Source organism: Plantibacter sp. VKM Ac-2885, from assembly GCF_015351205.1.
In the GTDB taxonomy this organism is placed as follows: Bacteria; Actinomycetota; Actinomycetes; order Actinomycetales; family Microbacteriaceae; genus Plantibacter; species Plantibacter auratus.
On sequence record NZ_JADKSK010000002.1, the window covers coordinates 55274 to 279532 of the forward strand.

The 224259-nt window shown below is 70.0% G+C and carries 206 protein-coding genes, 3 tRNA genes and 1 pseudogene (1 of these 210 running past the window's edge); 106 read left to right on the plus strand and 104 right to left on the minus strand.

Annotation, left to right across the window (positions count from 1 at the left end; all coding sequences use genetic code 11):
- Positions 1-75: 75 nt before the first annotated feature.
- Entirely contained in the window at positions 76-1536 is a 1461-nt protein-coding gene (locus tag ITJ66_RS12825; protein WP_194644876.1) for a glutamyl-tRNA reductase, read from the minus strand.
- Between the two features lie 154 nt (positions 1537-1690).
- Between ITJ66_RS12825 and ITJ66_RS12830 the strand changes: the two genes are divergently transcribed.
- The 6 genes from ITJ66_RS12830 to ITJ66_RS12855 all read left to right on the plus strand — a co-directional run bounded on the left by ITJ66_RS12830 (position 1691) and on the right by ITJ66_RS12855 (position 6145).
- Positions 1691-2164 (plus strand): hypothetical protein, encoded by a 474-nt coding sequence (locus tag ITJ66_RS12830; protein ID WP_137244244.1) that lies wholly within the window; start codon positions 1691-1693, stop codon positions 2162-2164.
- Between the two features lie 76 nt (positions 2165-2240).
- On the plus strand, positions 2241-3368 hold the full coding sequence (gene hemE / locus ITJ66_RS12835) for a uroporphyrinogen decarboxylase (RefSeq protein WP_194644877.1): 1128 nt from the start codon (positions 2241-2243) through the stop codon (positions 3366-3368).
- Complete coding sequence (locus ITJ66_RS12840) at positions 3365-4909, plus strand: NAD(P)/FAD-dependent oxidoreductase (RefSeq protein WP_191942046.1); 1545 nt, start codon at positions 3365-3367, stop codon at positions 4907-4909. Before hemE ends, ITJ66_RS12840 begins: the two co-directional genes overlap by 4 nt.
- Positions 4910-5002: 93 nt before the next feature.
- On the plus strand, positions 5003-5464 hold the full coding sequence (locus tag ITJ66_RS12845; protein WP_228501918.1) for a hypothetical protein: 462 nt from the start codon (positions 5003-5005) through the stop codon (positions 5462-5464).
- Positions 5465-5481: 17 nt separating this feature from the next.
- Positions 5482-5904 carry a phage holin family protein gene (locus ITJ66_RS12850; RefSeq protein WP_064294953.1) on the plus strand — a complete coding sequence of 141 codons (423 nt, stop codon included), beginning with the start codon at positions 5482-5484 and terminating at the stop codon, positions 5902-5904.
- Positions 5894-6145 (plus strand): DUF3618 domain-containing protein, encoded by a 252-nt coding sequence (locus ITJ66_RS12855; protein ID WP_079003603.1) that lies wholly within the window; start codon positions 5894-5896, stop codon positions 6143-6145. Before ITJ66_RS12850 ends, ITJ66_RS12855 begins: the two co-directional genes overlap by 11 nt.
- Positions 6146-6161: 16 nt before the next feature.
- Here ITJ66_RS12855 and ITJ66_RS12860 read toward each other — a convergent pair whose 3' ends face one another.
- Positions 6162-6623 carry a GNAT family N-acetyltransferase gene (locus tag ITJ66_RS12860; protein WP_071260458.1) on the minus strand — a complete coding sequence of 154 codons (462 nt, stop codon included), beginning with the start codon at positions 6621-6623 and terminating at the stop codon, positions 6162-6164.
- 91 nt (positions 6624-6714) lie between these two features.
- Between ITJ66_RS12860 and hemQ the strand changes: the two genes are divergently transcribed.
- The 9 genes from hemQ (at position 6715) to ITJ66_RS12905 (ending at position 14394) form a co-directional block, all read left to right on the plus strand.
- On the plus strand, positions 6715-7437 hold the full coding sequence (hemQ, locus tag ITJ66_RS12865; RefSeq protein WP_064294913.1) for a hydrogen peroxide-dependent heme synthase: 723 nt from the start codon (positions 6715-6717) through the stop codon (positions 7435-7437).
- Positions 7437-8687: a ferrochelatase gene (locus tag ITJ66_RS12870; RefSeq protein WP_228501919.1), complete on the plus strand. Its 1251-nt coding sequence runs from the start codon at positions 7437-7439 to the stop codon at positions 8685-8687. The genes hemQ and ITJ66_RS12870 overlap by 1 nt, the downstream gene beginning before the upstream one ends.
- Entirely contained in the window at positions 8684-9631 is a 948-nt protein-coding gene (hemC, locus tag ITJ66_RS12875; RefSeq protein ID WP_064294911.1) for a hydroxymethylbilane synthase, read from the plus strand. Before ITJ66_RS12870 ends, hemC begins: the two co-directional genes overlap by 4 nt.
- Positions 9628-10452: a uroporphyrinogen-III synthase gene (locus ITJ66_RS12880; RefSeq protein ID WP_194644878.1), complete on the plus strand. Its 825-nt coding sequence runs from the start codon at positions 9628-9630 to the stop codon at positions 10450-10452. The genes hemC and ITJ66_RS12880 overlap by 4 nt, the downstream gene beginning before the upstream one ends.
- 61 nt (positions 10453-10513) lie before the next feature.
- The gene (gene hemB / locus ITJ66_RS12885; RefSeq protein ID WP_194644879.1) at positions 10514-11521 is read left to right on the plus strand and encodes a porphobilinogen synthase; all 1008 of its coding nucleotides are present in this window, start codon (positions 10514-10516) and stop codon (positions 11519-11521) included.
- On the plus strand, positions 11518-12933 hold the full coding sequence (locus ITJ66_RS12890) for a glutamate-1-semialdehyde 2,1-aminomutase (protein ID WP_137244239.1): 1416 nt from the start codon (positions 11518-11520) through the stop codon (positions 12931-12933). Before hemB ends, ITJ66_RS12890 begins: the two co-directional genes overlap by 4 nt.
- 108 nt (positions 12934-13041) lie before the next feature.
- Positions 13042-13389 (plus strand): hypothetical protein, encoded by a 348-nt coding sequence (locus ITJ66_RS12895; RefSeq protein WP_137244238.1) that lies wholly within the window; start codon positions 13042-13044, stop codon positions 13387-13389.
- 192 nt (positions 13390-13581) lie between these two features.
- Positions 13582-13992 carry a DUF4190 domain-containing protein gene (locus tag ITJ66_RS12900; RefSeq protein ID WP_194602680.1) on the plus strand — a complete coding sequence of 137 codons (411 nt, stop codon included), beginning with the start codon at positions 13582-13584 and terminating at the stop codon, positions 13990-13992.
- 111 nt (positions 13993-14103) lie between these two features.
- Positions 14104-14394 carry a hypothetical protein gene (locus tag ITJ66_RS12905; protein WP_064294905.1) on the plus strand — a complete coding sequence of 97 codons (291 nt, stop codon included), beginning with the start codon at positions 14104-14106 and terminating at the stop codon, positions 14392-14394.
- Between the two features lie 360 nt (positions 14395-14754).
- On the opposite strand, the gene ITJ66_RS12910 is transcribed toward ITJ66_RS12905, so the two are convergent.
- The 6 genes from ITJ66_RS12910 to ITJ66_RS12935 all read right to left on the minus strand — a co-directional run bounded on the left by ITJ66_RS12910 (position 14755) and on the right by ITJ66_RS12935 (position 20421).
- Positions 14755-15771 carry an MDR family oxidoreductase gene (locus ITJ66_RS12910; RefSeq protein ID WP_192019938.1) on the minus strand — a complete coding sequence of 339 codons (1017 nt, stop codon included), beginning with the start codon at positions 15769-15771 and terminating at the stop codon, positions 14755-14757.
- Positions 15772-15873: 102 nt separating this feature from the next.
- Positions 15874-16698: an ABC transporter permease subunit gene (locus ITJ66_RS12915; RefSeq protein WP_079706366.1), complete on the minus strand. Its 825-nt coding sequence runs from the start codon at positions 16696-16698 to the stop codon at positions 15874-15876.
- The gene (locus ITJ66_RS12920; protein ID WP_137244235.1) at positions 16695-17600 is read right to left on the minus strand and encodes an ATP-binding cassette domain-containing protein; all 906 of its coding nucleotides are present in this window, start codon (positions 17598-17600) and stop codon (positions 16695-16697) included. Before ITJ66_RS12920 ends, ITJ66_RS12915 begins: the two co-directional genes overlap by 4 nt.
- Before the next feature lie 215 nt (positions 17601-17815).
- Positions 17816-18769, minus strand: coding sequence for an L-lactate dehydrogenase (locus ITJ66_RS12925; RefSeq protein ID WP_085514293.1), 954 nt, complete (start codon positions 18767-18769; stop codon positions 17816-17818).
- Positions 18770-18951: 182 nt separating this feature from the next.
- Positions 18952-19425: an SRPBCC family protein gene (locus ITJ66_RS12930; protein ID WP_194644880.1), complete on the minus strand. Its 474-nt coding sequence runs from the start codon at positions 19423-19425 to the stop codon at positions 18952-18954.
- 12 nt (positions 19426-19437) lie between these two features.
- The gene (locus tag ITJ66_RS12935) at positions 19438-20421 is read right to left on the minus strand and encodes a rhodanese-related sulfurtransferase (protein ID WP_191942041.1); all 984 of its coding nucleotides are present in this window, start codon (positions 20419-20421) and stop codon (positions 19438-19440) included.
- Positions 20422-20571: 150 nt separating this feature from the next.
- Between ITJ66_RS12935 and ITJ66_RS12940 the strand changes: the two genes are divergently transcribed.
- The 5 genes from ITJ66_RS12940 to ITJ66_RS12960 all read left to right on the plus strand — a co-directional run bounded on the left by ITJ66_RS12940 (position 20572) and on the right by ITJ66_RS12960 (position 24721).
- Positions 20572-21753: a thiolase family protein gene (locus ITJ66_RS12940; RefSeq protein ID WP_194644881.1), complete on the plus strand. Its 1182-nt coding sequence runs from the start codon at positions 20572-20574 to the stop codon at positions 21751-21753.
- Positions 21754-21786: 33 nt separating this feature from the next.
- Complete coding sequence (locus tag ITJ66_RS12945; RefSeq protein ID WP_071260445.1) at positions 21787-22566, plus strand: 3-hydroxyacyl-CoA dehydrogenase; 780 nt, start codon at positions 21787-21789, stop codon at positions 22564-22566.
- Between the two features lie 49 nt (positions 22567-22615).
- The gene (locus ITJ66_RS12950) at positions 22616-23449 is read left to right on the plus strand and encodes an enoyl-CoA hydratase/isomerase family protein (RefSeq protein WP_194644882.1); all 834 of its coding nucleotides are present in this window, start codon (positions 22616-22618) and stop codon (positions 23447-23449) included.
- Positions 23446-24270, plus strand: a complete 825-nt coding sequence (locus ITJ66_RS12955) for an NAD(P)-dependent oxidoreductase (RefSeq protein ID WP_064294896.1) — start codon at positions 23446-23448, stop codon at positions 24268-24270. Before ITJ66_RS12950 ends, ITJ66_RS12955 begins: the two co-directional genes overlap by 4 nt.
- 118 nt (positions 24271-24388) lie before the next feature.
- Positions 24389-24721, plus strand: coding sequence for a helix-turn-helix domain-containing protein (locus tag ITJ66_RS12960; protein ID WP_137244229.1), 333 nt, complete (start codon positions 24389-24391; stop codon positions 24719-24721).
- Between the two features lie 85 nt (positions 24722-24806).
- On the opposite strand, the gene ITJ66_RS12965 is transcribed toward ITJ66_RS12960, so the two are convergent.
- Complete coding sequence (locus ITJ66_RS12965) at positions 24807-25268, minus strand: hypothetical protein (protein ID WP_194644883.1); 462 nt, start codon at positions 25266-25268, stop codon at positions 24807-24809.
- A gap of 219 nt (positions 25269-25487) precedes the next feature.
- Here ITJ66_RS12965 and ITJ66_RS12970 point away from each other — a divergent pair, with 219 nt between their 5' ends.
- The 8 genes from ITJ66_RS12970 to ITJ66_RS13005 all read left to right on the plus strand — a co-directional run bounded on the left by ITJ66_RS12970 (position 25488) and on the right by ITJ66_RS13005 (position 35505).
- Complete coding sequence (locus ITJ66_RS12970) at positions 25488-27062, plus strand: MmgE/PrpD family protein (protein WP_194644884.1); 1575 nt, start codon at positions 25488-25490, stop codon at positions 27060-27062.
- A 31-nt stretch (positions 27063-27093) separates the two neighbouring features.
- Positions 27094-27993 (plus strand): methylisocitrate lyase, encoded by a 900-nt coding sequence (gene prpB / locus ITJ66_RS12975; protein ID WP_079706378.1) that lies wholly within the window; start codon positions 27094-27096, stop codon positions 27991-27993.
- 124 nt (positions 27994-28117) lie between these two features.
- Positions 28118-29242 carry a bifunctional 2-methylcitrate synthase/citrate synthase gene (locus ITJ66_RS12980; protein WP_159876201.1) on the plus strand — a complete coding sequence of 375 codons (1125 nt, stop codon included), beginning with the start codon at positions 28118-28120 and terminating at the stop codon, positions 29240-29242.
- Between the two features lie 69 nt (positions 29243-29311).
- Positions 29312-31138, plus strand: a complete 1827-nt coding sequence (locus ITJ66_RS12985; RefSeq protein ID WP_194644885.1) for a hypothetical protein — start codon at positions 29312-29314, stop codon at positions 31136-31138.
- An 84-nt stretch (positions 31139-31222) separates the two neighbouring features.
- Positions 31223-31657 carry a hypothetical protein gene (locus tag ITJ66_RS12990; RefSeq protein ID WP_194644886.1) on the plus strand — a complete coding sequence of 145 codons (435 nt, stop codon included), beginning with the start codon at positions 31223-31225 and terminating at the stop codon, positions 31655-31657.
- 124 nt (positions 31658-31781) lie between these two features.
- The gene (locus ITJ66_RS12995; RefSeq protein WP_370582651.1) at positions 31782-32333 is read left to right on the plus strand and encodes an acyl-CoA thioesterase; all 552 of its coding nucleotides are present in this window, start codon (positions 31782-31784) and stop codon (positions 32331-32333) included.
- A 138-nt stretch (positions 32334-32471) separates the two neighbouring features.
- Entirely contained in the window at positions 32472-34421 is a 1950-nt protein-coding gene (locus ITJ66_RS13000) for a hypothetical protein (protein ID WP_194644888.1), read from the plus strand.
- A gap of 88 nt (positions 34422-34509) precedes the next feature.
- Positions 34510-35505, plus strand: coding sequence for a DNA-3-methyladenine glycosylase (locus ITJ66_RS13005; protein ID WP_228501920.1), 996 nt, complete (start codon positions 34510-34512; stop codon positions 35503-35505).
- Positions 35506-35534: 29 nt separating this feature from the next.
- Here the strand turns inward: ITJ66_RS13005 and ITJ66_RS13010 are convergent, their stop codons facing one another.
- Positions 35535-37322 carry an NAD(P)/FAD-dependent oxidoreductase gene (locus ITJ66_RS13010; RefSeq protein WP_194644889.1) on the minus strand — a complete coding sequence of 596 codons (1788 nt, stop codon included), beginning with the start codon at positions 37320-37322 and terminating at the stop codon, positions 35535-35537.
- Between the two features lie 240 nt (positions 37323-37562).
- Between ITJ66_RS13010 and ITJ66_RS13015 the strand changes: the two genes are divergently transcribed.
- Positions 37563-41324, plus strand: a complete 3762-nt coding sequence (locus ITJ66_RS13015; protein ID WP_194644890.1) for a bifunctional proline dehydrogenase/L-glutamate gamma-semialdehyde dehydrogenase — start codon at positions 37563-37565, stop codon at positions 41322-41324.
- A 60-nt stretch (positions 41325-41384) separates the two neighbouring features.
- Here the strand turns inward: ITJ66_RS13015 and ITJ66_RS13020 are convergent, their stop codons facing one another.
- Entirely contained in the window at positions 41385-41735 is a 351-nt protein-coding gene (locus ITJ66_RS13020; protein WP_194644891.1) for a GntR family transcriptional regulator, read from the minus strand.
- An 88-nt stretch (positions 41736-41823) separates the two neighbouring features.
- Positions 41824-42261, minus strand: a complete 438-nt coding sequence (locus ITJ66_RS13025) for an Lrp/AsnC family transcriptional regulator (protein WP_079706386.1) — start codon at positions 42259-42261, stop codon at positions 41824-41826.
- A gap of 162 nt (positions 42262-42423) precedes the next feature.
- Here ITJ66_RS13025 and ddaH point away from each other — a divergent pair, with 162 nt between their 5' ends.
- The 3 genes from ddaH (at position 42424) to ITJ66_RS13040 (ending at position 44562) form a co-directional block, all read left to right on the plus strand.
- Positions 42424-43305 carry a dimethylargininase gene (ddaH, locus tag ITJ66_RS13030; RefSeq protein WP_370582652.1) on the plus strand — a complete coding sequence of 294 codons (882 nt, stop codon included), beginning with the start codon at positions 42424-42426 and terminating at the stop codon, positions 43303-43305.
- A 150-nt stretch (positions 43306-43455) separates the two neighbouring features.
- Positions 43456-43689 carry a hypothetical protein gene (locus ITJ66_RS13035; RefSeq protein ID WP_064294883.1) on the plus strand — a complete coding sequence of 78 codons (234 nt, stop codon included), beginning with the start codon at positions 43456-43458 and terminating at the stop codon, positions 43687-43689.
- A gap of 114 nt (positions 43690-43803) precedes the next feature.
- Positions 43804-44562 carry a polyprenol monophosphomannose synthase gene (locus ITJ66_RS13040; RefSeq protein WP_194644893.1) on the plus strand — a complete coding sequence of 253 codons (759 nt, stop codon included), beginning with the start codon at positions 43804-43806 and terminating at the stop codon, positions 44560-44562.
- A gap of 31 nt (positions 44563-44593) precedes the next feature.
- Here the strand turns inward: ITJ66_RS13040 and ITJ66_RS13045 are convergent, their stop codons facing one another.
- The 7 genes from ITJ66_RS13045 to ITJ66_RS13075 form a co-directional block, all read right to left on the minus strand.
- Positions 44594-45262: an NAD(P)-binding oxidoreductase gene (locus ITJ66_RS13045; RefSeq protein WP_192019097.1), complete on the minus strand. Its 669-nt coding sequence runs from the start codon at positions 45260-45262 to the stop codon at positions 44594-44596.
- Positions 45263-45403: 141 nt separating this feature from the next.
- Positions 45404-46744: an alpha-hydroxy acid oxidase gene (locus tag ITJ66_RS13050; RefSeq protein ID WP_192019098.1), complete on the minus strand. Its 1341-nt coding sequence runs from the start codon at positions 46742-46744 to the stop codon at positions 45404-45406.
- Positions 46737-47573, minus strand: coding sequence for a FadR/GntR family transcriptional regulator (locus ITJ66_RS13055; protein ID WP_137244198.1), 837 nt, complete (start codon positions 47571-47573; stop codon positions 46737-46739). Before ITJ66_RS13055 ends, ITJ66_RS13050 begins: the two co-directional genes overlap by 8 nt.
- 121 nt (positions 47574-47694) lie before the next feature.
- Positions 47695-48627 carry a 2-hydroxyacid dehydrogenase gene (locus ITJ66_RS13060; protein WP_194644895.1) on the minus strand — a complete coding sequence of 311 codons (933 nt, stop codon included), beginning with the start codon at positions 48625-48627 and terminating at the stop codon, positions 47695-47697.
- A 9-nt stretch (positions 48628-48636) separates the two neighbouring features.
- Positions 48637-50100: a rhamnulokinase family protein gene (locus ITJ66_RS13065; RefSeq protein WP_194644896.1), complete on the minus strand. Its 1464-nt coding sequence runs from the start codon at positions 50098-50100 to the stop codon at positions 48637-48639.
- Positions 50097-52136, minus strand: a complete 2040-nt coding sequence (locus ITJ66_RS13070; RefSeq protein ID WP_194644897.1) for a bifunctional aldolase/short-chain dehydrogenase — start codon at positions 52134-52136, stop codon at positions 50097-50099. The genes ITJ66_RS13065 and ITJ66_RS13070 overlap by 4 nt, the downstream gene beginning before the upstream one ends.
- A gap of 178 nt (positions 52137-52314) precedes the next feature.
- On the minus strand, positions 52315-53073 hold the full coding sequence (locus ITJ66_RS13075; protein ID WP_191942017.1) for a DeoR/GlpR family DNA-binding transcription regulator: 759 nt from the start codon (positions 53071-53073) through the stop codon (positions 52315-52317).
- Between the two features lie 208 nt (positions 53074-53281).
- On the opposite strand from ITJ66_RS13075, the gene ITJ66_RS13080 reads away from it, so the two are divergent.
- A complete protein-coding gene (locus ITJ66_RS13080; RefSeq protein ID WP_194644898.1) occupies positions 53282-54073 on the plus strand; it encodes an SDR family NAD(P)-dependent oxidoreductase in 792 nt (263 codons plus the stop codon).
- 52 nt (positions 54074-54125) lie between these two features.
- Here ITJ66_RS13080 and ITJ66_RS13085 read toward each other — a convergent pair whose 3' ends face one another.
- From ITJ66_RS13085 to ITJ66_RS13095, 3 genes are all read right to left on the minus strand, one after another.
- Positions 54126-57329 (minus strand): DEAD/DEAH box helicase, encoded by a 3204-nt coding sequence (locus ITJ66_RS13085; RefSeq protein ID WP_194644899.1) that lies wholly within the window; start codon positions 57327-57329, stop codon positions 54126-54128.
- A gap of 110 nt (positions 57330-57439) precedes the next feature.
- The gene (locus ITJ66_RS13090; RefSeq protein ID WP_194644900.1) at positions 57440-58825 is read right to left on the minus strand and encodes an MFS transporter; all 1386 of its coding nucleotides are present in this window, start codon (positions 58823-58825) and stop codon (positions 57440-57442) included.
- Positions 58826-58978: 153 nt separating this feature from the next.
- Positions 58979-59569 (minus strand): TetR/AcrR family transcriptional regulator, encoded by a 591-nt coding sequence (locus ITJ66_RS13095; protein ID WP_194645683.1) that lies wholly within the window; start codon positions 59567-59569, stop codon positions 58979-58981.
- 148 nt (positions 59570-59717) lie between these two features.
- Here ITJ66_RS13095 and ITJ66_RS13100 point away from each other — a divergent pair, with 148 nt between their 5' ends.
- Positions 59718-60551 (plus strand): alpha/beta fold hydrolase, encoded by an 834-nt coding sequence (locus ITJ66_RS13100; protein WP_194644901.1) that lies wholly within the window; start codon positions 59718-59720, stop codon positions 60549-60551.
- A 155-nt stretch (positions 60552-60706) separates the two neighbouring features.
- Here the strand turns inward: ITJ66_RS13100 and rhaI are convergent, their stop codons facing one another.
- Both rhaI and ITJ66_RS13110 read right to left on the minus strand, forming a co-directional pair.
- Positions 60707-61873: an L-rhamnose isomerase gene (gene rhaI, locus ITJ66_RS13105; RefSeq protein ID WP_194644902.1), complete on the minus strand. Its 1167-nt coding sequence runs from the start codon at positions 61871-61873 to the stop codon at positions 60707-60709.
- Positions 61874-61955: 82 nt separating this feature from the next.
- Entirely contained in the window at positions 61956-62315 is a 360-nt protein-coding gene (locus ITJ66_RS13110) for an L-rhamnose mutarotase (protein ID WP_194644903.1), read from the minus strand.
- Positions 62316-62532: 217 nt separating this feature from the next.
- On the opposite strand from ITJ66_RS13110, the gene ITJ66_RS13115 reads away from it, so the two are divergent.
- Positions 62533-63825 carry an MFS transporter gene (locus ITJ66_RS13115; RefSeq protein WP_194644904.1) on the plus strand — a complete coding sequence of 431 codons (1293 nt, stop codon included), beginning with the start codon at positions 62533-62535 and terminating at the stop codon, positions 63823-63825.
- Between the two features lie 18 nt (positions 63826-63843).
- Here ITJ66_RS13115 and ITJ66_RS13120 read toward each other — a convergent pair whose 3' ends face one another.
- Complete coding sequence (locus ITJ66_RS13120) at positions 63844-64713, minus strand: NAD-dependent epimerase/dehydratase family protein (RefSeq protein ID WP_194644905.1); 870 nt, start codon at positions 64711-64713, stop codon at positions 63844-63846.
- A 39-nt stretch (positions 64714-64752) separates the two neighbouring features.
- Here ITJ66_RS13120 and ITJ66_RS13125 point away from each other — a divergent pair, with 39 nt between their 5' ends.
- Positions 64753-65361, plus strand: coding sequence for a DNA alkylation repair protein (locus ITJ66_RS13125; RefSeq protein ID WP_194644906.1), 609 nt, complete (start codon positions 64753-64755; stop codon positions 65359-65361).
- Between the two features lie 47 nt (positions 65362-65408).
- Here the strand turns inward: ITJ66_RS13125 and ITJ66_RS13130 are convergent, their stop codons facing one another.
- The 3 genes from ITJ66_RS13130 to ITJ66_RS13140 all read right to left on the minus strand — a co-directional run bounded on the left by ITJ66_RS13130 (position 65409) and on the right by ITJ66_RS13140 (position 69046).
- Positions 65409-66851, minus strand: coding sequence for an L-fucose/L-arabinose isomerase family protein (locus ITJ66_RS13130; RefSeq protein WP_194644907.1), 1443 nt, complete (start codon positions 66849-66851; stop codon positions 65409-65411).
- A 101-nt stretch (positions 66852-66952) separates the two neighbouring features.
- Complete coding sequence (locus tag ITJ66_RS13135) at positions 66953-67987, minus strand: LacI family DNA-binding transcriptional regulator (RefSeq protein WP_192006331.1); 1035 nt, start codon at positions 67985-67987, stop codon at positions 66953-66955.
- Between the two features lie 129 nt (positions 67988-68116).
- Entirely contained in the window at positions 68117-69046 is a 930-nt protein-coding gene (locus tag ITJ66_RS13140) for an aldo/keto reductase family oxidoreductase (RefSeq protein WP_079706405.1), read from the minus strand.
- Positions 69047-69094: 48 nt separating this feature from the next.
- On the opposite strand from ITJ66_RS13140, the gene ITJ66_RS13145 reads away from it, so the two are divergent.
- Positions 69095-69523: a PLD nuclease N-terminal domain-containing protein gene (locus ITJ66_RS13145; protein ID WP_194602781.1), complete on the plus strand. Its 429-nt coding sequence runs from the start codon at positions 69095-69097 to the stop codon at positions 69521-69523.
- A gap of 90 nt (positions 69524-69613) precedes the next feature.
- Here ITJ66_RS13145 and rhaS read toward each other — a convergent pair whose 3' ends face one another.
- The 4 genes from rhaS to ITJ66_RS13165 all read right to left on the minus strand — a co-directional run bounded on the left by rhaS (position 69614) and on the right by ITJ66_RS13165 (position 74441).
- The gene (rhaS, locus tag ITJ66_RS13150; protein WP_085514253.1) at positions 69614-70675 is read right to left on the minus strand and encodes a rhamnose ABC transporter substrate-binding protein; all 1062 of its coding nucleotides are present in this window, start codon (positions 70673-70675) and stop codon (positions 69614-69616) included.
- 70 nt (positions 70676-70745) lie between these two features.
- On the minus strand, positions 70746-71846 hold the full coding sequence (locus tag ITJ66_RS13155; RefSeq protein ID WP_079706408.1) for an ABC transporter permease: 1101 nt from the start codon (positions 71844-71846) through the stop codon (positions 70746-70748).
- Complete coding sequence (locus ITJ66_RS13160) at positions 71839-72891, minus strand: ABC transporter permease (protein WP_079706409.1); 1053 nt, start codon at positions 72889-72891, stop codon at positions 71839-71841. The genes ITJ66_RS13155 and ITJ66_RS13160 overlap by 8 nt, the downstream gene beginning before the upstream one ends.
- Positions 72888-74441 (minus strand): sugar ABC transporter ATP-binding protein, encoded by a 1554-nt coding sequence (locus ITJ66_RS13165; protein ID WP_194644908.1) that lies wholly within the window; start codon positions 74439-74441, stop codon positions 72888-72890. The genes ITJ66_RS13160 and ITJ66_RS13165 overlap by 4 nt, the downstream gene beginning before the upstream one ends.
- Before the next feature lie 197 nt (positions 74442-74638).
- Here ITJ66_RS13165 and ITJ66_RS20195 point away from each other — a divergent pair, with 197 nt between their 5' ends.
- From ITJ66_RS20195 to ITJ66_RS13180, 3 genes are all read left to right on the plus strand, one after another.
- A complete protein-coding gene (locus tag ITJ66_RS20195) occupies positions 74639-75343 on the plus strand; it encodes a response regulator transcription factor (protein WP_194644909.1) in 705 nt (234 codons plus the stop codon).
- A 4-nt stretch (positions 75344-75347) separates the two neighbouring features.
- Positions 75348-76781, plus strand: coding sequence for a HAMP domain-containing sensor histidine kinase (locus ITJ66_RS13175; protein ID WP_194644910.1), 1434 nt, complete (start codon positions 75348-75350; stop codon positions 76779-76781).
- A 188-nt stretch (positions 76782-76969) separates the two neighbouring features.
- Positions 76970-78001, plus strand: coding sequence for a LacI family DNA-binding transcriptional regulator (locus ITJ66_RS13180; protein WP_194644911.1), 1032 nt, complete (start codon positions 76970-76972; stop codon positions 77999-78001).
- 18 nt (positions 78002-78019) lie between these two features.
- Here the strand turns inward: ITJ66_RS13180 and ITJ66_RS13185 are convergent, their stop codons facing one another.
- Positions 78020-78451, minus strand: a complete 432-nt coding sequence (locus ITJ66_RS13185) for a type II toxin-antitoxin system VapC family toxin (protein ID WP_194644912.1) — start codon at positions 78449-78451, stop codon at positions 78020-78022.
- Positions 78448-78774 (minus strand): plasmid stabilization protein, encoded by a 327-nt coding sequence (locus tag ITJ66_RS13190; RefSeq protein WP_191942003.1) that lies wholly within the window; start codon positions 78772-78774, stop codon positions 78448-78450. Before ITJ66_RS13190 ends, ITJ66_RS13185 begins: the two co-directional genes overlap by 4 nt.
- Before the next feature lie 262 nt (positions 78775-79036).
- On the opposite strand from ITJ66_RS13190, the gene ITJ66_RS13195 reads away from it, so the two are divergent.
- Both ITJ66_RS13195 and ITJ66_RS13200 read left to right on the plus strand, forming a co-directional pair.
- Complete coding sequence (locus ITJ66_RS13195; protein WP_137244178.1) at positions 79037-79957, plus strand: C40 family peptidase; 921 nt, start codon at positions 79037-79039, stop codon at positions 79955-79957.
- Positions 79958-80050: 93 nt separating this feature from the next.
- Complete coding sequence (locus ITJ66_RS13200; RefSeq protein WP_194644913.1) at positions 80051-81397, plus strand: carboxylesterase family protein; 1347 nt, start codon at positions 80051-80053, stop codon at positions 81395-81397.
- Positions 81398-81417: 20 nt separating this feature from the next.
- On the opposite strand, the gene ITJ66_RS13205 is transcribed toward ITJ66_RS13200, so the two are convergent.
- Entirely contained in the window at positions 81418-81978 is a 561-nt protein-coding gene (locus ITJ66_RS13205; RefSeq protein WP_194644914.1) for a TetR/AcrR family transcriptional regulator C-terminal domain-containing protein, read from the minus strand.
- 44 nt (positions 81979-82022) lie between these two features.
- On the opposite strand from ITJ66_RS13205, the gene ITJ66_RS13210 reads away from it, so the two are divergent.
- Complete coding sequence (locus ITJ66_RS13210; RefSeq protein ID WP_124767605.1) at positions 82023-82388, plus strand: DUF952 domain-containing protein; 366 nt, start codon at positions 82023-82025, stop codon at positions 82386-82388.
- Between the two features lie 110 nt (positions 82389-82498).
- Here ITJ66_RS13210 and ITJ66_RS13215 read toward each other — a convergent pair whose 3' ends face one another.
- Together ITJ66_RS13215 and ITJ66_RS13220 are read right to left on the minus strand one after the other, a co-directional pair.
- The gene (locus ITJ66_RS13215; protein WP_137244175.1) at positions 82499-83512 is read right to left on the minus strand and encodes an LLM class flavin-dependent oxidoreductase; all 1014 of its coding nucleotides are present in this window, start codon (positions 83510-83512) and stop codon (positions 82499-82501) included.
- Positions 83513-83569: 57 nt separating this feature from the next.
- The gene (locus tag ITJ66_RS13220; RefSeq protein ID WP_194644915.1) at positions 83570-86224 is read right to left on the minus strand and encodes a glycoside hydrolase family 78 protein; all 2655 of its coding nucleotides are present in this window, start codon (positions 86222-86224) and stop codon (positions 83570-83572) included.
- A gap of 247 nt (positions 86225-86471) precedes the next feature.
- Between ITJ66_RS13220 and ITJ66_RS13225 the strand changes: the two genes are divergently transcribed.
- Genes ITJ66_RS13225 through ITJ66_RS13245 form a run of 5 tightly spaced genes read left to right on the plus strand, consistent with a single transcriptional unit; the run spans position 86472 to position 90358 of the window.
- Positions 86472-87767, plus strand: coding sequence for a Tm-1-like ATP-binding domain-containing protein (locus tag ITJ66_RS13225; protein ID WP_194644916.1), 1296 nt, complete (start codon positions 86472-86474; stop codon positions 87765-87767).
- Positions 87768-87769: 2 nt separating this feature from the next.
- A complete protein-coding gene (locus ITJ66_RS13230; RefSeq protein ID WP_194644917.1) occupies positions 87770-88594 on the plus strand; it encodes a phosphoenolpyruvate hydrolase family protein in 825 nt (274 codons plus the stop codon).
- Positions 88595-88648: 54 nt separating this feature from the next.
- The gene (locus tag ITJ66_RS13235) at positions 88649-89089 is read left to right on the plus strand and encodes a cupin domain-containing protein (protein ID WP_194644918.1); all 441 of its coding nucleotides are present in this window, start codon (positions 88649-88651) and stop codon (positions 89087-89089) included.
- Positions 89089-89484 (plus strand): AraC family ligand binding domain-containing protein, encoded by a 396-nt coding sequence (locus ITJ66_RS13240; protein WP_138945500.1) that lies wholly within the window; start codon positions 89089-89091, stop codon positions 89482-89484. Before ITJ66_RS13235 ends, ITJ66_RS13240 begins: the two co-directional genes overlap by 1 nt.
- Positions 89485-89494: 10 nt before the next feature.
- On the plus strand, positions 89495-90358 hold the full coding sequence (locus ITJ66_RS13245; RefSeq protein ID WP_194644919.1) for an NAD(P)-dependent oxidoreductase: 864 nt from the start codon (positions 89495-89497) through the stop codon (positions 90356-90358).
- 9 nt (positions 90359-90367) lie between these two features.
- On the opposite strand, the gene ITJ66_RS13250 is transcribed toward ITJ66_RS13245, so the two are convergent.
- The gene (locus ITJ66_RS13250) at positions 90368-91072 is read right to left on the minus strand and encodes a YafY family protein (RefSeq protein ID WP_194644920.1); all 705 of its coding nucleotides are present in this window, start codon (positions 91070-91072) and stop codon (positions 90368-90370) included.
- 73 nt (positions 91073-91145) lie between these two features.
- Between ITJ66_RS13250 and ITJ66_RS13255 the strand changes: the two genes are divergently transcribed.
- Positions 91146-91901 (plus strand): alpha/beta fold hydrolase, encoded by a 756-nt coding sequence (locus tag ITJ66_RS13255; RefSeq protein ID WP_194644921.1) that lies wholly within the window; start codon positions 91146-91148, stop codon positions 91899-91901.
- A 26-nt stretch (positions 91902-91927) separates the two neighbouring features.
- On the opposite strand, the gene ITJ66_RS13260 is transcribed toward ITJ66_RS13255, so the two are convergent.
- Positions 91928-92644 (minus strand): NADPH-dependent F420 reductase, encoded by a 717-nt coding sequence (locus tag ITJ66_RS13260; protein ID WP_194644922.1) that lies wholly within the window; start codon positions 92642-92644, stop codon positions 91928-91930.
- A 136-nt stretch (positions 92645-92780) separates the two neighbouring features.
- Between ITJ66_RS13260 and ITJ66_RS13265 the strand changes: the two genes are divergently transcribed.
- Both ITJ66_RS13265 and ITJ66_RS13270 read left to right on the plus strand, forming a co-directional pair.
- Entirely contained in the window at positions 92781-93086 is a 306-nt protein-coding gene (locus ITJ66_RS13265; protein ID WP_079706423.1) for a DUF3072 domain-containing protein, read from the plus strand.
- Positions 93087-93100: 14 nt separating this feature from the next.
- Positions 93101-94357 carry an NAD(P)/FAD-dependent oxidoreductase gene (locus ITJ66_RS13270; RefSeq protein ID WP_194644923.1) on the plus strand — a complete coding sequence of 419 codons (1257 nt, stop codon included), beginning with the start codon at positions 93101-93103 and terminating at the stop codon, positions 94355-94357.
- Here ITJ66_RS13270 and ITJ66_RS13275 read toward each other — a convergent pair.
- The 5 genes from ITJ66_RS13275 to ITJ66_RS13295 all read right to left on the minus strand — a co-directional run bounded on the left by ITJ66_RS13275 (position 94335) and on the right by ITJ66_RS13295 (position 101889).
- The gene (locus ITJ66_RS13275; protein ID WP_194644924.1) at positions 94335-97394 is read right to left on the minus strand and encodes a glycoside hydrolase family 2 TIM barrel-domain containing protein; all 3060 of its coding nucleotides are present in this window, start codon (positions 97392-97394) and stop codon (positions 94335-94337) included. The genes ITJ66_RS13270 and ITJ66_RS13275 overlap by 23 nt on opposite strands.
- Before the next feature lie 181 nt (positions 97395-97575).
- Positions 97576-98580, minus strand: a complete 1005-nt coding sequence (locus ITJ66_RS13280) for an aldo/keto reductase (RefSeq protein ID WP_194644925.1) — start codon at positions 98578-98580, stop codon at positions 97576-97578.
- Positions 98581-98614: 34 nt separating this feature from the next.
- Positions 98615-99559 (minus strand): carbohydrate ABC transporter permease, encoded by a 945-nt coding sequence (locus tag ITJ66_RS13285; RefSeq protein WP_228498477.1) that lies wholly within the window; start codon positions 99557-99559, stop codon positions 98615-98617.
- 4 nt (positions 99560-99563) lie between these two features.
- Positions 99564-100445 (minus strand): carbohydrate ABC transporter permease, encoded by an 882-nt coding sequence (locus ITJ66_RS13290; protein WP_064295739.1) that lies wholly within the window; start codon positions 100443-100445, stop codon positions 99564-99566.
- Positions 100446-100572: 127 nt separating this feature from the next.
- A complete protein-coding gene (locus tag ITJ66_RS13295) occupies positions 100573-101889 on the minus strand; it encodes an ABC transporter substrate-binding protein (RefSeq protein WP_079003547.1) in 1317 nt (438 codons plus the stop codon).
- Between the two features lie 301 nt (positions 101890-102190).
- Here ITJ66_RS13295 and ITJ66_RS13300 point away from each other — a divergent pair, with 301 nt between their 5' ends.
- The 3 genes from ITJ66_RS13300 (at position 102191) to ITJ66_RS13310 (ending at position 104508) form a co-directional block, all read left to right on the plus strand.
- Positions 102191-102940, plus strand: a complete 750-nt coding sequence (locus ITJ66_RS13300) for an SDR family NAD(P)-dependent oxidoreductase (protein ID WP_064295740.1) — start codon at positions 102191-102193, stop codon at positions 102938-102940.
- 11 nt (positions 102941-102951) lie between these two features.
- Positions 102952-103392, plus strand: coding sequence for a carboxymuconolactone decarboxylase family protein (locus ITJ66_RS13305; RefSeq protein ID WP_228501922.1), 441 nt, complete (start codon positions 102952-102954; stop codon positions 103390-103392).
- Positions 103393-103470: 78 nt separating this feature from the next.
- Entirely contained in the window at positions 103471-104508 is a 1038-nt protein-coding gene (locus ITJ66_RS13310; protein WP_194644926.1) for a LacI family DNA-binding transcriptional regulator, read from the plus strand.
- A gap of 12 nt (positions 104509-104520) precedes the next feature.
- On the opposite strand, the gene ITJ66_RS13315 is transcribed toward ITJ66_RS13310, so the two are convergent.
- The 3 genes from ITJ66_RS13315 to ITJ66_RS13325 all read right to left on the minus strand — a co-directional run bounded on the left by ITJ66_RS13315 (position 104521) and on the right by ITJ66_RS13325 (position 106440).
- Positions 104521-105447 (minus strand): SMP-30/gluconolactonase/LRE family protein, encoded by a 927-nt coding sequence (locus ITJ66_RS13315; protein ID WP_228501923.1) that lies wholly within the window; start codon positions 105445-105447, stop codon positions 104521-104523.
- A gap of 29 nt (positions 105448-105476) precedes the next feature.
- Positions 105477-105908 carry a hypothetical protein gene (locus ITJ66_RS13320; protein WP_137244155.1) on the minus strand — a complete coding sequence of 144 codons (432 nt, stop codon included), beginning with the start codon at positions 105906-105908 and terminating at the stop codon, positions 105477-105479.
- Positions 105909-105999: 91 nt separating this feature from the next.
- On the minus strand, positions 106000-106440 hold the full coding sequence (locus ITJ66_RS13325) for a GNAT family N-acetyltransferase (protein WP_194644927.1): 441 nt from the start codon (positions 106438-106440) through the stop codon (positions 106000-106002).
- Positions 106441-106597: 157 nt separating this feature from the next.
- On the opposite strand from ITJ66_RS13325, the gene ITJ66_RS13330 reads away from it, so the two are divergent.
- The 5 genes from ITJ66_RS13330 to ITJ66_RS13350 all read left to right on the plus strand — a co-directional run bounded on the left by ITJ66_RS13330 (position 106598) and on the right by ITJ66_RS13350 (position 112117).
- A complete protein-coding gene (locus ITJ66_RS13330) occupies positions 106598-107539 on the plus strand; it encodes an aldo/keto reductase (protein ID WP_194644928.1) in 942 nt (313 codons plus the stop codon).
- A gap of 73 nt (positions 107540-107612) precedes the next feature.
- Complete coding sequence (locus tag ITJ66_RS13335; protein ID WP_191941978.1) at positions 107613-109316, plus strand: circularly permuted type 2 ATP-grasp protein; 1704 nt, start codon at positions 107613-107615, stop codon at positions 109314-109316.
- Positions 109310-110239 carry an alpha-E domain-containing protein gene (locus tag ITJ66_RS13340; protein WP_064295753.1) on the plus strand — a complete coding sequence of 310 codons (930 nt, stop codon included), beginning with the start codon at positions 109310-109312 and terminating at the stop codon, positions 110237-110239. The genes ITJ66_RS13335 and ITJ66_RS13340 overlap by 7 nt, the downstream gene beginning before the upstream one ends.
- A complete protein-coding gene (locus ITJ66_RS13345) occupies positions 110236-111081 on the plus strand; it encodes a transglutaminase family protein (protein ID WP_191941977.1) in 846 nt (281 codons plus the stop codon). The genes ITJ66_RS13340 and ITJ66_RS13345 overlap by 4 nt, the downstream gene beginning before the upstream one ends.
- A gap of 223 nt (positions 111082-111304) precedes the next feature.
- Positions 111305-112117 carry a CPBP family intramembrane glutamic endopeptidase gene (locus tag ITJ66_RS13350; RefSeq protein WP_079706990.1) on the plus strand — a complete coding sequence of 271 codons (813 nt, stop codon included), beginning with the start codon at positions 111305-111307 and terminating at the stop codon, positions 112115-112117.
- Positions 112118-112316: 199 nt separating this feature from the next.
- Here ITJ66_RS13350 and ITJ66_RS13355 read toward each other — a convergent pair whose 3' ends face one another.
- Positions 112317-112610, minus strand: a complete 294-nt coding sequence (locus tag ITJ66_RS13355; protein WP_194644929.1) for a DUF4287 domain-containing protein — start codon at positions 112608-112610, stop codon at positions 112317-112319.
- A 127-nt stretch (positions 112611-112737) separates the two neighbouring features.
- On the opposite strand from ITJ66_RS13355, the gene ITJ66_RS13360 reads away from it, so the two are divergent.
- A complete protein-coding gene (locus tag ITJ66_RS13360) occupies positions 112738-113118 on the plus strand; it encodes a DUF3054 domain-containing protein (protein WP_064295756.1) in 381 nt (126 codons plus the stop codon).
- 34 nt (positions 113119-113152) lie between these two features.
- Positions 113153-114082: an isoprenylcysteine carboxylmethyltransferase family protein gene (locus tag ITJ66_RS13365; RefSeq protein WP_194644930.1), complete on the plus strand. Its 930-nt coding sequence runs from the start codon at positions 113153-113155 to the stop codon at positions 114080-114082.
- 115 nt (positions 114083-114197) lie between these two features.
- On the opposite strand, the gene ITJ66_RS13370 is transcribed toward ITJ66_RS13365, so the two are convergent.
- The 3 genes from ITJ66_RS13370 to ITJ66_RS13380 form a co-directional block, all read right to left on the minus strand.
- Positions 114198-115613, minus strand: coding sequence for an MFS transporter (locus tag ITJ66_RS13370; RefSeq protein WP_194644931.1), 1416 nt, complete (start codon positions 115611-115613; stop codon positions 114198-114200).
- Between the two features lie 5 nt (positions 115614-115618).
- The gene (locus ITJ66_RS13375; protein WP_229939713.1) at positions 115619-116071 is read right to left on the minus strand and encodes a MarR family winged helix-turn-helix transcriptional regulator; all 453 of its coding nucleotides are present in this window, start codon (positions 116069-116071) and stop codon (positions 115619-115621) included.
- 110 nt (positions 116072-116181) lie between these two features.
- Positions 116182-117240, minus strand: coding sequence for a magnesium and cobalt transport protein CorA (locus tag ITJ66_RS13380; protein WP_064295772.1), 1059 nt, complete (start codon positions 117238-117240; stop codon positions 116182-116184).
- A gap of 309 nt (positions 117241-117549) precedes the next feature.
- Here ITJ66_RS13380 and ITJ66_RS13385 point away from each other — a divergent pair, with 309 nt between their 5' ends.
- The 4 genes from ITJ66_RS13385 (at position 117550) to ITJ66_RS13400 (ending at position 121748) form a co-directional block, all read left to right on the plus strand.
- On the plus strand, positions 117550-118434 hold the full coding sequence (locus tag ITJ66_RS13385) for an alpha/beta hydrolase (RefSeq protein ID WP_161578678.1): 885 nt from the start codon (positions 117550-117552) through the stop codon (positions 118432-118434).
- Positions 118435-118585: 151 nt separating this feature from the next.
- Positions 118586-120004: an NAD(P)/FAD-dependent oxidoreductase gene (locus tag ITJ66_RS13390; protein WP_370582653.1), complete on the plus strand. Its 1419-nt coding sequence runs from the start codon at positions 118586-118588 to the stop codon at positions 120002-120004.
- Between the two features lie 57 nt (positions 120005-120061).
- Positions 120062-121111, plus strand: a complete 1050-nt coding sequence (locus ITJ66_RS13395) for a biotin/lipoate A/B protein ligase family protein (protein ID WP_137244147.1) — start codon at positions 120062-120064, stop codon at positions 121109-121111.
- Between the two features lie 91 nt (positions 121112-121202).
- A complete protein-coding gene (locus ITJ66_RS13400) occupies positions 121203-121748 on the plus strand; it encodes a HEAT repeat domain-containing protein (RefSeq protein ID WP_137244146.1) in 546 nt (181 codons plus the stop codon).
- A 71-nt stretch (positions 121749-121819) separates the two neighbouring features.
- Here ITJ66_RS13400 and ITJ66_RS13405 read toward each other — a convergent pair whose 3' ends face one another.
- From ITJ66_RS13405 to ITJ66_RS13415, 3 genes are read right to left on the minus strand one after another with little or no spacing between them, the layout of a single operon-like run.
- Positions 121820-122320 (minus strand): hypothetical protein, encoded by a 501-nt coding sequence (locus ITJ66_RS13405; RefSeq protein ID WP_079706439.1) that lies wholly within the window; start codon positions 122318-122320, stop codon positions 121820-121822.
- Between the two features lie 39 nt (positions 122321-122359).
- Positions 122360-123289: a polyphosphate kinase 2 gene (gene ppk2, locus ITJ66_RS13410; RefSeq protein WP_194644932.1), complete on the minus strand. Its 930-nt coding sequence runs from the start codon at positions 123287-123289 to the stop codon at positions 122360-122362.
- A 60-nt stretch (positions 123290-123349) separates the two neighbouring features.
- A complete protein-coding gene (locus ITJ66_RS13415; RefSeq protein WP_071260637.1) occupies positions 123350-123643 on the minus strand; it encodes a GNAT family N-acetyltransferase in 294 nt (97 codons plus the stop codon).
- Between the two features lie 70 nt (positions 123644-123713).
- On the opposite strand from ITJ66_RS13415, the gene ITJ66_RS13420 reads away from it, so the two are divergent.
- Positions 123714-124580, plus strand: a complete 867-nt coding sequence (locus ITJ66_RS13420; RefSeq protein ID WP_194644933.1) for a site-specific DNA-methyltransferase — start codon at positions 123714-123716, stop codon at positions 124578-124580.
- 78 nt (positions 124581-124658) lie between these two features.
- On the opposite strand, the gene ITJ66_RS13425 is transcribed toward ITJ66_RS13420, so the two are convergent.
- From ITJ66_RS13425 to ITJ66_RS13440, 4 genes are all read right to left on the minus strand, one after another.
- Positions 124659-125672 (minus strand): LacI family DNA-binding transcriptional regulator, encoded by a 1014-nt coding sequence (locus ITJ66_RS13425; RefSeq protein WP_194644934.1) that lies wholly within the window; start codon positions 125670-125672, stop codon positions 124659-124661.
- A 137-nt stretch (positions 125673-125809) separates the two neighbouring features.
- Positions 125810-127258: a GH1 family beta-glucosidase gene (locus tag ITJ66_RS13430; RefSeq protein WP_194644935.1), complete on the minus strand. Its 1449-nt coding sequence runs from the start codon at positions 127256-127258 to the stop codon at positions 125810-125812.
- Between the two features lie 304 nt (positions 127259-127562).
- Complete coding sequence (locus ITJ66_RS13435) at positions 127563-129356, minus strand: MDR family MFS transporter (RefSeq protein ID WP_137244142.1); 1794 nt, start codon at positions 129354-129356, stop codon at positions 127563-127565.
- A 109-nt stretch (positions 129357-129465) separates the two neighbouring features.
- Complete coding sequence (locus ITJ66_RS13440) at positions 129466-130560, minus strand: alpha/beta hydrolase (RefSeq protein ID WP_194644936.1); 1095 nt, start codon at positions 130558-130560, stop codon at positions 129466-129468.
- Between the two features lie 81 nt (positions 130561-130641).
- On the opposite strand from ITJ66_RS13440, the gene ITJ66_RS13445 reads away from it, so the two are divergent.
- Complete coding sequence (locus ITJ66_RS13445; protein WP_071260628.1) at positions 130642-131493, plus strand: M15 family metallopeptidase; 852 nt, start codon at positions 130642-130644, stop codon at positions 131491-131493.
- A gap of 78 nt (positions 131494-131571) precedes the next feature.
- Here ITJ66_RS13445 and pgm read toward each other — a convergent pair whose 3' ends face one another.
- From pgm to ITJ66_RS13465, 4 genes are all read right to left on the minus strand, one after another.
- Entirely contained in the window at positions 131572-133191 is a 1620-nt protein-coding gene (pgm, locus tag ITJ66_RS13450) for a phosphoglucomutase (alpha-D-glucose-1,6-bisphosphate-dependent) (protein ID WP_194644937.1), read from the minus strand.
- Positions 133192-133219: 28 nt separating this feature from the next.
- Positions 133220-133660 carry a TA system VapC family ribonuclease toxin gene (locus ITJ66_RS13455; RefSeq protein WP_229939705.1) on the minus strand — a complete coding sequence of 147 codons (441 nt, stop codon included), beginning with the start codon at positions 133658-133660 and terminating at the stop codon, positions 133220-133222.
- Positions 133661-133662: 2 nt separating this feature from the next.
- A complete protein-coding gene (locus tag ITJ66_RS13460; protein WP_124767583.1) occupies positions 133663-133905 on the minus strand; it encodes a ribbon-helix-helix protein, CopG family in 243 nt (80 codons plus the stop codon).
- Between the two features lie 125 nt (positions 133906-134030).
- A complete protein-coding gene (locus ITJ66_RS13465; RefSeq protein WP_194644938.1) occupies positions 134031-135599 on the minus strand; it encodes an alpha/beta hydrolase in 1569 nt (522 codons plus the stop codon).
- 289 nt (positions 135600-135888) lie between these two features.
- On the opposite strand from ITJ66_RS13465, the gene pheA reads away from it, so the two are divergent.
- Positions 135889-136851, plus strand: a complete 963-nt coding sequence (gene pheA, locus ITJ66_RS13470) for a prephenate dehydratase (RefSeq protein WP_194644939.1) — start codon at positions 135889-135891, stop codon at positions 136849-136851.
- 119 nt (positions 136852-136970) lie between these two features.
- On the opposite strand, the gene ITJ66_RS13475 is transcribed toward pheA, so the two are convergent.
- Complete coding sequence (locus tag ITJ66_RS13475; RefSeq protein ID WP_137244136.1) at positions 136971-137639, minus strand: GntR family transcriptional regulator; 669 nt, start codon at positions 137637-137639, stop codon at positions 136971-136973.
- A gap of 93 nt (positions 137640-137732) precedes the next feature.
- Between ITJ66_RS13475 and ITJ66_RS13480 the strand changes: the two genes are divergently transcribed.
- The 5 genes from ITJ66_RS13480 to ITJ66_RS13500 all read left to right on the plus strand — a co-directional run bounded on the left by ITJ66_RS13480 (position 137733) and on the right by ITJ66_RS13500 (position 144825).
- The gene (locus ITJ66_RS13480; RefSeq protein WP_370582655.1) at positions 137733-139022 is read left to right on the plus strand and encodes an MFS transporter; all 1290 of its coding nucleotides are present in this window, start codon (positions 137733-137735) and stop codon (positions 139020-139022) included.
- Positions 139023-139210: 188 nt separating this feature from the next.
- A complete protein-coding gene (gene gdhA / locus ITJ66_RS13485; protein ID WP_064296885.1) occupies positions 139211-140566 on the plus strand; it encodes an NADP-specific glutamate dehydrogenase in 1356 nt (451 codons plus the stop codon).
- A gap of 172 nt (positions 140567-140738) precedes the next feature.
- Positions 140739-142031, plus strand: coding sequence for an FAD-binding oxidoreductase (locus tag ITJ66_RS13490; protein WP_194644940.1), 1293 nt, complete (start codon positions 140739-140741; stop codon positions 142029-142031).
- Positions 142028-143254, plus strand: a complete 1227-nt coding sequence (locus ITJ66_RS13495; RefSeq protein ID WP_194644941.1) for an FAD-dependent oxidoreductase — start codon at positions 142028-142030, stop codon at positions 143252-143254. The genes ITJ66_RS13490 and ITJ66_RS13495 overlap by 4 nt, the downstream gene beginning before the upstream one ends.
- Positions 143251-144825 (plus strand): ABC transporter substrate-binding protein, encoded by a 1575-nt coding sequence (locus ITJ66_RS13500; protein ID WP_194644942.1) that lies wholly within the window; start codon positions 143251-143253, stop codon positions 144823-144825. The genes ITJ66_RS13495 and ITJ66_RS13500 overlap by 4 nt, the downstream gene beginning before the upstream one ends.
- 282 nt (positions 144826-145107) lie before the next feature.
- Here the strand turns inward: ITJ66_RS13500 and ITJ66_RS13505 are convergent, their stop codons facing one another.
- From ITJ66_RS13505 to ITJ66_RS13550, 10 genes are all read right to left on the minus strand, one after another.
- Positions 145108-145734 (minus strand): HutD family protein, encoded by a 627-nt coding sequence (locus ITJ66_RS13505; protein ID WP_194644943.1) that lies wholly within the window; start codon positions 145732-145734, stop codon positions 145108-145110.
- Positions 145731-146927 (minus strand): imidazolonepropionase, encoded by a 1197-nt coding sequence (hutI, locus tag ITJ66_RS13510; RefSeq protein ID WP_194644944.1) that lies wholly within the window; start codon positions 146925-146927, stop codon positions 145731-145733. The genes ITJ66_RS13505 and hutI overlap by 4 nt, the downstream gene beginning before the upstream one ends.
- On the minus strand, positions 146924-148393 hold the full coding sequence (locus ITJ66_RS13515) for a formimidoylglutamate deiminase (RefSeq protein WP_370582656.1): 1470 nt from the start codon (positions 148391-148393) through the stop codon (positions 146924-146926). The genes hutI and ITJ66_RS13515 overlap by 4 nt, the downstream gene beginning before the upstream one ends.
- Positions 148390-149607 (minus strand): allantoate amidohydrolase, encoded by a 1218-nt coding sequence (locus ITJ66_RS13520; RefSeq protein ID WP_194644945.1) that lies wholly within the window; start codon positions 149605-149607, stop codon positions 148390-148392. Before ITJ66_RS13520 ends, ITJ66_RS13515 begins: the two co-directional genes overlap by 4 nt.
- On the minus strand, positions 149604-151265 hold the full coding sequence (hutU, locus tag ITJ66_RS13525; protein WP_159876082.1) for a urocanate hydratase: 1662 nt from the start codon (positions 151263-151265) through the stop codon (positions 149604-149606). The genes ITJ66_RS13520 and hutU overlap by 4 nt, the downstream gene beginning before the upstream one ends.
- Positions 151266-151397: 132 nt before the next feature.
- The gene (locus ITJ66_RS13530) at positions 151398-152324 is read right to left on the minus strand and encodes an ABC transporter substrate-binding protein (RefSeq protein WP_159876080.1); all 927 of its coding nucleotides are present in this window, start codon (positions 152322-152324) and stop codon (positions 151398-151400) included.
- 75 nt (positions 152325-152399) lie between these two features.
- A complete protein-coding gene (locus ITJ66_RS13535; RefSeq protein WP_194644946.1) occupies positions 152400-153134 on the minus strand; it encodes an ABC transporter permease in 735 nt (244 codons plus the stop codon).
- The gene (locus ITJ66_RS13540; protein WP_162852302.1) at positions 153131-153781 is read right to left on the minus strand and encodes an ABC transporter permease; all 651 of its coding nucleotides are present in this window, start codon (positions 153779-153781) and stop codon (positions 153131-153133) included. Before ITJ66_RS13540 ends, ITJ66_RS13535 begins: the two co-directional genes overlap by 4 nt.
- Complete coding sequence (locus ITJ66_RS13545; RefSeq protein WP_137244126.1) at positions 153778-154869, minus strand: ABC transporter ATP-binding protein; 1092 nt, start codon at positions 154867-154869, stop codon at positions 153778-153780. The genes ITJ66_RS13540 and ITJ66_RS13545 overlap by 4 nt, the downstream gene beginning before the upstream one ends.
- The gene (locus ITJ66_RS13550) at positions 154866-155561 is read right to left on the minus strand and encodes an IclR family transcriptional regulator (RefSeq protein ID WP_236555278.1); all 696 of its coding nucleotides are present in this window, start codon (positions 155559-155561) and stop codon (positions 154866-154868) included. Before ITJ66_RS13550 ends, ITJ66_RS13545 begins: the two co-directional genes overlap by 4 nt.
- A gap of 184 nt (positions 155562-155745) precedes the next feature.
- Here ITJ66_RS13550 and ITJ66_RS13555 point away from each other — a divergent pair, with 184 nt between their 5' ends.
- Positions 155746-157194, plus strand: coding sequence for an aromatic amino acid lyase (locus ITJ66_RS13555; RefSeq protein ID WP_194644947.1), 1449 nt, complete (start codon positions 155746-155748; stop codon positions 157192-157194).
- 22 nt (positions 157195-157216) lie between these two features.
- Here the strand turns inward: ITJ66_RS13555 and ITJ66_RS13560 are convergent, their stop codons facing one another.
- Positions 157217-158185: a diacylglycerol kinase family protein gene (locus tag ITJ66_RS13560; protein WP_137244124.1), complete on the minus strand. Its 969-nt coding sequence runs from the start codon at positions 158183-158185 to the stop codon at positions 157217-157219.
- A 57-nt stretch (positions 158186-158242) separates the two neighbouring features.
- Between ITJ66_RS13560 and serS the strand changes: the two genes are divergently transcribed.
- The 6 genes from serS to ITJ66_RS13590 all read left to right on the plus strand — a co-directional run bounded on the left by serS (position 158243) and on the right by ITJ66_RS13590 (position 163627).
- The gene (serS, locus tag ITJ66_RS13565; RefSeq protein WP_137244123.1) at positions 158243-159508 is read left to right on the plus strand and encodes a serine--tRNA ligase; all 1266 of its coding nucleotides are present in this window, start codon (positions 158243-158245) and stop codon (positions 159506-159508) included.
- Complete coding sequence (locus ITJ66_RS13570; protein WP_086475291.1) at positions 159505-160329, plus strand: HAD family hydrolase; 825 nt, start codon at positions 159505-159507, stop codon at positions 160327-160329. The genes serS and ITJ66_RS13570 overlap by 4 nt, the downstream gene beginning before the upstream one ends.
- Positions 160330-160475: 146 nt before the next feature.
- Complete coding sequence (locus ITJ66_RS13575) at positions 160476-161723, plus strand: LCP family protein (protein WP_079706469.1); 1248 nt, start codon at positions 160476-160478, stop codon at positions 161721-161723.
- Positions 161724-161819: 96 nt separating this feature from the next.
- Positions 161820-161904: transfer RNA gene (locus ITJ66_RS13580), tRNA-Ser, on the plus strand.
- A gap of 91 nt (positions 161905-161995) precedes the next feature.
- The gene (locus ITJ66_RS13585; RefSeq protein ID WP_194644948.1) at positions 161996-163336 is read left to right on the plus strand and encodes an LCP family protein; all 1341 of its coding nucleotides are present in this window, start codon (positions 161996-161998) and stop codon (positions 163334-163336) included.
- A gap of 202 nt (positions 163337-163538) precedes the next feature.
- Positions 163539-163627: transfer RNA gene (locus ITJ66_RS13590), tRNA-Ser, on the plus strand.
- Between the two features lie 199 nt (positions 163628-163826).
- On the opposite strand, the gene ITJ66_RS13595 is transcribed toward ITJ66_RS13590, so the two are convergent.
- On the minus strand, positions 163827-164510 hold the full coding sequence (locus ITJ66_RS13595; RefSeq protein ID WP_194644949.1) for a hypothetical protein: 684 nt from the start codon (positions 164508-164510) through the stop codon (positions 163827-163829).
- 210 nt (positions 164511-164720) lie between these two features.
- The gene (locus ITJ66_RS13600; RefSeq protein WP_194644950.1) at positions 164721-164969 is read right to left on the minus strand and encodes a DUF2795 domain-containing protein; all 249 of its coding nucleotides are present in this window, start codon (positions 164967-164969) and stop codon (positions 164721-164723) included.
- Between the two features lie 102 nt (positions 164970-165071).
- On the opposite strand from ITJ66_RS13600, the gene ITJ66_RS13605 reads away from it, so the two are divergent.
- From ITJ66_RS13605 to ITJ66_RS13615, 3 genes are all read left to right on the plus strand, one after another.
- The gene (locus tag ITJ66_RS13605) at positions 165072-165974 is read left to right on the plus strand and encodes a hypothetical protein (RefSeq protein WP_194644951.1); all 903 of its coding nucleotides are present in this window, start codon (positions 165072-165074) and stop codon (positions 165972-165974) included.
- Between the two features lie 181 nt (positions 165975-166155).
- A complete protein-coding gene (locus tag ITJ66_RS13610) occupies positions 166156-167049 on the plus strand; it encodes a putative RNA methyltransferase (RefSeq protein ID WP_194644952.1) in 894 nt (297 codons plus the stop codon).
- 93 nt (positions 167050-167142) lie between these two features.
- Positions 167143-167886: an RNase H family protein gene (locus tag ITJ66_RS13615; RefSeq protein ID WP_194644953.1), complete on the plus strand. Its 744-nt coding sequence runs from the start codon at positions 167143-167145 to the stop codon at positions 167884-167886.
- Between the two features lie 132 nt (positions 167887-168018).
- On the opposite strand, the gene ITJ66_RS13620 is transcribed toward ITJ66_RS13615, so the two are convergent.
- Positions 168019-168729 carry an endonuclease/exonuclease/phosphatase family protein gene (locus ITJ66_RS13620; RefSeq protein ID WP_079706474.1) on the minus strand — a complete coding sequence of 237 codons (711 nt, stop codon included), beginning with the start codon at positions 168727-168729 and terminating at the stop codon, positions 168019-168021.
- Between the two features lie 102 nt (positions 168730-168831).
- The gene (locus ITJ66_RS13625) at positions 168832-171069 is read right to left on the minus strand and encodes a UvrD-helicase domain-containing protein (protein WP_194644954.1); all 2238 of its coding nucleotides are present in this window, start codon (positions 171067-171069) and stop codon (positions 168832-168834) included.
- 180 nt (positions 171070-171249) lie between these two features.
- Between ITJ66_RS13625 and ITJ66_RS13630 the strand changes: the two genes are divergently transcribed.
- Positions 171250-171762 (plus strand): DUF4190 domain-containing protein, encoded by a 513-nt coding sequence (locus ITJ66_RS13630; RefSeq protein WP_194644955.1) that lies wholly within the window; start codon positions 171250-171252, stop codon positions 171760-171762.
- Between the two features lie 7 nt (positions 171763-171769).
- Here the strand turns inward: ITJ66_RS13630 and ITJ66_RS13635 are convergent, their stop codons facing one another.
- The gene (locus ITJ66_RS13635; protein WP_194644956.1) at positions 171770-172660 is read right to left on the minus strand and encodes a metal-dependent hydrolase; all 891 of its coding nucleotides are present in this window, start codon (positions 172658-172660) and stop codon (positions 171770-171772) included.
- Between the two features lie 126 nt (positions 172661-172786).
- Between ITJ66_RS13635 and ITJ66_RS13640 the strand changes: the two genes are divergently transcribed.
- On the plus strand, positions 172787-173161 hold the full coding sequence (locus ITJ66_RS13640; protein ID WP_194644957.1) for a hypothetical protein: 375 nt from the start codon (positions 172787-172789) through the stop codon (positions 173159-173161).
- Between the two features lie 94 nt (positions 173162-173255).
- Here the strand turns inward: ITJ66_RS13640 and ITJ66_RS13645 are convergent, their stop codons facing one another.
- From ITJ66_RS13645 to ITJ66_RS13675, 7 genes are all read right to left on the minus strand, one after another.
- Positions 173256-174284, minus strand: coding sequence for a YdcF family protein (locus ITJ66_RS13645; protein ID WP_194644958.1), 1029 nt, complete (start codon positions 174282-174284; stop codon positions 173256-173258).
- Between the two features lie 72 nt (positions 174285-174356).
- Positions 174357-175937 (minus strand): sodium:proton antiporter, encoded by a 1581-nt coding sequence (locus ITJ66_RS13650; protein WP_194644959.1) that lies wholly within the window; start codon positions 175935-175937, stop codon positions 174357-174359.
- 145 nt (positions 175938-176082) lie between these two features.
- Positions 176083-176253 (minus strand): hypothetical protein, encoded by a 171-nt coding sequence (locus ITJ66_RS13655; protein ID WP_153303529.1) that lies wholly within the window; start codon positions 176251-176253, stop codon positions 176083-176085.
- Between the two features lie 571 nt (positions 176254-176824).
- Positions 176825-177664 (minus strand): class II fructose-bisphosphate aldolase, encoded by an 840-nt coding sequence (locus ITJ66_RS13660; protein ID WP_194644960.1) that lies wholly within the window; start codon positions 177662-177664, stop codon positions 176825-176827.
- Complete coding sequence (locus ITJ66_RS13665; RefSeq protein WP_194644961.1) at positions 177661-178611, minus strand: 1-phosphofructokinase family hexose kinase; 951 nt, start codon at positions 178609-178611, stop codon at positions 177661-177663. The genes ITJ66_RS13660 and ITJ66_RS13665 overlap by 4 nt, the downstream gene beginning before the upstream one ends.
- Entirely contained in the window at positions 178608-179486 is an 879-nt protein-coding gene (locus ITJ66_RS13670) for an ROK family protein (protein ID WP_194644962.1), read from the minus strand. Before ITJ66_RS13670 ends, ITJ66_RS13665 begins: the two co-directional genes overlap by 4 nt.
- The gene (locus ITJ66_RS13675; RefSeq protein WP_194644963.1) at positions 179483-180367 is read right to left on the minus strand and encodes an SIS domain-containing protein; all 885 of its coding nucleotides are present in this window, start codon (positions 180365-180367) and stop codon (positions 179483-179485) included. Before ITJ66_RS13675 ends, ITJ66_RS13670 begins: the two co-directional genes overlap by 4 nt.
- Before the next feature lie 175 nt (positions 180368-180542).
- Between ITJ66_RS13675 and ITJ66_RS13680 the strand changes: the two genes are divergently transcribed.
- The 5 genes from ITJ66_RS13680 to ITJ66_RS13700 all read left to right on the plus strand — a co-directional run bounded on the left by ITJ66_RS13680 (position 180543) and on the right by ITJ66_RS13700 (position 186059).
- Positions 180543-181331, plus strand: a complete 789-nt coding sequence (locus tag ITJ66_RS13680; RefSeq protein ID WP_079706484.1) for a DeoR/GlpR family DNA-binding transcription regulator — start codon at positions 180543-180545, stop codon at positions 181329-181331.
- A gap of 274 nt (positions 181332-181605) precedes the next feature.
- On the plus strand, positions 181606-182838 hold the full coding sequence (locus ITJ66_RS13685; RefSeq protein WP_194644964.1) for a Gfo/Idh/MocA family protein: 1233 nt from the start codon (positions 181606-181608) through the stop codon (positions 182836-182838).
- 23 nt (positions 182839-182861) lie between these two features.
- Positions 182862-184196 carry a sugar ABC transporter substrate-binding protein gene (locus ITJ66_RS13690; protein ID WP_228501925.1) on the plus strand — a complete coding sequence of 445 codons (1335 nt, stop codon included), beginning with the start codon at positions 182862-182864 and terminating at the stop codon, positions 184194-184196.
- Positions 184193-185137, plus strand: coding sequence for a carbohydrate ABC transporter permease (locus ITJ66_RS13695; RefSeq protein WP_370582658.1), 945 nt, complete (start codon positions 184193-184195; stop codon positions 185135-185137). The genes ITJ66_RS13690 and ITJ66_RS13695 overlap by 4 nt, the downstream gene beginning before the upstream one ends.
- Positions 185130-186059: a carbohydrate ABC transporter permease gene (locus tag ITJ66_RS13700; RefSeq protein ID WP_194644965.1), complete on the plus strand. Its 930-nt coding sequence runs from the start codon at positions 185130-185132 to the stop codon at positions 186057-186059. The genes ITJ66_RS13695 and ITJ66_RS13700 overlap by 8 nt, the downstream gene beginning before the upstream one ends.
- A gap of 108 nt (positions 186060-186167) precedes the next feature.
- Here ITJ66_RS13700 and ITJ66_RS13705 read toward each other — a convergent pair whose 3' ends face one another.
- From ITJ66_RS13705 to ITJ66_RS13735, 7 genes are all read right to left on the minus strand, one after another.
- Complete coding sequence (locus ITJ66_RS13705; RefSeq protein ID WP_194644966.1) at positions 186168-187367, minus strand: acyl-CoA dehydrogenase family protein; 1200 nt, start codon at positions 187365-187367, stop codon at positions 186168-186170.
- On the minus strand, positions 187364-188545 hold the full coding sequence (locus ITJ66_RS13710; RefSeq protein ID WP_194644967.1) for an acyl-CoA dehydrogenase family protein: 1182 nt from the start codon (positions 188543-188545) through the stop codon (positions 187364-187366). The genes ITJ66_RS13705 and ITJ66_RS13710 overlap by 4 nt, the downstream gene beginning before the upstream one ends.
- Positions 188542-189207, minus strand: coding sequence for a methionine ABC transporter permease (locus ITJ66_RS13715; RefSeq protein WP_071260563.1), 666 nt, complete (start codon positions 189205-189207; stop codon positions 188542-188544). Before ITJ66_RS13715 ends, ITJ66_RS13710 begins: the two co-directional genes overlap by 4 nt.
- The gene (locus ITJ66_RS13720; protein WP_194644968.1) at positions 189200-190339 is read right to left on the minus strand and encodes a methionine ABC transporter ATP-binding protein; all 1140 of its coding nucleotides are present in this window, start codon (positions 190337-190339) and stop codon (positions 189200-189202) included. Before ITJ66_RS13720 ends, ITJ66_RS13715 begins: the two co-directional genes overlap by 8 nt.
- Positions 190340-190439: 100 nt before the next feature.
- Positions 190440-191420: a MetQ/NlpA family ABC transporter substrate-binding protein gene (locus ITJ66_RS13725; RefSeq protein ID WP_194644969.1), complete on the minus strand. Its 981-nt coding sequence runs from the start codon at positions 191418-191420 to the stop codon at positions 190440-190442.
- Between the two features lie 415 nt (positions 191421-191835).
- Positions 191836-192063, minus strand: coding sequence for a hypothetical protein (locus tag ITJ66_RS13730; RefSeq protein WP_194644970.1), 228 nt, complete (start codon positions 192061-192063; stop codon positions 191836-191838).
- Between the two features lie 122 nt (positions 192064-192185).
- The gene (locus ITJ66_RS13735; RefSeq protein ID WP_194644971.1) at positions 192186-193457 is read right to left on the minus strand and encodes a hypothetical protein; all 1272 of its coding nucleotides are present in this window, start codon (positions 193455-193457) and stop codon (positions 192186-192188) included.
- 142 nt (positions 193458-193599) lie between these two features.
- On the opposite strand from ITJ66_RS13735, the gene ITJ66_RS13740 reads away from it, so the two are divergent.
- The gene (locus ITJ66_RS13740) at positions 193600-194982 is read left to right on the plus strand and encodes an MFS transporter (RefSeq protein ID WP_194644972.1); all 1383 of its coding nucleotides are present in this window, start codon (positions 193600-193602) and stop codon (positions 194980-194982) included.
- A gap of 27 nt (positions 194983-195009) precedes the next feature.
- On the opposite strand, the gene ITJ66_RS13745 is transcribed toward ITJ66_RS13740, so the two are convergent.
- Positions 195010-195501 carry a MarR family winged helix-turn-helix transcriptional regulator gene (locus ITJ66_RS13745; RefSeq protein ID WP_194644973.1) on the minus strand — a complete coding sequence of 164 codons (492 nt, stop codon included), beginning with the start codon at positions 195499-195501 and terminating at the stop codon, positions 195010-195012.
- A gap of 38 nt (positions 195502-195539) precedes the next feature.
- Here ITJ66_RS13745 and ITJ66_RS13750 point away from each other — a divergent pair, with 38 nt between their 5' ends.
- Positions 195540-195782 (plus strand): hypothetical protein, encoded by a 243-nt coding sequence (locus tag ITJ66_RS13750; protein ID WP_056011014.1) that lies wholly within the window; start codon positions 195540-195542, stop codon positions 195780-195782.
- 79 nt (positions 195783-195861) lie between these two features.
- Positions 195862-196899, plus strand: coding sequence for a DUF418 domain-containing protein (locus ITJ66_RS13755; RefSeq protein WP_194644974.1), 1038 nt, complete (start codon positions 195862-195864; stop codon positions 196897-196899).
- Positions 196900-196957: 58 nt separating this feature from the next.
- On the opposite strand, the gene ITJ66_RS13760 is transcribed toward ITJ66_RS13755, so the two are convergent.
- Positions 196958-197755 (minus strand): NAD(P)H-binding protein, encoded by a 798-nt coding sequence (locus ITJ66_RS13760; RefSeq protein ID WP_194644975.1) that lies wholly within the window; start codon positions 197753-197755, stop codon positions 196958-196960.
- Between the two features lie 79 nt (positions 197756-197834).
- On the opposite strand from ITJ66_RS13760, the gene ITJ66_RS13765 reads away from it, so the two are divergent.
- The 4 genes from ITJ66_RS13765 (at position 197835) to ITJ66_RS13780 (ending at position 201697) form a co-directional block, all read left to right on the plus strand.
- Positions 197835-198248, plus strand: a complete 414-nt coding sequence (locus tag ITJ66_RS13765) for a helix-turn-helix domain-containing protein (protein WP_194644976.1) — start codon at positions 197835-197837, stop codon at positions 198246-198248.
- A gap of 39 nt (positions 198249-198287) precedes the next feature.
- On the plus strand, positions 198288-198689 hold the full coding sequence (locus ITJ66_RS13770; protein ID WP_194644977.1) for an MmcQ/YjbR family DNA-binding protein: 402 nt from the start codon (positions 198288-198290) through the stop codon (positions 198687-198689).
- Between the two features lie 87 nt (positions 198690-198776).
- Positions 198777-200291 carry a hypothetical protein gene (locus tag ITJ66_RS13775; protein WP_194644978.1) on the plus strand — a complete coding sequence of 505 codons (1515 nt, stop codon included), beginning with the start codon at positions 198777-198779 and terminating at the stop codon, positions 200289-200291.
- A 23-nt stretch (positions 200292-200314) separates the two neighbouring features.
- Complete coding sequence (locus ITJ66_RS13780) at positions 200315-201697, plus strand: LLM class flavin-dependent oxidoreductase (protein ID WP_194644979.1); 1383 nt, start codon at positions 200315-200317, stop codon at positions 201695-201697.
- 100 nt (positions 201698-201797) lie between these two features.
- Here the strand turns inward: ITJ66_RS13780 and ITJ66_RS13785 are convergent, their stop codons facing one another.
- The 3 genes from ITJ66_RS13785 to ITJ66_RS13795 all read right to left on the minus strand — a co-directional run bounded on the left by ITJ66_RS13785 (position 201798) and on the right by ITJ66_RS13795 (position 205880).
- Entirely contained in the window at positions 201798-203036 is a 1239-nt protein-coding gene (locus ITJ66_RS13785; protein WP_194644980.1) for an acyl-CoA dehydrogenase family protein, read from the minus strand.
- A gap of 166 nt (positions 203037-203202) precedes the next feature.
- Positions 203203-204429, minus strand: a complete 1227-nt coding sequence (locus ITJ66_RS13790; protein WP_194644981.1) for an acyl-CoA dehydrogenase family protein — start codon at positions 204427-204429, stop codon at positions 203203-203205.
- Entirely contained in the window at positions 204426-205880 is a 1455-nt protein-coding gene (locus ITJ66_RS13795; RefSeq protein WP_194644982.1) for an LLM class flavin-dependent oxidoreductase, read from the minus strand. The genes ITJ66_RS13790 and ITJ66_RS13795 overlap by 4 nt, the downstream gene beginning before the upstream one ends.
- 191 nt (positions 205881-206071) lie before the next feature.
- Here ITJ66_RS13795 and ITJ66_RS13800 point away from each other — a divergent pair, with 191 nt between their 5' ends.
- The 5 genes from ITJ66_RS13800 to ITJ66_RS13820 all read left to right on the plus strand — a co-directional run bounded on the left by ITJ66_RS13800 (position 206072) and on the right by ITJ66_RS13820 (position 208565).
- Complete coding sequence (locus ITJ66_RS13800; RefSeq protein WP_194644983.1) at positions 206072-206608, plus strand: TetR/AcrR family transcriptional regulator; 537 nt, start codon at positions 206072-206074, stop codon at positions 206606-206608.
- A complete protein-coding gene (locus ITJ66_RS13805) occupies positions 206605-206967 on the plus strand; it encodes a multidrug efflux SMR transporter (RefSeq protein ID WP_194644984.1) in 363 nt (120 codons plus the stop codon). The genes ITJ66_RS13800 and ITJ66_RS13805 overlap by 4 nt, the downstream gene beginning before the upstream one ends.
- The gene (locus tag ITJ66_RS13810; RefSeq protein WP_071260538.1) at positions 206964-207290 is read left to right on the plus strand and encodes a multidrug efflux SMR transporter; all 327 of its coding nucleotides are present in this window, start codon (positions 206964-206966) and stop codon (positions 207288-207290) included. The genes ITJ66_RS13805 and ITJ66_RS13810 overlap by 4 nt, the downstream gene beginning before the upstream one ends.
- Positions 207291-207410: 120 nt before the next feature.
- Positions 207411-207929 (plus strand): hypothetical protein, encoded by a 519-nt coding sequence (locus ITJ66_RS13815; protein WP_194644985.1) that lies wholly within the window; start codon positions 207411-207413, stop codon positions 207927-207929.
- Between the two features lie 96 nt (positions 207930-208025).
- Positions 208026-208565, plus strand: a complete 540-nt coding sequence (locus ITJ66_RS13820) for an AAA family ATPase (protein ID WP_192019191.1) — start codon at positions 208026-208028, stop codon at positions 208563-208565.
- A 90-nt stretch (positions 208566-208655) separates the two neighbouring features.
- Here ITJ66_RS13820 and ITJ66_RS13825 read toward each other — a convergent pair whose 3' ends face one another.
- Positions 208656-210356, minus strand: coding sequence for a hypothetical protein (locus ITJ66_RS13825; RefSeq protein WP_194644986.1), 1701 nt, complete (start codon positions 210354-210356; stop codon positions 208656-208658).
- Between the two features lie 322 nt (positions 210357-210678).
- Here ITJ66_RS13825 and ITJ66_RS13830 point away from each other — a divergent pair.
- Together ITJ66_RS13830 and ITJ66_RS13835 are read left to right on the plus strand one after the other, a co-directional pair.
- Positions 210679-210751 (plus strand) — tRNA-Arg (locus tag ITJ66_RS13830).
- 333 nt (positions 210752-211084) lie between these two features.
- The gene (locus ITJ66_RS13835) at positions 211085-212488 is read left to right on the plus strand and encodes a hypothetical protein (protein ID WP_192019193.1); all 1404 of its coding nucleotides are present in this window, start codon (positions 211085-211087) and stop codon (positions 212486-212488) included.
- A 6-nt stretch (positions 212489-212494) separates the two neighbouring features.
- Here the strand turns inward: ITJ66_RS13835 and ITJ66_RS13840 are convergent, their stop codons facing one another.
- Positions 212495-212989, minus strand: a complete 495-nt coding sequence (locus ITJ66_RS13840; RefSeq protein ID WP_228501926.1) for a hypothetical protein — start codon at positions 212987-212989, stop codon at positions 212495-212497.
- Positions 212990-213043: 54 nt separating this feature from the next.
- Positions 213044-213127, minus strand: a pseudogene (locus ITJ66_RS20200) (DUF2510 domain-containing protein); the annotation flags it as partial.
- Positions 213128-213432: 305 nt separating this feature from the next.
- Between ITJ66_RS20200 and ITJ66_RS13845 the strand changes: the two are divergent.
- Positions 213433-214626, plus strand: coding sequence for a hypothetical protein (locus ITJ66_RS13845; protein ID WP_194644987.1), 1194 nt, complete (start codon positions 213433-213435; stop codon positions 214624-214626).
- Between the two features lie 133 nt (positions 214627-214759).
- On the opposite strand, the gene ITJ66_RS13850 is transcribed toward ITJ66_RS13845, so the two are convergent.
- The 3 genes from ITJ66_RS13850 to ITJ66_RS13860 all read right to left on the minus strand — a co-directional run bounded on the left by ITJ66_RS13850 (position 214760) and on the right by ITJ66_RS13860 (position 223153).
- On the minus strand, positions 214760-215536 hold the full coding sequence (locus ITJ66_RS13850) for an HNH endonuclease family protein (RefSeq protein WP_194644988.1): 777 nt from the start codon (positions 215534-215536) through the stop codon (positions 214760-214762).
- Positions 215537-215624: 88 nt separating this feature from the next.
- The gene (locus ITJ66_RS13855; protein WP_194644989.1) at positions 215625-217226 is read right to left on the minus strand and encodes a LuxR C-terminal-related transcriptional regulator; all 1602 of its coding nucleotides are present in this window, start codon (positions 217224-217226) and stop codon (positions 215625-215627) included.
- A gap of 197 nt (positions 217227-217423) precedes the next feature.
- Positions 217424-223153: a DUF11 domain-containing protein gene (locus tag ITJ66_RS13860; RefSeq protein ID WP_194644990.1), complete on the minus strand. Its 5730-nt coding sequence runs from the start codon at positions 223151-223153 to the stop codon at positions 217424-217426.
- A 460-nt stretch (positions 223154-223613) separates the two neighbouring features.
- On the opposite strand from ITJ66_RS13860, the gene fdhA reads away from it, so the two are divergent.
- On the plus strand, positions 223614-224259 hold the 5' portion of the coding sequence (fdhA, locus tag ITJ66_RS13865) for a formaldehyde dehydrogenase, glutathione-independent (protein ID WP_079706515.1). 575 nt of this gene lie beyond the right edge of the window; the window shows 646 of its 1221 coding nt (coding positions 1-646); its start codon is at positions 223614-223616; the stop codon falls past the right edge of the window.

Sequence of the window (224259 nt, forward strand, 5' to 3'; positions counted from 1 at the left end):
GACAGGCTCGGTGACCGGGGTTCGGCTCGGTGACCGGAGTTGCCCGACGCGAGAGCCCCGGTACCGCCAGGAAGCCTAGGAGGCGGAAGCGGCCGAGTCGGCGTCGGCGAGCGGCGCGACGACCGCCGGTGTCTGCGGGACGTCGATGCCGAAGAGCGTCTGCAGCGCAGTCGTGTACGCGGCCTGCTCGCCGTTGCGGGCGAGGTTCCGTGCGCGCACCGTCGGTTCGTGCAGCAGCACTCCGGCGAGGTGACGCAGTGCACGGGCGGTCGAACCATCGTCGTCGCCGCGAGCGGTCGCGCGGGCGACCTCGGCCTCGACGAGTGCGTGCACGTGGCTGCGGAGTGCGACGACGGCGGGCTCGAGGCTGCGCTCCTCGCCGACCGCGGCGAACTTCTGTGCGGCGCGGCTGACGATGGAGCGCGCGACCTCGGTGGCCTGCAGCTCCTCGAGCGGCGCGTGGATGCGGATGGTCTCGAGGTCGAGCAGCACCACACCGGCGACGGTGGAGACGTCGGGGTCGACGTTGCGCGGCAGGCCGAGGTCGATGACGAGCTGGGCCGAGGCGTGCGGCACCGGGCACTCGGCGGCGGCTTCGGTGATGACGTCGTGGGCGAGTGCGGAGACCCCGGTGGGTTCGGGTGCGGCCGGTGCGGCGGCCGCGGTGACCAGCGAGAGCGTCGGTGCGTCCGTGGCAGCCGCGGCTCGCGCACGGTGGTCGGCGGCGACGGCCGTGCGACCCGCGCGGAGCAGTTCGGCGTCGACCACGTGGCCCTCGGCGGTGGTGCAGGTCACGATGATGTCGACCTCGCCGGTGGTGCGGGCGAGGTCGTCGTGTCCGATCCAGCCGATCTCGTGCGAGCGCGCGAACTTCTCGGCGCGGCCGGAGGGCGAGTACACGAGGACGTCGGTGACGCCGCGGTCGCGGAGGGCGGCGAGGCTCGCGCCGGCGTACGCACCGGTGCCGACGAGCAACACGCGTTGCGTGGCCCAGTCGTCGATACGGCTCTCCGCGAGGTCGAGGGCGAGACGCACGATGGAGCGACCGGCGCGCCCGAGCGGCGTGCGGTTCTTGATGCCGCGGGAGGTCTGGGACGCGCGCTGGAACAGGCGCTCGAGCTCGGAGCTGGTGGTGCCACCGGCGCGAGCGGCCTCGAGGGAGCGCCGCACCTGGCCGGCGATCTCGCCCTCACCGACGACGACGGACTCGAGTCCGGCCGACACGGCGAAGAGGTGCTCGGCTGCCGCGGTGCCGACGCTGAGGTCGAACACCTCCCGCAGCTGCTCGGCGGGGATGCCGGTGGTCTCGCTGACGGCCTCCGCAGCGGCCTCGAAGGCGACGGATGCGGCGGCGGTGACGGGCTCGTCGAGGTCGATGTACGCCTCGAACCGGTTGCAGGTGGCCACGACGACGGCACCCGAGACGCACTCGTGGTGCTCGACCAGGCGCGCGGCAACGCCCTCGGCACCGACTGAGAGTCGTTCGAGGAGGTCGAAGGTGGCGTTCTTATGGCTCGCCGTCACACACATGAGCACCCGATGAGTCTACCCGAGCGGCGCTGTCGGGCTCCCGGGATGTCGCTCAGGGCACCCTCACCACCAGTCGGGTACTGACATATGAAATGTCAGATGCAATACTACGGATCAAGCCGTTCGACCGAACGGAACACAACGATCGAAGGAGAACGTTATGCAGCACTTCAGGAGAGTCGTCACGCTCGCCGCCGCGGCAGCGATGGTCACGCCCGGGCTCATGGGTGCGGCCCCAGCCCCGGCCTCGTACCCACGGGGAGGCGATGTCGTGGTCACCTGCACGTACACGGGTGGTCTGTTCCATGCGACCGGCGAGGTCCACCTGGTCTGGAACGGGAGCGACGCCTCGGGCAAGACGACCGTCTCGCTGGAGGAGTACCGGATCACCGCCGGCGGTGCGCCCTTTGGCGATAAGGCGAACATCGACCTCGGCCTGTCGCAGAACGGCGGGGCGACGCGGTGGATCCACTCGCCCGACTCGATGAAGCAGGACGGCCAGTGGCACTCGCTCGGGATCTGGCAGGACCTCTCCGCGTCGCCGTCCATCGACGATCTCGTGGCGACGGTGGAGTTCACCTTCGACGAGTCGGTCGGCTACGACCACTCGTGCAGCGTGTCGCACCGGCTCTGAACCACGGTCGGACTCCGGTGCGGGCCGTCGCCGGACGGTCCGCACCGGCAGGGCCGCGCATCGCGGGGCTTCGCCCATGCCGCGCTCAGCGCGGGAATGGGAGGATGGAGGGGTGAGTCTCCCACCCGAACACCCCCTCGTCACCGGCGTGACCCAGTCGTCGCCGCTCATCACCGCGTACCGCGGCACCCGCCCCGAGCGGACGCCCGTCTGGTTCATGCGTCAGGCCGGCCGGTCGCTGCCCGAGTATCGCGAGTTGCGGATCGGGACGGCCATGCTCGACGCCTGCCTCGACCCGGCGATGGCGAGCGAGATCACCCTCCAGCCCATCCGACGGCACGGGACGGACGCGGCCATCTTCTTCAGCGACATCGTGGTGCCGCTCAAGCAGGCCGGGGTCGCGGTCGAGATCGTGCCGGGCCGTGGTCCCGTCATGGGTTCCGCCGTTCGGACGGCCGCCGAGGTCGACGCGCTCGTCGCGCTCGACCCGGCCGTCCTCGACGACACGCTTGCGCCGATCCGCGAGGGCGTCGCGCTCACCGTCGCCGGGCTCGCGGGGATCGGCGACGGCCGCACGCCGCTCATCGGCTTCGCGGGTGCGCCGTTCACACTCGCCGCCTACCTCGTCGAGGGCGGACCATCGAAGGACCACCTCGCCGCCCGCACCCTCATGCACGCCGACCCGGCGTCGTGGGCGAAGCTCATGGCCTGGTGCGCGGACGTCACCGGTCGCTTCCTCCGCGCCCAGGTGCTCGCCGGCGCGTCGGCCGCGCAGCTCTTCGACTCGTGGGCGGGGGCACTCTCCCTCGAGGACTACGAGCGTCACGTCGCCCCGGCCTCCCGGGCCGCGCTCGCGCACGTCGCCGACCTCCCCGTCCCGAAGGTGCACTTCGGCGTCGGGACCGGTGAACTGCTCGGTGCGATGCACCGGGTCGGCGCCGACGTGGTCGGGATCGACTACCGGCTGGCGCTCGACGAGGGCATCCGACGTCTCGGTGGCGGCGTCCCCGTGCAGGGCAACATCGACCCGGCACTGCTCGCCGCCCCATGGCCGGTCCTCGAGGCGCACGTCCTCGACATCCTCCAGCGCGGGACGGCGGCGCCGTCGCACGTCCTCAACCTCGGCCACGGGGTCCCGCCCGAGACCGACCCGGACGTCCTGACTCGCATCGTCGCCCTCGCCCACGATTGGCAGCCCGCATGAGTCTCGAGCCGAAGCGTCTCGTCGTCATCGGCGGTGGTGTGGCCGGACTCGTCGGCGCGGTCGACTGCGCCAAGGTCGGCATCTCGGTGACGGTCGTCGACGCGCAGGAGTCGTTCGGTGGCGCGCTCGCGGCCGCCGAGGTCGCAGGTCTCCGCGTCGACGTCGGTGCCGAGAGCTTCGCGACGCGCGGTGGCTCGGTCGCCGAGCTCATCGAGCAGCTGGGGCTGACCGACCGCGTCGTGCGTCCCAACCGGGCCGGGGCCTGGTTGCACGTCGCCAAGCCCGGACAGCCGCAGCGGAGTGTCCCGCTCCCCAAGGCGGGGCTGCTGGGCATCCCGACGAACCCCCTCGCCGACGACGTCCGTCGGGTCATCGGTTGGAAGGGTGCCCTGCGCGCCTATCTCGACCGCATCCGCCCGCCGCTCACGATCGGCACCGAGCACAACCTCGGTGCGCTCGTCCGGAAGCGCATGGGCGCGGCCGTCCACGACCTCCTCGTCGCACCGGTCACCTCGGGCGTCTACTCGGCCGCTCCGGACGACCTCGACGTCGACCGCGCGGCTCCCGGGCTGAACGCCGCGTTGACCCGCACCGGGGCGCTGTCCCTCGCCGTCGCGGCCCTCCGGGAGAACGCGCCCGCCGGTGCCGCGGTCGGTGGCCTCGACGGTGGCATGACCGTCCTCGTCGACGGCTTGACCGCGGAGCTCGAGCGGTGGGGGTCGACGCTCATCACCGGCGTCGCCGTCACGGCGATCTCCCGGAACCCGTTCGACATCGACGTGGACGGACCGGGTGTCGGCCTCGGCGACGCCGGCCTCCCGCGGATGAGCGAGCGTCCCGCGGCTGCAGGTGCGTCGAAAGCCCCCTGGTACGTCGCCCTGACCGACGGCCGGGTGCTCGAGGCCGATCTGGTCCTCATCGCGACGCCCGAGCAGCCGGCCCGCAACCTGCTGGCCGACGTCGGGCCGGCGCTCCGCGACCTCCCCGCCGCCGGCGACGACGCGGGCGACCCGGTCCTGCCCGCGCCCATCGAGCTCGTGACGATCGTGCTCGACGAACCGGCCCTCGACGCCGCACCGCGTGGCTCCGGGCTGCTCGTCGCACCCGGCTCGACGCTCCACGCCAAGGCGCTCACCCACGCGACGGCGAAGTGGGCCTGGCTCGCCGACCGCGCGAAGGAGCATGGCGAGCACCGCCACGTCGTCCGCCTGTCCTTCGGCCGTCAGGGCGAGGCCGACGCGACGAGCGCGTTGACCGACGAGGAGCTGCTCTCGACGGCGTTGCACGATGCGTCGGTGATGCTCGGCGTCCAGCTCGACCCGGGCAGCGTCCGCGGCTTCCACCGCATCTCCTGGACGGGGACGCAGCCGACCGCCGCGCGCGGCCAGCGTGAACGCTCGACGGCCATCCGGGAAGCGGTGGCCGAGGTGCCCGACCTCGCGGTCACGGGTGCCTGGTTGTCGGGCACGGGGCTCGCCTCGGTGGTCCCCGACGCCCACGAGGCGGCGGCACGACTCCGCCATCAGGCGCTGCAGCGGTAGACGCGCCCATATGCCCGACCCGGCATCTTTTCCTGTCAACCCCCGACCGGATGGTGGCGTCGGAGTGACACCCGACTACGCTGGTCCCGTTGGATGCAGCATCACAGCACCACTCGAACAGACGGAGGCGCCATGAAGGGCAAGGTCATGTTCGTCGTCGGTGGGCTCACGGGCTACGTGCTCGGTACCCGCGCCGGACGCGAACGCTACGAGCAGATCAAGACGCAGTGGGTCAAGCTGTGGAACGCGAAGCCGGTGCGCGCGCAGCGCGGCAAGGTCGAGGACTTCGCCAAGGCACGCATCAGCGAGGTCCCCGCGGCTCTGTGGAGCGGCGTCAGCGCCGTCGCGAAGGTCGTCAGCCAGCAGGGTTCGACGCCCGGCCAGAAGCTCGATAAGGCCATCTCCAAGACCGAGGACACCGTCCAGGACGTGTCCGAGACGGTCAAGGACGCCCGCACGGCCTCCGGCACCTCGACGTCGTCGGCCTCGAAGCCCGCAGTGCGCAAGCCTGCCGCGCCCAAGACGACGGCTCCGAAGCCCAAGAGCGGCGAGTAGCACCGACGATGCCGTTCATGAGTGACCGCAACCGGTCGGAGCCGCGTTACGACAAGCGCGACGAGTCCCTCCTGACCCTCGTCGGCCAGCTGCCGGGGGTCGTCTCGAACCTGGTCAAGGCCGAGATCGCCAACCTCAAGACGCAGCTCGCCCACAAGGGCAAGTACGCGGGTATCGGCGCGGCCTTCGTCGCCGGTGCCGCGGTGTTCCTCTTCTTCGCGGTCGGCGTGCTCGTCGCCGTGCTGATCCTCGCGCTCGCGCTCGTCATGCCCTCGTGGCTGGCAGCGCTCTGCGTCTTCGTGCTCTTCGTCCTCGTCGCTGCGGTCCTCGTGCTGATCGCGCTGCGGTACTTCAAGAAGATCAACGAGGACCCGAGCCCGATGGACAACGTGAAGGAAGACATCAAGGCAGTGAAGGGACTCGGCGAGTATGACCGTTGACCAGTTCCCGGGGGCGACGCCCTCGCCCGAGCAGGCTCGTGCCGAGCTCGTCGCCACGCTGAACGCGATCGAGGACAAGCTCAACGTCCCGAAGCAGGTGCACCGCGCCAAGCGTCGTGCCATCGTGCAGATCGCGACCGTCAAGGTCGAACGCCCGGCGGTCTTCTACGCCGGTGTCGCGGGCCTCGCCGGTGCGGCCGGGCTGGCAGTGTGGGGCATCGTCCGCGCCATCGCGCGCTGACGCGTCCCGCCGCCGGTCAGTCGCTCGGCGTGGCGACGCGCGTCATCGGGACGTGCACGATGTCGTCCTCCACGTAGTCGGGGCCGCTGATCTCGAACCCGAACCGGCCGTACCAGTCGGCGAGGCGTTTCTGGGCGCCCATGCGGAGTTCCCGATGCCCGTGGTCGGCGACGGCGCGGCGGATCAGTTCCGCGGCGAGACCCCGCCCGCGGGCGGTGAACGCGGTGGCCACCCGTCCGATCTCCGAGTGCTCGGCCTCGGTCAGGATCCGGATCGTCGCGAGCACCTCGTCGCCCTCCTGCGCCCAGGCGATGAGCGTCCCGTCCTCGATGTCGCGACCGTCGAGATCGGCGAAGAGCGCCGTCTGCTCGACGACGAAGACGTCGACGCGGATCTTCAGCACGCGGTAGAGCGTCACCGGATCCATCTCGGCCGCTCTGGCGACGTGGTACTCGACGGGAGGTTGCTCGCTGGTCATCACCCGACTGTATCGGCGGTGAGGCTGGGCTCGGTGTCAATCGTGACCTGCCCCTTTTGCCCAATCGACCGAACTGGGTGAGGATAGGACTATGACTCACCCGGCCTCTGCCGAGGCATCGCACCACCCGACCGACTCAGCCACCCCGACTGGCCCCTCAGGATTCACCCTCTGGGCTGTCCTGCGCCGCGAGCCGGCGAGTGCGCTGCCGCTCGGCGAAGAGCATGTCTCCGAACTCGAAGCATCCATCGCGCTCGTCGAAGCCCAGGGCGTGACCCTGCGCGGCATCTACGACGTCTCCGGCCTCCGCGCCGACGCCGACCTCATGCTGTGGCTCCACGGCGACACCGCCGAGGGCCTGCAGGCCGGCCTCCGCGAGCTGCGCCGCACCGCCATCCTCGGTTCGCTGGCACCCACCTGGAACGCCATGGGCGTCCACCGCGACGCCGAGTTCAACCGGCAGCACGTCCCCGGGTTCCTCCGCGGCATCGAGCCGAAGGGCTGGCTCTGCCTGTACCCCTTCGTGCGCAGCTACGAGTGGTACCTCCTGCCGGAGGAGGAGCGTCGCAAGATGCTCGCCGAGCACGGCCGTCAGGGTGCGGCGTTCACGGGTGTGCTCGCCAACACCGTCGCCTCCTTCGCCCTCGGCGACTACGAGTGGCTCCTGCCGCTCGAGGCCGACGACGTCGTCGAACTCGTCGACCTCATGCGCGACCTGCGCAACACCGAAGCGCGCCGCCACGTGCGCGAAGAGGTGCCGTTCTTCACGGGCCGCCGTATCACGCCCGCCGAGGCATTGGAGGTGGTGCGCTGATGGCAGCCATGAACCTGGGGAGCACCGGAGCAGAGTCCCCCGAGCGCATCGTCCGCGGCGCGACCGACGCCGCAGCGGCCGGTCCTGAGCACGTCTCCGAGCCGACGGACTACGACGCCATCCTCCTCGCCGGCTTCGGCGGGCCTGAGGGCCAGGACGACGTCATCCCGTTCCTCCGCAACGTCACGCGCGGTCGCGGCATCCCCGAGGAGCGTCTCGAAGAGGTCGCCCACCACTACCGTCACTTCGGCGGCGTCAGCCCGATCAACGACCAGAACCGTGCGCTCAAGGCGGCCCTGGAGCTCGAACTCGCCTCCCGCGGCATCGACCTCCCGGTCCTCTGGGGCAACCGCAACTGGGACCCGTACCTGCGCGACGCGCTGACCGAGGCGCACGAGCGCGGCTTCACGAAGCTCATCGCGATCGCCACGAGCGCCTACTCCTCGTACTCGAGCTGTCGGCAGTACCGCGAGGACTTCGCGATCGCCGTCGACGAGACGAACCTCCAGGGCGAGATCCAGATCGACAAGGTGCGTCAGTTCTTCGACCACCCCGGCTTCGTGACCCCGTTCATCGACGGTGTCCGTGAGGCGATCGCCGAGTACCTGCGCGAGCAGCCCGATCTCTCCGCCGAGACGGAGATCGAGGTGCTCTTCGCGACGCACTCGATCCCCACCGGCGACGCCGCGCGCTCCGGCCCCGATTTCCGCGGCTTCGGCGACCACGGCGCGTACGAGGCCCAGCACCTCGCGGTGGCCGAGGTCGTCATGGCGAACGCCATCGACCAGCTCCGTGAGGCCGGTGTCCTCGGCGGCGCGGTCGGCAGCGGTGTCTCGGTGCCGTGGCAGCTCGTCTACCAGTCCCGGTCGGGCCCGCCCAGCATGCCGTGGCTCGAGCCCGACATCAACGATGCGATCGCAGAGCTGCCCGCCGCCGGCCGCAAGGCGATCGTCATCGTGCCGCTCGGCTTCGTGAGCGACCACATGGAGGTCATGTGGGACCTCGACAACGAGGCCATCGAGACGGCCGGCGAGCACGGCCTGGCCGCCGTCCGCGTCCCGACGCCGGGCACTGCCGCCGCCTACGTCAAGGGACTCGTCGACCTCGTCCTCGAGCGCCGCGACGGCACGCCCGTCGAGGACCGACCGCACATGACCGACCTCGGGCCCTGGTACGACGTCTGCCGCCCCGGGTGCTGCGAGAACGCCCGGCTGGGCTTCAAACCGGCGTTCTCGGGGATCGCCCCATGACCCTTCGCATCGGAACCCGCGGCAGCGCCCTGGCGCTGGCGCAGACCGGTCATGTGGCCGACGCCCTCACGGCGGCCACCGGTGAGGACGTCGAGATCGTCACCGTCACGACGCAGGGCGACACGAGTCGCGAGTCGCTCTCGACCATCGGCGGGACGGGTGTGTTCGTCAACGCGCTCCGCGACGCCCTGCTCGACGGCGCGTGCGATCTCGTCGTGCACTCCTTGAAGGACCTGCCGACGGCTCCGGCCGAGGGCTTCACGATCGCCGCCATGCCGATGCGCGAGGATCCGCGCGACGCCCTGTGCGCCTCCGACGACCGCTCACTCGACGACCTGCCGCAGGGTGCCAGGATCGGCACCGGTTCACCGCGTCGGATCGCCCAACTGAAGCGCATCCGGCCCGACCTCGAGGTCGTCGACATCCGCGGCAACATCGACACCCGCCTGCGCCGGATCGACGACGACCTCGACGCCGTCGTCCTCGCGGCCGCCGGTCTCACCCGCCTCGGACGCCTCGACGCCGTCACCGGGCTCTTCGACCTCGACACCTGGCCGACCGCGCCGGGGCAGGGGGCGCTCGCGATCGAGTGCCTCGACGACGACGAATCGTCCATCGCCGGTTCCATCGCGTTGCTCGACCACGCGCCGAGCCGCTGGCAGGCGACGGCGGAGCGGGCCGTGCTCCGTCGACTCGAGGCCGGTTGCTCGGCCCCCGTCGGTGCCGCAGCCTGGCTCGACGACGAGGACCTCGTGCTGCAGGCCGCCGTCTACTCGCTCGACGGCACCGAGATGATCCACCGGGAGAGCCGCGCGGAGGGGTTCTCCGGCGACGGACACGGACGGGAGCTGCTGCAAGCGGCCGACGCGCTCGGTGTCTCGCTCGCGGACGAGCTCATCGAGGCCGGCGCAGCCGACCTCGCCCCGCTGGGAGGCGCTGCGTGAAGGACTGGACGAAGTCGAACACCGTTCCCACCGCCACCAAGCCGCTCGGCGGGTGGCGCGTCCTCGTGCCGCGCGGCGGTCCGTGGGGCGACTCGGTCGCCGGGACGGTCCGTGGCAAGGGCGGGTCGCCTGTCGTCGCCCCGATGATCAACTTCGCCAGCACCGACGACCCGGAGACCCTCGGGGCCGCGCTCGCGGCGCTCGAGGCTGGCGAGTTCGACTGGCTGACCGTGACGAGCGCGACCACGGTCGACGTGCTGTCCTCGCAGCGGATCCGGATCCCCGAGACGACGAGGGTCGCCGCCGTCGGCGAGACGACCGCTGCCGCGCTCACCGCCGTCGGCTACAGCGTCGACCTCGTGCCGGCGAAGGACAACTCCGCCAAGGGCATGGTGCAGGAGCTCACGGCGCTCGAACCGCACCCGAAGCGCATCCTCACGCTCCGCTCGGCCATCGCCAAGCCGCTCCTCACGGAGGGCCTGATCGCCGCCGGACACGACGTCCAGTCCGTCGTGGCCTACCGCACGGTCGGTGTCCCGGTGGCAGAGAAGATCGTCGCCGACGTCGCCAGCGGCCGGGTGCGTGCCATCCTCGTCACCTCGGGCAGCGTGGCGGAGCAGGTCCGTTCGCAATTCCCCGAGATCCCCGAGAGCACCGTCATCGCCGCGATCGGACCCCGCACGGCTCGTGACGCCCGAGGCTACGGGCTCCGGGTCGACGTCGTGGCGGAGCAGCAGACGGTCGACTCGCTGATCGAGGCGATCGTGTCCGTGGCGCTCAGCCAGAACCGCGACGAGGACGCCGGCCACGGGATCCGCTGACCGGCTTCACGCCCTGCGCGAACCGGGAGGGCGCGTCGGCAGCGGCGCGTAGGCTGGACGGGTGAGCATTCCCGAGACCCGTCCCCGTCGTCTCCGGCAGCAGCCGGCCATCCGTCGCCTCGTCAGCGAGACGAGACTCGACCCGGCGGAGCTGGTGCTCCCCATGTTCGTGCGGGAGGGCGTCGCCGAGCCGGTCGAGATCTCCTCGATGCCGGGTGTCCGGCAGCACACCGTCGACAGCGCCAAGCGGGCCGCGGCTGAGGCGGCAGCGGCCGGCATCGGTGGGGTCATGCTCTTCGGCGTCCCGGCCGAGCGCGACGCCGTGGGTTCCGGCGCGACCGACCCCGACGGCATCCTCAACGTCGCGACCCGCGCGCTCGTCGCCGAGGTGGGCGACGCCCTGGTCGTGCAGACCGACCTCTGCCTCGACGAGTTCACCGACCACGGACACTGCGGCGTCCTCGACGACCGCGGGCGCGTCGACAACGACCGCACGCTCGACCGCTACCGCGACATGGCGCTGGCCCAGGCCGAGTCCGGCTCGGCCCTCCTCGGCCTCTCGGGCATGATGGACGGCCAGGTCGCCGCCGTCCGCGAGACGCTCGACGCCGCCGGGTTCGACGACACGATCATCCTCGCCTACTCGGCGAAGTTCGCGTCCGCGCTCTACGGCCCCTTCCGCGAGGCCGTCGACTCGCAGCTGCAGGGCGACCGCCGCACCTACCAGCTCGACCCCGCCAACCGTCGTGAGGGTCTGCGCGAGGCGCTCATCGACGAGGCCGAGGGCGCCGACATCGTCATGGTGAAGCCCGCAGGGAGCTTCCTCGACGTCCTGGCCGACGTGGCGGACACGGTGTCGATCCCGGTCTGGGCGTACCAGGTGTCCGGCGAGTACGCGATGATCGAGGCCGCCGCCCGGCAGGGCTGGATCGACCGCCGACGCGCGATCGAGGAGTCGGTGCTCTCCATCAAGCGCGCCGGAGCCGAGGCCGTCCTGAGCTACTGGGCCGTCGAACTCGCCGGTTGGTTGGATGAGGCGCGCGGTCTGCGTGCAGGAGGAACCCGATGAACGACGCAGCATTCGCCAGAGCCCAGCGGTCGATCCCCGGTGGGGTGAACTCGCCCGTCCGTGCCTTCCGCTCCGTCGGCGGCACGCCGCGGTTCATGGTGTCCGCGACCGGACCCTACATCACCGACTCCGAGGGCGTGCAGTACGTCGACCTCGTGAGCGCGTGGGGCCCCGCGCTCCTCGGACACGCGCACCCGCAGGTCGTCGAGGCCGTGCAGGCCGCTGCGGCGCGCGGCCTCTCCTTCGGCGCGTCCACCCCGGCCGAGACCGAGCTCGCGGAGCTCGTCAAGGAGCGCGTCCAGGCGTCCGGCGTCGCGCCGATCGAGAAGCTGCGCATGGTATCCACCGGCACCGAGGCGACCATGACGGCGATCCGCCTCGCGCGCGGTGCCACCGGTCGCAGCCTCATCGTGAAGTTCGCCGGGCACTACCACGGCCACTCCGACGGCCTGCTCGCCGAAGCGGGGTCGGGCGTCGCGACCCTCGCCCTGCCTGGGTCCGCCGGGGTCACCGCCGAGACGGCAGCCCAGACGATCGTCGTCCCCTACAACGACCGGGCGGCACTCCGCGAGGTCTTCGCCGAGCGCGGCCAGGACATCGCCGCGATCATCATGGAGGCGGCCTCCGCCAACATGGGCGTCGTCCCGCCGGCTCCCGGGTTCAACGCGAGCGTCGTGAAGCTCGCGCACGAGTACGGCGCGCTGGTCATCATCGACGAGGTGCTCACCGGGTTCCGCGTCTCCTCCGCCGGTTGGTGGGGGCTCGACAACCGCGGACTCGCCGCCGTCGCGCCGGGCACGGAGCCCGTCCCGGGCGCAGAGGCCTGGGAGGCCGGCAACCACGCCGTCGCGAACTCGACCGGCGCCATCAGCATCCCCGTCGGCGTGTACCAGCCCGACCTCTTCACCTTCGGCAAGGTCATCGGCGGTGGCATGCCCCTCGCTGCGCTGGGTGGGCGCGCCGAGCTCATGGACCTGCTCGCACCGACCGGCCCGGTCTACCAGGCCGGCACGCTCTCGGGGAACCCGGTGGCCCTCGCCGCCGGCATCGAGACGCTGCGCCTGGCCGACCAGGACGTCTACCGTCGGGTCGACGCGGCGGCCGCGATCGTGTCCGAGGCGACCTCGAACGCGCTCACGGAGGCCGGGGTCGCGCACACCGTGCAGCGCGCCGGGAACCTGTTCTCCTTCGCCTTCAGCGAGACGGCACCGACCGATTACGCCGCGGTCCTGCGGCAGGACGCCTTCCGCTACCCGGCGTTCTTCCACCGCATGCTCGACGCTGGGGTGTCGCTCCCGCCGAGCGTGTACGAGGCCTGGTTCGTCTCCGCGGCGCACGATGACGAGGCGATCGGGCGCATCGTCGACGCCCTGCCCGCGGCGGCCCGAGCGGCTGCGGCGGCCATCCGCTGAGTCGGACGGTCGCCCCGCCGCCGACGTCGGACGCTGCACAGGGCATGCGTTACCGCTTTGTGAACTTCCGGCAACGCGAACGTCGGTGGGGGTTGGCAGACTAGAGGCATGGCCTCCTTGCGTCTGCACCCCGACCGACTGGAGATCGAGCTGTCCGCGTACGACAAAGCGCTCTCGCTGCGTCGGAGCAACGTCGTCGTGCCACGGTCGAGCATCCGTTCCGCCACCATCACCGACGACCCGTGGATCTGGGTCCGGGGCATCCGTGCGCCGGGCACCGCGATCCCGTTGACGCTCGCCATCGGCCAGTGGAAGTTCCACGGTGGCATGGACTTCCTGGTCATCAAGGGCACCAAACCGTCGGTCGTCATCGACCTCGAAGACGCGGAGTACTCGCGGCTCATCATCACGACCCGTCGCAGCGCCGAGCTCATCGCCGCCCTCAATCTGCACTAGGTCGAGCTGCTGAACGCGCGGCGGTCTCGGCTGGATCCGGACCGTCGGCGAGGACGCGGTGTCCGCGCATCCTGGCGCTGATCAGGGCCGTGCGCAATCATTTGCCTCGAACAGGGCACAAAACGACGTCTGACCGGTATTCTGGGCCCGCTCGAACCTCCGCAGATCCGCCTGTTCGAAAGGACCACGCCCATGTCGACTCCTCCTCCCGGTGAATACCCCGGCCAGCCGCCGCAGGCTCCCCAGGCGCCGCAGCCCCCGAAGGATCAGTACGGCTCGGCTCCCGCGTATTCCGGCGGCGCAGCTCCCAGCGGCGACGCGACCGCCGGAAAGACGCTCGGCATCGTCGGCCTGATCCTCGCCTTCCTCGCCCCGCCGATCGGCCTCATCCTCAGCATCGTCGCCCTGGTGCAGTCGAAGAACGCGGGTGTCAAGAACACGCTGGCGAAGGTCGGCCTCATCCTGTCGATCGTCTTCATCGTCATCGCGATCATCGCGACCATCGCGGGTATCGCGATCGGTGCTGCGGCGTTCAACGAGGCGTGCGCCTCCCTCGGGAGCGGTGTCCACACCGACGGCACGACCACCATCACCTGCCCGTAACCCGGTGACATCCGGTCGATTGGGGAGTTGTCCCCATCGCCTGTCGGGTACCTAACCCACTACTGTTGGCTCGCGCCCGTGGCGCATCTACCATCCTCGAGAGGAACCATCATGACCAACGCACCCCAGTACAACGCCCCGCAGCAGCCGGGCGGCGCCCTGCCCGCCGACTACCCGGGCAAGACGCTCGGCCTCGTCGGCCTCATCCTCGCGATCGTCGTGCCGCTCGTCGGCCTGATCATCAGCCTCGTCGCGCAGAAGCAGTCGAAGGACGCCGGCTACCCGAACCAGCTCGCGAAGATCGGTGTCATCATCGGCATCATCCTCGTCGTGCTCGGCATCATCGGCGGCATCTTCTACGCCGTCGCGCTCGGCTCGGTCATGTCGACCGCCGGCTACTGAGTCTCAGCAGTTCCGTCGGCAGCGGCCGGTCGCCTTCGGGCACCGGCCGCTGTCGCGTTCCTGGAGCGCTGGGCGGTGTCCCTGTCTCAGGGCTCGGCCGGTGGGTCGCCCGGGTGGGCGTGCGCCGCGCCGCAACTCTCCTGAGTTAGGGACGGCGGGTCGGGTGATGTCCCTGTCTCAGGAGTCGGCCGGTGTGTCGCCGGGGTGGGCGTGCGCCGCGCCGCAACTCTCCTGAGTTAGGGACGGCGGGTCGGGTGATGTCCCTGTCTCAGGAGTCGGCCGGTGTGTCGCCGGGGTGGGCGTGCGCCGCGCCGTGGTTCTCCTGAGTTGGGGACGGCCGGGCATGTTCCTTGGGCCCGCTCAGGCGCAGACGTCGACGACGATCCGGCCGTGGACCGAGCCTGCGAGGACCCGTTCCGCCGCATCCGTCGCCTCGGCGAGGGAGACCGTCTCGGTCAGCGTGTCGAGGACGTCGAGGTCGAGCGCGGTGGTCACGCGCTCCCAGGCGGCCTGCCGCAGGGGGAGCGGCGCCTCGACGGAGTTCACGCCCGCGAGCGTGACCCCGCGGAGGATGAACGGCATGACCGACGTCGGGAGATCGGACCCGCCGGCGAGACCACAGGCGGCGACCGTCCCGCCGTACTCGACCTGCGACAGGACCGTCGCGAGCGTCTGACCGCCGACGGAGTCGACGGCTCCCGCCCAGCGCTGGCTGCCGAGTGGGCGGCCGGGTTCGGCGAATTCGGCGCGGTCGACGATCGACGCCGCGCCGAGCCGCCGCAGGGCGTCACCCAGCTCGTCGACCCGCCCGGTCGAGGCGGCGACCTCGAAGCCGGCGGCGGCAAGCAGTGCGATCGCGATGCTTCCGACCCCGCCGCCGGCTCCCGTGACGAGCACGGGGAGCCCGCCGACACGGACGGCGCCGGAGGTCGCGCTGCCGTGCTCGAGCGCGAGCACGGCGAGGGCCGCGGTGTACCCGGCGGTGCCGATCGCGGCGGCCTGTGCGCTGGAGACGTGGTCGGGGACGCGGACGAGCGCGTCGGACCGCACCTTCGCGCGCTCGGAGAGCCCGCCGTACCGGGTCTCGCTCAGGCCGTCACCGAACAGGGCCACGCGGTCGCCGGCCGTCCACGCGGGATCACTCGACGCTGCGACGACGCCGACGAGGTCGATGCCCGCGACCATCGGGAACGACCGCACGACGCCCGGCTTCCCCGTGAGGACGAGGGCGTCCTTGTAGTTGATGCTCGAGTACTCGACGTCGACGGTGACGGCGGCGTCGGGCAGCGAAGTGTCGGGGAGGTCGCGGAGATCGACCGTCCGGGTGGGCTTGCCACCCTCGTGCTCGACCTGCTCGACGAGGTATGCGCGGCCCATGGTGCTCCTGTCTCCGGTGCGGTGACCGGTCGGTGGCTGTCCGTCGAGCCTACGCCTCCCCGCCGAGGGGCTGCCTGGCTCGAGCCAGCGCGCGCACCCTGCCTAGGTGACGTCGCGGCGCCAGGTCGTGGCGTAGCCGATGAGCGCGACGACGACCCCGATACCGAGGAGGACGAGTCCGCCCTGCCACCAGGTCAGCGCGTCCTGCTGAGCGGACATCATCGAGTAGAAGCTCGGTCCGACGAGCGCGTCCGTCGCGGCACCCGGCAGGAACCGGCCGATGGACGCGGTGACCTCGGAGAACGAGGAGGCGAGGCGCAGCAGCGGCTCGACGAACTGCGTGAAGGCCAGCACGACGATGATCGCGCCCACCTGGCTCGGCAGCACCGCCCCGAGACCGACGCCGATCGCACCCCACAGGGCCATCGCGAGCACCGCACGACCGATGAGCGCCCAGGTGTCGGGGTCGGTCAGCATCGGATCGATGCCGCTGATGGCCAGGGCGCCGCCGCCGAGACCGACGGACGCGACAAGCGCGATCACGCCGTACAGTGCGCCGACCCCGGTCAGTGCCAGGACCTTGCCGACGAGGACGTGGCCGCGGTTCGGGTTCGCGAGGAACGTCGGCGTCAGGCTCTGATGCCGGAACTCGCCGGTCGTGGCGAGCGCACCGAGCAGGACTGGGAAGACGTACCCGATGCTCGTCGCGAAGCCGTAGATGAGACCGGGTTGGGTGAGCATCTCGCTCGTCGCCTGCGCCCCGGCCCCGCTGGACTCGGCCGCGCCCGGGATGTTGGCGAAGAGGAGCGCCGCCCCGGCCGCGGCGAAACCGACGTACACGAACAGGATGAGGGCGAGTCCCCACCACACGCGGGTGGTGAACACCTTGAGGAACTCGGAGCGGATGGCTGCCAGAAGTGAGGTCATGCGTGGTCCTCCCCACCGCTGACGAGCGCGAGGAACGAATCCTCGAGCCCTGATCGATGCCGCGACAACGCACTGAGCGGAATGCCGGCGGCGAGCGCGACCCGGCCGATGTCGATCGCCTCCACATCGTGCACGACGAGCCCCGAGCGGGCCTGGTCGAAGGTGTACCCCGCGGCGGTCAGCGCCGTGGCGAGCCGCTCGTGCTCCGGGGAGTTCACGACGACGCGGAGGGTGTCGGCGGCGTCGAGGCTCGCGAGCGTGCCCACGTGCGCGAGCCGCCCCTTCGCGATGATCACGACCTCGTCGACGGACTGCTGCACCTCGCTGAGCAGGTGCGAGCTGATGAGGACGGTCCGACCTTCGGCCGCGAGTGCGGTGAGGAAGCCGCGGATCCACTTGATCCCCTCGGGGTCGAGCCCGTTGATCGGTTCGTCGAGGACGAGCACACCGGGGTCGCCGAGGAGCGCGGTCGCGAGGCCGAGCCGTTGTCGCATGCCGAGTGAATATCCGGCGACGCGTCGGTCGGCGACCTCGAGCAGGCCGACCTGCGCGAGCACGACGTCCACCCGGCTCGCCGGCAGACGCGCTGCCGAGGCGTGCACGCGCAGGTGGTTGCGGGCGGTGCGGCCGGGGACGAAGCTCGCCGCCTCGAGAGCCGCTCCGACGGTCGCTGCTGGGACCGGCAGCTTGGCGTAGGGGACACCGCCGAAGGTCGCCCTCCCCGACGTCGGTTGCACGAGGCCGAGCAGCATGCGCAGGGTCGTCGTCTTCCCGGCTCCGTTCGGGCCGAGGAAGCCGGTGACCTTGCCCGGTTCCACGTGGAACGTCAGGTCGTCGACCGCCTGCACCGCCCCGAAGGATTTCGAGAGTCCGTCGAACTCGATCGTCACGCCAGCGGTCATCCGGTGCCTCCCCAGGGGCGCGGCCGGATCCGCGCCTCGTCCTGCAACGCTATCGGGGCCGACACCCATCGCGCATCGGCCGCTCGGGGGAGATCCCGGCGAGGGCGCCGATGGCCCCGTCTCAGGAGATGCCCGGCGTGGCGGGCGCGCCTTGGTGCGACGCGCCGCACCTCTCCTGAGACAGGGACGGTGGAGCCGAGGAGGAGGGTCGGCGGCTACAGCCCGAGCGAGTCGAGCGACGCGCGGACGGCGGCGGCCGAGTCGGCGAACTGCTGTTCCTCGCGCGGCGACATCGCGACCTCGACCACCGAGCGCACGCCCGAGCGGTCGACGATGCTCGGCACCGACAGGGCGACCCCGCTGACGCCGTGGTACCCGTCGAGCACGGTGCTCACCGGCAGGATCGCGTGCTCGTCGCCGAGGATGGCCTCGACGATCCGTGCCCCGGAGAGCCCGATCGCGTAGTTCGTCGCGCCCTTGCCCTCGATGACGCGATAGGCGGCCGTGCGGACGTCGGTCGCGATCTCGTCGAGCTGCTGCTCCGTGAAGCGCGATCCGTCGGGTAGCTCCCAGTCGAGGATCGGGACGGGGCCGATGGTCGCCTGCGACCACAGCGGCAGTTCGCTGTCGCCGTGCTCGCCGACGATGAGTGCGTGCACCGCCGAGGTCGCGACACCCGCACGCTCAGCGAGCAACCAGCGCAGCCGGGAGGTGTCGAGGACGGTGCCGGAGGAGAAGACGCGTTCGCGCGGCAGCCCCGTGATCTGCTGGGCGGCGACGGTGAGGACGTCGCACGGGTTCGTGACGAGCATGTAGACGGCGTCCGGCGCCTGCTCGACGAGTTTCGGGAGCAGCTGTTCGAGGATGCGGATGTTCGTGCCCGCGAGGTCGAGTCGGGTCTGGCCGGGTTCCTGCTTGGCGCCGGCCGTGATCACCACGACGTCCGCGTCGGCGACGACCGAGATGTCGTCACCGCCCGTGATGCTGCTGGAACCGGTGAACTGCGTCCCGTGGGCGAGGTCGAGCACCTCGGCCGAGGCCCGCTTGCCGTCGATGTCGTAGAGCGCCACCCGCCGGGCGCTGCCGCGGATGAGCGAGGCGTAGGCGAGGGACGAACCGACGCTCCCCGCCCCGATGATGGCCAGTTTCGACTTCGTGCGAGCACCCATTGCTCCATCTTGGCAGGGGCTGATGTGCGCGGTCAGGGCGCGGCACGACGGGTGTCGGGTTATCTCGATGTCGAGGTATCCGCCCTTCGACAGGCTCAGGGACCGAATCGTCCCTTCGGCACTTCGACAAGCTCAGTGACCGGACCGCCGCACCCTCCGGTCACTGAGCCGCACCCTATCGGTCACTGAGCCTGTCGAAGTGCCTCAGCCAACCACCGGTTCCGCGACTCGATGAGCCGTCGCAGGTGCCGGGTGAGCGCGACGTGTTCGGCCACGACGCCGAGCGGACCGAACGGCGCCGAGAACGTGACGTCGTCGAGCATGATGGTCCGCGCCGTCCCCATCGGGCGCTCGAGCGGTTCGAAGAGGTGGACGTGGCGGAACGTCCGGAACGGACCGGACACCTGTTCATCGGTGAACCGGTGGGGTTCCTCGAACGCGGTGATCCGACTCGTCATCGTCCACGGCACACCGAAGTGCTTCGCCCGCCAGGTGACGGTCTCACCGAGGCCGATCAGCCCGGAGGTCACGCCGCCGACCGCCCGTTCACCGGTGTCCGCCATCGAGCCGAGGTGGGCGTCGATCGACCGCGAGAGGTCGAAGGCCTGCTGCATCGTCCCGGCGAGCTCGGTACGGAGGCGGAAGTGGGCGGTCATGACGGTGGCGGATCAGGCGGGCTGGCCGGTGCGAGCATCGGTGGAGACGTCGGCCCCGGTGTGCACGGCGCATCGCGGGCCGCCGTCGGGCCCGTCCGCGTGCGCCTCGCACACGACCAACTGCGTCTTGCAGGAGGGGTCCGCGCAGTTCTGCAGGTGCTTGGTCGACGCGTCGCAGACGACACAGTGCCCGATGACGGCCGCGTGATCGCTGAACTCGAGCGAGCCCCGCTTGTCGAACACGTACAGGGATCCCTCCCACAGGCCGTCGTCGCCGAACTGCTCGCCGTACCGGACGATGCCGCCGTCGAGCTGGTACACCTCGCCGAACCCGCGAGAGCGCATGAGTCCCGAGAGCACCTCGCAGCGGATGCCGCCCGTGCAGTAGGTGACGACCGGCTTGTCCTTGAGGTGGTCGTACTTGCCGCTGTCGAGTTCGGCGACGAAGTCCCGGGTGGTCGCGACGTCGGGGACGACCGCGCCGGCGAACCGCCCGATCTCGGCCTCGAACGCGTTCCGGCCGTCGAAGAACACGACGTCGTCGCCGCGCTCCGCGACGAGCTCGTGCAGTTCCGTCGGCTGCAGGTGCACCCCGCCGCCGGAGACGCCGTGCTCGTCCACCACGAGCTCACCGGGGGCGCCGAAGGACACGATCTCCTCGCGCACCTTCACGCTGAGCTTCGGGAAGTCGCTACTCCGACGCCAGGGCGCTGGCCGGTGCCTGGCCGTGCGGACGGGGTCGTCCTCGTCGAAGCCGGAGCCGTCGCTCCACTTCACGTCGAGGTCGCGGAACGCGGGGTGCTCCTTCGTCTTCCGGACGTAGAGCTTGCAGGCGTCGAGCTCGCCGCCGACTGTGCCGTTGATGCCGTCCTTCGAGATGAGGATGCGGCCACGGAGACCGAGCGACTCGCAGAGGTCGCGCTGCCACAGCCGGATCGCCTCCGGGTCCGCCAGGGGAGCGAACGCGTAGTACAGGAGGATCTTCGGGTCGGCCACCGCTCAATCGTACGCGGCGCCGACCGCGGATCGTCGGGCCGGCCCAGCGGACACGGACGTTCCGGTCCCTCGCTTGTCGAAGGGCCACAACCGCCGCCGTCCACGAAGGCGCCAGGCCTAGGGTGGACGCAGACCTCGAAGGAGATGGCTATGCGCACTGCAGTGATCGTCGACGCGATCCGGACGCCGTCCGGCCGGGGCAAACCGGGCGGTGCGCTGAACGCCGTGCACCCGACGGACCTCCTCGCCGGCACGATCCGTGCGCTCGTGGAGCGGACCGGCATCGATCCCGCGGTCGTCGAGGACGTGTACGCCGGCTGCGTCACCCAGTCCGGCGAGCAGGGGCAGAACATCGCGCGGAACGCGGCGCTGGCCGCAGGGCTCCCGCAGGAGACCCCCGGCACCACCATCGACCGGCAGTGCGGCTCCAGCCAGCAGGCCACCACCTTCGCCGCGCAGAGCGTCATGTCGGCGGGTGACGACGTCGTCATCGCCTGCGGTGTCGAGTCGATGAGTCGAGCGCCGATGGGCTCCAACGTGCAGGGGGCAGACCCCTTCGGTTCCGCACTCCGAGCCCGCTTCCCCGAGGGCCTCGTCGGCCAGGGTGTCTCCGCCGAACTCATCGCCGCCCGCTGGAACCTCAGCCGCGACGAACTCGACGCCTTCGCCGCCCGCTCCCATGAGCGCGCCGCCGCGACCTGGGCGTCCGGCGGGTTCGACGGCGAGGTCGTCGCCGTCACCCTCCCCGACGGTTCCGTCGTCACGACCGACGAGACGGTCCGTGCCGGGACGACCCCCGAGGCGCTCGCCGGACTCCCCGCCGTCTTCCGCGACGACCGGCTCGCGGCCCGGTTCCCCGAGATCGCCTGGCGGATCACGCCGGGGAACGCCTCACCACTCACCGACGGCGCCTCCGCCGCGCTCATCATGAGCGAGGTCCGGGCGATCGAGCTGGGGCTCACACCGCGTGCGCGCTTCGTCTCCTTCGCCGCGGTCGGGAGCGACCCGATCGAGATGCTCACCGGCATCCTCCCCGCCACCCGCCGCATCCTGGAGCGCAGCGGGCTCGACATCGACGACATCGACGCGTTCGAGGTCAACGAGGCGTTCGCGTCCGTCCCGCTCGCGTGGCAACGCGAGTTCGGGGTGGACGACGACCGGCTCAACCCGCGTGGCGGGGCGATCGCCCTCGGGCACCCGCTCGGCGCCTCCGGGACGAAGCTCCTCGCCACCCTCCTCGGCCAGCTCGAGGCGACCGGCGGCCGGTACGGTCTGCAGACGATGTGCGAGGGCGGCGGTATGGCCAACGCGACGATCATCGAGCGCCTCTGACGGGCGCGCCCACCACGTGAAGGGAACCACGACATGGATGTGACCGGCAGTTCGGCGATCGTCACCGGCGGCGCCTCGGGACTCGGATTCGCGACCGCGACGCGGCTGGCCGGGGCCGGTGCGCGGGTCGTGCTCGTCGACCTCCCCGGTTCACCCGGGGCGGAGCGGGCCGAGGAGCTCGGCGGGTTCGCGACCTTCGTGCCCGCCGACGTCACCGACGGCGAGCAGGTGCAGGCGGCGGTCGAAGCGGCGGTGTCGCGTGGCCCGCTGCGGGTCGTCGTGAACTGTGCCGGCATCGCGCCACCGGCGAAGGTGCTCGGCCGCGACGGCCCGGCGGACCTCGGGGCCTTCGAACGCGTCCTGCGCGTCAACGTCCTCGGCACCTTCAACGTCATCCGGCTCACCGCCGACGCGATGCAGCACAACGATCCGGACGGTGATCCCGTCGACGGCGCCGGGGACCGCGGCGTCATCATCAACACCGCGTCCGTCGCCGCCTTCGACGGACAGATCGGCCAGCCCGCCTACGCCGCATCCAAGGGCGCGGTGCACTCGATGACGCTGCCGATCGCCCGCGAGCTGGCACGCTTCGGGATCCGGGTCGTGACGATCGCGCCCGGCATCATGGAGACGCCCATGCTCGCCGGCCTGCCCGAGGCGGCGCAGGAGTCGCTCGGGCACCAGGTGCCGTACCCGGCCCGCCTCGGCCGTCCCGACGAGTACGCCGCGCTCGCGCTGCACATCGTCGAGAACGGCTACCTCAACGGTGAGACGATCCGCCTCGACGGCGCGATCCGGATGGCGCCGAAATGACCGGCTCTCCGATGCCGACGAACCCATCCACCGACCAGGGAGCCACTCCGTGACCAGCGACGACACCATCCTCTTCGAGGTGAGCGACGGCCTCGCGCACCTCACGCTCAACCGGCCCGCGAGCCTCAACGCGATCGACGACCGAGCGGCCAGACGGTGGCGCGACCTCGCCCTCGAGATCGCGGAGCGCGACGACGTCCGGGCGGTCCTGTTCGACGCAAACGGACCGGCGTTCTGTGCGGGCGGTGACGTCCTCGCGATGTCGCGGATGGGTGACGGCAGCGCAGGATCGACGGGCGCCTTCGTCACCGAGCTCGCCGACATCATCCACGAGGGCCACCGGACCCTGCAGTCGGTCGTGAAGCCGATCGTCGCCGCCGTCCAGGGGGCTGTCGCGGGCGGCGGACTGGGGTTCATGCTCGTCGCCGACGTGATCATCGCGTCCGACCGGGCGAAGTTCGTCAGCAAGTACGCCGACATCGGCCTCACGCCCGACTGCGGCGTGAGCACCCTGCTGCCCGAGGCGGTCGGCATGCGCCGGGCGCTCGAGCTCACCCTCGGCCCGCGGATGCTGAGCGCCGAGGAGGCACTCGCCTGGGGGCTCGTGACCGAGGTGGTCCCCGCTGAGCAGCTCGACGCCCGTGCCCGCGAGGTGGCCGCGTTCTGGTTGGCCGGAGCCACGACCGCGTTCGGTCAGGCGCGGCGGCTGCTGCGCGAGAGTGTCGGCCGCGGCTACCAGGACGCCCTCGACGACGAAGCCCGCACGATCGGCGCGGCGATCGAGACGCCCGAGTCGGTCGCGCGCGTCGCAGCGTTCGCCGCCGCGTCGGCGAAGCGCGCCGGCGCGTCGACCACCACCACCCCGAAGGAGCCCACCGCATGACCACCCTCGCCGGCAAGACCATCCTCATGTCGGGCGGCAGCCGCGGCATCGGCCTCGCGATCGCCCTGCGTGCGGCCCGCGACGGCGCGAATGTCGCGATCCTCGCCAAGACCGACACCCCCGATCCCCGCCTCGAGGGGACGATCCACACCGCAGCGGACGCGATCCGTGAGGCCGGCGGTCAGGCGCTCCCGATCCTCGGCGACGTCCGGAACGACGACGACATCACGCGGGCCGTGTTCGAGACCGCCGGTGAGTTCGGCGGCATCGACATCGTCGTCAACAACGCGAGCGTCATCAGCCTCGCGCGCACCCTCGACCTCGACGCGAAGCGGTACGACCTCATGCAGGACGTGAACGTGCGTGGCACGTTCATGCTGTCGCGGGCGGCCATCCCCATGCTGAAGGACGCGGAGAACCCGCACATCCTGTCGCTGTCCCCGCCGCTCAACCTCGACCCGAAGTGGCTCGGCGCGCACACCGGCTACACGCTCGCGAAGTACGGGATGTCGATGGTGACGCTCGGTCTCGCGGCCGAGTTCGGGCGCGACGGCATCGCCGCGAACACGCTCTGGCCGAAGACGACGATCAAGACGGCGGCGGTCGGCAACATCCTCGGCGGAGAGGCCCTCCTGGCGAAGAGTCGCACCCCGGAGATCTACGCCGACGCGGCCTACGAGGTCCTGACGGCTTCGGCGCGTGAGCTCACGGGTCGGTCGCTCATCGTGGAGGACGTCCTCGCTGAGGCCGGGGTCACCGACCTCGCGAAGTACTCACCGGGCGTCGACGAATCGGAGCTCTACCCCGACATCTTCCTGTAGCGGCGGGCCCGCTCTGTCCGCTGACGGCAGAACGCGTGCTCCCCGAGCCTGGCCGAGCCGCGCCTACAGTGAGAGCACGCGGTCACGGAGCCCGCGCCCGCAGCCGAAAGGAGTCGCCATGTTGTACCGCGAAGCCCTCGGCGCGGCCCTGCGTACGCGTCGCCTCGAACAGGGGCGCACCCTGCAGGACGTCGCGACCGCCGCAGCCGTCTCGACGCCCTACCTGTCGGAGATCGAACGCGGCCGGAAGGACGCCTCCTCCGAGGTGGTGGTGACCATCGCCGACGCGCTCCGCACCCGCCTCGACGCGCTCATGTTCGACATCGCCGACCGCTTCGAGACCGCGGCGGCTCCGATCGTCGTCGAGTTGCCGCAGGCCGAGGACGCGCTCGCCGACGCGACGATCACCCCGTTGCGCCCCGCGGCCGACCCACAGCTGCTCGCCGCCTGACGCCGACCGTCGGCGATCGTCCGGACACGGTGCTGCGTCCCGTCCGGTGACGGCCAGCCGCTCGCTCGGCCCACCGCTCCCTCCCTCAGCCGCGGGCGAGTGCCTCGAGGGTCTCGTGGAGGAGCGGCTCGGCCGTCTCCCACGTCGTGTCCGCGTCCCAGTCACCGAGGTCGGTGACCTCGGTATGGCGGCCGGCCTGGTGCTTCGGCTCGGGATCGCCCGGGAGCCGCAGCCGCTGGGTGAACCCTCCGGTCGTCCGGTCGAAGTCGAGCACGTGGAAGGCGACGTTCCGGTTCCAGTCCTCGGACGGCCACGAGATGAAGTTCACGCGCACCCGCTCCGCGGACAGCGGCCCCTCGGCGACGTAACTGCCGGGGTGGTCCTCGCCCGGCGACAGGATGCGGTACGCGCCGTTCGAGCAGTACAGCAGCAGGGCCGGCACGAACGGCTTCTCCGCGAACAGTTCGGTGTAGTGGAGCGCCTCGGCTCGGACCACGTCGCCGAACAGGTGGGGGGTCTGTGGTGCCCCAGGGGTGTGCATCGGCACGGTCGTCTCCTTCGGTTCGTCAGGGGTCGGTATGCGTGTCACTCTGGCCGTGGCCGCCGTATGCGCGGTGTACGCGGGCTGGGTGGATGCGGAGAACGAGGCTGGTATTCCACGGCGCCAGGAGATCGGCGCGACAGCAGGACCGTTCCACGCGAAATGTCCTGTTCCCGGGCGGTTCTCCTGCTGCGGCGCGACGGACCCGCGGGCGTAGGCTGGAGGATGCGACGCCCCGCAGCACACTCGGACGGGCCGCACCCGAAAGGAACACCCGTGATCCAGCACCACCTGCGCGTCCACCGCAGCGACGAGAACCTCGCCCGCGAAGGACAGCTCGCCTGGCAGCTCGCCCGCGTCGCGACCGATCCGGTGGAGGTGACGCCCGAGGTCGTCGACATGATCATCAACCGGGTGATCGACAACGCCGCCGTCGCAGCCGCCTCGCTCACGCGCCGGCCCGTCTCCTCGGCTCGCGCCCAGGCGCTCAGTCACCCCGTCAGCACCGGCGGCGACGGTGCCACCGTGTTCGGGCCCGACCTCGCCCGCCGCGTCTCCCCGGAATGGGCGGCCTGGGCCAACGGCGTCGCCGTGCGCGAGCTCGACTTCCACGACACCTTCCTCGCCGCCGAGTACTCGCACCCGGGCGACAACATCCCGCCCATCGTCGCGGTGGCCCAGCACGTCGGCTGCACGGGCGCCGACCTCGTCCGCGGGATCGCGACCGGCTACGAGATCCAGATCGACCTCGCGAAGGCGATCAGCCTGCACCGACACAAGATCGACCACGTCGCACACCTCGGCCCGAGCGCCGCGGCCGGCATCGGCACGATGCTCGGCCTCGACCAGGCCACCATCCACCAGGCGATCGGCCAGGCGCTCCACACCACGACGGCCACCCGCCAGTCGCGCAAGGGCGAGATCTCCACCTGGAAGGCGCACGCTCCCGCGTTCGCCGGCAAGATGGCGGTCGAGGCCGTCGACCGGGCGATGCGCGGCGAGACCAGCCCGTCGCCGATCTACGAGGGCGAGGACGGCGTGGTCGCCTGGCTGCTCGACGGCCCCGACGCCTCCTACGACGTCCCGTTGCCCGGCGCCGGTGAGCCGAAGCTCGCGATCCTCGACTCCTTCACGAAGGAGCACTCGGCGGAGTACCAGGCGCAGGCGTGGATCGACCTCGCCCGCAAGCTGCACCACGAGCACCCGGAAGTCCTCGCCCCCGGAGCCGTGGACCGCATCGTCCTCCACACCTCGCACCACACGCACTACGTCATCGGCTCCGGCGCGAACGACCCGCAGAAGTACGACCCGACGGCGTCGCGCGAGACCCTCGACCACTCCATCCCCTACATCGTCGCGGTGGCGCTGCAGGACGGCGCGTGGCACCACGTCGACTCCTACCGTCCCGAACGCGCCACCCGAGCCGACACCGTCGAGCTGTGGCACCGGATCTCGACGGCGGAGGACGCTGAGTGGACGCGCCGCTACCACTCGCTCGACCCGGCCGAACAGGCGTTCGGCGGGCGCATCGAGATCACGCTCACGGACGGGTCGACCATCGTCGAAGAGATCGCCGTCGCCGATGCCCACCCGCTCGGCGCCCGGCCGTTCGCGCGCGCCGACTACGTCCACAAGTTCCGCACGCTCGCCGCCGACGTCCTCGATGCGGAGGAGATCGAGCGTTTCCTCGCGCTCGCCGAACGCCTCCCGGAGCTCGACGCCGACGAGGTCAAGCAGCTGAGCATCCAGGCCGCCTCCGGGGTCCTCGCCTCGGCACCCCACCCGACCGGCCTGTTCTGATGCCGGCCGACCTCCAGAAGGGACTGTGCTGATGCTGTACAGCGAGACCACGCCGGCGGAGAAGCGCCGGCTGTTCCGCGAGCGACTCGCCACCGGTGAGCTGCTGCGCTTCCCGGGCGCGTTCAACCCGCTCTCGGCGAGGCTCATCGAGCAGAAGGGCTTCGACGGCGTCTACATCTCCGGCGCGGTGCTCTCCGCCGACCTCGGGCTGCCCGACATCGGACTGACGACCCTCACCGAGGTCGCCGGTCGCGCCAAGCAGATCGCCCGGATGACCGAGCTGCCCGCGATCGTCGACGCCGACACCGGCTTCGGGGAGCCGATGAACGTCGCGCGCACCGTCCAGGAGATCGAGGACGCCGGGCTCGCCGGGCTGCACATCGAGGACCAGGTCAACCCGAAGCGCTGCGGCCACCTCGACGGCAAGCAGGTCGTCGACACCTCCACCGCGCTCGGCCGGATCCGTGCCGCCGTCGACGCCCGGCGCGATGCGAACCTGCTCATCATGGCGCGCACCGACATCGCCGCCGTCGACGGTCTCGACGCCGCGATCGACCGGGCCAAGCAGCTCGTCGACGCCGGAGCCGACGCGATCTTCCCCGAGGCGATGCGGTCGCTCGAGGAGTTCGCCGCCGTCCGCGACGCGGTCGACGTGCCGATCCTCGCCAACATGACGGAGTTCGGCAAGAGCGAGCTGTTCACGAGTCAGCAGCTCGCCGATGTGGGCGTGAACATCGTCATCTGGCCGGTGTCGCTCCTCCGCATCGCGATGGGCGCCGCGGGTCGCGCGCTCGACACGCTGAACGACGAGGGCTCGCTCACGAGCAAGCTCGGTGAGATGCAGCACCGTGCCGACCTCTACGAACTGATCGACTACGAGGGCTACAACCGCTTCGACACCTCGGTCTTCAACTTCACCATCGACCGGTAGGCGTCCCCTCGCCGGTGAACACCACCTGGGTCTCCGCTCCCCGAGCTTGTCGAGGGGCCAGCCGGGTGCCAAGCTCGACCGACGCGCGCAGGACGCGCGCAGGCAGTACGCAAAGGAGCAACGCATGACCGAAGCGACCAGCGACATCAAGAAGGGTCTCGCCGGCGTCGTCGTCGACGTGACGAGCGTCTCGAAGGTGAACCCGGAGACGAACTCCCTGCTCTACCGCGGGTATCCGGTCCAGGAGCTCGCCGAGCACTGCAGCTTCGAGCAGGTCGCGTACCTGCTCTGGAACGGTGAACTGCCCACGGACGCCGAACTCGCGGAGTTCACTGCGTTGGAGCGGGGCCAGCGAGCGCTCGACGACAACGTCAAGGCGGCCATCGACCTCCTCCCGACCGAGAGCCACCCGATGGACGCCCTCCGCACGGCCGTCAGCGTGATCGGTGCGAACGACCCGACCGCCGAGACCAACACCCCCGAGGCCAACGCGGTGAAGGCCGCGAGCCTGTACGCGAAGCTGCCGGCGATCGTCGCCTACGACCAGCGCCGCCGCCACGGCCTCGAGCTCGTCCCGCCGCGCGACGACCTCGGCTACAGCGCCAACTTCCTCTTCATGACCTTCGGTGAAGAAGCCGATCCGGTCGTCGTCGAGGCGTTCGACGTCTCGATGATCCTCTACGCGGAGCACTCCTTCAACGCGTCGACGTTCACCGCCCGGGTCATCACCTCGACCCTCAGCGACCTGTACTCGGCGGTCACCGGCGCGATCGGCGCACTCAAGGGCGCCCTGCACGGTGGGGCGAACGAGGCCGTCATGCACGTCTTCGACGAGATCGGGACGGCTGACCAGGCCAGCGCGTGGCTCGACGCGGCGCTCGCCGAGAAGCGCAAGATCATGGGCTTCGGACACCGGGTCTACAAGAACGGCGACTCGCGCGTGCCGACGATGCTCAAGGCGTTGGAGCGGCTCGCCGAGCACTACGGCAAGCCCGAGATCCTCGAGCTGTACACGACGCTCGAAGCGGACATGGTCGCGCGGAAGAACATCAAGCCGAACCTCGACTACCCCTCGGGCCCGGCGTACAACCTGATCGGGTTCGACACGGTCACGTTCACGCCGCTGTTCGTCGCCGCTCGGATCGTCGGGTGGACGGCGCACATCGCCGAGCAGCTCGCGTCGAACGCGCTCATCCGTCCGCTGTCCGAGTACGTCGGGCCCGACGAGCGGCACGTGCCGACCGACTGAGGGACGAGTTCTCCACAGATCCGGCGGCAGCCCCCACGGCGATATTCCAGATGAGTAGCCTCGGTCCTCGTGACTGCTCTGAATCGTGCTCCGCGCTCCCTGCTCCTGCGATCCACGCTCTCGGCCCTGGCCGCTGCGACCATCCTGCTCACCGCGGTGGGAGTCCCGGTCCCGGCGTCCGCCGCTCCGCCCGTCGGGTCCATCGCCGACCCCCAGGAGCACGACGACGGACCCGGTGACGCGTTCGGCATCGGGGATGTCCCCGGTGCGCCGGACGCCGTGGCCCCTTCGGCAGGCACCTCGAGGGTGATCGGCAAGCTCGTCCTGCAGAACCGTTCCAGCGGATCCTCGGCGTACGTCGGGCTCTCCGCGCCGGAGTCGGGTCGGAACGTCCAGCGGCTGTACTCGTCCTCGGTGGGCGGAGCAGCGTCGCTCGCGGGGACGTATTCCCTCCCTGCCGTCGGTGCGGCCGGGCCGATCACCGGCACGGGAACCTCCTCGGCGCTCTGCCTGACGCCCGCGGGCGACGGCTCCCGGGCGCTCGTCGCAGCCCGGACGTGCACCGGTTCCCCGTCGCAGGACTTCGAGTGGCGCTACGTCTCGAACAAGTGGGTCGCCGGCTACGCGCTGTACCCGGTGTCGAGTCCGTACTCCTTGGGCGGGACGGACACCGACACCTTCGTCGAGCTCACGATGGACGCGCTCACCGACGTCGTCGTGGAGTCGCAGCTGGCTCCGATCGAGCCGTTCGAACTGCGGACCCCGGCGATCGGCGCCACGGTGGACACACCGACCCCAACGTTCAGCGGTATCGGCCAGCCCGGATCGTCCGTCTCGATCCGCACCGACGCGCAGGTCCTGCTCGCGAGCACGAGCGTCCCCCTGGACTCGACGTCCTGGTCGGTTCCGTCGATCCGGCTCGAGCCCGGCCGCTACACGGGAACCGCGAGCCAGAGCGGAACCGGGTCGGATGTCCAGGTGCGTTTCGACTTCACGGTCCCGGCGCCGCTCGCGCCCGGCGCCTCGATCCCCACGCCGACGCTCGCCCCCGGTCAGTCCGTGGAGGTGGAGGCGACGTTCAACGCCGATGCCGGTGGTCAGCGCATCGACGTCTACCACCCGGCGAACACGCGGATCACTGCGGTCGACCACCCGGCCTTCACACTCGACGCGTTGGGCATCGGGGGTGTCTTGCCGGTCGGCGCGACCACGCTGAGGTTCACGCTGCGGGCGAACGACGACGCTCCCGTCGGCGAGGCCACGGGCGGCAAGGTCACCTACGGTTCCTCCCGCATCACGATCGCCGACTTCACGGCGAACATCGTCCGTGCGCCGGACGAGCCGATCGCCCCTCTGGTGGTCGAGTCGCCGAGGCGCGGCGAGACGATCACTGAGACGACCCCCGTGTTCAGTGGGACCGGCGAGCCGGGTTCGCGCATCGAGATCCGTGGCGCGTGGGGCGACGTCCTCGGCTCGGTGGAGCGGGTCGACGCGAGCGGTGCGTGGTCGATCACGTGGAACAAGAGCCTCCTCCCGAGCCGGTATGCCGGAGGCACCGTGAAGCAGTTCGTGGACGGGGTACCGACGCACACCTTCGTCTACGACTTCACGATCGTCCAGCCCCGACTCGTCGTTACCTCGCCGAGAGTCGGCGACACCCTCACCGGCACCAGGCCGGTGTTCACCGGTACGGCGAACCCGGGGGCGCGGGTGCGGATCACGGGCGCGTGGGGCACCGACCTCGGCTCCGCGATCGCCGACCCACGGACCGGGGAGTGGACCATCACCTGGCCGCGTGACTATCTCCCGGCGCGGTACTTCGGCGGCACCGTGACCGAGACCGTCGGCGGCCAGGTCATCGCCTCGTCCGGGTACGACTTCACCCTCACCCAGTGAGCTGACCTTGGGGCCGCCGGCCCGGTGTCGCTGCACCGGGCCGGCGGCTCCTGCCTCCCCTACCGAGCCTCCGAAGGAGCACCCATGTCCAAGCAACCCACCCTCCTCGCCGCCGCGGGCCTCGCCGTCATCGCCCTCTCCGGATGCACCGACGCGGGTGCGACGTCGACGACGAGCGCGTCACCGACGGTCGCCGCCGATTCCACCACCGGTTCCGAGTACACGATCCCCGACGTCACGGGTGAGTGCGTCGACGGCACGGCGACCATCGTCGACGACAGCTCGAACGTGACCATCGACGGCGACTGCGAGAACGTCGTCGTGGAGGCCTCCAACAGCATCGTGACCGTGACGGGAGCCGTCGTGAACCTCTCGTTCAACAGCTCCATCACGCTCGTGAACGTCTCGACCGTCGACAACGTCACGTTCGTCGAGGGAGCCAACGGCAACAAGGTCGCGACCTCGTCGGCCCCGGTGGTCACCGACAGCGGGGAGGGCAACACCGTCGGCGCTGACTGACCGTTCGCGATCCGGCCCAGGTGTGTCGGACGCCACACGTCACCAGGCGTCCCAGGACCCGGGTGTTGTCGAGTCGGGACAACCGTGGTGCACGATGCCGCGCCGGCGGGATACGGTCGCATCCGTGCACCTCATCTTCCGCACCATCGCCATGTTCCTGCAGTCTCGCCGTCGAGCCCGTCGCGGCGAGCGCCTCGACACCTGGGACGTCGGTCGGATCCGGCTGCGCGTGCTGCCGACCGATCTCGACGTCCTCGGCCACATGAACAACGGTGTGTACCTCTCGATCTTCGATCTCGGCCGCTTCGACCTCCTGATCCGGAACGGACTCTGGGATCGCTTCAAGCACCTGGGCTGGTACCCGGTGGTGTCGAGTGAGAGCATCACCTTCCGGAAGTCGCTGCAGCCCTGGCAACGCTTCACCGTCGAAACCCGGGTCACGGGCTTTGACGACAAGGGCGTGTTCATCGAACACCGGGTGGTCGTGGGCGGGGAGATCTACACACAAGCCCTCGTGCGAGGTCGGTTCCTCAAGCGCACGGGCGGCGTGGTGGCGCTCTCGGAACTCATCGAGCTCACCGGCCCGGCTCCAACCGACCTGCCTGCGTGGCAGGCGCAGTGGGCGAGGGATGTGGCCCTGCCGCCCACGAAGGCACCGGCTCCCAGCGACTGGTGACTCGCAGTCGGTCGACATACTGGATTAAGCAACTGGAATACTTGTAGGCTGACCGCGTTCGTTCGCGAACGCTCCGCCGGTGCGTCCGGACGTCCCTCCCTCGGGTCGTCTCGGGCGCACCCTTGCGAAAGGTCGCCCATGAAACTCCCCATCCCCATCGCCATCGTCAGTCTGCTCGGCATGACGGTGAGTCTGCTCACCGGTCCGGCCGCCCGGGCCACCGAGCCGGCGCCTGACACGACCCCGGCGGTGTCCTCGGTCGAGGGCAGGTTCGTCGGCCAGGCGTTCCCCTCCGGCTCGGACGCCTTCTTTGCGGTCGGTGGCTCGACGGACGTCCTGAACCCGGCCAGGGTGACGCTGCACGCCACGCTCGACCAGGCGCTCGCCGCATCCGGCCGCTGGACGTTCCCGTCGGTGGACGCGTCCGGTCCGGTCACGACCACGGTCGGAGGCGTCACGAGGTGCCTCCAGCCTGATCCGTCGCAGGCCTACAAGTACGTGTACCCGGCGGTCTGCACCGGCTCGACCGCGCAGCAATGGGGCTGGGAGGTCTTCGCGAACGACCGTGTCAGCGGATACGGCCTCGTCTCGAACGGCGGAGCAGGCGGCTTCCTTCGTCAGTTCGACGGCAGGCTGGCCGTGGGCGGGTTCGGCTCGGTCGTGGACGCCGACCGGGTCACCCCGGAGGGACTCGATCCCGTCCCCGTCGCCATCCCGGTCACCCTCGAAGCGCCGACGCCCGGTTCCGTCGTCCGGGAGCCACGTCCCGTGTTCAGCGGGCGAGGCACGCCCGATGCGGTCGTCGAGGTCCTCGACTCGTCCGGCGGACCACTCGCCACGGCGACCGTCACCGCAGAGGGCACCTGGTCTGCCGTTCCGACCCGCGATCTCGCGCCCGGAGCGCAGTCCGGCACCGTTCGTCAACGCTCTGACGACTCGACCGCGAACTGGTCGCTGACCTACCGCGTCGTCACAGCGGTGACGGTCCGAACGCCCGCACTCGACGCCACGGTGGACGATCCGCGTCCGGTGTTCTCCGGTCTCGGAGAACCGGGCGCGCGGGTGACCGTCCTCGATGACACGACGGGTGTGACACTGGTCGACGTCGAGGTGGACGGAAGCGGCGCCTGGAGTCAGCAGTCACTCCGGACGCTCGAGCCGCGCGCGTACACCGCGACCGCGACGCAGGTCTTCGGGGAACAGCGCACCACGGCACCGCTCCGGTTCACCTATCGGGAGCCCACGCCCGAGCCGGGCCCGGTCGAGGACGTCACCCTGCTTTCGCCCGCCATCGGGGAGACCGTCGAGACCGCAGACCCGGTGTTCAGCGGTCGTGGAGAGCCGGGCGCGACCATCCGGGTGATCGGTGCCTGGGGTACGGAGATCGCTGCAGCCGAGGTCGGAGACGACCATCGCTGGGCGGCGCCGATCAACAAGAGCCTGACCCCCGGTCGGTACAGCGGCGGCTCGGTGCGCCAGGAGATCGACGGGGTGGAGCAGTCTCGCGCGCCGTACGACTTCACCGTGGCCGCCCACGCGGTCGTCGCACCGCTTGTCGTGGAGTCGCCCGCGAGCGGTGGCGTCATCTCCTCGTCGGTGCCCGTGTTCAGCGGCACGGCACAGCCCGGTGCGAGGCTCGAGATCTGGAGCGCCTGGGGCGATCTCGTCGGCACCACCGAGGCCGTCGCTGCGAGTGGACGCTGGACGATCAGCTGGAACAAGTCGCTGCTCCCCGCCCGGTACGCGGGTGGCACCGTCCGACAGATCATCGGCGGCGTCGAGACGCACCGCTCCGTCTACGACTTCACCGTCGCATCCGTCCTCAGGGTGACGTCGCCGAGGATCGGCGACACCCTCACCGGTACGCGGCCCGTGTTCACCGGCACGGCGACACCGCTGGCCGACATCGAGATCATCGGAGCCTGGGGCACCCGACTCGGGACGACGAAGGCCGACTCCTCGGGCTCGTGGACCGTCGAATGGAGTCGGGACTACCTCCCGGGCCGCTACCAGGGCGGACGCGTCGAGCAACGCGTGAACGGAACGTTCATCGATCAGGCCGGGTATGACTTCCGCCTGGTGCGATAGCGGATCGGCGGCGGTCGGGGCGTCCTCGCGATCCTCAGCCGCCGTCGGCGTCGCCGGATGTCGGTGGTCACCACGTAGGGTGACCACCATGTCCGCCACCACATCGTTCGCCGCTCCATCGCTGTCGTCCGTCGAGGCCGCGCTGCAGCCGACCGGACCGGTGTCGCACGCGTCGGATCCGATACGGACGGTGTACCGGCCGAGTGGTCCACTCGACGTCCACAGCACCCTGCGCCTCATCGCCCGGGGAGGCGACGGCCCCTGTTACCGCCGTACGCCTGGCGGGGTCTGGCTGACGGCGCGCACCCCACAGGGCGGCGCGACCCTGTACGTCTCGACGGTCCGCGACGGCGAGGTCGAGGCGACCGCCTGGGGTCCGGGAGCCGAGTGGATGATCGCCGGCGTGCCGGAGCTGCTCGGGCGCGACGACGACTGGGCGGAACTCGACGTGAGCCGGAGCCCGCTGCTCACCGAGGTGTCCCGGCGGAACCCGGGACTGCGGTTGAGCCGCAACCGGCTCGTGTTCGAGATGCTCGTGCCGTCGATCCTCGAGCAGAAGGTGACCGCACTCGAAGCGTGGCGTGCGTGGCGCCTGCTCGTGCGCCGACATGGCGATGTCGCTCCTGGTCCAGCCCCGGAGGGCATGGTCGTCGCGCCGTCCGCCGAGACCTGGCGGATGATCCCGAGCTGGGAGTGGCATACGGCGGGTGTCGGGCCGCAGCGCTCGGAGACGGTCGTGCGGTCGTCGCGACTCGCCTCCGCGATCGAGCGGACGATCGACGAGCACCCCGATGACGCGTCACGGCGCCTCCAGAGTCTGCCGGGCATCGGCGTGTGGACGGCCGCCGAGGTGACGCTCCGAGCGCACGGTGACCCCGACGCCGTGAGTGTCGGTGACTACCACCTCGCGGCCTCGGTGGGGCAGGCGCTCACCGGCTCACCCGTGGACGACGACGGCATGCTCGAACTGCTCGCTCCCTGGGCGGGTCACCGGCAGCGGGTGCTGCGGCTCATCGGTCGGAGCGGCATCCACAAGCCGCGTCGTGGCCCGAAGATCACCATCCAGGACCACCGTCACCACTGAGCGCGTCAGCGCGTTCTCCGGCGTGCGGGTCAGGCGTCCAGGACGGCCATCGCGGCGTTGTGCCCGCCGAGTCCGCTGACCGCGCCACCGCGTCGGGCCCCGGCGCCGCAGAGGAGGACGCGCGGGTGCGCCGTCGCGACGCCCCACCGCTCGGCCGCCGTCGTCCGTGGGGCGTCGTCCTCCAGGAACGGCCACGACAGCGGGCCGTGGAAGATGTTCCCGCCCGGCATCGCCAGGGAGCGCTCGAGGTCGAGCGTCGTCCGCGTCTCGATGCAGGGCCGCCCCTCGGCGTCGAGCAGCAGCAGATCCTCGATGGGCTCCGCGATCACCGAGTCCAACGATCGCAGTACCGCGGCCTGCAGCGCGTCACGGAAGGCGTCGTGGCCGCCGGGGACCGCGTCCGCAGCGACCGCGAGCCGATGCGGCACATGGAGGCCGAACACGGTGAGCGTCTGCGCCCCCGAGGCCTGCAGCTCCGGCGAGAGGATGCTGGGGTCGCTCAGCGTGTGGCAATAGATCTCGCACGGCAGCGGGTCGGGGATCCGGCCGGCTTCCGCCTCGAGGTAGGCGTGCTCCAGCTGCGCCCAGCCCTCGTTGATGTGGAAGGTGCCGCCGAACGCCGCCGCAGGATCGACGGCCGGGTCGAGGAGTTTGGGGAGTCTCCGCAGCAACAGGTTCACCTTCACTTGGGCGCCCTCGGGATGCGGGACACCGTCCTCCGGCGCTGGCGCCGTGCAGAGGATCGCGTCGGCATCACTCCACTGCACCGGCGTCCCCCGCGCTGCCGACCACGCGGCGTACGCGGCCGCGGCCGCCCGTTGCTCCGCCGCCGGGTCGAGCAGGCGCTCCAGCACAGCCGGAGCCGCACCCGACAGGATCCACTCGCCGCGGACGACGACCCCGGGGCGAGGCCGGAACCGGTCCAGCGTCGACATCGGTTCGGTCGCCTCGAGCTCCGCTTCCGCGGCGAGGTCCACGTACGCGACGAGCCCGTGCTCCGGTTGGATGGAGGTCACCTCGGCGAGCGTCCGGATCTCAGCACCGGCCTCCTCGGCCGCGTGTCGCAGCGCGTCCGTGACCGCGCCCATGCCGCCGACCGGGACGTCCCAGTCGCCGGTCCCGCCGCCGATCAGGTGGTAGAGGAAGCAGATGTTCTGCTGCAAGGTCGGGTCGTCGGCGCGGGCGAAGGTGCCGATGAGCGCATCCGTGAAGACGACACCGCGGACGAGGTCGGAACGCGCGGCGTCCTCGATGGCACGGCCGATCGGCTCATCGAACACCGCCGACCAGATCGACGCGACCTCCCCAGCCGGCACCCCGAGGTCCGCGGCGGCGGCGATCGCCGCGTCACGCGCATCGGAACGGCTGCGGAGCGGCTCGAGCACGGTCGGCCAGAGCACCGAGGCCAGGTGACCGATCCGACGGTGCAGTTCTGCGATGCCCGCGGCGTCCTCCGGATGCCCGATGGACGCGAACGACGCAACGGTGGCGTCGTCGTCACGGTTGTCGATCAGGAGACCCGTGCCGGGGTTCGCGGGGTCGGGCGTGTAGGACGAGAAGCGGCGCCGGACGAGCCGGACGTCGAGCCCGAGCTCGTCGATGATCCGCTGGGGCAGCAGGCTGACGAGGTACGAGTACCGGGACAGACGTGCGTCCACGCCGGGGAACGGACGTTCCGAGACGGCTGCTCCACCCGTATGGTCGAGGCGTTCGAGGAGCAGGACGCGCTTGCCCGCGCGTGCGAGGTAGGCGGCGGCGGTGAGGCCGTTGTGCCCGCCGCCGACGATGACGGCGTCGTACTGCTCGACGGATTGCATGACCACACCCTATTCGCAGGCGCACTTCGACAGGCTCAGTGACCGGGGAGGGGTCTCAGCGATGTGGTGCACCGGTCCCTGAGCTTGTCGAAGGGCCGCGGCCGGGGCGGGGTCTCCGCGACATGGCCCACCGGTCCCTGAGCTTGTCGAAGGGCGGCGACCGACCGGGGTGCTCAGCCACCAGGCGTGTACTCGCGAGCCTCAGCGGGGATCGGCGGATCGGAGCATAGGCTGAGCAGCATGGCGAACGTTGCGAACGAGGGTCCCACCGAACCGGTCGGACTCGCGGATCGTGCGATCGCCCTCGCGTCGAAATGGGTCGACGAAGGGGCGGAAGCTCCGACCGATCCCGCCGCCGAGCGGCTCGCCGGCGTGCTGCGCGATCCCAACGGTCTCGAATTCACCGTCGGGTTCGTCGACGGCGTCATGCGCCCGGAGGACCCGCTCGTCGCCGGGAACGCTCTCGCCGCTCTCGCCGGTCGGACGCCGCGGTTCCTGCCCTGGTACGAGCAGGCCGCCGTCCGCACGGGTGGTCTGGTCGGTCCGGTCCTGCCCTGGGTAGTCGTCCCCGCCGCGCGCCGCGTCCTCCGGGGCATGGTCGGCCACCTCATCGTCGACAGCCGTCCTCGTGAGCTCGGCAACGCGATCGCGAAACTGCGCGCCGACGGTTCCCGACTCAACCTGAACCTCCTCGGGGAGGCCGTCCTCGGCGAGGGCGAGGCGGCGAAACGGCTCGCCGGCACCCGCGAGCTCCTGCAGCGCCCCGACGTCGACTACGTGTCCATCAAGGTCTCGTCGATCGCCAGCCAACTCTCCATGTGGTCGTTCGAGCAGGTCGTCGACCGCATCGTCCGGCGCCTCGTGCCGCTCTACGAGGAGGGGCTCGCGACCGGCACCTTCATCAACCTCGACATGGAGGAGTACCGCGACCTCGACCTCACCATCGCGGTCTTCACCCGACTCCTCGACCAGCCGCAGCTGCTGCAGTACCAGGCCGGCATCGTCATCCAGGCCTACCTGCCCGACGCCCTCGAGGCGATGATGCAGCTCACCGCCTGGTCGAAGCAGCGCGTGGCCGCCGGTGGCGCGCCCATCAAGGTGCGGCTCGTGAAGGGCGCGAACCTCGCGATGGAGCGGGTCGACGCGGCGATCCACGGCTGGCCGCTCGCGACGACCGGATCGAAGCGCGAGACCGACACCAACTACAAACGGGTGCTCGACTGGGCGCTCACGCCGGCGCACGCGGACGTCGTGCGGGTCGGGGTCGCCGGGCACAACCTCTTCGACATCGCCTACGCGTGGCTCCTCGCGGGCGACCGCGGTGTGCGTGAGCGGGTGGACTTCGAGATGCTGCTGGGGATGGCGACCGGTCAGGTCGAGGCCATCAAGCGGGACGTCGGGACGGTGCTGCTGTACACGCCTGTCGTGAACCCGAAGGAGTTCGACGTCGCGATCTCCTATCTCGTCCGCCGTCTGGAGGAGAACGCCAGCGAGGAGAACTTCATGTCGGCGGTGTTCGAGCTCGCCGAGAAGCCGACCCTGTTCGCGCGCGAGCGACGTCGGTTCCTCGCGTCGGTCGACGCCCTCGGAGAGACCGCCGGGCAGGTGCCGACCCCCAACCGGACGCAGGACCGCGCCGCGGAGGCCCCGGAGACACCGGTGCCCGACAACGACGGGGACGACCGCTTCCGCGATCCCGCACAGGCGCCCGACGCGGGACTCACGCAGCAGGTCCTCGGGCTGGAACGCGGATCGAGCGGCGGCGAGGACCGCTTCCACGCCGATCCGTCCTCCGCGTACGTCGAGACGGCGGTCTTCTCCCGTTCGGAGCGTGGTGGTGTCGTCGACGGCGCCCCAGGCTTCGAGAACACCGCCGACACCGACCCCTCGCTCGCGGCGAACCGGGCGTGGGGAGCGTCGATCCTGGCGCGCGTCCCGCAGTCGACCCTCGGTGGCTCCGCGGTCGCGGCCGCAGCCATCGACGACCCACGCGTCCTCGAACGCACGATCACGATGGTCCGCGCCGCCGGTGAGCGATGGGGAGCCCGACCCGCTGCCGAACGGGCCGCCGTCCTGCACGCTGCAGCTCGGGTCCTCGCCTCCCGTCGGGCGGACCTCATCGAGGTCATGGCGAGCGAGACCGGCAAGACGATCGCCGAGGCCGATCCCGAGGTGAGTGAGGCGGTCGACTTCGCGCACTACTACGCGGCCAACGCACCCCTGCTCGAGAGCGTGCACGGCGCGAGCTTCGTCCCCTCCGCGCTCACGGTCGTGACGCCGCCCTGGAACTTCCCCGTCGCCATCCCGGCCGGAGGCGTCCTCGCGGCGCTCGCCGCCGGCAGTGGTGTGATCATCAAGCCCGCTCCACAGGCCAAGCGGTGCGCAGCGGTGGTCGTCGAGGCGCTCTGGGACGCCGGGGTGCCGCGCGACCTCCTCGTGCTCGCCGACGTGGCGGAGGGCGACCTCGGTCGTCGGCTCGTCTCCCACCCGGCCGTCGACCGGGTGATCCTGACCGGTTCCTTCGAGACGGCGCAGCTGTTCCGTGGGTGGCGTGCCGACCTGCCGCTGCTGGCGGAGACGAGCGGGAAGAACGCGATCATCGTCACGCCGAGTGCCGACCTCGACCTCGCCGTCGCCGACATCGTGAAGAGCGCCTTCGGGCACGCCGGGCAGAAGTGCTCCGCCGCGTCGCTCGTGATCCTCGTCGGCTCGGTGGCACGATCCGACCGCTTCCTGCGGCAGCTCGAGGACGCCGTCCGCTCGCTCCGGGTCGGCTGGCCGTCCGATGCGCGGACGCAGATGGGGCCGATCGTCGAGCCGGCGGGGGAGAAGCTCCTCGCCGGGTTCACCGAGCTGCGCCTCGGCGAGAAGTGGCTCGTCGAGCCGAAGCTGCTCGACGACTCCTCGGTCAACTTCGGCCAGCCGAGCGAGCGCCTCTGGTCGCCGGGGGTCCGCACCGGTGTCCAGCCGGGCTCGCCCTTCCACGTGACCGAGTACTTCGGGCCGGTCCTCGGTGTCATGCAGGCCGCGAACCTCACCGAGGCGATCGCCCTGCAGAACGCGACCCCCTACGGACTGACCGCGGGCCTGCACACCCTCGACCCGGTCGATCTCGGGGAATGGCTCGACACCGTCGAGGCGGGCAACCTGTACGTCAACCGGGGCATCACCGGTGCGATCGTGCAGCGCCAGCCCTTCGGCGGGTGGAAGCGTTCGTCGGTCGGGACCGGCACGAAGGCCGGTGGCCCCAACTACCTGTTCGGGCTCGGCGAGTGGCGACCGGATCCGGGATCGGCGAGCCGCAGCCTGCACCTCCGCGGGCTCGACACCCGCATCGTGAAGCTCATCGAGGCGGCCCAGCCGTCGCTCACCTACGAAGCCTTCGACGTGCTGCGACGGTCGGCGCTCAGTGACGCGATCGCGTGGGGGAACGAGTTCGGCGAGGTGAAGGACGTCTCGCAGCTCGGCGTGGAACGGAACCTCCTGCGCTACCGGCCGGTTCCGGTCGCGGTGCGGGTCGCATCGGGGGCCGACCTGGGCGATGCGCTGCGGGTGCTCATCGCCGCGGTGCGGTCGCGGTCACGGTTCACCGTCAGTCTCGGCGGGCGGTTGCCGCGCGAGGTCCGCGACTGGCTGTCCGAGCTGAGCATCCCCGTCTCGCTGGAGACCGACGAGCAGTGGCTGACCCGGATGGCGGCCCGCGGGTCGATCGACACGGGCGAGCTGGGCCAGGAGCCGCCGGTCGCGACCCGGGTACGGATCGTCGGTCCGCGTCCCGAGACGGTCGCGGAAGCGGAACCCGGAACGGAGGCCTCCGAGCCTGAGCCGCTCGCGAAGCGACTCGCTGAGGCGCTCGGCGGCGATCCCGAGATCGCGATCTGGGGTGGGCCGGTCACCCAGGCCGGACGGGTGGAGCTGCTGCCGTTCCTCCGCGAACAGGCGATCTCGATCACCGCGCACCGGTTCGGCAACCCCGATCCGTGGTCCCAGAGCGTCATCTGAGTCGGGCCGGTCTCGAAGTTCCTTCCCCGGTCCCTGAGCTTGTCGAAGGGCGAAACGACGTCAGGCGCGGAGCGCGGCCTCCACGAGCGCGACGGCGTCGTCCGGCGAGACGCCGAGGTCCCGGATGCGATCCGCGTACGCCGCCGCTGCCAGCTGCGCCTGCTGGTCGATCGCGTCGCCGTGCGCTGACACGAACGTCCCTGCGCGCCCCCGGGTCTCGATGACCCCGTCGGTCTCGAGCAGCCGGTACGCCTTGGCGACGGTGTTCGGTGCGATCCCCAGCTCGTCGGCCAGCCCGCGCACCGTCGGGAGCTTCGCCCCGGTCGCCAGCCGTCCATCGCGGACGGCCTCGATCACCTGCGTCCGCAATTGCTCGAACACACTGGTCCCCGTCTGAATCGTCCACTCCATCCGCCCATCCTGCCCGCGAACGGTCACGAATGGTGACTTCGGACGAGCCGCACTGTGCTGTGGTGACCGTTCGCGGGCCGGGGAGGGGTCAGTCGATGTGGCGGTGGATGAGGCGGGTGAGGACGATCGCGCTGCGGGTGTGGTCGACGTTGGGGGCGATCCGCACCTTCTCCAGGGCGTCCTCGAGGGCTGGGATGTTCCGGGCCCGCATGTGCACGATGGCGTCGGCGCTCCCGGTGACGGTGCCGGCATCGACGACCTCCGGGACGCCCGACAGGATCCGCAGCAGCTCGTTGGGAGACACGGTGCCGCGGCAGAAGAGTTCGACGTAGGCTTCTGTCTGCATGCCGTCGACCGTGGGGTCGACCTGGATCGTGAACGACTGGATGACCCCGTCGGCGACGAGGCGGTCGACGCGTCGCTTCACCGCTGAGGCCGACAAGCCCACGACCGTGCCGATGTCGCCGTAGCCGGCGCGTGAGTTCTGTCGGAGCAGGTCGATGATGCCGCGGTCGAGGTTGTCCATGAGACCCAGTGTAAGCGCAATCATTGCGCGAAAAGCTGCCACTTCGCAGCATTCCTGCGCCATACTCCGTGAAAACGCTGCGAATCGCATGCAATGATGAACGTGGCGTGCCCCCGGGCCCCTGGACCTCGTCCGCCGACCCTCGCTCGTTTGGAGGCCGACGTGTCATCGACGCTCAACCACCCCACCCCCACCACGCAGGACGCCACGACCGGCACCCGCGTCCCGAACCGCCGCCGGTATCTCATGTGCCGGCCGGACCGCTTCACCGTCAGCTACCGGATCAACCCCTGGATGAACCCGGACGACCCGACCGACACCTCGCTCGCGGTGTCGCAGTGGGAACAGCTGCACCAGGCCTACCTCGATCTCGGCCACCGGATCGACCTCATCGACCCGCTCGACGGCCTGCCGGACATGGTGTTCGCGGCGAACGGGGGCTTCACGCTCGACGGCATCGCCTACGGGGCGAAGTTCACCTACGAGGAGCGCATCCCCGAGGGGCCGGCCTACATGGAGTGGTTCGAGGCGAACGGCTTCCGCGTCGAGCGCCCCGAGTTCGTGAACGAGGGCGAGGGCGACATCATGCTCGTCGGCGACGCCATCCTCGCCGGGACCGGCTTCCGCACCGATCCCCGCAGCCACGACGAGGTGCGGCGCATCTTCGACCGCGAGGTCGTGACCCTCAACCTCGTGAACCCGAGCTTCTACCACCTCGACACCGCGATCGCCGTGCTCGACCCGGTGGCTCCCGCCGACGGCTCGCCCGCGAACATCGCCTACCTGCCGACCGCGTTCGACGAGGCGAGCAACCGCATCCTCGAGCAGCGCTACCCCGATGCGATCCACGTGAGCACCGAGGACGCAGCCGTCCTCGGCCTCAACTCGATCTCGAACGGTCGCGAGGTCGTCATCGCCGCCCGGGCCGTCGGGTTCGAGCGTCAACTGCGCGAGCGCGGCTACACGCCGATCGGCGTCGACCTGTCCGAGCTGCTCCTCGGCGGCGGCGGCGTGAAGTGCTGCACGCTCGAGCTGCGCGGGTAGCCCTTCGACAAGCTCAGGGACCGGGTGTCCGCTCAGGGACCGGACCGGAGCGGTGCGGTCTCAGGGGCCGGGGTCGGTGTCGAGGGGTTGCGGGTGCCGGTGGGGCGGCGTATACCTGCACTGACCGCTTGAACCTGAGGAAGGGCACCCATGGACGCCGGAGAACGACGTGACCACGAACGCGCCGACGCAGGGCGCTCCGGCACCCTGAGCGATGCGACGGGGTTCTGGGTCGTGATCGCCTTCGCCCTGTTCGCCGGCGGCATGTGGGCATTCGGCGAGGCGTTCCGCACGGACGTCCTGCAGGCCGTCTGGTTCATGGGCGGCATCCTCATGATCGCGCTCGCCATCTTCATCCCGGCGCATTTCGCCAGCAACAACTGACCCCCAGCCGGACGTTCGCCGACCGTTTCCTGAGCGTCCGGCCGTCCGGTCGGAGGCCGCCGATACGGTCCTGTTCAGCGCGCTACGCTGGCTGAGCAGACACGAGGACGGCACATGGATTCCACGGTGGTCATCATTCCCACCTACAACGAACGCGAGAACCTGGAAAGGATCGTCGCGCGCGTCCGTGTCGCTGCACCATCCGTCGAGGTGCTCGTGGTCGACGACAACTCACCCGACGGCACCGGAGCGATCGCCGACCGGCTCGCCGCCGAGGACGACGCGGTACACGTGCTGCACCGCGCCGGCAAGGAAGGGCTCGGCGCCGCCTACAAGGCCGGCTTCGCCTGGGCGCTCGGGCGCGGATTCGGCAACGTGGTCGAGATGGACGCCGACGGATCCCATGCCCCCGAGCAGTTGCCGGCGCTCCTCGCGGCCACCGCGGACGCGGACGTCGTCCTCGGGTCACGCTGGGTCCCGGGCGGCACCGTCGTCAACTGGCCCAAGCATCGCGAGGCCATCTCACGGGTCGGCAGTGCCTACGCCCGGTTCGCGCTCCGGCTCCCCGCCCGCGACGTGACCGGCGGCTACCGCGTGTTCAGTGCTGACGCACTGCGTCGGCTGCAGCTCGACGAGGTCCACAGCCACGGCTACGGCTTCCAGGTCGACATGCTCTGGCACGCGAACCGCGCCGGTCTGCGGATCGTCGAGGTGCCGATCACCTTCACCGAGCGGACGCTCGGGGCCTCCAAGATGACGAGCGGCATCGTCGTCGAAGCGATGCTCCGCGTCACCTGGTGGGGCGTCTGCGAACTGACGGACCGCATCATCGGGCGTCGTCCGGCAGCGTCTCGGGCGGCCGCTGGCTCCTGAGTCGCGGTGGCGCCCGTCGGCGGGCGCACCGTCAGCTGCGGCGCGGCCCCGAGGAGATGACCGGGGCCGAGCCGATGAGGTCCTCGTCGTCGACCGCGTCGACGAGGAACGCGGCGACGTCGCAGCGAGGGATCCGGAGCGAGCTCGGCCAGCTTCCCGGCGGTGACGACACGACCGGGCGTCGGGCGTCGCTGGCAGAGAGCACGGTCGGGTGCACGATGGTCCAGTCGAGCTCCGAGCGGCGGAGGAACGCGTCCGCCTGCTCGTGATCGGCGTAGACGGTGCCGAGCCGGAGGAAGTGCGTCGCCCACCGCAGGCCGGCGGGGACGCTCCGGACCGACTCGCCGGCACCGAGCGCGGAGAGGAGGACGATTCGGCGGAGGCCACGCGAGCGCATCGCATCCGTCACGACCCGCACGGCGTTCGAGATGAGGTCGGGAGGGCTGACCTGGCGCGCCCACGGCCAGTCGGACGAGCCGATGTTGCTGAGGGCGATGATCACGGCCTGCGCGCCACGCATGGCGTCCTCGACGTCCTCACTCCGCAGGGGAGACCCCTGGACCACCGTCAGCCGGTCGCCCGGAACGACGGCGGCGGGGTCGCGGACGAGCGCGGTGACCGAGTGGCCACGGCGGAGTGCCTCGCCGATGATGAGCCGCCCGGTGCGGCCGCTCCCACCGATCACGAGGAGCTGTGCCACCGTCGCCTCCAGATCGTCGAACACCGGCCCGACGGCGCAGGTGCTGCGACCGTCGGGACGGTTCCATCGTTCCCGAAGGGGCGACGGAGGACATCGGGGACAACCCGTGGAGTGCGGCGGTGACCGCGTGCGGTCGAGCGGTCAGGCCTTCGCGGCCGACGGCTTCCGGGCCGGAGCCTTCCGCGCGGCCGGTGCCGCGGGCTTCGCGGCTGCCGGCCGGCCGGCGCTCAGCGACGACTGCTCCGGCATCGGCTGCAGCGTCGTGAACCGTGACAGCTGGGTCACGTGGTGCGGCTGCAGCTCCTCGAGCGACGCGACACCCAGGAGCTTCATCGTGCGCACGATCTCGCCCGAGAGGATCTGGATCGCACGGTCGACGCCCTCGCGCCCACCTGCCATGAGTCCGTACAGGTACGCGCGGCCGATGAAGGTGAAGCGCGCACCGAGCGCGACGGACGCAACGATGTCGGCGCCGTTCATGATGCCGGTGTCGAGGTGCACCTCGGCGTCCTTGCCCACCTCGCGCACGACGCTCGGCAGGAGGTGGAACGGGATCGGCGCGCGGTCGAGCTGGCGGCCGCCGTGGTTGGAGAGCTGGACGGCGTCCGCACCGAGGTCGACGGCGAGCTTCGCATCGGCGACCGACTGGACACCCTTGACGATGAGCTTGCCCTTCCACTGCTCGCGGATGTACTTGACCTCGTCCGGACCGACGGTCGGGTCGAACATCGTGTCGATGAGCGCCGCGACGGTTCCCGACCAGCGGTCGAGGCTCGCGAAGGCCAACGGCTCCGTGGTGAGGAAGTTGATCCACCATGCCGGGCGGGGGAGCGCGTCGACGATGGTCTTCGGGGTGAGCGACGGCGGGATCGTCATGCCGTTGCGGACGTCGCGCAGGCGGGCGCCACCGACGGGGGTGTCGACCGTCACGACGAGGGTGTCGTAGCCGGCCGCTGCCGCGCGGTCGACGAGCGCCATCGACCGCTCGCGCTCACTCCACATGTAGAGCTGGAACCAGTTGCGGCCACCGGGTGCCGCCGCCTTGACGTCCTCGATCGAGGTCGTGCCCATGGTCGACAGGGTGAAGGGGATGCCGGCGGCCGCTGCGGCGGAGGCTCCCGCGCGCTCGCCCTCGGTCTGCATCATGCGGGTGAAACCGGTCGGGGCGATGCCGAAGGGGAACGCGACGCGCTCGCCGAGGACGTCCCAGCCGGTGTCGACGTTCGCGACGTTCTTCAGGACGGCCGGGTGGAACTCGATGTCCTGGAACGCCTGGCGTGCCCGGGCCAGCGAGATCTCGCCCTCGGCGGCGCCGTCGGTGTAGTCGAAGGGCGCCGTCGGCGTGACCTTCTTCGCGATCGTGCGCAGGTCGGCGATGGTCGTCGCGGCCGCCAGGCGGCGCTTCCGGGCGTTGAACTCCGGCTTCTTGAACTGCATGAGCGGCAGGAGGTCGTGGGGCTTGGGGATGCGGCGTTCAACCATGGTCTGTCTCTTCTTTCCGCGAACTGTCGCTTGAGGTGGGTGTCGAGGGGTGCGGACTGTCGTCTTCCGACAGTTCGCGAGCCTGGTAGTAGTTGGTGATGTGGGAGCGGACGGACTGGCGGGCCAGCTCGGCGTCGGCGTGGCGGATCGCCTCCACGATGCCCCGGTGCTCGGCGCGCAGGCGGTCGGCGGTGGCTGACCACGACGCCAGTTGTGGGACACCGGCCAGGACGTAGCGTTCGATGGAGTCACGGAGACCCGACATCGTGGCGACGAGGACCTGGTTGCCCTCCGCCTCGGCGAGCGACAGGTGGAACTGCGCGTCGAGGGCGAGGAACTCGGCCTCCGTGAGGGTGGGCTGGTCCATCGCGTCGAGCAGGGACTCGGGGTGCGTGAGATCGGGGACGGCTGCTTCGGCACGCGACGCCAGACTGTGGACGACCGCGGTCTCGATCACGAGCCTGGTGTCGACCACGTCCTGGACGGCGAAGCCCTGCGCGGCGACCTGGAGCCGCATGAGGGTGGCCATGCCACCGGACGGCGTGGCGACGATGATCGCGCCGGCGGTGGGGCCGGATCCCGTGTGGGTCCGGATGAGTCCGAGGACCTCCAAGACGCGGATCGCCTCGCGGACGCTGGACCGGCCGACACCGAGGTCGATCGCGAGCTGACGTTCGCCGGGCAGGCGGTCGCCGGGGGTGAGGACACCGCTGAGGAGGTCCGACTCGATGCGGGCGAGCACGACCTCCCAGGCCCTGGGCTCCGCCGCTGCGGTGGCGGGCCGCGTCGCCGCGGCCGCTGCCGGCGCGGCCGTCGCTGGTGCGTTCATCGATCCTCCTTCGACACTGCGGTGTGGTCAGACCACAAACCCTACCTCTTGAACCGATTCAACGCGAGCCCCCGCCGCAGATTTTTCTGCGAAGGGAAATCGACGGACCTCGACGCCCGTCTCAGGTGCGGAGGACGATGTTCTCCGGCTCCTCGTCGGCCAACAGGTGTTCGATCTGTCGACGCAGGAGACGCGCCATCCGCGGCAGCATGGCGCTCGTCGCGCCCCCGATGTGCGGGGAGACGAGCACGTTCGGCAGGGACCACAGCGGGTGGTCGGCGGGCAGCGGTTCGGGGTCGGTCACGTCGAGCGCGAGTCGGATGCGACCGCTCGTCGCGTGCTCCACCAGGGCGTCGGTGTCGGCGACGGGGCCGCGGGCGACGTTCACGACGAGGGCGTCGTCGGGCAGTGCCGCCAGGAAGTCGTCTCCGATCAAGCCGCGGGTGCCGTCGGTGAGTGGCACGACGACGATGACGATCTCAGCGTGCGGCAGGAGTCCGGGCAGTTCGTCGATGCCGTGGATCGGCCCCCGCTCGTCCTCCCGCGCGCTCGACGCCACCCGGGTGACCTCGACCTCGAACGGGAGCAGCCGCTCCTCGATGGCCGCTCCGACCCCGCCGTACCCGATGAGGAGCACGCGGCGGTCGGCGAGGCTCGGGCGCTGGCTCTGCAGCCACTCGCCCGTCCGCTCGGCGCGCACGAAGTCCGGGATGCCCCGCTGCGAGGCGAGGACGAGGCCGACCGTGAGCTCCGCCGTCGACGCCTCGTGGACGGTCGCCGCGTTGGCGAGCGTGATGCCCGTGGGGAGGAGGTCCGCGAGGCCGTCGTAGCCGATCGACTGTACTTGGACGAGCTTCGGCGTCACCGCGGCGACGTTCGCGAGCGGCTTGTTCGAGCCGAGGTACACGGGCACGACGAGGTCGATGTGCTCGACCGGCGGTTCGGTGCGCAGATCCCATTCGACGAACTCGACGCCCTCGGGGAGGGGGCCCTGCGACAGCACCTCCTCGCGCAGGTCGGCGGGCAGGCTGACGATGAGTGGAGAACCGGTCATGCTGCGACGCTACCGGCTGACGGTCGTGGAGCCGACAGGCTTGCGCGGCTCGTAGCGGGTCGGCTCGAAGGAACGGGCGACGAGGGCGCGCAGGGTCTCGAGGTCGCCGTCGATGATCCCCACCGCCCTGGCCTGGACCAGGACGTTCCCCAGCGCCGTCGCCTCGACCGGGCCGGCGATGACAGGGATCGCCGCGCGGTCGGATGTCAGCTGGCACAGGAGCGTGTTCTGGGATCCGCCGCCGACGACGTGGATCGCGCGCACCTGCACCCCGGACAACTCGGAAGCCGTGTGGACCGCATCCGCGAACGCCTGGGCCAGGCTCTCGATGATGCACCGGACGAACTCGGCACGGGACTGCGGCACCGCACGCCCGTGCTCGACGAGGAACTCGACGATGCGCGCCGGCAGGTCGCCGGGGGCGAGGAACCGGGGGTCGTTCGCATCGAACACCGAGACCGGTGCGTCGACCGCGGCGGCCTGGGCGATGAGCCCGGGCAGGTCGATCGTTTCGCCACCGCGCTCCCAGGTGCGCACCGACTCGCTCAGGAGCCAGAGCCCCATCACGTTGTGCAGGAAGCGGGTGCGTCCGTCGACGCCGCCCTCGTTCGTGAAGTTCGCCGCTCGACTCGCCTCGGTGAGGACAGGTCGTTCGAGCTCGACCCCGACGAGCCCCCAGGTGCCGCACGAGATGTAGGCGGCATCCGGGGTCGTCATCGGGACGGCGACGACCGCTGAGGCCGTGTCGTGTGAGCCGATGGCGGTGACGGGCGTGGACGACGGCAGGCCGACCTCGGCGGCGACAGCTTCGAGGAGCGTCCCGATGCGATCGCCCGGCTGGACGATGGGCGGGAGGACGGCCGCCGGGATGCCGAGTCGGGTGAGCAGCCCGGCGTCCCACCTGGTCGGTTCGCCGGCGCGGACGAGGCCGGTGGTCGACGCGTTGGTGGCCTCGGCGACACGGGCGCCGGTCAGCCAGTGCGCGATGAGGTCGGGCACCAGGAGCGCGGTGTCGGCGACGTCGAGCATGCCGGCGTCGCGCTCGGTCGCGAGCTGGTAGACGGTGTTGAACGGCAGGAACTGCAGGCCGTTCACGCGGTAGAGGTCGGCGAAGGGGACCGTCCCGTGGACCGCCTCGACACCTGCCGCCGTCCGTTCGTCACGGTAGTGGAACGGTGCGCCGAGGAGGCGCCCCTGCCGGAGGAGGCCGTAGTCGACCGCCCACGAGTCGATGCCGATGCTCGCGAGGTGCGGCTCCTGCTTCGCTGCGCCCGACAGCCCCGCGACGATCGAGCGGTACAACTCGAGGATGTTCCAGTGCAGGCCGTCCGGCGTGCGGACGGGCGTGTTCGGGAACCGTGCGACCGGTACGAGGCGCAGCTCGCCGGGGCCGACGTGGCCGAGCATGACCCGCCCGCTCGTGGCCCCGAGGTCGACCGCCGCGACGGTGCCGCTCCGGCCTGCCGCGCTCATCGCAGGAAGGCTGCGGCCACACCCGCGTCGACGGGGATGTGCAGTCCGGTCGTGTGGCTGAAGTCGCTCGTGCAGATCGCGAAGACCGCGTTCGCGACGTTCTCGGGGACGACCTCGCGCTTGAGGATGGTGCGCTGCGCGTAGAACTTGCCGAGGTCCTGCTCGTCGATGCCGTACGTCTTCGCGCGGTTCGCACCCCAGCCCGAGGCGAAGATGCCGGAGCCGCGGACGACGCCGTCGGGGTTGATGCCGTTCACCTTCACACCGTACTCGCCGAGCTCCGCGGCGAGGAGGCGGACCTGGTGGGCCTGGTCGGCCTTCGTCGCAGAGTAGGCGATGTTGTTCGGGCCGGCGAACACGGAGTTCTTCGACGAGATGTAGACGATGTCGCCGCCGAGCTTCTGGTCGATGAGCACGCGTGCGGCGGCCTTCGAGACGAGGAACGAGCCCTTCGCCATGACGTTGTGCTGGAGGTCCCAGTCGGCCTCGGTGGTCTCGAGGAGCGACTTCGACAGCGAGAGGCCCGCGTTGTTGACGACGAGGTCGAGCCCGCCGAAGGCGAGGACCGTCTCGTCGATCGCGGCCTGGACGGCGGCCTCGTTCGAGACGTCGGCGGCGATGCCGATCGCGACGTCCGTGGTGCCGAGCTCGGCTGCTGCGGCCTGCGCCTTCTCCAGCGAGAGGTCGGCGATCGCGACGACCGCGCCCTCCGCGACGAGACGCGTGGCGATGGCCTTGCCGATGCCGGATGCGGCACCGGTGACGAGCGCGACGCGGGTCGCGAGTGGCTTCGGCGCAGGCTGACGCTGCAGCTTCGCCTCCTCGAGTGCCCAGTACTCGATCGCGAACTTCTCAGCCTCGTCGATCGGCGCGTAGGTGGAGAGCCCCTCGGCCCCGCGCATGACGTTGATGGCGTTGACGTAGAACTCGCCGGCGACGCGGGCGGTCTGCTTGTCCTTGCCGAAGCTGAACATGCCGACGCCCGGGACGAGGACGATGAGTGGGTCGGCCCCGCGGATCGCCGGGCTGTCGGCCGTGGCGTGGCGGTCGTAGTAGGCCTGGTAGTCCTCGCGGTAGGCCTCGTGCAGGGTGCCGAGGCGCTCGATGACCTCCTCGACGCTCGCCGTGGCCGGCAGGTCGACCGTGAGCGGCTTCACCTTGGTGCGGAGGAAGTGGTCGGGGCAGCTCGTGCCCAGTGCGGTGAGGCGCGGGTGCTCCGCCGAGGCCAGGAAGTCGAGGACCTCGGGGCTGTCGGTGAAGTGGCCGACGACGGGGCGGTCGGTGGAGGCGAGCCCGCGGATGGTGGGCGCGAGGGCCGCCGCCTTCGCACGACGCTCGGCGTCGGGGAGGGCTGCGTAGCCGTCGAGCGCCGGACCGAAGGGCTCGGGGCGGGAGTTCGCCTCGATGTAGGCGGCCGCGGTGTCGATGATCCTGAGGGAGTTCGCCTCGGCCTCGTCGGAGGTGTCGCCCCAGGCGGTGATGCCGTGCCCACCGAGGATGGTGCCGACGGCCTGCGGGTTGTCGGCCTTGATGGCGGCGATGTCGAGGCCGAGCTGGAAGCCGGGGCGACGCCATGGGACCCACACGACCTTGTCGCCGAAGATCTTCGCGGTGAGTTCGGGGCCGTCGGCGGCGGTCGCGATGGCGATGCCGGAGTCGGGGTGCAGGTGGTCGACGTGGGCCGCGTCGACGAGGCCGTGCATCGCGGTGTCGATCGATGGGGCCGCGCCACCCTTGCCGTGCAGGGTGTAGTCGAAGGCGGCGACCATCTCGTCCTCGCGGTCGAGGCCGGGGTAGACGTCCTGCAGGGCGCGCATGCGGTCGAGGCGGAGGACCGCGAGACCCTCGGGCTTGAGCGTGCCGAGGTCGCCGCCGGAGCCCTTGACCCAGAGGAGCTCGACCGGCTCGCCCGTGACGGGGTCGATCTCGGTGCCCTTGGCCGAGGTGTTGCCGCCGGCGTAGTTGGTGTTCTTCGGGTCGCTCCCGAGGCGGTTGCTGCGGGCGATGAGCTCTGCAGCGGTTGGGTTCACGGACATTCGCACTCCTTCGTCGGGGCACGTCCGTGCCCGGTGTTCAATCGTGTTAAGTATGACAAGAAGTCACAGATGTTGCAATGGCGGATGTCCCGATCTCAGGAGAACCTCGGCGCGTTGCCGTCGGCCCGGAGCGACGCGCGCGGTGACTCCTGAGAACGGGGCGTGCGGGGCCGGGTGCTCAGAGGAGTTCGACGGCGTCGCGGTAGGCGTCGAGCGCGGGGTCGGCGGGGTCGAGTTCCGTGACGAGGAGGTCGACGTCCGCGAGGGCGAAGCCGACCGCCATCGCGCGCTGCCCCAGCTTCGAGGACGCGGCGACGAGGATCGTCTCGTCGGAGGCGCGGGCGAACGCCTGCTTGACCTGCGCTTCTTCGAGGGTGACCTCCGAGCTGCCGACGGTCGGGTCGATGGCGGCGGCCGACAGGAAGAAGCGCCGGTAGAGCACCGATGACGCCGCCTGGCAGGCGATGGGGCCGATGAAGCTGTCGGTGCGCGACTCGGCTTGGCCGCCGACGAGGATCGCGGTGACCTCGCGGTTCGCGCCGGCGAGGAGGAAGTTCGGGTAGGAGTTGGTCGCCACCGTGAGGGTCGACTCGCCGAGCAGTCGACTGATGCCACCGGCCGTGCTGGAGGCGTCGATCGCGATCGCGCCGTCCGTCGGGATGAGCGCCCGGAGCTTCTCGACGATGGCGCCCTTCTCGCGGACGCCCGTCGCAGACCGTTCGGTGAAGGTCCTCGGTCGCAGGGTCGGGATCGCCCCGCCCCGGACGCGCCGCACCAGGCCGAGCTGCTCCAGGTCGGCGAGGTCGCGTCGCACGGTCATCGAGGACACGTCGAGCTCCGCAGCCGCATCGTCGAGGCGGATGCTGCCGTCGCGTTCGAGGATCGCCGTCAGTCGGGTCCGTCGTTCCTCGGCGCCGAGCGTGCCGGTCGTGGCCATGCCGCCCCCTGTCCATCGGTGTCGGACGTGTCCGTTCGTGTCCGTCTCAACAGGATGTCACAGCGAGGGATGCCGAACGGTTCCCAATTCAGGAGCACTCCGGCGCGTCGCCGATATGACGCGGCGTGGCGTGCGCAACGCGCCGCAAGCGTCCTGAGTTACAGACGAGCGAAGATATATGAGCATCTGGAACTTCTAGACTGGCGCCATGGAAACCACACACGAACCAGTCCTCGCCGGTCGCACGGCGATCATCACCGGAGGCGCCCGCGGGCTCGGGCTCGCGATGGCCACGGCACTCGCCGAAGCCGGCGCCCAGGTCGCCCTCCTCGACCGTTTGGAGACGGTGGCCGACGCCGCGTCGGTCCTCGATGCACAGGTCTCGCCCGCGGTGATCGGGCTCCCGGTCGACGTCACCGATGAGGGATCCGTGAACGCCGCGCTCGACCACGTCGCGGATACCCTCGGGACGCCGGACATCCTCGTCAACAGCGCTGGGATGACGCACGGCGCCCGCGCGATCGACACCGAAGTGGCCGCTTGGGACAGACTCTTCCGGGTGAACGTCACCGGGACCTTCCTCGTGTCCCGGCAGTTCGCGCGACGCTTCGTCGCCGACCGTCGCGACGCGGGTCACCTCGCGAGCATCGTGAACGTGTCCTCGATGTCCGCCTTCGCCGTGAACGTGCCGCAGACGCAGGCCGCGTACAACGCCTCGAAGGCCGCCGTCTCCATGCTCACGAGCAGTCTCGCGATCGAGTGGTTGCCGCTGGGGATCCGGGTCAACGCCATCGCACCGGGCTACTTCGCGAGCGACATGACGCGTGACTTCGTCGCCGCCAACCCGGACATGGCCGAGGACTGGGTGTCGCGGATCCCGGCCGGCCGGATGGGTGAGCCGGACGAGCTCGGCGACCTCGTCGTCTACCTCGCCGGAGAGCGCTCCTCCTACGTCGTCGGGCAGAGCTTCCGGATCGACGGCGGGTACACCGTGGTGTGAGCTGACGACGCGGGCCGTTGCCTCGTCAACGCGGCCCGCGTCAGGTTTCCGTTCAGGGAGTCTCCGACCCCGGTGGTTTCGCGACCAGCGTCGTGAGCGTCGCAGTGGGCGGGATCGTCGCCATCAGGTTCGCGAGCTGACCGAAGTACTGGAGTCGCGACCACTCGGTTCTGTCACCGATGACGAACAGCCGCCGTTTCGCGCGACTGACCGCCACGTTGAAGAGGTTGGGTGTCTCGACGGCCCAATTGCGGGACCCAGACGTCCGCCCGCCGAGCACGATGATGACGACTGCGGCTTCCTTCCCCTGGGCCGTGTGTACCGTTCCGGCCTGCGTCCGCCGATCGACGCCGTGACGCCCCGCGACCCGCGCGATGGCAGCCGCAACCGTCCGGAACGGTGAGACGATCAGCAGGTCCGACATCGGCCAGCCGTTCACCCCGAGTGCCTGGAGGAGGCCGTCGAGTCGCTCCACCTCTGCTGGCGAGCAGTTCTCGTCCCAGCGGCTCGTGTGGACGTCCAGCCAAGCCGAGTCCATCACCGACGCACCAGACGGCAGCAGGCAGTCTGCGGACGGATCACCGCCGTGCATCATCAAGCCGCCGTAGACGGCATCGTTGATGACCGAGAACATCGGGTCGTTGCAGCGCCGATGCAGTCGCAGCGGTGATCCGACTGTGACCGGCTCTCCATCCGGAGGCCTGATCGTCGAGACGAACGTGGATGCCCGGTCGGCGAGGACTTGCGCCGGGTTGGACCGAGGCGACCAGGCGTCGCTGCAGGCGGTGAGCTCCCGAAGTCGCTCCTGGACTTCGGGCGGCAGCGTGAGCACTGGTTCGAGTTGCAGCGGATCACCGACCATCAGGCAGCGCCGTACCCGCCAGACGCCGGACAGCGCGTGCTGCGGGGCAGCCTGCCCGGCTTCGTCCACGATCAACCAGCCGAGACGTTCGGAACCGAGCGATGCCATCATGCGCGGAAATGATGCGAACGTGGTCGACATCACGGGGACCACCAGGAACAGCGCTTCCCACGCTGCTCGGATCATGGCGGGCGAAGCCTGCGATGGTGTGCGGTTCTGGAGGACATCGACCGCGGAGTACAGGTTGCTGCGAGTCTGGGAAGGGGTCGCGAACATGAACGCGCGATGCAGTTGAACGGCGCGCAGGAACAGCTCGGATCGGGCGGTGTTGTAGGCCCGATCATTCCACGGGGCCCGTGTCTCTCGGGCCTCGTCGGTGGCTTCGAACCAGTCCTCGGACGGGGCGCCGTCCGCCTGTGCGGCGATCGCTACGCTGTCGGCGGCGATCGTGAGCTCCAGGGTCTGGGCCTCACGCTGATGCGAGGACCGAGCCGCCCGGGTCGTCGCGTTCTCCGTCAGGGATCGTTCGAGCGACTGGGCCTGTCGGTCGGCCTCCTGTGCCAGCGCTTCGCAGCGCTCCGTGAGGCGCAACATGCCGTTCCGCCACGGTGTGGTGGCTCGTCCGAGCGTGCACACTGAGGCGAACCATGACGGCTTCGCCACCGCCAGGGCGGAGAGGGCATCGTGAGCGAGTGTCCGTTCCGCGGCCAGCGCCTCGGCGCTCCCGCGCAGCGCATCGATCTCCCGCTGTTGGGCTTCGTCGAGGAGCATGAGATCGGAAGCGCTGCGGCGCGCGGAGTCGAGCTCGGCGGTGAGCGCCGCCCTCCTCCCGAGTGCCTCGTGCGCCCGCTGCCGGTCTGCTCGGAGTCTGTGAACGTTGCGACGGGCCTCCTGGAACAGCCTCCGCGCCTCGTCCCACGGGAGCACCTCGTCCGGTGGCGACCCGAGCATCGCGATCACCCCTCGAACCTCGGCGGGATGGTCCGGCGACGCGCTGCGTCCGTATGCAAGCTTCTGGGCGAAGCGCGAACGGTTGCGCGAGTTACCGAGCTGGCCGGCGATCGCCGCCCAAGCCGTCGGGCTGGATCCGGGTCGTTCGTCCGAGTGCAACAGAAGAGAACCGATGTCGGCCAGTGGGTCGGGTGCGAATGAGCTGAACGCCGAGTCGAGCCACCTGGCGTCGGGGATCTCCAGACTCACGTTCTCGACGGCACCGTTGTTCGACGAGGCGACGATGATCTCGCGGCCCCGAATCGACTCGTGCAGTCGGTGCACCACGCGGAGCTTCTCGTCCCGGGCTCGCCATGAGAACTTCCCGACGAAGGCGTCTGCGGGGCGAGTGAAGGCGCTCAGGGCGGCCGCGCGATCCGTCACGAGTGCTGCGACCACGTCGCGGAGCAGCGTGGTCTTCCCGGTCCCCGGCGGTCCGTTCACCCCGAAGACCCCATCGTTGGCCGAGAGGTCGCGCAGGCTTTGGTTCACCGCCAGTTGTTGGGACAACGACAGTGCATCGTTGGGTGAACTCGGCCACCGGCCCTCCGGCATGATGCTCGGAGCAACGCCGTCGAACACTGCGCGCAGCTCGGCCCGGACATCGACCTGACGCGACGGCGGTCGTTCCCCGAGATACGAGGACCCGGCGGGATGATCGGCAGTGTCGGCGGCGATCATCCGGAGGTCGGTTGAGAAGAAGCTGTTGAGGTAATCCGTCTCGTCCGCCGGCCCAGGGGAGCCGGGAGCGGTCTGCCGCACTCGGACCTCCCGGCTGAGGATGCGGAGGCCCGGTTCTCCGCCGGCGAGCGTGAGCCTCGAGAGCGTGTGCTCGGGCATCGACTGAAACAGCAGCGCCTTTATTCGGCTCTTGTCGACCGGTTCGGTCTGGCCATCGCCCGCAGGTTCGCCGCCGATCGCCAGCCCTCCGGCGACGATCAGACGCGAGATCGCCGCTTTCCACGTGGCTTCGAAACCGTCGAACCCTGCCCACACATCGGCGATCTGATTCGTCAGGGCATAGCGGCCGGCAGCCCAAGCGCTTTGCGATGGCACCCAGCTGTCGGGCACGATCGAGCCGTCGTCCTGGATCCGCATGGTGAACATCGCGCTCTGGGCAGGTCTTGGGCGCTCTGGACTGCTATCCGGGGGCGGTGAGAGGACGGCCCAAGCCGAGGAGAGATCGAAGGTACCCGCGTACACCCGGTGCTCCCAGGCGAAGTGCTCGCGTGCGGCAGGCCATGACGGGTCGAGCCAGGGAAGTGGGGTGTCGTCGTTCATGTAGTCCGCCACGAACGGGCGGTCATCCCGACTCCGCGACACCGCTGGCATGGCCTGCGGCGTGAACGCCTCGAGGCTTTGCCAGAAATCGAGTGCGCTCGTCCTGGATGATCGGGTGTCCATGTGCAGCACGATACGTGGCGTGATGCGCAGCGCGGTGGAGGCGCCTCGCATCCGCCACCTGTCGTGTTCTCCGCGGAGCTCGCGCGAGCGGCCAGGACTGCCGCCTGAGGTCATTCTGCGGTCGTGTGCTCCACCCCGGGCCGGTCCGTCTCCGTGGTGGCGGTTCGCGTCGTCGTGCCTGAAACCGTCGGGATGCTCCGCGTCGTCTCCGCCTTCGCCAGGGCGTCCTGGTCGACCCGCATCAGGAACGTCACCGCGAACCCGACGAGGTAGGTGCAGGCGAGCGCGATGACGGTCGCCGTGGTGCCGAAGGACGTCCAGAGCAGGGTGACGAGTAGCGACCCGACGAACTGTGACAGTCCGGCCGACAGGTTGAGGAGTGCGACCGCGCCGCCGCGGTGGTTCGGCTCGAGCGCCGGCATGAGCGCCGACAGTGGGACATAGGCCGCGACCGCGAACCCGAACATGACGACGGCGATCCCCGTGAGCCAGGGGTTCGGCCCGACGACGAGCGGGATGAAGTAGAGCAGGAGCGTGGACGCGAACATGCCGAGGCTCCCGAACCAGCGGACGGTGCGGATCCAGCCGATGCGGTCGCCGAGGATGCCCCAGAGGAGGTTCGTGAACACCGTCACGATGTACACGAGCCCCCACAGCTGCAACCAGGTGCCCTGCTCGAAGCCGATGTCGCGGACGAAGACGATCGGCAGCATGACGATGAACCCGTAGAGCGAGATCTGGTTGATGACGCGCTGGAGCATGCCGTAGGCGAGCTGGACGTTCCGGAACGGGAGGGCGATCGTGGTCGCGAGGGTCTCGCCGAGGCCCCGGAGGGTGCGGGGCTCGGAGGTCTCCGGTCCCTTGCCGCGTACGAGGACGCCCGCGAGCACGCCGCCCACGGCGATGAAGGCGATCGCGCCCCACATCGTCTCGACGGCTCCGAACGCCGGGATGGTGAAGCTCGGCAGATACGACCCGAACACGCCGACGCCGACCGAGTACGAGCACCAGAACCAGCCCATCGCGGACGAGAGCTTGTCCTGCGGGGCGGCGTAGGAGATCCACACGACGAACCCGAAGACGAACAGCGGGTAGGCGACGGCGCGGATGGCGTACATCACCATCATCATCGCGAAGTCGTGCTGCATGATGCCGAAGTACACGAAGCCTGCATGGAAGACGATCCACCCCGCGGCGGCGGCGATCATGATGCGCCGCGGTCCGAAGTACTCGGCCAGCACCCCGGAGGCGAACGCGCCGATCGCGACGATCAGGCCGTAGACGGTGAAGAGCGAGCCCACCTGGTCGGTGCTGAAGCCCTCGCTCGTGACGAGGAAGTCCGAGAGGAACGCCTGCTCGAGCCCGTCGCCGGTCATGAAGAAGGCGATCGCGACGTATCCCCAGAGCAGCGGGCCGGACAGGCCGAGGAAGGCCTTCGGTGGTCGGGTGCCGGGGGATCCGATGCTGGGTGCGGGTGTTCCGATTGGTGAGGACATGCTCTCTCTCCATTGAGGTGGGACGCGTCGACGGCGCGTGGAACCCGGGGGAGTTCTGAGCAGAAAATATATCAGAGTGTGGCCTGACCACATCCGTTCGCCCCTTTCCGGGCGAGCGAGGTCCAGTTCGCCCACAGCTGGGCGAACGAATCCCTAGGAGGCGGCGTCGATGAGCGTCTCGGCGGCGCGACGAGCGTGCAGCGCGGCCTCGGGGGAGCCGGTGATGGCGGCGGTCGTCTGGGCGCCCTCGGCGAGGATCGCGAGCTGGGGGGCGAGCGATGCCGGAGCGCCGGCGTCGGCGACGAGGTCGGCGACGTAGTCCTGGAAGGACGCCTTGTGTTCGCGGGTGATGGTGGCGACCGCCGGCGAGACGCCCCCGAGTTCCCCGAAGGCGTTGATGAAGCCGCAGCCGCGGAACGAGTCGTCACTGAACCAGCCGGCCAGGTAGTCGTAGATCGCGAGGAGTCGGTCGCGGGGCGTCTCGGCGTCGTCCACGAGCGCGCTGACGCCGGTGGTCCAGAGCTCGTGTCGACGCTCCATGACCGCGAGGACGATGTCCTCCTTGCTCGGGAACTCCGAGTACAGGCGCTTCAGCGACACGCCGGCCGCCGAGCGCAGTTCGTCCATGCCGACGGACTGGATGCCCTTCGCGTAGTACAGGCGGTCGGCGGAGTCGACGATGATGTCGCGCACGGAGGCCGGTGTCGCGGGTGCGGCCGCCGGGCTCGGCGACGCGATCGTCATCGTCTGTTCGCTGGTCATTCCATCAGTGTACTTGCATTGAGAACGATCGTTCCCTATGCTGATGGACACCGAAGAGAACGATCGTTCTCAATTCGGGGCGTGGAACCGGGCGACGAGTCCGGACGCCGAAGACGAAAGGAATCGAACCATGTCGTTCATCACCGTCGGAACCGAGAACAGCACCTCCGTGGAGCTCTACGTCGAGGATCACGGCAGCGGCCAGCCCGTCGTCCTCATCCACGGCTACCCCCTCGACGGCTCCTCGTGGGAGAAGCAGACCGCGGCGCTCCTCGACGCCGGCTACCGCGTCATCACCTACGACCGCCGTGGTTTCGGCAAGTCCTCCAAGCCCACCGAGGGCTACGACTACGACACCTTCGCCGCCGACCTCAAGGCCGTCGTCGACGGGCTCGACCTCCACGACGCGGTCCTCGTCGGCTTCTCGATGGGCACCGGCGAGGTCGGCCGCTACCTCGGCACCTACGGCTCGGAGCGCGTCGCGAAGGCCGTCTTCCTCGGATCGCTCGAGCCCTACCTGCTGCAGACCGACGACAACCCGACGGGTGTCCCGCAGGACGTGTTCGACGGGCTCCTCGAGGCCGTCACCGACGACCGCTACGCGTTCTTCACGAGCTTCTTCGAGAACTTCTTCAACACGGACGAGAACCTCGGCTCGCGCCTGAGCGAGGAGGCGCTGCGGGCCAACACGCAGCTCGCCTACAACGCGTCGCCGTACGCCTCGGTCGCTGCGCAGCCGACCTGGCTGACCGACTTCCGCGCCGACGTCGCGAAGATCGACGTCCCGTCGCTCATCGTGCACGGCACCGGCGACCGCGTCCTGCCGATCGACTCCAGCGGCCGCGTGTTCGCCAAGGCGCTGCCCTCCGCCGAGTACGTCGAGATCGAGGGCGCGCCGCACGGCATGCTCTGGACCCACTACCGCGAGGTCAACGAGCAGCTGCTCGCCTTCCTCGCGAAGTAGTCGCCATTTCGACGGGCTCAGTGACTGATCTCCGGTCCCTGAGCCTGTCGAAGGGCGGGTTTGCTCGTGTGCACTTCGACAAGCTCAGTGACCGGGGCTGGCTCAGTGGCTGCTACCCCGGTCCCTGAGCCTGTCGAAGGGCTCGGCCTTCCCGCCTACGCGCCCCAGCTCGCCTGGGTCCCGCCGACGCGCTCCACGGCGATCTGCTGCTGGTAGCCCGAAGCCAGGTAGGCGCTGAACGGGTCGGCCGGCAGGCCGCGGCTCTCGCGCCAGGCGGCGAGCGGCCCGCGGACGTCGGTGTAGAACGCGTCCATGAGGATGCCGTTCGCGCCGAGGACGTCACCGGCCTCCTGTGCCGCGGTCAGTGCGTCGCGGTCGACGAGCAGTGCGCGCGCGGTCATCTCCTGCACGTTCAGCACCGAGCGGATCTGCCCGGGGATCTTGTCCTCCACGTTGTGGCACTGGTCGAGCATGAACGCGACCGGCGAGTCATCGTCGAGGCCGCCGCCGCGGACGACCTCGTAGAGGATCCGGAACAGCTGGAACGGGTCGGCTGCACCGACGATGAGGTCGTCGTCGGCGTAGAAGCGCGAGTTGAAGTCGAACGAGCCGAGCTTGCCGAGGCGCAGGAGCTGGGCGACGATGAACTCGATGTTGGTGCCCGGCGCGTGGTGGCCGGTGTCGAGGCAGACGAGGGCCTGGTCGCCGAGCTGGGCCACCTGGGCGTAGGACGTTCCCCAGTCGGGGACGTCGGTGTGATAGAAAGCGGGCTCGAAGAACTTGTACTCGAGCACGAGTCGCTGCTCCTCTCCGAGGCGGGCGTAGATCTGCTGGAGCGAGTCGGCCAAGCGGTCCTGCCGGCCGCGGATGTCCTGCTGGCCCGGGTAGTTACTGCCGTCGGCGAGCCAGATCTTGAGGTCCTGCGAGCCGGTCGCGTGCATGACGTCGATGCAGGCGAAGTGGTGGTCGATCGCCTTCTGACGGATCGCCGGGTTGCTGTGGGTCAGGCTGCCGAACTTGTAGTCCTCATCCTGGAAGGTGTTCGAGTTGATCGTGCCGAGCGCGACGCCGTGGTCCTCGGCGTAGGTGCGGAGGGCGCTGAAGTCGTCCACGAGGTCCCACGGGATGTGGAGTGCGACCTTCGGCGCGAGGGCCGTGAACTCGTGCACCTTGGCGGCGTCGGCGATCTTCTCCTCCGGCGTCCGCGGGGTGCCGGGCGTCGTGAACACCTTGAAGCGGGTGCCGGAGTTGCCGAACGCCCAGGAGGGGAGTTCGATGGCCTGCTTCTCGAGCAGCGGGGTGATGGTGTCGAAACTGGTCATGGTCACTTCTCTGTGCGTGTTCCGGTGGTCTGGGGCGCGCTCACGGCGCTGGTTGCAGCATACGTGAATCGTTTCAACGTCGCTACTCGTGGAGGGCGGCGAGCTGATCTTCGAGGTGGAACACCTCGGCGAGCTGGAGGAAGCCCTGGTCCGGCGGGAGGTCGAGATCGACGAAGAACTCACCCATCTCCGCCTGCCAGCGCGCGTTGACCTCGGTCTCGGCCATGCCGGCCTGGGCCGCCTCGAGCGATTCCGTCTCGAAGTACCCGATGAGGAGGCCGTCGTCGCGGACGAAGAGGGAGTAGTTGTGCCAGCCCGTGTCGGCGAGGGCCTGCAGCATGTCCGGCCAGACGGCGGCATGTCGGTCGCGGTACTCCGCGAGGCGTTCGGGTTTGACCTGGAGCTGGAAGCACACGCGGTGCAGGGGTCGGGCACTCGTCATCGAGGCGTACCTTTCGGTTCGGTTCACGGATACTCTGAATCGATTCAGAGGATCGCAAGCAGCGTATCCGGGCGATCGGCCGCGGGTCAACGGACCGACTGCCCGGATGTCTGAACGTCTGGACAGGGTGCATCGACCGTTCGACGGTCAGGGCGCGCCCGTCGTTCGCGCCGATCACCCCTGGACACCCCGGAGCGAAGTCCCTAGCGTGGATCGCATGGCTGCCGATGACGCGCCAACCGATGCACCCACGATCGACGGTTCCGACGGTTCGGAGGAGACGACCGTCGCCTCGGAGAGCCCGCGCTGGCGTCGCGACGTCGCGGTGTTCCTGTCCGGCCAGACGGTCTCGCTGTTCGGCTCGATGCTCGTGCAGTACGCGATCATGTGGCACCTCACGCTCGAGACGAAGTCCGGTGTCGTGCTCGCGTTCGCAGCCGTCGCGGGGTTCCTGCCGCAGGCGATCGTGTCGATCTTCGGCGGGGTGTGGGCCGACCGCATGAACCGCAAACTGCTCATCATCGCGGCCGACGGCTCGATCGCCATCACGACCCTCGCGCTCGCGATCTTCCTCATCAACGGCGCCGCCGACCTCTGGCTCATCTTCCTCACGCTCGCGATCCGCTCGGTCGGCGCGGGCATCCAGATGCCGGCGGTGTCGGCGCTCATCCCGCAGATCACGCCGACCGACAAGCTCATGCGGGTCAACGGCATCAACGGCTCCATCCAGTCGGCCATGATGCTCGTCGCCCCGGCCGCGGCCGGCGCGCTGTACGCGAGCGCGTCGCTCGTCGCGATCTTCTTCGTCGACGTCGTCACGGCCGCCATCGGGATCGGGCTGCTCCTGCTCGTGCCGGTGCGGACGCTCGTGCGGTCGGGCGAGCGCCCCGGCTACTTCGCCGACCTCACCGAGGGCGTGCGCTACGTCTGGCACCACGGCTTCGTGCGCTGGCTGCTCATCCTCTTCGCGATCGTGTTCCTGCTGGTCGTCGCGCCGTCCTACCTCACGCCGCTCATGATCGCCCGTACCTTCGGCGACGAGGTCTGGATGCTCACCGTGAACGAGCTCGCCTTCAGCGTCGGCATGGTCGGCGGCGGAGCGATCATCGCGATCTGGGGCGGCACCAGGAACCGCGTGCTCCTCATCGTCGGGTCCTCGGTGGTGTTCGGGGCGCTGTCCATCGGGCTCGGACTCTCGACCAACCTCTGGGTCTTCTTCGGCTTCATGTTCCTGCTCGGGATCGCGGTGCCGTTCTTCTCGACGACGTCCATGACCCTCCTGCAGGAGCGCGTCCAACCGGAGCGGCAGGGTCGCGTGTTCGGGTTCGTCGGCATCGTCATGGCGGTGTCGATGCCGCTCGGCATGATCGTGTTCGGGCCGCTCGCCGACGTCGTCTCCGTCGAGCTGCTCCTCGTCGTCGCCGGCGTGCTCACCTTCGTGGTGCTCGCCGTCGCCGTGCTCGTGCCGTCCGGTCGACGGGCGATGGCCGAGGTGACGAAGCAGTCGTGACCCGCTCCGGTCGTCCGATCAGGGGAGCTGCGCCGAGTAGCCCTCGCGGTACGTGGGGTAGCGGTAGGTGAACCCGGTGTCGCGGAGGGCGGCCGCCGTGATGCGCTTGCCGCGGTGCGGTTCTTCCGGGGTGCGACCGGCGTCGTCGAGCGTCGGGGGAGCGACGCCGAGTCGGTCGGCGAGGAAGTCGGCGACCGTCGACAGCAGGACCGGCTCCTCGTCGATGCCCGCCACGACCGGCGGGAGCGATGCCGCCGGCAGGTCGAGCAGGTGCACGATCACGGCAGCGGCGTCGTCACGGTGGATGCGATTGGTCCAGCCGGAGGGCCGGGTGACACGGCCGTCGCGGACCTGGTCGACGAACATCGTGGCCGTCGGACCGTAGAGGCCGCCGAAGCGGATGGCGCTCGCCTCGGGCACCGCGCCGAGGACGGCCTCCTCAGCCGCGAGCAGGGCGCGCGCGGTGCCGGTGGTCGGGACGGCCGGCGTGGTGTCGTCGATCGTCTCCCCGCCGTCCTCGCCCCACACCGCGGTCGACGAGACGAACAGGATGCGGGGTGGGGTGCCGGGGAGTGCGGCTGCGGCAGCGAGGAGGTGCCCGACACCGTCGCGGTAGAGGGCGTCATAGGCTTCGACCGAGCGTGCCCGCGGCGCAAGGGCCACCACGATCGCCGTCGTGTCCGCAGGGAGATCGGGGGCGGAGGTCGTGAGGTCGCGGAGCTGGAGGGTGAAGCGCCCCTCGACCGACTCGGGCGCCGGGTTCGGCTCGGGGGCCGGGTTCGTCTCGGGCGCCGTGCGCTTCACGCCGACGACGTCCTCACCACGGGCCAGGAGCCTCCCGGCGACGTCCGAGCCGAGCTGTCCGAGTCCCACGATCACGACGGTCATCGCTCCACCGTACCCGGCGCCAGGGGTGAGAATGGTGGGATGAGTGCTGCGGGGGAGTTCATCGACGCGGCGCTCCAATACGAGGGCGACGGCTACCGCGCAGCGGACGTCGCCGAGCGGCTCGGCGACGGACTCCGGTCCTACGGCTCCTCGGTCGGTGCCGTGCGCGGCACGGTGCGCGACGCCCTCCGGAAGTTCCGCGGACTCGAGCACGACGAGCTGGCAGCCCTCGCCTCGGAGCTGTGGGCCGTGCCGGTCTTCGAGCGTCGGCTCGCCGCGATCGTCCTCCTGCAGTCGAGCGTCCCGGTGCTCAGGCACACCGATCTGACACGGATCGAGGGCTTCGTCCGCGCCGGTCGGGTGCCCGAGCTCGCCGACCCGCTGGCCACCGACGTCATCGGACCGCTCCTGGAACGCCTCGACGGGACGGCCCGGACCAAGGCCGAGACCGTCCTCGACCGCTGGATGCAGGACGAGCCCTGGTTGCGGCGCGCCGCACTGCTCGCTCCGATCCGCGAACTCGGTGCGGGTGGTGGGGACGTCGATCGCGCCACCCGTCGTCTGGCCGTCGCCCTGGACGGGTTGCAGCGCCCGGCGCCGATCGCCGTCGTCGAGCCCGCGGCGGAGCGTCTTCGCTCCGTGCTTTGATCCGTCCTGTCGCGAGGTCCGGGTTCGACTCAGGGACCGACGGCGCCTCACACCTGGCGGAAGTCGATCCCCAGGAGGCTCGCCGCAGCCCGGTAGTCCGCCGCCCGGTGGCCGAGCGAGAGCGACCAGTGATGCCCGATACCGGTCGCGCTCCACTCGTCCACCCAGACACCCGGGTCACGCCCGAAGTCGACGCGGCTCGTCGTGTTGCCGATCGCGAGCAGCGGGCCGGGGACGACCTCGCCCTCCGACGCGACGAAGGCGAGCGAGCCGTCGCGGTCCTGCCCCAACCCCAGCAGCGTGACCGGCCCGTGCCGCACGTCGAACTCGACGCTCACACCCCAGCCGCGCTTGCCGTGGTAGACCCCGAGGCCGCGCAGCAGCGGGTCGCGAGAGCTGACGGCGAGGTGGGCCGGTCCGTCGTGTCCCATCTCGACGACCTCGTCCTCGAAGTCCAGCGCCTGGATCTCGCAGAACGACCCACCGGCGCCGACGACCTGGGTCGCGAGCTGAGCGACCGTCGTCCGTAGCTCGTACTCGCCGGTCGTGGGGATGCCGCGAGCAGTGAGGAGGGACGCGCCGAGGATCATCCCGGCACCGAGCCGCTCGTGCTGTTCGCCGTCGCGACCGCGGTGGTAGTAGGCGAGGCTGTCGAGCGCGAACTCGTCGACGAGCCGGTCGAGCCCGACCGACACCTTCGCTCCCCACGCGAAGTCGTCCTCGACCACCGTGTCGTCGAGGGTGAAGATCTCCCTGGCTAGGGCCATGCGGTCGGCGACCTCGGCGTCGGTCACCTCGTCGACGAGGACGCGGAGGTCGTCGAACTCCACGACCTCGACGTGTGAACCGAAGGTGGTCGGCAGGAGGGTGAGGTCGGTGGAGACGTCGAGCATGCCGGGGTAGACGTGGCCCATGAGGCCGTGGCGGGCGTGGCGGAGGGCTGCGCGGACGTGCGCCGCCCGGATCCACTGCGAGATGCGGTCCCACGCCGACTCCTGACGCAGCCACCCCGACACCGAGCGGAACGGGATGCCCGCGCGACGGAAGACGTTGCCGACCTCGGGTACCGGGCACTGCCCGCAGTAGGCGAGCCACGCGCCGGTGTCGAAGCTCGCGTGGTCCATCCGCTCGGTGGGCTGCAGGTCGATGACGAGGACCGGGGTGTTCGCGCGCTGGGCGATCGGCAGGACCATCGAGGAGGTGAGGTAGGTGGTGAGGAACAGGACGATGAGGTCGCAGTCGCCCTGTCGGAGTTGTTCCGCCGCGGCGTCGCCCTCCTGCGCGTCCGAGATGAAGCCGACGTCGACGACCTCGGCGTCCATCTGCTGGAAGCGTTCCGAGACGTACCGGGCCGATTCCTGGAGCTGGGGGAGTAGCTCCGGGAACTGCGGCCAGTAGGTGCCGAGGCCGCCGGCGACGAGGCCGATGCGGGGCTTCCGCCGTGCCTTCGGGGTGAGGAGCGGGTGGACGGCTGCTGCGGTGTGGGTCATCGTCGATCCTTGGGTGGGTGCGGGTCCGGGAGTATTTAATCGATTAAATACTGGTGACGACTGTACCCGGGCGTCACCGCCGCGTCCAGCCTCGGCGCTGCTCAGGCAGGCAGGGGAGCGGACTCGCGGACGACGAGATGCGGCTCGAGCGTCCGCGTGACGTGCTCGTGTGCCGCGCGGTCGGCGCCCAGCTCGGCCAGGAGGATCTCGACGGCCACGCGCCCGAGTTCGTCCTTCGGCTGCTCGACCGTGGTGAGCGGCACCCGCCCGTCGGCCGCGAGCGCGAGATCGCCGTAGCCGACCACCGACACCTCGTCGGGCACCGTGAGGCCGCCGTCGTCCAACCCCCTGATGACGCCGAGCGCGAGTTGGTCGTTCGTGCAGAACACGCCGGTCGGACGCGGTGTCGCCGCCGCGATCCGACGACCTGCGATGCGCCCCGCGTCGACGGTCATCTCGTCCACGGTGACCTCGCGGAGGTCGTCGGGGTCGCGACCGGCCGCGATGAACGCGTTCCGGGCACCCTCGCGTCGATCGGCGCACTGCGGGATCGCCAGGTCGCCGTTCACGAGCACGATCGACCTATCGGACGCCGGGTCGGGACTGGCGAGCAGGTGGGCGACCGCCAGCTCCCCGCCGTGCACGTCGTCGATCGCGACGGAGCAGCCGGTGCCCTCGGGGGCGGTGCGGTCCATCAGCACGAGGCGGCTGCCGACCCGTCGCAGCTGGGCCAGTCGGGAGGCGTCGGCCGTCAACGGAGCGACGAGTGCGCCGGCAGCCCGGTGCTCGGCGAGCATCTCGAAGTGCCGGAGTTCGAGGTCCGGGTCGTCGTGGCTCACGCAGAGCGCGACCGTGTAGCCGTGCTCGGCCGCGGCCTCGGTGACCCCGCGGGCGATCGCCGAGTAGAACGGGTTCGCGATGTCGGGGATGACGAGGCCGATGAGCCGGTTCGTGCCCTGTCGCAGGGTGGCGGCGGCACGGTTGGGGACGAAGTCGAGTTCCTCGATCGCGGCGAGCACGCGCTCGCGCGTGGCGGGGGCGACGATCTCGGGGCGGTTGAGCGTGTTGGAGACGGTCGCGTTCGAGACGCCGGCGAGTCTGGCGACGGCGGCGAACCCGATGTCGTGCTTCGCCATGCTGCCCTCCGCTTCCTCTCCGAGCGTACCGGCGCGACCTTCGTCCCGTTCTCAGGACTCCTTCGGTGTGGTGGGGCGATCTCCACCCGACACGCCGCGGAAGTCCTGAGAACGGTCCGGAGGCGACCGCTACGGGAGGGTGTGGCCCGCGGCGGTGAAGAGGCGGTACCACTCCTCGCGTGACAGCGTCACGTCGGAACCTGCGGCCGCTTCCTGGACGCGCGACGGCTTGGTGGTGCCGAGCACGACCTGGATGTTCGCGGGGTGCCGGGTGATCCACGCGGTCGCGATGCCGGACGGCGTCACGCCGTGTGCGGCTGCGAGCTCGTCGAGCACGTCGTTCAGTTCCGCGTAGTGCTCGCGGTCGCCGATGAAGACGCCCGTGAAGAAGCCGGCCTGGAACGGCGACCACGCCTGCAGGGTCATGCCGGTCAGGCGGCTGTAGTCGAGCATCCCGTTGTCGCGGTCGATCGACTGGTCGAGGCCGGCCATGTTCGCGGCGACGCCCGACGCGATGATCGGGGCGTGGGTGATGCTCAGCTGCACCTGGTTGACGATGAGCGGCTGCTCGACGGAGCCCTTCAGCAGCTCGACCTGCGCCGGCGTGTGGTTGGAGACACCGAAGTTCCGGACCTTGCCCGCGGCCTGCAGGGTGTCGAACGCCGACGCGACCTCTTCCGGCTCGACGAGGCTGTCGGGGCGGTGCAGGAGCAGGAGGTCGAGGTAGTCCGTCTTGAGGGCGGCGAGCGACTCGTCGACGGTGCGGAGGATGTGCTCCTCCGAGAAGTCGAAGAAGCCCTTGCGGATGCCGACCTTCGACTGGATGAGCACCTGCTCGCGCTCGGCGGCGGTGAGGGTGACGGCGTCGCCGAAGCGACGCTCGCAGCCGTGACGCTCCGAGCCGTAGATGTCGGCGTGGTCGAACACGGTGACGCCGGCGTCGCGTGCGGTGTGGAACAGGGTGCGGATGGCCTCGTCGTCGAGGGCCTCGATCCGCATGAGGCCGAGGACGATGCTGGACGCGGTCAGGTCGGTCTGGGGCAGGGGGATGGTCTTCATCCGACCATCCTGGCCGAACCCACCGGTGGTCTGCCTAGGATTGACGACATGTTCGTGTTGTCGTTGCTGCTCATCGTCCTCACGATCATCGCGCTCATCGACGTGGTGGGTCAGCCCGAGCCCGTCGTGCGCAACCTGCCCAAGATCGTGTGGGTGCTGCTCATCGTCTTCATCCCGCTCATCGGCGTCGCCCTGTGGTTCCTGCTCGGCAAGGACTGGTCGACGAGCCGGATCAAGCTCCCCGAACGTCGTGGCCGGAAGCAGTCGCGGACGTCCGGCTCGTGGGGCCCGGGTCGCGGTCCCTCGACGACCGCGACGCCCTCGCCGTCGCAGCCCGACCGCGCCGTCAGCAGCACGGAGGAGCAGCTCGCCGCCCTCGAGCGCGAGATCCAGGCCGCCGAGGACGCCGAGCGCATCCGCAAGCTCGAGCTGGAGATGAAGCGCGACGATCCCGACGCCGACGACAAACTGCCCTGACTCAGGAGTCCGTCGGCGCGTCGACCGGGTGTGGTCGCGGCATGCCGAGGAGTTCCTGAGACAGGGCAGTCGGGTGTGACCGGGTGACTCCTAGAAGTCGTACTTGTCGATGTTCGACGCGTCGAAGGTGGTCGGCGGGCCGACGATGACGGTGCCGTCGGCGCCGACCTCGCGCTCACCGAGGTCGCCGGCCTCGAAGGTGTCGCCCTCCTTGCCGGTGATCGTGCCCTCGGCGAGTGCCTTGCCGGCGAACGCTGCGACGTAGCCGAGCTGAGCCGGGTCCCACAGCGCGAACGCGGTGACGGTGCCGTCCTTCACGAACGGACGCATCTCGTTCGGGAGGCCGAGGCCGGTCAGCGCGACCTTGCCCTTGTACTCCGAGGTGGAGAGGTAGCGGGCGGTCGCGGCGATGCCGACCGTCGTGGGCGAGATGATGCCCTTGAGGTTCGGGTGCGCCTGGAGCAGCCCCTGGGCCTCCTGGAACGACTTCGTGTCGTCGTCGTCGCCGTAGACCTTCGCGACGAGCTTGATGTCCTTGTAGTCCGGGTTGGAGGCGAGCTCCTCCTCCATGTACTTGATCCACTCGTTCTGGTTCGTCGCGTTGGCCGTGGCCGAGAGGATCGCGATCTCGCCCGAGCCACCGATCTGCTCCGAGATGAGCTTCGTCTGGATCAGGGCGACGTCCTTGGCGACGACCTGGGAGATGAAGACGTCGCGGCAGTCCTTGCTGGTGTCGGAGTCGAACGCGACGATCTTCGCGCCGCCGTCACGGGCCTCCTTGAGGGCGGGGCAGACGGCGTCGGGGTCGTTCGCCGCGATGACGATGACGTTCGTGCCGGCCTGGGTCTCGGCGTTGATGAACGACACCTGGCTGGACGCGCTCGCCTCGAGCGGGCCGACGACCTCGGTGGCGCTGAAGCCGGCAGCCTTCGCGCCGTCCTTGCCGCCGCCGAGCACGACGTCCGTGTACGGGTTGTTGAGCTGCTTGGGGATGAAGGTGATGCTCTCCGCGGCACCGCCGCCACCACCCGATCCCGCGGAGTCGCCGGTGGCGCACCCCGTCGCGATGAGTGCGAGGGAGGCTGCTGCGGCGATGAGGGCCGCTGCGCGACGGGCCGAACGGCCTGCTGCGCGGTTTCGAATCGACTGCATTGTCTGTTCCTTTCTGGATACGCCTGGTGCTGTGGCGTGGGGTGCCCCGAGGGCTGCGCCGATCGGGAGATCAGTGCTGGGGCAGGCTGCGTCGGATCCGTCGGTGGTGGTTCCACTGTTTGACGGATTCGAAGATACTGGGGCCGACCACCGAGGCGATCAGCAGGGTCCCGGTCACGATGATGAGGACGACGTCGGAGACGCGGCCGAGCCGGAGCGCGTAGTTGATGGTGCCGATGAGCAGCACACCAGCGACGACGCCCGGGATGGACCCCTTGCCGCCGAAGATCGAGACGCCGCCGAGGAGTACGGCCGCGATGACGGCGAGTTCGAGCCCGGAGGCGTTGTCGCTGCGGGCGCTCGAGTAGCGGAGCGTCCAGAACACCCCCGCGAGGGCGGAGACGCCGCCGGTCGCGACGTAGAGCCAGAACTTCGAGCGGGCGACCTTGATGCCGACGAAGCTCGCGGCCTCCGTGCTGTACCCGAGCGCGTAGAGCCCGCGACCGAAGGGGGTCAGGTGCAGGACGACGCCGAAGGCGAGCACGACGACGAGGACCCCGACCATGACCACGGGGATGCCGGTCGAGCCGATCTTCGACGTGAAGAACGCGGTGAGCTCGGGCGGGAAGTTCGCGACCGCGTTGTCGCCGATGACGACGAGCGCGAGGCCGCGGAACAGCGCGAGCGTGCCGATCGTCACCGCGAGCGACGGGAGTCCGACCACCGCGATGAGGAAGCCGTTGAACGCGCCGGCGACGACTCCGACGAGTAGCCCGATGAGGAGGACGACCCCGATGTCCATCCCGCCGCCGGCCCACAGCACGCCGATGACGGCGCTCGTGAGGCCCGCGGTGCTCGCGACGGACAGGTCGATCTCGCCGGTGATGATGACGAGCGTCATCGGCATCGCGATGAGGAGGATCGGGATGACGTCGAGGAGGAGGAAGCCGACCGTGACGGGGGAGGCGAACCGCGGGATGAGCAGACAGGCGCCGATGACGACGACGAGCAGCGCGTAGATCATGATCGCGTCGCGACCGAGGAGGATGCGCGAGGCGCCGGTGCGGCCCTTCGGTTCGGCCACGAGCACGCCGGTGGTGTCGGTGCCGAGCGGGCCGGAGCCCTTGGTGAACGGAGCCTTCGGGGCTGCCGGGGTCTTCAGATCAGACATCGCGTGCCTCGCTCATTCGCAGTTTCTTGGCCGTACGGAGGCTGGCGACGCGGTCGATGATGATCGCGGCCAGGATGAGGATGCCCACGATCGCCTGCTGCCAGAACTTGTCGACGCGCAGGGCGGTGAGGGCGCTCGTGATGGTGGTGAGGAGGATCGCGCCGATCGCGGCACCGGCGACCGAGCCGCTGCCGCCGAAGATCGCGACACCGCCGACCACGGCCGCCGCGACGACGTCGAGCTCCATGCCCGACCCGGTGGTCGCGCCGACCGAGTTGAAGCGCGAGGCGTAGAGCACGCCGGCGAGTCCGGCGAGCAGCCCGTTCGCCAGGAAGGCGAGGAAGACGCGGCGGCCGACCGGGATGCCGAACAGCTTCGCGGCGTCGGGGTCCGACCCGATCGCGTAGAGGTCGCGGCCGGAACGGGCGCCGGCCATGTAGACGGCGACGACGACCACGACGAGGATCGCGATGAGGGTGATGACCGGGAAGCCGAGGACGGTGTCGACGGACAGGTTCCCGAACGCGTCGGGTCGGTCGTCAGCGAAGTACTGCGTGCCACCGGCCCACGCGTTGTTCAGGCCTCGGTAGATGTAGAGCGTGCCCAGGGTGATGACGAGGGCCGGGACCTTCGCGATCGTGACGAGCGCACCGTTGATCGCACCGAGCACCGCACCGAGCAGCATCGCGATGGCGAACACCGCGATGATCGGCAGCTGCGGCATCGTCGCGAACATCGTGCCGGTCGCGAAGGCGACGAGCCCCAGGATCGAGCCGACGGACAGGTCGACGTTGCGGGTGATGATGACGAGCGCCTGACCGACGGCGAGGATGATCATGATCGTCGCGTTGAGGAGGAGGTCCTTCACCCCCTGCGCCGACAGGAACAGCGGGTTCGCGAGGTAGGTCACGAGCACGAGGACGACGAGGGCGACGGTGACCGGGAGCTCCCGGAGTCGCACGATCGATGCGATCGGGTTCGTCGTGCGCTCGGTTGCGACGGTGACGGGGCCGCCGCCTCCCGGCTTGGTGGTGGTGTCGGTCATCGTGCGCCTTCCAGGGAACCGGTGGCCGCGTGCATCACGGTCTCCGGGGTCGCTTCTTCGCGGGTGAGCTCGGCGGTGATCCGGCCCTCGTGCATGACGAGGACGCGGTCGGCCATGCCGAGGACCTCGGGCAGTTCGGAGGAGATCATGAGGATCGCGATGCCGCGGCCGGCGAGCTCGGAGATGAGGCGGTGGACCTCGCTCTTCGTGCCGACGTCGATGCCGCGGGTGGGCTCGTCGACGATGAGGAAGGTCGGCTCGGTGGCGAGCCACTTCGCGAGGACGACCTTCTGCTGGTTGCCGCCGGAGAGGGTGGAGACCGCGTACTCCTGAGAGCCGGTCTTCACCTGGAGGCGGGCCGACCACTCCTCGGCCGCCTCGCGTTCGCGGCGGCCGGAGATGATCCCGAACCGCGCGAGCCGGTGGCGGAGGGTGAGGGTCGCGTTGCGGGCGACAGACAGGTCCATCACGAGACCCTGCTTGCGGCGGTCCTCCGGGACGAAGCCCATGCCGGCGTCGATCGCGGCCTGCGGGTCGCCGGCCTTGACCGGCTTGCCGTCGAGCGTGACGCGTCCGGTGTCGTAGGGGTCGATGCCGAAGACGGCGCGGGCGACCTCGGTGCGCCCGGCGCCGACGAGTCCCGCGAGGGCGACGATCTCACCCGAGCGCACCGTGAACGAGATGTCGGAGAAGACGCCGGCGCGCGACAGCCCGTCGACGGTGAGGACCGCGTCGCCGATCTCCGCGTCCTGCTTGGGGAAGAGGGCGGCGATGTCGCGACCGACCATCTGCCGGACGATCGCGTCGACCGTCGTCTCGCTCGTGGCGTGCGTGGCGATGTAGCGGCCGTCGCGCATGACCGTGATGCGGTCGCACAGCGCGAAGACCTCCTCGAAGCGGTGGGAGATGAACATGATGCCGGCGCCCGCGTCGCGCAGGGAGCGGGCGACCTGGAAGAGGCGGTCGACCTCGACGCCGGAGAGCGCGGCGGTCGGTTCGTCCATGATGAGGACCTTGGCGTCGAGCGAGATGGCCTTCGCGATCTCGATGATCTGCTGGTCGGCGATCGACAGGCCCTCGGCGACGCGGTCGGGGTCGATCTGCACGCCGAGGCGGTCGAACAGGGCGCGGGCGGCCTTCCGCATGGCGCCCGTGCTGATGAGTCCGAGGCTGTTCTTCGGCTGGCGGCCGATGAAGATGTTCTCGGCGACGGTGAGGTCGGGGAACAGGGTCGGCTCCTGGTAGATCACGGAGATGCCTGCGGCCTTGCTGTCGGCGACCCCGCGGAAGGCGACGGGCTTCCCGGCGAGGGTGAAGTCGCCGGCATCGGGGGTGTAGAGCCCGGCGAGGATCTTCACGAGCGTGGACTTCCCGGCGCCGTTCTCACCGACGAGCGCGTGGATCTCGCCGGCCTCGATCTGGATGGTGCCGTCGGCCAGGGCGACGACGGGGCCGAAGGTCTTCGCGGCTCCGATGAGGGAGAGCGCCGGCTGGGCGCTGCGCCCGGCGGGCTCGGTGCGCGTCGGCTGCGCTGGATGGTCGATCGTCATTGAGGGTCCGTTCCTCCACGGTGAGGGGCTCGCTCTCGACAGGATGTGAATCGATTCAGGGTCGGGAGCACCTGCACTGTATGGCCGCCGGATCGCGGGCGGCAAGGCGAAGCGTTCGTTCCTGACAGGACCTTCAGAAACGGCGCCCCGGTCGGCTCGCCTAGGCTGTGGATGCTCGATGGCGAAGGAGGACGACCGTGCGGATCCTCGTCGTCGATGACGAACGCGAGATGGCTGGGCTCCTCTCCCGCGGTCTCGGGTCGGACGGCCACGACGTGACGACCGCGTTCGACGGCCCGACCGCGCTGGACCTCGCGCGGCAGGCGATCGTGCCGGCGTCCGGCGGCGACGCGGGCTTCCAGGTCGCGGTCGTCGACGTCATGCTTCCAGGGCTCTCCGGATTCGCCGTCTGCCGCGAGCTCAAAGGCCTCGACCCGACACTCGCGGTGATCCTGCTCACGGCGCGCGACGCCGTGGACGACCGGGTCCGCGGGCTCGACGCCGGAGCCGACGACTACATGATCAAGCCGTTCGCCTTCGCCGAGCTCGCCGCCCGGATCCGCGCGGTCCGGCGGCGGGACGCGCTCACCGTGCAGCCACGCCTGGACGTCGGTGGGCTGACGCTCGACCTGCACCGGCACCGCGCGCGCGTCGGTGACCACGACGTGCCGCTGAGCGGGACCGAGTTCGACGTCCTCCGGGTGCTCGCGACCGAGCCGGGCGTCGTCGTCTCCCGGGCGGCCATGCTGCGGGAGGTCTGGGAGACCTTCGACAACATCGACCCGAACGTCGTCGACCAGTACATCAGCCGCCTCCGTCGCAAACTCGACCTGGCGGAGGCGGGCGTCCGCATCGTGACGAGCCGCGGCGTGGGCTTCTCGCTCGTCGCCGCAGGGAGCTGAGGGCGTGTCGTCGGACCGTCGCCGGTCGACGCTGCACCACGGCATCCGCACGCGGATCGCCGGCGGCAGTCTGCTCATCGCCGTCGTCGTATCGCTCTTCGCCGGGCTCGCGATCAACGCCCAGCTGGAGCGCATCGTCCGCGACGGCACCGTCCAGGCGCTCCGCAGTGACGGCGCACAATACGTGTTCGCGCTGCAGGCGAGACCCGATGACCCGCTCCAGGGACCCGGCCTCGGCACCCGCATCGCGGTCATCGCCCCCGACGGCTCCATCCCGGTCTTCAGCCTGCCGACGACGCTCGCCGCGCAGCTCCCGGCGCTCGCCGCGACGCGGGAGGTCACCACGGTCGACGCCGGACCCGCCTCCTACATCCTGTTGTCACAGCCCGTGACCGTCGGTGGCGACACCTGGTACGTCATCGCCGGGCGCGACGAGGCCGAGGAGACGACCGTCCTCGTCCAGATGCGGCTCCTCCTCGTCGGGTCCTTCGCGCTCCTCGTCCTCGGTGTGGCGGCCGGCGGATGGATCCTGACGACGGTGTCGCTCCGACCCGTCACCAGGCTCCGGGTGAGTGCGCAGAGCCTCAGCGAACGGTCGACGGACGAGGTGCTGCCGGTCGGCCGTGCGGACGACGAGATCGCGCAGCTCGCGATCACCCTCAACGACCTGATCGAGCGGCTGCGGGCCTCGGCGGACCGCGAACGACAGCTCGTGTCCGACGCGAGTCACGAGCTCCGCACGCCGCTCGCGATCCTCCGCACCCAGCTCGAACTCGCGCGCCTCGAGGACTCGTCGCGCGAGCAGCTGCTCGCCGACATCGAGGGGGCCGAGCGCAGTGCGACGCGGTTGTCGGCGCTCGTCACCTCACTGCTCGAGCTGTCCCGCATCGAGGCGGCGACGCCGGAGGAGCGGACGAGCGCGGCCAGGTTGGAGGCCGACGTGCTCGAGGCGGTCGAGCGCGCGCGGTTCCGGGTCGCCTCGGACGACGCGTTGGCCGGGATCGAGGTCGAGTACGTGAGCGCGATCGCCGAGAGCGGGCCGGGGGACGGCGCGGCGGTGTACGCCGTGCGCGCCGACGATGTCGGTCGGGTCGTCGACAACCTCGCGGGGAACGCGCTGCAGGCGTTCACCGAGCGCGGGGGTGCTCCGCGCCGCGTGTCGGTCATGCTCGACGACGACGGCGGTCAGCTCACGCTGCGAGTGTCGGACAACGCCGGAGGGCTCGACCCGGCCTTCGAACCGCGGGCGCTCGAGCGGTTCAGTCGGTCGGACGCGACGCGGTCCTCCGGGCACGGTTCCGGGCTCGGGCTCGCGATCGTCGCCGCCATCGCGCGCAACGCGGGTGGGGCGATCGTGCTGCACAACCGTCCCGGCCACGGTCTCGAGGTCGTGGTCACCCTGCCCGCCGCTTCGGCCCTGCCGGTCGATCCCGCCTGATCGTCGCGCCGTTCTCAGGAGTCGCCCGGTGTGTCGGGGGCGGGCGGGGGCGCCGCGCCCGGGAACTCCTGAGTTGGGGACGCAGACGACCGGGGCAGCCGACTGCGCGGGCGCGAGGAGGCCCTGCGTGCAACAATGAGCCAGCCCGTCCGGCGTCACCCGGCGGGCCAGACAGGCGAAGGGGAGCCGTGAGCGCGAGCGTGAAGGACGTCGCGGCGAGAGCCGGCGTCTCGGTCGGGACCGTCTCCAACGTGCTGAACCGCCCCGAGAAGGTCTCGCCCGTCACGGTCGACCGCGTTCACGCGGCGATCGACGAGCTCGGCTTCGTGCGGAACGACGCGGCCCGCCAGCTCCGGGCCGGTCGCAGCCGCAGTGTCGGCCTCGTCGTACTCGACGTCGGCAACCCGTTCTTCACCGACGTCGCCCGCGGCGCCGAGGATCGAGCCGATGCGGAGGGGTGGTCGGTCCTGCTCGGCAACAGCGACGAGAGCGTCGACCGCGAGCGCGCCTACCTCGACCTCTTCGAGGAGCAGCGGGTCGCCGGCGTCCTGATCACCCCGCTCGGCGACGATCTCACCCGGCTCAGTCGACTGCGCGACCGCGGGACGCCGACGGTCCTCGTCGACCGGCAGACCGATGACACGAGCTTCTCGTCGGTCGCCGTCGACGACGTCGCGGGCGGGCGACTCGCAGTCGAGCACCTCATCGGACTCGGCCGGCGTCGCATCGCGGTCGTGGGTGGTCCGTCATCGCTCCGGCAGGTCGTCGACCGGGTCGCCGGTGCGCGTCAGGCGGTCGACGCAGCCGCGGCCGGTGGTGCCGACGTCACTCTCGAGGTCGTGGAGACCACCGCGCTGACGGTGCTGCAGGGGCGTTCCGCGGGTGAGGCCATCCGGAACCGTCCTCGTGACGAGTGGCCCGACGGGGTGTTCGCGGCCAACGACCTCCTCGCGATGGGGGTCCTGCAGGCGTTCAGCATGCTCGGTTCGGTGCGCGTGCCGGACGACATCGCGCTGATCGGGTACGACGACATCGACTTCGCGTCGGCGGCCGTCGTCCCGCTGTCGTCGATCCGTCAGCCGAGCGCGCTCATCGGCCACACCGCCGTCGAGCTCCTGCTCCGTGAGGCGGACGCGGGCGATCGACGCGTGCCCGAGCAGATCGTCTTCCAGCCGGAACTCGTCGTCCGGCAGTCGACGGTCGGTGTCGACCCGTCCTGAGGCGGATGTCGCCCTGCGTCATGCCAGGTGGTCGGGGACCCACGGGTCGATGAGGTGGAGGCCGACGCCGGCGAAGTCGCGCGTGTTCCTCGTCGCGAGAGCGGCGTCGGAGGATCTCGCGATGGCCGCGATGATCGCATCCTGAGGTCCGATGGGGTTGCCGGAGCGGCGTCGCGTCGTCATGAGCTCCGCGTAGTCGAGCGCGGCTTCCGCAGAGAAGGGGAGGACGCGTCCTGCGAAGTCGGCGTCGAGCACGGTCGCCACGGCCCCGACGAGCGCCGATCGGCGAGCGCCTGCAGGGAGGCGCAGGGCTCCTTCGAGGAGCTCGGCAGCGGTCATCGCGGTGAGGTGGAGGTCGGCCTCGTCCTGCCGGTCGAGCCACCGGGCAACCGTGGGGTCGGGCCGTGGCTTGAACAGTTCGGAGACGACGTTCGTATCGAGGATGATCACCTCGGGGCCGGGTCGTCCGCGTCGGCGCTCGCGGCATCGTCGAACGGATTCGGTCGGGTGGTCGTGGCGCGGTCGGGCAGTTCGATGACGAGTTCACCGTCGAGGTGGAGGTCGACGAAGCGCTGATGTATACGCTCCGCCAGCCCCGGTCGGTCGCTGTCGGCGGCCGAGGCGGCGCGGAGATCCTCAGCCGTCGTCGTCCTGACGGCCGCGGCGAGGATCGCCCGGATCTCCGCCTCCATCGATCGTCCGTGCAAGGCGCCGAGCTGTTGCAGACCGCGTTTCGTGTCCTCATCGAGATTCCGGACGGTCACCGTGGGCATGTCGTCACCTCTCGTGGGAATGGAGTGCTAGCACGATGTTAGCAAATCGGCGATTCGGGCTTCATCGGTCCTCCACAGGCCGCGCCAAGCGGAGGATCCTCTCAGGGACGTCCACGTAGGGTGGCCGTTTCGCCTCCCTCGGATCGGGCAACCGGTCGACCGCGGTCATCGAGGGGCGGCTCTGCCGAGGCGATGCTGCACCCACCGAGCATGAACCGAGCGCGCCCCCGACGCGACCGAGACCCAGGACGGTACCCCGCACATGACCAGCACCACCCCTGCGCGCGCCCTCGAGCGCCGCGACCCGAACACTCCGGCCGTGACCCCCGCCCGGACCGGCGGCCGCCACGTGGCCCTCAGCCCGCGAGCCGCCCGTCGCGCGGCTCGACTCGAAGACGCCAGCTGGACCGCCTCCGCCGAGGAGGAGCGACGCCACGTCGACCTCGTGCCCACCAAGCGGCCCTCGGCCCCGCGCGCCAAGAGCTCCTTCGCGAAGCGCGCCAAGCCGTTCGCCACGTTCGGCGTGATGACGCTCGCCACCGGGCTCTTCGTATCGGTGTCACTGCCGGCGGCCGCTGCCGGCGTCGACGTCGATGCGGCGACCGGTGGAGCGATCCCGTCTGCGGCGACGATGCAGTCGGTGTCGTACTCCGTGCCGTCGACCGCAGCCGATGTGCCCTTCGTGCGCGACGGCTACGGCGCGACCAGCCAGGAGGAGGTCGACGCCGCCTCGGCCGCCGCTGCAGCTGCCGCAGCCGAGGCGGCCGCGAGTGCATCCGCCGCCTCCTCGTCGTCCGCGTCGGCTTCGGCCGGACGCACGTACGCGGCTCCCGCCGTCGCCCGATCCGGCGAGGCGATCCTCGCCTACGCTGCGCAGTTCGTCGGCGTCGTCCCCTACGGCAACGGCAACGACCCGTCCGACAGCTTCGCCTGCGACGGCTACGTGCAGTACGTCTTCGCGGCGTTCGGTGTGTCCCTGCCTCGCGGCGCCGGTGCGCAGGCAGCGTCGGGCGTGCAGATCTCGGCGTCGGAGGCCGTCGCCGGCGACCTGCTCTACTGGCCGGAAGGTCACATCGCGATCTACGACGGCGCGGGCGGCATGTACGACTCTCCCGACTGGGGACGCTACGTCCAGCACCGGCTGTCGATCTGGGGCGACCCGGTCTACATCCGCATCCCGTAGACGACGGCGCTGAGTTGCCCGGAAGTGTCCGATTTCGCCGTGAAGACGCGCGATTCCGGGCAACTCGGCGACGGTGACGGATAGCGTGGACTGATGAGCGACGCACGCGGCTTCGAGACCTCCCTCGGCACGATCCTGGGTCGGGTCGACGGCGCGGTGGTTCGGGCTCGCGGCATCCCGTACGCCCGCGCGGGGCGCTTCGAGGTGCCGGTGCCGACCGGTCTTCCCGTCGGCGCCGACGGCGATCCGGTGCCGTTCCGGGCCTTCGAACGGGCGCCGGCCTCGCCGCAGCGTTCCTCCCGGGTGCTCGAGGCCGTCCTCGAGGGCGCTGGCGAGGGCATGGTCGACTCCGAGGACTGCCAGGCGCTCTCGATCACGGTCCCTGCCGACCTGCGCCCGGACGAGTCGTTGCCGGTGATGGTGTGGATCCATGGCGGCGCCTACGTCACGGGCGCCGGTGACCTCGATGTCTACGATCCGATCAGCCTGGTCGTCGAGCAGCGGGTCATCGTGGTGTCGGTCACGTACCGGCTCGGGATCCTCGGCTTCCTCGGTGACGGTGAGACGCTGCCGGCGAACCTCGGCCTGCTGGACCTCGTCCTCGCGCTCCGGTGGGTCCACGAGCACATCGTTGCGTTCGGCGGCGACCCGGGGTCGGTCACGCTCTTCGGGCAGTCGGCGGGCGGCGATGCGATCGCGCACCTCATGATCAGCGACGGCACCGCGGGGCTCTTCCAGCGCGCCATCGTCCAGAGCGCGCCGCTCGGCATCAGCAGTGGTCGGGCGAAGATGGCGAGTGCGATGATGCGGGCGGCCGGCAGCCCGACGCGGGACACCCCGGTGGTCGAGTTGCTCGCGCTCGAAGAGCAGGTGGAGCGGGCGGCGCGACGGTTCGGACTGCGTGGTGGCATGGCGTTCGGCACCCAGTACGGTCACGCGCCGCTCCCGGCGGAGGCCGACCGCGACGCCGCCTGGCGTGAGGCCGCCTCGCGCATCGATGTCCTGATCGGCTCGACGACGGAGGAGACCCGGCTGTACGTGCCGCTCATCCCGGCCTTCGCCCGTATGACCTCGATGCCGCTCGTCGGTGACCCCATCCGGCGGGCGCTCGTCGGCGCGACCACGCACGTGACCTACACGCGCGACGCCCGGAAGTTCGTCGAGCGGCATCGGGCGTCGGGCGGTCGGGCCACGCGGTACGAGCTCAGCTGGGCGCCGCCCGGCAGCCCCTACGGGGCGTCGCACGTGACGGACCTGCCCCTGCTCCTCGGCACCGAACGGTCGTGGAGCCGGACGGCGCTCATCGGCTCGGCCACGTGGGCCGAGGTCGACCGTCGTGGCCGCTTCCTGCGGCAGATGTGGGCCGACTTCGCGCGTGACGGGGTCCTGGCCGCCGACGCGACCGCGGGCCTGAGCGACGTGGTCACGCTCGACCGCTGAGCGTGGCGCTGGCCACCTGACTACTCGTCGACGACAAGCGCCAAGCACGCGCGGGCGTGCGCCCGTGCTGCATCCGGCGTCGGCGCAGCGGACAAGCCGAGCAGCCTGCGTCGATGCGGTTCGCCGAGGAGCAGGGTGTAGAGCTGTTCCGCCCGCTCGCCGACGTGGCCGGCGAGGAACGCGATCGAGCGGGCCGGGCCGGCGGCGTAGAAACCGGCGGCGACCTCGGGGAAGCGCGGAGACTCCGCGATCACGAGTCGGTGCAGCGCGATCGAGACGTCCGAGTGCAGTGCGATCACGAGTCGTGTCGCCGCGTCCTCGAGGGGTTCGGCTTCGGAGCCTGGCTCGTCGGCCGCGAGGAGGTACCCGTGCTGCCGTTCGACCGCCGCCGTCAGCATGCCGGCGAGATCGCCGAACCAGGTGTAGATCGTCCGCTTCGTCACGCCCGCGTCGGCGGCGATCGCCTCGATCGTCGTCCCGCCGAACCCGTGCTCGGTGAACCGGCGGATGGCGGCGTCGAGGATCGCGTCGCGCCGACGTTCGCGTTCGGCTGCCGTCGGGCGACCACGTCTCGATTCCATGCTCTAATGATACGGTAACGTCTCATTAAACGGAGAGGGTGGAGATGACGAAGATCCTGCATGTCGCGATCGTCGACGACTGGGAGGCCAGTCGGCCGTTCGGCGAGTACGAGGTGTCGACGAGAGCCGTGCCGTTCGTCGACGCCGGCTTCGTCCACGCGACGACCGCTGACCGGCTGCCCGAGGTGCTCGAGCGCGTGTACGGGTCGCTCCAACTGCCGCTCGTGCTCATCGTGCTCGACGTGGAGGAGCTCCATGCAGCGGGCCTCCAGGTCACCTGGGCTCCGACGCCGCGCGTCATCGCCCCGCTCCCGACCGCCGGCCCGGCGATCACCGCCGAGCTCCCGCTCGAGCGCGATGCGGCCGGCGCGTGGCAGGTGCCCGCGGCGCTCGCCGAGCTGCTGGGCTGAGTCCGGCGACCACAACTCCTGCGGACGGTTCGCCGTCGACCGTGAGGGCAGCGCCTGGTGCGCATGTCAACCTGCAGACGGGCGATCAGCAGGAGTTGTGATCCCCGGGGTTACCCCAGCGCCGGCTTGATGTCCTTGACGATCGACTCCAGGATGCGCGCGTTGAACTCGACGCCGAGCTGGTTCGGGACGGTGACGAGGACGGTGTCGGCGGCCTGCACGGCGGCGTCGGCCGCGAGCTCTGCGGCGATGACGTCGGGCTCGCCGATGAAGCTGCGGCCGAAGCGCGCGAGTCCGCCGTCGAGGTGTCCGACCTGGTCCTTCGAGTCTGCCTGGGCGCGCAGTCCGAAGTAGCGGCGCGTCTCATCATCGATGAGCGGCAGGATGCTGCGGCTCACGGAGACCCGCGGCTGCCACTCGTGACCGGCCTCTGACCAGGCGTCACGGAACATCTGGATCTGCTCCGCCTGCAGTTCGTCGAACGGCACCCCGGTGTCCTCGGTGAGGAGCGTCGACGACATGAGGTTCATGCCCTGCTCCGCAGTCCACACCGCCGTGGACCGCGAGCCGGCGCCCCACCAGATGCGCTCGCCGAGCTCCGGCGACTGCGGCTGGATCGCGAGCAGGCCGTTGGTCCCCGTCATCTGCGGGTTGGCACGCGCCACGCCCGCACCGGCGATGGCCGCGCGGAACACCTCGGTGTGCGAGCGGGCGATGTCCGCATCGGTCTCATCGTCGCCCGGAACGTAACCGAACGACTCCGACCCGCGGAGGGCTGTCTCGGGTGATCCCCGGCTCACGCCGAGCTGCAGTCGGCCGTCGCTGATGAGGTCGGTGGCCGCCGCCTCCTCGGCCATGTAGAGCGGGTTCTCGTACCGCATGTCGATGACACCGGTGCCGAGTTCGATCGTCGAGGTCTTCGCCGCCATCGCCGCCAGGAGCGGGAACGGCGACGCGAGCTGCCGGGCGAAGTGGTGCACGCGCACGTACGCGCCGTCGACGCCGACCTCCTCCGCCGCGACCGCGAGGTCGATGCTCTGCAGCAGTGCGTCACGCCCGGTGCGCACGCTGGAGCCCGGAACGTCTTGCCAGTGTCCGAAGGACAGGAACCCGATCTTCTTCACGGTTGATTCAACCGGCCCCAGTTCCCCCCTATTCCGCCCGCGAACTGTCGCCTGCGGCTAGTGCGAGGCCTGCACACTAGCCGGAAGTGACAGTTCGCGAGCAACGGTGTGGAGGCCGGAGCGGACGGGGAACGGCGGGTGGCCGGGGAGGTCGATCATCGCCGTCGTCCCCGTGGGCACCTCGACCTCGACGTGCAGCGTGCCGTCGACGATCCGCCAGGCGACCGAGGCCCGCCCGTAGGGCGTCAGGTGCACGGCCGAGGCGTGGGTGAGCCCGCCGCCGGGTCGGGGCCGGAACAGGATCGAGCGGTAGCCGGGTGCGGCTGGAGCGATACCGGCGACGACCCGGTGCAGCCAGTCGGCCACCGCTCCGAGCGCGTAGTGGTTGAACGAGGTCATCTGCCCCGGGTTCACGGTCCCGTCGGGCAGCATGCTGTCCCAGCGTTCCCAGATCGTGGTCGCGCCCTGTCCCACCGCGTACAGCCAGGACGGGCACTCGTCCTCGAGCAGCAGGTCGTAGGCGCGGTCGAGATGGCCCGACGTCGTCAGCGCGTCGCTGACGATCGGCGTCCCGACGAAGCCCGTCGCGATGCGATTGCCGGCGGCGGCGACGAGGGCGCTCAACCGCTCGCCGGCGCGGTCGACGGCCGCCGGGTCCGGCAGGAGCTCGAACGCGATCGCGAGCGAGTACGCGGTCTGCGCATCACTCGTCATCAGCCCGTCCTCGCCGACGTACTCCGCGAGGAACGCCCTGCGGGTCGCCTCAGCGAGCTCGGCGTAGTGCTCGGCGTCGTCCACTCGGCCGAGCACGGCGGCGGTCTTCGCGAGGTGCGCCGTGGACCAGGCCGAGTAGGCGGTGGCGACGAGGTGGCGGTCGGTGAGCGACTCCGCCGGGCGATCCGGTGGTGCGGCCGGGTCGAGCCAGTCGCCCAGCTGGAACCCCTCGTTCCACAGGTGGTCAGGGCCGGAGAGCCGGTGGACGAGGTCGACCCACCGCTTCGCGCTGTCGTACTGGGCCGCCAGGACGCCGATGTCGCCGAAGCGCTCGTAGAGCACCCACGGGGTGAGGACGGCGACGTCGCCCCACACGGCGCCGGGTCGGTTCGGCGTCCACTGGCCATCGTCGGGGATGAACGGGACGTACCAGGGCACGGTGCCGTCCTCGTGCTGCTCGACCGCGACGTCGCGCAACCAGGAGCCGAGCATGCCCGACACGTCGTACAGGAACGAGGCGGTGCGTGCGAAGACCTGCAGGTCGCCGGTCCAGCCCACGCGCTCGTCCCGCTGCGGGCAGTCGGTGGGGAGATCGACGAAGTTCCCACGCATGCTCCACAGCACGTTCTCGTGCAGGCGGTCCACCCGCTCGTCGGAGCTCTCGAACCAGCCCGTCCGCTCGAGGTCGGAGTGGTAGACCCGCGCCACGACGTCGCCGTTCGCGACCGCCACGTCGAGATCGCCCGGCCATCCGGTGATCTCCGCGTACCGGAAGCCGTGGATCGTGAACCGCGGCTCCCATTCCTCCGCGGGACCTCCGTCGGCCGGGGCCGGGCGGCCGGCAAGGGTGTAGCTGTCCGTCGCTTTCGCCTCGCGGAGTGGACGGGTGTAGATCTCGCCCTCCTGCATGACCTCCGCGGTCCGGATCACGACCGTCTCGCCCGCCGGACCGGTGACCCGGATCCGCAGTCGACCGACGAGGTTCTGGCCGAGGTCGAGGATGCGCCTGCCGCTCGGGCTCGTGAGGACCGCGATCGGCGCGACCTCCTGCGTCGCGCGCACCGGGGGTCCCTGCGGCGCGACGAAGGTGGCGGGGTCGCGTGTGCCGATCCGTACGCCGGCCCACCCACTGTCGTCGAAGCCGGGCTCCGACCATCCGGGGAGCTCCTCGCGGGCGTCGTAGTGCTCACCGTCGTAGTTGCCGGAGCTGATGATGGGGCCGAACGAGGCGCGCCAGTGCTCGTCGGTCACGATGGTCTCGACGCGACCGTCCTCATAGCGGAGTTCGAGCTGGGCGATGAGCGACAGGTCCGAGCCGAACAGGTTGCGGAAGCCACCGCGCCACCCCAAGCGGCCCCGGTACCAGCCGTCGCCCATCCAGGAGCCGATGGCGTTGTCGCCTGGCTGCAGGAGGTCGGTGACATCGTGCGTCGCCGTGCGCAGCCGGCTCGCGTAGCTGGTCCAGCCCGGCGCGAGCGCCTCGTCCCCGACGCGACGACCGTTGATCTCCGCCTCGTAGACGCCGTGCGCCGTGAGGTACAACCGCGCCGAGACGAGGTCGGCACCGACGGTGAAGTCCCGCCGCAGCAAGGGTGGCCGACGTGTGTCGCTCTCCGGCTCCTCATCCCAGTCGGCTGCTACCGGCACCGCGACCCAGTCGCCCGGTGCGAGCAGGCCGGCCTCGACCGTCGACGACGGGCTCCAGTCGGCCGCCTCGATCGCCTGACCAGGGCCGCTGTCGGTGCCCCACACCCGTACGCGCACCGATGCCACCTCACGCGAGCGCAGTGGAGCGGCGGGCCAGGCGACGAGGACGGATTCACCGGTGGCGACCCGTCCCGTGGTCGTGACCCGTCCGTCGCGGGTGATCTCGATCTCGGCGGCGTGCTGCTCCCAGCCGGCGGGGGCCAGGTTCGTCCAGCTCAGCCTCGGGGTGGCGTCGCCGATCCCGCGGGCCTCGCGGACGTGCTCGAATCTGGGGGCGCTCGTGGTCACCATCGTGGCTGCTGGTCCTCTCGTCAGGCAGGGCGCGTCGCAGCTCGCTCGGCGATCAGCTCTGACACGTTTCAAAACCTGATGCTACAGCGTTGGTATACGAGAAAGCGAGGATAGGGCGACACTTCTTGACACGTTTCAAAACCTGGACCAGGATGGAGGCGCTGGCGGAGTCGAAGCGGATCCGTCAGGTGGGGCGCGCCGATGCGCGGCCGTCCTGCGCTCACGACGACGACGATGGAGAGCGACGATGACAGCACCCGAAGCCGGAGTCCGACCGACGGTCGCCCTCGTCGGCACCCTCGATACGAAGGGTGCCGAGTACCGATGGGTCGCTGAGCGTCTCGGCGAACTGGGCGCGGACGTTGTGGTCGTCGACGCCGGAACGCGCGAGCCCCACGGGTACATCGCTGCCGTGGACCACCCGAACCACGAGGTGGCGGCCACCGCCGGCACCGATCTCGAGACGCTGCTCGCCGCGGAGGACCGTGGCGCCGCCGTGAGCGCGATGGCCGAGGGTGCCGCGACCGTGATCGGCCGGCTGCACGCCTCCGGGCGGGTCGACGCCGTCCTCGCCCTCGGCGGCAGCGGTGGGTCGGCCATCGCCGCCCGGGTCTTCCGCGAACTGCCGATCGGGGCCCCGAAGCTCCTCGTGTCGACGATGGCGTCCGGGGACGTCGCGCCGTACGTCGGCGCGAACGACGTGACGCTCATGTACAGCGTGGTCGACATCGCCGGGATCAACCAGATCTCCCGTGCCGTCCTCGGGAACGCGGTGGCGGCCATGGCCGGCATGGCGGCGGCTGCGCAGGCGCGCGGTCCGGCCTCGTCCGCCGAACGGACGGACCGCCCGCTCGTCGGGGCGTCGATGTTCGGGGTCACGACGCCCGCGGTCGACGTGGCTCGCGAGCGCCTCGACGAACTCGGCTACGAGGTCCTCGTCTTCCACGCCACCGGCTCGGGTGGGCAGGCGCTGGAGTCACTCGCCCGCAGTGGCATGCTCGCGGGGGTCCTCGACCTCACCACCACCGAACTCGCCGACGACCTCGTCGGCGGCGTGCTGACGGCGGGCCCCGACCGACTCACCGCGGCCGGCGCGGCAGGTGTCCCGCAGCTCGTCAGCCTCGGTGCGCTCGACATGGTGAACTTCGGCCCTCGCGACACCGTGCCGGAGCGGTTCTCCGATCGCGACTTCTTCGTCCACAACGCGACGGTGACGCTCATGCGCACCACGGTCGACGAGAACCGCGAACTGGGCGAGCGGATCGGGGCGAAGCTCGCAGGAGCCGAGGCCCCCACCGTCCTGCTGATCCCGCGCGGCGGTGTCTCGGCGCTCGACGCCGAGGGCTTGCCCTTCCGTGACCCGGCGGCGGACACGGCGCTCGTCGATGCGGTGCTCGCGGGCGTGGCGGGCAGTGCGGTCACCGTCGTCGACCGTCCGGAACACCTCAATGATCCGGTGTTCGCGAGGATCGCAGCCGACACCCTGCACGCCCTGATCGAGCGGGACAGCACGGGCCAGCACAGCACAACCGAAGAGGACTGACCATGGACAGGACCATCGCACTCGAACGTCTCCGCGCCACCGTCGCGCGCGGTGAGGCCGTCATCGGCGCCGGTGCGGGCACCGGCATCTCGGCGAAGTCAGCGGAGGCGGGAGGCGTCGACCTCATCATCATCTACAACTCCGGCCGGTATCGGATGGCCGGTCGCGGCTCACTGTCGGGGCTGCTCGCCTACGGGGACGCCAATCAGGTCGTCGTGGAGATGAGCCGGGAGGTGCTGCCGATCGTCCGCGACACCCCGGTGCTCGCCGGTGTGAACGGCACGGACCCGTTCCGGATCATGGAGCGCTTCCTCGACGAACTCAAGACGATGGGGTTCGCCGGCGTGCAGAACTTCCCGACCGTCGGGCTCTTCGACGGCGTCTTCCGCCAGAACCTCGAGGAGACGGGCATGGGCTACGACCTCGAGGTCGACATGATCCGCCTCGCCGCCGAGCGCGACCTCCTCACGGCGCCGTACGTCTTCGACGTCCAGTCGACGGTCGCGATGACCGAGGCGGGTGCCGACGTCCTCGTCCCGCACATGGGCCTCACGACCGCCGGCACGATCGGCGCGACCACGGCGCTCTCGCTGGAGGAGTCGGCGCACCGGGTGCAGGAGATGCGGGACGCGGCCGTCGCGATCAACCCTGACGTCATTGTGCTGTGCCACGGCGGTCCGATCGCCGAGCCCGATGACGCCGCCTACATCCTCGCCAACACGACGGGTGTCTCCGGGTTCTTCGGCGCATCATCCGTCGAGCGTCTCCCGACCGAGCGCGCCATCAAGCGCCAGATCGAGGACTTCAAGGCGATCCAGACCCGCTGATCGCCCGCACCGCCCGCACCGCCCACCGCACGACCACTCGATGAGGAGCCTCACATGACCGAACACGCCATCACCCCTGCCACCGCCGGCCGTCGCCCCGACGAGGTCCCCACCCGGGTTTTCGACTGGGGCACCATCAAGTGGCTCGTCACCCCGCATCTCGACGAGGGCGCCGGGCTCACGGTCGGCGAGGTCATCGTCTACCCCGGGCAGGGCCACGCACCCCACCAGCACCCGGGCGAGGAGGAGGTCATCACGGTGATCTCCGGTGAGGGGGTCCAGACGGTCGGCGACGGTCCGGCGTTCCCGATCCGCGAGGGCGACGCCGTGTACATCCCGAACGACACCGTGCACTCCACCTACAACACGACGTGGCGCCCGCTACGGCTGTCGGTCGTGTACACGCCGGGTGGCGCGGAGACGGGGCTCGACGGCCTGCCCGACGCGCGCATCCTCGACGCCGGAACGGCCCCGAGCTGGAAGCAGGACCGCTGATGCCGGTGATCGAACCGGGCTCCTGGGTGCATCCGGGTTCGAAGCCGGACTGGAGCGAGATCGGCACGATCGGGCGCTTCGCGGTGTCGGTCGACGGTGGACGGTTCGACCGGCACCACCACGACGACCACGAGATCTGGTTCATCACCGAGGGCAAGGGGAAGGTGCTCGTCGACGGTGGTGAGCGCTACGTGCAGTCGGGCGACATCGTGCTGACGCAGGCCGGCGACACCCACGACATCGTCGAAGTGTACGAGACGATCCGCGGCTTCTTCACGGAGACGGGACTCCCGGCCGGTGGGCGCGTCGGTCATCTGCATGCGAACGACGAGGACGCCGCCGGGCACGTGGTGACCGCACTCCCGCTGCCTGCTGACTTCCCGGCCCGAGCCTAGGATCGTCGGTATGCGCATCGCCGTCACCGGGAGTTCGGGCAAGCTCGGCTCCGCCACCGTCGAACGCCTGCGGCGGGACGGCCACGACGTGCACGGGCTCGACGTCGCGGGCGCGGCCGGGCCGGGGTTCACCCGTGTGGACCTGGCCGACTACGGGCAGACGATCGACAGCCTGCTCGGGGTGACGGCGAGGTTCGCAGGTCTCGACGCCGTGGTGCACCTGGCCGCGATCCCGGTGAACGGGCTCGTGCCGGATGCGGCGACGTTCCACAACAACCTGACCGTGTCGTTCAACGTGCTGCACGCGGCGCTGCGGGCGGGGATCCGGACGATCGTGACGGCGTCGAGCATCACGGCCATGGGATTCCCGTTCGAGGAGGCGCCCGAGTTCCTGCCGATGGACGAGACCGTCAGTCGCGCGAACAACACCTACGCGCTCGGGAAGGTCGCCGAGGAGGCGATGGCCGCACAGCTGGTGCGGTGGGCCGACGGGACGTCGATCACGGCGCTGCGGTTCACGAACGTCGTGGCGCCGGGGGAGTACGGGACCTTCGCGCGGGCGTCGGAGCCCGGGTACCGACGCGATCTCCTGTTCAGCTATGTCGACGCACGTGACGGTGCGCAGGCGGTCGCGCTGGCGCTGGCGCGGGCGGAGCCCGGCTTCGAGGTCTACGACGTGTGCGCCTCCGACAACGGGACGACCGTGCCGTCGGCGGAGCTCGTGGCGACGCACTTCCCCGGTGTCCCGCTGCGGGCGGGGCTCGGCGAGTTCGAGACGCTCATGTCCATCGACAAGGCCCGCACACGGCTCGGCTTCGAGCCCGAGTACTCCTGGCGGGACGAGTTCGAGCGCGAGCAGTCGACGCGGGGCTGACCGGCCGCCTCAGCGATCCTCCCTCCGACCGTGGACCGGGGCCGCGTTCGCGGGAGGGTCGCCGACCTCCTTCACCGTGTGGCCGCTGCAGCCCACCGACGTCACGCTGGCTCGCTCGATGCGCGCCACGGTGAACCACCGCATGGCGTCGCGCATTCGGCACCATCCGACGAGGTACCACTGACCGTTCGTCGAGGCGAACAGCACGGGCTCGACGTCGCGCGTGGTCGTGCTCCCGGCCCGCGAGGTGTACCGGATGCGGACGACCCGTTGCTCGGCCATCGCCGCTTCGAGCGCCGATCGGACGACGCGCGAAGCGGTCGGGGGCGCATCGACCCATATCCGACCGGCCAGTGCGTCGGCTCGTGCCCGGGTCCTGGGGTCGAGGACGTCCAGGATCTTCTGCACTCCGGCGGCCGCCAGGTCCGCGTAGGGGGCGTCGGGTGCCGCGGACACCGCCGACATGAGCGCCACCGCCTGCACCGGAGACAGGCTGACCGGGGGTAGCGTCGCCCCGACGGCCAAGCCGTATCCGCCACCTGGTCCGGGGCGTGACCAGATGGGCGCCCCGCTCCGCTCGAGCGCCTGCAGGTCTCGCTTGACGGTGCGCACCGAGACGCCGAAGTCCCTCGCCAACCGCTCGGCGGAGGTTCCTCGCGATCCACCCCGACGCAGTGTCTCGGACAGGGCGTGGAGCCGCTCCGCCCGCTTCATCGGCTCACGAGTTCGAGATTCATGACAGAAATAGTGACACACAGCTGCCTGGAGTGCGCTTCAGGCTGGAGTCATGAACACACAGAACGACACCCCGACCATCATCCTCATCGCCGGCCACTGGCTGGGCGCCTGGGCCTGGGACGACGTCATCGACCATCTCGACCCCGACCGCTCGCGCGCCGTCGCGATCACCCTGCCCGGCCTCGACGACGCCGATCCCGACCGGTCCAGCAGGACCCTCGACGACCAAGTGGCCGCGATCACGGAGGTCCTCGCCCGGCGGGACGTCTCCGCGGACGACCCAGCGGTCATCGTCGCGCACAGCGGCGCCAACGCGCCCGTCAGCCTGCTCCTCGACCGGCATCCGGAGCTCGTCCGCCGGGTGGTCTGGGTGGACTCCGGCCCGCTGGCGTCCGGAACGGTCTTCGCGCCGGACCTCCCGGACGACGTGGACGAGCTTCCGCTCCCGGCCTTCGACGTCCTCGCCCAGCAGGCGAGCCTCGACGGCTTGAGCGCCGAGGTCCTCGACCGGTTCCGCGCCCGGGCGGTCCCCGAGCCGGGGTCCGTCCTCCGACAGGCTGTCGAGCTGACCAACGAGGCCCGCGCCGCCGTCCCGACCACCCTGGTGTGCTGTTCGATCCCGAGCGCGCAAGTGCTGGACCTGGCCCGAGGCGGACACCCCATGTTCGCCGAGGTCGCGGGGCTCGAGACGGTCGAGGTCGTCGACCTCCCGACAGGTCACTGGCCGATGTGGAGCCGTGCCGGCGAGCTCGCGGAGGTGATCCGCTCAGCGGCGCTCACCCCGCGACCGAACGGTCGAGACTGATCTGACGCTGGAACCCGCCGCGTCGCCTAGCGGACGCCCGCCTCGGCTTCGGCCAATGCCCGCACCTCGGCGACCTCGCGGATCTCGTCGGCCCCGATGTTCGCCCCGAAGAGCTCGTGTCCGGGTTCGAGGACGACGCCCGCGCGCAACGGTCCGATCTCGACGGGGTCGAACCCGAGGGCGTCGACCACGGCCGAGGCGGCTGCACGGTCCGCGGGGGCGTCGCCGGCGATCGCGATACCCTTGCGGCCCGGCGTGCAGGCCGGACGCGGCTCCCCGTCGAGGTCGTGGTACCCCATGTGGTTGAACGCCTTCACGACCCGTGACTCCGGCAGGAAGGCGGCGACCAGCTCGCTCGTCGAGGTCTCCGGCGCGCTGAGGTCGTCGCGATGTCCGTCGACCTCCCACCAGTAGTTCATGGCGTCGATGACGAGCTTGCCGCGCAGCTCGTCGACGGGCACCGACCGGTGCTTGCCGAGGGGCAGCGCGAGGATGACGAGGTCGGCCTGGGCCGCTGCCTCGGCGGCGGTCGTGGCGACGGCACCCGGAGCGAGGACGTCGATCGTCAGGGCGATCCGGGCGGCGTCGCGTGATCCGCTGATGAGCACCCGGTATCCGGCGGCGACCGCGAGTCGTCCCAGGACCGTGCCGACCTTGCCGGCGCCGAGGATGCCGATGGTGATGCCCTGCGACGGAGTCGGCTCGTCGGCGGATCGGTCGGTTCCGGAAGCGGTGTCGGACATGGGTCTCCTTCGTGGACGGTGCGGCCGCACGCGGTCGCCTGGGTCAACCGGGGGTCGTCCGTCGCTATTCCGACACCGATCGCGCGGGCCGCGCAACCCCTCCTGCCCGATCGCCCACTCGACGTACCGTTGCCGCATGACTGACGCAGAACAGACCGATGCAACGACCCCTGACGCCACGACCTCCGGAGCACCCGAGACGATCGGCGCCACCGAGGAGACCCTCGGAGCCCGGGGCGACGACAGCTCGACGAGCGCGAGCAAGGACCCCGAGGACTGGGTCACCGGAGACGAGCCGATGACCGGCCCGCAGCGCAGCTACCTCGACACCCTGGCGCGCGAGGCCGGCGAGGAGCTCCCCGCCGACCTGACGAAGGCGCAGGCCTCCGAGCACATCGACCGGCTGCAGAACGCCACCGGTCGCGGTCAGTCCGGATCCTGAGCGTCGCCGCCACCGTGACCGATCCCAGGACGGCACAGCTCCATCACGAGGTGGTCGTCATCGGTGGCGGCAACGCCGGTCTCTCCGTCGCCGGGAGGCTCCGGCGATACGGCGTGGATGACGTCGCGGTCATCGAACCGCGGGAGCACCATCGGTACCAACCGATGTTCTCGCACGTCGCGGGCGGGACCGCGTCCGCGTCGGTCGCCACGAGGCCACAGCTCGTCGTGACGCCGAAGGGCGTGACCTGGATCCAGGACCGGGTCCAGTCCATCGACCCGGTCGCGAAGACGGTGACGCTGGAATCCGGCACCGCCGTCGAGTACGACCAGCTCATCGTCGCTCCGGGCATCCAGCAGGACTGGGACGCCGTGCCCGGTCTGACGGAGGCGATGGCGTCGCCGGTGGGGATCTCCAACTACACGTTCGAGTACGCGCAGAAGGCCTCGCGCGTGCTCCGGTCGGTCCGCTCCGGCACCGTCGTGTTCACGCAGCCCGCCGGCCCCGCGAGCTGCTCGGGTGCCGCCCAGAAGCCGATGTACCTCGCGTGCGACTACTGGCGGCAGACGGGCGTCCTCGACGACATCCGTGTGGTGCTGGTCGTGCCCACACCCACGATGTTCGGCATGCCGATGATCGACGCCGAACTCGACCGCAAGGTCGCCGAGTACGGCATCGAGGTGCGGTTCTCGCGCGAGCTCGTCGCGGTGGATCCGGAGCTGCGCGTGGTGACCATCGCGCAGACCGACCCGCAGGACGGCCCGGATCGCGGGCAGGACGGCGTGACGGGCGGACTCCGGGAGGAGATCCCCTACGACGTCCTCCACGCCGTGCCGCCGCAGTCCGCACCCGACTGGCTCGCGGCCACGGCGCTCGCCGACCCCGGCAACCCGGGTGGGTTCGTCGAGGTCGACTCGCTGACCCTGCGGCATCCGCGCTTCCCCGACGTCTGGGCGCTCGGCGACGCCGCCGCGGTGATGAGCTCGAAGTCCGGCGGTGCCCTCCGGCAACAGACGAAGACCCTCGCGAAGAACCTCGTCGCCGTGCGGTCCGGCCAGCAGCCGAGCACCGTCTACAACGGCTACTCGGTCTGCCCGTTCACGGTCTCCCGCGGGACGGTGGTGTTCGCCGAGTTCGACGACCGCTACCGCCCGAAGCCCTCGATCCCGTTCTGGAACGGACTCGCGAAGGAGCGTCGGTTCACGTTCATCGCCGACCGCTACGTCCTGCCCTGGGTGTACTGGAACCTCATCCTGCAGGGTCGGGCGTGAGCGTCCGCAGCCGCACGCCGAAGGTCGTCTCCGCCACCGGCACGCGGTAGCGCTCGGGCAGGGCCGGGCCGCATGACGAGCTACCGAGGCCCTGCTGCGCGTGGTCGAGGTTGAGCCACACGCGGCCGGAGTCTCGGAGGTCCTGCGGGTGGCGGGCCTCCTCGAGCGCTTCGCTCGTCCACCGTCGGGCGGTGAAGTCGAAGCCGGTGTCCTGCAGCTGCTCGGCGCGCAGGGTCGGCAGGCCGTCGCCGGTGAGTTCCACCCACCGCGTCCCGACGTGGTTGCCGTTCTCCTCGGGCACCGGGTAGTCGGTCTGGAGCCCGTCGACACTGCTCGTGAAGCGACCGACGCGCGCCGCGGCGAGGCTGTCGACGTACGACTCGCCGGGGCCGCGACCGAACCACGTCGCATCCGTGTAGCTGCCCGGTAGTCCGAGTCGGAGGCCCAGGCGTGGCAACGTCAGCACGTGATCGCCGATGGGGGTGTGTTCCCAGATCCCCTCGGGGACGACGGTCACCGACAGGTCCAGGGCGCCGCCCACGTCGGTCCAGTCGAACGTCCAGCGCAGGCCGAGCCCGTGCGCGGCCGGGGCGCTGCGGCCGGAGACCCGCAGGCCGCCGCCCTGCCCGTCGTCGATCCGCTCGACAGCGTCGGTGCGGTGGAGGAAGCGGTCGAGTCCCGTGAGCTTCCAACTGGCGGCGGCGGTGTTCCGTGGGCCCTGACCCCGGTCGTTCTCGGTGGGTGCGCGCATGATGTCGAGGGCGGGGCCGTCGAACTCCAGGTCGCCGAGCGCGCGGAGTCGGCCGGTGCGGGCGTCGAAGGAGCCTGCGCCGAGGGTGATGCGGTGGCCCGGCGTGCGGTCGGCGCGAGCGAGGGGTCTGCGCGCCGCGGCCGGCACGGGAACGGTGACGCCGGTCGGATCCGCCGTTCGGTCGGCATGGATCTGCGCCTGCCCGAACGCGACCTCGTGTCCCGCTGCCGCCCACGGCTCGTCGGCCGCCAGGACCGCCCGCACGGTGAGCCAACGCTCGACGGGTGCGCCGGAGACCGGATCGACACCGGCGGTCGGCACGAGCGCCTCCGCCGGCAGGTCGACGGTCGCCGCGCTCCGGGGGTCGGCGGACGGTGTCGTCAACGCACCCGACGCGACGAGGAGGCCGTCGTCCTCCAGCTGCCACCGGAGTGCCAGGTGATCGAGTGACCGCATGTCGTGTTTGTTCCTGACCGTCAGCTTGCCGGTGGTGGCGTCCGCCAGGAGCTCGACCGGACTGATCGCGGCGTGCAGCTCGGCGAGGCCCGGGGAGGGCGTGCGGTCGGCGAAGACGAGTCCATCGAGGCAGTAGCGTCCGCCGTTCGGTCGGAAGGCGACATCGCCACCATGCATGACGAACTCGTTCCCGGCGGCGTCGGTACTGCGGAAGCCGTGGTCGATCCACTCCCAGACGAAGCCGCCGCAGAACCGGTCGGAGGACTCGAGGATCCGCTGGTAGTCGACGAGCGACCCCGGGCCGTTGCCCATCGCGTGCGCGTACTCGCAGAGCAGGAACGGGAGCCTCCGCCGACGCACGTCATCCGGCGACCCCGCCACGACGCCCGCGGGGGTCGGTTCCTCGCGACGGCCGATGGCCTCGAGTAGCTCCTGGTCGGGGTACATGAGGCTCGAGAAGTCCGAGTTCCGGTAGGACGGGTCGCGCTCGTACATGATCGGCCGGGACGGGTCGCGCTCGCGGATCCACTGCTCCAGCACGTCGAAGTTCTCGCCGACCCAGCTCTCGTTCGCCATCGACCACACGACGATCGACGGGTGGTTCTTGTCTCGCTCGACCATCCGCTGGACACGGTCGAGCATCGCGTCGCGCCAGACCGGCTCCGTCGGCGGATTGCCGGCCCAGTCGGTGTAGATGAAGCCGTGGGTCTCGAGGTCGCACTCCTCGACCACCCACAGCCCCAGCTCGTCGCAGAGGCGGAGGAAGTCGGGGTGGGGCGGGTAGTGGCTCGTGCGCACGGCGTTGAGGTTGTGCCGCTTCATGAGCAGGATGTCCTGCCGCATGGTCTCCGTGTCGAGCGAACGGCCGCGGTCCTGGTCGTGCTCGTGCCGGTTGACCCCGCGGAACAGCACCGGGACGCCGTTCACGAGGAAGCGGCCGTCCTCGATGGAGACGGTGCGGAACCCGACGCGCAGCTCGACGGTCTCGCCGGCCATAGGCGTCTCGTCGGTCGGCCGCGGCCTGAGGTGCGCCGTGTAGAGACGCGGCACCTCGGCGCTCCAGGGCTCGACCGGCAGAGCGGTCGCGGTGCCGGTGGGGAGGTCGCGGATGCCGAGCTCGGGGACGTCGACGAGGCCGGGGACGTCGGTGTCGACACGCAGGACGCCGATGCCGTCGCGGTGGTCGTAGCTCGCGCGGACCTGGACGTCGTCGATCGCGCCGGCCGGGCGTTCCAGGAGGTCGACGTCGCGGAAGATCCCCGGCAACCACCACATGTCCTGGTCCTCCAGGTAGGTGCCGCTCGACCACCGGTGCACCCGCACGGCGAGGACGTTCTCACCGGAGACGAGGTGCTCCCCGACGTCGTACTCCACCGGGAGCCGGCTGCCCTTGCTGTGGCCGAGGAGCACGCCGTTCAACCACACGGTCCCGCAGGAGTCGACACCTTGGAAGCGCAGCACCGTGTCAGAGCGTCGCCAGTCCTCCGGCAGGGTGAAGGTACGGCGGTAGTCGCCCGTCGGGTTCTCCTCGGGCACGCGAGGCGGGTCGATCGGGATCGGGAACGCGGTGTTCGTGTACAGCGGCTGCCCGTGGCCCTCGAGGACCCAATGGGCAGGCACCCGGATGCAATCCCAGGAGGAGTCGTCGAGCGACGGATCGCCGAAGGTGTCGCCCGTCCCGTCGGCCGTCGGCGAGAGGGTGAACGCCCAGTCGCCGTTGAGGGACAGCCGACGCGCATCGCTCAGTTCGTCGGCCCGGGGTCGCCGCCGGCCGGTCCCCGGGATCGGGTCTTCGACCCACGACGCTGCGAGCCCTGCTGAGTCGTTCATCGTCGTGCAACCTTCATCGTCGTGCAACCTTCATCGCCTGTTGTGCCTTTCTCAGGAGGTCCTCGGCGCGCCGGCCCGGCCAGCGGCCGCCACACCGAGGGACTCCTGAGAAAGGGACAGGGGAAGAGAACGGGGAGTTGGTGGATTGGTGGGTGGATGTATGGATGGAGGCGAAGGGGGCTCAGTCGGTGATGGTGCTCGGCGGCGTGCCGAGGGCGTCGAGGTCCGACCAGAAGTCGTCGGGGATGAGGGTCGTGCGCAGTGCCTCGACCTGTTCCAACCGCTCCGGGCGGTTCATCCCGACGACGGTGGAGTCGACGAGTTCCGATCGCGTCGAGAACGCGAGGGCGGCAGCTGCGAGCGGGATGCCGTGGCGGGCGGCCAGTTCGTCGGCACGGTCGACCCAGGCGAGCAGCTCGGGCGACCCGGCCTGGTACGCGTACGTGGCCGGCTTGCCGTCACGGCCACGACGCCCGGCGAGGAGCCCGCCCCCGAACGGCGCCGCATTGAAGACGCCCATTCCACGCGACCGCGCCTCCTCCAGCAAGCCGGTCGCCGAGCGGTCGACGAGCGTGAACCGGTTGTGGGTGAGGAGCACGTCGAAGACGCCGGTGCGAACGTAGGGCAGCATCACGCTGATGGCACCCGCAGCGATCCCGATCGCATCGACCAGGCCTTGCTCCTTGAGCGCCAGCATGCCCTCGATCGCACCGCCCGGTGCCGACGCCTCCTCGAACGACACCGAGTACGGGTCGTGCAGGTGGAACACCGGGATGCGCTCGACGCCGAGCCGCTCGAGACTCTCCTCGAAGGAGCGCAGCACCCGGTCGCGGTCGAACACCGCCGTCGACGGATCCTGGTCGGCCTTCGTCACGACCCCGCGCCCCTCGGGCAGACCGCCCTGCCGGATGGCGTCGCCGATGGCCGTCTCACTGCGCCCGTCCGAGTAAGCGTTCGAGGTGTCGACGAGGAGGTTCGGCCCGCGGAGGGCGGCCGACGCGAACGCCGTGGAGCCTGCGGCCGGGGAGCCATCGGCGCTCGCCGGGGTGCCGAGGCCGGAGGTGCCGACCGTGACCGGGCTCGCGAGGAGTCCGGTCGAGCCGAGCGGGCGGAGGTCGTCCGGTGTCGCCACCGCTGGAGTCGTCTGGTCGGTGGAGGGTGTGTGGGTCAGGTCGTCGTTGATCATGTCGTCCATCCTGCAGTCGTCGGGCCCTTGGGCGTCACCCCTTGAGTGCGCCGGATGCCAGCCCCTTCATGATCCGCTGGTTGAGGAACACGAACACGACGAGCAGCGAGAAGACGTTGATGCAGATGCCCGCGAACAATGGCCCGTAGTCGACCTGGCCGAACTCCCCGCTGAAGTTCAGCAGGCCGGCCTGGATGGTGCGAAGGTCGGCGTTCGTCGTGAACGTCAGCGAGATGAGCAGGTCGTTCCAGATGGAGAGGAACTGGACGAGCCCGATCGTGAAGAGCGCGTTCCGCACCATCGGCAGCCCGATGGACCAGAAGGAACGGATGATGCCGGCGCCGTCGATCGTCGACGCCTCGAACACCTCGCGCGGCACGGCCCGGAAGTAGGCGGTCATCATGAAGACCGTCAAGGGCATCCCGAGCGCCGTGTAGGTGATGATCATCGGCCAGTAGGTGTTCGTCAGGCCGAGGTTGAAGTAGGCGACGAACAACGGGACGAGGATCATCTGGCCGGGGATCATGATGCCGGAGATGAACAGCAGCAGTGTCAGGTTGCGGCGCTTCCACACCATCACCTCGAGGGCGAAGGCGGCGGCGACCCCGAAGATGAGGATGAAGACGAGTGACGGCAGGGTCACGATGACGCTGTTGAGCAGGTTCTGCGAGATGTTGCCGGTCGTCCAGGCCGTGACGTAGTTGTCGAAGCTCCACGACTCCGGGAGGGAGAAGGTGGACTCCTGCAGGAACTCGCGCTGGTTCTTGAACGAGGACAGGAACAGCCAGACGATCGGGTAGATCTCGATCACGAGCAGGAGTCCGATGAGGACGACCGAGGGCAGTTTCCGCAGGTAGTAGGCGCGCGAGCGGGGAGCGCGACGCATCTTCGGCCGGCGGACGGCGGTGCCGGATCCGTCGCCGCTGCCGCTCGAGGCCGGTGTGGTGGCGCCGGGTGCCGGGGTGATGGCGGTCGTCATGGCGTCAGTCCTTCGTCAGGTCTTTGCGGGAGGTCTTGAAGATCAGGAGCGTCACGAGGAAGCACATGATCGTGAGCACGAACGCGAGCGTCGAGCCGTAGCCGTAGTTCTGGTACGTGAACGTCGTGTTGTACATGTACAGGGTCAGCGGGGTCGTCGCCGTCCCGGGCCCACCGCCCGTCAAGGCGAGCACCGAGTCGAACACCTTGAGGGTCGCGTTGAAACTGAAGATCACGGCGGAGAGCAGGACGGGGAGCGACAGCGGCACGATGATGTACCGGACGAGCTTCAGGCCGCGGGCGCCGTCGATGCGGGCCGACTCGATCACCTCCTCGGGGATGTCGAGGAGTCCCGCGTAGAGCAGGACGGCGTAGAAGCCCATCGACCGCCACAGGTCCATGATGATGATCACGACGAACGCGCTGTCGGGCGAGCTGAACCAGTCCACCGAGTCGATGCCGAAGCCGTTCAGGATGGCGTTGACCGGCCCGGTCTGCGGCGCGACCTCGAACAGGCGCTTGAACAGCAGACCGACCGCGACGGTGGGCAGCACGACGGGGAAGAAGACGAGCGTGCGGACGAGCGTCGACGCCTTCTTGAGGACGAAGACGTAGAAGAGGGAGAGTGCGTACCCGAGGGCGATCTGCGCGACCGTCGCGATGAGCGAGTACTTGATGCTGAAGAAGATCGCTTCCGGTGCCGTCGGGTCGGCGAACAGCTGGGCGAAGTTGTCGAGGCCGACGAACTCGAAGCCGCGCAGGTCGCCCTGGAAGAAGGTGAGGCCGAACGACCACATCACCGGGACGAGCTTCACCAGGGTGAAGATGAGCAGGGCCGGGCCGAGCAGGATGGCGATGGCCTTCCTGTCGCCGAGGACGTCTTTCATGCTGTGCTCCTGAGTCGGTCGGGGGACCGTGAGGCTGGGCGGCGAGGTGCGTGACCCGCTGCAGGGTGGACGTCCGTGGACGGACGGATCCGGTCGCCGGGCGACTGCCGGGCGACCGGATCGCCGGTTACTTCTTGAGACCCGCGTCCACGCCGGCCTGGACGAGCGCCGCGAAGTCCTCGGGGGAGATGCCGCCGGTGAGCAGCGGGGCGGCGTTGGTCTGGGCGTCGACGCCGGCCTTCTCGGGGAGGAAGGTCTCGAACCAGGTGACCGTCTCATCGGTGTCGGCCATGATGCCCTGCACCTCGGCGGTGAGCGCCGGGACGTCGGTGACCTCTTCGTTGAGCTTGAACCCGGAGATGACGCCCTGGTTCTTCAGCACGCTGGAGCCGTAGTTCTCCGCGATGCAGCTCAGCCAGCCGCCGACCTTCTCCTCGTCGTAGCCCTTCGTGGAGAACGAGGTCGCCGCACCGGTGTTGGCCGGGTACTGGTCGATCGAACCCTTGCCGCCTTCGACGGTCGGGAACGGCATGAAGCCGACCGCGTCCTCACCGATCTGGTTGAGCTCGGTGTTGTAGACGTCGGCCAGCATCCAGGTGCCGTTGTACATCATGGCCGCGTTGCCGGTGAAGAACTCGCTCGTCGCGGTCTGCATGTCCATCGTCGTGATGCCGGCACCGAAGTACTTCCCGAGGTCCGCGACGGCGGTGATGGCCTCGACGTACTCGGGGTCGGTCAGCTTGGCGTCACCCGAGGCGATGTCGTTCATCGCGTCCGGGCCGAGCAGCCGGAAGAGGTAGGTGCTGATGTAGCGGGTGATCGTCCAGCCCTGGGCGCCGGAGACCGTGAAGGCGGACTTGCCGGACGCCTGGACGGTGTCGGCCGCGTCGAGCAGTTCGTCCCACGTCTGCGGGACCGCGATGCCGAGGTCCGTGAACATCGTCTTGTTGTAGAAGAAGCCCTCGACGTTGTACTGGTAGGGCATCGAGACGAAACGGTCGCCGTAGATGTTCTTCACGGTGGCGACGGCCGAGGGGAGGATGTCGTCCATGACGCCCAGCTCGGTGAGGGTGTCCTCGAGGTCGAGGACGGTGTCGTCGTCGCCGAGGGTGCCGCCGGGCCGCAGCGGTGCGGTCGGTGCGGTGAAGGTGGTGGGCAGGGCGTTCTGGCTGGCGAGCAGCGTGACGCGCTGGAGCACGTCGGCCTGGGGCAGGGTCTCGACCTTGAGCGGCAGTGCCTTCTCGTTCGCGGCGCACGCGCCGTCGCCGAGAGCGGTGAGTTCGTCGCGGACGATCGAGTTCTCGACGGCCGCGAGGTAGTCGAACGACGTGGCGCTCGATGCGCCGCCGTTCCCTGCGCAGGCGGTCAGGGCGAGAGCGGTGACGCCGAGAGCGGCGATGGCGGTGGCCGACCGACGTTTCGGGGCCCGGTGCGCTGTGGACACATTTCCTCCTTGAAGATGTGGCAGTGATGTTGAGACGCGAGCGGTGATGGTCGCGAGCAAAGTTGAAGCGTTTCAATGGCCGAGGCTAACCGCGCTCGGGTCGCATGTCAAGCGTCGGATCAGTTCCGCTCGGCGAGGCACTTCGAGCATGACAATGGCTGGACGGAATGCATATTGACACGTTTCAAGACGGCGACGAGAATGGGTGATCGTCGTCCCGTGATCTCGATCATGTCGGCACGACCACAGTCAACGACGATGCACGGCGATTCAACCCGCCGGACGAGGAACGGAACCGCACATGAGGTTGCAGGGCAAACGAGCCGTCATCACCGGAGCAGCAGGAGCGCTCGGGCGGGTGATCGCCCAGAAGCTCGCCGCGGAGGGTGCCGACGTCGCCGGCCTCGACCTCAACGCCGCGGGGCTCGAGGAGACGGCGGAGCTCGTCCGTGCGCACGGGGTGCGGGCCGCATCGGCGACGGCCGACCTGACCGACTTCGACGCCGTCCAGGCTGCCGTCGGCGGCATCGTCGACGAGTGGGGCGGGGTCGACATCTTGCTGAACGGTGCGGGCGGCGGCGCGGTCAGCTTCTTCCACGAGATGACGTACGAGACCTGGATGACCCAGATGGACCGCAACCTCAACTCGGTGTTCAACGTCACGCGCGCGGTCCTGCCCTCGATGCTCGAACAGCGCTCCGGTCGCATCATCAGCATCGCGTCCATCGCCGCCGTCAGTGGCGGACGCCTCGTGCGCGGGGCGACGGCCTACGCCGCGGCCAAGGCCGGCGTCGTCGGACTCACGAAGGCGCTCGCGATCGAGGTCGCCGAGCAGGGTGTCACCGTGAACGCGCTCGCCCCAGGAGCCCAGGCGACCCCCGGCCGCGACAACGACACCCCGGAGCGTCGCGAGGCGCTCCTCGCGCAGATCCCCACCCGGCTGCTCGGCGAGCCGGAGCACCTCGCGGAGACGGTCGTCTTCCTCGCCTCACCCGCCGCCGTGAACCTCACCGGCCTCATCCTGCCGCTCGACGGCGGACACTCGATCTGAGGCGGCGGACGATGACGACAGGACCAGAGGACATGACGAGACTCGAGCGCGGCAAGGCGAAGTTCGACGAGGTGTACGGCGAGGGGAAGTCGGAGGGGCTCGTCGCGATGCAGACCGGGCTCGCGCAGGACCTCGCGCGTTTCGGCATCGAGTTCAACTTCGGCGACATCTACTCCCGGCCGGGGCTCACGCTGGCGCAGCGGGAGCTCATCACCCTCGCGGCTCTGGTCGCGCTCGGTGGGCTGGAACCACAGCTGCGCGGCCACACCCGCGGTGCGATCAACGTCGGCTGCACCGCGACGGAGATCCTCGAGACGGTCATCCACACCGTGCAGTACGCGGGGTTCCCTCGCGCCCTCAACGCGATCCGGGTCGTCACCGACGCCCTCATCGAGTACGGCGTGGATATCCCCGAGCCGCTCGGGCCGGAGCCGCATCGCGATCAGGAGTGACCCGGACCGGGCGATCTAGACTGAGCCGGGCCGCGGGCGTGCGCCCGCAGCGCCGCAGGACGACAGGAGGGGTGGAGCATGGGACGAGTCGGAATCCGCGAGGTCGCGACGCTCGCCGACGTCTCCATGGGGACGGTGTCGCACTACATCAACCACCCCGATCGCGTCTCGCCGGAGAAGCAGGAACGCATCCAGCGGGCGATCGACCAGCTGGGGTTCGTGCGGAACAACGCGGCTTGGCAGCTCCGTCTCGGTCGGAGCGGCACCATCGCGTACATCGCGCCGGACGTCAGCAACCCGTTCTTCGCGACCATCGCCGAGGGGGTGGAGCAGCGCGCGGCCGAAGACGGTCTCTCGGTGTTCATCGCCAACTCGAACCGGAGTCGTGAGCGCGAGGACGCCTATCTCGGCATGTTCGAGGCGCAGCGCGTGCAGGGCATGCTCGTCGCCTCCCACGAGTCCGTCGAGGAGCGGTTGACGAGCATCCGGCAGCGGGGCATCCCGTCGGTCCTCGTCGGGCAGCTCGCATCGTCACCGGACCAGCCGTCGGTGTCGGTCGACGACGTCCGTGGTGGGTTCCTCGCCGCGGAGCACCTGCTGCAGACCGGTCGTCGCCGGCTCGCGTTCGTCGGTGGTCCGCTCGGCATCCGCCAGGTCGCCGATCGGTTCGAGGGTGCGAGTTCCGCCGTCGCAGCGGTTCCGGGAGCCACGCTCGAGGTCATCGCGGGCACGGAGCGCACGATCGCCGAGGGGCGCGAGCTCGGACGCGCGATCGCCGCACGACCGGTCGACGCCCGTCCCGACGCCGTCTTCGCGGTCAACGACCTGCTGGCGCTCGGCATCATGCAGACGCTCGTGGTCGAGCACGGGGTCCGTGTGCCTGAGGACATCGCGATCGTCGGCTACGACGACATCGAGTTCGCCGAGTCGTCGATCATCCCGCTCACCTCGGTGCGGGCGCCGCACGAGGGTTTCGGTGTCGCGGCCGTCGAGCTGCTCCTCCAGGAGTTCGCCGTCGCCGACGGTGCCCCCGTCCCGCCTCCGTCATCCCGCCACATCGTCTTCGCCCCCGAACTCGTCCCCCGAGCCAGCTCGCGAACTGTCACCAACCGCTAGTCCAGCGCCCCGTCACTGTGCTGGAGTGACAGTTCGCGGGCTTTGGCGGGTGGCGGTTCGGATGCGGTAGAGGGACGTGCTGGCCGTGATGTAGAGGGTGCGGCCGTCGGAGTCGCCGAAGCAGACGTTCGCGGTGCGCTCAGGGACCGGGATGCGCAGGATGGTCGCGCCGGACGGGTCGAACACCTCGACGCCGTCGCCCGCCGAGGACCAGACGTTGCCGTCGACGTCGATCCGGAAGCCGTCGGACGCGGGAACCGCGGTGCTCGCGAAGGTGCGTCCCGGGGTGTCACCGAAGACGACCGAGACGCCGTCCTCCGCGACGTCGTACGCGGCGATGCGGAGTGCGCCGTCACCGGTGTCCGACACGTACAGGATCGACTCGTCAGGGGAGAACGCGAGCCCGTTCGGGTGCACGAGCGAGGTGATGACGGGTTCGACCACGCCGGTCGCCGGCTCGAACCGGAAGACGTAGCAGCCGTCGTACTCCTGCTCACCCGGGTGCCCCTCACGCCCGCTGGCGTCGATGCCGTACGGCGGGTCGGTGAACCAGATCGAGCCGTCGGAGTGCACGACGACGTCGTTCGGGGAGTTGAACCGGCCGCCGGCCCAGCGGTCGACGAGCGTGATCGGACCGTCGGGCCCCTCGATCTCGACCGCGCGCCGCCCGTGACTGCACTGCACGACCCGGCCCTCGCGGTCCATCGTGCGGCCGTTCGTGTACTCGGCACCGTCACGGAACACGGCCGTCTCACCGGTCGCGGTGTCGAACTCGAGGATGCGGTCGTTCGGGATGTCGCTCCAGCGCACGCGGCCGGTCTCCGCGATCCAGGCGGGCCCCTCGCTCCAGATCGCGCCCGTGTACAGGTGCTCGAGTTCGGCTCCCTCGGCGAGCAGCGGCGAGAGTTCGTTCGTCATGGTGACGTCGTCGTCGGTCATGACGCCCAGCCTATTCGGCAGGTGCCGGTCTACGCCGGATCGATGGGTGAGGAGCCGAGGTTGCGGGCGCTCGGTCGGGTGACGGGCGGTTCGACGATCGACTCCAGGAAGGCCCACGCGTCCATGCGCCAGCGGTCACCGGCGACGTCGATCGCCTCGATCCGGAACGGTGGCGTGAGGATCGCGTCCCAGTCGATCGAGTCGAGGACGCGTCGCGGGATCATCTCGTCGACGTACGGAGCCTCGCGCTCCGGATCCGGCGCGACCTCCGGGGCCTCGTCGTCGACGAGGACCTCGAGTCGGTCGATCATCGCGTCGTCGAACGACTGCATGCGGGTCACGAGCGTGTGGAGTTCGTCGGGTTCGAGTCCGGCGACGAGCTCGAGGAGATACGCGCGCCCCGGATACGCTTCCGCGGGCACGTCGACGATGTTGTACCGGCCGTCGTCGGAGATCCACATACGTCAACGCTAGCCCGTCTCGGCTGGAGGCCCGCGGTGAGGTGCGTCGATTCGTCATCGGAGCCGCCGTCGCGCGACGCGTCGCCGCACCTCAGTCGGTCGGCATCTGGCTCGGGTGGACGGGCAGTTGCGCGGCAGGCCGGACGAGCGCCGTCGGGCCGGGGTCGGTGAACCCGAACTGCTCGTAGAGGCCGTGCGCATCGCTCGTGAAGAGTGCCCACCGGAAGTGCGCGCCGGGACCGTCGTCGATCATGGCCTGCACGATGCGCTTACCGAGACCGTGGCCCCGGTGTCCTTCGTGGACGATGACGTCGGCGAGGTAGCCGAAGCCGAGTCCGTCGGAAACCGCCCGAGCGAAGCCGACCTGTGCGCCGGTCTCCTCCTCGTACACACCGATCACGCGCCAGGCGTCGTCGATCTGCGCCTCGACGTCGGCTCGGCTCCGCCACTTGGCCCAGTAGACCTCGCGGAGCAGGGCCCACACGGCGTCCCGATCGATGCGGTCCTTCGAGTCGTCGATGCGGTAGCCCATCGGCCCACTGTAGGACGGCCGACGACGGGCCGTGGAGAGCCAGTCCGGCCTCCGTGGCCCGCTGGTCATCGGGCGACACGACGGAATAGTCGAGCCGTCCGCGGGCTTAGCGTGAGGAGAAGTACCAGCGATGCACCGAACCCTGGAGGACCATCAGATGACTCACGCCCGCACCACCCTCGGAACGTCCGACCTGTCCGTCTTCCCGCTGAACCTCGGCGGCAACGTGTTCGGCTGGACCGCCGACCGGCAGACCTCGTTCGACATCCTCGACGCCTTCGTCGCGGGCGGCGGCAACTTCATCGACACCGCCGACGGCTACTCCGCGTGGGTGCCCGGCAACACCGGCGGTGACTCCGAGCGACTCATCGGCGAGTGGCAGGAACTCCGCGGCAACCGCGACGAGCTCGTCATCGCGACGAAGGTCAGCCAGCACCCCGACTTCCAGGGCCTCGCTGCGGACAACATCCTGAAGGCCGCCGACGCCTCGCTCGAGCGCCTCCGTACCGACCACATCGACCTCTACTACGCGCACTTCGACGACGAGTCGGTGCCGCTCGAGGAGACGGTGACGGCACTGTCGTCCCTCGTCGACGCCGGCAAGGTCCGCCACCTCGGCATCTCCAACTACTCCGCAGCGCGCATCGCCGAGTGGTTCGAGATCGTCGAGGCCAAGGGGCTCCACCGCCCGATCGCCCTCCAGCCGCACTACAACCTCGTCGAGCGCGAGTTCGAGGGTGAGCTGCGCACGATCGCCGAGCGCGAGCAGCTCGCAGTGCTGCCGTACTTCTCGCTCGCCAAGGGCTTCCTGACGGGCAAGTACCGCGAGGGGTCGAGCGTCGACAGCGTCCGCGCCGAGGGCGCGCAGGCCTACCTGGCCGACCACGCCGTGCTCCTGCCCGTCCTCGACGAGGTCGCCGCGGCCCACGGCGTCTCCGTCGCGACGGTGTCGCTCGCGTGGCTCCGCTCGCAGCCGACCGTCGCCGCGCCCATCGCGAGTGCCCGCACGGTCGAGCAGCTGCCCGACCTCCTCGCCTCCGCCACGCTCGAGCTCTCCGCCGACGAGCTGGCCGCCCTCACCGCCGCCTCGGTCGCGTAGGGGAGAGGCCGGCGAGGGCTCCTCTCCGCGCTCCGAAACACCCCGGCAACATGTGTCCCGGTAGAGTCGGCCCATGGGTGACCTGTTCAACGGCTATGGCGGCACGCTCGCCCCGCGCAAGACTCCGGGCGGCGTTCCCGCCTTCGACGAGATGTTCGGCGAGGCGGCGGAACACGCGGGTGGTGCGACCGCCAGGCGGGCGTATCAGGAGATCTACAGCTCCCTCGCACGGATGACCCAGGAGGAGCTCCGAGGCCGCACCGACGCCCTCGCCAGCTCCTACCTCGCGCAGGGCGTCACCTTCGACTTCGCCGGTGAGGAGCGCCCGTTCCCGCTCGACGCGGTCCCGCGGGTGATCGAGCAGCAGGAGTGGACGCAGGTCGAGGCCGGCATCAAGCAGCGCGTCAAAGCGCTGGAGGCCTTCCTCGCCGACGTCTACGGCCCGCAGCTCGCCGTACGCGACGGCGTCATCCCCGCGAAGCTCATCTCCTCGTCGTCGCACTTCCACCGGCAGGCCTACGGGATCCAGGCGGCGAACGGCGTCCGCATCCAGGTCTCGGGCATCGACCTCATCCGCGACGAGCACGGTCAGATGCGCGTCCTCGAGGACAACGTCCGGGTCCCGTCCGGCGTCAGCTACGTCATCTCCAACCGTCGCGTGATGGCGCAGACGCTCCCCGAGCTGTTCGTGTCGATGCGCGTCCGTCCGGTCGGCGACTACCCCAACAAGCTCCTGCAGGCGCTGCGTGCGTCGGCCCCGCCCGGCGTCGAGGACCCGAACGTCGTCGTCCTCACCCCCGGCGTGTACAACTCCGCGTACTTCGAGCACACGCTGCTCGCGCGCCTCATGGGCGTCGAGCTCGTCGAGGGTCGCGACCTCTTCTGCTCCGGCGGCAAGGTCTTCATGCGCACGACCGCCGGGCCCACGCGCGTCGACGTCATCTACCGCCGCGTCGACGACGAGTTCCTCGACCCGCTGTCGTTCCGCGCCGACTCCATGCTCGGTTCGCCCGGGCTCATGCTCGCCGCGCGCCTCGGCAACGTGACCATCGCGAACGCGGTCGGGAACGGTGTCGCCGACGACAAGCTCGTCTACACGTACCTGCCCGACCTCATCAAGTACTACCTCGCCGAGGACGCGATCCTCCCGAACGTCGACACCTGGCGGCTCGAGGACCCGCTCGCCCTCGAAGAGGTGCTCGACCGCCTGGACGAGCTCGTCATCAAGCCCGTCGACGGCTCCGGTGGCAAGGGCCTCGTCGTGGGTCCGGACGCCTCGAAGGAGGAGCTCGCGACCCTCAAGACGAAGCTGCAGGAGGACCCGCGCGGCTGGATCGCGCAGCCGGTCGTCATGCTCTCCACCATCCCGACGCTCGTCGAGGACGGCATGCGTCCCCGCCACGCCGACCTGCGTCCGTTCGCGGTCAACGACGGCAACGACGTCTGGGTGCTGCCCGGCGGCCTCACGCGCGTCGCCCTGCCGGAGGGCCAGCTGGTCGTGAACTCCAGCCAGGGTGGCGGCTCGAAGGACACCTGGGTGGTCGGCCGCGCCTTCGATCCGAACGCCGCGCCCGAGGCCTCGTCGCACGACATCCAGGGTCTCGTCGCCGAACAGGCTACGACCGAGACGACGTCGATCCCGATCATCTACGACCACGGCACGACCCCGGAGCATTCGCCCCAGGACCGTCCGGCCGGCAACCAGGACCAGCAGGAGCAACAGCAGCAGACGCTTGCCACGCCCGCTGCCGGCGGGCAGGAGGACGCATCATGCTGAGCCGCATCGCCGAGAGCCTCTTCTGGATCGGCCGCTACATCGAACGCAGTGACGGTACCGCGCGCATCCTCGACGTCCACCTGCAGCTGCTGCTCGAGGACCCGTGGATCGACGAGGACACCGCCTGCCGGTCGCTGCTGTCCGTCATGGGCAGCGACGCGCCCGCCGACCAGGAGCTCACCCGCCAGGACGTCCTCGCGCAGCTCGCCGTCGACCGCACGCACCCGGCGTCGATCGCCTACTCGCTCGGCGCCGCCCGCGAGAACGCCCGACGTGCCCGCGAGATCGTGTCGACCGAGCTCTGGGAGTGCCTCAACACGACCCGTGCCCGGATGCCGCGCCGCGTCGCGAGCGACAAGGTGCACGAGTTCTTCGGGTGGGTGCGCGAGCGTTCGGCTCTCGCCGTCGGCATCGTCGACTCCGCCACGAGTCGCGACGACGCCTGGCGCTTCTTCACCCTCGGTCGCAGCCTCGAACGCGCCGACATGACCGCCCGACTCCTGGCGACGCGGTCGCTCACCGAGGCGAGCGGCCCGTCCTGGACGACGATCCTCCGCTCGTGCGGCGCCTATGAGGCCTACCTGCGCACGTACCGCGGCATGCCGAGCGCGAAGAACGCGGCCGAGTTCCTCCTGCTCGACCAGCTCTTCCCCCGGTCGGTCATGTTCTCCATCAGCCGGGCCGAGGAGTGCATGCGCGACCTCGAACCGCGCCGAGGCCGCGTCGGGACGGTTGATTCCGCCCAGCGCCTGCTCGGTCAGATCCGCAGCGACCTCGAGTACCGGCCCATCCAGGACACGCTCGTCGACCTCCCCGGCCGCATGGACGCCGTGCAGAACGTCACCAGCCAGGTGTCGGAGGCGATCCGCGAACGCTACTTCCCCACTCACGCGGTGCCCGCGTGGATCGGAGAGAACTCATGACCCGGCTCCACATCAAGCACAGCACCGGCTTCTCCTACGGCGGCAAGGTCAACGCGTCGTACAACGAAGCGCGCATGCTGCCGGTGACGACCGAGGACCAGTACGTCCTGTACTCGCACATCGACATCCAGCCGGGAGCGTCGCAGTCGACGTACACCGACTACTGGGGCATGAAGGTCTCGGCGTTCGAGGTGCTGACCCCGCACGACGAGCTCTCGCTCACGGCGACGAGCCTCGTCGAGGTCCGGCCGCGCCAGCACGAACCGCACCCGACCGGCTGGGAGCAGCTCGACATCGCGACCCAGGCCGCCGTGACCCGGGTGGAGCACCTGGAACAGACGCGCCGGACGACCCCGCCGGACGACCTCGTCGAGCTCGCCCGGACCATCGCCGACCGCTACGAGAGCCCCTGCGAGGCCGCGATGGCCATCAGTCGGGAGATCGGCGAGCAGATGGACTACGTGCAGGGCGTCACGAGTGTGTACTCGACCGCTGCCGAGGCGTGGGCGAACCGCAAGGGCGTCTGTCAGGACATCACGCACATCGTCCTCGGAGCGCTGCGCTCGGTCGGGATCCCGGCCCGCTACGTGTCGGGGTACCTGCACCCGAAGCCGCACGCGGCGATCGGCGAGACGGTGACGGGGGAGTCGCACGCGTGGGTCGAGTGGTTCTGCGGTGACTGGCGTGGATTCGACCCGACCAACATGGTCGACGTGGGCGAGCGTCACGTCCTCATCGGGCGCGGTCGTGACTACGGTGACGTCTCCCCACTCCGTGGTGTGTACGCGGGCCCCTACCGCTCGAAGCTCTTCGTGAAGGTCGAGATCACCCGAGAGGCCTGACCCGACTCCACCGCCGAGAGACCCTCCTCGGTGGATGCGCCAGCGCGGTGCGCTGACGTGAGCGCGGGTCATGCGCGTGAGCGCGGGTCTCCGGAGGGTCGCGCTCACGCGCAGGCCACGCGGTCGCGCCCGTTCAGGTGCTCTCGCGTCAGCGCACCGCGCCGACGCCTACAAGCCCGCGCTCGCCTCAGTGCACCGCGCCGGCACCCGTAGGATCGACGGCATGCAGACCGAGATGATCGTCCCGGCCCGCCGCCCGATGAAGCTGATCCCCGCGGTGCTGCTCGCCGCGTCCGCGTTCTGCCTCTTCGGCCTCATGCAGCCGCTCGCCGGCTACCCGCTCCTCGTCGCCGCGCTCGCGACCGCGATCCTCATCGACCGCGACCTCGCGAAGGACCTGTTCCTCATCGCGATCGGCATCGGGATCGTCTCGACCACGTCCGTGGAAGCGGACGTCTCCTGGCCGAGCTTCTTCCGCATCGGTACCGTCCTCCTGCTGGCGGTCGGCGTCCCCTTCCTCATCGACCGATTCGTCTACCGGCGGAAGGCGATCACCTTCCCCTGGCGCAGCCGCGAGAAGAAGACGAAGGGCGAGATCGCCTATCTCTTCGCCGTCCCGCTGCTCGGCTGGGCGATCCTCCCGTTCTACTTCATCCGCTCGGGCGCCTACGAGAACTGGCCGGTGATCAGCGACGCCGGAGAACTCGGCCGGTTCTTCGTCGGCGTCAACGCGGTCGGCACGTGGGACGAGCTGTTCTTCATCTGCACCTGCTTCGCCCTGCTGCGCCGGCACTTCCCGGTCTGGCAGGCCAACCTGCTGCAGGCCGTGATCTTCGTCTCGTTCCTGTGGGAACTCGGTTACCGCTCGTGGGGTCCGCTCCTGACGTTCCCGTTCGCGCTCCTCCAGGGGTACCTGTTCTCGAAGACGCGGTCGCTCGGGTACATCCTCGCGGTCCACCTGCTCTTCGACGCGATCGTCTTCCTCGCGATCGTTCACGCGCACCATCGCGACTGGATCCCGATCTTCTGGTACTGAGCGGCGCGTCCGTCCGCCAGCGCACCGCGCTGACGTGAAGGTCGGTGTCCCGGGCCCAGCGCGGTGCGCTGACGCGAACGGCGGTGTTCAGGCTTCAGTGCGGGTCTGGCGGGTGAGCGCGGGGCTCCAGAGGGGCGCGCTCACGCGCACGACCCGCGCTCGCGTCAGCGCACCGCGCTGGCATCAACCCGGACGGGGATCAGCCTGCGGCGGGCTTCGTCGCCGCTCCGTCGAGCCAGAGCTCGGTCGACTCGTCGCGGTGCACCCCGTCGGTGCCGACGTGCTTTTCGCTGATCGTCGGACCGTTCTTGATGACGTGCACAAGCGCCATCCCGTGACCCCGGCCGAGCTCGTAGTCCGTCTTCAGCCACTCGAGGATCTCACCGGCCTTCGTCGACGCGTCGAAGCCGCGGGCGTGCGCCTCGTCGACGAGTTCGCGCGGGGTCTTACCGGTCTTCGCCTCGGCGGCATCGAGATAGGCCTGGAACGACATGACGGCTCCTTCGTCGATCGGGTGTCAGCGCCATCGTAGCCAGCGACGGCACCGAGCGACAGGCCCCACAGTGCGCCATGCGGCCGTCCTCCAGGGTGGGCGGCCGCGACGCCAATAGGGTGAGGGGATGGACCGCCCCAGCAGGACCCCCGCCGGATTCGCCGCGACCGTCGGCATCGACCTCCTCGCCGTCATCGTGTTCGTCCTCATCGGCCGCGCCAGTCACGGCGAAGGCATCCTCGGACTCCTCGTGACGCTGTGGCCGTTCGCCGTCGGGCTCCTCGTCGGACACGTCCTCGCACTCGTCCTCGGTCAGCGCGAGACCCGCTCCGTCCGCTGGGCCGGCGTCGTCGTCTGGGTGTCGACCGTCGTCGTCGGAATGGTGCTGCGCGCGGTCTCCGGCCAGGGCGTCCAACTCAGCTTCGTCATCGTGACCGTCCTCGTCCTCGCAGCACTCCTCCTGGGGTGGCGCTTCGTCGCGTGGCTCATCGCCCGTCGACGCCGATGACCCCGCCGACCCCGACCCCGACACCGACGATCACATGAGCGCCGAGCGCTGGGGGCGCTGGTACTTCGCGGTGCAGGCCCTCGCCGGTGCAGCGTGGTGGGTGTCGGTGTTCCTCGTCCCGCCCGTCCGTGCGGCGACACTCGGCAGCCTCGACCCCGTCGTCACGGCCGTGCTCGACGTCCCGCTCTTCGTCGTCGCCTCGGCGCTCGCCGCGTTCGGGATCCGATGGGCGGCGATCCTCGCGACCGCATGGACGCTGCTGGTCACCGTGTCACTGGGGATCTTCGCGGCCGTGACCCAGGAGGCGGGGATCGGCGCCCTGCTGATGGTCGGCGCCGCGGTCGGCTCGGTCACGGCACTCGCGCTCGTCCTCACGGGCGGGATCCCGAGAGCGTGGATCGCCGTCGGGCCGTTCGCGTTCCGCCCGGCGGATGCGTCGGCGTCGACCGGTTCGCAACTCGTGAGGACCGCCGTCGAGATCGTCGCGTTCTGGGGCGTCTTCCTCGCGGTGATCCCCGCCGTCCTGCGGTTCTTCGAGCTGCGGTGGCAGGTCACGATCGCCCTGCCGCCGGGTGCGGAGCAGATCGCCGTCGTCGCCGGCATCGTCGTCTTGGTGCTCGGGAGCGTCGTCGGGCTCTGGTCGGCGGCCGCGATGGCGACGATCGGGGGTGGGACGCCGCTGCCCGCCGCGATGCCGAACCGACTCGTCATCGCCGGACCGTATCGCTTCGTCCGCAATCCGATGGCCGTCGGCAGTATCGTCCAAGGCGTCGGCGTCGGGCTCCTGCTGTCGTCCTGGATCGTCGTCGTCTACGCGATCTTCGGTGCCGTCGTGTGGAACGTCCTGGTCCGGCCCGTCGAGGAAGCCGACCTTGAGGCGCGCTTCGGCGAGCCCTACCGGCGCTACCGCGAGGACCTGCGGTGCTGGGTCCCGAGCCTCCGCCCGGTGTCGCCTCGTTCGTAACTCCTGCTGCCTGCGACGACCGGCCGCGTCGCCCGCCGCCCCGCCCGCCCGGGAGCCCCGGCGGTCGCAGGATGCAGGAGTTGCGAACGCCGAGCGGGTCGGAGCGGAGGACCGCCTAGCGGCGGGAGCCGGTGAGGGTCGTGGACTCGTCGACCGGCGACGACTCGGGGCGCGACTCCGGACGCGGCTCGGGCGCCTTCGCACGCGACTTCGGCTTCGGCAGCGGGATCGGCGAGGTGAGCGCGATCTGCTCCGAGAAGTCCTCCGGCGTGACCGGGGAGACGACGCCGTCGTGGGTGAACTGCAGGCGCCAGCGGGAGTCGGGCGCCACGCGCAGGCGGAGGTGATGACGGAACACCCCGTAGGCCAGGCCGGTGGCGCAGGCGGCGAAGCCGGCGAGTGCGCCCAGGCCGAGCGCCCAGCGCGGCCCGAAGGTGTTCGCCACCCACCCGACGATGGGCGCGCCGATCGGGGTGCCACCCATGAGGATCGCCATGTACAGCGCCATCACCCGGCCACGGACGGCGGCCTCGGTGCTGGTCTGCACGAGTCCGTTCGCGGTGGTCAGGAGCGTCACCGTCGAGAAGCCGACGAGGATCAGCACGGCGGCGAACGACCAGTAGCTCGGCATGAACGCGGCCGTGAGTGCAGCGACCCCGAAGAGCCCGGCCGCGCCGACGATCATCCGCATCTGGGCCTTCGCCCGCCGCGCCGCGAGGAGTGCCCCGGTCAGGGAACCGATCGCGAGCACCGACGAGAGGATGCCGTATTCGCCCGCGCCCTTGCCGAACTCGACGGCCATGGTCGAGGCGAAGATCGGGAAGTTCATGCCGAACGCGCCCATGATGAACACGATCACGAAGACGACCATGAGGTCCGGCCGCCCGCGGACGTAGCGGAAGCCCTCGACGAACTGTCCTCGAGCCCGCGGTGGGCGCGGCGCTCGACGGAGCTTGCCGGTGCGCAGGGCCAACAGGGCGCCGATGACGCCGAGGAAGGTGAAGGCGTTCACGACGAACACCCACCCGGAGCCGATCGCGACGATGAGGAGACCGGCGATGGCGGGGCCGACCATGCGCGCCGCGTTGAAGGACGCCGAGTTGAGCGCGACGGCGTTCGACATGTTGTGCTCGTCGACGAGCTCGGAGACAAAGGTCTGGCGGGCCGGGCCGTCGACGGCGTTGATGATGCCGAGGGCCAGCGCGAAGAGGTACATGTGCCACAGCTCGGCGTGACCGAAGATGAGCAGGGCGCCGAGGGCGAACGCCAGGAGCATGAGGCTCGACTGGGTGAGGATGAGGATCTTCCGCTTGTCGAAGCGGTCGGCGATGAGACCGGTGATCGGCACGAGGACGAGCTGCGGCCCGAACTGCAGGGCCATGGTGGCCCCGACGGCCACGGCGTCGTTGTCGGTGAGGTCGGTCAGCACGACCCAGTTCTGGGTGGTGGCCTGCATCCAGGCGCCGACGTTCGACACGAGGGCGCCGATGAACCAGATGCGGTAGTTGACGCTGGACAGGGAACGGAACATTGCACTCACTGGGTGGCGAGTCTCCTCATGATCTCGGCCGCGCGGGCGAGGGTGTCGCGTTCGTCCGGGGTGAGCGCGCGCAGCTGCTGGGTGATCCACGCGTCGCGTTTCCGGACGGTCTCGGTGACGGTGGTGTGGCCCGCTTCGGTGAGGGCGATGGTGACCTTCCGGCGGTCGGCCGCGTCGGTTTCTCGGGTGACGTACCCGGCCTCTTCGAGGCAGTTGACGGTGCGATTCATGGATGGCGCGGACACGCGGTCGCGTTCGGCCAGTGCCCGCAGGGTTGCGGAGCCCTCTTTGTAGAGCCCTCCGAGGACGGAGAACTGCGGATCGCTGAGGTCGTCGACCGACTTCTCTCCGCGCAGTCGTCTCGCGAGCCGGAAGGTGCCCATCCGGAGTTCGGACGCCTGCTCGGCGATCGTCAGTGCCCTGGTCTTCGTCGCTGCTCCGCTTGCCACGATTCATTAGCCTAGCTCATTAGTATTGCTAAGTAAATAGGCGTCGCCCTTCGACAGGCTCAGGGAGCGGACCCTTTGGTCCCTGAGCCCGTCGAAGGGCAGAGGCGCGGTCAGAGCCAGCGGCGGGCTCGGAAGATGGCGTACAGGGTCCCGGAGAGGACGAGCATCGCTCCGATCGCGACCGGGTAGCCGAACTGCCAGTGGAGCTCCGGCATGTCGTCGAAGTTCATGCCGTAGACGGTGCCGATGAGTGTCGGGGCGAAGAGGATCGCCGCCCACGAGGAGATCCGCTTGATCTCCTCGTTCTGCGCCAGCGCCGTCTCGCTCATCCGACGCGACTCCTCGTTCTGCGCGAGGCTCGCCTCTGAGAGGCGTCGCATCTCCTCGTTCTGCTGCTGCGTCATGAGCGTCGCGTGCACGGTCAGCGCGTTGCGGAGCAGGTGCCGGAAGGAGTCGACGCGCTCCGCGATCCGCAGCGTGTGGTCGAGGACGTCGCGGAAGCCGTTGCGCAGTTCCTCGTCGAGACCGTACTTGTCGGCGCCCTGCAGCAGGCCGTGGAGCATCGCCCGCAGGGGCGTGGTCGCGCGCTGGAACGCGATGACCTGGCGCAGCAGTTCGTAGATGCGACGCGAGACGTCCGCGGCGTCGCCGAAGAGCTCGTCCTCGATCTCGTCGATGTCGTTCTCGAGCCCCGCGACGACGGGACCGTAGCCGTCGACGACCTGGTCGAGCACGGCGTGCAGGACGGCGTCGGGGCCGAGCGCGAGGATGTCGGGCCGGGCTTCGAGTCGCCGCCGGACCTGGCCGAGGTCGGGCTTCTCCGCGTGGCGGACCGTGACGACGAACCCGGGTCCGACGAACAGGTGCACCTCGCCGAATTCGACCCGCTCCTCCTCGTCCAGGTAGCGGGCGGGACGCAGGACGACGAACAGCGTGTCGCCGTAGCGCTCGAGCTTCGCCCGCTGATGGCCCTTCAGGGCGTCCTCGACGGCGAGCGGATGCAGGTCGAACTCCTGAGCGACGGAGCGGATCTCCGACGGTTCGGGGCGGTACAGGCCGATCCAGGCCATACCGCGCTGTTCGTTGAGGAGCTCGTACGTCGCGTCGAGCGATCGCGGGCTCGCCGAGCGCCGTCCGGTCACGTAGATGCCGTTGTCGATGAGTGCCATGAGGTCTCCGTCCATCGATCGACGGGAACGTGCGGCGGCCGCGCGGGTGCATGCGATCGCGGTGGATCGCACCCGGGGAGGTGTGAGTGAGGGCGCCTCGGCACCGGCGGTGGCAGCGCCTACCGGGTGAGGGAGGCGAGGCGGCTCGTCGATGCGGTGGCGCGGGTACTGTCACCAGCCATGGCCGCTCACCTCGCTTCCGTCGAAACCTGCCGGCCCGCCGTTCGGGCCTCGTTCACCGTACGCCTGCCCTCCGGGAACCGCAAACGGACTCGCGACGCCGACGGGCCGAGGGCCTACGCTGGCGGGATGAGCGAGCAGACTCCGCCACCCGTCGACGACGCGAACCGCCCCGTCGAACCGCGACCGTATGCGACCGAGACGATCGTCGACGACGACGGCGTCACGGTCTACGTCTACCTGTGGGAGGTGCCGAACCCTCGGGCCGTCGTGCACATCGCCCACGGTGCGGGGGAGCACGCCCTCCGCTACGGGCGCCTCGCCGCACGGCTCAACGACGCGGGGTACACGGTCGCGGCCGACGACCACCGCGGCCATGGTCGCACGGGGCTCGAGCACCTCGGCCTCGGCAAGCTCGGCCCGCGGACGACCCGGGGCGCGATCGACTCCGTCGCCGCCGTCGGCAGGTACCTGCGGACCCGCTTCCCCGAGTCGCGGCTCGCGTTGCTCGGTCACAGCTGGGGCTCGCTCATGGCGCAGAAGGTCGTCGCCGAACACGACCTCTACGAGCTCCTCATCCTCTCGGGCACCTCGCTCGCGATGCCCGGCGTCATCAACGCCGGTGACCTCAACAAGCGCTGGCGGAAGACCGGGAAGACCGGTCTCGAGTGGCTCAACCGAGACCCGGCCGCCTGGGCCGCGTTCGCCGCCGACGAGCGCAACTTCGACATCGGCGTCACCCCCGTGTGGAACCCGATCCAGGCGTTCGCCTTCCTCGGTCGCCCGCCGAAGCGCCTGCCGCGCGCGGTTCCGGTGCTCATCCTGGGTGGATCCGACGACTCCCTCGGTGGTGTCCGTGGCCTGACCCTCCTCCGCGACGCGTACGTGAAACGGTCGAAGCTGACGGACGTGACGCTCGTCATCTACCCCGAGGCGCGGCACGAGATCTTCAACGAGTTGAACCGCGAGGACGTCGAGCGCGACGTCGTGGAGTGGCTCGACAAGCGCACCTGAGTCGCCCGGTCGCCGGGCGCCCGAACCGGTCCCTGAGCGCGCGAACCGGTCCCTGAGCTTGTCGAAGGGCAGCGACCGCCACCACCCTTCGACAAGCTCAGGGGCCGCGGGGTACAGTCGCGGCACCCACACTCGACGCAGAGGAGACCCGGTGACCTCGGACGGACCCACCTACAGCCACCGCAGACGGAACTCGGCGGAGCGCATCGCGCGGTCGCTGGCGGGCGCGAGCACGGTCCCGTACTGGCTCGACAGCCCCGACCGGCCGACGCCGGAGCCCCGACTCGTCGGCCAGATCACGGCGGATCTGCTGGTCGTTGGTGGCGGCTACTCCGGACTGTGGACAGCGCTCATCGCCAAGGAGGCCGACCCCTCGCGTGACGTCGTGCTCGTCGAGGGCAAGGAGGTCGGCTGGGCGGCGAGTGGCCGGAACGGCGGCTTCTTCGAGGAGAGCCTCACCCACGGCGTCGACAACGGCGAGCGCCACTTCGCCGACGAACTGCCGGAGCTCGATCGCCTGGCGGACGAGAACTTCGACGAGTTCGTCGCCACGCTCGACCGCCTCGGGATCGACGCCGAGTTCGAGCACACCGGTGTGCTCACGGTCGCGACCGAGCCGCATCAGGTGGACGCGCTGCGCGAGGTGTCGGGGGACGGCGTCTTCCTCGATCGCGAGGCCGTCCAGGCGCTCGTGCACTCGCCGGTGTACCTGGCCGGTCAGCGCGAGTGGAAGAGCACCGCGCTCGTCCACCCGGCGAAGCTCGCCTGGGGCTTGAAGCGCGCGTGCATCGAGCCTGGTGTGCGGGTCTTCGAGCACACCCCGGCGACCCGGCTACGACGCTCGGGCGACGGCGTCGCGGTGACCACGAAGCAGGGTGGGGTGCAGGCTCGGCAGGTCGCGCTCGCCACCAACGGCTTCCCGTCGCTCCTCAAGCGCACGGAGCTCCTGACGATCCCCGTGTACGACTACGTGCTCATGACCGAGCCGCTCTCCCCGGAGCAGCTCGAGAGCATCGGGTGGACGGACCGCTTCGGCATCGCCGATTCGAGTCGCGAGTTCCACTACTCCCGCCGGTCCGCCGATGACCGCATCCTCTACGGCGGCTTCGACGCGGTCTACCACCGGGGTGGCAGGATCCGGCCGGAGCACGATCAGCGCCGCGAGACGTTCGAGACCCTCGCCGACCACTTCTTCACGACCTACCCACAACTCGACGTCCGGTTCACCCACGCGTGGGGCGGCATGATCGACATGTGTTCGCGGCTCTCGGCGTTCCAGGGCACGGCACTCGGCGGACGCGTCGCCTACAGCGCCGGGTTCACCGGGCTCGGGGTCGGAGCGACGCGCTTCGGGGCGAAGGTCATGCTCGATCTGCTGAGCGGCGAGTCGACCGAGCTGACCCGCCTGAAGATGGTCCGGTCCAAGCCGATCCCCATCCCGCCGGAGCCCATCGCGAACCCCGCGATCCAGACCGTCCGCCGCGCGGTCGCCCGTTCCGACGCGAACGAGGGCCGCGACGGCCTGCTCCTGAAGGTGATGGACCGCTTCGGTATCGGCTTCGACTCCTGACCCGGTTCGACGCCCCTTCCGGGGAATCCGGACGCCGTCCAGGAATAGGCTGGGGGCATGCATGGTGAGTACAAGGTCCCGGGTGGCAAGCTCGTCGTCGTCGATCTCGAGGTGGTCGACGACCGCATCGCGGACTTCCGCCTCGCCGGCGACTTCTTTCTCGAACCCGACGACGCACTCGCGCTGATCGACCGCGCCGTCACGGGACTCCCCGCCACCACGGACGCCGCAGGCCTCGCCGCCGCCATCCGCGGTGCCCTGCCCGAGGACGCCGTGCTCCTCGGCTTCACGCCCGAGGCCGTCGCGACGGCAATTCGCCGCTCCCTTGCGAAGGCGACGGGCTGGGGCGACTACGACTGGCAGCTCATCCACGAGGGCTCGGTGTCTCCGCAACTCCACCTGGCGCTCGACGAGGTCCTGACGAACGAGGTCGGCGAGGGCCGCCGCGGTCCGACGCTCCGCATCTGGGAGTGGGACCAGTCGGCCGTCGTCATCGGCAGCTTCCAGTCGCTCAAGAACGAGGTCGACCTCGACAACGCCAAGGCGAACGGCTTCGAGGTCGTCCGCCGCGTCTCGGGCGGCGGCGCGATGATGATGCAGCGCGGTGGCATCATCACCTACTCGCTCTACGTGCCGGCCGAGCTCGTGAACGGCATGACCTTCGCCGACTCCTACGCCTACCTCGACGACTGGGTGCTCGTCGCCCTGCGCTCGCTCGGCATCGAGGCGACGTACCAGCCGCTCAACGACATCACGAGCCCGTCGGGCAAGATCGGCGGTGCCGCGCAGAAGCGGCTCGGGAACGGCGCCGTGCTGCACCACGTCACGATGAGCTACGACATGGACGGCGAACTCATGACCCAGGTGCTCCGCATCGGGCGGGAGAAGCTCAGCGACAAGGGCACCACCTCGGCCGCCAAACGCGTCGACCCGCTCCGCAGCCAGACCGGGCTCTCGCGGGCCGAGATCATCGATCGCATGAAGGACACCTTCGTCGAGATCACCGGCGCGACCCCCGGCCACGTCACCGCCGCCGAGCGCTCCGCCGCCGAGCAGCTCGTCGCCGACAAGTTCGCCACCGACGCCTGGCTCACCCGCGTCCCGTAACCTGCTGCAGCCCGCGAACTGTCACCAGTGGCGGGTGTGGGCCTGCATCACCCACCGTTGGTGACAGCTCGCGGGCTAGGGTGGGGGGACGATGACAGCGCAGAACGAGACACCCGACCCGTCGACCCCCGCCACGCAGGCGTCCCTCGAGCAACGGCTCGCCGACGCGGTGGCCGCCGAGAGCGAGACCCGGGTCGTCGAACGCTGCGTGTCCCTCCTCGCCGGTCGCTACGAGGGTGAGGACTTCCTCCGCGTCGTCGGCGGACACCACGCCGAGGGCATCCTCGGCGGAGCGCCCGCGCTGTACTGGCCCGAGCTCTGGGGCACCCGTGCCCTGCTGCACGTGTGGGACGACTCGGCGACCGCGCCCGTCGTCGGAGCACTCGGCAACCAGGCCTGGCGCGTCCGGGAGATGGCCGCACGCGTCTGCGCCGAGCGTCGGATCGGCGACGTCGCCGCGATCGCGCCACTGCTGAGCGACGACCACGCCCGCGTGCGCGCAGCCGGAGCCCGGGCGCTCGCCGTCGTCGGTGGTGACGACGCCAAGCCGCTCCTCGAGGCGCTCCTCCGCGACCCCGACCGCGAGGTCCGGCGCGCCGCGCAGCAGTCCGCGAAAGCGCTCGCCGCCCGCCGCTGAGCTCGCGAGGGGTCCCGAACGGTCGGCCCGGACGCTCGACACCAGCCGTTCGGGACCCGTCTCGGGCCGGACTAGTGGGTGCCGGCCTCGAGCAGGATGATCACGATCCCGAACAGGGCCGTCGCGACGCCGCCGAGGAGACACCACCACCAGCGTGACCCGCGCACCACGAAGGCCGCGCAGCCGAGCACGAAGAGCATCAGCGTGGACACCTGCAACGCCAGGATCACGGCGTGCTCATGGCTGAGCACACCGGCGACGCCGAACACGAGCGGGATCGTCGGGAGGACGGCGGACAGGAGCATCCCGGACGACTCCTGGAACCCGTGCCTGATCGACGCTCCGAGCGTCACCAGCGCCTCGTGCCGGTCGTCACCGTGGTGCGCGAGGGCGGCCGAGTAGACGTGCGCGAGCCAGAACACGATGAGGGTCAGCGCACTCGTGATGAGCACCTGCTCGACGTCGTCCTCCTCGTACACGCTCGACGCGCCGACGAGGCCGGCGTAGACGACGGTGCCGTAGATCGCGCTCGACGAGGTGAGGCGTCGCAACGGTGACGGTTTCGGCTGCATGATCCAGAGGATAGCGGGCGCTGCGGCCCGGCGTCCGGTTCAGTCGCCGACGTTGCGCTCGCCGCGCTCGCCGCGCTCGTAGACCGAGGCGGCGGGCCCCACGATGTTGGTGTCGGGCGTGCCCACGACCTCGTGGTCCTTGTTGTCGTAGTCGAAGCGGTGCAGCACGTGCCGCATCGCCTCGACCCTGGCGCGCTTCTTGTCGTTGCTCTTGACGATCGTCCACGGGGCGTCGGCCGTGTCCGTCGCCTCGAGCATCGCCTCCTTCGCGCGGGTGTAGTCGCCCCACTTGTCGAGGGAGGCCAGGTCCATCGGGGAGAGCTTCCACTGTCGCACCGGGTCGACCTGGCGGATCGCGAAGCGCGTGCGCTGCTCGTCGGCGGAGACGGAGAACCAGAACTTCACGAGGTCGACGCCGTCGCCGACGAGCATCTGTTCGAACAGCGGGGCCTGGCGCATGAACTCGTCGTACTGCGCCGGGGTGCAGAACCCCATCACGCGTTCGACGCCCGCGCGGTTGTACCAGGACCGGTCGAACAGCACGATCTCGCCGGCGGCCGGCAGGTGCTGGACGTAGCGCTGGAAGTACCACTGCGTGGACTCGCGGGTGGTGGGCTTCTCCAGCGCGACGACGCGGGCGCCGCGCGGGTTGAGGTGCTCGGTGAAGCGCTTGATCGTGCCGCCCTTGCCGGCCGCGTCGCGTCCCTCGAACACGACGACCAGCCGACGGTCGTTCGCCTTGATCCAGTTCTGCAGCTTCAGCAGCTCGATCTGGAGCAGTCGCTTGTCGCTCTCGTACTGCTCTCGCGACATGCGCTCGGCGTACGGGTAGCCCTCGCGCCACGTGTCGATGTGGCTGCCGGCGGCGTCGAGCAGGATGGGGTCGTCGTCGTCGACGTCGACCACCTGGTAGCCGTCGACCTGGTCGAGTGCGGGCGGCGGGGCGTAGTGCGAGACGAGCTGCTGCATGGTCGGGACGCTAGTCCCCGCGCGTAACCGCCAGGTGACCGGTGGGTGACGCGCTGGTGGCTAGCCGGCTGAGCGGGTGAGGAGGTCCTGTCGCTCGGGGTGCGCGTCGAACCACTCGCCCACGTACCAGCACATCGGGACGATCCGACGGTCGCTGTGCTGCTCGACGTCGTCGACCGCGTAGGCGACGAGTTCGCCCGCGTACCCCTTGCCGCGGAAGGGCGGCGTGGTGAAGGTGCGGGGGAACGAGATCGAGTCGCCCGAGATCCGGTAGTCGACGACGCTCACCAGCTGGCCGTCGACGTGCATGGTGTAGCGCTGGGCATCGGTCTCGTTGGCGAACTCCGTGGTCATACGCGGTACAACGCGCGGGGCCGATCGTTCCTTCCCGGGTGTGCGGGCTGCTGGCTGCCAGAATAGGCACATGTCCCTCGCCGCAGCAGCCGATGAAGTGCCGCTGCGATGGACCCCGGACGGCCCCGACCTCGTCCTCGAGGGCGACAACCTCGACGTCGTGGCGCAGCTGCCCGACGAGTCGTTCACGCTCATCTATCTCGACCCGCCGTTCAACACCGGCCGCGTGCAGCGTCGCCACTCCTCGACCTCGGTGCGCACCGCTGAGACGGGGGTGAACCGTTTCGCCGGATTCAAGGGGCAGGCGTACGAGCGCATCCGCGGCGACCTCCGACGCTTCGACGACGCCTTCGACGACTACTGGGGCTTCCTCGAGCCGCGACTCGTCGAGGCCTGGCGCGTCCTGGCCACCGACGGCACCCTCTACCTCCACCTCGACTACCGCGAGGCGCACTACGCGAAGGTGCTCCTCGACGCCCTCTTCGGCCGGGAGTGCTTCCTCAACGAGATCATCTGGGCCTACGACTACGGCGCGAAGGCGCAGAGCCGCTGGCCGACGAAGCACGACACGATCCTCGTCTATGTGAAGGACCCGAAGGGGTACCACTTCGACAACGCGACCGTCGATCGCGAGCCCTACATGGCGCCCGGGCTCGTCACCGCGGAGAAGGCGGCACGCGGCAAGCTGCCCACCGACGTCTGGTGGCACACGATCGTGTCGCCGACCGGTCGCGAGAAGACCGGCTACCCGACGCAGAAGCCGGAAGGGATCCTGCGTCGCATCGTGCAGGCGTCCTCCCGCGAGGGCGATTGGGTGCTCGACTTCTTCGCCGGCAGCGGCACGACGGGGGCGGTCGCGAAGGCGCTCGGCCGTCGGTACGTCCTCGTCGACGAGAACCCGCAGGCGATCGAGATCATCCGCGCCCGCCTCTCCTAGGCCGCGAACTGTCAGTTCAGCACAGTCGCTGCGCCCGGGACTGTCGTCTGGTGACAGTTCGCGGGCTGGCGGGGAGGGTCAGACGGAGGCGCGTGGGACGAGGCGGGTCGGCATCATCGTGACGCGCTCGACCGGCTCGCCGGCGAGGCGACGGACGAGCACCCTCGCCATCTCGGCGCCGAGGTCGACGGGCGACTGTGCGATGGTCGTGAGCGGCGGAGCTGCGGTCTCGCCGTAGCGGTCGTCGTCGTAGCCCACGACGGCGATGTCGCCGGGGATCGTCAGGCCGGCTTCACGGATGACGGAGTAGGCGCCGGCGGCCATCTGGTCGTTCGCGGCGAAGAGTCCGTCGATGGGCACGCCGCGCGCGAGGAGACGCCGCATCGCGGCAGCGCCGTCGGCGGGGGAGAAGTCGCCCACCTCGACGAGGTCGTGTGGGAGACCCGCGAGCTCGAGCTCTGTGCGCCACCCGGCGAGTCGGTCGACCCCACCCGGCATGTCCTGTCGGCCCGCGATCGTCGCGATCCGCGTCCTGCCGGCCTCGATGAGGTGACGGGCAGCGGTCCTCGCGCCCTCGACGTTGTCGACGTCGACGTAGGTGCTGTCGACGACGTCGGCACCCATGGGGCGACCTCCGAACACGATCGGGAGCTCCTGGCCGAGCCGGGTGTACGAGTGGTCACCGCTGTGGTGTGACACGACGAGCGCGCCGTCGACGTTGCCGCCGAGCAGGTATCGGCGGGTCTTCTCGGAGTTCGCCTCACTCGCGATGAGGAGGTTGAGCGTGTAGTCGGTCTCCGCCAGCTCGAGGGCCACTCCCTGCACGACCGACGCGAAGAAGGGGTCCGAGAACACCCGGGCGGTCGACTCCGGGACGACGAGCGCGATGACCTGGGTGCGGCGGGAGGCCAGCGACCGGGCGGCGCGGTTCGGGACGTAGTCGAGCGCGGCGATCGCCTCGTTGACGACGGCGACGACCTCGGCCGTGACCTTCGGCGAGCCGTTGACGACGCGCGACACGGTCGCGCGGGAGACGCCTGCGCGTGCCGCCACCATCTCGAGCGTCGGGGCTCCTTGACCGGACTGCATCATCGTCCCCTTCCGAGCGGGTGAGCGTGCCGAGTGCAGTGTATCGCCGGGCGTCTGGACGTCCGTGGCCGGTGCCGCTCCTCAGGAGGTGACCGGCGTGTCGCGGCCCCTCGATCGCGACACGCCGGAGTGTTCCTGCGTCAGGGAAGCTCCGCCACGGCGGGCACCACACGCGAGGCGGCGAGGCGGCGCGCGTACGCGAGTCCGCTGTCCTTGATCGTGCGCTCCTGCGTGTCGTAGTCGACCCGCACGATCCCGAACCGCTTGTCGTAGCCGTACGCCCACTCGAAGTTGTCGAGCAGTGACCAGACGAAGTAGCCGCGCACGTCTGCGCCGTCGGCGATCGCGAGTTCCACCTGGTCGATGTGGTCCTGGATGAAGGCGTCGCGGTCGACGTCGTGGATGCGGCCGTCCTCCGCGACGACGTCGTCGTAGGCCGCGCCGTTCTCGGTGACGTACAGCGGCGGCAGCGTCGGGTACTCGCGGCCGAGCCGGACGAGCAGGGTGCGGAGGCCGGCGGGGTGCACCTCCCAGACCATCGCGGTGCGCGGGAGTCCACGGCTCGGGAAGGAGATGTCGGGCGAGGCGAGCCACGGCGAACCGGCCTCGCGCTCGGTCGCACCGGAGTGGCCGCCGTCGGCGCCGGAGTCGTCGGGGTGACCCGACACGAGGTCGTCGTGGTAGTGGTTGACGCCGAGGAAGTCGATCGGGGCGGAGATGGTCTCGAGGTCGCCGTCGTGGACGAGCGTGTCGAGGCCGAGGCCCTCGAGGTCCTGGGCGACGTCGGCCGGGTACGCACCGAGGACGATCGGTTCGAGGAAGATGCGGTTCATGATGCCGTCGACGCGGCGGGCGGCGTCGACGTCGGCCGGGTCGGTGGGGTCCGCCGGGATCGCATTGGTGAGGTTGAGGGTGATGCCGATCTGCTCGGCTCCGAGCTCGCGGAGGCGCGTGGTCGCCAGGCCGTGGGCGAGGTGCTGGTGGTGGATGGCGGCGAGTGCGGCGGCCTCGTCGCGTCGGCCGGGTGCGTGCACGCCGACCGCATAGCCGAGCAAGGAGGAGCAGAACGGTTCGTTGAAGGTCGTCCAGTGCTGGACGCGGTCGCCGAGCGCCTCGTAGGTCGCCTCGGCGTAGTCGACGAAGCGCAGGGCGGTGTCGCGGTTCGTCCAGCCGCCCTGTTCCTCGAGCGCCTGCGGGAGGTCCCAGTGGTACAGGGTGAGCCAGGGGAGGATGCCGGCGTCGAGGAGCTGGTCGACGAGGCGACTGTAGAAGTCGAGGCCGGCGGGATTGACGTCGCGGTCACCCGGCTTGATGCGCGCCCAGCTCGTGGAGAAGCGGTAGGCGTCGAGGCCCAGCTCGGACATGATCGCGATGTCGCCGGCGGTGCGGTGGTAGTGGTCGACGGCGACCTCGAGGTCGTCACCGTTGGCGATCGCTCCGGGCACCCGGGCGAAGGCGTCCCAGATGGAGTCCTCCTTGCCGTCCTCGTGTGCTGCTCCCTCGACCTGGGCGGCCGCGGTGGCGGAACCCCAGAGGAACGGCGGCAGGATCAGGGTCGGACGGGTGGTGGGCTGGGGGGCGTGCGTCATCGAAGCTCCTCGTGGCTGGGTGCACGCCCATGCTATCGCCTGCTGAGAGCGCTCTCATGCTGGTCTTGGGTGTCGGTGGGGTGTGGCGCCAGCGCGGTGCGCTGACGCGAGCGCGGGTCTGCGGCGTGAGCGCGCCCCTCCGGAGGGGCGCGCTCACGCGCTGGGGCCGCGGTGACGCCGATTCGACAGCGGTCACGTCAGCGCACCGCGCTGACACCCGGATGACCCCGTCAGCGCGGTGCGCTGGCGGCGGTCACCCCGCGCTCACGTCAGCGCGGTGCGCTGGCGAACCGACGAACGACGGTCAGCGACGGGCGGAGGGATCGACGACGCGGTTGCTCGCGGTGTCGGGTGACAGCTGCGACCCCGCCAGCTCGGCGGCACGCTGGGCGGCGAGCGACAACTCGTCCTCGGCGTCCTCCGCAGCCTGGGCGTCGGTGCGCTCCTGCAGCGCGGACTTCGCCCGCAGCGGCGGCGCCTTGAGGAACCAGCTCAGCACGAACGCGACGGCGACCACCGCGAAGCTCACCCAGAACACGGTCACGGTCGCATCCGCGAACCCCGTGAGGAACGGCGCGGCCAGGTCGTGGTTCGCACCGACGAGGAACGAGGTGTCGCCGTCGAGCGCGGAACCGGCCGAGCCGCCGGACTGCACCTTGGAGAGCACGTCCAGGATGCCCTTGTTGGCGGGATCGGAGAGCACGGCAGGGTCCTGTGCTGCAGCCTGGGCGTTCGCGAGCAGCGTCGGGTCCTTGAACGCCGCACCGATCGTGTCGGGGAGTCGCGTGTAGAGCACGGAGAAGATGACGGCCGTGCCCAACGTTCCACCGATCTGGCGGAAGAAGGTCGACGAGCTCGTCGCCACCCCGATGTCGCGTGCCTCGACGGCGTTCTGGCTGGCGATCGTCAGCGTCTGCATCAGCTGGCCGAGTCCGAGGCCGACGAGCAGCATGCCGCCCATCATCCACCAGACCGGCTTGTCCGCCGTCGCGAAGCTGAAGTAGAAGAAGCCGCTCAGGAGCAGGAAGGTGCCGACGATCGGGAACGCCTTGTACTTGCCGGTCCGGGCGATGATCTGGCCGCTCGCGATCGACGAGATCATGAGGCCGAGGATCATCGGCAGCATCAGCAGACCGGACTCGGTCGGCGTCGCGCCCTCGACGAGCTGCAGGAACAGCGGCACCGTCATCATGGCGCCGAACATGCCGAACCCGACGAGCACACCGAGGATCGTGGCGACCCGGAAGGTCGAGTTCTTGAACAGCTTCAGGGGGATGAGTGCGTCGTCGCCCATGGCCCGCTCGACGAGGATGAACCCGATGATGCCGGCGACCCCGATGGCGTAGCAGGCGATGGACCCGGCCGAGGCCCAGCCCCAGATGCGGCCCTGCTCGGCGACGAGCAGCAGGGGCACGACGGCGAGGACGACCGTGGCGGCACCCCACCAGTCGATGCGGACGCTGTGGCGCGTGTGCGGGATGTGCAGGAAGCGGAGGACGATCGCGAGCGCGATGACGCCGATCGGCAGGTTGATGAGGAAGACCCAGCGCCAACCGGTGATGAACAGCAGCTCGGGGGCACCGGCGAACAGACCGCCGATCAGCGGGCCGATGACGCTCGAGACGCCGAAGACCGCGAGGAAGTACCCCTGGTACTTGGCGCGCTCGCGCGGGGCGAGCATGTCACCCATGATCGTCAGCGGCAGGGCCATGAGGCCACCGGCGCCGAGGCCCTGGATGGCACGGAAGATCGCCAGCTCGTACATCGAACCGGACATGCCGGCGAGGAGCGAGCCGATGAGGAAGATCGAGATCGCGATGATGAACAGCGGGCGGCGGCCGAAGATGTCGGACAGCTTGCCGTAGATCGGCGTCGAGACGGTCGAGGTGATCAGGTACGCGGTGGTGACCCACGCCTGGAGGGCCATGCCGTCGAGGTCGTCGGCGATCGTGCGCATCGAGGTGCCGACGATGGTCTGGTCGAGCGCGGAGAGGAACATCCCGGCCATGAGGCCGAAGATGATGAAGAGGATCTGCCGGTGGCTGAGGACGGGGGCGGATCCCGACGGCTCGGTCGAGGCGGGGGAACTGGATGACATGCGGTCTCGTTCGACTCTGGGCGCGCCGGTTTGCGGGCGCACCGACGTTGGGGATTTTGCGTAGTGTGCAAACTTACACCCGGCGCAAGTTCCGCGGCAACCGCTTCGGTCAGGGCGTGGAGGTCGGCGCTGCGTCAAGGTTCGCGTCGAGCGCCGCGAGGTAGTCCAGGGTGGCCGTGAGCGCAACATGGGCGTCGTCGAGGTCGAGGTGGAACTGGTACTCGTGGGGGAGCGCCGGCTCGTGGTCCGCGGCCCAGAAGAGCTTCGTGACGTCGACGCCGGCGTCCTCGAGGGCACTGCTCATCGGGACCGACTGCAGCCAGGTGAGGGCGTCGCCGTTCCCGCCCGTGATGAAGGTCGGCGGGAAGTCGGCGGTGACGAAGTCGATCGTCGACATGAGCGCACCGGTCGACGTCTCCGACCAGTCCTTCGTGCCCGCGTAGGCCCAGAGGGCGGTCTGCAGGCCCCAGGCGCCGATGCCGTCGAGCTCAGCCATCGAGGGTAGGTCGTAGACCCCGCAGTTGAGGATCGTCCCGACGAGCTGGTCGGCGTCGATACCAGGCGTCATGCCCGACAGCGTCGCGTAGTCGGGGTTGGTCGTGAGGACGGCGAGCTGGCTGGCGAGCTGCGATCCCGCTGAGTCGCCCGCGAGCACCAGGCGGTCCGGGTTCCCGTTCCACTCGGCGGCGTGCTCCGAGATGTACGCGAGGGCGTCGTTGAGTTGGTTCACGGCCGTCGGATAGACGGCCTCGGGAGCGATCGTGTAGTTGACCGCGATCGTCGTGTACCCCTCAGCCGCGAGAATGCGGAGGTAGGGCTCGACGTTGCCCTTCTCGCCGGAGATCCAGGCGCCGCCGTGGATCCAGACGATCGTGGTCAGCGGTTCGGTGCCGTCCGCTGGGGTGAAGACGTCGAGGGTGGTGTCCACCTGTGGTCGGCCGCCGCTCGGTGCCGCGTACGCGATGTCGCGGAACTCCGTGAGCTTCGTGTCGGGGACGTACGGTTCCATCTCGGCGACCGTCGCAGCACCGCCGCGTTCGAACACCGAGCGGATGAGGAGCGCGGACGGCCACGGGGTGATGGCCGCGATGACCGCGACGGCGAGGCCGAGACCGATCACGACGGCGGCCGCGGTCAGGAGCCGACGGAACCGCGGGCGCTTCCGGTGCGTCGGCGCGTGGTGTGCTGGCGTCCCTGCAGTCATGGTCGGGCCCCTCGTCCGGTGTGCAAGCCTGTCGACAGTGTGGCAGAGGCGTATGCGCCGTGTCGCGGTTAGGCTCGACGTGTGACCGCAGCCCACCAGCCCTCCCACCGACGCCCGGTTTCGCGGCGCGTCCGACGCAACCGCGTGATCGCGTTGAGCGTCCTGGCCGCCGCGCTCGCGATCCTGCTCGTGGTGCTCGTCGTCAACATCGCCGGCGGCGCCACGCCCACCCCGGCCGCCGCCACGAAGACACCGAGCGCGACCCCGTCCGTCACCCCGACGCCGACCCCCACGCCGACGCCGACGGAGACGGTGCCGGTCGCGCCCCCTGCCCCGCCGGCGTTCGACAAAGCCGCCTACTCGATCGACGACCCGCTGAGCCCGTGGGTGGTCGTCAACAAGACCCGACCGCTGAACCCGGTCGACTACACGCCGCCGGACCTCGTGTCCGTCCCTGTCGCCCACACGTGGGACCCGCTGTTGCGTGCCGAGGCCGCCGCCGCGATCGTGCAGCTGTTCGACACCGCCTCCGCCGAGGCCGGCCTGTCGCTCGCTTCGAACAGTGCGTACCGCAGCTACTCGAGCCAGGTGTCGGTGTACGACAGTGAACCCGACGATTCGACGACCGCGCGCCCCGGCTACAGCGAGCACCAGACCGGCTGGACGATGGACATCGGAGCCGAGAGCGGCAACTGCTCGCTCAACACCTGCTTCGGCGACACGGCGGAGGGCCAGTGGCTCGCCGCGAACGCCTACCGCTTCGGGTTCCTCCTGCGGTACCCGGCCGACAAGGTCGACGTCACCGGCTTCTCGTTCGAGCCGTGGCACTACCGCTACATCGGCGTGCCGCTCGCGACCGAGATGCACAACACGGGCGTCACGACGCTCGAGGAGTTCTTCGGGCTCCCGGCGGCTCCCGGATACCTGAACTAGCCCTTCGACAGGCTCAGGGACCGGGTGCCGGCTCGGTGACCGGGGCCCGGTCACTGAGCCTGTCGAAGTGCCGGTCGCCTAGGCGCCGAGGGCGGCGTCGACGATCTGCTTCGCCTCCGCCTGGACGAGCTTGAGGTGCTCCGCACCCTTGAACGACTCGGCGTAGATCTTGTAGACGTCCTCGGTGCCGGACGGACGCGCGGCGAACCACGCGTGCTCGGTCACGACCTTGACGCCGCCGATGGCCGCGTCGTTGCCCGGCGCATGGCTGAGCTTCGCGACGATCGGGTCGCCGGCGAGCTCGGTCGCCGTGATGGCGTCGCCGTCGAGCTTGCCGAGCCGCGTCTTCTGTTCCTTCGAGGCCGCGGCATCGACGCGCTCGTACACGGGGTCGCCGAAGCGCTCGGTCAGTTCGCGGTAGAGCACCGAAGGGGTCTTGCCCGTCACGGCGAGGATCTCGGCGGCGAGCAGACAGAGGAGGATGCCGTCCTTGTCGGTGGTCCACACCGAGCCGTCGAAGCGGAGGAAGCTCGCGCCGGCGCTCTCCTCGCCACCGAAGCCGACCGAGCCGTCGACGAGACCGGGGACGAACCACTTGAAGCCGACCGGGACCTCCCAGAGGCGGCGTCCGAGGGACTCGGCCACGCGGTCGACGACCGACGACGACACGAGGGTCTTGCCCACCGCTGCGTCGTCGCGCCAACCCGGCCGGTTCGCGTAGAGGTAGTCGATCGCGACGGCGAGGTAGTGGTTGGGGTTCATGAGCCCGGCGTCGGGCGTGACGATGCCGTGGCGGTCCGCGTCGGCGTCGTTGCCGGTGAGGAGGTCGAACTCGTCGCGTCGTGCGACGAGCGCCGCCATGGCGGAGGGCGACGACGGGTCCATGCGGATCTTGCCGTCCCAGTCGAGCGTCATGAACGCCCAGGCCGGGTCGACGTGCGGGTTCACGACGGTGAGGTCGATCTCGTAGCGGTCGGCGATCGCCTGCCAGTAGTGGACGCTCGCACCGCCGAGGGGGTCGGCACCGATGCGGATCCCGCTGCGCTTGATGGCGTCGAGGTTGATGATGTGCTTCAGGTCGTCGACGTAGTTGCCGCGGAAGTTGTACGTCTCGACCGCGGACGGTTCCGCCATCTTCACGTCGTGCAGCCCGCCGGCGATGAGCTCGTTGGCGCGGTTCGCGATCCAGGAGGTCGCGTCGGAGTCGGCAGGTCCGCCGTGCGGGGGGTTGTACTTGAAGCCGCCGTCGGCCGGCGGGTTGTGGCTGGGCGTGACGACGATGCCGTCCGCCTGGTCGCCGTTGCCCTCGGCGTTGTACTTGAGGATCGCGTGGCTGAGCGCGGGGGTCGGCACGAAGTCGTCGAACTCGTCGACCAGGACGCGCACGCCGTTGGCGACCAGGACCTCGAGGGCCGTCGTCTGCGCCGGCCCGCTGAGCGCGTGGGTGTCGGAGCCGATGAAGAGCGGCCCGGTGATGCCCTGGCCCGCTCGGTACTCGACGATCGCCTGCGTGGTGGCGGCGATGTGGTCCTGGTTGAACGCGGTGTTCAGCGAGGAGCCGCGGTGGCCGGAGGTGCCGAACACCACCCGCTGCTCGGGGATCGAGACGTCCGGCTTCAGCGTGTAGTACGCGTCGATGAGCGACGGGACGTCGATCAGATCTGCTTCGGTGGCGGGGGTACCTGCGCGATCGTTCATCGCACCAGTCTGGCAGGAACGACCGATGTCAGGAAGGCGCTTGACCCGTGGCGAGTGGCGATTCCCAGCGGAGGTCGGGGAAGCGCGCGAAGTCGCGATCGAGCGTGACGAAGGTCGCCCGGTGTTCGATCGCGAGTGCGGCGTGGGCCGCGTCGGCGACGAGGTTGCCTTGGGCCTCGACCGCTGCACAGAGCGAGGTGAAGATCGTCCAGAACGACGGGCCAGGGCGGACCACCTGAACGCCGGGCTCGTCGCGGAGTCGCTGCATCTGCTCGAGCGCGACGGAGATCGGAGTGGGATCGACGAAGATCCGACGCTGGGTCACGATCCGGATGTACCCCGCGAGCACGGCTTCGCTGACACCCAGGGGTTCGCTCGATCGGACGGCATCTTCCAACCAGGTTGCGAGCGTGCGGTGGTGTTGTGAATCGGGTCGGAACGCGCCGATGAGGACGTTGGTGTCGACCACCTTCACTCGAAACCGTCCATGATGTCCTCGAGTTGCGCGTTGTTCGTGAGGTCGATTCCTGGGCGGGGTCCTCCTCCGCCGTACGGCACGACCTTGTAGGGCTCCCGCTCGGGCGGTGCGGCCGCGGCCGCCAGCTTCGCGCGCAGGGCCTCTTCGATGTAGGCGGTCACGGTCTTCCCCTCCTGCGAGGCGTGCTCGCGGACGGCCTCGTAGAACTCGTCGGCGAGTCGGATGGTCGTGCGCATGAGCCGAGCCTACGAAGGCGTATGTCGGTATGTCAACGACGCTACCGCGTTCCATCGGCGCAGGAGTGAGCCGACGCGGATCTGTGGAGAGGACGCTGGTCCGGGTGCCTGTGGAGGGCCGTCGACTAGCGCGTGGCGAGGAGCGCCGCGGCCGAGGCGGAAGCGGAGGCGGTCGTGGAGGCGCCCGTCGTGGATGCGGCCTCCCCGGCGCCCGCGGCGTCCGGCACGGGGCCGCGCTGGTGGGGCGACCCGGGCGTCGTCAGGTCGGCGACCGCGTAGGCCTGACCCGTGACGATGCGCTGGATGGCGTAGAGGCTCTCGGTGGCCGGCCCGAGGTACTTGCCCCGGTCGTCGGCGTTGCTCGACCCGACCGCGTTGTGTCCGTCGACGGCGCCGAGGTGGTCGCCGTCGCCGAGCGTCAGACCGTCGGAGCCGAAGGTGGTCGCGCCCCAGGAGCTCGTCGCAGGATCGGCTCGACCGGACAGGAACTGGCCGAGACCGGCGAGGGTGTCGGCGCTCGCCTGGGAGGCGTACACGCGGCTCGCCGGGACGTGCAGATCGTCGATCCCGATCTCCGTCGGGATACCGGCCGAACCGAGCATGACGAAGTCGTCGACGTGGTAGTCGCCGGACGCCAACGCGAGCGAGGCGGTCGCCGTGCCGTACGAGTGCGCCACGACGCTCAGCTGCGAGGCGACGCCGTGGGCGGAGCGGACGGCGTCGTATCCGGCGAGCACCCCGGCGAGCAGTGGAGCTCCCTCGACCGCCCGGTCGTTCGACGGCACCTCGAGTGCGCTCGGGCTGTGTCCGCCGATCCAGAGGATGACCGCGCTGTCTGCTGCGGCGGTCTGGATGCGCTTCGCCCCGCGCAGGTAGTCGTCGAGTTCGAGTGCGCTGCTGTTCATCCCGGGGACGAACACCGTGACGTAGGTGGCGGTGTCCACGTCTCCGACGGCGACCGCGACCCGCGGGGGTCCGGAGCCGCCCGCCTGCAACGTGATGAGGTACTCCGGCTGGAGTCGGGCGGCGATCGCGTCCGGTGTGTACCGGTCGACGAGCAGCTTGATCGCGTCCAGGCGCGACAGGGTCGTGGCGAGGGCTGCCGAGTCCGCCTGCCCGTCGACCTGGTCGCTGCTCACGGTCAGCGAGCGGTAGCTCGCCTCGGTGTCGGCAAGGAGGCCGGCGAGGCGGGAGACGTTGGCCGTCGCCCGGTCCGTGTAGGCGACGCCCTCGAGGTTGCCGATGACCGCCGGGTAGCCGGTGATGAGCAGTGCGCGGTACCCGGGGGCGAGCTCGGTCCAGAGCTGCGCGACCTGCGATGAGGACATCGTCGTGAGTGCCGTCGCCGCCGCGGCGAGATCCCCGGCGTAGGCGGCGGTGAAGGCGGCCGCCGTCATCGTCGGGACGGAGGAGGCCGCCGGTGCGAAGTCGGTGGCGGAGATCGCGCTCGCGCCGGCGGTCGAGGTCTGCGTCACCGTGACGACGCCGGCCAGGATCGCGGCGATCGCGACGGTCATGACGATCGACTTGACGAGTGTCGCGCGGGCCGCCGAGATCGGCCGGTGCACCCAGGCCGGCAGCGACAACGACGGGAGGCTCCAGGAGGAGCCGAGGCTGAACGCGGCCTCGCTGCCGCTCGCCAGGTTCAGTCGGGGAGTGGACCGCGGGGCGGCGTCGGTGAAGACACTCGTCACGTCACTCCTGTTCCTGTCTCAGCCCGTCGGGTGGAGCCTCGCGCGACATGGATCACGCATCGAGATCGGGGAGACGAACGGCCGTGAACTCGTTTCCCGAGACGAGCGGCAGCGCTCAATACACCCTTGTATCCATTGTGGCGGGTATTGGCGTGATTTGAACAGCTCAAAACGGGGGGTATCGAGGCCGAAATGACCCGATCTTCCTGGAAATCACCCGAATGTGACCTGGATGGGAGTCAACGGTCGTCCAAGGGTGTGTCGCGAACCACACGGTACGCTCGGAGGCATGCCAGCCGCACCCGCCGACGACGCCCCCCGGAGCTACAGTTTCCTCGGTCCGAGCGGGACGTTCACCGAGGTGGCGCTGGGCCAGGTCGAGGAGGCCAGGGGCCAGATCTGGAAGCCCGTGTCGAACGTCGGCGAGGCGCTCGGCGACGTCCTCGAGGGCCGCAGCACAGCCGCGGTCATCGCCATCGAGAACTCGGTCGACGGAGGTGTGTCCGTGGCGCAGGACGCACTCGCCACGATGCCCGGTCTCCGCATCGTCGGCGAGGTGCTCGTGCCGGTGAACTTCGTACTCGTCGCCCGCCCCGGAACGCGACTGGAGGACGTTTCGGTCGTCAATGCGCACCCCGTCGCCTACGGGCAGTGCCACCTCTGGCTCGACGCGAAGCTGCCCTCGCACGGACACATCCCCGCGTCGAGCAACGTCGCCGCCGCAGCTTCCCTGCTCGACGGCACCTCGACCGCCGACGCCGCGGTCGCCCCGCCCGGCATCGTGAACCACTACGACCTCGACGTCCTCGCGGAGAACATCGGCGACAACCCGAACGCCGTGACCCGCTTCGTCGTCGTCTGTCGCTCACGGGAGATCCCGGCCCGGACGGGAGCCGACAAGACGAGCCTCATCGTCGAGCTGCCGAACGACGAGTCCGGCTCGCTGCTCGGCATGCTCGAGCAGTTCTCCACGCGTGGCGTGAACCTGAGCCTCATCGAGTCCCGGCCCATCGGCGACGCGCTTGGACGCTACCGCTTCGTGATCGACGCCCTCGGACACATCGAGGACGAACGGATGGCCGACGCCCTGCTGGGGCTCCGACGCTTCAGCCCGAACGTGATCTTCCTGGGCTCGTATCCCAGCGCCGATCGCACCGCCGTCGACTACCACTCCCGCTACAACGACGAGGTGTTCATCGAGGCTCGCGACTGGTTGCGCGGGCTGCTGTCGGCGGAGCCGCTCGACCACTGAGCCGTCGCGCTCGCGCACAACTCCTGCTGTCGGTCCGTGTCCGAGCTCGGGGACGGCGTGTCAGCGGGATTCGAGGCGGGGTGCAGGAGTCGTGAGCGCCGACGCGGTGTCGCCGCGGTTCAGCTGACGACGTCGACCCCGTGACCGCGGAGGCGACGCTGGTCGGCGGTGAGCGAGGCGATGAGCCGCTCGTTCGTCCCGCGGATGTGACGCGCGACGAGGTCCGCCGCGCGCTCGGGGTCGCGCGCCGCGACCGCGTCGAGGATGGCGCGGTGCTCCGTGGCGGCCTGCTCTCGGGCCTCGGGCGTCCGCACCTCGAGCCAGCGGGTACGGGCGAGCCGGACCATCGCGCCGCGCACCCCTTCGGCGAGCAGGTGGTTCGCGGACAGTGCCGCGAGCTCCTCGTGGAAGTCGCCGCCGACACGGAGCACCGTGTGCTCGTCGTCGGGGCGGGGTTCGTCGAGCAGGGTGCGGATCGCGGCGAGCTGCGCTTCGGTCGCGCGTTCGGCGGCGAGCCGGACGCCGGCGGTCTCGAGCGCCTCACGGACCTCGGCGATGAGGCCGATCTCTTCGAGGTCGATGGGCGCGACGATCCAGCCGCGGCCGTCCCGACGCGCCAGTCCCTCGGCCTCGAGCCGGGTGAGTGCGGCGCGTACGGGTGTCCGTGACGCCGCGAAGCGTTGCTCGAGCCCCCGCTCGGTGAGCGGCTGACCGGGCGCGAGGTCGAGGGTCAGGATCGCCCCGCGGAGGCGCTCGTAGAGCTGCGTGGTCTGCGTCGGAGTGCTCATCCGTGTTCCCGATCCGGCCGGTGACTCTTGGTATACCAAAATGGTGTACCGTCATGCTAGCAGTGGGAGACACCCAGCGCAGGAAGCGGCACGATGACCGGATCGACACCAGCCCCCGTGGCCCCGGCGACCGCGCGCGGGGCGCGTCCACCGATGCCGAACGCCGGTCGGGCCTGGACCGTCCTCGGGCTCGGTGTCGCCGCGCAGACCGCCGGCACGCTCTTCGTCAGCACCCCGGCGTTCCTCATCCCGCTCCTGCACGCCGAGCGGGGCATGTCGCTCGCCGAGGCCGGCGTCCTGGCCGCAGCCCCCACGCTCGGCATGGTGCTGACGCTCATCGCCTGGGGCTGGCTGGCCGACCGCGTCGGCGAGCGCATCGTCATCGCGGGCGGCCTCGCCCTCACCGCGCTGGCCGCTGCCGGGGCGATCGCCGCGGACGGCCTCATCCCCTCGCTCGGCTACGGTCCGCTCGGCATCCTGCTCCTGCTCGGTGGCGCCGCCTCCGCGAGCACGAACTCGGCGAGCGGCCGGATCGTCGTCGGCTGGTTCCCGAAGGACCGCCGCGGTCTCGCGATGGGGATCCGTCAGATGTCGCAGCCCCTCGGCGTCACGGCGGCCGCTGTGACGGTGCCTTCCGTGGCGGCGGCGTCGGGCATCTCCGCCGCCCTCGTGATCTCGCTCGTCGCGACGGGTGTCCTCGCCGTGGCCTGCACCATCGGACTCCGGAATCCGCCACGGATCGTCGTGCCGAAGCCGGTCCCGACGGAGACGACGCCGAACCCCGTGGCCGCGCGACCCCGCAACCCCTATCGAGGCGACGGCTTCCTCTGGCGCATCCACGCCGTGTCGATCCTGCTCGTGGTGCCGCAGTTCACCCTCACGACCTTCGCTCTGGTGTGGCTCGTCACCGATCAGGGCTGGAACGCACTCGCGGCGGGCGTGCTCGTCGGCGTGGCGCAGTTCGTCGGAGCGATCGGCCGGATCGGCGTCGGGGTGTTGAGCGACCGCGTCGGCAGCCGGGTGCGACCGCTGCGCTGGGTGGCGGTGTCGGCGGTCGTCGTCATGCTGCTCCTCGCCGGTGTCGGGCTGCTGCAGTGGCCGGTGGCGGTCGCCGTCGCGCTCGTCGTCGCCAGTGCCGTGACGGTCGCCGACAACGGGCTCGCCTTCACCTCGGTCGCGGAGATGGCCGGCCCCACCTGGGCCGGGCGGGCGCTGGGAGCGCAGAACACCGGCCAGTTCATCGCCGCGTCCGTCGTCGGCCCGGCGGTCGGTGCGCTCATCGGGCTGGTCGGCTATCCGCTCGCCTTCCTCGCGGTCGCGGTGCTGCCGGCCCTCGCGATCCCGATCATCCCGAGCGAGGCCGCGGAGCACGACCACCTCTAGGTCGTCGTCCCACCGGTCCGGTGGGCTCGTCTAGTCGACGTTTGACGGATATCTATCGCGGCTGCCAGGCTTGCCGAGGCCCCACGACGGCCCGTGTACCTCCCCGCCGGCGAGTCGCGCTCCACTGCCTCCGACCACCGTCGAGCGACAGCCGGAGACGCCTGGTCGGCCGATCAGAAAGCACCACAGTGACCGGCACCACCACGTCCACCGACCCCGTCCACGCCGTCGCGGAGGCCGCCCTGCGGCGCAACGCGGGCGAACCCGAGTTCCACCAGGCGCTCCTCGAAGTCCTCGAGTCCATCCGCCCGGCGCTCGACGAACACCCCGAGTACCTCGAGGCGGGCATCCTCGAACGTCTCGTCGAACCCGAGCGGCAGGTCGTCTTCCGCGTGCCGTGGACCGACGACCGCAATCGGGTGCAGGTGAACCGCGGCTTCCGCGTCCAGTTCAACTCGGCGCTCGGCCCGTACAAGGGCGGGTTGCGCTTCCACCCGAGCGTGAACCTGTCGATCGTGAAGTTCCTCGGGTTCGAGCAGATCTTCAAGAACGCCCTCACTGCACAGGGCATCGGCGGTGCGAAGGGCGGCAGCGACTTCGACCCGCACGGGCGATCGGACGCCGAGATCATGCGCTTCTGCCAGAGCTTCATGAACGAGCTCTACCGCCACCTCGGCGAGCACACCGACGTCCCGGCCGGCGACATCGGCGTCGGCGCGCGCGAGATCGGATTTCTCTTCGGCCAGTACCGGAAGATCACCAACCGTCACGAGTCGGGCATGTTCACCGGCAAGGGCGTCGGCTGGGGCGGCGCCGAGGTGCGCACCGAGGCGACCGGGTACGGGACGGTGTTCTTCGTGGACGAGATGCTCGCCGTCGACGGCCGCGGGGTCGAGGGCAAGCGCGTCATCGTGTCGGGTTCCGGGAACGTCGCGACCTACGCGATCGAGAAGGTCCACCAGCTCGGTGGCACCGCCGTCACCGCATCGGACTCCTCGGGGTACGTGGTCGACGACGCCGGCATCGACCTCGAGCTCCTCAAGCAGATCAAGGAGGTCGAGCGCGGCCGGATCTCCGAGTACGCCGCCCGCCGTCAGGGCGCCCACTTCGTCGCCGGCGGCAGCGTCTGGGACGTCCCGGGGGAGATCGCGCTGCCGAGCGCGACGCAGAACGAGCTGCACGAACGCGACGCGATCGCCCTCGTGAAGCACGGCGTCATCGCGGTCGCGGAGGGCGCGAACATGCCGTCGACGCCCGAGGCCGTGCGGGTGTTCCAGCAGGCCGGCGTCCTCTTCGGCCCGGGGAAGGCGGCGAACGCCGGTGGTGTGGCGACCTCGGCGCTCGAGATGAGCCAGAACGCTGCCAGGCAGCGGTGGTCCTTCGACGACAGCGAGGTGAAACTCCGCGGCATCATGCACGGTGTGCACCGCGCCGCCTACGAGGCCGCCGAACGCTACGGCCGGCCGGGCGACTACGTCGTCGGGGCGAACACCGCCGCGTTCGTGAAGGTCGCGGACGCGATGCTCGCCCAGGGCGTCATCTAGTTTCGTCCCAGTCCCCGACTCAGGAGTGCTCCGGCGCGTCGACCGCTGACGGGCCCGGCGCGCCGCGCACCTCCTGAGTCGGGGACGCGGAATCCGCCGGCGAGGGACGCGGCGGGTGTCGGATTGCGACGGGATGGTCGGCTCCTGGACGGCGAGTGACTAGCCTCGAAGGGTGACCGACCCCCGCCCCGCAACCACCGTCATCGTCGGTGCCGGCCTCTTCGGCCTGGCGACCGCCGTCCACCTCGCCCGCGCCGGTCGACGGGTGACGGTCCTCGAGTCGGGCACCGCCGCCGGTGCGACGACCGCAGCGGGCGCGGGCTTCGTCGGCCTCTGGGCGGCGGGCTACGCCTGGTACTGGGACGAGTCGGAACTCGCCCTCGAGCAGGCGGGCCTCGACTTCTACCGTGGGCTCGACGCGTCCGGATACGACATCGGGCTGCGGAACACGGGCAACGTGTGGCTCGCCCTCACCGAACAGGCCGTGCTCGACCACCTGCTGCCGTTCGCCGAGCACCCGCTCCGTCCCGAGGACGCCCGGCTGCTGACCGCCGTCGAGACCGCCGAGCTCGTTCCGGGTCTCGACCCCGAGGTCATCGTCGGGGCGTTCATCCATCCCGACGGCATCCAGATCAGCGCGCCCGACGCCGGACTCGCGCTCGCGGCGCTCGCCCGGGCCGAGGGCGTCGAGATCGTCGAGCACACGCCCGTCGTCGATCTCCTCGCCGAGGGTGGCCGAGCCGTCGGCGTGCTGACCGCGGCCGGCGAGCGCATCCTCGGCGACGAGGTCGTCCTCGCCGCAGGGTCCTGGACGAACGAGCTCCTCGCCGCCACGGACCGCGTGCTGCCGTTCGCACGGGTGATCGCGAGCCGCCTGACCACCGCTCCGTTCGGCCTCGGCGAGGTGCCGACCCTCATGATCCCGGAACTCGACGGACTGTGGATCCGGGAGCACCTCGGTGGTCTCACCTACGGCAACGGCGTCGGCTACGAGGCGCTCGCGGTGCACGACAGCCCGGCGGACCGTCGCCCGGACCGCCCCGACCTCGTCGATGCGATGCGGGAGCACCTGTCGCCGATCATCTCCGAGCTCATCCCGGCCGCCGCGCCCGTCGTCGACGACGCCGAAGCCGTGCAGGGGATCGTGTCGTACACCGCGGACCGCCGCTTCATCGCGGGGCCCGTACCGGAGCTGGACGGGCTGTACGTCGTGGCCGGCGACAACGAGTCCGGCGTCACGCACGGCCCCGGACTCGGTCGGATGCTCGCCGAACTGATGGTCACGGGTGAGAGCCCCTTCGTTGACGCGTCGCGGTACGCGCCCGGTCGATTCCCGTCCCGTCCGTTCGCCGACGAGGCCGCCGTGGCCGCCGCGATGCCGGCTCGTCGGGCGGTCGACGCGCGCGCCACCGCAGCGACGCGCGCGACGACGGAGTCGGGCCTGCCTGCGGAGTCGGGCCGATGACCGCGCCGGGTCCGGCAGCGGACGCGACGCCGACCGCGCTGCCGGCGCGCGCCGAGGTCGTGGTCATCGGCGCCGGGATCGTCGGTGCGGCGGCTGCACGCTCGCTGGCAGAGCAGGGCCGCGACGTCCTGCTTCTCGAGCGGTACCCGCGCGGTCACGAGCACGGCTCCTCACATGGCGCGACCCGCATCTTCCGTCAGGGTTACGACGCCGACGACTACGTCGCCCTGACCTCGGAGGCGCTCGCGGCCTGGCGGGCGCTCGAATCGGCGAGCGGGCGGACACTGCTCGACCTCACTGGTGCGCTCGACCACGGCCGCCCCGAGATGCTCGCGGCGATCGAGGCGGCGATGACCCGGGGTGGGATCGCGTCGGAGCGCCTCACCCCGGAGCAGGCGAGCGACCGCTGGCCCGGACTGCGGTTCGACCGCGAGGTCCTCCACCACGCGACCGGCGGGCGACTGTACTCCGCCGAGGCGATCGAGGCCCTGCTCGACCTCGCCGAGGTGGCAGGAGCGACCCTGCGCTTCGGCCTGCGGGTGACGGGCGTCGATCCGACCGAGTCGACCGATCGGACCGTCGGTGTCGGCGGCGCCGTCGTCCGCACCGAGCTGGGCGACGTCGTCGCGGACCACGTGGTCGTCGCGGCCGGCTCCTGGACGCCCGACCTCGTCGGCGCGCTCGCTCGCAGCGTCGGCCGTCCGCTGCCCGAGATCGTCGTGACGCAGGTCCAGCCTGCCCACTTCCCGAGCGAGCTGGCCGCCGACGCCTGGCCGAGTTTCGTCCACTATCCCGCCGAGGGGTCGAGTGTGTACGGCCTGCTGACGCCGGGCGAGGGGGTCAAGGTCGGGCTGCACGGCGGTGCCGTCCACGTCCATCCCGACGAACGCGACGGCCTCGCCGAACCCGAGGAACTCGCGCGGCTCACCGCCTACGTCGCCGAATGGGTGCCCGGCGTCGACGCGTCCGCACCCCATACCATCAGCTGCCTCTACGATCTGAGCCCCAGCGAGGATTTCGTGATCGACCGGATCGACAGCATCATCGTCACGACGGGATTCTCCGGTCACGGGTTCAAGTTCGGCCCGGTGCTGGGACGCCTCATCGCCGATCTCGTCGACGGAGCCGAACCGCACCCGAGGTTCGCGCTCGCCGCACACGCGGTCCCTGTCGCGCCATCAGCATCAGCACCCCCGCAGTCACCCGAAGGAACCGCTCCATGAACCGATCCGCCAGATTCGCCACGGTCGCCATCGGCCTCGGTGTCGTCGCCGCCCTCACCGGGTGCACGGCCCAGGGCGGCACCACCACGACCACCGCGCTCGTCATCGGCACCACCGATCAGATCGTCTCGCTCGACCCGGCCGGTGCCTGGGATCGCGGCTCCTTCACGCCGCAGAACCAGATCTACCAGCACCTCCTCAGCTACGACGAGGGCGACGTCGTCCCCGCCCCCGACGCGGCGGAATCGTGCGACTTCACCGACGAGACCACCTACGTCTGCACCGTCAAGGAGGGGCTGACCTTCTCCAACGGCCACGCGCTCACGGCCGAGGACGTCGTCTACTCCTTCACCCGCGTCCGTGAGATCGCCGCCGACAACGGCCCGTCGCCGCTGCTCGCGAACCTCGACAGCGTCGAGGAGGGAGACGACAACCAGGTCGTCTTCCACCTCACGGTCCCGAACGACCAGACCTGGCCCTACGTGCTCACGAGCATGGCCGGGCCGATCGTCGACGAAGAGGTCTTCCCGGCGGACGAGCTGCTGAGCGACGACGACGTGATCGGCTCCGGCCCCTACGCCGTCGACAGCTACCAGGCGGGCGGGCTGCTCTCCCTCGAGGCGAACTCGCGCTACTCCGGGACCCGCGCGAAGACGCAGCACGTCGTGCTCAAGCCGTACACGACGGCGTCGAACCTGCGGCTCGACCTGGAGAAGGGCGACGTCGACATCGCCTACCGCTCGCTGACCGCGACGGACGTCGCCGACCTCAGGAGCGACTCCGACCTGCAGGTCGTCGAGGGGCCGGGCGGTTCAGTGCGGTTCCTCACGTTCAACCTGAACACCCAGCCGGGCGCGAACGACGCACAGAAGCTCGCCATCCGGCAGGCGGTCGCGTCGCTCGTCGATCGTGAGGAGATCGCCGACCAGGTCTACAAGGGCACCTACGCGCCGGCGTACTCGGTCGTCCTCGACGGGCAGACGGGTGCGACGCCCGCGTTCCAGACCGCGTACGGTGACGCACCGGACCCGGCGAAGGCCGCGGCGATCCTTGCGGCCGCGGGCGTCAGCACCCCGGTCGCCCTGCCGATCCAGTACACGAGCGACCACTACGGCCCCGACTCCGACCAGGAGTACGCGCTCATCAAGTCGCAGCTGGAGGAGTCCGGCCTGTTCACCGTCGACCTGCAGTCGACGGAGTGGACGAGCTATGTGAAGGAGCTGAACCCGGAGTCGGGTTACCCGGCGTACCAGCTCGGGTTCTTCCCGGACTACCCGGACCCCGACAACTTCCTGCGTTCGGCGTACTCGACGACCGGGGCGTCCGTCGCCAACGGATACTCGGACCCCGCCGTCGACGCGCTCATCGACACCGAGGCGACGGCGACCGACCCGGCGGCGCGCATCGCGGCGATCGAGCAGATCCAGGCACTGACCGCGACCGCGGCTCCGATCATCCCGCTGCTCCAGGGCACCGAGACGGTCCTCGCGCAGAAGAACGTGACGGGCCTCGAGGACACGCTCGACGCCACCTACACCTTCCGCTTCGCGGTCCTCGACCGCACGAAGTAGCCGTCGCCGCTGGGGTGTGCGTCAGCGCGGTGCGCTGACGTGAGCGCGCCCCTCCGGAGACCCGCGCTCGCGTGCGCGGGGAGCGCTCACACCGGGTGTGCGTCATTCGCGTGGGCGCACCGCGCCGGCACCCGGTGGGGAGGTCTCAGGTCAGCGCGGTGCGCTGGCGCGAGACTTGCCGAGTCGGCGTGGGCGCGGGTCTGTGACGTGAGCGCGCCTCTCCGGAGACCCGCGCTCGCGGCTGCGGAGCGCGCTCGCGTCAGCGCACCGCGCTGGCACCCATCACAAGTGGGAGAGGACCTGAGCGAGCGCGATCATGGCGTCGCCGGTCAGGGACAGGGTGCCGGCCTCGAGTCGGAGGGTGTCGTGCCGTCGGAGGGCACCAGGGCCGAGACCTGGCCCCGTCGCCGACAGCAGCCCATCGAGGAACACGACGAATGTGGTGGCTCCCGGCGGCGTGGTGACGAGCCTCGAACCGTCGACGACGCCGACCTCGAGCGATCCACGGAACCGGTCCCGCGACACCATCAGGTTGAGATCGAGCGTCGGCCCGACCACGCCCCGCGACGACACCGCTGAAGCCCCGTCGAAGGTGGCGACCTGCCACCGGTCCAACTCGACCGGCTCACCGTCGATCACGAGTCCGAGTCCGCCCGCCGACAACGCCATCAGCTGACGGTCGACGCCGGGGAACGACGAGAAGGCGACGTCCGACTCGACCGTCGCGATGCTCAGCGTCCATCCCGGGGCGGCCGGCGTGTCACCGTCGCCGCGCCCACCATCGGTCCGAAGCCCGACCGCCTCGACGGCGATCTCCGTCGCGGTCCCCAGCCCGTTCCGCCAGCGGTAGCTCCGATGCCGGTCGGCCGGCAGCAGCACGAGTGCACGACCCTCCGCTGCGTCGCTCACCGCTGCGTCGTCCCTGCCGTGACGCGCTCGCCGCGCTGCCGGACGCCGACCGTCAACGGCACGCCCGGCCGGTAGGCGAGATGTGAGACCGAGGGGGCGTCGAGCACTTGAAGGTCCGCGAGACCACCCACGCGGAGCGATCCGACGGCGTCGGCCCCGTGCTCGCGACCGACCGCCACCCCGGCCCCCCGCGTCGCCGCCCACACCGCTTCGGCGATCGTCAGCCGCATCTGCAGCACGGCGGTCGCCACGCAGTACGCCATCGACGTCGTGTACGAGGTGCCCGGGTTGCAATTGGTCGCGAGGGCGATCGAAGCACCGGCGTCGATGAGCGCGCGCGCCGGCGGGAACGGCTCGCGCGTCGACAGATCACAGGCCGGGAGCAGGGTCGCGACCGTCGTCGAACCCGCCAGGAGGTCGATGTCGGCGTCCGACAGGTGGTTGCAGTGGTCGACGCTCGCGGCCTCCAGCTCGACCGCGAGGCGCACTCCGCCACTCTCGCCGAGCTGGTTCCCGTGCACCCGGACACCCAGCCCTGCGGCGCGACCGGCGAGCAGCACCTCGCGCGACTCCTCGACGTCGAAGGCGCCGACCTCGCAGAACGCGTCGACGTAGGACGCGAACGGAGCCACCGCCGCGAGCATCGGTCCGGTCACGAGGTCGAGGTAGTCGCGGCGGTCGACACCGGCCGGCACGAGATGGGCCCCGAGGAAGGTGACGACGTCGGCGACCTCGGCCGCCGCCCGAGCGGACCGCGCCTCGCCCTCCACGTCGAGCGCGTACCCCGTCTTCGCCTCGAGGAACGTCGTCCCTTGCGCGAGCGCCTCCGCCCGCAACCGCCGCGCACCCGCGACGAGCTGCTCCTCCGAGGCGGCCCGAGTGGCGGCCACGGTCGTCGCGATCCCGCCCGCCGCGTACCGGCCGCCGGCCATGCGCGCCTCGAACTCCGCCGAGCGGTCGCCCGCGAACACAAGATGCGTGTGCGTGTCGACCCAACCCGGGAGCACGGCGCGCCCGCCCACGTCGGTCCGTATGTCGGCGTCGGGCGCGTCGACCGCTGCGCCGAGCCACGCGATCCGGCCGTCCTCGATGACGACCGCCGCATCGGTGATCCGGTTGCCGTCGACGTCGCCCGGCCCGGAGCCCGCGTTGGTCGTGAGCTCGGCGATGCCGGTGATGAGTTCGCTGGTCATGGCTGCATCTCCTGCGAGGGGTGATCAGGTGTCGGGGACGAGGCGGCTGCCCGGGGCGTCTCCGTCGATGCTGCCAGCTCGGCGAGCGCCACCGCGAGGAGCCGCTCCGGCGTCGACTCCTGCGACGTCGCAAGCAGCCGACCTCGCTCCACCACGAGCCGCCCGCCGACGACGACCCGCACGACGTCGGACGCGGTCGCGACGAGGGCGAGTTGTGCCGGGTCCATGCCGGTCGTGCGGAGGCTCGACGTCGACACCTCGACGAGGTCGAGCGGGTCGCCGACATCCAGTGTGTGCCGCCCGAGTCCGAGCGAACGATATCCGTTGTCGGTGCCCGCCTCGAGGAGCTCGGCGGGTGAGAACCGACCGCGTCTGCCGGAGGCGAGCCGTTCCCCGGCCTCGAGTCCACGTAGTTCGAGCAGCGGGTCGACCACCGCGTTCTGGTCGGAGCCGACGGCGATCCGGGCCCCCGCGTCCGCGATGCGGCGGGCCGGTCCGATGCCGTCGCCGAGGTCGGCCTCGGTCGTCGGGCACATCACGACGGTCGCGCCGGACCGCCCGATCGCCGTGATGTCCGCGTCGGTCAGGTGCGTCGCGTGGACGAGGCTGATGCGCGGGGCGAGCGCACCGAGCGCGGCGAGCACCCCGGTGGGCGTCCTGCCCGTCTTCGCGAGTGTGTCGACGTTCTCCTGCGGTTGCTCCGACAGGTGTACGTGCAGCGGGACGTCGGCGGGCAGGCCGGCGAGGATCGTGCGCATGGCCTCGACGGGCACGGCGCGCACGGAGTGCAGCGCGGCGCCGAGCGTGACGAGCCCGGTGGCGCCGACCGAGCCAGAGAGCGCGTCGCGTAGTCGATGCCAGCGGGCGAGCCAGCCGGACGCGTCGCCGTCGCCGAACGCGAGCTGTTCGGTGAGCAGCGGAGCGGCGGGACCCCCGGCGGACCCGAGGCCGCTCGCGAGGTAGGCCGTGTCGAGGAGGGTGAGCCGGATGCCGACGTCGGCGGCGGCTTCGGCGACCGCCAGTTCCATCGCGTGGGCGGTCGGGTACGGGGTGCCATCGGCCTGGTGGTGCACGTAGTGGAACTCGCCGACCGCCGTCCAGCCGCAGACGAGCATCTCGCCGAACACGGCGCGAGCGACCCGGCCGTAGTGGTCCGGGTCGAGGCTGGCGGCCGCCGCGTACATCGCCTCGCGCCACTGCCAGAAGTCGCCGCCGTCGGCGTGGGTGCGTCCGCGGAGCAGACGGTGGAACGCGTGGGAGTGGGCGTTCCCCATGCCGGGGATGACCGTTCCGAGGCGTCGGTCGCCCGCCTGCGGCTCGACGCCGCGCTCGACGGCGGTGATCCGTCCGGAGTCGTCGGCCGTGAAGCGCACGCGGCCGGTCGGGCGACCGTCGATGATCGCCGTCGCGGCCCAGATGGGAATCCGCAAATCCGCCGCGCCGGCGTCGACGCTCGCGACCGTCACAGGACGCTCCGGAGCAGGGCCTCGAGCGCTTCGACGCCGGCGACGCAGTCGGCCGTCTCGGCGAGTTCCTCCGGTGAGTGCGAGACACCGGTCGGGTTCCGGACGAAGACCATCGCGGTCGGCACCGCGCCGCTCAGGACGCCGGCGTCGTGGCCTGCGCCCGTCGGCAGCAGCGGGACCCCGCCGAGCGTGCCGGCGAGCCGCGCGGCGAGCTCTGGGTCGAACTCGACGACGCCCGACCACGACTCCTCGATCAGCTCGACCGTGCACCCGGAATCGGCGACGGCTTCCTGGACCCGGCTTTCGATGTCCGCGACGAGGGCGCGCGTGCCGGCGTCGGTGGCGGCCCGGGCGTCCACCCAGGCGTCGACCTCGGAGGCGATGACGTTGGTGCCGCCCGGCACGATGCGCAGGCGGCCGACGGTGGCGCGGGCGTCGTCCGTCGCGAGGGCGGCCTGCTCGACCGCGAGGACGGCCCGTGCCGCGGCGACCACGGGATCACGGCGCTCGCGCATGCCGGTCGCGCCGGCGTGGTTCCCCTGACCACTCACCCGGAGGCGCCAGCGGCCGTGGGCGAGGATCGACGAGGCGACGGCGGTGGGCGAGCCGAGGTCGATGAGGCCGCGACCCTGTTCCACGTGCAACTCGATGAAGAGTCCGATGCGGCCGAGCGCCTCGTCGTCGCGGCCGAGGTGCTCGGGAGCGAGCCCGGCGGCCGCTGCGGCCTCCGCCACGGTGACCCCGTCCGCGTCCGTCAGTGCTCGGGCGGCGTCCGCGGTGATCGCCCCGGACAGGAGCCGGGATCCGAGGCAGGCGACCCCGAACCGGGACCCCTCCTCCTCGGCGAACACCACGACGGCGACGGGACGCGACGGCTGGAACCCGGTCGCCTGCAGACGTGCGACGGCGTCCAGCGCTGAGACGACGCCGAGCGGCCCGTCGAACGCGCCGCCGCCCGGGACGGAGTCGAGGTGGCTGCCGGTGACGACCGCGTCGGGCCCAGGCCTACCCCACCATGCCCACAGGTTGCCGTTCCGGTCCGTCTCGACGTCGAGACCGAGTCGGGCTGCGCGAGCGGTGAACCACTCGCGCAGCTCGGACTCGGCCGGCGTCCAGACGTGCCGGGAGTACCCGCCGCGTGCCGGATCGACCCCGACGCCGGTGATCTCGTCGAGCCCGGCGAGCCGACCGTGGGCGATCAGACCGTCGGTCACTCGCCCTCCCACATCGGCACCCGCAGGCCGCGTTCGCGGGCGACCTCGGCCGCCCGCTCGTAGCCGGCGTCGACGTGACGCATGACGCCGGTGCCCGGGTCGTTGACGAGCACGCGCGCGATCTTCTCGGCGGCGAGCGGCGTCCCGTCGGCGACGATCACCTGACCGGCGTGGATGGAGCGGCCGATGCCGACCCCGCCGCCGTGGTGGATCGACACCCAGGTCGCGCCGGACGCGGTGTTGAGCAGGGCGTTGAGCAGCGGCCAGTCGGCGATCGCGTCGGAGCCGTCGGCCATGGCCTCCGTCTCGCGGTACGGCGAGGCGACGGAACCGGAGTCGAGGTGGTCGCGGCCGATGACGACGGGCGCGCTCAGTTCACCGGAGGCGACCATCTCGTTGAACTTCAAGCCGGCGAGGTGGCGCTCCTGGTAGCCGAGCCAGCAGATGCGGGCGGGCAGCCCCTCGAAGGCGATCTTCTCGCCGGCCGAGGTGATCCAACGGCGCAGCTTCTCGTCCTCGGGGAAGAGCTCGAGGATGGCGCGGTCGGTCGCGGCGATGTCCGCCGGGTCGCCGGAGAGGGCCGCCCAGCGGAACGGGCCCTTGCCCTCGGCGAAGAGCGGCCGGATGTAGGCGGGCACGAAGCCGGGGAAGTCGAAGGCGCGCTCGCAACCGCCGAGTTTCGCCTCGGCGCGGATGGAGTTGCCGTAGTCGAAGACCTCGGCGCCGGCGTCCTGGAAGTCGACCATCGCCTGCACCTGCTTCGCCATGGCGAGTCGCGAGCGGCGTGTGAAGTCGACCGGGTCGGCCGCCGCCTCGGTCTGCCAGTCGGCGAGCGCCGTGTCCTCGGGCAGGTAGGCGAGCGGGTCGTGCGCGCTCGTCTGGTCGGTGACGATGTCGATGGCGACCCCGCGCCGCAGCAGTTCGGGGAAGACGGTCGCGGCGTTGCCGACGAGACCGACCGACAGCGGGCGTCGTTCGGCCTTGGCGGCGAGCACGCGTTCGACGGCGTCGTCGAGGTCGTCCGTCATCTCGTCGAGGTAGCGGTGCTCGACGCGTCGCTCCAGTCGGCTCGGGTCGACGTCGACGATGAGCACGACGCCTTCGTTGAGCGTCACGGCGAGCGGCTGTGCCCCGCCCATGCCGCCGGCGCCGCCGGTGAGGGTCAGCGTCCCGGCGAGGGTGCCGCCGAACCGCTTGTCGGCGATGGCGGCGAAGGTCTCGTAGGTGCCCTGGAGGATGCCCTGCGTGCCGATGTAGATCCACGAGCCGGCGGTCATCTGCCCGTACATGGTGAGACCCTCGGCCTCGAGCTTGCGGAACTCGGGCCACGTCGCCCAGTCGCCGACGAGGTTGGAGTTCGCGATGAGCACGCGCGGTGCCCACTCGTGCGTGCGGAAGACGCCGACGGGCTTGCCGGACTGCACGAGCAGGGTCTCGTCGGCCTCCAGCCCTTCGAGCGTGCGGACGATCGCGTCGTACGCCTCCCAGTTGCGCGCGGCCTTCCCGGTGCCGCCGTAGACGACGAGGTCCTCGGGGTGCTCGGCGACCTCGGGGTCGAGGTTGTTCATGAGCATCCGGAGCGGGCCCTCGGTCTGCCAGCTCTTGGCGGTGAGGGTGGTGCCGCGAGCGGCACGGATGGTCCGGGTGGTGGTCGGCATGCGCTGGTCCTTTACGTCTGCGGTGCGGTGGTGGTGGTGCTGTTCCGACGGGCTCAGGGGCGGGTCGCCGTCCTTGAACGGGTTCTGGGTTCCGAGCTGCTTCTCGGCCCCTGAGCCCGTCGAAGGGTGTCGCTAGCCCAGGTCGGCGTCCTTCAGCCACTCCTCGGCGATGCTCTTCAGGCTCGTGCCGTCGGACGCCTTGCCGTTCATCTCGATGAGGTCCTCGGTGGTGAGGGCCGCGGAGACCTTGTCGAGCGTCTTCGAGATCGTGTCGTCGAGCTTGCTCGTGCTGATGACGGGGACGATGTTCTCGGCCGCGAAGAGCGACTTGTCGTCTTCGAGGGCGACGAGCTTGTTCGCGGTGAGCCCGGGGTCGGTGCTGAAGATGTCGCCGACCTGCACCTGGCCGCTCGTGAGCGCGGTCATCGTGAGCGGTCCGCCGGCGTCGAGGCTGACGAACTCCTTGAAGGTGAGACCGTAGACCTGCTCGAGGCCGACGACGCCGTTGACGCGCGTCTTCCACTCCGGCGGGCCGCCGAGGCTGAGCTCGGACATGTACGGCACGAGGTCGGAGATCGTCTTGAGGTCGTACTTGTCGGCCGTCTCCTGGGTGACGGCGAGCACGTCCTTGTCCTCCGCGGGGGAGATGTCGAGCATGCTGACACCCTTCGGGAGCTTGTCGCCGAGCTCCGCGACGACGTCCTCGCTCGTACTGGCCTTCGACTCGGAGTCGAGGTACTTGAGCAGTGCGCCCGAGTACTCGGGGAGGAGGTCGATGGAGCCGTCCTGTAGCGCGGCCATGTAGACCTCGCGGCTGCCGATGTTGAATTGTTCCTTCACCTTGACGCCCTCGGCTTGCAGTGCCTGGGAGTAGATGGTGGCGATGAGCTGGCTCTCGGTGAAGTCGGCTGAGCCGATGATGACGGCGTCGCCGGAGGAGCCGGACGCGCCGTCGCTGCTGAGGGCGTCCTGGCCGCCGCAGCCGGTGAGGACGAGAGCGGCGGCTGCGGTGGTCGCGGCGATGGCCGCGAGTCGACGGGGGAAGGTGGGGAAGGGCATGAGGACCTCGATTCGGTGAGATGGACGGATCGGTGGTGCGGTCGTGCGGAGGTGGTCGTGCGGTGCGGGTGCGGCTCAGGCCGGCCGGGGGATCGCCCCGGTGACGGTGGTCGGGGCCGCCGTCCGCCGTCTGCGGCTGGTGCGCCGTAGACCGGGGGAGACGATGAGGGTGCCGAGGAGGGTGAAGGCGATCTCCAGCGCGAAGGCGAGGGCGGCGACGAGGATCGCGCCGCCGGCCATCTGGAAGAAGTCGGCCTGGGCGCGGCCGTCGATGATGTACCGGCCGAGCCCCTGCAGGCCGAGGTAGGCGGCGACCGTCGCGGTCGAGACGACCTGGAGGGTGGACGAGCGGATGCCGGACAGCAGCAGGGGGAGGGCGCAGGGGAGCTGGACGTGCCAGAGGATCTGCAGCTTCGTGTAGCCCATGCCACGGGCGGCACCCACCGCGTCGGGATCGGCGCTCTGGATGCCCGTGTACGTCCCGGTCAGGATGGGCGGGACGGCGAGGAGCACGAGGACGACGATCGTCGGGATGACGTAGACGAGCTGCCCGGGGACCACCGGCGAGATGAGGAGGAACAACAGGATGAGGAGGCCGAGGGTCGGCAGGGCGCGGAGGGCGTTGGCCGATCCGGCGACGAGTCGCTCGCCCTTGCCGGTGTAGCCGACGAGGATGCCGAGCGGCACGGCGATCGCCGCGGCGATGACGAGCGCGATGCCCGTGTACAGCAGGTGGTAGCCCATCTGCGAGGGGATGCCGTCGGGGCCGGTCCAGTTGGCGGGGTCGGTCAGCCAGTCGATGACGCTCATGCTGCCACCGTCCGATCACGCCAGGGCGTCGCGAGCGAGCCGAGCCGGACGATGATCAGGTCGAGGATCACGGCGAGGACGACGCAGAGCAGGATGCCGGTGACGAGCGGCACGAAGAGGCGGAGCTGGAAGCCCTGCGTGAACAGTGTCCCGAGTTGCGGGATGCCGAGCAGGGCGGCCATCGTCACGATGCTGACGTTGGAGACGACCGCGACGCGCAGGCCGGCGGCGATCACCGGGACGGCGACGGGCAGTTCCACCAGCACGAGCCGCTGCCAGGACCGGTAGCCCATGGCCTCGGCCGCCTGCACCGCGTCCACCGGCACCGAGGAGAGTCCGTCGGAGACGACGCGGACGAGGAGTGACACCGTGTAGACGGTCAGTGCGATGACGATGTTGATCGGGTCGAGGATCTTCGTGCCGAGGATCGTCGGCAGGATGATGAACAGCGCGAGCGACGGGATCGTGTACAGCAGCCCGGCGGTACCGACGATGAACGGTCGGCCGCGACGCGAGCGGTGTGCCCACCAGCCGAACGGGAGGGCGACCAGGAGGCCGAGCACCGTCGGGGTGAGCGTCAACCAGAGGTGGTTGAGCGTGAGGTCGCCGATGAGCGGGAGGTTCTCCCAGATCCAGTCGATCGTCATCGGAGGCTCCGCTCGGGGGCGGGACGCTCGAGCAGTTCGCTGGCGGCGATGGTGCCGGTGAGCCGGCCGTCGTCGTCGAGGAGCCCGACGCGTCGACTCGGGTGCGCGAGCGCGGCGTTGAGCGCGATGCGGAGCGACGCCGTGCGCGGCACGAACAGGCCGTGGCCGCTGATGGTGTCGGTCGAGACGGAGCCGTGACCGGCTGCGGTGTCGAACCAGCCGAGGGGACGGCGTTCGTCGTCCGTGACCACCACCCAGCCGCTCGCGTGCACACCGGTCACGGCGGTGTCGCCGAGCCGGGCCACGGGCTCACGGTGGAGGGCGTCGTCGTGGTCGAGCCCGAGGAAGCCGAGTGCACGGTAGCCGCGGGCCTCACCCACGAAGTCGGCGACGAACGCGTCGTGGGGGCGGGTCAGGAGGTCGACCGGCGGCGCGATCTGCGCGAGGAGACCGCCCTCGCGCAGGACCGCGACCTGGTCGCCGAGCTTGAGTGCCTCGTCGATGTCGTGGGTGACCATCACGATCGTCTTCGAGATGTCGGCCTGCAGGCGCAGGAACTCGTCCTGGAGCTGCGTCCGGACGATCGGGTCGACCGCACTGAAGGGCTCGTCCATGAGGAGGAACGGCGGGTTCGTCGCGAGGGCGCGGGCGACGCCGACGCGTTGCTGCTGACCGCCGGACAGCTGCCACGGGTACTTCTTCGCGAACTTCTCGTCGAGACCGACGCGCTCCAGCAGCTCGAGGGCCGCGGTGCGCGTCTCCCGACGCGAGCCGCCGAGCAGACGGGGGAGCGCTGCGACGTTGTCGACGACGGTGCGGTGCGGGAAGAGACCGGCGTTCTGGATGACGTAGCCGATCCGACGACGGAGGGTGACGCGGTCGAGCGACTGGGTCTCGACGTCGTCGAGCAGGATCGACCCCGAGGTCGGATCGATGAGGCGGTTGATCATCCGGAGCGAGGTGGTCTTGCCGCAGCCGGACGGGCCGACGAGCACCGTGAGGGATCCGGTCGGCACCTCGAAGGAGAGGTCGTGGACGGCGACCGTGCCGTCCGGGTAGGCCTTCTTGACGTTCGTGAAGCGGATCATGCGCGTCCCTCCAGGAGGTCCGCGGCGTCGTCGGGGACGGTCGCGGGTGTGTTGTCGGTGGGGCCGGTGTACGAGGCGAGCCCGCTGGAGAGCCGGTCCGTGGCGGCGACGAGGAGCTCGCCGTAGGAGGCGATGAGGTCGTCGGTCATCCGGTAGCTCGGGATGACGAGGCTCAGGGCCGCGACGATCCGTGCTCCCGAGCGGACGGGAGCGGCGATCGCGGTGACGTCCGACTCGACGCCCCGCTCGACCGTGACGTAGCCGGCGGTGGGGGTCCGCCCGGTGAGTGCGGCACCCGCGGCCGACCCGTCGAGGGGGATCGTGCGACCGACCCAGCTCGCGTGACGGACGGAGTGGGTGCCCTCGGTGATCGCGAGGTAGAGCGCGGTGGACGCATGACCCTCGACGCTCAGGTAGGCGGACTCGCCGGTGCGTTCGACGAGGTCGAGCATCTCCGTGTGGCAGAAGCCGACGAGCGACTCGTTGCTGAGTGCCTGCGTGCCGAGCTGGACGACGCGGCTGCCGGGTCGGTAGCTGCCGTCGGCGTCCTTCCGGACGAAGCCCGTGGACTCCAGGGTGCGGAGGAGCCGGAGGGCGGTGCTCGGCGAGAGGTCGACGAGTCGCGCGCTCTCGGCGAGGGTCGTGCGGCCGCGGTCGCACACCACGGCGAGGAGCGAGAGTGCACGCTCCACGGTTCGAGTCGATGATTCAGCCATCAGATCCCTCTCTGTCGAGCCACCACGCTATGGCTCCGCCGTTTCAGCGAACCGCCTCGAATGTTTCCGTCAGGTAAAACTCGAATTTCATCTGGTGGGACGTTCGCCGTGTGAGCAAGGATGGTGCACACGACGGCGGAGCGCAAGAGAGGGTGTCGGGATGATCGAGATCGCGGGAGCACTGGGCATCGACGAGCTGCGGCGGATCGCGGACCTCGAGGAGGAGGCCTCGGTGCCTCGCGCGGTGCTCGACCGGCTGGCCACCGCTCATGACGACGCGCGGGACCTCGCCGAGCACGCGGCCGTCTACGGCAGGAGCACGGGCGTGGGGGCGAACAAGGACACCGCGGTGGCCGACGACGGCGATGCCCACGCGCGCCGCCTGCTCCGCAGCCACGCGGTCGACGCCGGGGAGGTCGTCCCCGACCGGGTCGTGCGGGCGATGCTCGCGGTCCGGCTCAACCAGCTCGCCGTCGGCGGATCGGGTGTCGAGCCCGCGGTCGTCGCGGCGCTCGCCGAGATGCTGCGCCGCGATGCACTGCCGACCGTCCGGACCCTCGGGTCGATCGGGACCGGCGACCTCACCGCGCTCGCCGGTACGGCGCTGACCCTCCTCGGCGAACGGCCGGCGTCGACGCCACTGGAGCCGATGGACGCCTGGGGGTCGGAGAGCGCCCTGTCGTTCATCAGCAGCAGCGCCCTCACCATCGCGCGTGCGGCGCTCGCGGTCGCGGAGCTGCGGAGGCTCGACCGTGCCTGGTCGGCGGTCTGTGCGCTCAGCTTCCACGCGCTGGACGGCAACGCGCAGGCGTACGCCGAGGCGGCGGCGGGTGCGTCAGCCGCGCCCGGTGTCGAAGCTGCTGCTGCGGCGTTGCGCGCGCTCATCGGACCCGCGCCGGAACCGGCTCGGATCCAGGACCCGTTCGCACTCCGCATCGCCGCGATCACGCAGGGTGTCGTGGCGACGGCGACGGACCGGCTCGCGGACCAGGTGGAAGCGCTCATCGGTGCTGCGCAGGAGAACCCGCTGTACGTCCTCGGTGCCGATGCCGGGTCACGGGCGGTCCTCCACCACGGTGCCTTCTTCCAGGCGCAGCTGGCCGCGGAGCTGGACGCGACCGCGCTCGCGCTCGCGCAGACGTCGACGGTCACCCTGTCGCGCCTGCGGCTGGTGAACGAGCCCGCTTTCACGGGCCTGCCGCCGTTCCTCGGCGACGGGGAACCGGGTGCCTCAGGCCTGATGATGGTGGAGTACGTCGCGGCAGGCGCGGTCGCCGACATCCGGCACGCGGCGCAACCGGCGGCGCTCGGCACGGTCGTCCTGTCGCGCGGAGCCGAGGAGGACGCACCGTTCGCCGCGCAGGCCGTCGCCCAGCTGGAGGACGCGGTCGTCGCCACGAGGACGCTCATCGCCTGCGAACTCCTCGGAGCGGTGCGGGTCGTGCGGCGTCGCGGTGTGGCCGATCGACTGACCGGGGCGCTCGCCGACGTGTTCGCCCGGGCATCGGCGTCGCTCGGCTCGGACGACGCCGACCGCGACCTCCGCCCCGACCTCGAGCGGGCGACGGCGCACCTCACCGAGATCGCGGACCTCGTCGAGGGACGGTAGCCGGGCTCAGCGGTGTCGCCGGCTACGGGAGCTTGACGAGCAGCCCGCCGCGGTGCGCGTCGAACGCGACCATCGTCGCCATACCGAACGCGTCGCCGTCGAGCTCGAGGTCCTGCGCCTCGTCGACCCGCACGGTCAGCGCCTCAGCACGCAGGTTCGTCACGGTGTTCCCGCCCCGGCCCTCGGTGAAGCGGATCATCCGTCGCCCCACGGCAGTCCGCCGCAGGACCCGGTTCTCCCACGTGACCTTCCGCCACACGAGCAGCCACCCGAAGGCGCCCTTCGGCTGCAGCACCGCGACGTCGAGGAACCCGTCGTCGAGCTCGGCGTCCGGCATGAGCTGCACCCCGCCCTGCAGCGTGCCGCAGTTGCCGACGAGCACCGAGCTCACGGTCGCCGCATGCTGACGGTGCCCGCGCAACTGGTAGTGGATGCGGAACGGCGCGGCCGTGGCGATCGAGCGGAGACCGGACTCGACGTAGGCGAGCCAGCCGAGCGACTTCTTGAGGTCGGGGTTCGCGGTGGCGATCATCATCGCGTCGACGCCCATGCCGGCCATCACCACGAACGCGTGCTCCTCCTCCGACCCGTCGGCGCGGGTGATCATGGCCACGCCGATGTCGATCGCGCGCGTGTCGCCCGTGAACGCCGTCCCGATCGCGGCCACCTGGTCGCCGAGCGGCAGCTTCAGGTTCCTCGCGAGCAGGTTGCCGGTCCCCGACGGGATGAGGGTCAGCGGCACACCGCTCCCGCGCAGCCCTTCGGCGGCGGCCCGCACGGTCCCGTCGCCGCCGGCCACGAGCACCACCTGGGCGCCGTCGAGGACCGCGCGCCTCGCCTGACCGACACCGGGGTCGTCGACACTCGTCTCGTACAGGTGCGGAGCCGCCCATCCCGCCTCCTGCGACCGCGCCTCCAACGCGCTCCGCAGCCGGGTGGCGTCGACCTTCACCGGGTTGTACACGAGCGCGGCGTGCGGGGGAGTCGGCATGGCCCAACGGTACTGTCCCGGGGCCTCGTCACCGACCTCGATCGCTAGACTTGCCGGGTGATCGATCCCGTACTCCTCCGCGAACAGCCAGAAGTCCTCCGAGCGTCGCAGCAGAAGCGAGGGTCCTCCGTCGACCTCGTCGACCAGGCGATCGACGCCGACACCGCACGCCGCGCTGCGATCACCGGGTTCGAGGAACTCCGTGCCGAGCAGAACGCGTTCGGCAAGCAGGTCGCCAAGGCCCCCAAGGAGGAGAAGGCCGCACTCGTCGCCCAGGCGCAGCAGCTCGCCGCCCGCGTCAAGGAGGCCCAGCAGGTCGCGACGGAGGCCGAGGCCTACTTCGCCGACGTCGCCGGTCGCATCCAGAACCCGGTGCTCGACGGCGTGCCCGCCGGCGGCGAAGCCGACTTCATCACGCTCCGCGAGGTCGGTGAACGCCCCTCCTTCGACTTCACCCCGCGCGACCACCTCGAGCTCGGCGAACTCCTCGGCGCCATCGACATGCAGCGCGGCACCAAGGTCAGCGGCTCGCGCTTCTACTTCCTCCGCGGCATCGGCGCCCGCCTCGAGATCGCCCTCATGAACCTCGCGCTCGACCGCGCGATCGAGGCCGGCTTCGTCCCGCTCATCACGCCGACGCTCGTGCGCCCCGAGATCATGAAGGGCACCGGCTTCCTCGGTGAGCACGCCGACGAGGTCTACCAGATCGCCGGCGAAGACCTCTTCCTCACCGGTACGAGCGAGGTGGCGCTCGCCGGGTACCACTCCGACGAGATCCTCGACCTCGAGCAGGGCGCGCTCCGCTACGCCGGCTGGTCGACCTGCTACCGCAAGGAGGCCGGGTCCTACGGGCGCGACACCCGCGGCATCATCCGGGTGCACCAGTTCAACAAGCTCGAGATGTTCGTCTACACCAAGCCGGAGGACGCCGCCGCCGAGCACGAGCGCCTGCTGTCGTACCAGGAGGCGATGCTGCAGTCGCTCGGCCTCAGCTACCGGGTCATCGACACGGCCGCCGGCGACCTCGGGTCGAGCGCGGCACGCAAGTTCGACGTCGAGGCCTGGGTGCCGACGCAGGACTCCTACCGCGAGCTCACCAGCACCTCGAACTGCACCACCTACCAGGCGCGTCGCCTCGACACCCGGTACCGCACGGAGTCGGGCAAGACCACGCCGGTCGCGACGCTCAACGGAACGCTCGCGACCACCCGCTGGATCGTCGCGATCCTCGAGACGCACCAGCAGGAGGACGGCAGCGTCGTCATCCCCGAGGTGCTGCGTCCGTATCTGGGCGGCATCGAGGTCGCGAGGCCGATCCGATGACGGACGAGACGACCACCACCGCGACCCCGTTGCTCATCGCCCTCGACATCGACGGCACCGTGCTGCACGAGGACGGTTCGCTCAGCCTGTCGGTCGCTGACGAGGTGCGCCGCGTGGTCTCGCTCGGCCACATCGTCACATTGGCCACCGGTCGCAGCTGGGAGAGCACGCGCCCGGTGCTCGAGGAGCTCGAGCTGACGCCGCAGTACGTCGTCTGCGCGAACGGTGCGCTCATCATGAAGCGCGACGAGTCGAAGCCCGACTCCTACGAGCGCTTCTTCATGGAGACCTTCGACCCGACCGAGGTCCTCGGGCTCATCCAGCCGCACCTCTCCGAGGGCAGCTACATGGTCGAGTACCCCGACGGCTTCCGCAAGTACACGGTCGGCATGGAGGACTGGAACCTCGAGAACGCGATCGAGGTGCCGTTCGAGGAGCTCGTGACGAGCCCCGTCACGCGCGTCGTCGTCGTCTCACCGAGTCATGACGAGGAGGAGTTCCTCCGCATCGTCGACAAGATCGGGCTCAGCCAGGTGAGCTACGCGATCGGCTGGACGGCGTGGCTCGACATCGCGCCGAAGGGCGTCAACAAGGCGACCGCGCTGGAGCGTGTCCGGGAGTGGCTGGGGCTCGAGCGCTCGCAGATGGTCGCCGTCGGCGACGGCCGCAACGACGTCGACATGCTCGGCTGGGCGGCCGCCGGAGGACGCGGTGTCGCCATGGGCCAGGCGCCCGAGGAGGTCCTCGCAGTCGCGTCGGAGGTCACCGGCACGGTCACCGACGACGGTCTCTCTCAGCTCCTGAGGAGCATTTCGGGTTAGCATCGTCCAAAGCTCCGTGCCGATTCGCCGTTTCCGGTGGGCACGGGGCGTCGGTGCGCGCCTGCTCCAGGGGTCACCGGACGACTCGCCGCAGCCCGGTCTCCTGGGTTCCGGCCACCCCTGTTCCTGAGACGAGAGCGAGATCCATGACCCGCAACGCCGACGCGTCCAAACCGCGCGCCGCCGTCCGTCACGGCAGACTCCGCAAGTCGAACCCGTTCGTCACCGTCGCGAAGATCGTCGCAGCGACGGCCGCCGTCGTCGGCGTGAGCGGCATCGCGGTCGCCGGCGTGGCAGCCCTCGACCTCGCCAACAGCGTCAAGCCCGTCGCCCACCTCGACAACGAGACGCCGGGTGCTCCGCCGCCCAACATCGGGGCGATCGAGGGCGGCGTCAACCTGCTCCTCGTCGGCAGCGACTCGGGCGACGGCAACCAGGCGTACGGCGAGCGAGACGAGAACCTCAACGACGTCACGATCCTCATGCACATCTCGGCAGACCACTCGAGCGCGACCGTGGTCAGCTTCCCGCGCGACATGTACGTGCAGATCGGCGACTGCGCCGACGGCGGCAACGGTCGCGACAAGATGAACACCGCCCTCATGTACGGCGGGGCCGACGGCGGGCTCGCCTGCGCGGTCTCCACGGTCGAGGGCATCACCGGCCTCTCCATCCCGTTCGCCGCGCAGATCGGCTTCGACGGCGTCATCTCGATGTCGAACGCGGTCGGCGGCGTGCCGGTGTGTGTCACCGAACCCCTCAACGACGCCTGGAGCGGCATCAACCTCGACGTCGGCACCCACGACCTCTCGGGCGCGTCCGCCCTCGCCTTCCTCCGCTCACGTCACGGCGTCGGCGACGGCAGCGACCTCTCTCGCATCTCGAACCAGCAGGTGTTCCTCTCCTCGCTCGTCCGTACGCTGAAGAGCAGCGACACGCTCTCCGACCCGATCAAGCTCTACTCGATCGCCCGTGCCGCGCTGAAGAACGTGACGCTGTCGAGCAGCCTGAACAACATCGACACGATGGTGTCGATCGCCGCAGCGCTCAAGGACATCCCGCTCGACCGGGTCGCGTTCGTCCAGACGCCGACGGCCACGGTCGAGGGCGGGGTCGAGGCGACGTCCGATGCCGACGTCCTGTGGACGGCGCTGCAGAGCGACCAGGCCGTCGCCCTGTCCGCCACCGGCAAGTACGTCGTGACCGACCCGAACGCGCCGGTCACGCCAGACCCGGCGACGACCGACGCGGCGGCCGACCCCGCTGCGACGGCGGACCCGGCAGCGCCCGCGGACCCGTCCGCTGCCGGCCCTGTCGCCCTGCCCGACACGATCACGGGCCAGAACGCCGCGCAGAACACCTGCACGGCCGGTCGTCCGGAGGAAGACCAGTAGTCTCCGCGTGATCGGATGGGGCCGCTTCGCCGCTGGTCCCATCCGATACACTCGATCCTGGTCGTCAGCTGCGTCATCGCGGGCGATCGACCATCAGGAGGGCTGTCCGAGCGGCCGATGGAGCCAGTCTTGAAAACTGGTGGGCAGAAATGTCTCGTGGGTTCGAATCCCACGCCCTCCGCACTCCTTTCACCGCCCCGAGAGGCTCCCGCACCTCGGAGCCCAGGGCCCCGGGCTGTGCGCTTCACATGAACCCGTGGTTGAATCGACGAATGCCCCCGCATTCGACCGACATCGACGAGCCCGCCGGCGACGCCCCGGCTCGCCGAACGGCAGCTCGTGGGCCTCGCCCGAAGAAGCTCGCGACCATCGCCCGCCACGGACGACTCAAGCGCTCGAACCCGATCACGACCGGCCTGAAGATCGTCGCCTCGACGCTCGCGGTCGCGTTGGTCAGCGGTGGCATCGTCGCCGGCATCGCCCTCTGGGACGTCGCCGCGACCGTGAAGCCCGGCGTCGCGCTCGTCGACTCGCAGGGTGAGGCGGTCACCGACCTGCCCGCGATCGGAGCGTATCCGGGCGGTGTCAACCTCCTCATTGTCGGCAGCGACTCCCGCGCTGGCCAGGATCCTGTCTTCGGTGATGCCGAAGAGGAGACCGGCAACCTGAACGACGTCACGATGCTCGTGCACATCTCCGAGGACCACAGCAACGCGACCGTCGTCAGCTTCCCGCGCGACATGTTCGTCCCGATCCCGTCCTGTCCTGACCCGTCCGGCGGCTCGTTCGACTCGATGAGCCGGCAGAAGATCAACACCTCGCTCAGCTACGGCGGGCTCGCCTGCACGGCGCTGACGGTGTCGCAGCTCACCGGGCTCGAGATCCCGTTCGCCGCCGAGGTCCAGTTCAGTGGCGTGATGGCGATGTCGACCGCGCTCGGTGGGGTGACGGTGTGTGTCGCCGACCCGATCGAGGATGAGTACACGAACACCTTCCTCTCGGCGGGCGAGCACACGCTCGAGGGGTACGAGGCGCTGCAGTTCCTCCGCACCAGGCACGGTGTCGGCGATGGCAGCGACCTCAGCCGCATCAGCAACCAGCAGGTGTTCCTGTCGGCGATGATGCAACAGGTCAAGAGTGCCGAGACGCTGACCAACCCTGGGATCCTCTACTCCCTGGCCAAAGCGGCGGCGAAGAACATGCAGCTGTCCGACAGCCTGACGAGCCTCGACACGATGATCGCGATCGCCATGACGCTCCGTGAGGTCGACCTCGCGAACATCGCGTTCGTGCAGTACCCGAACGCCGCCGTGGAGGGTGGCGTCGAGCCGATCGACGATGCGGCGACCGCGCTGTTCGAGGCGCTCGGCAACGACCAGCCCATCCAGCTCTCGGGCGCGACCGGCGCCGGTGCGGTGGCGAACCCGACCGACCCGACCGCGGTAGACCCGGCCGAGGGTGCAGATGCAGGAGCCGACCCGGCCGCGACGGCTCCGCCTGCCGATGCGACCGACCCCTCCGCCGGTGGTGCAGTGGTCCTTCCGTCGACCGTGACCGGCCAGACCGCCGACCAGCGCACCTGCTCCCGCGGTCGTACCCTCGACGACCAGTAGGCGTCCCGGTCCCGCTCCGACGCCGGTCTTTCAGCGAGCGCAGAAGTGGCCGCCCCGGTCCCTGTCCTCCGACAGACTCAGGAACCAGAGTCCCGGTCACTGAGCTTGTCGAAGTGTCGAAGGGTGTCTCGGACCCGGGGATTCGTCACCACGCCCATCACCGGTTATGCTGGTCGTCGTGCGTCCGCTTGCGAGCGCACATGGAGACGTCGCATAGTTCGGCCTAGTGCACCACCCTGCTAAGGTGGAGTCCCCGTAAGGGGACCGCGGGTTCAAATCCCGCCGTCTCCGCACTGGATCTCAGCTCGAAACCCTCGGTTCGCCGGGGGTTTCTGCGTTGCAAGACGCTTGGCGGAATCGCCAGCGCGGTGCGCTGACGTCACCGCGCCTCGCACGCGTGAGTGCGCCCCTCCGGAGACCCGCGCCCGCGTCTGTGACCCGCGCTCACGTCAGCGCACCGCGCTGGGCAGACCACCAGGTGGCGGTGAGCTCAGTCGCCGAAGTTCGTGTACGGTGCGCCGATGCTCTCGATGGGGCTGTCGGGATCCTGCGCGGAAATGAAGACGGAGTACGTGTGCTCGTTGCCCTGGTCGTCGGTACCGACCGGCGTCTCCGCCACCGAGATGCTGAAGTGACGTCCGCCGTTCGCATCAACCTGGTCGGGGTGCTCCGGATAGCGTTCGCGGACGGTACTGACCGATGCCCCGACCACCGTCCCCTCGATGGACCGGAAATCGACCTCGCCGAGGGCCGACGCCGTCACGGCGACCGACCAATCAGGGATGAACTCGCCGCCGTCGCCCTGGCGGTCGAAGATGCTGATACCCGCCCATTGATAGGTGGTGTTCGGGATTTTGCCCGTCGAGTTGTCCGCGAGGACGGGTTCCTGTCCGAACAGGTTCGTGAGCCTGGCGCGCGCCTCCTCCGACGGGTCGTCGTAGGCGAAGCTCTCCAGTGGTGTCCCGGTCGTATCGACGAGTTCGAGTGCCAGCGGGCCGACGACGATGGCGACGACGTCCTCAGCAGGAGCGGCAGTCGGTTCCGGCGTGGCCGACATGGTCGGGGAACCGACGGGCGTACCGGTGGGTGCCGGTGCACTCGGCGCGCAGCCGGTGAGTGCGACTCCGAGCGCGATGACGATTCCGACAGCTGCAGACCGTGTGCGTTTCCCCATCGGGCCAGTCTAGGAGCCCGAGCGCGAGCAGCAAGGACGTCACGCACCGTGCCGAGAGCCTGCCCGGCCGAGTCGCCAGCGCGGTGCGCTGACGTCACCGCGTCCCGCACGCGTGAGCGCGCCCCTCCGGAGACCCGCGCCCGGGGCTGTGACCCGCGCTCACGTCAGCGCACCGCGCTGGGGAATCCACCAGGTGCCGGGGCGGGGTGGTCAGGCGGAGCGACGGAGCTCGCCGTGGTGGCGGAGTTCGCGGAGGATGCCGAACGAGCCGGCGTAGTGCTCTTCGGTGAGCGTGTTGAGCGCGGCGAGCGTCCCCCGGTCGAGTCCGGATCGGACCGCGATCGACTGCAGCTCACGGCGGGAGATCGGGAAGTCCACGGTCCTGAGGAGGGTCTTGAGGTCGGTGAAGCCCGCTGTCACAGGCGGCTCCACCATGTCGGGGTAAGGTCTGGCATCCATGTCCACATTGTCGGTAGCACCCCCTGAAAAGGCGACAGTCGGACGCCGTTCTGGCGCAAGAGGGCGCTAGCCTGACGTGAAATGATGCGAGGGAGCGGCACCGTGCCCGACGACCGCGACACCGGGACGCCGGCCCCGACGGGCCTCGCGTCCGCAGCCGTCGAGTTGCTGCGCGTCCCGCTCAGTGGCTTCGTGGCGGAGCGCAAACGCCTGGCCGTCGCAGCGCGCGACGACGGGGACAACGGGCTGGCGACGGCGATCCTCGCGCTCCGCAAACCGTCGGTCGCCGCCTGGGCGCTCAACGTGTTGGCGGCGCACCGCCCGGACCTCCTCGGCGAACTGGAACAGCTCGGCTCCGCGCTCGGCGACGCTCAACGCTCCGGGGACGCCGCAGCGCTCCGCACGCTCGGCACCGAACGTCGCTCACTGATCGCGACGCTCGTCACCGCCACTGTCGAGTCCGCCGCGGCAGAGGGGGCGTCCCTCTCCGGAGCGGTGATCGAGACCGTCCGCCAGAGCCTGCAGGCGGCGAGTGCCGACGCCGACCTCGCCGCGCAGGTGTCGTCCGGTCGACTGACCGACGCCCCGACCTCGAGCGGAGCGGGCTGGGGTGGTGTCGTCGGCGGGATCGGTTCCCCCGGTAGGCGCTCCACCGCCGACGGGTCCGTTGGGACGCGGGGCGACGGAGACGGCGACCATTCCGGCGAAGACGACGACCGACGCCGACGCCTTCGGGCCCGGCTGGAGGCGGCCGAGCGCGACGAGGAGGCAGCGTCCAGCGCGAGTGAGGAGGCGACCGCCTTCCTGGACGAGTCGGCGGTCCGGCGATCGGGACTGCAGCGTGACCGCGAGGACCTCGCGCGGCGGCTCGAGGAGCTCGACGCGGACATCGCCGACGCCGATCGCGAGTGGGCCCGACGCCAACGAGAGGCTGACCGGGCGCAGCGTGCGAGCGACGCCGCACACGAGGACGTCGAGCGTCTGCGGAGCGCGCTCGAGGACTGAGTCACCGAGCTGATCGAGTCACCGCGGTGCCGAAGCCCCGCCGCGACCGATCGCCGCTCGAATGTTCCGGCGCACGCACCATGCGGCACGCGCCTAGACTCACCGTGTGGGTGAAGTGCGACAACCGGAAGCATCGCGGCGGCGACGGACACAGCAGCTGGAAGCGGAGCGTTTCGAAGGCATGCCGATCCTCGCTGACGTCCCGCAGCACGATCGGCTGAGCCTCGTCGCCCCCGATCTCGCGTGCACGATCTGCACCGCGACCCTCGAGCTCGGCGACCGCGTGTTGCGCTGCCCCGCCGGTCACAGCTTCGACATCGCCCGGCAGGGGTACGCCTCGCTCGTCGTCGGCGGTCGGACGCCGAAGACCGGCGACACGCAGGAGATGGTCGCGGCCCGCGCAGCGTTCCTCGAGGCCGAGCACTACGAGCCGATCGCGGACCACGTCGCCACGACCCTGCCGCTCGCGCGCTTCCTCCCGGACGGCTCGGTCGACGACGACAGCGCCCCGCTCGTCGTGGACATCGCCGGAGGGACCGGCTACTACCTCGGGCGGATCCTCGACGCCCGACCGGCCTGGCGCGGGTTCGGGTTCGACCTGTCGCCGCTCGCCGCTCGTCGCGCCGCCCGCGCGCACGGCCGGGCCGCAGCGGCGACTGCTGACGCCTGGGCACCGTTCCCCCTGCAGGCGGCGTCGGTCGACCACCTGTTGAGCATCTTCGGTCCGCGGAACGGTCCCGAGATGCGTCGGGTGCTCCGCCCGGACGGCCTGCTCACCGTCGTGACGCCGCAACCCGGTCACCTCGCCGAGCTGCGCGACCGGCTCGGCATGATCGGGATCGCCGAGCGCAAGGACGCCCGCCTCGACGCGCAGCTCGACGGCTTCACGCTCCGCTCCCGCGACACGCTCGACTACGCCGTCCAGTTGATGCCGGAAGAGGTGCGCGACGAGGTCCGCATGGGGCCGAGCGCCCACCACCTCGACGACGACGTCTTCGAGCAGGCGATCGCCGACCTGCCCGGATACACGGCGGTCACGGTCGCCGTGACCCTCAGCGTCTTCACGCGCGCCTGACGCCGCGCCAGCCCGACACCGGCACCCGCGAGACCGGCGTCGGGGCGTCGGTGGTGCGTCGATACGATGGAGGGCACTCATCGAAAGGCGCTCATGACGATCACCGCTGCCGCAGACGGCTCCGCCCTCGGCAATCCCGGACCCGCCGGCTGGGCCTGGTATGTCGACGACGATTGCTGGGCAGCCGGGGGATGGCCGCACGGCACGAACAACATGGGCGAGCTGCGCGCCGTCCTCGAACTGTTCCGCGCCACTGAGCACCTCGACGAGGACCTGCACATCCTCTGCGACAGCAAGTACGTCATCGACTCGATCACGAAGTGGATGCCGGGCTGGAAGAAGAAGGGCTGGAAGAAGGGCGACGGTAAGCCCGTCATGAACCTCGAGCTCATGCAGGAGATCGACGCCGCCATCGCCGGGCGGCGCTACCGGTTCGAGTGGGTGAAGGGGCACGTCGGTCACCGACTCAACGAGGCCGCCGACATCCGCGCGCGGACGGCTGCCGAGGCGTTCCAGCGCAAGACGCCGGTGCCGGAGGGACCGGGCTGGACCGGCGCCGGAGCTGCGGCGACCCCGGCGACCCCCGAGGCCGACGTCGTCGCAGACACCGCCACAGAGACGACCGAGCCGGAGCTGTTCGCCGACCTCGAGGTGGAGGAAGAGCGCACCGCCCCCGTCTTCGACGCGGAGGACGACGGCGCGCTGTTCTCGCTCGACGTCGAGCCGACGTGGCACCAGCTCACCCTCGACCTCACGTCCGATGAGCACGAACGCCTGGTCCGTCGCGCCCGCGAGGCCGGGACGAGCGTCCAGGAGTTCCTCCGCGGCCTCATCTGACGTCGCTTCCGAGTTCACAACTCAGGACGAGCGCGGCGTTTCCCGTGTGGCACGCTGCGGCAGAGGGGCGCCGCGCCGAGCGCATCCTGAATTGCGAACCGGACGGGGCGCGCGCAGGGGCAGGCGACCCGGTCAGCGGGCGGCGGACTCCGGCGCGTCGTCGTCCTCGGGCACGGCGAAGCCGTAGCTGGCGTCCACGAGGATCGGCAGGTGGTCCGAGATACCGCGGCGAAGCGTCTGCACCCGGTCGATCTTCAGGCCCACGGAGGTCGCGAAGTCGAAGTGCCCACGGAACATCTTGTAGCGGGTGTAGGTGCTGCGGTCGCTGAGGCTCAGATCGTAGCCGCTCTCCTGCATCTTGGTGCCGAGGCCCTTCTGGAAGAGCGGGTAGTTGTAGTCGCCGACCATGAGCGTCGGGACGTCGCCCATCGCGTGCAGCTGCTCGTGCGCGGCCTTGATCTGGTGCCGACGCAGTGAGTTGAGCGCGGTGAGCGGGGCCGCGTGGAACGAGGCGACGATGAGTTCGCGCCCGGCCTCGACGTCGGTGAGGCGGGTGCCGATGAGGCGCTCGTGCGCCGGCGCGAGCACCATGTCGTGCAGCGACTTCTTCAGCGCGAACGTCTGCGTCGACTCGGCGGTGAACCGGTCGCGGCGGTAGTAGATCGCGAGGCCGAGCCGGTTGCGGTGGGTGCTGTCGGCGAGGTGCAGGCCGCCGAGTTCGGCGGGCAGCTGCAGGGTGTCGGCCTCCTGCAACGCGAGGACGTCGGGGCCGAACTCTTCGGTGAGTGCGACGAGCTCGCCGCTGGCCTTGTTCTTGCGGAGGTTGTAGCTGATGACCTTCATCCCAGCCTCACATTCTGTTGGCAGAGCCCAAGCCTACGGTCCTTCCCGTCGCCCGGTGCTCTGGAGGGGTCCGGACGACGGTGCGTCGCCGGTTGCCCACGGTCAGCTCGACGAGTCGACGACCGTGAGCCGTTGGGTGGCGCGGGTGAGCGCGACGTACCGGAGTGACAGGGCCGCGTGGCCCGTTCCGCCGAGCGCGTTGGGCTGCACGAGGACGACGCTGTCGAACTCGAGGCCCTTGCTCTCGCGCGCGGTGCCGGTCCACACCCGGGCGCGATCGGCTCCGGCGTCGGCGAGGAGGGCGTCGATCTCCGCCAGAAGCGAGCGCGGTGCGATGACGCCCGCGATACCGGCGTGTGCGGTGATCGCGTCGACGGCGGCGCGGGCAGCCGTCGGGGCCAGCGCGGCGGGTTCGACCGTGAGCTGCACGGGCTCCTCCTCGCCGCGTCGGATCGACACGGGCGCCGGGGAGTCCGGATCGAGTTCGAGCCGGACGGGATCGGCGAGCGCCATGATCTGCTCGGGCGTCCGGTAGTTGACGGTGAGCAGCTCCTCCGTCCAGCGCGGGAGCTGCGGGCCGAGCAGCTCCTGCCAGCTGGAGCGGGTGGCGGAGGTGCTCTGCTGGTTGATGTCGCCGACGAGCGTCATCGAGCGGTTGGGGCCGCGTCGCAGGACGGCCCGCAGCAGCATGGGGGTGAGCTCCTGCGCCTCGTCGATGATGACGTGCCCGTAGACCCAGGTGCGGTCGCTCGCGGCGCGTTCAGCGGGGCTGCGGTCGTCCTCCACGGTCTGGCGGTCGGCGAGATCCTGGGCGGAACGGAGGTAGTCGTCGTCCTGGGCCTCGTCGTCGATGCTGATGTCACCGATCATCTCGAGCACACTGCGCGCGTACTCGACGTCGTGCCGGCGCTCGTAAGCGGCGCGGCGCTGCCGTTCCAGCTCGGGGCGCTGGTCCTCGCCGATGAGCTCGGCGGCCTCGTCGACGAGGGCGATGTCGCCGGGCGTGAGCCGGGCGGCCCAGTCGGTCTCACCTGCGCCGTCCGTTCCGGCGACGGGTTCGCGGAGCAGCAGGCGACGCTCCTCCTCGGTGTGGTCGGGCGCGACACGAGCCAGCAGCTCGGGGTCGGTGAAGAGACGGTCGATGATCTCGGCCGGTTCGAGGATCGGCCACATGGTGTCGAGCAGCTCCTCGACCTCGGGCTCCTCGCTCAGCTCCTGTCGACGCTCGTCGGCGTCCTCGCCCGTGCGGGGTTCGAAGCCGTCGCGCTTCGCCTCGAGCCCGATGAGATGCGTCAGCACGGCGCGGTCGAACCGCAGCTTGGCCTCGTTGTGCGGGGTGCCCGAGCGCTCGATCCCGGCCTTGATCCGGCGGAGGACGCCCGGCGTGACGCGGAGCGGGCCGTCGCCGGCGATGCGGATCGTGACCGGCTGGTCGAGCGGCACCTGACGCTCGCGGACGGCCCGGGCGACGACGTCGGCCATGCGCAGCCGACCCTTGAGTTCAGCGGCCTCGAGCGAGTCCTCCGCGTGTGCGTCGAGTCCGGGCACGAGGGTCGCCGGTGTGACGAGGACGACGGCGGTCTCGCCGAGCGACGGCAGCACGCGGCTGATGTAGTCGAGGAAGGTCGAGTTCGGGCCGACGATGAGCACGACACTGCGCATGAGTCGCTCGCGGTGCTCGTAGAGGAGGTACGCGGCACGGTGGAGGGCGACGGCGGTCTTCCCGGTGCCCGGACCGCCCTGGACGAGGAGCGTTCCGGGGAGGGGTGCCCGGATGATCGCGTCCTGCTCGGCCTGGATGGTGTCGACGATGTCCGCCATGTGCTTGGTCCGGGCACGACCGAGGGCCGCCAGTAGCGCACCGGACTCGCCGATGCCGCTCGGCTCGTCGTCGCTGAGCATGGTCGTGTCGAGGACCTCGTCGTGGACTTCCGTGACGCGGCGACCGGCCGTGCCGATGCGGCGGCGTAGGCGGAGGCCTTCGGGGCGGAGTGGCGTCGCGGTGTAGAACGGGCGCGAGGCCGGTGCGCGCCAGTCCAACAGGAGCTGGTCGCCGCTCTCCGGGTCGCGCAGACCGATGCGCCCGATGTGGTGCCGTTCGTCGGTCTCGCGTTCGAGGAGACCGAAGAGGAGTCCGAAGCTGGACGAACGCAGCTCGACCATCCGCTGGCGGTGGTGGGCGACCAGGGCGTCGCGTTCCGAGAAGCTCGAGTCGTCGTCGCCGTCGAAGGCGCGGAGGGCGAGTTCGGAGCGTCGTTCCTCGAGGTCCGACTGCGACCGGATCACGTCGTGCAGCCGATCGAGATGGTCCTGTTCCTCGGCGATCGCGTCGTTCTGCACGGTGCTCCTTCTGGGTGTGGCGCGGTCCGTGTTCCGGGTTCACTGCGAGGACCGCACGAATACGGTAGTCGCTTTCCGGGCCCCTCACCGCCCTTGAGCGTGAGCTCCCAGAGACCTGGAGGCTGCCGTCGGGGCGCGGGGTCGGGCACCGAGCGCGGGCTGGTCGATAGGCTGACGGGCATGAGCACACCGGACGGATCGAAGCCGCAGCCCCTTGCGCCGCAGCAGGCGCACTCGCAGCAGTCGGTTCCGCCGCAGCCGTACCCGCAACAGCAGCTCCAGCCGCAGCAGTACGGGGTGCAGCCGTACGCCCAGCAGGCGCCCTACCCGCCGCAGCAGCCCTACCCGCCGCAGTACGCCATGCAGCCGTACGCGCAGCCGTATGCGCCCGTGTACCCCGCGCCCTACCCCTACCCGGCATCGCCGCCGAAGGGGCTCAGCATCTCCAGCATGGTCATCGGCCTGGTGTCGTTGTTCTTCGGGTTCACCTTTGTACTCCCGGTTGTCGGATTCGTCCTCGGCCTCATGGGGCTCCGCCGCGAGCCCGCCGGTCGCGCGATGGCCATCACGGGCGTCGTGCTCAACGGGCTGTTCCTGCTCGGCTGGGCGGCGCTCGTGCTGCTCTGGGTGTTCGTCATGGGTGGCCTGCTCGCCGGCGTCGGCAGCGCGGCCTCCACCGGCATCGCCGCCTAGTCGCCGGTCAGCCGGCCGGGACGACCGTGCTGACCATCGACAGCACCACGGCGCCGTCGACCTCTTCGCGTTCCAGCCAGACGGCGACACTCGAGAACTCGCCCAACGACGCCACGTGGGTGCCACCGCAGGCGATGACCGCGGGGCCGCCCGGCAGCTCGCAGTGCCAGCTGCGCCGATCGGTGAGCAGCTCGCCCTCGCGATCGATCCGGACGGCGGCGCCGCTGTCCAACCAACCGTCGAGGGTGTTCCGGATGCGTGACCCGAGTGCATCGAGGTCGTCGAGGGCGGCCGGGTCGAACCCCTTCCGCCGGAGCGACTTGCCGATGCGGTAACGGTCGGTCGACGCGTTCGGAGCGATCCGCGACGACTCGCAGGCGAGCGCGTCGAAATCCGGAGCCCCGAGGGCATCGGGGACGACCTCCTTGCGCCAGGCGTCGGCGAGCGCGGCGTTCAGGGCGAGGGATGCGAGGTGGCACCCGGTGTGCCCGGCGGAGAGCGCGTGCCGGGCGGAAGCATCCACCTCGATGCGGGCCGTCGCGCCCTCGACAGCGCTCGAGGCCGCTTCGGTGGAGACCAGGTGGGCGACGAGGAAGGCCCACCCCTCGGTGCCCTTCTTCACGGGGATGTCGGCGCCGAGGTACAGGCGAGTGCCGTCGCTCGCGGCGACGACGCAGTCGGTCACGGCGACCTCCTCGGCGCTCGTGCCCGCACCGAAGGTGATGGTCGCTGTGTCGGCGGGCTGGTCGGGCCACGCGGCGTCGACCGGGTGGCAGGCCGTCTCGTCGAGCACGACGGCGAGGTGGTCGCCGACGGGTTCGACGTGCAGCACCGTGCCCGTCGAGACGAGGGCTCCGGAGGGATAGGTGACGTGCGTTTCCGTGACGGGGAGGCTCATGTCCCCACGCTATCGCGGCCGGCCCGGACGCCCGTCGGCGGCTGTCAACCCCGGGAGACCGTGGAGGATCACGACGTAGAGTCCGAGGACACGGAGCGCGACGCGTTCCGCGGAGAGGAGTGCATCATGACGGATCAGCAGAACCAGCGTTCAAGCGACGACCTCGCGACCGGTGCGGCCGGAGCGGACCAGGAAGCCTGGGAGGGTGCCGACATCGACACCGCAGAGCTCGTGAGCTCCGACCAGACGACCGCCGGACCCGGCTCGGACGGGTCGAGTCAGACCGTCGACGGCACCGGCTCGGAAGACGCGGCTCCCGACGAGGAGCAGGCGACCGAGGAGGCCGTCGAGACCCCGGAGCCCTCGACCGAACTCGACGCACCGCTGGCCGAGGGTGAGGGTGGCGACGCCGACGGCTCGGCCGACCACCAGCCCGACTCCGGGCCGGCTTCCGAGGCCACCGACGACGCTCGCGAGGTCTACGACACCGCACCCGACTGAGTCGGACACGATACGACCGACGGGCCGTCCTCCGATCCATTCGGACGACGGCCCGTCGCGCGTTGCGGTCACCGTGTTCGAGTGAGACGGCGGCTCAGATCGGTAGGAGCGACCAGACCACGGCGAGGGCGATCAGGCCTGCGACGCCCGCGATCGCCAGCGCATTGAGCAGGCGGTGCTCGACCATGATGGCGACGTACTCGCGGAGGAACGCGCTCGGCACGTAGTAGGCGGCTGTCGGTGACCCGATGACCTGGGCGTCGCTTCCGATCGAACGTGCCAGAAGGGCCGCTCGGAGGACGTGGTAGTTGTTCGTCACCACGATCGTCTCGCCGTCCCGCCCGGCCGACTGCTGCAGGTTCCGGGAGAGCAACAGGTTCTCACGCGTGTTCGTGGACGCGGTCTCCGGGAGCACGTCCGTCGAGGCCGCACCGTTCGCGATGAGGTACTCGGCCATCGCCGTCCCCTCCGGGCGCGGTTCGTCGTCCCCCTGACCGCCGGACGGGATCAGGAGCGGCCGCGTCGTCCCCGGTGACGTGGCCCGGTAGATGCGGAGCGCCAGGTCCAGGCGACTGCGCAGCAACGGCGGGACCTCGCCGTGGATCAGCCCGGAACCGAGGACGATGAGGGCGTCGGGCGCCCGCGTGTGGCGGTAGCGGCTGTAGACGAGTGAGTACACGCCGAATGCCGTGAAGGTCGCCGCCGCGTAGAAGCACGCGAACCCGAGCAGGAGACCCAGCGCGACGAGGACGATCGTCAGCCAGGAGGGCAAGGACTGCGGGTGCGACCCGAGGACCAACAGGACGGCGAGCACGGGCAGCACCAGGATCGTGACCCCGGCGAACAGCGAGAGCAGGTTGCCCAGGCTGCGTCCTTCGAGCCGGAGCATCGTGATGCCGTTGCCGATGAGGAGGACTCCGAGCACGCCCACCAGCAGGACCGTGCCGAACGCGGCGAGGAGCACGGTGAACGGCGTCGTGCGGGACGCCTCCGAGAGGAGCGCCACCAGCCCGCAGGCTATCGCGGAGACCAGGAAGACCCCGTTGCGCAGGCGGCGGGCGTCGCGGCGTCGACTCGCGACGTAGAGCACCGCGAAGACGGCGGCCGGGAACAACATGATCATGCCCTCATCCTGCCCGACCGATCGTCCTGCACCGGTCGTGCGGATGGGGCGTGCGGGCAGCGCGTCCGGGTGCTATGACCGCGGCGGCTTCGGCGTCATCGCCTTGAGCGTCGCCTCCTCCGCGTCGATCGCCGCCAGGACCGCGGCGACCGCCGGTTCCTGGTAGCGACCCTCGGCGCGCGCCGAGAGGAGCGCCTCGCGTTCCGCCGCGATCATCTGGCGGCGGAGTCGGGCGAACGCGACCGTGCGGAGTTCCGACCCGTCACCTGTGTACTGCTCGAGGGCGTTGGCCACGAAGCTCGCATTGGTCCGCAGACGGTTGAGCACCTGCTCCTCGTCCGCCTCGGTCGTCAGCTCGTCGAGGCGGGACAGGCCGGCCGTCTGGACCTCCGCCATGAGCATCAGTTGTTCGACGCGCTCCTGGCTGTGGTTCGGCGGCGGGAGGTGCAGTGCGCGGATGATCCGGGGGAGCGCGAGCCCCGAGAGGAGCGTGCCGACCACGACGACGAACGCCAGGAACTGCAGGAACTCGCGCGACGGGGTGTCCTCGGGCAGCAGGAACACGGCCGCCAGGGTCACCACGCCACGGACGCCGGCTGCGGAGACGGCGATCCCGTTTCCCCACGACCAGCTCCGCTCACGGAGCCGTCTCGGCCCGAGCCGGTAGATCGCCGTGACCGTCATCTCCCACACGAACCGCGAGACGATGAGCGCCGCGAGGACCCCGATGCTGATGAACACGGTCGGCCAGAGCCCCGGACCGGTCTGGATCGCCCCCTCGAGGATGCCGGCCAGGTTGAGCCCGATGAACAGGAAGACGGCGTTCTCGAGGAGGAACTGGATGGTGCGCCAGTTGAGCGACTCGGCGATGCGCGCCTCGGCCGACTGCACGATGGGTGCCCGATAGCCGAGCAGCAGCCCGGCGGTGACGACCGCGAGGACGCCCGAACCGTGGATCGCCTGCGCCAGGAGGAACGCGAGGAACGGGGTGATGAGGGAGAGGCAGGTGTCGAGGACTGGGGCGCGCAGGCGTCGGCGGACCTCGGACAGCACCCAGCCGACCGCGAGACCGACGCCGACACCGGCGACGACCTCGATGACGAACTCGCCGGCGATCATGACCGGGTTGACGACGCTCGTGATGGCGAGGATCGAGGCGTTGAGTGCCACGAGTGCGGTGGCGTCGTTGAGCAGGCTCTCGCCCTCGAGGATCGTCAGCACGCGGCGGGGGAGCCCGAGTCGTCCGGCGATCGCGCTCACGGCGACGGCGTCGGTCGGCGCGATGACCGCCGCGAACGCGAACGCCGCCGCGAGGGTGATCGACGGTATGAGGAGCCAGCTGGCGAACCCGACCGACACGACGGTGAACGCGACCGCACCCACCGAGAGCAGGATGATGCCGTCGTTACGGGCACGGATGTCGATGAGGGAGATCCGGATCGCCGACGCGAACAACAGCGGCGGCAACAGGCCGTAGAGGATCAGGTCGGGTTCGATCTCGACGGTCGGAACGGCGGGGATGAACGACGCGACGCCGCCGACGAGCACCAGGGCCACCGGGGCGGAGACACCCGCTCGGCCGGACAGGCCCGACACGATGACGGTGACGACGACGAACACGACGATCCACGAGATGAGCGCGACGGGATCCATGTGGGGATTCTCCCACCTGGGAGGCCGTGGTCGTCCGTACGATCGTCCGAACTCCGGAGTGGCCGTGATCGGCACCGGTTCCGCACGCACGACGCCCCCGCACGGTCAGGCCGTGCGGGGGCGTCGGGTGGAACGGTGAGGCGGCTCAGCCGCGGCGGTTGGCCGCGCTGCTGGAGCCGCGCTGCTCCGCACCGGTCTCGCGGGTGCGGAGACCGAAGCGGTAGGTGAGCTTCTCGGTGGAGTGACCGCGGCCGTGGACGGCGGTGCCCGCTGAACGGTTGGAGGACGCTGGGGTCCGAGTCTGAGTGATGGACATGGTGGTTCTCGATTCTGGTGTTACGGATGATGGATGGGCCGGTTCCAGAGGGGGAATGCGATGACGATCGGTGCAGGTCGCATGGATGGAGCGACGAGACCGTCCGGTATGCAGCTGCGCCGAGATTCGGCTGCGCTGGTCGGCTGGGGCCGTCCGGTGGATCGTTCTTCGCCGCTCTGGAGGGCGGCTGGTGGTGTCGTGTCGGGAGCATCGGCGTATCCGTGGAGGTGTGGACTCTGCACACGGAAGCCGGTTGTGACATCGGCACTCGAGGAACGAACGTACGCGACCAAGCTGAGAACAACCTGGGAATGCCTGGCGTCAGTGCTTGCGCGGGTCGATGCCCGAGGTCAGACCCGAGCATCGACCGGCGGTGTCGCAGAGCTTCGGGCCACCGCACCTAGGGGAGGGGTGGCCGTATCTCCCGCGCACCCGAAGGGATATCGGGCTCGGGAGGCCGGAGGGTGATCGCGGGGGACGATCGGTTACCGGTGGAGGCGTTGGAAGAACTCCAACACAATATATATTAACAGCTCAGCGTTGCGTGTTGCTGTGGGATTCCTGGGAGTGCTCAGTCCGTTGCGAGGAGGTGCAGGATCCGCGCGGTCTCGGTCGCGACCACGCTGCGACCGGCGCGGACGTAGGTGCGGGGGTCGACGAGCTTCGGCTGGTCGTCGAGGACGTCGCGCACCGCCCGGGTGAACAGTCCGTTGAGGTGCGTCGAGAGGTTGATCTTCGTCATCCCGGAACGCACCGCCGCGCGGAGCTCGTCGTCGGGGAGTCCGGAGGAGCCGTGCAGCACGAGCGGGACGGGCACCTCGCGGCGGAGCTGCGCGATCAGCGCGTGGTCGACGGCGGCCTCCCGGCTCGTCATCGCGTGCGAGGTGCCGACGGCCACGGCCAGGGCGTCGACGCCGGTCGCTGCGACGAACGCGACGGCCTCTGCCGGCACCGTGCGCGCGCCCGGAGCGTGGACGCCGTCCTTCCCGCCGACCTCGCCGAGCTCCGCTTCGACGGCCACGTCGCGCGCGTGGCAGAAGTCCACGATCTCCTTCGTCGCGCGGACGTTCTCGTCGTACGGCAGGGTCGAGGCGTCGAACATCACGCTGTCCACGCCGAGCTCGACGCCCTCGCGCACGAGCTCGGCCGACTCGACGTGGTCGAGGTGGACGAGGACCGGGACCGTCGCTGCGCGGGCGATGGCCAGTGAGGCGAGCGTGATGGGGGCGAGCGACCCGTGGTACCGCACGCAGTTCTCGCTGATCTGCAGGATGACCGGCAGCCCGGCCTCCTCGGCGCCGGCGACGATCGCCTCCGCGTGCTCGAGGAGGACCACGTTGCACGCCGCGATGCCGGCGTTCGAGGCCGAGGCGTTGGCGAGGAGCGTGGTGAAGTCGAGGGCGGTGGTCATTCGGTTGCTCCAATGGGGTCGGGTGCGGCGGGTGCGTCGAGGAATCGGTGGAAGGCGGCGAGGTCGATCGCGCCGGCGATCGGTTCGAGCACGGCCGCAGCACCTGCCGCCGCCGCCGTGCGGAGTGCCTCGGGAAGTGTGGCTCCCGCGCGGAGTGCTGCGACCAGGCCGGCCGTGGCGGCATCACCGGCGCCGGTCGGGTTGCCGCTCACGCCGGGGACGGCCGGGACCTCGTGGGCACCATCGGCGTCGCCGGCGGTGAGGCCGTCGGCACCGCGGGAGATGACGACCGCGCGGGCGCCGAGCGCGAGGAGTGCCGCGCGAGCCGATGCGAGGTCGGCGGCGCCCGTCGCCTCGAGGGCCTCGTCGAGGTTGGGTTTGAGGATCGTCGCACCGGCGCGGGCCGCGGCGAGGAGCGCCGTGTCGCTGACGTCGACGATCACGGGGACGCCGGCGTCGTGCCCGGTTCGGACGAGGGCTTCGACGACGGCGTCGGGCGTGGCCGGCGGGAGCGAGCCCGAGATGACGAGTGCGCTCGCGTCGTGGAGGGCGCGTCGGAGCTCGGTCGTCAGGGTGGTCCACTCCTCGGGCGTCACGACCGGACCGGCCTCGGCGAAGAGGGTCGGATGCTGGACGCCGTCGACGACCGCGACCGTCGAGCGTGTCTCGGCGCGGAGCTCCACGACCCGGGTGGGGAGGTCGTCGGCCGCGAGGGCGTCCCCGAGCCAGGTGCCGGAGGCGCCACCGAGGGGGAGCACCTGCAGGGTCGGGACGCTGAGCGACTCGAGGACGCGGGCGACGTTCACGCCCTTCCCGCCGGCACGCCGCACGACGGACTGGACGCGTTGGGTGACCCCGAGCTGCTGCTCAGCGACCGTGTAGGTGATGTCGACGGCCGGGTTCGGCGTCACGACCACGACGCGACGCGGTGCGGGGGTGGTCGTCATCGGGCTGCCACCAGTCGGCGGGCGAGGATCTCCGCACCGACCGTTGCCGCCTCGTCGCCGTGACGAGCGGGCAGGAGCTGCGGGACGCGGACCACGTCGATTCGCTCGCGGAGTCCGTGCTCGAGTGGCTCGAAGAGGGCGGCTCCGGCGAGGGCGAGCCCACCGCCGATCACGATGGCGGTGGGTGCGGCGACGACGGTGATGCCGGCGAGGGCCTCGGCGAGTGCATCGACGGCGTCGTTCCAGATGGCGATGGCGGCGGCGTCGCCGTTGGCGACGGCGTCGGCGACGGTCTTCGCGTCGCGGGCGCCCGCACGTCGTGCGATGCCGCCCGCTGAGGCGAGTTCCTCGACCCGGAGCCCGCGATGCGGGCCGTCCTGGATCACGCGCTGGCCGATCTCGCCGGCCCAGCCGCCGCCGGCGAAGGGGACGCCGTCGATGACGAGTGCCGAGGCCAGACCGGTCCCGACCGGCACGAACGCGATCGTGCCGGTGACGTCGGCTGCAGCGCCCGAGACCGCTTCCGCCAAAGCCCCGGCGCGGACGTCCTGCCCGAAGGCCAGCGGGACGTCGAGCGCGGGACGGAGGAGCTCGGGGAAGGCGAGGTCGCGCCAACCGAGGTTGACCGCGTGGATGCAGACGCCGTGCTCCTCGTCGACGACGCCGGGCACGACCACCCCGAGGGCCGTTGGGGCTGCGACGCGGCTCGCGGCGGCGACGAGTCCGAGGACGATGTCGCGAGTCAGGACACCCGAGGTGTCGCCCGAGGGCGTCGCCTCGCGCCAGCGCCCGAGGACCGTGCCGTCGGCATCCGTCAGTGCGGCTTTGATCCCGGTCCCGCCGACGTCGATGCCGAGGACCGCCCCCTCGGTCACGGCGTCAGGATGACGGAGCGCGTGAGCGAACGGGGGTGGTCGGCGTCGAGGCCGCGGGCCTCAGCCAACGCGACCGCGAAGCGCTGGGCGACGACGAGCCCGGCGATGGGGTCGAGGTCGTGCTGCACGAAGGTCGCTCCGGTGGCCGCGACGTCTTCCGGCAGGCCGGCGGGCGTCGGTCCGAGGGACCACACGAGTCGGCCGGGCTGCGCGATCGCGATAGGACCGTGGCGGTAGTCCATGGCGGGGTAGGACTCCGCCCAGAACTGTGCCGCCTCCCGGGTCTTGAGCGCGGCCTCGAAGGTGAGGCCCACGGCGTGCCCGAGTCCGATGAAGGAGACCTGGTCGGCGGCGAGGTACTCGTCGATCGGGATCTGCAGTGCCCGCTCGGCTTCCACGGCGAGTGCCTCGACGTCGTGGCCGAGCGAGCCGCGGAGGAGCGCGAGCGTCGTCGTGGCGAAGCGGGTCTGGACCACGGAACGCTCGTCGGCGAAGGGGAGGGCGATGACGTGTGCCGCCGGAACGGTCGCGGGGGAATCGTCGACCGCGGTGATGAGGACGGTGGTGACCGAGTCGCCCACCGCCTCCAGCAGGTGCACGATCTCCGTGGTCGTGCCGGAGCGCGAGATGGCGACGATGCGGTCGTAGTCGCGGACGCCGGGGAACTCTGAGCCCGCGAACGCGTCCGTGATGCCGAGCCCCGCCTGCTCGCGCAGCACGGCGTAGCTCATCGCGATGAACCAGCTGGTGCCGCACCCGATCACCGCGACCCGCTCGCCCGGCTGCGGCAGCACGGCGACGGCCTCCGGCACGAGGGCGGCGGCGGTGCGCCAGGATTCGGGCTGCGACGCCAGTTCGGCGGCGACGAAGGTCTCGGGCATGACGTGCCTTTCACGTGAGGGGACGCGATCGCAGCGTGGCGATGCGTTGCCGCAACCATACCGGATCGAATCTGATCGATACCAGTGCAAATCGTCAGAATCAATCAGACAGGCGCTGGCTGGGCGCCCATATGATGGTCACAGTACGCCCGACCCGACCGGAAAAGCAGGACAGATGACGCAGCAACAGCGACTCAACGCCCTGCTCGAGCTCGTGAGCGAACGCGGCAACGTGACGATCGCCGAGATCGGCGAAGCGCTCGGCATCTCCGCGGCCACCGCCCGCCGCGACCTGACGGCGCTCGCCGAACAGCGACTCGTCACGCGGACCCACGGCGGTGCCGCCGCCCTCGGCACCGGCTACGAGCTGCCGCTCCAGTACAAGATCGCCCGCCAGGCCGATGCCAAGATGGCCATCGCGAAGGCCACGGCGGCCCTGATCAACGTGGGCGACGCCGTCGGACTCAACGGCGGCACCACCACGAGTGAGGTCGCGCGGGTGATCGGGCGGAGTGAGCACCTCGTCCGTTCGGACGGCGACGCCTCGGTCACGATCGTGACGAACGCGCTCAACATCGCCTTCGAACTGTCCGTGCGCTCGCACGTGAAGATCGTCGTGACGGGCGGCGTCGCACGACGCCAGTCCTACGAACTCGTGGGCTCGCTCGTCGCGGGGGCGCTCGCCGAGATCGCCCTCGACGTCGCGATCCTGGGCGTCGACGGCTTGAGTGCGCAGTTCGGCGCCACCACCCTCCACGAGGGCGAGGCCTCGGTGAGCCAGGAGTTCGTCAAGGTCGCGAAGCGGGTCATCGTGGTCGCCGACAGCACCAAGATGACGAAGGCGACCTTCGCCCGCATCTGCCCGCTCGACCGCATCGACGTGCTCGTCACCGACCAGCCGGTGGATCCGACGCTGGCCGACGCCCTGGCCGCAGCCGGCGTCGAGCTCATCATCGCCGCCTGAGCCCTCCGCGGTCGCCGCGCGGCATCCCGGTCACCGCGCCGCATCCCGTCCGCCGAGCCGCACTCCGGTCACCGAGCCGCCCTGCTGGTCGCTGAGCCGCCTTCCGGTCACTGAGCCTGTCGAAGTGCGACCCCGCTCCCATGTTTCCGCGCGGTAAAACCTCTCCACATCGGCCGCTCCGCACTTGCGTCAGCGCTGTGATCGCCTATTGTCATTTCATGATCGTTTTGGCATGATATGAATCAACTTCACGCAAGGAAGCGGATGTGATCGAGTGAGCACTGCACCAGCCACCACCCCCGAAGGCCTCCGGGTCGCCGTCATCGGCACCGGCCAGCGCGCCTACATCGCCGAGCACGTCGCCACGAGCCCCACGTCCGCATCGGTCGTCGCGGCGGTCGACACCACCGAGATCGGTCGCGGTCGGTCGCGGCAGCTGTTCGGCGACGACATCGAGGTCTTCGACTCCCACGAGGCGCTCATCGCGGAGGGCGGTGTCGACGCGGCGATCGTGACGACGCCCGACTGGACCCACAAGGAGATCGCGGTCGACCTGCTGCGCGCCGGCATCGCCGTCTACCTCGAGAAGCCGCTCGCGATCACGCTCGACGACGCCGACGCGGTCCTCCAGGCCGCCTACGAGTCGCGGACGCCGCTCTACGTCGGTCACAACTTCCGGCATGCGGCCGTCGTCCGGCTCATGCACGAGGTCATCGAGCGCGGCGAGATCGGCGCGGTCAAGTCCGTCTGGGTGCGCCACTTCGTCGGCAACGGCGGCGACTACTACTTCAAGGACTGGCACGCCGACCGCTCGCGCGTGAACACCCTGCTCCTGCAGAAGGCGAGCCACGACATCGACGTCGTCCACTTCCTCGCCGGCGCGTACACGCAGCGCGTCGTCGCGATGGGCGACCTCGCGGTCTACGGCGACATCGACGACCACGAGGACCGCAGCGGCCAGACCATGGCCGACTGGTTCTCCTACGACAACTGGCCGCCCGAGGCGCAGCGCGGCCTCAACCCCGTGGTCGACGTCGAGGACGTCTCGATGATGCTCATGACCCTCGAGCACGGGATCACCGCCAGCTACGAGCAGTGCCACTTCACGCCCGACTACTGGCGGAACTACACCGTCATCGGGACGCACGGTCGGCTCGAGAACATCGGCGACACCGCAGGTGGCACCGTCAAGGTCTGGAACCGTCGTCGCACCTGGAGCACCGAGGGCGACGTCGAGTACCCGATCGCGGGCGTCGAGGAGGGCCATGCCGACGCCGACCTCGACACGATGAACGAGTTCCTCGCCTTCGTCGCCGACGGCACCCCCACCACGTTGTCGCCGGTCGCCGCACGCCAGGCCGTCGCCGCCGGTGCCCTCGCCGCCCACTCGCTCCGCAACGGTTCGATCCCGCTCGACGTCCCGCCACTCGACCCCGCACTCGTCGAGTACTTCTCCTCCCTCACCGCCAGCACCGCACCGCACTCCCTCGACGCCGCCGCCCGGTAGCGCACCTCGAAAGGACTCCAGTCATGCCTTCGCCGTTCATGAACCGCAACACCGCACCCGGCGGTCGCAACCGCCGCCGTGCCGTCCTCAGCGGCATCGGCCTCCTCGCCGCCGCCGCGCTCACCGCCGGCTGCAGCACCGGTGGCGGGGGCGCCACCGGTGGCGAGTACGCCGCCGCTCCGAAGGACCTCAAGGCCGAGATCACCTACGGCGTCTGGGACCAGGCCCAGGTCGAGGCGATCGACGCCAACATCGAGGCCTTCAACAAGGTCTACCCCGACATCACCGTCAACGTGAACGTCACACCCTGGGCCTCGTACTGGTCGAAGCTCCAGACGCAGGCCTCGAGCGACACCCTGCCCGACCTCTTCTGGTTGAACGGCCCGAACTTCCAGGTCTACGCGGCGAACGGCAAGATCGAGCCGATCACCGGCGCCGTCAAGGCGGGCGACATCGACCCGAAGAACTACCCCGAGGCACTGAACGAGCTGTACTCGCTCGACGACACCCAGTACGGCGTGCCGAAGGACTTCGACACGATCGGCGTCTGGGTCAACACGGCCCTCTTCGAGCAGGCCGGCGTCGCGCTGCCCGCCGACGGCTGGACCTGGGACGACTTCGACACCGCCGCGCAGGAGATCTCGACGAAGCTGAAGGATCAGGGTGTCTACGGCGCTGCCGGCGGCATGGACGGCCAGACCACCTACTACAACACGATCCTGCAGGCCGGCGGCGAGGTCATCAACGACGACCAGACCGAGTCCGAGTACGACAGCCCCGAGGCCCAGGAAGGGCTCCAGTTCTGGACCGACCTCATCGCGAACGGCTCATCACCCAGCATCCAACAGCTGACTGACACGCCGGCCGACCAGTGGTTCACCTCCGGCAAACTCGCCATGTACTGGGGTGGCAGCTGGCTGCGTCCGCTCGTCGGCGAGTCCGACGTCGCCGCCACCGCCCAGGCCTTCCCGCTGCCGACCGGCGAGGAGCAGGCGACGGTCATCCACGGTGTCTCCAACGTCGTCGCATCGGCGAGCAAGAACAAGCAGGCCGCACAGGCGCTGCAGGTGTTCCTGGCGAGCGAGGAGGCCCAGCAGCAGCAGGGCGACCTCGGCGCCGTCATCCCCGCGTTCACCGGCACGCAGCAGTCGTTCGTCGACTCCTACCCGACGATGAACCTGCAGGTCTTCCTCGACGCCCTCGACTACGCGAAGCCACTGCCGGTGTCGGAGAACACCGCCGCGTGGAACGCGCTCGAGGTCGAGCTCCTGCCCGACGCGTTCAGTGGCGACAAGCCGGTCGCCGACGTGGCGAAGGATCTCGCCGAGCAGATGAACGCCGCGCTGGCCAAGAAGTGACCGGTCAGACCGTGCTGCGCACCCCGTCGGCGCCGCTCTCCTCGCCGAGAGCGGCCCGGCGGGGTGCCGCCCGCGGCGACGGTGCCTGGCCGTGGGTCTTCGTCCTCCCGCTCCTCACCGGCATCGGCGTCTTCTTCATCTGGCCGATGATCCAGACCGCCTACTACTCGTTCACCGAGTGGGGCGTGTTCGGCGGCACCACCTTCACGGGCATCGAGAACTACGTCCGGCTGTTCGCCGATCCGAGGCTCTACTCCTCCCTCGGCAACACGCTGATCTACACGGCGGTGGTGCTCCTCGGCATCCCGATCGCCGTCTACCTCGCGAGCCTGTTGAACCTCCCGGGGCTCCGGTTCGCGAGCTTCTACCGGGTGCTCTTCTTCCTGCCGTACGTCGCGATGCCGACCGCCGTGGCCATCGTCTGGCGCATCATCTTCAACGGTGACTTCGGCATCCTCAACTACACGCTGTCGCTCGTCGGTGTCGACGGCCCTTACTGGATCAGTACGCCGGGCACCGCGATGTTCGCCGTGGCGATCGTCGGCCTCTGGTCGTCTCTCGGCTTCTCGATGATCATCCTGGCGTCCGGGCTCAAGAACATCGCACCGGAGCTGTACGAGGCGGCGGAGCTCGACGGCGCGACCCGGTGGCGGCAGTTCCGCTCGATCACGGTGCCGCTGCTCACCCCGAGCATCTTCTTCGTCACGATCATCACGGTCATCTCGAGCTTCCAGCTCTTCGACCTGCTGTACGCGATCCTCGGCAGCACCAACCCGGTGCTCCCGAAGAGCATGTCGCTCGTCTACTTCTTCTACGACCAGGGCTTCGTCCAGAACGACAAGGGGTATGCGGCGGCGATCGCGATCGTGATCTTCCTGATCATCGGACTCGTGACGCTCCTCCAGTTCCGGCTCCAGAAACGATGGGTCAACAATGACTGAGCAACTCACGGCCACAGCACCGCTCACCACCCGTGCCGTCACCGTTCCGGGTTCGGGTCGTCCGTCCGCCGCGTCTGCGCGACGCCGCGACGCCGGTCGGCCCGGCCAGCGGCGCGGGTCGCACGTCGTCGCCCACATCGTGCTCGGCGTCGGTGGCCTCATCATGGCGTTCCCGTTCATCTGGCAGATCATCATGTCGCTGTCGACGAACGCGGAGGTGCAGAGCGTGGTCCCCACGTTCTGGCCGGCCGAACTGCAGTGGCAGAACTACGCCGCGGTGTTCGAGCGCCTCCCGTTCCTCGATCAGCTGCGCACGTCGATCGTCATCACGGTCATCAGGACGCTCGCGCAGATCGTCCTCTGCACGATGGCGGGGTACGCGTTCGCGCGGATGCGGTTCCGGGGGCGCGCGGTGTTGCTCGCCGTGACGCTGTCGATCCTCATGGTGCCGTCGCAGGCGTACCTCATCTCGCAGTACCAGATCGTGCAGGGCTTCGGTTGGTTGAACACCACGCTCGGCATCGTCGCACCCGGCCTGTTCAGCGCGTTCGGCACCTTCCTCATGCGGACGGCGTTCCTGAACCTGCCGACCGAGCTCGAGGAGGCGGCGCGGATCGACGGCGCCGGGCCCTTCCAGATCTTCTGGAAGATCATGCTGCCGCTCGCGAGGCCCAGCATCAGCGTCCTGGCGATCACGACCGTGCTGTGGTCGTGGAACGAACTGCTCTGGCCGCTCGTGGTGTCCACGTACGCCAACTCCATGCCGCTCGCCGCCGGTCTCGCGACGCTCTCGAGCGACAAGACGACGGACTACCCGGTGATGATGGCGGCGTCGATCCTCGCGATGGCGCCGGTACTCGTCCTGTTCATCGTGCTCCAGCGCCGGGTGATCGACGGGCTGGCGTTCTCCGGGCTGAAGTAGCACTTCGACAAGTGGTCCCTGAGCTTGTCGAAGGGTGGTTCCTGAGCCTGTCGAAGGGCGGGACCGGGTTGCCCTTCGACAAGCTCAGGGACCGAGGGGAGCGGGGCGTCAGGCCTCGCCGGTGCTCCACCAGGAGGCGATCGGCGTCCCGTTCACGACGTGGTCGCCGATCGCCCTGGCCTTGAAGCGGGACGGGTTGTGCGAGGCGATCGTGCGGGCGTTCCGCCAGTGCCGGTCGAGCGCCCGGTGCGTCTCGACGGCGCTCGCACCGCCCACGTCGAACAGGGCGGTCGCGGCATCGAGCACGGCGGGCAGGATCACCAGCTGCGCGCGCGCCGTCGCGAGTTCGACGGCGGCGATCCGTTCCTGCACGAGATCCGGGTCGGCACCGAGGATCGCCGCGCTCGAACGCTCCAGTGCAGTCGTCGCGGCGGTCAGTGCGGCATCGGCGGCGAACGACTTCGCCGACAGCTCACCGACGACCTCCTGCACGATCGGGTCGGCCTGGGCGGTCGACGCCGCGCCGTGGCTGTAGGTCCTGGTCCGGGTCCGGACGAACGCACCGGCGTCGTCGACGATGGCGCGGCCGATCCCGGTGACCGCCGCCAGCAAGACCAACTGCACGAACGCTCCGCCGTGCGAGGGGCGCTCCGGCTCGCGCCGGGTCACCGCCGACGCGTCGACGGCGACCTCCGTGAAGACGGTGGTGCCGCTGCCCGTCAGTCGCTGTCCGAACCCGGTCCAGTCATCGATCCGATCGACACCCGCGGCCTCCGTCTCCACGAGCACCGAGACGAACTCGCCCTCCTGTTCGGCGGCGACCCCGACGAGGTCGGCGAACAGGGTGCCCGTGCTGTAGAACTTGGTCCCGTTCAGTCGGAGACCGCCCGGCGTCTCGGTGAGCCGGGTGGCGAGCGAGCCCACCTTCGCGGTCGACCGCTCGTGGCTCGCGTTGCCGACGATGGCTCCGTCGGCCAACCGGGCCAGGCGCGCCTCGCGGTCCGCGGACGCCGGCGCGTGCAGGGTGCGGTCGATGTAGGAGAAGTGGGATCGGAACAGCTGCGCGAGGTTGGGGTCGCGTCTGGCCAGCTCGGCGAGCAGCCCGAACAGCTCGCCGTGCGTGGCCTCCTCGCCGCCGTACCGTCGCGGGAGCGTCACGCGGGGGAAGCCCGCTTCCCGCAGCGCCTCCACCTCGGCATACGGCAGCCGGCGCTCGCGTTCCCGCTCGACGGCGTCCCGCCCGAGCTCGTCGAAGAGCGGCCCGAAGCGCTGCGCAAGGTCGCGGTCGATCGTCGCCGTCTCGGTCATGCCTGCTCCCCATCCGCCGGAACGGGCTCGGTCTCGGGCCGCGCCCCCGGAGCCTGCCACTCGGGCAGGGTGCCGTTGAGTTCGAACTGCCCGAGTGCCGCCGAACGCTGCACGGCGGGGTTGTGGGAGGCGATCGTCCGGACGTTCCGCCAGTGCCGGTCCAGCGCGTAGGACCGGCCGACGGCGGAGGCACCACCGACCTCGAACAGGCGACTGAGCGCATCGAGGACGAGGGGGAGGACGACCTGCTGGACGCGGAAGACCTCCAGGAGCGCCGAACGCGCGGCGTCGGGATCGGTGGCCGGTTCCTCCAGGGTCCGAGCAGACGCGAGGACGAGCGCGCGGGCCGTATGCACGACGCTGCTCAGCTGGCCCACGATCGACTGCACGAGCGGATCCTCGCGTGGCAGGTGCTCGCCCGCGTGGCCGACGGTCCGTCGCCTGGCCCGCACGTAATCGACGGTGTCCTCCAGGGCACGTTGCGCGATGCCCGCCACCACACCGAGCAGGATGAGCTGTTGGAGGGCGCCCGTCCGGTGCCACCCCGCCGCGTCGCTGCTGTGGACGACGAGGTCGCGCGGGTCGACCGCCACGCGGTCGAAGGTGGTCGTCCCGCTTCCCGTCAACGGCTGTCCGAAGCCGTCCCAGTCGTCCACCGAGCGGGTGCCTGGATCGTGCGCGGAGACGGTCACCGCGACGCGGTCGGTCCCGTCGAGCGCGGACAGGTAGATCCAGTCGGCGTAGATGCTGCCGGTCGTGTAGTACTTCGTGCCGGTCACCGTGAGGAGTTCGCCGTCGCGGTCGAGGACGGTCTCGAGGTGTGCGGTCGCGTGCCGCTCCGACTGCGCGTTCCCGACGAGGTCGCCGGCGCTCAGCCGGGCGAACCAGTGCTCCCGATAGGCGGCGTCGGGCGAAGCGAGCAGCGCCTCGACGAACAGGATGTGTCCGCGCCAGACGTGCCCGAGGCTCGAGTCCGCCGCCGAGAGTGCGATGAGCCGCGCGAACAGCTGCTCGAGCGTGAGCCCGCCGCCGCCGGACGCGACGGGCACTCTGGCAGCGGCGAAGCCCAGGTGCTTGAGCTCGGCGACCTCGTCGAACAGGAGGCGCCGGTCGGCCTCACGCGACACGGCGCCGCCGCGGATGGAGGAGAGGAACGAGTCGAAATCGTCGGTGCTCATCGGTGCAGCACCCGCTTCGCCAGCACGTTGCCGAGCAACTGGGCGAGCTGCACGAGCAGGACGAGCGTGACGACGACGAGTCCGACGACGATCCAGTCGAACCGCTGGTAGCCGTAGGTCATGGCGAGGTCACCGAGGCCGCCGCCGCCGAGCACCCCGGCCACGGCCGTCGCATCGACGAGGGCGACGAGGATGTAGGTCAGTCCGAGGATGAGTGGGCCGAGCGCCTCGGGTACGACGATCGTGAACAGCACTCGCACAGGGCTCGCCCCCATGGCCGCGCCGGCCTCGATGGCACCCGGTGAGACGGCGACGAGGTTCGACTCGGAGACGCGCCCGATGGCGACGCTCGCGACGAGGATGAGCGGGATCGTCGCCGGAAGCGGTCCGAGGCCGGTGCCGAACACGAGCCGCGTGAGCGGGATGAGCGCGATCGCGACGATGAGGAAGGGCACCGGTCGGATGACGTTGATGATGAAGTTCAGGACGCCGAACACGACGCGGTTCTGCAGGAGGTTGCCGGGCCGGCTCGCATAGAGCAGGAGGCCCAGCAGGATCCCGATGACCGTCGCGACGGCGAAGGAGACGGAGACCATGAGGCCGGTCTCCCCGATGGCCTTGAGGAGACGCGGGAAGAACGCGTCGGGATCGAAGTCACGCATGGGTGTGCTCCTTCAGGGAGTCGGGGTCCTCGGCGAGCGGTTCGTGCCCGGCGGCGATCGGTCCGTGTTGCCCCACGCCCGGTCCCTGAGCTTGTCGAAGGGCGGGCGCAGGGTCGATCGCGGTGACGGTCGCCGTGGCTCGGAGCCCCGCAATGGCGGCGTCCACGCGGTCGTCCGGTCCGAGCAGCTCGACCGTGAGACTGCCGAACAGTCGCCCCTGGAGTTCGTCGACGCCGCCGAACACGACGTTGAAGTCGATGTCGTTGTCGCGGGCGACCCGCGAGAGGAACGGGTGGTTGGTGTCGCGGTCCTCGACGTGCAGCTGGACGAGGCGCCCGTGGTGCACCGCCCGGATCTTCGCGAGCACCTCGTCGGAGGGGATGTGGTGGAGCACCGACGAGACGAAGCGTCGCGCGGTCGCGGTGCGTGGTGCCGAGAACACCTCGTACACACTGCCCTGCTCCACCACCTCGCCGTCCTCCATGACGGCGACCCGGTCGGCGAGTTCGCGGATGACGTCGATCTCGTGGGTGACGAGCAGGATCGTGACGCCGTACTCCTCGTTCACCCGCCGGAGGAGCTCGAGGACCTCGCCGGTCGTCTGCGGGTCGAGGGCGCTGGTCGCCTCGTCGGAGATGAGGATCTCGGGGCGGGTGGCGAGGGCGCGGGCGATGCCGACCCGCTGCTTCTGCCCACCGGAGAGCTGCGACGGGTAGGCGAGCGCCTTGTCGCTCAGCCCGACGAACGCGAGGAGCTCTTCGACGCGGTCGAGGATCTCGGCGTCCGGCACCTTCGCGAGTTTGAGTGGGTAGGCGATGTTCTTGTAGACGGTCCGGGACTCCAGGAGGTTGAACTGCTGGAAGATCATGCCGATCCGCTGACGCGCGGCGTAGAGCGCCTGCCCGGCGAGTGCGGAGATCTCGAGGCCCTCGACGATGACCCGCCCGCTCGTCGGCCGCTCGAGGGCGTTGACGGTGCGCAGGAGCGTCGACTTCCCGGCGCCGGAGTACCCGACGATGCCGAAGATCTCGCCCCGCTCGACCGTCAGGTCGACGTGCCGCAGCGCCTCGAAGGCACGGCCCTTCACCTCGAACGTCTTGCTGACGTCCTCGAAGACGATTGCTGTGTTCATCACCTGCTCCTCTCGCGGGAGGGCCGTCCGGGAGACCCCGGACGGCCACTGCGTGGTGGCGGCCGGTCATCGCGGGAGGCGATGACCGGCCGCCGTCGTCCTACTCGGCTTCGGCTTGGAGCTCGGCGAGCTTGTCGCGGAGGTCCTTCACCGGCACCTTCACGAGGATCGAGTTCCCGGCGAACTCGTCGTCGAGCGCCTCGGCGACGCGCGGGTCGGCGTAGGTGTCCTCGAGGATCTTCCAGGCCGGGTTGTCCTTGTCCTCCTCGCGGGTGGCGATGACGTTGACGTAGGGCAGGTTCTTTTCGGAGAGCGAGTCGTCGAGGAAGAGTGCGTCGTCCTTCGTGATGCCCTGGCTCGGGTCGAAGTAGGAGGTCCCGACGACGACGGCTGCGAGGGACGGGTCGTCGAACTGCTGCGGGATGCTCGTCGCCGGCAGCGGCACGAACTGGAGGTTCTTGTCGTTCGCGGTCACGTCCTCGACGGTCGGGAAGTTCCCGGCGTCCGCTGCGATCTCGATGAGTCCGGCCGCAGCAAGGATGTTCAGGGCACGGCCGCCGTTGGACGGGTCGTCGGGGATCGCGATGCGCGCGCCGTCGGCGAGGTCCCCGACGTCGGTGAGCGTCTTCGAGAAGATCCCCCACTGGGTGATGACGGTCGAGAACACCGGCGTCAGGTCGGCGTCGTTCTCCGCGTTGAAGGCCGAGAGGTAGAGGATGTGCTGGAAGGCGTTCGCGTCGACGGTGCCGGCGACGAGTTCGGTGTTGGGGAGGACCCAGTCCTTCACGTTCACCCATTCGACGTCGAGGCCCTTCTCGGCGGCGACCTCCTTCACGGCGTCCTGGAACTGCGTGTCCTCGGACACCGCGATCTTCACGCTGAGGCGCTCGGCGGGCGCACCGGAACCGGTCGCCGCGTCGGCTGCCCCGTTCTGGCCACCGACGACCACGGAGACGACGACGGCGATCGCTGCGACGGCGACGACCGCGACACCGCCGATCAGCAGGTTCCGGCGCTTCCGCTTGCCGGAGGCGATCGACGCCCGCAATTCGCTCGGTTCTGGTCCCGTGTGCTCACTCATGATGGTCCTCGGCTCTGTCTGTGGGTGCACTGGTGCGTGCACGGAGCCAGTTTCCACAGGCAGGCGGAGGGACGCCCGTTGCGTTACCGCCGACCGTCACCGTTCGAGATGAAACGTAAACGTGCTGCGCGGACGGGCGATCGTCCCTACACTGCGGCACTGCGCACCTTGGATCCCTGCACGCGCCTCATCCGGTCCCTGAGTTCCTCCTCCGGTCCCTGAGCCTGTCGAAGGGTGGTGGGCACTTCGACAAGCTCAGTGACCGGGGCTGGGGCTCAGCGACCGGGGCTGGGGCTCAATGACCGGGGCTGGGGCTCAGCGAACGAATCCGGAGGCCCGTGGCCGAATCCGGAACGTAGCGACCGTGTTCGCTGCGCGCGCCTCTACCGGTCCCTGAGCTTGTCGAAGGGCGGGGTCAGGCGGGGTGGACGACGTTGCTCCGGCGGCGGGCGAGGCGTCGGCCCGCGAGCTGATCGAAGATGGGGCAGTCGGCCGAGGCGAGCGGCGACCCGTGCTGGGTCGTTGCTCCGGCCAGGCGGGTCTGTTCCGGAGGAGAGGACGCCGCCTGCGCGTCGAACCCGTGGGTGAGCGTCGTGAAGATCGGGGACGCGGAGCGCGGCGGGCGCGCGGACGAGCTGGGCACGGGGTCCTCTCGGGAGTCGGCGGCGAGGGCTTCGCGATGACGGTGAGTACGTCGCGACAGCGGTTCTCATATTCTAGAACATGAATGCTGAGTGTCGGCCTCCACTCGTCAGGTGGCGAGGGTCACCCGACGTCGTACCGGGCCAATGCGTCCGCGTCCTGGGCGATCCGCGAGGCCCGGCGGGCGGCGTCGAGCGCCTCGACCGGATCGTCGACCGCCGCCGCCTCCGCGAGCGCGAGCTGCCGCTGTGCCTCGGCGAGGCGCGTTCTCGCGTCGGCACCCACGCTCCCTCGGTGCGCGGCGATGACGTCGACGGCGACGCGGATGTTGCTGTCCGCGGTGAACAGTGCCCCGCGCAGCGCCTCGCGAGCGTTGTCGAGGCGCTGCTGCGCGCTCCGGGCGGTCGCGAGGGCGGCGTCGAGATCGATGTCGGCGGCGCGAACCGCCTCCAGACGTCGCACCGGATCGGGCAGGACGCGGTCGCCGTCCGTGGACGTGGTCGACTCCGCTTCGAGGAGCGCACGGTTCGCCCGCTCGACGGCAGCCGCGATGACGGCGGCCGTCTCCGCGCGTTCCACCGCCGCGCCCAACGCCTCCGCTTCGGCGATCACCGTGCGGAGCTCCCGCCCCGCTGCGGCGAGTTCGGTCTCCGCTGCAGCGATGCCCGCGAGCGAACGCTCGACGGCGTCCAGCCGGTCCTCCGCCTGCTGCAGCTCGCGCCCCAGGGCGTGCAGTGCCGCGGCGGCCGGCCGGCCGGTGTCGATCCGATCCTTCGTCGTCGCCGCATCGGCCGTCGCCTGGTCGACTGCGTCCTGCGCGGTCCGGCGGAGCACCCGCGCGTCCTCGACGGCGCTCGCCGCATAGCGATCGGCGGCCGAGGCGATCGCGAGGCCGGTGGTGGTGAGTCGTTCGCGCGCGCGGTCGATGCGTCGCTCGAGCTGGTCGAGGAGCTCGGGCGCCGATCGCTCCGCGCCACGGCGTTCGTCGAAGCCGCGCAGTCGGGCGCTCAGCGTGCGCTCGACGTCCTCGCAGACGCTGATGATCCGCTCGTTCCAGGCGCGGCGCTGCGCCTCCGTGTCGGCGATCTCGTCCTCGAGCGACTGACGGAGCCGGAACGCCTCCCCGAGCGCCGAGCGTGCCGAGGCGACGTCGGCCGCATACCCTCGGGCGGCTTCGCGCCCGAACTCCGCTTCGGCGAATCCGACCTCGTCCTCGGCCTCGCGGACCGCGTCGTCGGTGCGGACGAGGGCGATGCCCGCGCGGCGGTGGAGGTCGTCGATGGAGGCGACGGGGGTCTTCGGGTTGCGCCGACGCAGCAGGGTGACGAGCAACCAGACGATGATGCCGACGCCCCCGAACACGATCAGCGAGGGGAGCCACCACAGGTCGTCCATGGGCTCCAGTCTACGAACGCGGAACGGGGATCGGCTGGGAAGGACGTGGCGTCGGACGTCGGTCGTCGACGGCGTTTCGACGGCTGTCGAGCTTCCTCGGGATCACGCTCGGCACGTCGGTCCGCGGGGCTACCCTGAACCCATGACCCGCCAGCAGCGCCTCGTGCTCACGATCGCGATCCTCTCCTCGTTCGTGGCGTTCCTCGACGGCTCGGTCGTGAACGTCGCGCTCCCCGCGATGACGAAGGAACTCGGCGGCGGCCTCATCGTGCAGCAGTGGGTGGTCGACGCCTACCTGATCACCCTCGGGTCGCTCATCCTGCTCGCGGGCTCGCTCTCCGACGCGTTCGGGCGCATCCGCATCCTCCGCATCGGGCTCATCGGATTCGGCGTCACCTCGATCCTGTGCGCGGTCGCGCCGACCGCCGAGGTGCTCATCATCGCGCGGCTGCTCCAGGGCGGCGCGGCTGCGCTGCTCGTGCCGAGTTCGCTCGCCATCATCATCTCGACGTTCAGCGGCGTCGCGCAGGGCAAGGCGATCGGCACCTGGACGGCATGGACGGGGGCCGCGGGCATCACCGGCCCGCTGCTCGGCGGCGTGCTCGTCGACACGCTGTCCTGGCGCCTCATCTTCGCGATCAACATCATCCCGATCCTCGTCACCCTGTGGCTCATGATGCGCACCGACCGCGTACCCGAACCCGAACATCGCCCGCGTATCGACGTTGTCGGTGCGGTGCTCGGCGCCGTCGGGCTGGGTGGTCCCGTCTTCGCGCTCATCGAGCAGGAGCGCTACAGCTGGTCGAGCCCGATGCTGCTCGTGCCGCTCATCGGCGGTGTCGTGTCCTTCGTCGCGTTCCTCTGGTGGGAGCGCCGCCACCCCGATCCGATGCTGCCGCTGTCGCTCTTCCGCGTGCGGAACTTCGGCTACGGCAACATCGCGACCGTCTTCATCTACGGCGCTCTCTCGCTCGGCTTCTTCGCCATCGCGGTCTTCATCCAGCAGACGGCGGGCTTCAGCGCCACGCTGGCCGGCATCGCGACGCTGCCGCCGACGCTCGTCATGCTCGCGTTGTCGTCGTGGTTTGGCAAGCTGGCCGGCACGCACGGGCCACGGCTGTTCATGACGATCGGGCCGATCGTCGCCGGCGTCGGCTTCCTGCTGATGATGGGTGCCCAGCAGGATCTGAACTACTGGGTACAGCTGTTCCCGGGCATCCTGCTCGTCGGTCTCGGCCTCGCGATCACGGTCGCGCCGCTCACCGCGGGCATCCTCGGATCGATCGACCCGGCCCATGCCGGCATCGGATCGGCGGTCAACAACGCGGTGTCGCGCGTGGCCGGCCTCGTATCGATCGCCCTGGTCGGCATCATCGCCGGTGGCGCGCTCGGCGTCGACGGGTTCCCACGGGTGATCCTGGCGACCGCCGTGTTCATGTTCGTCGGCGGCGTGGTGTCGTTCGTCGGCATCCGGAATCCGCGGACCGCGACCGCGTCGGAGACGGCGACCTCGTCGCCGGCCTGACGACCTCGCCGGACGGCGAGCCCTCAGTCAGCGCGGGTCGCCACCCGTGACGGCGGGCGCGGTGGTGGCTGCCCCGATCACGGCGTGCAGCATCTCGCGGAGCTGGGTGAGGTGCTCGGCGTCCATCCGGAGCTCGTTCATGACCCGATGCGGGATGGCCTCCGCCTGGGTGCGGAGCTCACGGCCGGCGGTGGTGAGCGAGACGTCGAGCACGCGTTCGTCGAGTCGGCTGCGGTCGCGTCGGACGAGCCCGGCGGTCTCGAGGCGCTTGAGGAGCGGGGACAACGTCGCCGGCTCGAGCTGCAGTGCTCCGCCGAGGTCCTTGACCGAGCGCGGGCTGTGCTGCCAGAGCGCGAGCATCACGAGGTACTGCGGATGGGTGAGGCCGAGTGGTTCGAGGATCGGTCGGTAGAGCGAGATGACGCTGCGCGACGCGACGGCGAGCGCGAAGCAGACCTGGTTCTCGAGCTGGAGCAGGTCGTCGGCCGTGGCGACGGTGGTGGATTCGTTGGCGGTCACGGTCCCATCGTACCCAAATGATTAGTACACTCATCAATATGAGCGAGAAACGATCCTTCCGGGAGTCCGTGCGCGAGGCCGGTGGTCTGTACGGCTGGGTGAACGGCCGCATGTGGAAGGTGCTCGGTCCGCCGCCCCTCGGTCCCTACAACGAGGAGCCCTTGCCGCCGTCCGCGCAATCGGGGTGCCCGATCTGCGGCCACGCCATGTCGGAGCACATCGTCGACCGCACGACCGGTCCGCGCACGCAGCTGCACTGCCCGAAGGCGCCCGCCGCCTGAGGGTGATCTCCACCCCGGGTGGCAGGACGTCATCCTCCAGGTGCATGCGGGGTTCCGCCACACCTGCTGAACTGGTGATATGCCTCAGGTCAACATTTCTTCAACGCCGCCGGTTCCGTCCACCGGCGATACCACCTCGCGTCGCTGGCACCTCATCGACGCCCTCCGCGGGTTCGCGCTCGTCGGCATCCTCTTCGTCAACGTCCCCGACATCACCCGGCTCGGTAGCGATATCCCGTTCGACCAGCGACAGTCCACGCTCATGGACACCGTGCTCGAGTTCGCGGTGCAGACGCGGTTCGTCCCCATCTTCGCCTTCCTCTTCGGGCTGAGCGCGATGCTCGTGATCCAGGGCGCCCGCCGTCGCGGCACCGGCGCGCTCGTGCCGATGCTGCTGCGGTTCAGTGCGCTGGCGGTGATCGGCATCGCGCACGGGTTCCTCTACCCGGGCGAGATCCTCCGCGAGTACGCGATCTGCGGGATCCTCATGCTCCCCCTCATGCTGTGGTTGCCGCGCTGGGCGCTGCTCGGGTTGGGCGTCGTGCTCACGATCGCCGCCTACGCGCTCACGGGCGGTGGGCTCGCGACTCTGCCCGGACTGTTCCTCGCTGGTGCGGGGGCGGCGGCGTACGGCTTGCCGAAGGTGCTCGACGCCGGAGGGCGGCCCGTGTGGATCACCTTCCTCGTGGCGACGGCCCTCGCCGTCCCGGCCATCGTCTGGCAGACCACCGAGCCCGGCGATCCGCGGTTCACGACCGCCGGTGGCATCGCGGGCGGGATCCTCGCCGTCGTGTACGTCACCGGATTCGCGCTGCTCTGGCAGACGCCGGTGCGTCGAGTCCTCGCTGCCGTCTTCGAACCCCTCGGCCGCATGGCGCTCACCAACTACCTCGCTGCGAGCGCCGTGTTCGCGGTCGTCGGGCTGCTCGTCCCCTTCCGGGAGATCGACGACCTGGCCGCGGTGAGCGTCGGAGCGCTCGCGCTCATCGCGGTGCAGTCGGTGCTCAGCCGGGTCTGGCTGCGGCACTTCCGCTACGGGCCGGTCGAGTGGGTCTGGCGGATGGCCACCTGGCGTCGCGTCGTCCCGCTGCGGGGCGCTGCGCTGCCGGCCGCCTGAGTGCTGAGTCGCCCCAAACTGCGAGCTTTCTGCTCGGATTCGTGCAGTTCCGGGCGACTCAGCGGGGCGGGAGTGAGGCGGCGGCGACTGCGACCGCGTCGGCCGGTTCGCGTCCGAGCAGCGTCCGGAGATCGTCACCCGCGCCGTCGAGGAATCCGTGCCGGACATCGGTGAAGATCGACATGAGCATGGCGGGCTGGAACGGCTTGAGCGCTGCGTCGGCCAGCGCCGTCCGCTGCTCGGCAAGGGAGACGGTGTGGAGTGGGACGCCCAGCCGAGCGGCCACCTGCGCGGCCGTGATCGGTTCGCCGACGAGGTCGTAGCTGCGACCGACGTGGTCCGACGGGGACATCGCGACGACGGCCGCGGCCTCGGCGAGGTCGGCTCGTGCGACCGCGGCCAGCGCCCCGTCGCCGAACGCCGAACCGAGCGAGTCGCCCGACCACGCCAGGAGCGACCCGAACAGCTCGGCGTACAGGCCGTTCCGCAGGATCGTCCAGGACAGGCCGCTGTGCTGCAGCCGACGCTCGGTCCACCGGTGCGCGAGCGCGAACGCGAGGTGGTCTCCGGCCGAGGTGAGGCTCGTGTACACGACGTGCTGTACTCCGTCCCGTTCGGCCGCGGTGATCGCCGTCTCGTGTCGGGCGATCACGACGTCGTCCTCGGCTTCACCCGCCGATACGAGGACGAGCGTGTCGACGCCGACGAAGGAGACGGTGTCGGGGTCGTCGAAGTCGATCCGTCGCGCGCCGTCCTGTCCGCTGCGGTTGCTCGCGAGCGGTGCGGCCCCACGGACGGTGAGTGCATCGAGGATCGCGCCGCCGAGTTGGCCGGTGGTTCCGGTGACGAGGATCATTTCAGGGCCTTTCGGTGTTCGGATTGATGACTCGGACGAGTCTGCGTCCCCTGTTCCGGCCCCACAAGAAGGCACTTCCATGTCACTCACGCACACCGCGGTAACCGCCGACCTCGAACCCTGCGGCAAGGAGGACCACCCGGACTGCGGTATCCGGGACGTCCTCGACCGCATCGGCGACACCTGGTCGGTCCTCGTCGTCGTCGAGCTCGCGTCGGGCGACCGCCGGTTCCGCGAGCTCCAGCGGGCGATCGACGGGATCTCCCAACGCATGCTGACGCTGACCCTCCGCAGACTCGAACGTGACGGCCTCGTCGACCGGACCGTGTACCCGACGGTTCCCGCGCAGGTGTCCTACGCCCTCACCTCGTCTGGTGCGGGACTCTCGCACCTCGTCAAGACGCTCGCCGACTGGTCGCTCGAGCAGCGACCGGCGATCGCGGCGTCGCGTTCGGCGTACGACGCCGCCCGCCCGGGGCACCGCATCAGGTGATCGCTGTCGCGTGACGCCGGCGGGGAGTAGCGTCAGCACATGGAACATCCGATCGTGCATGATCCCGACGACCCCTTCGTCGAACGCGTCAGGCGGATCTGCCTCGCCTATCCGGAGGCGGTCGAGACGTTCGGCCACGGACGCCCGCGGTTCAAGGCGGGCAAGCGCGTGTTCGTGACCGTCGGGTCGGAGATGCGCATCCCGCACAGCATCACGTTCACGCCCGCCGAGGAGGAGCGCGGCGCCTGGCTCGATGACGACCGGTTCTGGTCGCCGAAGTACGACGGCCCGTCGGGCAAGCTCGCGTTCGACGCCGGCCTCGACGGCGACGACAGCCGCACGCTCGACGACGTCGACTGGGCGCTCATCGCCGAACTCATCGACACCTCGTATAGGCAGGTCGCCCTCCAACGCCAGCTCCGCGCGCTCGACGCGCTCTGACGAAGGCGGCGACCTCGCCCCACGGACGGCACCATGCCAGACTGACCAGCGGGGGAGCCGCGCGCTGCGGTTCGAGGACGGGGAGCTGTGAGCGACGACGGATCCGGCATGCGGATCGCCGATGCCGAGCCTGACGCGGCGCCGTCCGGCAGTCCGGCGCCGACCGGTCGAGCAGGGCTCCGAAGCCGCTTCGCGCGCCACCCGCGCACGAGCGCCTACCTGCTGCGCAGCGCCGTGCTCGCAGCATCGACGACCGTGGTGGTCTCCGTCGTCGTCGGTGTCATCGCCGCGTGGGGGATCCTCGCCCGACAGATGGAGTACCGCGACGGTGACGGGTACCGGATCACGGGAGGCCCCAACCCGGCGACCTGGTCCGACGCCGTCTCCTTCTCGCCGGCAGGGGAGTGGTACAGCGTCCTCGGCACCATCGGATCCTTCCTCTGGCTCGCCCTCGCGGTCGTGCTCCTCCTCGTGCAGCCGGCGACCGAGCTCGGCGGACGATGGGCCAGGTCCCGCGGGTTCGGTGCGTTCTTCGGGCTTGTGCCGGTGGCCGTCGTCGGCCTCGTGATCTGCGTCATCGCAGCGTTCGGGATCACCGGTGGCAACTCGCCAGCATGGCTCGTGGGCTGGACCTCCTTCGGGACCATCGTGTGGTTGGCGGTGGTCTACGGGCTGCCGATCCTGCTCGTCGTCGCGGCCGTCATCGGCCTCGCCACGCTCGCCGACCGCGGTGGACGGCGTCGGTTCCTGCTCATCCTCGGTGCCGTCCTCGCGGTCGCAGTCGTCGCCGGATCGATCGGACTCTTCCGCCCGCCCGCGCTGGAGCCAGTGGTCGGTCCGCCCATCGGCGGGGAGGCCGCGGCGTTCACGCAGGCCCTGGAACCGCTCGACGGCGTGGCGTCCGTCGAGGTCGTCGGTGCGGGGGCGACCGTCCTGATGGCCGCCGACGCCGGCGCCGACGAGGTGCTCGCAGCAGCTCAGGCTGCGCGGCAGGTCTCGGAGGAGCAAGCCGCTGCAGCACAGGCCGCCGAGATCCAGCCCGCGATCGTCATGGTCGTCATGGCCCGCGAGTCGAGCGGCACCGACCTGGCCGCCGATGACCCACAAGCGGCGCCCTGGCGGTTGCAGCTCGTCCCCTCCGAGTTCCCGGCGGGCACCCTGACCACCCAGGTGGATCGCTTGCTGCGCGCGGAGGCGCTCGGCGTCCAGATGGTCATCACGGGCGATCGGCCGGCGATCACCGTCTCCTCGATCGCAGCGTTGCCGGGCGTCGTCGCCGCCTTGGCCGAGATCGCCCCCGACGGAGCCTACGTCTCGGTCCCCGAACGGTTTTCGATGGTCTTCGACCCGCTCGAGCTGAGCACGGCGATGGTCGACGCGATCGTCGGGGTCGTCGTCGCAAACCCGAACGCGGAGTTCGAGCTCACAGCACAGCCGAAGCTCTACGTGAACCACGTGACCCCTGAGGCCGCAGCCGCGATCGACGCGATCCTCCGGGACCCGGCGCTTGCCGGGACGAGCCCATCCGGGTACCCCGCCGAGTACCAGATCCACACGATCGGCCCCGACGGCGACGTGTACCTCGAGGGCACCTTCGGTTGAGCCCCTGCCGGTAGCGTGAGGGGATGACCGCCGCTCAGTCCTCCCGCCTCCAGTTCGGTGCCTTCGTGATGAACACGGGCTCGCACATGCAGCACGGCCTCTGGCGCCACCCGGACGCGAAGCAGCACACCTTCGACGACGTGAACCTCTGGGTCGACCTCGCGAAGACGCTCGAGCGGGGCCGGTTCGACACGATCTTCTTCGCCGACGTCGTCGGGGTCTACGGCGGTGCCGGGGCGTCCTTCGACGTGAACGCCCGCGAGGGCATGCAGTTGCCGAGCAACGACCCGTCGATGCTGCTGTCGGCGTTGGCGATCAGCACCGAGCACCTCGGCCTCGCGTTCACCTCGTCGATCCTGCAGGAGCACCCGTTCACCTTCGCGCGGAAGATCTCGACGATCGACCATGCGTCCGGTGGGCGGGTCGGCTGGAACATCGTCACGAGTTTTCTCGAGAACGCGGCGCGCAACTACGGGCTCGACCGCCTCGTCGAGCACGACGAGCGGTACGCGTGGGCCGAGGAGTACGTGGCGGTCGTCGGCAAGCTCTGGGAGGGGTCGTGGGACGACGGCGCGCTCCTCGCCGACAAGACCAGCGGCGTCTTCGCCGACCCGACCAAGGTGCACCGGATCGACCACGTCGGCGAACGGTACCGCGTGGAAGGCCCGCACCTGTCGTCGCCGTCGCCGCAGCGATCGCCGCTCCTGTTCCAGGCAGGCTCGTCCGGCGCGGGGAAGGCGTTCGCCGCGAACTACGCCGAGGTGCAGTTCATGATGGCGCCCAGCATCGAGGCGGCGCGGGCGTCGGCGGAGTCGACGCGCGCGCTCGTCGCCGAGACCGGCCGCGACCCGCGCGACGTCAAGTTCTGGCAGGCGATGTCGTTCATCGTCGGCAGCACCGAGGAGGAGGCGAAGCGTATCGAGGCCGAGTACGACGACCTCCTGTCGGCCGACGCGTTCCTCGCGCACTCGAACCTCGGCACCGACCAGGCGACCGGCAAGCCGATCGACCCGGACACCCCACTCAAGGACGTCGAGACCCAGGGCGGGCACAGCATGCTCGAGGCGTTGAAGGCCCTCTCGCCGGACCGCGAGCCGACCGTCCGCGACCTCGCGAAGCTCACGGCGAAGCTGCGTGGCCGCGTGGTCGGGACGCCGGAGCAGATCGCCGACCACCTGGCCGAGTGGCGCGCGGCCGGGATCGACGGGATCAACGTCGCCAACTGGATGATCCCGCACTCCTACGAGGTCTTCGTCGACGAGGTCATGCCGGTGCTGCAGGAGCGCGGTCTCGCTCAGCGCGAGTACGCGCCTGGCACGCTCCGCGAGAAGCTCTTCGGTGCGGAGCCCACCCTCCCGGAGACGCACCCGCTGCGCGCGTACCGCGGCGCCTTCGCCGGCCGCTGAACCCAGCCCGCTCGGCAGCAGGACATCCGCCCGAGAACCGGACGTTTCGACGCGGAATGTCCTGCTCTCGTGCGGCTGTCCTGTCCTCGTGCCGCGGGGCCTACTCCGGCTTGGCCGTGCCGACGGCCCAGACGAAGGGCGGCGGCGTGCCGTTGATGGACCAGTCGCCGACGATCCGCGTCTTGTAGATCACGGGGTTGTGCGACGCGACCGTGCGGGCGTTGCGCCAGTGGCGATCGAGCGCGCTCGTGCGGCTGACGGCCGAGGCGCCGAGCGTGTTGAAGAGCAGCGTCGCGGCGCGCGGCACCAGCTCAGAGAGCACCACCTGCGCCTGGGCGGAGCGGATCTCGGCCTCGATGTTCGCCTGCAGGTCGTCCGCGGAATCGCGGTCGGCGGCGGTCTCCGATGCCCGCTCGATCGCCGCGGCGACCCCGAGGACGGTCTGCTTCGCGACGAACGCGATCGACGAGATCTCGCCGACGACCGCCTGGATCTGCCCGTCGTCCTTCACGAGTGGCGCGAGACCATGCGTGTAGACGCGGGTACGGGCGCGGATCTGCTCCCCGGCGTCGCGCTCGACCGCCGCCGCGATCCCCGCGTGCACGGCGATGAGCACGTGCTGGTAGAGCGCGGTCTGGTAGCGGAACCGATCGGTGAAGGGGTGCAGCTGGTCGGCGTCGACGACCGCGTCCTCGAAGACGATCGTCCCCGTGCCGGTGAGCTGCTGCCCGAAGCCGTCCCAGTCGTCGGCGATCGTCACGCCCAGCTGGTTCGTGCGGACGAGCACGGTGACCTCGGTGTCGGGCTGGCCCTCGACGACGAGTCGCGCGGTCGCGTCCGTCCAGTCGGCGTAGATGCTGCCCGTCGTGTAGAACTTACGGCCGTTCACGACGTAGCGGCCGTCGCGCTCGGTGACGACCGTTCCGGAGACGCCGAGTGCGCCGGAGCCGACCTCGCTCCAGGCGTTGCCGACGATCTCACCGGCGACGAAGCGCTCGAGCCAGGCGGTCCGTCGGTCGCTGGGGGCCGCGACCAGCTGGTCCTCGACGAGGGCGATGTGCCCACGGAAGATCTGCGGGAGGTTCGAGTCCGCCGCCGCGAGCTCGATCAGGAGCTCGGTGAACTCCGGGAAGGTGAGCCCCGAACCGCCGAACTCGGCGGGGACCCGGAGTGCGCCGAAGCCGGCGGCGGCGAGCTTCCGCACCTCCTCGCGCGGGAGCCGGTGCTCGAGTTCGCGCTCCACGGCGCCGGCCTGGATCTCGGCGAACAGCGGTAGGAGCAGCTCCCGGGTGGCCGCGAAGCCGACCGGGCGGGCGGTGGTGGTGGGTGCGGAGGTCATCTGGTTCCGTTCCGGAGGCGGCGGTGGGCTGGTCGGGCGGTGGGCCCTTCGACAGGCTCAGGGACCGGTGGAGGTGCTCAGGGACCGGTGGAGGTGCTCGGCGACTGGGTTGAGCCGCTGGGCTTCGGTCCCTGAGCCTGTCGAAGGGCGGGAGTGGCGCGAAGGCCTAGGTGTAGAGCGAGATCGGCTGAAGCTCGCCGTTCAGGTGGTTCGCGCCGACTTCGAGCTTCTTGTAGTCGACCGGGTCGTGGAGGGAGTGCGTGCGCACGTTCCGCCAGAACAGGTCGAGCCCCACGGAGGCCTTCGCCGAGCTGGAGCCGGTGACCTCGAAGATGCGGTTCGCGACCTCGATGCCGAGCTCCGTGGAGACGACCTTGAGCTTGGCGATCTCGATGGCGATGGCGCCGCGGTCCTCCGCGGTCACGTCCGCTCCCCGCTCGATGATGCGGTCGAAGCGGGCGTTCGTGCGGTCGGCGAGCGCCTCGACGGCGGCGATCGACGACACGAACTCGCCGACGACGCGCTGGACGAACGGGTCGTCGCGGTAGGTCTCGGCGTGGCTGAGGAACCAGGCGTTCTTCCGCGCCCGGACGAGCTCGGTGCCCTGCGCGAGCGCGCCCTCCGCGATGCCCAGGTAGAGGTTGCCGAACGCGAGCTGGATGCCGGGCGTCACGAGGGAGGAGAACGGTTCGTCGCCGACAGTGCCGAGGATGTCCGCCTGCTCGACGAGCACGTCCTCGAACCGCACGGAACCCGACGCGGAGAGCCGCTGGCCGAGCGCGTCCCAGTCGCCGAGGTAGGTGATGCCCGCGCGGTCGTGGTCGAGGACGAACTGGAAGATCGTGCCGTCGTGGTCGCCACCGCGGACGACCGCGTTGACGAGGATGACGTCGCCGGCCGAGGCTCCCGTCGAGAAGCGCTTGAGGCCGTTGAGGCGGAACGCGCCGCCGTCCTGGGTGAGCGAAAGATCGGGGTCCGTCGGGTTCACGGAGTCGCCCCAGATCCACCGGCCCTCAACGGTCTTGCGGTGCCACTCGGCCTGCGTGGCCGGGTCCGCGGTGAAGCCGATGTTGCCTGCGTTGATGTAGTGGTAGGCGAGCAGCTGGCCGATGGAGGCGTCCACGCGCGACAGGATGCGGACGACCCGGAAGGCGCTCTCCCAGTGCCCACCGCCGCCACCGAACTCGGCGGGGTCGAGCAGGTTGACGAGGCCCGATTCGCGGAGGAGGTCGAGCTCAGTGGTGGGGTCGAGGTTCGCGCGGTCGCGTTCGAGGACGTCGACGGCGAGCTTGGTGGCGACCTCGGAGGCGACGGCGTCCCAGTGCGCGAGCTCGGCGTCGTCGGCGGTGCCGGACCAGTGGGTGCGCCCCGGGGAGATATCGGTGATGCTCATGCGGATGCCCCTTCAGTGGCGTAGGCGTTGTCGGTGTCGAAGAGGGAGGGTGCGGTGTCGTCGGCTGCGGACGGCTGGCCGACGTAGGCGCCGCGGTAGCGGTGGGCCGGGTGCCACTCGGGCACGACGGGGGAGCCGGTGCCGTTCAGCCGGCCGCGCAGCGTCCCCTCCGGGTACTCGTCCCAGACCCGGCCGCGGCGACGCAGCTCGGGCACGAGCAGGTCGACGACGGCCTCGAAGGTGCCGGGCGTGATGACGTAGGCGAGGTTGAAGCCGTCGGTTCCGGCTACGTCGATCCACCGCTCGATCTCGTCGGCGACCGTCGCGGCACTGCCGACGAACACCGGCCCGATGCCGCCGATGCCGATGTAGTGGGCGATGTCGCGCGGCGTCCACTCGCGCTCCGGGTCGGCGAGCGTGAAGATCGCGAGCGCCGAGCGGGCGGCGTCGGTGTCGACGTACTTGAGCGGCTTGTCGGGGTCGAAGGACGAGAGGTCGAGGCCGGACCAGCCGCCGTAGAGGGTGAGGGCGCCGTCGAGCGAGATGTACTGCTGGTACTCCTCGTACTTCGCCTGCGCCTCCTCGTCGGTCTCGGCGACGATCGCCGTGGCGAGGGTGAGGATCTTCGCGCTGTCGCGCGGGCGTCCGAGGGCCTCGGCGCGGTCGCGGATGTCGTCGGTCGTCTTGCGGGTCAGCTCCGGGACGAGCCCGTTGATGAACACCGCTTCGCCGTGGGTGGCCGCGAACTGGCGACCGCGGGCCGAGGCGCCGGCCTGGAAGATGACGGGGGTGCGCTGCGGCGACGGTTCCGAGAGGTGGATGCCGGGCACCTGGAAGTGCTCGCCGCGGTGGTTGATGGGGTGCACCTTCGTTGGGTCGGTGTAGACGCCGTTCTCCCGGTCGATGACGACCGCGTCGTCCTCCCACGAGCCCTCCCACAGTTTGTAGGTGACGTCGAGGAACTCCTCGCCGATCCCGTACCGGTCGTCGTGCTTGATCTGGGTGGTGAGGCCGAGGTTGCGGGCGGCGGAGTCGAGGTAGGAGGTGACGACGTTCCAGCCGACCCGACCCTTCGTGAAGTGGTCGAGCGTCGAGAAGCGGCGGGCGAGGGCGTACGGCAGTTCGTAGGTGGACGCGACGGTGACGCCGAAGCCGAGGTGCTCAGTCGCCTTCGCCATGGCCGACACCTGGATGATCGGATCGCCGACGGGCAGCTGCGCCGAGTCGATGAGCGCGGGCGCGGAGGAGTGACGGTAGACGTCGTAGATGCCGACGACGTCCGCGATGAACAGGGCGTCGAACGTGCCGCGCTCGAGGAGTCTGGCGAGGTCGATCCAGTAGTCGATGTCGTTGTAGCGGTGCGCCTGGTTGTCGGGGTGCTTCCACAGGCCGGGCGCCTGATGGGTCACGCAGCTCATGTCGAACGCGTTGAGGATGATGCGCTTGCTCACAGGGATACCACCGGGTCGTCTCGTCGAGGCTGGGTCCGACGGCGATCACGGCGCCGTCCAGCACGACGGTACTCGGGGGCCCGGGTGCTCGCGAGGGGCCCGAAACAGAGCGTCACATGGGCCGCCGGGCGTCCGTTCCTCACGGTTCCTTCCCAGAGTTACTTTACCTTACGTAAGGTAAAGTAACTCCCATGAGACCCAGTGCACGGAACGAGATCCTCGATGCGGCCGTCCGCGTCGTCGACGCCTCCGGAGAGGCCGACATCACCTACGAAGCGGTGGCGCAGGAGGTCGGTCTGACGAAGGCCGGCCTGCGCTACCACTTCCCCTCACGGGACGCGATGATGATCGCGGTGATCGAGCACGTCGTCGCCCGCTGGCAGCGCGAGCTCGTGGAGGAGCTGGGGGCGCCGCTCGACGAGTCGACGCTCGAGGAGCGGGTGCGGGCCTTCGTCGCCTTCGCCGGGGAGGGCGGCGCGAGCCAGGGCGAGTTCGTCGTCTTCGCCGAGGCGGTCAGGCGCCCGGAGCTCGCCGCTCCCTGGCTCGAGTACCTCCGGACCTGGTTCGGATTCGGCGAGGACACCGATTCGACCTCCCTCCTGCTCGTCTGGTTGGCGGCGAACGGCCTCTGGATCGCCGAGGCGACCGGCATCCTCGACGTCGGTCGCGATCAACGCGCCGACCTCGTCGCACGGCTGCTGACACTCGCGGGCGGTGGTTCCCGATGAGGAAGTGGCTAATCCTCTCCGCCGCCATCCTGCTGGAGGTCACGGCGACCCTCTCGCTGCGCGGCGCTATCGACAACCCCTGGTGGTCGATCCTCGCCGTGGTCGGGTACGCGGGCGCGTTCGTCGCGCTGTCGCTCCTGCTCCGGATGGGGGTGCCGATCGGGGTGGTCTACGGCATCTGGGCTGCGGCCGGCGTCGCGCTCACCGCGGTGCTGGCGTCGCTCGTGTTCGGCGAGCAGTTCACCTTCATGATCGGGCTCGGCATCGCGATCGTGATCGCCGGCGTCGTGCTCGTTGAGACAGGCCACGCCCCGGAGTCGCCGAAGCCCGCGGCGACGAACGAGGAGGCCGGCGCATGACCTGGTTGCTCCTGGCCGGCGCCATCGTCACCGAGGTCGCCGCGACGCTCTCCCTGCGCGCCTCGGAAGGCCTGCGGAAGAAGCGGTGGATAGCCCCCGTCGCCGTGTTCTACGTGACCGCCTTCGGGTTGCTGACCATCGCACTCGCGAACGGCATGCCCGTCGGAATCGCCTATGGGATCTGGGCCGCTTGCGGGGTCGCCCTCACGGCCATCGGTGCGCGCGTCCTGTTCAAGGAGAAGCTGACGCCGAAGATGATCGTCGGCATCGGCCTCATCGCGGTCGGTGTCCTCGTCATCGAGCTCGGCTCCCAAGCGCACTGACCCGCGTTGATCGCGCCCGCGCGCGGCGGTGGGGACCGGTCCCCATTGAGCGTGCGGCGAGTCTGCGGCATCCTCGTCCTGAGCGATACCGCTCGTGACCGACAGCCTTGGGGGGCTCCTGTGGACAGCAACGTACTCGCGATCATCGCCATTCTCGTCCTGCTCGCCATCGTCGGGCTGGGGGTGTTGAAGGGACTCGGCCGCCGGAAGATTCGGGAGACGGCGACGAACCGTCGCGCCACCAAGGTGCCGGAGATGCTGCAGGAGTTCGGGCGCTCGGTCGTCCTCGGCACGGACCCCGCCGGTGCGACCGCGCTCATCGAGGGGCTGCCGAAGCGGAAGGCGAAGTCGCTGCGGCCCGGTGTGTGGGGTATCGACTACGTCGCGAAGGACGACGTCACGATCGAGGTCCAGTCGACGGGCGCAGGTTCCGAGGTGGTGGTGACGTCGCTCACCGAGTACCTCGGCTTCCCGCAGGGCCTCGACGGCTGGCAGCGCTTCGCCACGCAGCTGGAGGAGGCGGCGAAGGCGCAGGGCGTGCCGGTGCAGCGTGGTGCTCGGGCGTTCCAGTACCTGCCGGCACCCGCGAACACCCTCGACAAGGCGCGCTGGGTGCTCGCCAAAGTCGTCGCTCGCTGAGTCACCTCTCCCGAATCGCGGCGGCGCTCACTCACCCCTCCGGAAGAGCTGCGGAGGCGCCAGCACCGTCGTGGCCGCGACCGATACCATCGGGCAATGTCCATCGCGAGGTTCGACACCGTCCTGATCAATGGCAGCGTGGGCACCGGCAAGACCTCCGCTGCCGAGGCAGTCGGTGAGGCGTTGCAGCGATGCGGCGTTTCAGGCGCGGTCATCGACGTCGACTGGTTGAGCCGGTTCTGGCCTGCATCCGAGGACGATCCGTTCCGGACCGCTCTCGCTCTCGAGAATCTGCAGGCGATCACCGCGAACTTCCGGCGCGCCGGCGCAGCGGTCGTCGTCGTCGCCACGGTGATGGAGACGCTCGACCAGCTGCAACGCACCACCGTCGCCCTCGGCTCCCCGAGGTCGCTGCACGTCCGCCTGACCCTGGATCCGGACGTCGCGCGCTCGAGGTTGGCCGGACGCCACGGTGACGACGCGGCAGCGCTCAGCTGGCACACGCGGCGTCACCCCGAACTGGCGGGCATTCTTGAGCGGGCCGCATTCACCGACGACATGCGCATCGACACGACTCATAAACGGCCCAGGGAGGTCGCTCGAGAGATCCTCTCGGCAATCGTCGCCGGTCCCTGAGCTTGTCGAAGGGCTGGGAGCCCTCGTCTGGTCCCTGAGCCTCCCTCCGGTCCCTGAGCCTGTCGAAGGGCCCGCCGACCGCCCGCTCGCCTACAGGTTCCCGAGATAGGCCAGGCGCTCGCCGCCGAGTTCGACCGCCAGCGCCCGCTGCCGCTTCACCCGCCGCCACCGCACGATGAAGAGCACCGTCCCGATGGCCGTGAGCACGAGACTGACGCCGAGCATGATCGGTCCGGTCGCGCCGAGCTCCTCCGGGTCGACGGACAGGAGGGCACCCGCGAGGACACCGACGCCGCCGAGGCAGGTGCCGGCGTACGCCCCGGCCGCGAACAGGCGCGACGCGGGGATCGGGCCGAGGAAGTGCTGCAGGAGCACGGGCGGGAGTCCACGGCGGCGTTGTTCCGGGCCGCGCCGGTCGAACCAGTCGAGGGAGAAGCGCTGGGCGATGTGGATCTCGCGTGCCCGCGCGATGCCGCCGACGATCCACGCGACGAACGCGAGTAGCGCGGATCCGACGACCGCGACAGCGACGAGCGCGTTCGCGTCGGACGGCAGGAGGCGGTCGATGACCCCTTCCGCGATGGCCGCCCCGAAGATCGCGAGCAGGCCGATCCCGGCGAGCCCGATCAGGATCCAGTCGCAGACCTTCCGGAGGGTGCGTGCGCCGACCGTCTCCGGAATCGGTTGCAGGTGGACGACGTCGTCGTTGTCCGCGAGCCAGGACCGCACCCGAGCCTGGTCCTGTGGAGGAATCCACGACGGCAACTCGCGTCCGTCGTCCGGGTCGCCGCGCTCTGCATCCCGATCGCCGCGCTCCGCATCCCGATTGCCGAGCGCCCCATTCCGGTCACCGAGCTTGTCGAGGTGCACTCGGTCGACGATCTGCTCCGCGGCCAGCCGGGCCGGGTCGTCCGGTCGCCGGAACCGGTCGTCGTCCGTGTCGTCGTCGACCGCCGTCGCCTCGTCCTCGACCGCGACGACCGACCCGTACTGCGGCGCAGGCGGCACGAGGGGAGTGGGGTTCGAGGCTTCGGGCGCTGCTGGGGCCACGTCCTGGTACCCGCGCGCGACCTCCTCCACCGCGCCCTGCGCCGCCTGCATCGCCTCGTCCCGGATGCTCCGGCCGAGCGGCCCCGCGGCCTGGACCACCGCGTCGAGCAGCTTCACATCGCCGGTGGATTCCGCCACGGTGATGCAGTCGCCGATGAACCCGCGTCGACCGATCATGACGTCCGAGCCCTTTCCGGCGAGTGAACGGGAGATGCGCTCTCGGCCGACATCGAGGGGGTCTTGACCGGTGTCGTCGGGGATGCCGCTGCCGGCGATGAGCGCGACGAGTGGCACGAGGTCGGAGGTGGGGAGGCTCCGGAGCCAACCGCCGTTCACGATGATGCGCGCGCGTGCGCCGGTGTCGGTCGTGAGTCGCAGGCTGAGGGCCGGCGTGGTCGCGGCGGGATTGCGGGTGAGGAGCTCGCCGCTCACGATCGAGCGCAGCGGAACCGTCTCGCCGCCGAGGAGCGCGGTGCCGCGAACGGTGTCGACGCCGACCGGGCGGAAGGTGGTTGCGAGGTATGACAAGCAGATGCCGGCGGTGAGGAGGAAGCAGAACGGAATGGTGATGATCGGGACGAGCGCGACGTCGAAGACGGAATCGATGATGCTCCCGAGGCCCCACCCGACGATCGTGGCGAGGATGCCCGACAGGATGACGATGAGGACGAGGTTCGCCCGGACGGGAGGGCGGCCGATCATGGTGAATCCGTCGTTCGTCGGTCCTGGTGCTGCGCTCACGTCGTCCTCTCCGCAGGTGGTCGCATCGACTGTTCCATGTCGGCGCCCGTCGTGTCGAGCGGGAGCCCTCCTTTGATCCCGGGCCGCACCCGCCCCCTGAACCACCTCCTCCGGTCCCTGAGCGACCATCCGGGTCCCTGCGCGACCATCCGGGTCCCTGAGCTTGTCGAAGGGCGTCACCTTCCCCGGTCCCTGAGCTTGTCGAAGGGCGCGACCCTCGCTGGCCCTGAACCCCTCGCAGCACGATTCGCGTCTTCGGCTTCCGTGTTGTAGGCTCTACTTCGGCCTGCCGAGCCGAAGTTCTCTTCTCTCAGCAAGCAATGCGCCCGTAGCTCAACGGATAGAGCATCTGACTACGGATCAGAAGGTTGGGGGTTCGAATCCCTTCGGGCGCACAGAAAAAATCCCGCCTGACCAGGTAATTATTGGTCTGGCGGGATTTCTGTTTTTGGCCTAGCGGGGGCTTCATCCCACGCTTGAGGCCTACGCCACGGGGCTCTACCCAGCTGATTCGTACCGGTCGGGAGCCACGGTCCGCATCGCACCATCCATGCAACCGGCGAGCCCGATACCTGTTCGACGCTGGCCCTTGGGAAGGTAGTACTGGTTCGTCGCAGACGCGGTGTTGCCGATCCAGTACCGGCTAGTAATTCCGACGGGCCGCGGAACTACTGATGCTCCGCCAGTACCTACGATGGACGCGACGACCGAGGGAGAGCCTGTAGCTGATGGACAAGAGCATGCACCCCGACGACCGCCGTGTTGGCATCTTTCTGCATTCTTCAGATAACAACGAGCCGTTCGCCGTCGGGACACTGTGGCTCGACCCTGACCGCGGTGTGACGGCGGAGATTCCTTTCTTCCCGAACATCCAGCCCCAATTCACGACTCCCGCCAGATGGTTCGCGGACGGGCCGCCCGAGAACATTCACTTCCGAAGCGAGCACCTTCAAGTCGGAATGTTCGGCTGTACCCGCTCTCGGGTTTCGTCCCCGATGCACATCGATGTAGGCGGTCTCCGGGTTCGCGAGACAGTGCTGACGGAAAGGACAGGGCCGGTTGAAGACCCGCTGACGGTCTCGACCTTCAGTTCGCGAATTGATGGTCTGACTGAGTGGACGAGGCTCTCGTCGGTGAGCTGGTCGGGTGAGCAAGTCGAGGACGAGCGAGGGGCGCGACGACGGCGGGTCACCTACGTCATCGAACAAGCTCAGGGGCTGTCATGGGCGCAAGGTGAGGCCCGCATGTCCTTGAGTACGACCTGGCGACCAAAGGAGAACGCGCCGAGGAACGGCGTGCATATGGAGGACGATGTGGTTCTCCGGTCGAAGTTCTCCAGTCCTCGACCCATCGCGGACCATCTCGCCGAGCATCGGAAGTTCCGTGACCTCCTCCAATTCAGTTACGGAATTCCGGCATCGTTCCGCGGTCACCAAGTGCGGGACAGCCGTTTCCCGACGCTCTCCGCGGTGGGTGATGTTGTCGCGGTCGAGAGTCAGGACGTCATCTGCAGCATTACCGTCCCGGAGCACTTCCGGGAGCCGCTCGGGTCACACGCCCTGAGTTTCCCAATTGTCCGCATAGACGATGTCACCGCTGACACCCTGACGCTGTGGGCGCACAAGTACGACGAACTCAAACGGGTCATCTACCCGACCAGCGGTGTGTTGCGACGTTCCGGGCTCTTTGCCGAGGACAAAGTGCTCAACGGTGCCATGAGTGTTGAAGCACTCGGACGGCTCCTTCCTCCCGCGCCGGGAGAGGCCGCCACCTTCAGCAAACGCTCGAAGCGGAAGACCACCGCGACAGACTTCTACCGGGCGATGGATTACTTGGGTGTAGATGTCTCAGCTATCACTGAGCGCCGCAGTCATCTCGCATGGGCGATGGCGAATACGTACAACCGAGTGAAGCATGCCGACCGCGGCGACTTCCCCGAGGGCGTTCACTCTCACGTGTCCGGGATGCTGACGCTCGTGTTGGTGAGGCTCGCCCTGCTGAAGCTCTTGCTCCCGATGAGCCCGGCCATACAGAGCTTCGTCGATGGGTGGGGCTTCGGGCAGGTCGTGGAGTCGATACGGCAGCGAGGAGTGCGCGCGGATGCCTCGGGGGAGTTCGTGACCGAGAGCTGAGGCAACCTATTCCGCGCAAGCCTCCGTGAGCTTCTTCAAGCTGAGGTTCATATCGACCAGAGCATCACTCGTCGCCTGCATACTTCTTGCGTTCGTCGTATCGAGGGCCGTCAAAGACTCACCCGCACTCCCCATGTCACGACCCGCGTCCTCGAAGACTCGACCAGCCCCAGCCTTCTCTGAACTCAACAAACCCGCCCACCCCACGAGCTGTGCGCCATGCTCGGCATAGAAGGCAGCGTTCGCCGTTCGGGAGCCTAGATTCGTTGGATCAAGCGCTCCCACATCGGCCCCATATCGGGTTCCGACCTCGCTCGCATAGACGCAAGCTTCAGCCATCGACGCCGCAGGCTTGGCGTTGATGGTGAACGCCACCACCGCGAAGACGGCAGCAGCCACCACGAAGACGGCCGGCCCGACGAGCCGCTTCTTCGGATGCTTCAGGTCAGCACGGCCCCACTCATCCTCGGCGTCCAGCTCAGCCTGAATCTCCGCGTCCATGCGGGCCTGAATCCGAATCGCTTCTAGGCGTGAGACCGACTTGCTGGGTCCCCATGACGTGCCATCCCACCATCGCTGCTGGAGGTCATCCTGCGGGTCCGGATACCAACCTGGCGAAGGGGGAGGGGAGGTGCTCATTCGGGAAGCCTAACGGGAGGAAGTCAATCACCCCGAAGTCCTCTTCCTCTTCCAACTTCAGTCTCTCCCCGCCCCGGGGTCCAATCAGACTCTTCCCCTATCGGCCCGCTTTCATCCTGATTCCAGATTTTAGAGAGACAAAGGTCTAGAGACAAAAGGAAAGAGAACGAGGCTGGGGAATAGGGTGAAGGGGTTTGTGACTGCTGAATGATGACTCCGTAGGCAGTTCTGCTCGGCGGGTAAGTTGCTTGGCTCCGCTCCTGTCCAGGGGTTCTTCTCTGTCCGAGTTCGCTAGGCTCCGAGGCATGCCCGATGAACCTCAGGATAACGCGCTGGAGTCTGAAGAGCTGGAGTCACCTGAACTGGAAAATGAGACCGGCGGCAGTCACACATCGTCGGGCGCTGGTTCGGATGTCCTCGTCTCCTCGCAGGCGGGGTCGTTGGCGAATCAGATTCTCGCGTCGAACGCGTCAGCTGGGTTCCAAGGGCTCGTTCCGAAGTTCAGTTTCCCTGTCCCGGACATACGCGACATCATGCCGCGAACGAGCTTGCTCGGCTCGCACCTGAGCGGTCTGGTCAACCCGTTGAACCCGCCGGTGCCGAAGCTTGAAGGCCTCATACCTCCGCTCAACTTCCCAACTGTGAAGCTTGAAGGTCTCGTACCAAAGTTCGCACTCACGCCGCCGCCTATCGCAATGTCCTCTGGCGTCTCCGCGTTCTCGGGTCTGTCCGGTGCGGTGAGCCCTTTCGCACCGGCCTCCAGCCGTGCATTTGAACTGATTTCGGCAAGCCTCCAGTCTGCCCTGAGCCCTCTGTTCCCGCAGATGCCTGCGGACTTCTTGGAACAGCTGCTCGCTGCGAACAACCGCATCCTTCGAGCACAGCCGCCCAATTGGTGGGAAGTGGCTATGCCGAAGGACTTGGCGGTCGCATTGGCGCTCGCTGTCGATGAGGGATTGCCGCTCGCTTGGGTGCCGCGTCCGACGACACTTGATGCCCTGCTGGAGGCCGAGACTCCTGCTGCTCGGCGAAGGGTGTTCGCCAACCGCTGGCGGTCAGTGGTGTCGGACTGTGAAGAGCACCTGGACGCGATTGGTCCAGGTGTTTGGTCACCCTACGTTGAGTTCGCGCGGAAAGCGGTGAGGGGTATTAGAGACGGACATCACGAGTTGGCTCAAGCCATGAGCGTGAGCCTTATGGACAGTGTGATGAAGCGAAAGTTCTCTGAGCGCGGCGCGAAGCGGATGATGGACCAGAACAAGCGCCCGGTGAAAATTGACCGGTTCGCTGTTCGCTCGGCTATCGTCTTTGGGGGTATCTGGGGTATTCATGGACACTATCGGCCGGGTGTCACTGCCTCCATCCCGCGCAGCTTGAACAGGAACGCAAGTGTGCATGGCGTGTCGAAGCGGCAGTACACCCGGGTGAACTCGGTGCTGGCGCTCGGGCATGTGACAAGCCTGCTTCGTCTGATAGATGATGAAGCGCAGGCTGAATAGCGAGGTGACTCGCTAATTGCACAGATATGCCCTGAATAAGAAGAGCCGAACCCCGAGCTGCTGGACACGGGTGACTGGAATGGCGTGAAACGTCCGGTTCTCGGGCGTTTGTCCTGCTGCGGTGCCGAGGGAGCTACGCCCGGCAGCTGCCCAGCGTGCCCGTGAGCGCCTGGCGGTCGGCGTCGTCGACCGTGAGGTCGTACGCCATCAGCACGAGGACGAACCGCGCCGCATACTCGCAGTGCGACGCGACCGCCGGCGGCATCCAATCGCCGGGGCCGGAGTCCGACTTCGACGAGTTCGTCGCGCCGTCGACGGCCTGCAGGTTGATCGGGTCGTTCGCGAACTGCTCGCGCTGCTGCTCAGTCCACGTGTTCCCGCCGTGACGCCAACCCCACGCGAGCGGGACGACGTGGTCGATCTGCACGAGCTGACTCGACCGCTCACCGCGCTGGAAGTCGATCGTCGTCCCCGTGTAGAGGTCGTGCAGCACTCCGGTGAGGACGACGCAGTCGCGGGTCCCCGGCTTGAAGGTGACGTCGACGAGGTCGCGCGCCAGCACGTCGTTGCGGGTGTCGCAGCCGTTGCGGTCGATGTCGGCCCAGCGCTGACCGAACCGGTCCCGGTCGTAGCCCGTGGCGACCTGGGTTGCGGTGTCGACGTCGGCCAGCGCGTCTTCGACGGCGGTGGCCGAGACGACCAACTGCCCGGACGCGTCCACGACAGCGAAGCCGGCGGCCTCGAGCGATGCCCGCGCGCTCGGACTGACCGCCGCGGGCGTCGGTGCGAGCGACGTCGGCGCTGGTGACCCCGGCTCGCCGAACACGATCCCGCCGTCGAACTGCGTTGCGACGAGCACCACGACGGCTGCAAGGAGCGCGACGAGCAACGCCAAGGGAGTCTTCTTCATGCTGGGTGCTCTCCTCGGGGGTCTGCTCCACCAGCGTAGAGGTGGGCGCCGACACGGGGACCGTGCCTACACCCGGTGCGCACCCCGGCTAGTCGACATCGTCCCCCGATGGGAGCGGTACGTACCCGTGCAGGATGGCGGCGCGCTGGAGTTCAGCGAACGTCGTGACGCCGACCTTGCGGTACAGCGCGCGGAGTTGGGTCTTCACCGTGTTCACCGACACGAAGACCGACTGGGCGGTCTCCTCGATCGTGAGTCCGCGCAGCCGCGCCGCGAGCACCACCTGTTCTCGGGGGCTGAGGGTCAGGAACGGGTCGTAGGCCCGAGACTCCGCGATACGGAGGATCTGCTCGGCGATGTCTTGGGGAATGGATCCCGAATCGCCTTCCATCAGTCGCCGGATCGCGCGACCGTCTCCGAACGAGAGCGGGCCGTAGAGTCGCTCGCGGTTCGCCAGAGCGACGGCCAGCTCCCACGTCCTCGACGCCGTCGGGAGGCCGAGCGAGGACTCCGCACCGGCCTTGAGTGCGAGCGCAGCGATCATGACCCAGGGCGACGCCGCAGAGGAGAGCGTCAGGAGTGTAGCGGCTCGCTCGGCTCGCTCGACGCGACCGGATCGGGCGTCATCTGCGATCTTCCAGATCTCGAGCATCTTCGCGGCGAACGAGGTGTGTGGGACCACCAGGCCGTCCAACTCCTGGCGTGCGGCGGACTGCGAACCCATCAGCACGAGCAGACGGTGTCGGGCGACGGCGAGGAAGACCGCCCCTTCTCCCCGCTCGGCGCGCTCGTCGGGCATGTCGGCGGCGGCCGCATCGATCTCGGCGAGCATGGTGACCGCATCCGCGGGCGAGCCCACGAGGAGTGCGCACAGGAGTTTGTGCGCCGGCCAGCGCTCACGGGCAGGACGAAGGTCCACCCGATCCAGGATTCGTCTTGCGTCCTCGACCTCGAACGTGCCGAGCAGCAGTAGGGCCTCCGCCAGTTGCGCCGGCACGACACTGCGCCCGGCCCACCATGCATCGCCGACCTCGGGCAGTCGGGCGAGCCAGTGGCGCGCCTCGGCGTTCCGGCCGGCGAGTGCATCCACCCAGGCCAGAGCTCCTGCCGCTCTCGCACGGCCCATCTGATCGTCGATCATCAGCGCGATGTCGTAGCTGTCGACGAACTCTCGTCTGGCGCCGTCCAGGTCCCCGGCGAGTTCTCGGACGTAGCCCCAGGCGTAGGTCATCTCCGGCAGTGCCTGCTGCATCTGCTCTCGGTCGGAGGAACCAGCACCGTCGAGGAGTTCGCGCGCCTCTCGGACCATCTTCTCGGCGATGTCGTACTCGCCGTTCGCCCGCCGCGCCGTCGCTCGGATACTCAACTGCACGAGTGCGTCGAAGACGCTCCGCGGTGGCCCAGCGGGAGTGGCTTTACGGAACCGGGTCGTGTGCGCGTGGTCTCCCGGGGCGATGCGGTCGAGGTAGTTCTTCGCGAGGGAGATGCGCGGGTTGGCGACCAGCACGGCGTCCGGCATCACATCCATGACCTGTCGGACCGACGTCGGATCCTGAGCGAGGAGTTCCGTCCAGTTGCCCTGCATGACGTCGATGAGGTCGTCCCAGGCTGCAGCTGCGATCAACGCATCGATCGTGTTGCGCAACGTCTCGGAGCTTAGCGCCACGTTCTCGCCCCGTTTCTTGTCCAATTTCGCAGCCTATCCATGACCGGTCGGTCACGCCGGGTGAACTCGAGGGTGAACACGAGTCACGGGAGGGCGCGTTCCGATATCGGTTCGGGTGCCCTCAGCGCGGGAAAGACACCACGAGCGTGGTCATCGGTCGACGACCCGGTGCCGACGTGCGGGTCCGATGGCAGACCGAGTGCCATCGGACCCGTCCACCATCAGGCCGGTTCACTCGCTTCCGTGTCGCCGAGTCCACCGTTGCGTCGACGGATCAGCCCGTATCCGACGAGGAGGAGCGCCACCGCGGCGAGGGTTCCGGTCGCCCAGAACGCCAGGCCGGTGGAGGCCAGACCGGGCGGGACGATGGACGTCCGCGTCCGACAGTCGGGGTCGGTCGAGCCCGTCGGGCAGTTGGCACCGGATCCATCCGGCGTCACGACGACGTTGAGGATCTCACCTTGCTCTCGGATCTTCACCGTGTAGGTGATGGTCGTCGTCTCGCCTGGTGCGAGCGCGCCTGCCCAGGAGAGCATCGGTCGCTGGTAGACGGCCGATCCGGTCGCATCGTCGTTGAACGACGCGATCGCCAGCGTCGAGCTGAGATCGTCCGTGAAGGACGCCGGACGTTCCGCCGTGTAGGCCACCCGGCCCGTGTTGGTCACGGTGATCGTGAAGGTGACCGTGTCTCCGACGACGGCGCGGTCCGTCGACGCGGTCTTCTGGACGCGGTACGACGCGACCGGAGTGTCGGTGATGCACCCGTCGCTGGTCACGCATCCGCCGCCCGGGCCGTCAGGGACGACCACGTTCCGGAGGTGGCCGTCTCCGGTCGCCGGTGCGTTGACGGTGACCGAGTAGGTGATCGTCACCGACTCGCCCACGGCCAACGGCCCGTTCCAGGACAGTGTGTCCCCGTCGACGATCGCGCCGCTCGTGGCGTCTCCGTTGTAGGACGCATCGTCGAGCACCGCGCTCAGGTCATCGGTGAAGGACGCCGGCTGGTCGTCGGTGTAACCGACCTGACCGGTGTTGATCACCGTGACCGAGTAGTCGACCGTGCCGCCGAGCACCACATCCTCCCCGTTCGCCTGTTTGAGGACCGTGTACGAGGCGATGGGGGTGTCGGTGATGCACTGTCCTTCGACGCACTCCCCACCTGGGGACGAAGGGGCGACCACGTTGCGGAGGGAGAAGTCCCCGGCCACCGGGTCGTCGACCGTGACGGAGTAGATCACCTGTCGCACTTCACCCACGGACAGCGGTCCGGACCACGTGAGTGTCGTTCCGTCGACCGCACCACCCTGCGAGACGTCGTCGTTGTAGGCGGCGTCGTCGAGAACCCGGGAGAGGTCGTCGGTGAAGGCAGCCGGCTGATCCGTCGTGAACGGGACCTCGCCGGTGTTCGTGACGGTGACGGTGTAGGTGACGACGTCGCCGGGCAGCGCAGATCCGGGCTGTGCCGACTTCGCGACGGTGAACGACCCTGAGGGCACGTTCGCGATGCACGCCGGGTCCGTCGAGCCCGGCTCGCAGTTCCCACCGACACCGGGTGGCGTCACGACGGCGTTCTCGAGGCGCCGGTCGCCGGTCGCCGGGTCGTTCACGATGACCGAGTACGTGACGGTGATGGAGGCTCCGACCGCGAGTGGACCAGCCCAGGTGAGCGTCGGTGCGTCGTACGAGACGCCGGCCCCGCTGGTGCTCACCGCGTCACCGTTGTAGGTGGCGTCGTCGAGGACCTGTGACAGGTCGTCGGTGAACGACGCCGGCTGAGTGTCGGTGTAGTCGACTTGTCCCGTGTTGGTGACGGTGATGGAGTAGTCGACCACGGCCCCCGGCAGGACGCCGGTCGCATCGGTCGACTTCTCCACGCGGAGGGAGCTGATCGGCGTCGTCGTTTCACAGACGGTCGCGCAGGAACCACCCGGTCCGGTCGGCGTGACGATGTTGCGGAGGACGAAGTCGCCCGTCACCGGCTTGTCGACGGTGACCGAGTAGGTGATGTCGACGCTCGCCCCTGCTGCGAGTGGGCCGGACCAGGTGAGTGTCGTGCCCGCCACTGCGGCACCGTTCGTCGCGTCGTCGTTGTACACGGCGTCATCGAGTACCGCGGAGAGGTCGTCCCGGAAGGAAGCCGGGTCGGTGTCCGTGTACGGCACGGCACTCGTGTTCGTCACGGTGACGGTGTACGTGACGGTGTCGCCGGGCAGCGCTGTCGCAGCGCTGGACGTCTTGCCGACGGTGAACGACGCGACCGGCGTGGTGGTGCCGCAATCGCCCTCCCCGCACGACCCGCCGGGAGCGTCGGGGACGACCGTGTTGGTGAGGTTCTGGTCGCCGGTGATCGGATCGTTCACGGTCACCGAATAGGTCACCTCGACCGACTCTCCGATGCTGACGGGGCCCGACCAGGTCAGGGTCGTCCCGGTGAACGATGCGCCCGCGGATGCGTCGTCGTTGAACGTCGCGTCATCGAGGACCGCCGACAGGTCGTCGGTGAAGGATGCCGGGGCTGCATCCGTGTAGGCGACCGCGCCGGTGTTCGTGACGGTGATCGTGTACGTGATGACGGAGCCCGGCATCGCCGTGTCCGCTGATGCGGCCTTCGCGACGGTGAACGAGGACACCGGCGTGTTCGTCACGCACGTCGCGTCCGGATCGCAGTCCCCTCCGGGGCCGGTCGGCGTCACGCGGTTCTTCAGGGCGTCGTCTCCCGTGGTCGGGTCGTCGACCGTGACCGAGTAGGTCACGGTGACCGTGGCACCGACCTCGAGTGCGCCGGACCAGGACAGCGTGTCACCGGTGATCGAGCCTCCAGCGGAGACATCGCCGTTGTACGAGGCATCGTCGAGCACCTCCGACAGATCATCGGTGAACGTCGCAGGCGAAGCGTCCGTGTACGCCACCGAGCCGGTGTTGGTGACCGTGACGGAGTACGTCACCACGCCGCCCGGCGTGACCGTCGGGACGCTGGCCACCTTCGACACGGTGTAACCGCCGATCGGCGTCGTGGTGCACTGCTCAGTGGCGGGGTCGCACTCCGTCGGCGGGGTCGTGCCCGGGGGGACGAGGAAGTTGTCCGCCTGGCTGTTTCCGCGCTCGCCCGTCGGGTTGACTGTGACGGTGTAGGTGACCGTGGCGGTCGTGCCCGCCGCGAGGGTTCCGCGGAGCTCGAGGATGCCGTCGGTGGGGTCGTCCAGGGTGACCGAGGCGCTGTCCGACTCGGGATCACGCACCAGGGACGCGTCGTCGAGCACCTCGCTGAGGTCGTCGTCCCGGTTCACGGTCGCGGACGTCGCGCCGGTGTTGGTGATCGTGATGGTGTACGTGAGCTCCGTCCCCGACTGCACGGGAGTCGCCGACGCGGTGACGCTCTTCGCATGGGTGATGCCGGTGATCGGCGTGCTGGTGCAGTTCGGAAGTTGGGGGTCCGCCGGTTCGCAATCCGGGTCCGTGGGCGGGGTCTCGCCGGTTTTCAGCAGGAAGTTCGTCGCCACGCTGTCGCCGCGCTGACCGTCGGCGCGGACGACGACCTGGTAGGTGACGGTGGACGTCGCACCGGGGGCCACCGTGCCGGTGATGGCGATCTGGTCGCCGGTGCGGACCGCCGTCAGTGCCGTCGAGGTCGGCTCGCTCGCGATGTCCGCGTCGTCGAGCACGTGGATCAGGTGATCGGTGGCGTCGATCGTCGCCGCAGCCGATCCGTCGTTCTTGAAGAAGAGTGTGTAGGTGAGGATCGTGCCGGCCACGGTCGGCGTCGCCGAAGCCTGCACCTGCTTCCACTGGGTGAGTCCAGCTCCGGGGATCTGCACGAAGTCGCATGCGGCCGAACCGGGAGCGGCATCGGGCGCGGGGACGCAGGCCAGGTTGCGGAGGTTCTTGTCTCCCGTACCGGTGTATGTCACCGAGTACGTGATGGTGGCTTCGGCACCCGCCGCCAATGCTCCCGACCAGGACAGCTGGCCGTCCGTCACCGTGACGGTGCCCGTCGACGCTGCTGCGTCGTCATTGTAGTCAGCGGCATCGAGCACATTGGAGAGGTCGTCGGTCGCACGCGCCGGGGCTGTAGCCGTGTACTCGCCGGGGCCCGCGTTTCGGACGATGACGGTGTACTGCACCGTCTCACCGACAGCGGGGAGCTCGGTCCGGTCCGCCGTCTTCTCGAGGGTCAGGCGCGGGAGCAGGAACGTGACCGCGGCACACGCCTCACCGGTGACCGGGTCGTTACCGCTGGCGTCCGCGGGATCGCACGCCGGGGCGACGGGGGTGTTCGGATCGTTCGGCTGCCAGGCGACGTTGCGAACGGCGCCGTTCCCGGAGGAGCCGAGTTTGACGCTGTACGTCAGGGAGACCGACGCACCGACGCCCAGCGCACCGCGCCAGGACAGCAACGGGCTGGAGTAGCTCAGGGTGCCCGGACGGGTTGTGGCGGCATCGTCGCCGTAGGTGCCGTCGTCGATGACGTTCGACAGGTCGTCGAACACCACAGCAGGGTTCTCCGCGGTGTAGGCGCCTGTGCCGGTGTTCGTCGCCGTCACCGTGTAGGTGACGACATCACCTGGTCGAGCGTCCGTGGACACGTCCGAACTCTTCGTGATGGTCAAGTCCGGCGGGGTCGACGCATTGGAGAATGTGCAGAGTACGTCAGAGCCCGCGAAACCGTTGTCCGGCATCACGAATGTTCCGGATGGGCCGCTCCCTTGCGCGATCTGTCGCCCGCTCACGGAGTCGAAACACGTCCACGTGCTGTTGTAGTTGCTGAGGAAGGCGCCGTTGGAGCCTGCCTCGGTGATCGTGTAGGTCTGACCGGGCGAACCGATCACCGGACCCGCGACCTCGGCAGGGTTTGCCTGGACGCCGGCGTCGGAGCCTTCGGTCGTGCCGGTGTTGCCCTGGGAGACCGCACCCCCGGTGACCGAGAGGGTGAACTGGTCGCCGGCGACCACCCGGCCGCCGGGGAGGTCCTTCATGACGCGGACGACGTTCGGCGACGCACATGAACCGAAGTCACCGATCGTGTTCGACGTCGGCGTCATCGTGACGGCGCTGATGGTCGCGCCCGTGCTGGGGTTCACCGCATAGCGCACGCGTTGGGTACCGCCGTCGGGGATGCCTGCAAGGTAGAGCAGGCCGTCGCCACCGAAGGCCATCGAACCGAGCGACCCGGAGGGCGGTGACGCGATGCTCGTCGTCGTGAGGAGCGGTCCGGTCGCCGTTCCGCTCGTGGGAATGGTCTCATTCACCGAGAGCAGAAGGCCTGCGCTGACGATGTACAGACGGCCCGCGCTGTCGAACGCGAAATCACCGTTGTTCCCCGCACCGAGCGGGACTCTGGCCACGATCCCCGAGATCTGCGTGTTCGTCGTCCGGTTGAAACCGTAGATGTAGAGCGTCGAACCGGCGACGGCGCCGAAGTAATAGATGTCGTTGGCGGCGTTGAAGGCACCCATGACGACGCCACCGCTGGTCACGGGCAGGCCTGGGAGCGTGACGGGGTAATTCGAGACCACTCCGGTCGCCGCGGCGACACTGGTGACGTATCCGGTCGTCTGTCCCTGCGCCTGGGCGGACAGCCAGAAGAGCCCGGCCTCACCGTCGACCGCGAGGCCGTTGTTCGAGCCCGGGTACGTCACGACGTTGTTCCGGGTCAGCGCACCGGTCGCCGTGTTCATGGTGTAGATGGCGTGTTGCCCGCTGGCATCCGGACTCTGGTCGAGTGCGTACACCTGACCACAGGAGATGGGATCGTTCATCGCGGCCACGGCGGGCGTTGCTGTCGCGACGCCACTGGCGACCAGCGCCCCTCCGATGAGCAGGCTGGACGCCCCCATCGCGATCGCACGGCGACCGTGGCGGGTCCAGCGATCGGCCCTGAGGCTTGGGCGCAGCGGACGGTTCAGCGTGCGCCAGGTGCGTATCAGGCTGCCCAGTGAATGCGTACGGGTCATGGTGACGGGTTCCCTTTTCTCACCCGTGCGTGCCCACACGGTTTCCTCGGTCACACGGTGTGGAGCATCCGTGCGGATCGTTTCGACAGAAAACCCACCACAGAGCCGTGGTGGGTTTTCTGCAAGCTACCCGTTGCAGGAAGAGCGGTCACCGAATCTCGTCCCGTACCGCGACAAATCACCTCTGTTTTCACCCGTTCGGTGGTCGAGGGTTCAGTGCTCCGTCGCCGCGAACGGGATGGCTATTCACCCCGTCATTCACCCGTCCTCGAGTTCGCGGTCAGCAGGGTGCGGAACGACGTCGTCGCAGAGTGGCCGGACGTCGTCCCGTCCTCGACGTCGGCCGGCAGCACCGAGTCCCCGGAAGGACCTCCGCCCCTGCCGCTGCGGGCGCTGGAGGGATAGGGTCGAGCAGACACAGGGTGCCCCACAACGGGCGCCCGCGATCAAGGAGGATCACGTGTCAGGTAACAGAGCTGTCGCCTACAAAGCAGCGGGTGTCGTCGAGGTCATCGACATCGACTACCCCACCTTCGAACTCAAGGACGGACCGGGGGTGAACCCGGCCAACGTCGGCCGGAAAGTCCCCCACGGTGCCATCCTCAAGACCGTCGCGACCAACATCTGCGGCTCCGACCAGCACATGGTCCGCGGCCGCACCACGGCACCGCCGAACCTCGTCCTCGGACACGAGATCACCGGTGAAGTCGTCGAGGTCGGACCGGACGTCGAGTTCATCAAGGTCGGTGACATCGTCTCGGTGCCCTTCAACATCGCCTGCGGTCGCTGTCGCAACTGCAAGGAGCGCAAGACCGGCATCTGCCTCAACGTGAACCCCGACCGCCCGGGCAGTGCCTACGGCTACGTCGACATGGGCGGCTGGGTCGGCGGCCAGGCCGAGTACGTGCTCGTGCCCTACGCGGACTGGAACCTCCTGAAGTTCCCGGACCGCGACCAGGCGCTCGAGAAGATCATGGACCTCACGATGCTCTCCGACATCTTCCCGACCGGCTTCCACGGTGCGGTGACGGCGGGCGTCGGCGTCGGATCGACCGTCTATGTGGCAGGTGCGGGTCCCGTCGGACTCGCCGCAGCGACCGGGGCCA

What these genes read in the sequence shown, in the direction of transcription:
- ITJ66_RS12830 (WP_137244244.1), top strand. Translation starts at nt 1,691, where the DNA reads ATGCAGCACTTCAGGAGAGTCGTCACGCTCGCCGCCGCGGCAGCGATG.
- hemE (WP_194644877.1), top strand. Translation starts at nt 2,241, where the DNA reads ATGCCGCGCTCAGCGCGGGAATGGGAGGATGGAGGGGTGAGTCTCCCA.
- ITJ66_RS12840 (WP_191942046.1), top strand. Translation starts at nt 3,365, where the DNA reads ATGAGTCTCGAGCCGAAGCGTCTCGTCGTCATCGGCGGTGGTGTGGCC.
- ITJ66_RS12845 (WP_228501918.1), top strand. Translation starts at nt 5,003, where the DNA reads ATGCAGCATCACAGCACCACTCGAACAGACGGAGGCGCCATGAAGGGC.
- ITJ66_RS12850 (WP_064294953.1), top strand. Translation starts at nt 5,482, where the DNA reads ATGAGTGACCGCAACCGGTCGGAGCCGCGTTACGACAAGCGCGACGAG.
- ITJ66_RS12855 (WP_079003603.1), top strand. Translation starts at nt 5,894, where the DNA reads ATGACCGTTGACCAGTTCCCGGGGGCGACGCCCTCGCCCGAGCAGGCT.
- ITJ66_RS12860 (WP_071260458.1), bottom strand. Translation starts at nt 6,623, where the DNA reads ATGACCAGCGAGCAACCTCCCGTCGAGTACCACGTCGCCAGAGCGGCC.
- hemQ (WP_064294913.1), top strand. Translation starts at nt 6,715, where the DNA reads ATGACTCACCCGGCCTCTGCCGAGGCATCGCACCACCCGACCGACTCA.
- ITJ66_RS12870 (WP_228501919.1), top strand. Translation starts at nt 7,437, where the DNA reads ATGGCAGCCATGAACCTGGGGAGCACCGGAGCAGAGTCCCCCGAGCGC.
- hemC (WP_064294911.1), top strand. Translation starts at nt 8,684, where the DNA reads ATGACCCTTCGCATCGGAACCCGCGGCAGCGCCCTGGCGCTGGCGCAG.
- ITJ66_RS12890 (WP_137244239.1), top strand. Translation starts at nt 11,518, where the DNA reads ATGAACGACGCAGCATTCGCCAGAGCCCAGCGGTCGATCCCCGGTGGG.
- ITJ66_RS12895 (WP_137244238.1), top strand. Translation starts at nt 13,042, where the DNA reads ATGGCCTCCTTGCGTCTGCACCCCGACCGACTGGAGATCGAGCTGTCC.
- ITJ66_RS12900 (WP_194602680.1), top strand. Translation starts at nt 13,582, where the DNA reads ATGTCGACTCCTCCTCCCGGTGAATACCCCGGCCAGCCGCCGCAGGCT.
- ITJ66_RS12905 (WP_064294905.1), top strand. Translation starts at nt 14,104, where the DNA reads ATGACCAACGCACCCCAGTACAACGCCCCGCAGCAGCCGGGCGGCGCC.
- ITJ66_RS12910 (WP_192019938.1), bottom strand. Translation starts at nt 15,771, where the DNA reads ATGGGCCGCGCATACCTCGTCGAGCAGGTCGAGCACGAGGGTGGCAAG.
- ITJ66_RS12915 (WP_079706366.1), bottom strand. Translation starts at nt 16,698, where the DNA reads ATGACCTCACTTCTGGCAGCCATCCGCTCCGAGTTCCTCAAGGTGTTC.
- ITJ66_RS12920 (WP_137244235.1), bottom strand. Translation starts at nt 17,600, where the DNA reads ATGACCGCTGGCGTGACGATCGAGTTCGACGGACTCTCGAAATCCTTC.
- ITJ66_RS12925 (WP_085514293.1), bottom strand. Translation starts at nt 18,769, where the DNA reads ATGGGTGCTCGCACGAAGTCGAAACTGGCCATCATCGGGGCGGGGAGC.
- ITJ66_RS12930 (WP_194644880.1), bottom strand. Translation starts at nt 19,425, where the DNA reads ATGACCGCCCACTTCCGCCTCCGTACCGAGCTCGCCGGGACGATGCAG.
- ITJ66_RS12940 (WP_194644881.1), top strand. Translation starts at nt 20,572, where the DNA reads ATGCGCACTGCAGTGATCGTCGACGCGATCCGGACGCCGTCCGGCCGG.
- ITJ66_RS12945 (WP_071260445.1), top strand. Translation starts at nt 21,787, where the DNA reads ATGGATGTGACCGGCAGTTCGGCGATCGTCACCGGCGGCGCCTCGGGA.
- ITJ66_RS12955 (WP_064294896.1), top strand. Translation starts at nt 23,446, where the DNA reads ATGACCACCCTCGCCGGCAAGACCATCCTCATGTCGGGCGGCAGCCGC.
- ITJ66_RS12960 (WP_137244229.1), top strand. Translation starts at nt 24,389, where the DNA reads ATGTTGTACCGCGAAGCCCTCGGCGCGGCCCTGCGTACGCGTCGCCTC.
- ITJ66_RS12970 (WP_194644884.1), top strand. Translation starts at nt 25,488, where the DNA reads ATGCGACGCCCCGCAGCACACTCGGACGGGCCGCACCCGAAAGGAACA.
- prpB (WP_079706378.1), top strand. Translation starts at nt 27,094, where the DNA reads ATGCTGTACAGCGAGACCACGCCGGCGGAGAAGCGCCGGCTGTTCCGC.
- ITJ66_RS12980 (WP_159876201.1), top strand. Translation starts at nt 28,118, where the DNA reads ATGACCGAAGCGACCAGCGACATCAAGAAGGGTCTCGCCGGCGTCGTC.
- ITJ66_RS12990 (WP_194644886.1), top strand. Translation starts at nt 31,223, where the DNA reads ATGTCCAAGCAACCCACCCTCCTCGCCGCCGCGGGCCTCGCCGTCATC.
- ITJ66_RS13000 (WP_194644888.1), top strand. Translation starts at nt 32,472, where the DNA reads ATGAAACTCCCCATCCCCATCGCCATCGTCAGTCTGCTCGGCATGACG.
- ITJ66_RS13005 (WP_228501920.1), top strand. Translation starts at nt 34,510, where the DNA reads ATGTCCGCCACCACATCGTTCGCCGCTCCATCGCTGTCGTCCGTCGAG.
- ITJ66_RS13010 (WP_194644889.1), bottom strand. Translation starts at nt 37,322, where the DNA reads ATGCAATCCGTCGAGCAGTACGACGCCGTCATCGTCGGCGGCGGGCAC.
- ITJ66_RS13015 (WP_194644890.1), top strand. Translation starts at nt 37,563, where the DNA reads ATGGCGAACGTTGCGAACGAGGGTCCCACCGAACCGGTCGGACTCGCG.
- ITJ66_RS13020 (WP_194644891.1), bottom strand. Translation starts at nt 41,735, where the DNA reads ATGGAGTGGACGATTCAGACGGGGACCAGTGTGTTCGAGCAATTGCGG.
- ITJ66_RS13025 (WP_079706386.1), bottom strand. Translation starts at nt 42,261, where the DNA reads ATGGACAACCTCGACCGCGGCATCATCGACCTGCTCCGACAGAACTCA.
- ITJ66_RS13035 (WP_064294883.1), top strand. Translation starts at nt 43,456, where the DNA reads ATGGACGCCGGAGAACGACGTGACCACGAACGCGCCGACGCAGGGCGC.
- ITJ66_RS13040 (WP_194644893.1), top strand. Translation starts at nt 43,804, where the DNA reads ATGGATTCCACGGTGGTCATCATTCCCACCTACAACGAACGCGAGAAC.
- ITJ66_RS13050 (WP_192019098.1), bottom strand. Translation starts at nt 46,744, where the DNA reads ATGGTTGAACGCCGCATCCCCAAGCCCCACGACCTCCTGCCGCTCATG.
- ITJ66_RS13055 (WP_137244198.1), bottom strand. Translation starts at nt 47,573, where the DNA reads ATGAACGCACCAGCGACGGCCGCGCCGGCAGCGGCCGCGGCGACGCGG.
- ITJ66_RS13060 (WP_194644895.1), bottom strand. Translation starts at nt 48,627, where the DNA reads ATGACCGGTTCTCCACTCATCGTCAGCCTGCCCGCCGACCTGCGCGAG.
- ITJ66_RS13065 (WP_194644896.1), bottom strand. Translation starts at nt 50,100, where the DNA reads ATGAGCGCGGCAGGCCGGAGCGGCACCGTCGCGGCGGTCGACCTCGGG.
- ITJ66_RS13070 (WP_194644897.1), bottom strand. Translation starts at nt 52,136, where the DNA reads ATGTCCGTGAACCCAACCGCTGCAGAGCTCATCGCCCGCAGCAACCGC.
- ITJ66_RS13075 (WP_191942017.1), bottom strand. Translation starts at nt 53,073, where the DNA reads ATGGCCACGACCGGCACGCTCGGCGCCGAGGAACGACGGACCCGACTG.
- ITJ66_RS13080 (WP_194644898.1), top strand. Translation starts at nt 53,282, where the DNA reads ATGGAAACCACACACGAACCAGTCCTCGCCGGTCGCACGGCGATCATC.
- ITJ66_RS13085 (WP_194644899.1), bottom strand. Translation starts at nt 57,329, where the DNA reads ATGGACACCCGATCATCCAGGACGAGCGCACTCGATTTCTGGCAAAGC.
- ITJ66_RS13090 (WP_194644900.1), bottom strand. Translation starts at nt 58,825, where the DNA reads ATGTCCTCACCAATCGGAACACCCGCACCCAGCATCGGATCCCCCGGC.
- ITJ66_RS13095 (WP_194645683.1), bottom strand. Translation starts at nt 59,569, where the DNA reads ATGACGATCGCGTCGCCGAGCCCGGCGGCCGCACCCGCGACACCGGCC.
- ITJ66_RS13100 (WP_194644901.1), top strand. Translation starts at nt 59,718, where the DNA reads ATGTCGTTCATCACCGTCGGAACCGAGAACAGCACCTCCGTGGAGCTC.
- rhaI (WP_194644902.1), bottom strand. Translation starts at nt 61,873, where the DNA reads ATGACCAGTTTCGACACCATCACCCCGCTGCTCGAGAAGCAGGCCATC.
- ITJ66_RS13110 (WP_194644903.1), bottom strand. Translation starts at nt 62,315, where the DNA reads ATGACGAGTGCCCGACCCCTGCACCGCGTGTGCTTCCAGCTCCAGGTC.
- ITJ66_RS13115 (WP_194644904.1), top strand. Translation starts at nt 62,533, where the DNA reads ATGGCTGCCGATGACGCGCCAACCGATGCACCCACGATCGACGGTTCC.
- ITJ66_RS13120 (WP_194644905.1), bottom strand. Translation starts at nt 64,713, where the DNA reads ATGACCGTCGTGATCGTGGGACTCGGACAGCTCGGCTCGGACGTCGCC.
- ITJ66_RS13125 (WP_194644906.1), top strand. Translation starts at nt 64,753, where the DNA reads ATGAGTGCTGCGGGGGAGTTCATCGACGCGGCGCTCCAATACGAGGGC.
- ITJ66_RS13130 (WP_194644907.1), bottom strand. Translation starts at nt 66,851, where the DNA reads ATGACCCACACCGCAGCAGCCGTCCACCCGCTCCTCACCCCGAAGGCA.
- ITJ66_RS13135 (WP_192006331.1), bottom strand. Translation starts at nt 67,987, where the DNA reads ATGGCGAAGCACGACATCGGGTTCGCCGCCGTCGCCAGACTCGCCGGC.
- ITJ66_RS13140 (WP_079706405.1), bottom strand. Translation starts at nt 69,046, where the DNA reads ATGAAGACCATCCCCCTGCCCCAGACCGACCTGACCGCGTCCAGCATC.
- ITJ66_RS13145 (WP_194602781.1), top strand. Translation starts at nt 69,095, where the DNA reads ATGTTCGTGTTGTCGTTGCTGCTCATCGTCCTCACGATCATCGCGCTC.
- rhaS (WP_085514253.1), bottom strand. Translation starts at nt 70,675, where the DNA reads ATGCAGTCGATTCGAAACCGCGCAGCAGGCCGTTCGGCCCGTCGCGCA.
- ITJ66_RS13155 (WP_079706408.1), bottom strand. Translation starts at nt 71,846, where the DNA reads ATGTCTGATCTGAAGACCCCGGCAGCCCCGAAGGCTCCGTTCACCAAG.
- ITJ66_RS13160 (WP_079706409.1), bottom strand. Translation starts at nt 72,891, where the DNA reads ATGACCGACACCACCACCAAGCCGGGAGGCGGCGGCCCCGTCACCGTC.
- ITJ66_RS13165 (WP_194644908.1), bottom strand. Translation starts at nt 74,441, where the DNA reads ATGACGATCGACCATCCAGCGCAGCCGACGCGCACCGAGCCCGCCGGG.
- ITJ66_RS13190 (WP_191942003.1), bottom strand. Translation starts at nt 78,774, where the DNA reads ATGCCCACGGTGACCGTCCGGAATCTCGATGAGGACACGAAACGCGGT.
- ITJ66_RS13195 (WP_137244178.1), top strand. Translation starts at nt 79,037, where the DNA reads ATGACCAGCACCACCCCTGCGCGCGCCCTCGAGCGCCGCGACCCGAAC.
- ITJ66_RS13200 (WP_194644913.1), top strand. Translation starts at nt 80,051, where the DNA reads ATGAGCGACGCACGCGGCTTCGAGACCTCCCTCGGCACGATCCTGGGT.
- ITJ66_RS13205 (WP_194644914.1), bottom strand. Translation starts at nt 81,978, where the DNA reads ATGGAATCGAGACGTGGTCGCCCGACGGCAGCCGAACGCGAACGTCGG.
- ITJ66_RS13210 (WP_124767605.1), top strand. Translation starts at nt 82,023, where the DNA reads ATGACGAAGATCCTGCATGTCGCGATCGTCGACGACTGGGAGGCCAGT.
- ITJ66_RS13220 (WP_194644915.1), bottom strand. Translation starts at nt 86,224, where the DNA reads ATGGTGACCACGAGCGCCCCCAGATTCGAGCACGTCCGCGAGGCCCGC.
- ITJ66_RS13225 (WP_194644916.1), top strand. Translation starts at nt 86,472, where the DNA reads ATGACAGCACCCGAAGCCGGAGTCCGACCGACGGTCGCCCTCGTCGGC.
- ITJ66_RS13230 (WP_194644917.1), top strand. Translation starts at nt 87,770, where the DNA reads ATGGACAGGACCATCGCACTCGAACGTCTCCGCGCCACCGTCGCGCGC.
- ITJ66_RS13235 (WP_194644918.1), top strand. Translation starts at nt 88,649, where the DNA reads ATGACCGAACACGCCATCACCCCTGCCACCGCCGGCCGTCGCCCCGAC.
- ITJ66_RS13240 (WP_138945500.1), top strand. Translation starts at nt 89,089, where the DNA reads ATGCCGGTGATCGAACCGGGCTCCTGGGTGCATCCGGGTTCGAAGCCG.
- ITJ66_RS13245 (WP_194644919.1), top strand. Translation starts at nt 89,495, where the DNA reads ATGCGCATCGCCGTCACCGGGAGTTCGGGCAAGCTCGGCTCCGCCACC.
- ITJ66_RS13250 (WP_194644920.1), bottom strand. Translation starts at nt 91,072, where the DNA reads ATGAAGCGGGCGGAGCGGCTCCACGCCCTGTCCGAGACACTGCGTCGG.
- ITJ66_RS13255 (WP_194644921.1), top strand. Translation starts at nt 91,146, where the DNA reads ATGAACACACAGAACGACACCCCGACCATCATCCTCATCGCCGGCCAC.
- ITJ66_RS13260 (WP_194644922.1), bottom strand. Translation starts at nt 92,644, where the DNA reads ATGTCCGACACCGCTTCCGGAACCGACCGATCCGCCGACGAGCCGACT.
- ITJ66_RS13265 (WP_079706423.1), top strand. Translation starts at nt 92,781, where the DNA reads ATGACTGACGCAGAACAGACCGATGCAACGACCCCTGACGCCACGACC.
- ITJ66_RS13275 (WP_194644924.1), bottom strand. Translation starts at nt 97,394, where the DNA reads ATGAACGACTCAGCAGGGCTCGCAGCGTCGTGGGTCGAAGACCCGATC.
- ITJ66_RS13280 (WP_194644925.1), bottom strand. Translation starts at nt 98,580, where the DNA reads ATGATCAACGACGACCTGACCCACACACCCTCCACCGACCAGACGACT.
- ITJ66_RS13285 (WP_228498477.1), bottom strand. Translation starts at nt 99,559, where the DNA reads ATGACGACCGCCATCACCCCGGCACCCGGCGCCACCACACCGGCCTCG.
- ITJ66_RS13290 (WP_064295739.1), bottom strand. Translation starts at nt 100,445, where the DNA reads ATGAAAGACGTCCTCGGCGACAGGAAGGCCATCGCCATCCTGCTCGGC.
- ITJ66_RS13300 (WP_064295740.1), top strand. Translation starts at nt 102,191, where the DNA reads ATGAGGTTGCAGGGCAAACGAGCCGTCATCACCGGAGCAGCAGGAGCG.
- ITJ66_RS13305 (WP_228501922.1), top strand. Translation starts at nt 102,952, where the DNA reads ATGACGACAGGACCAGAGGACATGACGAGACTCGAGCGCGGCAAGGCG.
- ITJ66_RS13310 (WP_194644926.1), top strand. Translation starts at nt 103,471, where the DNA reads ATGGGACGAGTCGGAATCCGCGAGGTCGCGACGCTCGCCGACGTCTCC.
- ITJ66_RS13315 (WP_228501923.1), bottom strand. Translation starts at nt 105,447, where the DNA reads ATGACCGACGACGACGTCACCATGACGAACGAACTCTCGCCGCTGCTC.
- ITJ66_RS13320 (WP_137244155.1), bottom strand. Translation starts at nt 105,908, where the DNA reads ATGTGGATCTCCGACGACGGCCGGTACAACATCGTCGACGTGCCCGCG.
- ITJ66_RS13325 (WP_194644927.1), bottom strand. Translation starts at nt 106,440, where the DNA reads ATGGGCTACCGCATCGACGACTCGAAGGACCGCATCGATCGGGACGCC.
- ITJ66_RS13330 (WP_194644928.1), top strand. Translation starts at nt 106,598, where the DNA reads ATGACTCACGCCCGCACCACCCTCGGAACGTCCGACCTGTCCGTCTTC.
- ITJ66_RS13335 (WP_191941978.1), top strand. Translation starts at nt 107,613, where the DNA reads ATGGGTGACCTGTTCAACGGCTATGGCGGCACGCTCGCCCCGCGCAAG.
- ITJ66_RS13340 (WP_064295753.1), top strand. Translation starts at nt 109,310, where the DNA reads ATGCTGAGCCGCATCGCCGAGAGCCTCTTCTGGATCGGCCGCTACATC.
- ITJ66_RS13345 (WP_191941977.1), top strand. Translation starts at nt 110,236, where the DNA reads ATGACCCGGCTCCACATCAAGCACAGCACCGGCTTCTCCTACGGCGGC.
- ITJ66_RS13350 (WP_079706990.1), top strand. Translation starts at nt 111,305, where the DNA reads ATGCAGACCGAGATGATCGTCCCGGCCCGCCGCCCGATGAAGCTGATC.
- ITJ66_RS13355 (WP_194644929.1), bottom strand. Translation starts at nt 112,610, where the DNA reads ATGTCGTTCCAGGCCTATCTCGATGCCGCCGAGGCGAAGACCGGTAAG.
- ITJ66_RS13360 (WP_064295756.1), top strand. Translation starts at nt 112,738, where the DNA reads ATGGACCGCCCCAGCAGGACCCCCGCCGGATTCGCCGCGACCGTCGGC.
- ITJ66_RS13365 (WP_194644930.1), top strand. Translation starts at nt 113,153, where the DNA reads ATGAGCGCCGAGCGCTGGGGGCGCTGGTACTTCGCGGTGCAGGCCCTC.
- ITJ66_RS13370 (WP_194644931.1), bottom strand. Translation starts at nt 115,613, where the DNA reads ATGTTCCGTTCCCTGTCCAGCGTCAACTACCGCATCTGGTTCATCGGC.
- ITJ66_RS13380 (WP_064295772.1), bottom strand. Translation starts at nt 117,240, where the DNA reads ATGGCACTCATCGACAACGGCATCTACGTGACCGGACGGCGCTCGGCG.
- ITJ66_RS13385 (WP_161578678.1), top strand. Translation starts at nt 117,550, where the DNA reads ATGAGCGAGCAGACTCCGCCACCCGTCGACGACGCGAACCGCCCCGTC.
- ITJ66_RS13395 (WP_137244147.1), top strand. Translation starts at nt 120,062, where the DNA reads ATGCATGGTGAGTACAAGGTCCCGGGTGGCAAGCTCGTCGTCGTCGAT.
- ITJ66_RS13400 (WP_137244146.1), top strand. Translation starts at nt 121,203, where the DNA reads ATGACAGCGCAGAACGAGACACCCGACCCGTCGACCCCCGCCACGCAG.
- ITJ66_RS13405 (WP_079706439.1), bottom strand. Translation starts at nt 122,320, where the DNA reads ATGCAGCCGAAACCGTCACCGTTGCGACGCCTCACCTCGTCGAGCGCG.
- ppk2 (WP_194644932.1), bottom strand. Translation starts at nt 123,289, where the DNA reads ATGCAGCAGCTCGTCTCGCACTACGCCCCGCCGCCCGCACTCGACCAG.
- ITJ66_RS13415 (WP_071260637.1), bottom strand. Translation starts at nt 123,643, where the DNA reads ATGACCACGGAGTTCGCCAACGAGACCGATGCCCAGCGCTACACCATG.
- ITJ66_RS13420 (WP_194644933.1), top strand. Translation starts at nt 123,714, where the DNA reads ATGTCCCTCGCCGCAGCAGCCGATGAAGTGCCGCTGCGATGGACCCCG.
- ITJ66_RS13425 (WP_194644934.1), bottom strand. Translation starts at nt 125,672, where the DNA reads ATGATGCAGTCCGGTCAAGGAGCCCCGACGCTCGAGATGGTGGCGGCA.
- ITJ66_RS13430 (WP_194644935.1), bottom strand. Translation starts at nt 127,258, where the DNA reads ATGACGCACGCCCCCCAGCCCACCACCCGTCCGACCCTGATCCTGCCG.
- ITJ66_RS13435 (WP_137244142.1), bottom strand. Translation starts at nt 129,356, where the DNA reads ATGTCATCCAGTTCCCCCGCCTCGACCGAGCCGTCGGGATCCGCCCCC.
- ITJ66_RS13440 (WP_194644936.1), bottom strand. Translation starts at nt 130,560, where the DNA reads ATGACTGCAGGGACGCCAGCACACCACGCGCCGACGCACCGGAAGCGC.
- pgm (WP_194644937.1), bottom strand. Translation starts at nt 133,191, where the DNA reads ATGAACGATCGCGCAGGTACCCCCGCCACCGAAGCAGATCTGATCGAC.
- ITJ66_RS13460 (WP_124767583.1), bottom strand. Translation starts at nt 133,905, where the DNA reads ATGCGCACGACCATCCGACTCGCCGACGAGTTCTACGAGGCCGTCCGC.
- pheA (WP_194644939.1), top strand. Translation starts at nt 135,889, where the DNA reads ATGCCAGCCGCACCCGCCGACGACGCCCCCCGGAGCTACAGTTTCCTC.
- ITJ66_RS13475 (WP_137244136.1), bottom strand. Translation starts at nt 137,639, where the DNA reads ATGAGCACTCCGACGCAGACCACGCAGCTCTACGAGCGCCTCCGCGGG.
- ITJ66_RS13480 (WP_370582655.1), top strand. Translation starts at nt 137,733, where the DNA reads ATGACCGGATCGACACCAGCCCCCGTGGCCCCGGCGACCGCGCGCGGG.
- ITJ66_RS13495 (WP_194644941.1), top strand. Translation starts at nt 142,028, where the DNA reads ATGACCGCGCCGGGTCCGGCAGCGGACGCGACGCCGACCGCGCTGCCG.
- ITJ66_RS13500 (WP_194644942.1), top strand. Translation starts at nt 143,251, where the DNA reads ATGAACCGATCCGCCAGATTCGCCACGGTCGCCATCGGCCTCGGTGTC.
- hutI (WP_194644944.1), bottom strand. Translation starts at nt 146,927, where the DNA reads ATGACCAGCGAACTCATCACCGGCATCGCCGAGCTCACGACCAACGCG.
- hutU (WP_159876082.1), bottom strand. Translation starts at nt 151,265, where the DNA reads ATGCCGACCACCACCCGGACCATCCGTGCCGCTCGCGGCACCACCCTC.
- ITJ66_RS13530 (WP_159876080.1), bottom strand. Translation starts at nt 152,324, where the DNA reads ATGCCCTTCCCCACCTTCCCCCGTCGACTCGCGGCCATCGCCGCGACC.
- ITJ66_RS13535 (WP_194644946.1), bottom strand. Translation starts at nt 153,134, where the DNA reads ATGAGCGTCATCGACTGGCTGACCGACCCCGCCAACTGGACCGGCCCC.
- ITJ66_RS13540 (WP_162852302.1), bottom strand. Translation starts at nt 153,781, where the DNA reads ATGACGATCGACTGGATCTGGGAGAACCTCCCGCTCATCGGCGACCTC.
- ITJ66_RS13545 (WP_137244126.1), bottom strand. Translation starts at nt 154,869, where the DNA reads ATGATCCGCTTCACGAACGTCAAGAAGGCCTACCCGGACGGCACGGTC.
- ITJ66_RS13555 (WP_194644947.1), top strand. Translation starts at nt 155,746, where the DNA reads ATGATCGAGATCGCGGGAGCACTGGGCATCGACGAGCTGCGGCGGATC.
- ITJ66_RS13560 (WP_137244124.1), bottom strand. Translation starts at nt 158,185, where the DNA reads ATGCCGACTCCCCCGCACGCCGCGCTCGTGTACAACCCGGTGAAGGTC.
- ITJ66_RS13570 (WP_086475291.1), top strand. Translation starts at nt 159,505, where the DNA reads ATGACGGACGAGACGACCACCACCGCGACCCCGTTGCTCATCGCCCTC.
- ITJ66_RS13575 (WP_079706469.1), top strand. Translation starts at nt 160,476, where the DNA reads ATGACCCGCAACGCCGACGCGTCCAAACCGCGCGCCGCCGTCCGTCAC.
- ITJ66_RS13585 (WP_194644948.1), top strand. Translation starts at nt 161,996, where the DNA reads ATGCCCCCGCATTCGACCGACATCGACGAGCCCGCCGGCGACGCCCCG.
- ITJ66_RS13595 (WP_194644949.1), bottom strand. Translation starts at nt 164,510, where the DNA reads ATGGGGAAACGCACACGGTCTGCAGCTGTCGGAATCGTCATCGCGCTC.
- ITJ66_RS13600 (WP_194644950.1), bottom strand. Translation starts at nt 164,969, where the DNA reads ATGGATGCCAGACCTTACCCCGACATGGTGGAGCCGCCTGTGACAGCG.
- ITJ66_RS13610 (WP_194644952.1), top strand. Translation starts at nt 166,156, where the DNA reads ATGCCGATCCTCGCTGACGTCCCGCAGCACGATCGGCTGAGCCTCGTC.
- ITJ66_RS13615 (WP_194644953.1), top strand. Translation starts at nt 167,143, where the DNA reads ATGACGATCACCGCTGCCGCAGACGGCTCCGCCCTCGGCAATCCCGGA.
- ITJ66_RS13620 (WP_079706474.1), bottom strand. Translation starts at nt 168,729, where the DNA reads ATGAAGGTCATCAGCTACAACCTCCGCAAGAACAAGGCCAGCGGCGAG.
- ITJ66_RS13630 (WP_194644955.1), top strand. Translation starts at nt 171,250, where the DNA reads ATGAGCACACCGGACGGATCGAAGCCGCAGCCCCTTGCGCCGCAGCAG.
- ITJ66_RS13635 (WP_194644956.1), bottom strand. Translation starts at nt 172,660, where the DNA reads ATGAGCCTCCCCGTCACGGAAACGCACGTCACCTATCCCTCCGGAGCC.
- ITJ66_RS13640 (WP_194644957.1), top strand. Translation starts at nt 172,787, where the DNA reads ATGACGGATCAGCAGAACCAGCGTTCAAGCGACGACCTCGCGACCGGT.
- ITJ66_RS13645 (WP_194644958.1), bottom strand. Translation starts at nt 174,284, where the DNA reads ATGATCATGTTGTTCCCGGCCGCCGTCTTCGCGGTGCTCTACGTCGCG.
- ITJ66_RS13650 (WP_194644959.1), bottom strand. Translation starts at nt 175,937, where the DNA reads ATGGATCCCGTCGCGCTCATCTCGTGGATCGTCGTGTTCGTCGTCGTC.
- ITJ66_RS13655 (WP_153303529.1), bottom strand. Translation starts at nt 176,253, where the DNA reads ATGTCCATCACTCAGACTCGGACCCCAGCGTCCTCCAACCGTTCAGCG.
- ITJ66_RS13660 (WP_194644960.1), bottom strand. Translation starts at nt 177,664, where the DNA reads ATGACCACCGCCCTCGACTTCACCACGCTCCTCGCCAACGCCTCGGCC.
- ITJ66_RS13665 (WP_194644961.1), bottom strand. Translation starts at nt 178,611, where the DNA reads ATGACGACCACCCCCGCACCGCGTCGCGTCGTGGTCGTGACGCCGAAC.
- ITJ66_RS13675 (WP_194644963.1), bottom strand. Translation starts at nt 180,367, where the DNA reads ATGCCCGAGACCTTCGTCGCCGCCGAACTGGCGTCGCAGCCCGAATCC.
- ITJ66_RS13680 (WP_079706484.1), top strand. Translation starts at nt 180,543, where the DNA reads ATGACGCAGCAACAGCGACTCAACGCCCTGCTCGAGCTCGTGAGCGAA.
- ITJ66_RS13690 (WP_228501925.1), top strand. Translation starts at nt 182,862, where the DNA reads ATGCCTTCGCCGTTCATGAACCGCAACACCGCACCCGGCGGTCGCAAC.
- ITJ66_RS13700 (WP_194644965.1), top strand. Translation starts at nt 185,130, where the DNA reads ATGACTGAGCAACTCACGGCCACAGCACCGCTCACCACCCGTGCCGTC.
- ITJ66_RS13705 (WP_194644966.1), bottom strand. Translation starts at nt 187,367, where the DNA reads ATGACCGAGACGGCGACGATCGACCGCGACCTTGCGCAGCGCTTCGGG.
- ITJ66_RS13710 (WP_194644967.1), bottom strand. Translation starts at nt 188,545, where the DNA reads ATGAGCACCGACGATTTCGACTCGTTCCTCTCCTCCATCCGCGGCGGC.
- ITJ66_RS13715 (WP_071260563.1), bottom strand. Translation starts at nt 189,207, where the DNA reads ATGCGTGACTTCGATCCCGACGCGTTCTTCCCGCGTCTCCTCAAGGCC.
- ITJ66_RS13720 (WP_194644968.1), bottom strand. Translation starts at nt 190,339, where the DNA reads ATGAACACAGCAATCGTCTTCGAGGACGTCAGCAAGACGTTCGAGGTG.
- ITJ66_RS13725 (WP_194644969.1), bottom strand. Translation starts at nt 191,420, where the DNA reads ATGAGTGAGCACACGGGACCAGAACCGAGCGAATTGCGGGCGTCGATC.
- ITJ66_RS13735 (WP_194644971.1), bottom strand. Translation starts at nt 193,457, where the DNA reads ATGGACGACCTGTGGTGGCTCCCCTCGCTGATCGTGTTCGGGGGCGTC.
- ITJ66_RS13740 (WP_194644972.1), top strand. Translation starts at nt 193,600, where the DNA reads ATGACCCGCCAGCAGCGCCTCGTGCTCACGATCGCGATCCTCTCCTCG.
- ITJ66_RS13750 (WP_056011014.1), top strand. Translation starts at nt 195,540, where the DNA reads ATGAGCGAGAAACGATCCTTCCGGGAGTCCGTGCGCGAGGCCGGTGGT.
- ITJ66_RS13755 (WP_194644974.1), top strand. Translation starts at nt 195,862, where the DNA reads ATGCCTCAGGTCAACATTTCTTCAACGCCGCCGGTTCCGTCCACCGGC.
- ITJ66_RS13760 (WP_194644975.1), bottom strand. Translation starts at nt 197,755, where the DNA reads ATGATCCTCGTCACCGGAACCACCGGCCAACTCGGCGGCGCGATCCTC.
- ITJ66_RS13765 (WP_194644976.1), top strand. Translation starts at nt 197,835, where the DNA reads ATGTCACTCACGCACACCGCGGTAACCGCCGACCTCGAACCCTGCGGC.
- ITJ66_RS13770 (WP_194644977.1), top strand. Translation starts at nt 198,288, where the DNA reads ATGGAACATCCGATCGTGCATGATCCCGACGACCCCTTCGTCGAACGC.
- ITJ66_RS13780 (WP_194644979.1), top strand. Translation starts at nt 200,315, where the DNA reads ATGACCGCCGCTCAGTCCTCCCGCCTCCAGTTCGGTGCCTTCGTGATG.
- ITJ66_RS13785 (WP_194644980.1), bottom strand. Translation starts at nt 203,036, where the DNA reads ATGACCTCCGCACCCACCACCACCGCCCGCCCGGTCGGCTTCGCGGCC.
- ITJ66_RS13790 (WP_194644981.1), bottom strand. Translation starts at nt 204,429, where the DNA reads ATGAGCATCACCGATATCTCCCCGGGGCGCACCCACTGGTCCGGCACC.
- ITJ66_RS13800 (WP_194644983.1), top strand. Translation starts at nt 206,072, where the DNA reads ATGAGACCCAGTGCACGGAACGAGATCCTCGATGCGGCCGTCCGCGTC.
- ITJ66_RS13805 (WP_194644984.1), top strand. Translation starts at nt 206,605, where the DNA reads ATGAGGAAGTGGCTAATCCTCTCCGCCGCCATCCTGCTGGAGGTCACG.
- ITJ66_RS13810 (WP_071260538.1), top strand. Translation starts at nt 206,964, where the DNA reads ATGACCTGGTTGCTCCTGGCCGGCGCCATCGTCACCGAGGTCGCCGCG.
- ITJ66_RS13820 (WP_192019191.1), top strand. Translation starts at nt 208,026, where the DNA reads ATGTCCATCGCGAGGTTCGACACCGTCCTGATCAATGGCAGCGTGGGC.
- ITJ66_RS13835 (WP_192019193.1), top strand. Translation starts at nt 211,085, where the DNA reads ATGGACAAGAGCATGCACCCCGACGACCGCCGTGTTGGCATCTTTCTG.
- ITJ66_RS13840 (WP_228501926.1), bottom strand. Translation starts at nt 212,989, where the DNA reads ATGGACGCGGAGATTCAGGCTGAGCTGGACGCCGAGGATGAGTGGGGC.
- ITJ66_RS13845 (WP_194644987.1), top strand. Translation starts at nt 213,433, where the DNA reads ATGCCCGATGAACCTCAGGATAACGCGCTGGAGTCTGAAGAGCTGGAG.
- ITJ66_RS13850 (WP_194644988.1), bottom strand. Translation starts at nt 215,536, where the DNA reads ATGAAGAAGACTCCCTTGGCGTTGCTCGTCGCGCTCCTTGCAGCCGTC.
- ITJ66_RS13860 (WP_194644990.1), bottom strand. Translation starts at nt 223,153, where the DNA reads ATGACCCGTACGCATTCACTGGGCAGCCTGATACGCACCTGGCGCACG.